224 protein-coding genes, 11 tRNA genes, 3 rRNA genes and 1 pseudogene (2 of these 239 running past the window's edge) are annotated in these 230,686 nt (G+C 42.4%); 64 read left to right on the plus strand and 175 right to left on the minus strand.

All coding sequences use genetic code 11. The features are described 5' to 3' along the window. From JXR01_01530 to JXR01_01575, 10 genes are all read right to left on the minus strand, one after another. Positions 1–1,169: the 5' portion of an ABC transporter ATP-binding protein gene (locus JXR01_01530; protein QSH39671.1), read on the minus strand. It extends 592 nt beyond the left edge of the window; 1,169 of the gene's 1,761 nt are visible here — the first part of the coding sequence; the start codon lies at positions 1,167–1,169; its stop codon lies beyond the left edge, outside the window. A 64-nt stretch (positions 1,170–1,233) separates the two neighbouring features. After that, positions 1,234–1,500, minus strand: a complete 267-nt coding sequence (locus JXR01_01535; GenBank protein QSH39672.1) for a hypothetical protein — start codon at positions 1,498–1,500, stop codon at positions 1,234–1,236. 110 nt (positions 1,501–1,610) lie between these two features. Further along, positions 1,611–1,757 (minus strand): hypothetical protein, encoded by a 147-nt coding sequence (locus tag JXR01_01540; protein ID QSH39673.1) that lies wholly within the window; start codon positions 1,755–1,757, stop codon positions 1,611–1,613. Between the two features lie 122 nt (positions 1,758–1,879). Further along, positions 1,880–2,314, minus strand: a complete 435-nt coding sequence (locus JXR01_01545) for a hypothetical protein (GenBank protein QSH39674.1) — start codon at positions 2,312–2,314, stop codon at positions 1,880–1,882. Positions 2,315–2,478: 164 nt separating this feature from the next. Then, positions 2,479–2,553 (minus strand) — tRNA-Phe (locus JXR01_01550). Positions 2,554–2,584: 31 nt separating this feature from the next. Then, a complete protein-coding gene (locus tag JXR01_01555; protein QSH39675.1) occupies positions 2,585–2,923 on the minus strand; it encodes a hypothetical protein in 339 nt (112 codons plus the stop codon). Between the two features lie 281 nt (positions 2,924–3,204). Beyond that, positions 3,205–3,276 (minus strand) — tRNA-Arg (locus tag JXR01_01560). A gap of 66 nt (positions 3,277–3,342) precedes the next feature. Then, positions 3,343–3,582 (minus strand): glutathione S-transferase N-terminal domain-containing protein, encoded by a 240-nt coding sequence (locus tag JXR01_01565; GenBank protein QSH39676.1) that lies wholly within the window; start codon positions 3,580–3,582, stop codon positions 3,343–3,345. A 128-nt stretch (positions 3,583–3,710) separates the two neighbouring features. Continuing rightward, positions 3,711–3,986, minus strand: a complete 276-nt coding sequence (locus JXR01_01570; GenBank protein QSH39677.1) for a hypothetical protein — start codon at positions 3,984–3,986, stop codon at positions 3,711–3,713. A gap of 66 nt (positions 3,987–4,052) precedes the next feature. Beyond that, the gene (locus JXR01_01575) at positions 4,053–4,433 is read right to left on the minus strand and encodes a hypothetical protein (GenBank protein QSH39678.1); all 381 of its coding nucleotides are present in this window, start codon (positions 4,431–4,433) and stop codon (positions 4,053–4,055) included. A gap of 63 nt (positions 4,434–4,496) precedes the next feature. Here JXR01_01575 and JXR01_01580 point away from each other — a divergent pair, with 63 nt between their 5' ends. Next, on the plus strand, positions 4,497–4,643 hold the full coding sequence (locus tag JXR01_01580; protein ID QSH39679.1) for a hypothetical protein: 147 nt from the start codon (positions 4,497–4,499) through the stop codon (positions 4,641–4,643). 9 nt (positions 4,644–4,652) lie between these two features. Here the strand turns inward: JXR01_01580 and lepA are convergent, their stop codons facing one another. The 5 genes from lepA to JXR01_01605 all read right to left on the minus strand — a co-directional run bounded on the left by lepA (position 4,653) and on the right by JXR01_01605 (position 14,503). Then, the gene (lepA, locus tag JXR01_01585; GenBank protein ID QSH39680.1) at positions 4,653–6,434 is read right to left on the minus strand and encodes an elongation factor 4; all 1,782 of its coding nucleotides are present in this window, start codon (positions 6,432–6,434) and stop codon (positions 4,653–4,655) included. Between the two features lie 137 nt (positions 6,435–6,571). Continuing rightward, positions 6,572–8,248: a hypothetical protein gene (locus JXR01_01590; GenBank protein QSH39681.1), complete on the minus strand. Its 1,677-nt coding sequence runs from the start codon at positions 8,246–8,248 to the stop codon at positions 6,572–6,574. A 21-nt stretch (positions 8,249–8,269) separates the two neighbouring features. Continuing rightward, entirely contained in the window at positions 8,270–10,645 is a 2,376-nt protein-coding gene (locus JXR01_01595; GenBank protein QSH39682.1) for a tetratricopeptide repeat protein, read from the minus strand. Positions 10,646–11,397: 752 nt separating this feature from the next. Next, the gene (locus JXR01_01600) at positions 11,398–13,764 is read right to left on the minus strand and encodes a ribonucleoside-triphosphate reductase (protein QSH39721.1); all 2,367 of its coding nucleotides are present in this window, start codon (positions 13,762–13,764) and stop codon (positions 11,398–11,400) included. Between the two features lie 259 nt (positions 13,765–14,023). Continuing rightward, positions 14,024–14,503 (minus strand): DUF192 domain-containing protein, encoded by a 480-nt coding sequence (locus JXR01_01605; protein QSH39683.1) that lies wholly within the window; start codon positions 14,501–14,503, stop codon positions 14,024–14,026. 37 nt (positions 14,504–14,540) lie between these two features. Between JXR01_01605 and JXR01_01610 the strand changes: the two genes are divergently transcribed. Beyond that, complete coding sequence (locus JXR01_01610; GenBank protein ID QSH39684.1) at positions 14,541–15,251, plus strand: rRNA pseudouridine synthase; 711 nt, start codon at positions 14,541–14,543, stop codon at positions 15,249–15,251. On the opposite strand, the gene JXR01_01615 is transcribed toward JXR01_01610, so the two are convergent. From JXR01_01615 to thiI, 5 genes are all read right to left on the minus strand, one after another. Beyond that, complete coding sequence (locus JXR01_01615; GenBank protein ID QSH39685.1) at positions 15,248–15,658, minus strand: DUF1761 domain-containing protein; 411 nt, start codon at positions 15,656–15,658, stop codon at positions 15,248–15,250. The two genes, JXR01_01610 and JXR01_01615, sit on opposite strands and share 4 nt — an antisense overlap. A gap of 72 nt (positions 15,659–15,730) precedes the next feature. Further along, positions 15,731–16,294, minus strand: a complete 564-nt coding sequence (locus JXR01_01620; protein QSH39686.1) for a YdcF family protein — start codon at positions 16,292–16,294, stop codon at positions 15,731–15,733. A gap of 73 nt (positions 16,295–16,367) precedes the next feature. Then, complete coding sequence (locus JXR01_01625) at positions 16,368–16,979, minus strand: NAD(P)H-dependent oxidoreductase (GenBank protein QSH39687.1); 612 nt, start codon at positions 16,977–16,979, stop codon at positions 16,368–16,370. Between the two features lie 63 nt (positions 16,980–17,042). Then, the gene (locus JXR01_01630; GenBank protein ID QSH39688.1) at positions 17,043–17,654 is read right to left on the minus strand and encodes a hypothetical protein; all 612 of its coding nucleotides are present in this window, start codon (positions 17,652–17,654) and stop codon (positions 17,043–17,045) included. Positions 17,655–17,663: 9 nt separating this feature from the next. Then, positions 17,664–18,848, minus strand: coding sequence for a tRNA 4-thiouridine(8) synthase ThiI (thiI, locus tag JXR01_01635; GenBank protein ID QSH39689.1), 1,185 nt, complete (start codon positions 18,846–18,848; stop codon positions 17,664–17,666). Positions 18,849–18,894: 46 nt separating this feature from the next. Between thiI and JXR01_01640 the strand changes: the two genes are divergently transcribed. Next, positions 18,895–20,076: a PLP-dependent aminotransferase family protein gene (locus JXR01_01640; GenBank protein QSH39690.1), complete on the plus strand. Its 1,182-nt coding sequence runs from the start codon at positions 18,895–18,897 to the stop codon at positions 20,074–20,076. On the opposite strand, the gene JXR01_01645 is transcribed toward JXR01_01640, so the two are convergent. The 3 genes from JXR01_01645 to JXR01_01655 are packed head-to-tail and all read right to left on the minus strand — an operon-like array spanning position 20,073 to position 22,092. Beyond that, complete coding sequence (locus JXR01_01645) at positions 20,073–20,462, minus strand: hypothetical protein (GenBank protein ID QSH39691.1); 390 nt, start codon at positions 20,460–20,462, stop codon at positions 20,073–20,075. The two genes, JXR01_01640 and JXR01_01645, sit on opposite strands and share 4 nt — an antisense overlap. A gap of 2 nt (positions 20,463–20,464) precedes the next feature. Next, positions 20,465–21,019, minus strand: a complete 555-nt coding sequence (locus tag JXR01_01650) for a hypothetical protein (GenBank protein QSH39692.1) — start codon at positions 21,017–21,019, stop codon at positions 20,465–20,467. Positions 21,020–21,042: 23 nt separating this feature from the next. Then, positions 21,043–22,092: a mechanosensitive ion channel gene (locus JXR01_01655; GenBank protein QSH39693.1), complete on the minus strand. Its 1,050-nt coding sequence runs from the start codon at positions 22,090–22,092 to the stop codon at positions 21,043–21,045. Between the two features lie 151 nt (positions 22,093–22,243). Here JXR01_01655 and JXR01_01660 point away from each other — a divergent pair. Together JXR01_01660 and JXR01_01665 are read left to right on the plus strand one after the other, a co-directional pair. Continuing rightward, positions 22,244–23,102 (plus strand): annotated as a pseudogene (locus JXR01_01660) (bifunctional methionine sulfoxide reductase B/A protein). Positions 23,103–23,108: 6 nt separating this feature from the next. Next, entirely contained in the window at positions 23,109–23,927 is an 819-nt protein-coding gene (locus tag JXR01_01665) for a hypothetical protein (protein QSH39694.1), read from the plus strand. 282 nt (positions 23,928–24,209) lie between these two features. On the opposite strand, the gene JXR01_01670 is transcribed toward JXR01_01665, so the two are convergent. Next, positions 24,210–24,294: transfer RNA gene (locus JXR01_01670), tRNA-Ser, on the minus strand. 58 nt (positions 24,295–24,352) lie between these two features. Between JXR01_01670 and JXR01_01675 the strand changes: the two genes are divergently transcribed. After that, positions 24,353–24,832, plus strand: a complete 480-nt coding sequence (locus JXR01_01675) for an HAD family hydrolase (GenBank protein ID QSH39695.1) — start codon at positions 24,353–24,355, stop codon at positions 24,830–24,832. Here JXR01_01675 and pgsA read toward each other — a convergent pair. From pgsA to JXR01_01710, 7 genes are all read right to left on the minus strand, one after another. Further along, positions 24,799–25,353, minus strand: coding sequence for a CDP-diacylglycerol--glycerol-3-phosphate 3-phosphatidyltransferase (gene pgsA / locus JXR01_01680; GenBank protein ID QSH39696.1), 555 nt, complete (start codon positions 25,351–25,353; stop codon positions 24,799–24,801). The two genes, JXR01_01675 and pgsA, sit on opposite strands and share 34 nt — an antisense overlap. A gap of 1 nt (position 25,354) precedes the next feature. Continuing rightward, positions 25,355–26,275: a hypothetical protein gene (locus tag JXR01_01685; protein ID QSH39697.1), complete on the minus strand. Its 921-nt coding sequence runs from the start codon at positions 26,273–26,275 to the stop codon at positions 25,355–25,357. Continuing rightward, positions 26,244–26,783, minus strand: a complete 540-nt coding sequence (locus JXR01_01690; GenBank protein ID QSH39698.1) for a CDP-archaeol synthase — start codon at positions 26,781–26,783, stop codon at positions 26,244–26,246. The genes JXR01_01685 and JXR01_01690 overlap by 32 nt, the downstream gene beginning before the upstream one ends. After that, a complete protein-coding gene (locus JXR01_01695; protein QSH39699.1) occupies positions 26,780–27,676 on the minus strand; it encodes a M48 family metallopeptidase in 897 nt (298 codons plus the stop codon). The genes JXR01_01690 and JXR01_01695 overlap by 4 nt, the downstream gene beginning before the upstream one ends. 1 nt (position 27,677) lies before the next feature. Continuing rightward, positions 27,678–28,019: a nucleoside triphosphate pyrophosphohydrolase gene (locus tag JXR01_01700; GenBank protein QSH39700.1), complete on the minus strand. Its 342-nt coding sequence runs from the start codon at positions 28,017–28,019 to the stop codon at positions 27,678–27,680. A 151-nt stretch (positions 28,020–28,170) separates the two neighbouring features. Then, entirely contained in the window at positions 28,171–28,758 is a 588-nt protein-coding gene (locus tag JXR01_01705) for a LemA family protein (GenBank protein QSH39701.1), read from the minus strand. 90 nt (positions 28,759–28,848) lie between these two features. Then, positions 28,849–29,067 carry a hypothetical protein gene (locus tag JXR01_01710; GenBank protein ID QSH39702.1) on the minus strand — a complete coding sequence of 73 codons (219 nt, stop codon included), beginning with the start codon at positions 29,065–29,067 and terminating at the stop codon, positions 28,849–28,851. 55 nt (positions 29,068–29,122) lie between these two features. Here JXR01_01710 and JXR01_01715 point away from each other — a divergent pair, with 55 nt between their 5' ends. Next, on the plus strand, positions 29,123–30,142 hold the full coding sequence (locus tag JXR01_01715) for a hypothetical protein (protein ID QSH39703.1): 1,020 nt from the start codon (positions 29,123–29,125) through the stop codon (positions 30,140–30,142). 30 nt (positions 30,143–30,172) lie between these two features. Here JXR01_01715 and JXR01_01720 read toward each other — a convergent pair whose 3' ends face one another. Together JXR01_01720 and JXR01_01725 are read right to left on the minus strand one after the other, a co-directional pair. Further along, positions 30,173–31,144, minus strand: coding sequence for a D-glycerate dehydrogenase (locus JXR01_01720; GenBank protein QSH39704.1), 972 nt, complete (start codon positions 31,142–31,144; stop codon positions 30,173–30,175). Between the two features lie 8 nt (positions 31,145–31,152). Continuing rightward, complete coding sequence (locus tag JXR01_01725) at positions 31,153–32,013, minus strand: class II fructose-bisphosphate aldolase (GenBank protein QSH39705.1); 861 nt, start codon at positions 32,011–32,013, stop codon at positions 31,153–31,155. Between the two features lie 93 nt (positions 32,014–32,106). On the opposite strand from JXR01_01725, the gene JXR01_01730 reads away from it, so the two are divergent. Next, positions 32,107–33,090 carry a carbohydrate kinase family protein gene (locus tag JXR01_01730; GenBank protein ID QSH39706.1) on the plus strand — a complete coding sequence of 328 codons (984 nt, stop codon included), beginning with the start codon at positions 32,107–32,109 and terminating at the stop codon, positions 33,088–33,090. Between the two features lie 28 nt (positions 33,091–33,118). Next, positions 33,119–33,577 carry a type II secretion system protein gene (locus JXR01_01735; GenBank protein ID QSH39707.1) on the plus strand — a complete coding sequence of 153 codons (459 nt, stop codon included), beginning with the start codon at positions 33,119–33,121 and terminating at the stop codon, positions 33,575–33,577. Positions 33,578–33,668: 91 nt separating this feature from the next. Here the strand turns inward: JXR01_01735 and JXR01_01740 are convergent, their stop codons facing one another. From JXR01_01740 to JXR01_01765, 6 genes are read right to left on the minus strand one after another with little or no spacing between them, the layout of a single operon-like run. Continuing rightward, positions 33,669–34,667, minus strand: coding sequence for a transketolase family protein (locus JXR01_01740; GenBank protein QSH39708.1), 999 nt, complete (start codon positions 34,665–34,667; stop codon positions 33,669–33,671). Positions 34,668–34,670: 3 nt separating this feature from the next. Then, positions 34,671–35,537: a transketolase gene (locus tag JXR01_01745; protein ID QSH39709.1), complete on the minus strand. Its 867-nt coding sequence runs from the start codon at positions 35,535–35,537 to the stop codon at positions 34,671–34,673. A 46-nt stretch (positions 35,538–35,583) separates the two neighbouring features. After that, the gene (locus JXR01_01750; GenBank protein ID QSH39710.1) at positions 35,584–36,264 is read right to left on the minus strand and encodes a hypothetical protein; all 681 of its coding nucleotides are present in this window, start codon (positions 36,262–36,264) and stop codon (positions 35,584–35,586) included. Between the two features lies 1 nt (position 36,265). Continuing rightward, positions 36,266–36,520, minus strand: a complete 255-nt coding sequence (locus tag JXR01_01755) for a hypothetical protein (GenBank protein ID QSH39711.1) — start codon at positions 36,518–36,520, stop codon at positions 36,266–36,268. A 36-nt stretch (positions 36,521–36,556) separates the two neighbouring features. Continuing rightward, positions 36,557–37,009: an RpiB/LacA/LacB family sugar-phosphate isomerase gene (locus tag JXR01_01760; GenBank protein ID QSH39712.1), complete on the minus strand. Its 453-nt coding sequence runs from the start codon at positions 37,007–37,009 to the stop codon at positions 36,557–36,559. A 2-nt stretch (positions 37,010–37,011) separates the two neighbouring features. Next, positions 37,012–38,019 carry an aldehyde dehydrogenase gene (locus JXR01_01765; protein ID QSH39713.1) on the minus strand — a complete coding sequence of 336 codons (1,008 nt, stop codon included), beginning with the start codon at positions 38,017–38,019 and terminating at the stop codon, positions 37,012–37,014. 184 nt (positions 38,020–38,203) lie between these two features. Between JXR01_01765 and JXR01_01770 the strand changes: the two genes are divergently transcribed. Beyond that, positions 38,204–38,854: a transposase gene (locus tag JXR01_01770; GenBank protein QSH39714.1), complete on the plus strand. Its 651-nt coding sequence runs from the start codon at positions 38,204–38,206 to the stop codon at positions 38,852–38,854. 129 nt (positions 38,855–38,983) lie between these two features. On the opposite strand, the gene JXR01_01775 is transcribed toward JXR01_01770, so the two are convergent. From JXR01_01775 to JXR01_01815, 9 genes are all read right to left on the minus strand, one after another. Beyond that, positions 38,984–56,896 (minus strand): tail fiber domain-containing protein, encoded by a 17,913-nt coding sequence (locus JXR01_01775; GenBank protein ID QSH39715.1) that lies wholly within the window; start codon positions 56,894–56,896, stop codon positions 38,984–38,986. 807 nt (positions 56,897–57,703) lie between these two features. Next, a complete protein-coding gene (locus tag JXR01_01780; protein ID QSH39023.1) occupies positions 57,704–58,756 on the minus strand; it encodes a hypothetical protein in 1,053 nt (350 codons plus the stop codon). 69 nt (positions 58,757–58,825) lie between these two features. Continuing rightward, the gene (gene gatB / locus JXR01_01785) at positions 58,826–60,268 is read right to left on the minus strand and encodes an Asp-tRNA(Asn)/Glu-tRNA(Gln) amidotransferase subunit GatB (protein ID QSH39024.1); all 1,443 of its coding nucleotides are present in this window, start codon (positions 60,266–60,268) and stop codon (positions 58,826–58,828) included. A 41-nt stretch (positions 60,269–60,309) separates the two neighbouring features. Further along, a complete protein-coding gene (obgE, locus tag JXR01_01790; protein ID QSH39025.1) occupies positions 60,310–61,287 on the minus strand; it encodes a GTPase ObgE in 978 nt (325 codons plus the stop codon). Between the two features lie 123 nt (positions 61,288–61,410). Continuing rightward, positions 61,411–61,719, minus strand: coding sequence for a hypothetical protein (locus JXR01_01795; GenBank protein ID QSH39026.1), 309 nt, complete (start codon positions 61,717–61,719; stop codon positions 61,411–61,413). A gap of 68 nt (positions 61,720–61,787) precedes the next feature. Further along, complete coding sequence (locus JXR01_01800) at positions 61,788–62,120, minus strand: phage holin family protein (GenBank protein ID QSH39722.1); 333 nt, start codon at positions 62,118–62,120, stop codon at positions 61,788–61,790. Further along, positions 62,121–62,651: an NAD(P)H-dependent oxidoreductase gene (locus JXR01_01805; protein ID QSH39027.1), complete on the minus strand. Its 531-nt coding sequence runs from the start codon at positions 62,649–62,651 to the stop codon at positions 62,121–62,123. Between the two features lie 101 nt (positions 62,652–62,752). After that, the gene (gene secA, locus JXR01_01810) at positions 62,753–65,368 is read right to left on the minus strand and encodes a preprotein translocase subunit SecA (protein ID QSH39028.1); all 2,616 of its coding nucleotides are present in this window, start codon (positions 65,366–65,368) and stop codon (positions 62,753–62,755) included. 141 nt (positions 65,369–65,509) lie between these two features. Next, positions 65,510–67,741: an O-antigen ligase family protein gene (locus tag JXR01_01815; GenBank protein QSH39029.1), complete on the minus strand. Its 2,232-nt coding sequence runs from the start codon at positions 67,739–67,741 to the stop codon at positions 65,510–65,512. Between the two features lie 82 nt (positions 67,742–67,823). On the opposite strand from JXR01_01815, the gene gmd reads away from it, so the two are divergent. The 15 genes from gmd to JXR01_01890 all read left to right on the plus strand — a co-directional run bounded on the left by gmd (position 67,824) and on the right by JXR01_01890 (position 82,455). After that, positions 67,824–68,906, plus strand: a complete 1,083-nt coding sequence (gene gmd / locus JXR01_01820) for a GDP-mannose 4,6-dehydratase (protein QSH39030.1) — start codon at positions 67,824–67,826, stop codon at positions 68,904–68,906. Positions 68,907–68,927: 21 nt separating this feature from the next. Next, complete coding sequence (locus JXR01_01825; GenBank protein ID QSH39031.1) at positions 68,928–69,866, plus strand: GDP-L-fucose synthase; 939 nt, start codon at positions 68,928–68,930, stop codon at positions 69,864–69,866. Between the two features lie 4 nt (positions 69,867–69,870). Then, on the plus strand, positions 69,871–71,022 hold the full coding sequence (locus JXR01_01830) for a DegT/DnrJ/EryC1/StrS aminotransferase family protein (GenBank protein QSH39032.1): 1,152 nt from the start codon (positions 69,871–69,873) through the stop codon (positions 71,020–71,022). Positions 71,023–71,034: 12 nt separating this feature from the next. Continuing rightward, a complete protein-coding gene (locus tag JXR01_01835; GenBank protein QSH39033.1) occupies positions 71,035–72,042 on the plus strand; it encodes a glycosyltransferase family 2 protein in 1,008 nt (335 codons plus the stop codon). A gap of 87 nt (positions 72,043–72,129) precedes the next feature. Beyond that, entirely contained in the window at positions 72,130–73,401 is a 1,272-nt protein-coding gene (locus JXR01_01840; GenBank protein QSH39034.1) for a flippase, read from the plus strand. A 49-nt stretch (positions 73,402–73,450) separates the two neighbouring features. Next, positions 73,451–74,323 carry a hypothetical protein gene (locus JXR01_01845; GenBank protein QSH39035.1) on the plus strand — a complete coding sequence of 291 codons (873 nt, stop codon included), beginning with the start codon at positions 73,451–73,453 and terminating at the stop codon, positions 74,321–74,323. A 3-nt stretch (positions 74,324–74,326) separates the two neighbouring features. Continuing rightward, entirely contained in the window at positions 74,327–75,025 is a 699-nt protein-coding gene (locus JXR01_01850; GenBank protein ID QSH39036.1) for a hypothetical protein, read from the plus strand. Beyond that, positions 75,022–75,948: a glycosyltransferase family 2 protein gene (locus JXR01_01855; GenBank protein ID QSH39037.1), complete on the plus strand. Its 927-nt coding sequence runs from the start codon at positions 75,022–75,024 to the stop codon at positions 75,946–75,948. The genes JXR01_01850 and JXR01_01855 overlap by 4 nt, the downstream gene beginning before the upstream one ends. Positions 75,949–76,254: 306 nt before the next feature. Beyond that, positions 76,255–77,244 carry a hypothetical protein gene (locus JXR01_01860; GenBank protein ID QSH39038.1) on the plus strand — a complete coding sequence of 330 codons (990 nt, stop codon included), beginning with the start codon at positions 76,255–76,257 and terminating at the stop codon, positions 77,242–77,244. 6 nt (positions 77,245–77,250) lie between these two features. Beyond that, positions 77,251–78,360: a GDP-mannose 4,6-dehydratase gene (locus JXR01_01865; GenBank protein ID QSH39039.1), complete on the plus strand. Its 1,110-nt coding sequence runs from the start codon at positions 77,251–77,253 to the stop codon at positions 78,358–78,360. Positions 78,361–78,368: 8 nt separating this feature from the next. Beyond that, positions 78,369–79,193: an FkbM family methyltransferase gene (locus tag JXR01_01870; protein ID QSH39040.1), complete on the plus strand. Its 825-nt coding sequence runs from the start codon at positions 78,369–78,371 to the stop codon at positions 79,191–79,193. 59 nt (positions 79,194–79,252) lie between these two features. Continuing rightward, the gene (locus JXR01_01875) at positions 79,253–80,080 is read left to right on the plus strand and encodes a hypothetical protein (protein QSH39041.1); all 828 of its coding nucleotides are present in this window, start codon (positions 79,253–79,255) and stop codon (positions 80,078–80,080) included. Then, positions 80,077–80,817 (plus strand): DUF268 domain-containing protein, encoded by a 741-nt coding sequence (locus tag JXR01_01880; GenBank protein QSH39042.1) that lies wholly within the window; start codon positions 80,077–80,079, stop codon positions 80,815–80,817. The genes JXR01_01875 and JXR01_01880 overlap by 4 nt, the downstream gene beginning before the upstream one ends. Then, complete coding sequence (locus JXR01_01885; protein ID QSH39043.1) at positions 80,774–81,691, plus strand: alpha-1,2-fucosyltransferase; 918 nt, start codon at positions 80,774–80,776, stop codon at positions 81,689–81,691. The genes JXR01_01880 and JXR01_01885 overlap by 44 nt, the downstream gene beginning before the upstream one ends. Continuing rightward, entirely contained in the window at positions 81,667–82,455 is a 789-nt protein-coding gene (locus tag JXR01_01890; protein QSH39044.1) for a glycosyltransferase, read from the plus strand. The genes JXR01_01885 and JXR01_01890 overlap by 25 nt, the downstream gene beginning before the upstream one ends. Here the strand turns inward: JXR01_01890 and JXR01_01895 are convergent. The 8 genes from JXR01_01895 to JXR01_01930 all read right to left on the minus strand — a co-directional run bounded on the left by JXR01_01895 (position 82,452) and on the right by JXR01_01930 (position 90,450). Next, positions 82,452–83,606 carry a glycosyltransferase family 4 protein gene (locus JXR01_01895; GenBank protein ID QSH39045.1) on the minus strand — a complete coding sequence of 385 codons (1,155 nt, stop codon included), beginning with the start codon at positions 83,604–83,606 and terminating at the stop codon, positions 82,452–82,454. The genes JXR01_01890 and JXR01_01895 overlap by 4 nt on opposite strands. Before the next feature lie 2 nt (positions 83,607–83,608). Next, complete coding sequence (locus JXR01_01900) at positions 83,609–84,949, minus strand: helix-hairpin-helix domain-containing protein (GenBank protein QSH39046.1); 1,341 nt, start codon at positions 84,947–84,949, stop codon at positions 83,609–83,611. Beyond that, complete coding sequence (locus JXR01_01905) at positions 84,930–85,622, minus strand: transposase (GenBank protein QSH39047.1); 693 nt, start codon at positions 85,620–85,622, stop codon at positions 84,930–84,932. The genes JXR01_01900 and JXR01_01905 overlap by 20 nt, the downstream gene beginning before the upstream one ends. Before the next feature lie 63 nt (positions 85,623–85,685). Continuing rightward, entirely contained in the window at positions 85,686–87,422 is a 1,737-nt protein-coding gene (locus JXR01_01910) for a type IV secretion system DNA-binding domain-containing protein (GenBank protein ID QSH39048.1), read from the minus strand. A gap of 325 nt (positions 87,423–87,747) precedes the next feature. Beyond that, positions 87,748–89,007: a hypothetical protein gene (locus JXR01_01915; GenBank protein ID QSH39049.1), complete on the minus strand. Its 1,260-nt coding sequence runs from the start codon at positions 89,005–89,007 to the stop codon at positions 87,748–87,750. Continuing rightward, entirely contained in the window at positions 89,000–89,239 is a 240-nt protein-coding gene (locus JXR01_01920; GenBank protein ID QSH39050.1) for a hypothetical protein, read from the minus strand. Before JXR01_01920 ends, JXR01_01915 begins: the two co-directional genes overlap by 8 nt. 21 nt (positions 89,240–89,260) lie before the next feature. Further along, positions 89,261–89,938 carry a 16S rRNA (cytidine(1402)-2'-O)-methyltransferase gene (rsmI, locus tag JXR01_01925; GenBank protein ID QSH39723.1) on the minus strand — a complete coding sequence of 226 codons (678 nt, stop codon included), beginning with the start codon at positions 89,936–89,938 and terminating at the stop codon, positions 89,261–89,263. Positions 89,939–90,165: 227 nt separating this feature from the next. Continuing rightward, on the minus strand, positions 90,166–90,450 hold the full coding sequence (locus JXR01_01930) for a hypothetical protein (GenBank protein QSH39051.1): 285 nt from the start codon (positions 90,448–90,450) through the stop codon (positions 90,166–90,168). Positions 90,451–90,571: 121 nt separating this feature from the next. Between JXR01_01930 and JXR01_01935 the strand changes: the two genes are divergently transcribed. The 3 genes from JXR01_01935 to JXR01_01945 all read left to right on the plus strand — a co-directional run bounded on the left by JXR01_01935 (position 90,572) and on the right by JXR01_01945 (position 93,769). Further along, positions 90,572–91,975 (plus strand): hypothetical protein, encoded by a 1,404-nt coding sequence (locus JXR01_01935; protein QSH39052.1) that lies wholly within the window; start codon positions 90,572–90,574, stop codon positions 91,973–91,975. 103 nt (positions 91,976–92,078) lie between these two features. Then, complete coding sequence (locus tag JXR01_01940; protein ID QSH39053.1) at positions 92,079–92,840, plus strand: GNAT family N-acetyltransferase; 762 nt, start codon at positions 92,079–92,081, stop codon at positions 92,838–92,840. Positions 92,841–92,929: 89 nt separating this feature from the next. Next, the gene (locus JXR01_01945) at positions 92,930–93,769 is read left to right on the plus strand and encodes a hypothetical protein (GenBank protein QSH39054.1); all 840 of its coding nucleotides are present in this window, start codon (positions 92,930–92,932) and stop codon (positions 93,767–93,769) included. Between the two features lie 70 nt (positions 93,770–93,839). Here the strand turns inward: JXR01_01945 and JXR01_01950 are convergent, their stop codons facing one another. The 3 genes from JXR01_01950 to JXR01_01960 form a co-directional block, all read right to left on the minus strand. Continuing rightward, a complete protein-coding gene (locus tag JXR01_01950) occupies positions 93,840–94,835 on the minus strand; it encodes an HlyC/CorC family transporter (GenBank protein QSH39055.1) in 996 nt (331 codons plus the stop codon). A 35-nt stretch (positions 94,836–94,870) separates the two neighbouring features. Beyond that, positions 94,871–95,434 (minus strand): PaaI family thioesterase, encoded by a 564-nt coding sequence (locus JXR01_01955; GenBank protein ID QSH39056.1) that lies wholly within the window; start codon positions 95,432–95,434, stop codon positions 94,871–94,873. 78 nt (positions 95,435–95,512) lie between these two features. Continuing rightward, positions 95,513–95,586, minus strand: a tRNA-Ile gene (locus tag JXR01_01960). A 221-nt stretch (positions 95,587–95,807) separates the two neighbouring features. Between JXR01_01960 and JXR01_01965 the strand changes: the two genes are divergently transcribed. Next, positions 95,808–96,113: a hypothetical protein gene (locus tag JXR01_01965; GenBank protein QSH39057.1), complete on the plus strand. Its 306-nt coding sequence runs from the start codon at positions 95,808–95,810 to the stop codon at positions 96,111–96,113. 234 nt (positions 96,114–96,347) lie between these two features. Here the strand turns inward: JXR01_01965 and JXR01_01970 are convergent, their stop codons facing one another. From JXR01_01970 to JXR01_02005, 8 genes are all read right to left on the minus strand, one after another. Further along, positions 96,348–96,701, minus strand: a complete 354-nt coding sequence (locus JXR01_01970) for a DUF977 family protein (GenBank protein QSH39058.1) — start codon at positions 96,699–96,701, stop codon at positions 96,348–96,350. A gap of 83 nt (positions 96,702–96,784) precedes the next feature. After that, positions 96,785–97,384 (minus strand): hypothetical protein, encoded by a 600-nt coding sequence (locus JXR01_01975; protein ID QSH39059.1) that lies wholly within the window; start codon positions 97,382–97,384, stop codon positions 96,785–96,787. Positions 97,385–97,586: 202 nt separating this feature from the next. After that, entirely contained in the window at positions 97,587–98,051 is a 465-nt protein-coding gene (locus JXR01_01980; protein QSH39060.1) for a nucleoside deaminase, read from the minus strand. A 9-nt stretch (positions 98,052–98,060) separates the two neighbouring features. Next, on the minus strand, positions 98,061–98,813 hold the full coding sequence (locus JXR01_01985; GenBank protein QSH39061.1) for a thermonuclease family protein: 753 nt from the start codon (positions 98,811–98,813) through the stop codon (positions 98,061–98,063). A gap of 106 nt (positions 98,814–98,919) precedes the next feature. After that, a complete protein-coding gene (locus JXR01_01990) occupies positions 98,920–99,429 on the minus strand; it encodes a hypothetical protein (protein QSH39062.1) in 510 nt (169 codons plus the stop codon). A gap of 116 nt (positions 99,430–99,545) precedes the next feature. Then, positions 99,546–100,478: a patatin-like phospholipase family protein gene (locus JXR01_01995; protein ID QSH39063.1), complete on the minus strand. Its 933-nt coding sequence runs from the start codon at positions 100,476–100,478 to the stop codon at positions 99,546–99,548. Positions 100,479–102,390: 1,912 nt separating this feature from the next. Next, positions 102,391–102,849 carry an LAGLIDADG family homing endonuclease gene (locus tag JXR01_02000; GenBank protein ID QSH39064.1) on the minus strand — a complete coding sequence of 153 codons (459 nt, stop codon included), beginning with the start codon at positions 102,847–102,849 and terminating at the stop codon, positions 102,391–102,393. A gap of 310 nt (positions 102,850–103,159) precedes the next feature. Further along, a 16S ribosomal RNA gene (locus JXR01_02005) occupies positions 103,160–104,546 on the minus strand. A 428-nt stretch (positions 104,547–104,974) separates the two neighbouring features. Here JXR01_02005 and JXR01_02010 point away from each other — a divergent pair. Then, entirely contained in the window at positions 104,975–105,448 is a 474-nt protein-coding gene (locus JXR01_02010) for a hypothetical protein (GenBank protein ID QSH39065.1), read from the plus strand. A 121-nt stretch (positions 105,449–105,569) separates the two neighbouring features. On the opposite strand, the gene JXR01_02015 is transcribed toward JXR01_02010, so the two are convergent. From JXR01_02015 to JXR01_02090, 16 genes are all read right to left on the minus strand, one after another. Then, entirely contained in the window at positions 105,570–106,031 is a 462-nt protein-coding gene (locus tag JXR01_02015; protein QSH39066.1) for a hypothetical protein, read from the minus strand. A 165-nt stretch (positions 106,032–106,196) separates the two neighbouring features. Next, entirely contained in the window at positions 106,197–106,991 is a 795-nt protein-coding gene (locus JXR01_02020) for a hypothetical protein (GenBank protein ID QSH39067.1), read from the minus strand. Between the two features lie 248 nt (positions 106,992–107,239). Continuing rightward, positions 107,240–108,178 carry a protein translocase subunit SecF gene (gene secF, locus JXR01_02025; GenBank protein QSH39724.1) on the minus strand — a complete coding sequence of 313 codons (939 nt, stop codon included), beginning with the start codon at positions 108,176–108,178 and terminating at the stop codon, positions 107,240–107,242. Continuing rightward, a complete protein-coding gene (locus JXR01_02030) occupies positions 108,178–108,546 on the minus strand; it encodes a hypothetical protein (protein ID QSH39068.1) in 369 nt (122 codons plus the stop codon). Before JXR01_02030 ends, secF begins: the two co-directional genes overlap by 1 nt. A gap of 27 nt (positions 108,547–108,573) precedes the next feature. After that, entirely contained in the window at positions 108,574–108,918 is a 345-nt protein-coding gene (locus tag JXR01_02035) for a hypothetical protein (GenBank protein QSH39069.1), read from the minus strand. 12 nt (positions 108,919–108,930) lie between these two features. Next, positions 108,931–110,271, minus strand: a complete 1,341-nt coding sequence (gene secD, locus JXR01_02040; protein QSH39070.1) for a protein translocase subunit SecD — start codon at positions 110,269–110,271, stop codon at positions 108,931–108,933. A gap of 60 nt (positions 110,272–110,331) precedes the next feature. Next, the gene (locus JXR01_02045; protein QSH39071.1) at positions 110,332–111,687 is read right to left on the minus strand and encodes a sugar transferase; all 1,356 of its coding nucleotides are present in this window, start codon (positions 111,685–111,687) and stop codon (positions 110,332–110,334) included. A gap of 43 nt (positions 111,688–111,730) precedes the next feature. Then, on the minus strand, positions 111,731–112,873 hold the full coding sequence (gene rodA / locus JXR01_02050) for a rod shape-determining protein RodA (GenBank protein ID QSH39072.1): 1,143 nt from the start codon (positions 112,871–112,873) through the stop codon (positions 111,731–111,733). Positions 112,874–112,884: 11 nt separating this feature from the next. Further along, positions 112,885–113,661 carry a hypothetical protein gene (locus JXR01_02055; GenBank protein ID QSH39073.1) on the minus strand — a complete coding sequence of 259 codons (777 nt, stop codon included), beginning with the start codon at positions 113,659–113,661 and terminating at the stop codon, positions 112,885–112,887. A gap of 126 nt (positions 113,662–113,787) precedes the next feature. Beyond that, positions 113,788–113,893: ribosomal RNA gene (gene rrf, locus JXR01_02060) — 5S ribosomal RNA — on the minus strand. 322 nt (positions 113,894–114,215) lie between these two features. Next, positions 114,216–117,549, minus strand: a 23S ribosomal RNA gene (locus JXR01_02065). Positions 117,550–118,033: 484 nt separating this feature from the next. Beyond that, positions 118,034–118,339, minus strand: a complete 306-nt coding sequence (locus JXR01_02070; GenBank protein QSH39074.1) for a hypothetical protein — start codon at positions 118,337–118,339, stop codon at positions 118,034–118,036. A gap of 106 nt (positions 118,340–118,445) precedes the next feature. Beyond that, on the minus strand, positions 118,446–119,132 hold the full coding sequence (locus JXR01_02075) for a hypothetical protein (GenBank protein QSH39075.1): 687 nt from the start codon (positions 119,130–119,132) through the stop codon (positions 118,446–118,448). Between the two features lie 112 nt (positions 119,133–119,244). Continuing rightward, positions 119,245–119,907 (minus strand): helix-turn-helix transcriptional regulator, encoded by a 663-nt coding sequence (locus JXR01_02080; GenBank protein ID QSH39076.1) that lies wholly within the window; start codon positions 119,905–119,907, stop codon positions 119,245–119,247. 82 nt (positions 119,908–119,989) lie between these two features. Next, positions 119,990–120,505 carry a 50S ribosomal protein L7/L12 gene (gene rplL, locus JXR01_02085; protein QSH39077.1) on the minus strand — a complete coding sequence of 172 codons (516 nt, stop codon included), beginning with the start codon at positions 120,503–120,505 and terminating at the stop codon, positions 119,990–119,992. A gap of 66 nt (positions 120,506–120,571) precedes the next feature. Further along, complete coding sequence (locus JXR01_02090) at positions 120,572–121,066, minus strand: 50S ribosomal protein L10 (protein QSH39078.1); 495 nt, start codon at positions 121,064–121,066, stop codon at positions 120,572–120,574. A 214-nt stretch (positions 121,067–121,280) separates the two neighbouring features. Between JXR01_02090 and JXR01_02095 the strand changes: the two genes are divergently transcribed. After that, positions 121,281–121,502, plus strand: coding sequence for a hypothetical protein (locus JXR01_02095; GenBank protein QSH39079.1), 222 nt, complete (start codon positions 121,281–121,283; stop codon positions 121,500–121,502). A 58-nt stretch (positions 121,503–121,560) separates the two neighbouring features. Here the strand turns inward: JXR01_02095 and JXR01_02100 are convergent, their stop codons facing one another. The 6 genes from JXR01_02100 to JXR01_02125 form a co-directional block, all read right to left on the minus strand. Beyond that, on the minus strand, positions 121,561–121,719 hold the full coding sequence (locus tag JXR01_02100; protein QSH39080.1) for a hypothetical protein: 159 nt from the start codon (positions 121,717–121,719) through the stop codon (positions 121,561–121,563). Positions 121,720–121,771: 52 nt separating this feature from the next. Further along, on the minus strand, positions 121,772–123,451 hold the full coding sequence (locus JXR01_02105; protein ID QSH39081.1) for a hypothetical protein: 1,680 nt from the start codon (positions 123,449–123,451) through the stop codon (positions 121,772–121,774). Between the two features lie 32 nt (positions 123,452–123,483). Further along, positions 123,484–124,002, minus strand: a complete 519-nt coding sequence (locus tag JXR01_02110; protein ID QSH39082.1) for a hypothetical protein — start codon at positions 124,000–124,002, stop codon at positions 123,484–123,486. 59 nt (positions 124,003–124,061) lie between these two features. Further along, positions 124,062–125,543: an ABC-F family ATP-binding cassette domain-containing protein gene (locus JXR01_02115; GenBank protein QSH39083.1), complete on the minus strand. Its 1,482-nt coding sequence runs from the start codon at positions 125,541–125,543 to the stop codon at positions 124,062–124,064. A gap of 244 nt (positions 125,544–125,787) precedes the next feature. Then, positions 125,788–129,117: a peptidoglycan-binding protein gene (locus tag JXR01_02120; GenBank protein ID QSH39084.1), complete on the minus strand. Its 3,330-nt coding sequence runs from the start codon at positions 129,115–129,117 to the stop codon at positions 125,788–125,790. A gap of 838 nt (positions 129,118–129,955) precedes the next feature. Continuing rightward, positions 129,956–130,771: a hypothetical protein gene (locus tag JXR01_02125; GenBank protein QSH39085.1), complete on the minus strand. Its 816-nt coding sequence runs from the start codon at positions 130,769–130,771 to the stop codon at positions 129,956–129,958. Positions 130,772–131,048: 277 nt separating this feature from the next. On the opposite strand from JXR01_02125, the gene JXR01_02130 reads away from it, so the two are divergent. The 4 genes from JXR01_02130 (at position 131,049) to JXR01_02145 (ending at position 135,591) form a co-directional block, all read left to right on the plus strand. Beyond that, a complete protein-coding gene (locus JXR01_02130) occupies positions 131,049–133,415 on the plus strand; it encodes a DNA translocase FtsK 4TM domain-containing protein (protein ID QSH39086.1) in 2,367 nt (788 codons plus the stop codon). Positions 133,416–133,420: 5 nt separating this feature from the next. Continuing rightward, complete coding sequence (locus JXR01_02135; protein ID QSH39087.1) at positions 133,421–133,828, plus strand: hypothetical protein; 408 nt, start codon at positions 133,421–133,423, stop codon at positions 133,826–133,828. A 10-nt stretch (positions 133,829–133,838) separates the two neighbouring features. Further along, complete coding sequence (gene recA, locus JXR01_02140; protein ID QSH39088.1) at positions 133,839–134,933, plus strand: recombinase RecA; 1,095 nt, start codon at positions 133,839–133,841, stop codon at positions 134,931–134,933. A gap of 94 nt (positions 134,934–135,027) precedes the next feature. Then, on the plus strand, positions 135,028–135,591 hold the full coding sequence (locus JXR01_02145; protein QSH39089.1) for an elongation factor P: 564 nt from the start codon (positions 135,028–135,030) through the stop codon (positions 135,589–135,591). Between the two features lie 129 nt (positions 135,592–135,720). On the opposite strand, the gene JXR01_02150 is transcribed toward JXR01_02145, so the two are convergent. From JXR01_02150 to JXR01_02200, 11 genes are all read right to left on the minus strand, one after another. Then, positions 135,721–135,921, minus strand: coding sequence for a 30S ribosomal protein S18 (locus tag JXR01_02150; GenBank protein QSH39090.1), 201 nt, complete (start codon positions 135,919–135,921; stop codon positions 135,721–135,723). A 281-nt stretch (positions 135,922–136,202) separates the two neighbouring features. Then, a complete protein-coding gene (locus tag JXR01_02155) occupies positions 136,203–136,667 on the minus strand; it encodes a single-stranded DNA-binding protein (GenBank protein QSH39091.1) in 465 nt (154 codons plus the stop codon). Between the two features lie 64 nt (positions 136,668–136,731). Further along, positions 136,732–137,265 (minus strand): 30S ribosomal protein S6, encoded by a 534-nt coding sequence (locus JXR01_02160; protein ID QSH39092.1) that lies wholly within the window; start codon positions 137,263–137,265, stop codon positions 136,732–136,734. Positions 137,266–137,305: 40 nt separating this feature from the next. Further along, a complete protein-coding gene (locus JXR01_02165; protein QSH39093.1) occupies positions 137,306–138,100 on the minus strand; it encodes a TatD family hydrolase in 795 nt (264 codons plus the stop codon). Beyond that, positions 138,097–138,519, minus strand: coding sequence for a hypothetical protein (locus tag JXR01_02170; protein ID QSH39094.1), 423 nt, complete (start codon positions 138,517–138,519; stop codon positions 138,097–138,099). The genes JXR01_02165 and JXR01_02170 overlap by 4 nt, the downstream gene beginning before the upstream one ends. Next, positions 138,516–139,967: a methionine--tRNA ligase gene (locus JXR01_02175; protein QSH39095.1), complete on the minus strand. Its 1,452-nt coding sequence runs from the start codon at positions 139,965–139,967 to the stop codon at positions 138,516–138,518. Before JXR01_02175 ends, JXR01_02170 begins: the two co-directional genes overlap by 4 nt. After that, positions 139,954–141,009 (minus strand): AI-2E family transporter, encoded by a 1,056-nt coding sequence (locus JXR01_02180; protein QSH39096.1) that lies wholly within the window; start codon positions 141,007–141,009, stop codon positions 139,954–139,956. Before JXR01_02180 ends, JXR01_02175 begins: the two co-directional genes overlap by 14 nt. A gap of 41 nt (positions 141,010–141,050) precedes the next feature. Further along, positions 141,051–142,355: a glycine--tRNA ligase gene (locus tag JXR01_02185; protein ID QSH39097.1), complete on the minus strand. Its 1,305-nt coding sequence runs from the start codon at positions 142,353–142,355 to the stop codon at positions 141,051–141,053. 16 nt (positions 142,356–142,371) lie between these two features. Beyond that, a complete protein-coding gene (locus JXR01_02190; GenBank protein ID QSH39098.1) occupies positions 142,372–144,351 on the minus strand; it encodes a hypothetical protein in 1,980 nt (659 codons plus the stop codon). 57 nt (positions 144,352–144,408) lie between these two features. After that, positions 144,409–144,981 carry a recombination protein O N-terminal domain-containing protein gene (locus JXR01_02195; protein ID QSH39099.1) on the minus strand — a complete coding sequence of 191 codons (573 nt, stop codon included), beginning with the start codon at positions 144,979–144,981 and terminating at the stop codon, positions 144,409–144,411. Between the two features lie 4 nt (positions 144,982–144,985). Then, positions 144,986–147,859, minus strand: a complete 2,874-nt coding sequence (locus tag JXR01_02200; protein ID QSH39100.1) for an isoleucine--tRNA ligase — start codon at positions 147,857–147,859, stop codon at positions 144,986–144,988. Between the two features lie 54 nt (positions 147,860–147,913). On the opposite strand from JXR01_02200, the gene JXR01_02205 reads away from it, so the two are divergent. Beyond that, complete coding sequence (locus tag JXR01_02205; protein ID QSH39101.1) at positions 147,914–148,522, plus strand: DNA-3-methyladenine glycosylase 2 family protein; 609 nt, start codon at positions 147,914–147,916, stop codon at positions 148,520–148,522. Positions 148,523–148,560: 38 nt separating this feature from the next. Here the strand turns inward: JXR01_02205 and JXR01_02210 are convergent, their stop codons facing one another. The 7 genes from JXR01_02210 to JXR01_02240 all read right to left on the minus strand — a co-directional run bounded on the left by JXR01_02210 (position 148,561) and on the right by JXR01_02240 (position 153,699). Then, positions 148,561–148,875: a hypothetical protein gene (locus JXR01_02210; protein QSH39102.1), complete on the minus strand. Its 315-nt coding sequence runs from the start codon at positions 148,873–148,875 to the stop codon at positions 148,561–148,563. A gap of 124 nt (positions 148,876–148,999) precedes the next feature. Then, on the minus strand, positions 149,000–149,200 hold the full coding sequence (locus tag JXR01_02215; protein QSH39103.1) for a hypothetical protein: 201 nt from the start codon (positions 149,198–149,200) through the stop codon (positions 149,000–149,002). A gap of 122 nt (positions 149,201–149,322) precedes the next feature. Beyond that, a complete protein-coding gene (locus JXR01_02220) occupies positions 149,323–149,631 on the minus strand; it encodes a hypothetical protein (protein ID QSH39104.1) in 309 nt (102 codons plus the stop codon). Between the two features lie 55 nt (positions 149,632–149,686). Continuing rightward, a complete protein-coding gene (gene argS / locus JXR01_02225; GenBank protein ID QSH39105.1) occupies positions 149,687–151,426 on the minus strand; it encodes an arginine--tRNA ligase in 1,740 nt (579 codons plus the stop codon). 46 nt (positions 151,427–151,472) lie between these two features. Continuing rightward, complete coding sequence (gene thyA, locus JXR01_02230; GenBank protein ID QSH39106.1) at positions 151,473–152,471, minus strand: thymidylate synthase; 999 nt, start codon at positions 152,469–152,471, stop codon at positions 151,473–151,475. A 2-nt stretch (positions 152,472–152,473) separates the two neighbouring features. After that, positions 152,474–153,037, minus strand: a complete 564-nt coding sequence (gene dcd / locus JXR01_02235; protein QSH39107.1) for a dCTP deaminase — start codon at positions 153,035–153,037, stop codon at positions 152,474–152,476. Between the two features lie 5 nt (positions 153,038–153,042). Next, positions 153,043–153,699, minus strand: a complete 657-nt coding sequence (locus tag JXR01_02240; GenBank protein QSH39108.1) for a CYTH domain-containing protein — start codon at positions 153,697–153,699, stop codon at positions 153,043–153,045. A 65-nt stretch (positions 153,700–153,764) separates the two neighbouring features. On the opposite strand from JXR01_02240, the gene JXR01_02245 reads away from it, so the two are divergent. Further along, positions 153,765–154,256 carry a dihydrofolate reductase gene (locus JXR01_02245; protein ID QSH39109.1) on the plus strand — a complete coding sequence of 164 codons (492 nt, stop codon included), beginning with the start codon at positions 153,765–153,767 and terminating at the stop codon, positions 154,254–154,256. Positions 154,257–154,261: 5 nt separating this feature from the next. Here the strand turns inward: JXR01_02245 and JXR01_02250 are convergent, their stop codons facing one another. Then, a complete protein-coding gene (locus tag JXR01_02250) occupies positions 154,262–155,536 on the minus strand; it encodes a serine hydroxymethyltransferase (protein QSH39110.1) in 1,275 nt (424 codons plus the stop codon). Between the two features lie 137 nt (positions 155,537–155,673). Between JXR01_02250 and JXR01_02255 the strand changes: the two genes are divergently transcribed. Continuing rightward, the gene (locus JXR01_02255; GenBank protein ID QSH39111.1) at positions 155,674–156,114 is read left to right on the plus strand and encodes a hypothetical protein; all 441 of its coding nucleotides are present in this window, start codon (positions 155,674–155,676) and stop codon (positions 156,112–156,114) included. 60 nt (positions 156,115–156,174) lie between these two features. On the opposite strand, the gene rplK is transcribed toward JXR01_02255, so the two are convergent. The 11 genes from rplK to JXR01_02310 form a co-directional block, all read right to left on the minus strand. Next, positions 156,175–156,597, minus strand: coding sequence for a 50S ribosomal protein L11 (gene rplK / locus JXR01_02260; GenBank protein QSH39112.1), 423 nt, complete (start codon positions 156,595–156,597; stop codon positions 156,175–156,177). 22 nt (positions 156,598–156,619) lie between these two features. Next, positions 156,620–157,165, minus strand: a complete 546-nt coding sequence (gene nusG, locus JXR01_02265; protein ID QSH39113.1) for a transcription termination/antitermination factor NusG — start codon at positions 157,163–157,165, stop codon at positions 156,620–156,622. 3 nt (positions 157,166–157,168) lie between these two features. Then, the gene (secE, locus tag JXR01_02270) at positions 157,169–157,345 is read right to left on the minus strand and encodes a preprotein translocase subunit SecE (protein ID QSH39114.1); all 177 of its coding nucleotides are present in this window, start codon (positions 157,343–157,345) and stop codon (positions 157,169–157,171) included. Positions 157,346–157,552: 207 nt separating this feature from the next. Then, positions 157,553–158,146 (minus strand): TlpA family protein disulfide reductase, encoded by a 594-nt coding sequence (locus tag JXR01_02275; protein QSH39115.1) that lies wholly within the window; start codon positions 158,144–158,146, stop codon positions 157,553–157,555. 2 nt (positions 158,147–158,148) lie between these two features. Next, a complete protein-coding gene (locus tag JXR01_02280; protein ID QSH39116.1) occupies positions 158,149–159,141 on the minus strand; it encodes a DUF3179 domain-containing protein in 993 nt (330 codons plus the stop codon). A gap of 74 nt (positions 159,142–159,215) precedes the next feature. Continuing rightward, a complete protein-coding gene (locus JXR01_02285; GenBank protein QSH39117.1) occupies positions 159,216–159,530 on the minus strand; it encodes a winged helix-turn-helix transcriptional regulator in 315 nt (104 codons plus the stop codon). Between the two features lie 90 nt (positions 159,531–159,620). Then, on the minus strand, positions 159,621–160,085 hold the full coding sequence (locus JXR01_02290; protein ID QSH39118.1) for a hypothetical protein: 465 nt from the start codon (positions 160,083–160,085) through the stop codon (positions 159,621–159,623). 161 nt (positions 160,086–160,246) lie between these two features. Continuing rightward, on the minus strand, positions 160,247–160,639 hold the full coding sequence (locus JXR01_02295) for a hypothetical protein (protein QSH39119.1): 393 nt from the start codon (positions 160,637–160,639) through the stop codon (positions 160,247–160,249). Positions 160,640–160,729: 90 nt separating this feature from the next. Then, positions 160,730–161,194 (minus strand): DM13 domain-containing protein, encoded by a 465-nt coding sequence (locus tag JXR01_02300; protein QSH39120.1) that lies wholly within the window; start codon positions 161,192–161,194, stop codon positions 160,730–160,732. Between the two features lie 235 nt (positions 161,195–161,429). Then, positions 161,430–161,505 (minus strand) — tRNA-His (locus tag JXR01_02305). A gap of 51 nt (positions 161,506–161,556) precedes the next feature. Next, complete coding sequence (locus JXR01_02310; GenBank protein ID QSH39121.1) at positions 161,557–162,114, minus strand: cob(I)yrinic acid a,c-diamide adenosyltransferase; 558 nt, start codon at positions 162,112–162,114, stop codon at positions 161,557–161,559. Between the two features lie 85 nt (positions 162,115–162,199). Between JXR01_02310 and JXR01_02315 the strand changes: the two genes are divergently transcribed. After that, positions 162,200–162,283: transfer RNA gene (locus JXR01_02315), tRNA-Leu, on the plus strand. A gap of 37 nt (positions 162,284–162,320) precedes the next feature. Here the strand turns inward: JXR01_02315 and rplS are convergent. From rplS to uppS, 3 genes are read right to left on the minus strand one after another with little or no spacing between them, the layout of a single operon-like run. Continuing rightward, a complete protein-coding gene (gene rplS, locus JXR01_02320) occupies positions 162,321–162,962 on the minus strand; it encodes a 50S ribosomal protein L19 (protein QSH39122.1) in 642 nt (213 codons plus the stop codon). Positions 162,963–163,004: 42 nt separating this feature from the next. Continuing rightward, on the minus strand, positions 163,005–163,730 hold the full coding sequence (locus JXR01_02325) for an RluA family pseudouridine synthase (GenBank protein ID QSH39123.1): 726 nt from the start codon (positions 163,728–163,730) through the stop codon (positions 163,005–163,007). Then, a complete protein-coding gene (gene uppS / locus JXR01_02330) occupies positions 163,720–164,400 on the minus strand; it encodes a di-trans,poly-cis-decaprenylcistransferase (protein QSH39124.1) in 681 nt (226 codons plus the stop codon). Before uppS ends, JXR01_02325 begins: the two co-directional genes overlap by 11 nt. A 73-nt stretch (positions 164,401–164,473) precedes the next feature. Between uppS and JXR01_02335 the strand changes: the two genes are divergently transcribed. Continuing rightward, positions 164,474–164,547, plus strand: a tRNA-Val gene (locus tag JXR01_02335). Between the two features lie 60 nt (positions 164,548–164,607). On the opposite strand, the gene JXR01_02340 is transcribed toward JXR01_02335, so the two are convergent. Then, positions 164,608–165,045: a hypothetical protein gene (locus JXR01_02340; GenBank protein ID QSH39125.1), complete on the minus strand. Its 438-nt coding sequence runs from the start codon at positions 165,043–165,045 to the stop codon at positions 164,608–164,610. 175 nt (positions 165,046–165,220) lie between these two features. Between JXR01_02340 and JXR01_02345 the strand changes: the two genes are divergently transcribed. Both JXR01_02345 and JXR01_02350 read left to right on the plus strand, forming a co-directional pair. Further along, positions 165,221–165,883, plus strand: a complete 663-nt coding sequence (locus JXR01_02345; protein ID QSH39126.1) for a hypothetical protein — start codon at positions 165,221–165,223, stop codon at positions 165,881–165,883. 130 nt (positions 165,884–166,013) lie between these two features. Beyond that, entirely contained in the window at positions 166,014–166,484 is a 471-nt protein-coding gene (locus JXR01_02350; protein ID QSH39127.1) for a hypothetical protein, read from the plus strand. A gap of 80 nt (positions 166,485–166,564) precedes the next feature. On the opposite strand, the gene JXR01_02355 is transcribed toward JXR01_02350, so the two are convergent. The 12 genes from JXR01_02355 to JXR01_02410 form a co-directional block, all read right to left on the minus strand. Further along, positions 166,565–167,572, minus strand: coding sequence for a calcium/sodium antiporter (locus tag JXR01_02355; GenBank protein QSH39128.1), 1,008 nt, complete (start codon positions 167,570–167,572; stop codon positions 166,565–166,567). Positions 167,573–167,712: 140 nt separating this feature from the next. Next, a complete protein-coding gene (locus JXR01_02360) occupies positions 167,713–168,636 on the minus strand; it encodes a hypothetical protein (GenBank protein QSH39129.1) in 924 nt (307 codons plus the stop codon). Between the two features lie 402 nt (positions 168,637–169,038). After that, positions 169,039–169,110, minus strand: a tRNA-Arg gene (locus JXR01_02365). A gap of 365 nt (positions 169,111–169,475) precedes the next feature. Then, positions 169,476–169,814 (minus strand): hypothetical protein, encoded by a 339-nt coding sequence (locus tag JXR01_02370; protein QSH39130.1) that lies wholly within the window; start codon positions 169,812–169,814, stop codon positions 169,476–169,478. A 2-nt stretch (positions 169,815–169,816) separates the two neighbouring features. Then, positions 169,817–170,371, minus strand: coding sequence for a hypothetical protein (locus JXR01_02375; GenBank protein ID QSH39131.1), 555 nt, complete (start codon positions 170,369–170,371; stop codon positions 169,817–169,819). A gap of 1 nt (position 170,372) precedes the next feature. Next, complete coding sequence (locus tag JXR01_02380) at positions 170,373–170,924, minus strand: hypothetical protein (protein ID QSH39132.1); 552 nt, start codon at positions 170,922–170,924, stop codon at positions 170,373–170,375. Positions 170,925–170,926: 2 nt separating this feature from the next. Next, complete coding sequence (gene pilM, locus JXR01_02385; protein ID QSH39133.1) at positions 170,927–172,012, minus strand: pilus assembly protein PilM; 1,086 nt, start codon at positions 172,010–172,012, stop codon at positions 170,927–170,929. Between the two features lie 53 nt (positions 172,013–172,065). After that, the gene (locus tag JXR01_02390) at positions 172,066–172,653 is read right to left on the minus strand and encodes a DedA family protein (GenBank protein ID QSH39134.1); all 588 of its coding nucleotides are present in this window, start codon (positions 172,651–172,653) and stop codon (positions 172,066–172,068) included. Position 172,654: 1 nt separating this feature from the next. After that, positions 172,655–172,987, minus strand: a complete 333-nt coding sequence (locus tag JXR01_02395; GenBank protein QSH39135.1) for a methionine--tRNA ligase subunit beta — start codon at positions 172,985–172,987, stop codon at positions 172,655–172,657. 11 nt (positions 172,988–172,998) lie between these two features. Continuing rightward, the gene (gene ruvX / locus JXR01_02400; protein QSH39136.1) at positions 172,999–173,382 is read right to left on the minus strand and encodes a Holliday junction resolvase RuvX; all 384 of its coding nucleotides are present in this window, start codon (positions 173,380–173,382) and stop codon (positions 172,999–173,001) included. Positions 173,383–173,397: 15 nt separating this feature from the next. Beyond that, on the minus strand, positions 173,398–173,634 hold the full coding sequence (locus JXR01_02405) for a hypothetical protein (GenBank protein ID QSH39137.1): 237 nt from the start codon (positions 173,632–173,634) through the stop codon (positions 173,398–173,400). 24 nt (positions 173,635–173,658) lie between these two features. Beyond that, entirely contained in the window at positions 173,659–174,072 is a 414-nt protein-coding gene (locus JXR01_02410) for a hypothetical protein (GenBank protein QSH39138.1), read from the minus strand. 141 nt (positions 174,073–174,213) lie between these two features. Here JXR01_02410 and JXR01_02415 point away from each other — a divergent pair. Further along, a tRNA-Ser gene (locus JXR01_02415) sits at positions 174,214–174,298 on the plus strand. A 321-nt stretch (positions 174,299–174,619) separates the two neighbouring features. Beyond that, the gene (locus tag JXR01_02420; protein QSH39139.1) at positions 174,620–175,030 is read left to right on the plus strand and encodes a hypothetical protein; all 411 of its coding nucleotides are present in this window, start codon (positions 174,620–174,622) and stop codon (positions 175,028–175,030) included. 66 nt (positions 175,031–175,096) lie between these two features. On the opposite strand, the gene JXR01_02425 is transcribed toward JXR01_02420, so the two are convergent. The 10 genes from JXR01_02425 to JXR01_02470 form a co-directional block, all read right to left on the minus strand. Then, on the minus strand, positions 175,097–175,708 hold the full coding sequence (locus tag JXR01_02425) for a DUF3105 domain-containing protein (protein ID QSH39140.1): 612 nt from the start codon (positions 175,706–175,708) through the stop codon (positions 175,097–175,099). Between the two features lie 19 nt (positions 175,709–175,727). Then, on the minus strand, positions 175,728–176,270 hold the full coding sequence (locus JXR01_02430; GenBank protein QSH39141.1) for a hypothetical protein: 543 nt from the start codon (positions 176,268–176,270) through the stop codon (positions 175,728–175,730). 3 nt (positions 176,271–176,273) lie between these two features. After that, positions 176,274–176,984, minus strand: a complete 711-nt coding sequence (locus JXR01_02435) for a thioredoxin domain-containing protein (GenBank protein QSH39142.1) — start codon at positions 176,982–176,984, stop codon at positions 176,274–176,276. A gap of 7 nt (positions 176,985–176,991) precedes the next feature. After that, positions 176,992–177,378, minus strand: a complete 387-nt coding sequence (locus JXR01_02440) for a DUF302 domain-containing protein (protein QSH39143.1) — start codon at positions 177,376–177,378, stop codon at positions 176,992–176,994. Between the two features lie 6 nt (positions 177,379–177,384). Further along, complete coding sequence (gene cadA / locus JXR01_02445) at positions 177,385–179,388, minus strand: cadmium-translocating P-type ATPase (GenBank protein ID QSH39144.1); 2,004 nt, start codon at positions 179,386–179,388, stop codon at positions 177,385–177,387. Between the two features lie 13 nt (positions 179,389–179,401). Continuing rightward, a complete protein-coding gene (locus JXR01_02450) occupies positions 179,402–179,887 on the minus strand; it encodes a DUF1573 domain-containing protein (protein QSH39145.1) in 486 nt (161 codons plus the stop codon). Between the two features lie 18 nt (positions 179,888–179,905). Beyond that, positions 179,906–180,814 (minus strand): DUF1573 domain-containing protein, encoded by a 909-nt coding sequence (locus tag JXR01_02455; protein ID QSH39146.1) that lies wholly within the window; start codon positions 180,812–180,814, stop codon positions 179,906–179,908. Between the two features lie 2 nt (positions 180,815–180,816). After that, positions 180,817–181,086, minus strand: a complete 270-nt coding sequence (locus JXR01_02460) for a metal-sensitive transcriptional regulator (GenBank protein ID QSH39147.1) — start codon at positions 181,084–181,086, stop codon at positions 180,817–180,819. A 71-nt stretch (positions 181,087–181,157) separates the two neighbouring features. Then, positions 181,158–182,102 carry a hypothetical protein gene (locus JXR01_02465; protein ID QSH39148.1) on the minus strand — a complete coding sequence of 315 codons (945 nt, stop codon included), beginning with the start codon at positions 182,100–182,102 and terminating at the stop codon, positions 181,158–181,160. After that, complete coding sequence (locus JXR01_02470) at positions 182,095–183,111, minus strand: YvcK family protein (GenBank protein QSH39149.1); 1,017 nt, start codon at positions 183,109–183,111, stop codon at positions 182,095–182,097. Before JXR01_02470 ends, JXR01_02465 begins: the two co-directional genes overlap by 8 nt. 55 nt (positions 183,112–183,166) lie before the next feature. Here JXR01_02470 and JXR01_02475 point away from each other — a divergent pair, with 55 nt between their 5' ends. The 3 genes from JXR01_02475 to JXR01_02485 all read left to right on the plus strand — a co-directional run bounded on the left by JXR01_02475 (position 183,167) and on the right by JXR01_02485 (position 184,289). Continuing rightward, the gene (locus JXR01_02475) at positions 183,167–183,571 is read left to right on the plus strand and encodes a prepilin-type N-terminal cleavage/methylation domain-containing protein (GenBank protein QSH39150.1); all 405 of its coding nucleotides are present in this window, start codon (positions 183,167–183,169) and stop codon (positions 183,569–183,571) included. A 21-nt stretch (positions 183,572–183,592) separates the two neighbouring features. Further along, a complete protein-coding gene (locus JXR01_02480; GenBank protein QSH39151.1) occupies positions 183,593–184,054 on the plus strand; it encodes a hypothetical protein in 462 nt (153 codons plus the stop codon). 163 nt (positions 184,055–184,217) lie between these two features. After that, positions 184,218–184,289: transfer RNA gene (locus JXR01_02485), tRNA-Arg, on the plus strand. A gap of 249 nt (positions 184,290–184,538) precedes the next feature. On the opposite strand, the gene rpsT is transcribed toward JXR01_02485, so the two are convergent. After that, positions 184,539–184,802, minus strand: a complete 264-nt coding sequence (gene rpsT / locus JXR01_02490; protein ID QSH39152.1) for a 30S ribosomal protein S20 — start codon at positions 184,800–184,802, stop codon at positions 184,539–184,541. A 59-nt stretch (positions 184,803–184,861) separates the two neighbouring features. Between rpsT and ruvA the strand changes: the two genes are divergently transcribed. The 3 genes from ruvA to JXR01_02505 are packed head-to-tail and all read left to right on the plus strand — an operon-like array spanning position 184,862 to position 187,627. Further along, complete coding sequence (gene ruvA / locus JXR01_02495) at positions 184,862–185,425, plus strand: Holliday junction branch migration protein RuvA (GenBank protein ID QSH39153.1); 564 nt, start codon at positions 184,862–184,864, stop codon at positions 185,423–185,425. A gap of 10 nt (positions 185,426–185,435) precedes the next feature. Continuing rightward, positions 185,436–186,713, plus strand: coding sequence for a UDP-N-acetylmuramoyl-L-alanyl-D-glutamate--2,6-diaminopimelate ligase (locus tag JXR01_02500; GenBank protein ID QSH39154.1), 1,278 nt, complete (start codon positions 185,436–185,438; stop codon positions 186,711–186,713). 2 nt (positions 186,714–186,715) lie between these two features. After that, positions 186,716–187,627, plus strand: coding sequence for a hypothetical protein (locus JXR01_02505; GenBank protein ID QSH39155.1), 912 nt, complete (start codon positions 186,716–186,718; stop codon positions 187,625–187,627). On the opposite strand, the gene JXR01_02510 is transcribed toward JXR01_02505, so the two are convergent. After that, the gene (locus JXR01_02510; protein ID QSH39156.1) at positions 187,617–188,087 is read right to left on the minus strand and encodes a TrmH family RNA methyltransferase; all 471 of its coding nucleotides are present in this window, start codon (positions 188,085–188,087) and stop codon (positions 187,617–187,619) included. The genes JXR01_02505 and JXR01_02510 overlap by 11 nt on opposite strands. Before the next feature lie 61 nt (positions 188,088–188,148). Between JXR01_02510 and JXR01_02515 the strand changes: the two genes are divergently transcribed. Next, positions 188,149–188,221: transfer RNA gene (locus JXR01_02515), tRNA-Lys, on the plus strand. Positions 188,222–188,662: 441 nt separating this feature from the next. On the opposite strand, the gene JXR01_02520 is transcribed toward JXR01_02515, so the two are convergent. The 7 genes from JXR01_02520 to tsaE form a co-directional block, all read right to left on the minus strand. Continuing rightward, positions 188,663–190,660 (minus strand): hypothetical protein, encoded by a 1,998-nt coding sequence (locus JXR01_02520; protein QSH39157.1) that lies wholly within the window; start codon positions 190,658–190,660, stop codon positions 188,663–188,665. Between the two features lie 32 nt (positions 190,661–190,692). Beyond that, complete coding sequence (locus tag JXR01_02525) at positions 190,693–192,255, minus strand: hypothetical protein (protein ID QSH39158.1); 1,563 nt, start codon at positions 192,253–192,255, stop codon at positions 190,693–190,695. Between the two features lie 59 nt (positions 192,256–192,314). Continuing rightward, positions 192,315–193,331, minus strand: a complete 1,017-nt coding sequence (locus tag JXR01_02530) for a hypothetical protein (protein QSH39159.1) — start codon at positions 193,329–193,331, stop codon at positions 192,315–192,317. 11 nt (positions 193,332–193,342) lie between these two features. Beyond that, a complete protein-coding gene (locus JXR01_02535; GenBank protein QSH39160.1) occupies positions 193,343–194,191 on the minus strand; it encodes a hypothetical protein in 849 nt (282 codons plus the stop codon). 160 nt (positions 194,192–194,351) lie between these two features. After that, a complete protein-coding gene (locus JXR01_02540; protein QSH39161.1) occupies positions 194,352–195,071 on the minus strand; it encodes a hypothetical protein in 720 nt (239 codons plus the stop codon). Position 195,072: 1 nt separating this feature from the next. Next, on the minus strand, positions 195,073–197,478 hold the full coding sequence (locus JXR01_02545) for a hypothetical protein (GenBank protein QSH39162.1): 2,406 nt from the start codon (positions 197,476–197,478) through the stop codon (positions 195,073–195,075). After that, entirely contained in the window at positions 197,438–197,875 is a 438-nt protein-coding gene (gene tsaE / locus JXR01_02550; GenBank protein QSH39163.1) for a tRNA (adenosine(37)-N6)-threonylcarbamoyltransferase complex ATPase subunit type 1 TsaE, read from the minus strand. The genes JXR01_02545 and tsaE overlap by 41 nt, the downstream gene beginning before the upstream one ends. Positions 197,876–197,993: 118 nt before the next feature. Between tsaE and JXR01_02555 the strand changes: the two genes are divergently transcribed. Continuing rightward, entirely contained in the window at positions 197,994–199,697 is a 1,704-nt protein-coding gene (locus JXR01_02555; GenBank protein ID QSH39164.1) for a type II/IV secretion system protein, read from the plus strand. A 554-nt stretch (positions 199,698–200,251) separates the two neighbouring features. After that, entirely contained in the window at positions 200,252–201,280 is a 1,029-nt protein-coding gene (ruvB, locus tag JXR01_02560; protein QSH39165.1) for a Holliday junction branch migration DNA helicase RuvB, read from the plus strand. Here ruvB and JXR01_02565 read toward each other — a convergent pair. Continuing rightward, positions 201,277–203,049, minus strand: coding sequence for a hypothetical protein (locus tag JXR01_02565; GenBank protein ID QSH39166.1), 1,773 nt, complete (start codon positions 203,047–203,049; stop codon positions 201,277–201,279). The genes ruvB and JXR01_02565 overlap by 4 nt on opposite strands. Before the next feature lie 206 nt (positions 203,050–203,255). Here JXR01_02565 and JXR01_02570 point away from each other — a divergent pair, with 206 nt between their 5' ends. Beyond that, positions 203,256–203,537 carry a hypothetical protein gene (locus JXR01_02570; GenBank protein ID QSH39167.1) on the plus strand — a complete coding sequence of 94 codons (282 nt, stop codon included), beginning with the start codon at positions 203,256–203,258 and terminating at the stop codon, positions 203,535–203,537. Between the two features lie 64 nt (positions 203,538–203,601). Here JXR01_02570 and JXR01_02575 read toward each other — a convergent pair whose 3' ends face one another. Next, positions 203,602–204,624 carry a hypothetical protein gene (locus JXR01_02575; protein QSH39168.1) on the minus strand — a complete coding sequence of 341 codons (1,023 nt, stop codon included), beginning with the start codon at positions 204,622–204,624 and terminating at the stop codon, positions 203,602–203,604. 2 nt (positions 204,625–204,626) lie between these two features. Continuing rightward, positions 204,627–205,154: an RNA polymerase sigma factor gene (locus tag JXR01_02580; protein ID QSH39169.1), complete on the minus strand. Its 528-nt coding sequence runs from the start codon at positions 205,152–205,154 to the stop codon at positions 204,627–204,629. 142 nt (positions 205,155–205,296) lie between these two features. On the opposite strand from JXR01_02580, the gene JXR01_02585 reads away from it, so the two are divergent. The 4 genes from JXR01_02585 (at position 205,297) to JXR01_02600 (ending at position 207,433) form a co-directional block, all read left to right on the plus strand. Next, positions 205,297–205,728, plus strand: coding sequence for a hypothetical protein (locus JXR01_02585; GenBank protein QSH39170.1), 432 nt, complete (start codon positions 205,297–205,299; stop codon positions 205,726–205,728). 285 nt (positions 205,729–206,013) lie between these two features. Beyond that, positions 206,014–206,550 carry a YebC/PmpR family DNA-binding transcriptional regulator gene (locus JXR01_02590; protein QSH39171.1) on the plus strand — a complete coding sequence of 179 codons (537 nt, stop codon included), beginning with the start codon at positions 206,014–206,016 and terminating at the stop codon, positions 206,548–206,550. Between the two features lie 33 nt (positions 206,551–206,583). Further along, the gene (ruvC, locus tag JXR01_02595; GenBank protein QSH39172.1) at positions 206,584–207,057 is read left to right on the plus strand and encodes a crossover junction endodeoxyribonuclease RuvC; all 474 of its coding nucleotides are present in this window, start codon (positions 206,584–206,586) and stop codon (positions 207,055–207,057) included. 166 nt (positions 207,058–207,223) lie between these two features. Beyond that, on the plus strand, positions 207,224–207,433 hold the full coding sequence (locus JXR01_02600) for a hypothetical protein (GenBank protein QSH39173.1): 210 nt from the start codon (positions 207,224–207,226) through the stop codon (positions 207,431–207,433). 45 nt (positions 207,434–207,478) lie between these two features. Here the strand turns inward: JXR01_02600 and JXR01_02605 are convergent, their stop codons facing one another. Next, positions 207,479–208,696, minus strand: coding sequence for a tyrosine--tRNA ligase (locus JXR01_02605; protein ID QSH39174.1), 1,218 nt, complete (start codon positions 208,694–208,696; stop codon positions 207,479–207,481). A gap of 48 nt (positions 208,697–208,744) precedes the next feature. Here JXR01_02605 and JXR01_02610 point away from each other — a divergent pair, with 48 nt between their 5' ends. After that, positions 208,745–211,150: a penicillin-binding protein gene (locus JXR01_02610; protein QSH39175.1), complete on the plus strand. Its 2,406-nt coding sequence runs from the start codon at positions 208,745–208,747 to the stop codon at positions 211,148–211,150. A 9-nt stretch (positions 211,151–211,159) separates the two neighbouring features. Here the strand turns inward: JXR01_02610 and JXR01_02615 are convergent, their stop codons facing one another. The 3 genes from JXR01_02615 to dnaA form a co-directional block, all read right to left on the minus strand. Then, complete coding sequence (locus JXR01_02615; protein QSH39176.1) at positions 211,160–211,420, minus strand: hypothetical protein; 261 nt, start codon at positions 211,418–211,420, stop codon at positions 211,160–211,162. A gap of 2 nt (positions 211,421–211,422) precedes the next feature. Further along, complete coding sequence (dnaN, locus tag JXR01_02620) at positions 211,423–212,526, minus strand: DNA polymerase III subunit beta (GenBank protein ID QSH39177.1); 1,104 nt, start codon at positions 212,524–212,526, stop codon at positions 211,423–211,425. Between the two features lie 247 nt (positions 212,527–212,773). Continuing rightward, the gene (gene dnaA, locus JXR01_02625; protein QSH39178.1) at positions 212,774–214,132 is read right to left on the minus strand and encodes a chromosomal replication initiator protein DnaA; all 1,359 of its coding nucleotides are present in this window, start codon (positions 214,130–214,132) and stop codon (positions 212,774–212,776) included. A gap of 289 nt (positions 214,133–214,421) precedes the next feature. On the opposite strand from dnaA, the gene rpmH reads away from it, so the two are divergent. From rpmH to JXR01_02645, 4 genes are read left to right on the plus strand one after another with little or no spacing between them, the layout of a single operon-like run. Next, complete coding sequence (gene rpmH, locus JXR01_02630) at positions 214,422–214,571, plus strand: 50S ribosomal protein L34 (protein ID QSH39725.1); 150 nt, start codon at positions 214,422–214,424, stop codon at positions 214,569–214,571. 14 nt (positions 214,572–214,585) lie between these two features. After that, the gene (rnpA, locus tag JXR01_02635) at positions 214,586–214,894 is read left to right on the plus strand and encodes a ribonuclease P protein component (GenBank protein ID QSH39179.1); all 309 of its coding nucleotides are present in this window, start codon (positions 214,586–214,588) and stop codon (positions 214,892–214,894) included. A gap of 39 nt (positions 214,895–214,933) precedes the next feature. Next, a complete protein-coding gene (locus JXR01_02640; protein ID QSH39180.1) occupies positions 214,934–215,698 on the plus strand; it encodes a membrane protein insertase YidC in 765 nt (254 codons plus the stop codon). Next, positions 215,679–216,128 carry a KH domain-containing protein gene (locus JXR01_02645; protein ID QSH39181.1) on the plus strand — a complete coding sequence of 150 codons (450 nt, stop codon included), beginning with the start codon at positions 215,679–215,681 and terminating at the stop codon, positions 216,126–216,128. The genes JXR01_02640 and JXR01_02645 overlap by 20 nt, the downstream gene beginning before the upstream one ends. A gap of 20 nt (positions 216,129–216,148) precedes the next feature. Here JXR01_02645 and JXR01_02650 read toward each other — a convergent pair whose 3' ends face one another. The 12 genes from JXR01_02650 to JXR01_02705 all read right to left on the minus strand — a co-directional run bounded on the left by JXR01_02650 (position 216,149) and on the right by JXR01_02705 (position 229,442). Next, positions 216,149–216,949: a hypothetical protein gene (locus tag JXR01_02650; protein QSH39182.1), complete on the minus strand. Its 801-nt coding sequence runs from the start codon at positions 216,947–216,949 to the stop codon at positions 216,149–216,151. A gap of 18 nt (positions 216,950–216,967) precedes the next feature. Then, complete coding sequence (locus JXR01_02655; GenBank protein ID QSH39183.1) at positions 216,968–218,248, minus strand: hypothetical protein; 1,281 nt, start codon at positions 218,246–218,248, stop codon at positions 216,968–216,970. A 3-nt stretch (positions 218,249–218,251) separates the two neighbouring features. Further along, positions 218,252–219,283, minus strand: a complete 1,032-nt coding sequence (locus JXR01_02660) for a hypothetical protein (GenBank protein ID QSH39184.1) — start codon at positions 219,281–219,283, stop codon at positions 218,252–218,254. Between the two features lie 120 nt (positions 219,284–219,403). Beyond that, positions 219,404–219,736 carry a hypothetical protein gene (locus tag JXR01_02665; protein ID QSH39185.1) on the minus strand — a complete coding sequence of 111 codons (333 nt, stop codon included), beginning with the start codon at positions 219,734–219,736 and terminating at the stop codon, positions 219,404–219,406. 8 nt (positions 219,737–219,744) lie between these two features. Further along, complete coding sequence (locus JXR01_02670) at positions 219,745–221,604, minus strand: DUF87 domain-containing protein (GenBank protein QSH39186.1); 1,860 nt, start codon at positions 221,602–221,604, stop codon at positions 219,745–219,747. Positions 221,605–221,663: 59 nt separating this feature from the next. Beyond that, positions 221,664–222,329 carry a hypothetical protein gene (locus JXR01_02675; GenBank protein QSH39187.1) on the minus strand — a complete coding sequence of 222 codons (666 nt, stop codon included), beginning with the start codon at positions 222,327–222,329 and terminating at the stop codon, positions 221,664–221,666. A 2-nt stretch (positions 222,330–222,331) separates the two neighbouring features. Further along, on the minus strand, positions 222,332–222,775 hold the full coding sequence (locus JXR01_02680; protein ID QSH39188.1) for a PrgI family protein: 444 nt from the start codon (positions 222,773–222,775) through the stop codon (positions 222,332–222,334). Between the two features lie 174 nt (positions 222,776–222,949). Next, a complete protein-coding gene (locus tag JXR01_02685) occupies positions 222,950–223,423 on the minus strand; it encodes a hypothetical protein (GenBank protein ID QSH39189.1) in 474 nt (157 codons plus the stop codon). 5 nt (positions 223,424–223,428) lie between these two features. Continuing rightward, the gene (locus JXR01_02690) at positions 223,429–225,495 is read right to left on the minus strand and encodes a hypothetical protein (GenBank protein QSH39190.1); all 2,067 of its coding nucleotides are present in this window, start codon (positions 225,493–225,495) and stop codon (positions 223,429–223,431) included. A gap of 2 nt (positions 225,496–225,497) precedes the next feature. Further along, positions 225,498–227,552: a hypothetical protein gene (locus JXR01_02695; protein ID QSH39191.1), complete on the minus strand. Its 2,055-nt coding sequence runs from the start codon at positions 227,550–227,552 to the stop codon at positions 225,498–225,500. Beyond that, entirely contained in the window at positions 227,549–228,454 is a 906-nt protein-coding gene (locus JXR01_02700; GenBank protein QSH39192.1) for a hypothetical protein, read from the minus strand. Before JXR01_02700 ends, JXR01_02695 begins: the two co-directional genes overlap by 4 nt. A gap of 70 nt (positions 228,455–228,524) precedes the next feature. Then, entirely contained in the window at positions 228,525–229,442 is a 918-nt protein-coding gene (locus tag JXR01_02705; protein QSH39193.1) for a hypothetical protein, read from the minus strand. 49 nt (positions 229,443–229,491) lie between these two features. Here JXR01_02705 and JXR01_02710 point away from each other — a divergent pair, with 49 nt between their 5' ends. Continuing rightward, positions 229,492–229,854, plus strand: coding sequence for a hypothetical protein (locus JXR01_02710; protein QSH39194.1), 363 nt, complete (start codon positions 229,492–229,494; stop codon positions 229,852–229,854). Between the two features lie 2 nt (positions 229,855–229,856). On the opposite strand, the gene rsmA is transcribed toward JXR01_02710, so the two are convergent. Then, positions 229,857–230,630 (minus strand): ribosomal RNA small subunit methyltransferase A, encoded by a 774-nt coding sequence (gene rsmA / locus JXR01_02715; protein ID QSH39195.1) that lies wholly within the window; start codon positions 230,628–230,630, stop codon positions 229,857–229,859. Then, positions 230,627–230,686, minus strand: the 3' portion of a protein-coding gene (locus JXR01_02720; protein ID QSH39196.1) for a DUF1653 domain-containing protein. 162 nt of this gene lie beyond the right edge of the window; only the last 60 of its 222 coding nucleotides appear in the window; the start codon falls outside the window, past its right edge — the gene reads right to left on this strand; it ends in the stop codon at positions 230,627–230,629. Before JXR01_02720 ends, rsmA begins: the two co-directional genes overlap by 4 nt.

Here is a 230,686-nt window from a genome sequence, read left to right on the forward strand (position 1 = left end):
ATTAGTTTTGTTATAGTTGACTTACCTGCTCCTGAAGGTCCTACGAGCCCAACTTTTTGCCCCGCAGGAATCTTAAGCGACAATCCTTTAAATACTCTCTTTCCTTCAAAATAATTGAAGGCAACATCATCAAATACAATCTCTCCATTCTCTATGTTTACAGAATCTGGAGTTGCAGCATCCTTAACTGACAAAGGTTGCTTAAAGATCTGTATCATTTCTTTTGCATCATTAAGGGCTTGGACAGTTCGTGCAATCTGGCGCCCAATGTTCCATGTTATATCAAACAACTTCAATAGATAGATTTGTGCGAGAACAATGGTACCAGTAGTAATTTCACCTTCTGACCATAGAAACACAGCGCCTGCAATCACAGAAACTTCAACTAAAGCTACAGCAAAACCTTGGAATAATCTCTGCCAGCTGTCCCAGTACCATGTTGCTCGACGCTTCCTTTCCTGGTCATCTGTAACTATCGCAAAGGTATCTTTCTCACGCTGGAAGCTCGCAAACATCTTAATCGTAAGAATGTTCGTTATTGTGTCGGCTAAAAGACCTGTCGTTGCAGACTGCGCAGTAGCGTGGGCTACATCTTTAGGTATCTTACGTTTTAAGAACCACACAGTGATTAGGATGTAGAAAACTAACCATACGATAAATATAATCGCGAGTAATGGTGCCAACCAAAGTAAAATGCCAAATGTTGCAATAAGTGTTATTCCGTTCATCCATATGTTAAAAGCAAAAGCGTCATGGAGCGTTTCAAATGAATCTACATACCGTTTTGATTTGGCAACCAGTGAGCCAACGAATGTCTCTGAGAAGAATGCCTGTGAGTGATTTCCAATTCGAGCAAAGGTTTCATCAGAAAGACGCTTGAGAATATTACTCTGTGCATACGAATGAACGAAATCAGCAATGCGGAACAAAATGTTGTATCCAACTACAGCAATCGCTATGAATATAAGCGTCGTCGTAAGTTCATCAAGACTGCCAGCATTCATTGGTACGGACGTGACATCGATTATTCGTTTATACAAAAGAGGTGTAATGGCGCTCGCAAGTACACCACCAAACCCAAAGGTTAGGATGCCTAGTGATACTGACCATTTATACGCAACGACGTGCGGCCAATAGTATTTTAGTATTTCTTTAAATGTTATTTTCATACAGATAATGTAAAACCACGTTTCCTAAAAAGAGAACGTGGTGAGAAAATATATGTCTTAGATTTTATATTCTTTCTAGTTCTTCTTTTTCTTTTTCCATTGCATCTTCCCAAGCGGCCATATTGCCAGTCACCATTGCATCCTTCTTTATTCGATAGTTTGTATACAACTTGGCAATTAATTCTGGATTTGCCTCTAACACTTTGAGTACTGGTTTTAAAGCACTTTCCTTTGTTTGGGCGAATAATTCCGTGAAATCACGCTTCTCCTCGAGGGAAAGGCTTGAAGTCTCGATTATTTCGTGGATTTTCTGAAATGCATTGCGTTCCATATGTCGTCAGTGTTCCACAGGGTTTAGCTCTTTGCAAGAGATTCGGGCTAATATCAAACGCAAAAATCGACCATGGGGTCGTATTTTGCGCACTCAGTGGGAAAATAAGCTTATTCTACCACCATAGATGTAATTGCTCGGAAAGCTTCTGCGAGATCGCTCGAGTCACCTCCTAAAAGTTCATTCTCCATCTCTCGTGCTCTACTTCCATCTAATGACATACTGTTTAAGTTGAAAAATGATAAATTTGAATTCATACGCACTGCTATTACTAGCTAACAAATCTCACAGCGTATCAAAGCGAGAGATCGCGCGTCACCCTGTTTAAGATTATAGCATATCAAGGCGACAGGCTAATCCACACATGTGTGTGTACAGATTACGTAAGTGGCAAGGAAGATCCCTCTCCTGCAAACTTAGTTTCCATCCACCCCATAAACAAACCAATAAGAGTCCCGTCAATAAGTACCCAAAATGGTGAAGATAATCCCATCCACGCGACGACATTTGATTCCATAACTACCTCAAGTGAAGAATATCCTAGAAGAATGTACATCAGTGTAAACAAGAAACCTGCAACAGCTCCACGTATCCACCATCTCATTGTAAATCCAAAAATTGGATGCGTATCAAACATTCCAACAAGCCCAAGAGTCAGGCCCATTAGTATAAATACTAGAAGTGTCCCAAAACCAAACATACTGAATAATGAAAATCCAAAGGTTGGCAACGCCAAAATTGCAACGATTCCAACAACTAGTCCAATCAGGACACCGATGAATATTCGTCCGGCTACTGAGCGCATTTTAAACATACATAATTATCTAAAATTGATAATACATTTATTGTATCATGCAGGCCTATTAACCATAATTAGAAAAGTGACCGGTTTTTTGAACAAGCGGCTCCGTCTTTCGAGTCTGCCCACGTTGCAAAACGTAAAAAACCCAAAGCTAGCGCTTGGGGTTTTACGTTTTGTGCTCGGGGGCAGACTCGAACTGCCGACACCTTGAGCTTCAATCAAGTGCTCTAAACCAACTGAGCTACCCGAGCATATGTTCCTGTTGAGATAGTTACTACATATCTACTGAGAACTTCCTGAGAAGTCTACACCAGGAATATTGTTAAGCAACCCTTGTAACTGATTCAAAGGTATTGAATCAGTTACTCCTTGTATTTGGTTTCCCACATCTTGCACTTGCGCGCCAGTTGCTTGTATTTGTGTGTATGCATTGGAAACTTCAGCTAGAATTGGTTGGAAAATAGTGAAGTATAGGTACACAGGGATGCCCAACAAAATGGCATACAATACTATTTTGAAAATGGTGGCCAAAAATGCATTTCGCTTCATGCTACGTAACATTTTATTGTTGCTACGAACCAGTTTATATATCTCATTAAGCTTCTTCTCAGAATCGGGCATAAGAATAGTATATCAAATATATGTATGCTTAGGGTGTACACATAAAGTTCCGATACGCTCCGCTGCTCCGCCTCACAAAACTAAAAAACAGTGCGCAGGCACTGTTTTTCTTGACCATCTTGGCGTCAGCTCACTAAGCTCGTTGTTCGCCTTACGGCTCCAATTCGCTAAGTGGCTCCTGCCCGGGCTCGCCCGTTTTTACTCCTCGTGGTCATAAAAACATGGCTCCGCCTCACAAAACTAAAAAACAGTGCGCAGGCACTGTTTTTCTTGACGTTTTGTGCCCTTGCCTGGAGTCGAACCGAGATCTAGTCCTTAGGAGGGACTTGTTTTATCCATTAAACTACAAGGGCGTGAAAATACTCTAACACAAAAACCTACCGCAAGCGGTAGGTTTTTGTTTCCTATCAACTGATTGATTACAATCCAAGAAGACTTCGGATTCGTTCTTCGTCAAATCCTATAACCATCTCTTCTCCGATAAATATTACCGGAACTCCCATTTGCCCACTTCGGGTAACCATCTCCTGCGCCTTTTCTTGGTCAGAAGCTACGTCGTGTTCAGTGTACTCTACATTGTTTGCTGTAAAGAATTCTTTTGCTTGTTGGCAAAAGTGACATGTTGGTGTGCTATATATAACTACTTGTTTATGGCTCATAGTACAGACATTATTTTGTAACCCACACAGTATAACACGTGCTTTCAGAATCTAGATAGTAAGAAGCCCCGAATGGGTTTTAATTCATTCGGGGTTTCAAGAAGAACAACTAACTATTGAGCTACTTCCTACTCAGACTCTCCTTCTCCGTACATTTCTCGATACTGAGCTATATTCTCTGCTCTCGCTTGAGCTTCTTCACCAAAGAAGTATCCAACAGTAAACACAAGATATGGCGTAATCACCGAGGCGATGAATAAAGCGACCTTGGTTGGGTCGCCAAAGGTCATGACAGCCTCGACTGATTCTTGAGTGAGAAGTATTTCTACCCAAACCGTTAAGGTTACGAAAGCAGCCACTGACCCAAACGGAATAGCGATTGCCATGAGAAATTTTTTGAACATGTCAGTCTCCTTTTGACTCGATTGTTCCGTTATGATAATACAATATTATATTGATATGTCAATTATTTATCTGAATCCAAGAAAATTGATGATAGTATGCCAAATGCCACCCTCCTCTTCTTTCTTTTCCGTAGGAACATCAGGCGTATCTACAAGCACGATAAGCGTCTCCCCTTCTCTTCCTACATCAAATTTATGCCGCACTTCTTCTTCCAGTCCTCGCTTAGTACCAAGTCGTGCGAGCTCTTCTTTAAGTAGCATCTCGTGTTCATACAAAGCATCTAATTCCTGTACTGCTCTTTCTTTATTTTCCTGTGCAAATGATGCCTTCTTGTACACGCTCCACGTTCCTTTTACAAATACCATAAAAAGTATCAGAAGGACAATAATTCCCAATTTTCCAAAGAAAAGTTTCTTAAGTGCACGTTTATCACTTATGCGTAACATATGTATAGTATACACCGTACCAAAACCCTAGAGTATTAGAAAAAATATTATATACTGGTGTCTATGAGTTTCTTATATGATGAGAAAACGCGCAAAGCGATGAAATGGATATGGATTGTTATAGCAGTTCTAATTATCATCAGCATGATTATGCTGTACGCTCCAGGTCTCATACCTGGTGGCGGAGCCCACACTGCACCAGTTTCATAAACAGATTATTTATTCACTTCGCATAACTTTCATAAACACTTCGTGAGGGATGTGTACTTTTCCTCGTGCAAGCGCCTTTTTCTTTCCCTTCTTTTGTTTTTCGAGAAGTTTCTTCTTTCGCGTTATATCACCGCCGTATAAATATCCAGTGACATCTTTTCGCATTGCTGATATTTTTTCTCCGGCAATAATGCGTCCCTGACTCTTTGCTTGAATCTTAACCACAAATAACTGCTTAGGGAGCATATCTTTTAATTTTGCTACCATTTCGCGAGCTTCCTCCTCTAACCTTCTGGTTGAAACAATTCTACTAAACGCTGGTGAGAGCTCTTCAGCAATGAGTATATCGAGCCTCGTGACGTTAGCATCGCGCATTTCTATTTGCTCATACGACAGCGACGCAAAGCCTGAGGAAATGTTCTTTAGCTTATCAAAGAAGTTTCGCATCATTTCTCGCAATGGCATTTCTGCAATGATTTGAGTACGCCCATCAGGCATTGTTTCGGTTCCAACTACGGTACCTTCATGCTCGTGAAGTAATGGCATAACACCTGCAAGATGCTCAGATGGCGCTAAAATACTTGCCTTTACCCACTGCTCACGGATACCAGCTGCTTCTCCATCATTTGGAAATCGCGTTGGGGTGTACACTGTCTTGATAGTCCCATCTTTCAATGTTACTTCATATACAGTAGTTGGTAGCGTTACAATAAGCTCAACATCAAATTCGCGGCGCAAGCGCTCGGTTATAATTTCCATGTGGAGCATGCCTAAGAAACCACAACGAAACCCACGTCCCATAACTCCAGAAGATTCTTCCTCATAAGAAAGAGAAGAATCCATAAGACGCAATCTCTCGAGAGACTGTCGCAATAGCGCTAAATCATCTTGGCTTTCAGGATACACACTTGCCCAGATAACTGGACGCGGTTCCATGTATCCAGATAACGCTACGGTGTTTGAACGTAAAGAAAGTACGGTATCTCCAACACCAACAATACCCGGCTTTTTAATACCTGTGATAACGTAACCAATTTCTCCCGCAGAGAGAGCTTCACGTGGTTCCTCTTCTGGTGTGAATATACCTGTTTCCAGAGCAGTAAATTGCTCCCCCGCTGCTGCAAATTTAACTTTCTCACCCTTTTTTAAAGTTCCTTCAATAATACGTACAAAAAGTACAATCCCTCTGTGATCTGAGTATTGGAAATCGAAAATAAGTGCACGCAAATCATCCCCTTTCATATCTGGAGCAGGCACTTTGTTTACAACCACATCTAGCAACTCAGCAACTCCCTCTCCAGTTTTTCCTGATGTTGCACGAATATCACCTTCATCAATTTCAAGAAGAAGTGACAGCTCTGCTTTAATGTCTTCGGTGCGAGCTAAAGGTGAGTCAATTTTAGAAAGTACTGGAATAACGACAAGACCTTGTTCGCGTGCAAGATGCAGTACCGAAAGTGTTTGTGCTTGTATGCCTTGGGTAGCGTCTACTAACAAAACGACTCCTTCAACGGCCTTGAGTGCTCTCGACACCTCATACGAAAAATCTATGTGCCCAGGTGTATCTATAAGATTTAAAATATACTCCTCACCGCCACTTTTCCAATTCATACGAACTGGTTGCATTTTTATAGTAATACCGCGTTCTCTCTCTAAATCCATTTTATCTAATACTTGATCACGCATTTTGCGCTCAGATATTGTACTTGTTACTTCAAGCATACGGTCAGCCAATGTAGACTTACCATGATCGATATGGGCGATAATACTGAAATTTCGAATGTTTTTCATAGTAATAATGTTGAAAAATTGGTGCAGTTGGATGCAGTTCGAGGCACACAATCAAAATGGAGTGGATCTGTATAGAGAAATACAGCGACTGACATTTTGTGCAGTGTAACAAAGAAATGTACCAACTGCACCGATTTTTAGATATCTGTCCCACGCTCAGTCCCCGTCGGGAAGATTGGAACATACTGCCAGAATTTGGTGTGCCATGCTACCCATACCTCTTGAATTTCGCGGTTTCCTAAAGCTCGAAGCACGATAATACCTGCGATAATACCGGCTATACCGCCAATAAATCCTATAAGGAATACTCCAAGGAGAGTATCTATATCGAAGACCCCATCAAGCGCTTCGAGAGTTTGGTGTGCCGCAAAAGCAGCAACCACAGCGGCTGAAAAACTTTCGAAAATAGGTTTCCGCATATGTTCTCGTAATGAGCCAAAATCTCTCTCGAATAAAAAGAAGAACACTATAATATTCAAAATAGAAAAGAGGGCATACGAGAGTGGGAGCATGAGCACTTCCGTTCCGGTAATACCTTCCACGCGCAGTAGGTGCTCAATGAAATATCTCCATATCTCATTATGCGCGAACACCCACAGTAATGCATAGGCACCTCCAACTATCCCTACAGCAGTCGCGACGTTCACCATTAAGGGCTTTAGTGTCTCACCAGCTGCATAGTAACCACGAATGAACAGTAGAGAGAGGGCTTGTGCAGTGAGCGACACAATAAAGAGTGCAAGAGCTGCTGCAGTCAGGCGAGTATCAGACCAATCAAATTCTCCTGAACCGAGTACTACTCGAACAATATGAGCACGCAATACAACGACCAGTGCAGTAAGCGGGACAGACCAAAAAATAATATGACGTGACGCTGTCACCATTTGGTCAAAGAAATGGCTCGTTTCTCCGCGAGAAAGAAAGCGTGCAAGTGTTGGGAATGCAGCAACAGAGTAGCTGGCACCTATAATAGCTAGCGGCGCAGCTTGTAAGTTAAACGCCAGCGAAAATATAGAAACGGAGCCAGCCCCAAGTGTCGCTGATATAATTACAAGAATAAGAAGTGCGAGCTGATTCGCCGTGATTGAAAGCGTTCGTGGAAATGATATGGAAACGATATTCCACATTTCAGTAAGCCGTATTCTGAATGTCTTTGGTTGTAAATAACCAGTACGCAAACTAAATGGTACTTGTATTCCCATGTGCAAGATAGCACCTATCAAAACACCATAAGCAATTCCAAGGAGCCCAAAAATAGGATACAGTGCCAAAATACCGAATATGATACTTATGTTGTACAGTAACGGCGCAATTGCGTAAATAACGTATCTCCCGCTTATTTGTGTCACGCTAGCTAAAATACCTGACACTCCAAGAAAAAACGGTTGGAGGAGTAATATTCTACTCATAGTGATTAGTATGTCGTTTTCAAGAAGAAGCGTTGGGAAAAAAGTACGCAGCAGATGTGGCATAAAAATCCACAACAGTACTGTCGTTACAAGCATCAAAACCGAGAAACTCGCAATAACACCTCCTATTATTTCACTTCTTTTCTCCTTATCGCTATATTGAGTGAGTAATGGTACTAAAATAAACACCGACACAAGCGAAGCAATGGAAACGAAAACTATATCTGGAATACGAAACGCTGCGTAATATATATCTAGCATTTCACTTGCACCAAAAGTAGACGCTAAAAGTCTATCTCGAAACAGTGCCAAAAGTGTCGAGAGTAATGCAAAGAAACCCAGAAGATACGCGGCTTCATGTAAACCACGTATCTCTCCTTCTACAAATCGTAAAATTCGCTGCATGGCTTAGTAGCCTAGCACACATTAGTTGTCCTCAGAAACTGGTAGCTCTGTTGCACCATCAACAGTAGCACTTGCCTGTTCAAGAGTAGCAGCTGCTGAACCACCTTCGCGCAATGCTTCTACAACAGCTTGAATCTCTTCATTATCTGGGTTAAGAGCAGCAATTCTCTCAAATACAGCAAGAGTTCCCTCTGTATTGTCTAGCTTCTCGTATGCGAGACCAAGATAGTACAGAGCATTTGAATAATTTGGGTCAAGAGTTACTGCACGCTCTAAGACTGGAACAACCTTGTCGTATGCCTCAACGCTATACTGCAGCACGCCGAGTTGGAACAAAAGCCCAGTGTTATTTGGATTAAGAACTACAACAGACTCAGTCGAAGCAATAGCCTCCTCAACATCATTTTCACTAATAGCAATTTGTGAAAGGAGATAGAAAGCGTCCGTGTAATTACTCTTCAGAGTAAGTGCTTCTCGCGCGTAAGCCTTTGCACCCTCGATGTCATTGTTATTAAGCGCAAGACGAGCAAGACTTAATGGAATCTGTGGAGTACGAGCGTTCCGTGCTTGCGCTTCAGCGTAAGCAGTGACTGCACTGTCATAAGACCCTTCAATCTCAAGAGGAACAAGACTTGAGTAGACATCTGCAAGCAACAGCCAACTCTGGTAATTATCTCCATCAATTGCTACAACAGATTGCGCAGCAGAAATTGTTTTTGCGAGCTCTGCCTCAAATCGAGTTCGTAGATCTTCTGTATCATCATTCTCTTCGTTTAAGATTGCTGAAAGTTTCGCCACACCGATATTTGTACGCAATTGTGCTGATCGTATATCTCCAGGAAATAGTGAGATGCGCCCTTCTGCAATAGCTTCTGCTTTATTTAAGTCTCCTGCATTTGCTGCGGCAACAGCACTAGAAACTAATGCATTAGTTCGGATTCTCTCAATAGTAGTTAGTGCAAAAGCAATTGTTATAACAGAAATTGCAACAAGCATACCAGTTACCGCAATACCCGTAGCGTAATTCTGGTGAGCACGTACTTCGCTCACCTTCACCACACCCGAGATACGAGCAGCTGCAATCACAATACCCGTGAGTATGAACGTATAGGCAAGCAGAACTGTTTGCGGTACATATACAATTGTAAGCACCCACAGATATCCAGCACCAAGGAATGAGGAAATTATCATATACATGTGTGCCGGCTGTGCTGCTCGATTTATAAGTAATCTAAATCCAAGATGGATGAAAGAGGCAAAGAATAAGAGCCACAAAACCCCAACTACTAATCCACCAGTGACAAACGCACTTGGGACATATCCAATCCCAAAATTGAAGTCAGTGCTCCAGAAGTTTGTCTCGTTAACAGCCTGTGGCTTATGCTCTACCCATGCTTCTCTGAATGAGTTCGGTCCTACACCAAAGAGTCCATTTTCTTTAAGAGCACCTGTTCCAGCGGTAATAGTTCCTTCCCAAGATGGTCGTACGTCTACATACGCTATATTGAATGTCTCTGAAATTTGTGTACCCAGTGCACTACCACCAAAAATGAATACCAGACTAAGAAGAACAACGACACCATTGGGAGCAATTCGCTTCCACGGGAATCGCGGAGTAAATGTACCACTCTCTTGGTCATGTGAAGCATCTGAGAAAATGTATACGGAAATCAGCAAAGCGGCGATCATAAGCGTTACCCATACCGCAAGTAGATTTACCAAAACAAGAAGGAATAATGCGAGTACGGATACCAAATACAAAACACCACGTACTGCCTTTGACGTAAAGAGGGCTAATCCAGAAAGTGCCATAACAAGAGCAAGACCGCTCATCACCCCGAGATCATTCCAACTTCCCAAGACTGTTACGGTTGGATCATTTGAAAACAAAGTAGGTAAGACAACATCCCCACCAATAACTACTCGAGCAATCTGGAACACTGCGATAATGAAGAAGGCTGCTAGAGCAGCTTGCTGAAGACGAATGAAGTGCACTACCTTCTCTGTTGTAAGCGCAACTACACCAAGAGCTGCTACGAATGTAAAGAGAGCAAGGACTGTGTCACGTTCGAATCCAAATCCAACAAATGACTGCATAACATTGCCAGACAGCACAGCCGCAACAACATACCCTACAATCAGTAGTAATGAGGTCCACAACACGTTTGTCTTAGGAAAAACTATTCGCTGTTCTTTAAAGCGAGCAATGGTCCACAAGAGAAGTGCTGCAAACACACCAAACGCCAAAATTGACATCTTTCCCATAGCTAGTGGTAACCATGCAGTTGGAAATACAGCTAACGGTAATAAAAATACAACGAGGCGAAGTATTGTTCGGGCAGCTGCATCGAGTCGATTTGCAGTCGCGTTATTTGTTTCAATTGGTACGGTATCCATAATTCGAATGATAAAATATAGTAATTACCTTTCATTATACCAGTGTATTTCGTAATGCATATACACATGTGTGTACCAAAAAACCATCCCCTAAGGGATGGTTTTTTGATATTTTGACACTCGTGTCTATAAGCCGGATTCTGTCCCCGTATGTATGTCATGCATACGGTGTATAGTCATTTATCTGGGATAATTGTCTCCAATTACCTCAATGCGGCACTCCAAGTACATCGCACTACGTGCAATGTACGTAGTTTATAGTTAGTAGTCTTTAGTATAAATAGAAGATATTGTCATTATTGACATATCTACTAACAACTATCAACTAATTTACTAACAACTCATAATCACATGTAATGTGATGCACTCGGCACGACCTTGCACACAAGTAGGAATTTTGCCGTTTCATTCTTATGTCTCCATAAGATTATTCCCGAAGGAACCCTTAGCATCTCTGCCTTGGCGTCACTGCTCGCATCCCTAAGATTACTCTCGACGGGCGTTACCCGCTACCCTTCCGTCACATCGTGCGAAGCACGATGTGACTAGTTTTTAGTTTATAGTTCGCAGTTTTTAGTACGACGTACGTGAAGGTGTTCCTACCAACTATTTTCTATCAACTAGAGCATCATACTGCGTATGATGTGACGGTGTGTGTCCGGACTTTCCTCACCAGCTTTGTAAACAAACCTAGCGCGACTATCTAACACGAGAAGAGTATTATACCACAATATTTGGGTATGTGAATTCTTTTAAATTTCGATTTCGCAGAGATTACCCGCACATGCTAATTCCTTCTTCACATCAGTTTCATCTCGTTGCTCGTAGGTAAGTAGTTTCGAATAGTCAATACTCTCTACCGTTTTGTATAGACGTTCGTATGTTTCTTTATTAATCGCTTCATACGGCGCAAGACGATACACGTGGTCTGTTCGTGGAAGGAACGAAAGTCCTCCAACAATATCCCAGTTCTCGTACACCCAGTTGGCTACCTTAATCCATTCGTCATCGCCGATTGAAATAGTTACTGAAGGGTTATGCTCAGTGTAATTCATTTTTACATCCTTCCAGTGATCAAGTTGATCCAGTGCAGTAATGTCATCCTTCAGAATTGCTCCCTTTGGTGCTTTTACGGGGAATTCAAATACAAATGTATTCGCGTCATCCATGGTCTGCCCTACTTCTGGAAAATACGGTACGCCTTGGTCACGAAGCATTTTAAAGAGTGAGTCTGTTGCAGAAATTCGAATACGTCGAATGTAGTATTCTGAGTTTCGTGGATGCATACCTGATGCACAATCAAATGTCTGTGACACCGTTCCAGATGGCTTCACACACGTTGTTGCGCTTGAACGTTCAATGCCAAGTTTCTTCGCATATTTTTGATTGGTCTTGTTCACTTCGGCTTTTAGTTTTCGTAGTACTTCTGGTTTCCTCACAGTATCGTTGTCCCACTGCCCAGTTAGTGAAACTCCGAGTAGTCGCTCTGTTGAACAATTGTCTGTCCACTCTTTCGATAAGTATCGAAAGTTTGTCAGTGACGATTGGTATGTTCCAAGAATAGTTGCAAGTCGCGCTTTTCGTAGCAATGTCTTTTCGTCATCCCCCTTGCGACAAATAACTTCTGACAGGTTACAAAATTGCTTACTCTGAAGAATAATTTCTCCACAGGGGTTTGTTCCGAGGTTTCCAATCTCTCCTGCCCAATCTGCATCTTTGTACTTTTTAGTAAGAAGTTCGATACGTCTCTCTGGCAACGTATCTTTTAAACTTCCTCGGTTAAAGATTCCCCGCTCTCCTGTTTGGCTTTTCATAAGTGCAACCCATTCATCTATGAAGACGTCGTTTGTTGGGCGTTCTTCGTATACTGCTGAGTTGTTTGCGATAGCTCGGTGCGGGTCTGTCATGTAGAACTGCCCTTTCTTTGCATCTCGTACTTCGTCGTCATCAATATCAGAAAGACTAATCATCGCACTACGACGAACGCCTCCGGCTACAACACATTCGCCTATCTTACAAATAATATCGTGTGCATCGATATTTCGTAGTCGCCGTCCTTGTTGAGCCAAAATTCTCTCACGTGCAAAGGCAAGCAAACTCCTTAATGGTTCAGGACCGGAACTCTTACCTCCCATGACCTTCAATCTCGCACCTGCTGGGCGAACTTGAGAAAAATCAAAATCTACATCAGAACCGCCGTACCATGCCTTAAGCCCTAACGTTAATGCGTCACACCATCCTTCTTTTGAATCTCCAACAACGTGTGTCTTTAGTTTCTTTCCTGTCTGAATTTTAATCTGTGGGAGCTGTTGAATGTTCTGGCTCTCTACTGAATACCCGACACCAGTACCGCACATTGAGAGATACATAATTTCTGCAAAGTCATGCAGTTGTGTTGGAGCAATAAACGAACAGTTGTACGCGGCAACGTTGCATCTACGAGCTGCGTCTCCTGCAAATTGCATAAGACGCATACTTGGCATAATTTCTTGTTTCAAAATTGCTTCGCGTACTTCAGTGTACTCTGCTTCACTAAGTTTCTTACCAAGATTCTCTTTCATGAATCCAATGTAACGGTCGACTGTCTCAATCCATGTTTCGCGACGATTTTCGTCCTTTACCCATCGCGCATAGGTACGCAAATACACAAATTCACCAAGAGGATTGTTCTTGAAATACTTCTTACTCGACTCAACGAGTTTTTTAACATGATCAGGAACTTGTACACCTTCATCGTAACGCAGTTTTGATCGTTCTGCTCGGTATAAAATATACGACTTTGCAGTATTTACGTAGTCAGAAAGAATAAGCTGCCGTTCTACTTCGTCTTGAGTGCCTTCAACACTCGGAATGAAGTCCTTGTGCTTACGAGAGGTACGCACTAAATCACTCACTACACGGTATGCAACCATTGTTCCTTCCTCAGCTGATCCTTCACCGGTTGCAGCCATAGCTTTCTGGATTGCTCGTTCAATCTTCGTAAAATCAAATGGGACAATATCTCCATTTCGTTTACGAACCTTCGGTACAAACTTATTGTACTTTCCTAAGTCCTTCGCTTTTGGTTTTACGCTCCCCTTTTTCTTTTTATCTTGGGGGGTCGCTTCCGCCTTCTTCATTGTGGAAGATTTTTTTGTCATGCGCTTGTGAGTTTACTTATTGCTTGTAATTTCTTTGAATCCTAAAACAGCTCCTGCTGGTGTTTCAATAGAAACCTTCACGACGAATCTGTTTTAGAATCCAAAGAGTCTCAAAATGTGAGCTCTGTTTGACATTCTACCCTCTCCACCCCACTGTGCGAAACGAAAAAACCTGTGGATAGCATAGGAGGATACACAACCATGTGTATGTCTAGATATTCTTCCTCATAAGAGCGGATTATAAGCCCGTCACAGTGTCTCCGATATCAATATTGTACACTTCTGCAAACCCCGCAATCGTTTCTAATACATAGAGTGCAGAGCTCCGTGGCTCGTATACTTGCGGATACGAATCTGGGTGAGCATTTTCCCACATATCAATTATTACACCATTTTCATCAAGCCAAAAAATATCCAATGAGAATTGCATATTACGCATCCAGATTGAATACGTACCTACTGTTTCGAATACGAACAACATTCCTTGATTTGTAGGAATTTGTGAGCGACCTGAAAGTCCATTGACTCTTTCCTCTGGTGTATCTGCTACTTCAACTTTCACCGGTGTTCCGTCAACGTATATGTTCTTAAGATAAATGCCTTCAGGCTGATACGGTAAAAGTGAACCGCCGCCAAGCACTCCAGTAGCCAGAAGTCCTAGCAAAACAGAAATGAGCAAAGTAAGTCCAACCAGTATTGGCTTGTCAGCATCGTACATACCTACTAGTATATCGTATTCAGTATACAATGTGCATATGACAAATATAGAATACCCCATCAGAATAAACCGCTACCTTCTTCTTAGTGACATCTGTTCACGAAGGGAAGCGGATAGACTCATTGCACAAGGAAAGATTCGTATCAACGGAAGTGTTGCGCAACTCGGGCAACAAGTAGAAGAAGGCGATGTTGTGCAGGTAGCGGACTCTGCTAAGAACCGAGAGTATAAATATTTTCTGTTTAATAAACCTCGCGGGATTGTAAGTCACAATCCACAACGCGATGAACAAAGTGTTGAAGATGTTTCCGGACTTGGAAACTCAGTCTCGCCGGTTGGACGCCTTGATAAAGATTCACACGGTCTTATGTTACTTACTGATGACGGGCGCATTGTAAACGCTATTCTTAGTCCAGAATATGGACACGAACGTGAGTACGAAGTACAAACCGATAAATACATAAAAGAATCTGATTTAAAGAAAATTGCTCATGGAGTAGACATCGAAGGCTATGTAACAAAACCAGCGAAAGCAGAACGTCTTGGTGAAAATATATTTTCTCTTACTCTTACCGAAGGAAAGAAACATCAAATTCGTCGAATGTGTGCAGCGCTTGGATACCAAGTGAAAGACCTAAGGCGTGTGCGTATGATGCACTTACCGCTGGACATTGGAGACGGAAAACACCGCCCTCTCACCAAAGATGAAAAGACGGTGCTCCTTAAAAAAGCAGGTATTGAGGTCTAGCCCCAAAGACTCACGATAGTTGCAACGACAAGCGTCGTTACTAACCAATACGCTGCATTAATAGCAACAAACTTTGCTGATTTCTGTTCCCATAAAAATGGCCCAATGAGTATCGGCAACATAAACCCAAGCCAGATCCAAAAACCTAACTCAAGCGCACTGCCAAGAGTGAACGATTCCCATACGACAGCGAATTGTGCAAACACCCACGAAAGAACAACTGCTGCAGCAAATCCTGCAAATGCCAACAATGGCATTCTCTTCTTTCCTGCCTCAATATCTTCAGCTCGAACGTTTGCAAGTCTCATCCATACTGTGCCAAACACAGCTGGTGCATACCACACAAAACCAATAACAACTGCTGATAGTCCACCAGCAAGTACTGCCCACATATTTACATCAGTCATACGCTTATATATTTATATTCTAATGTACTCATTGTGCACATCTATTTTGCTATTGTCTATAACCGTATTTGCTTACCCTACAAAGATATAGTACCAAAAAGCGACTGCTTCTCTAAAAACAAAGAATGTTTCTTGTGAATATCTCCCAAAACGATACGTACTTTTAAGCACATCAACGTTCATGAGCCCAGTTTGTCTCGCCAAAAGGTTGATACGCGCTAAATGAAAGTCATTTGAAACCAGTAAGTACGAACGAGTGTGGTCTAGATTTTGTATCGTTTGTTTTGTGTTTTTTCCATCATAGTCCAGCTCTATGTCTTCGACAGCAACTCCTTCTTGGGTTGCAATTTCAAGCATGACGTCTACCTCGTGCTTACCGTAGGCAGAGTTTGCACCTGAAAAGACTAGACAGGAAACGGTATTCTCCTTATATGCTTCAATTGCGGAATAGGTACGATCAGACAGTGCGTGCGACGGATTCCCTCCAGGCCAGACAGCAGCACCAAACACCACTGCACAATCGTGCACCTCTACGTCTTTAGCTACATAAAAGGAAAAGATGTATGCGAAAGTAGCTACAGTTAAAAAGAAGACTGCCACCACAAAAATCCGTGTTATTTTGTGAATTGATTCCAAGATGAGTATTATACGCTTTCTCTGTAGGTTTTACCCGAGCGCAAGGCTCAACTGAAGCCCAAAGTATGCATTTTTACTTCTTAATTCTCTTTTTCTTTACGTTAAGCGAATCGTACGCACGAGCTCTTTCAGCAACACGTTTAAGGAGTCTTTCGCGCACAATTTCGTCGCGTCGTTTAAACATTTCTGCAAAAATATCAAACGATACAAGCTCTATTCCGCAAAAGCCAAGCACCCCATGTTTCCATCGCATTGAGGCAGAGAGGTTAAACAAAAAGTACACCCATCGAGGACCGTCAGCTGTCGCAAATATCCTCGCAGTCCGTCCTGCAAGCAATTCGCTTCGTACCCCATTCTTATTGTACTTATAAGCAAACCCTGAAGTGAAATTTTGATCAAGGAAGTTCTTTAAAATCGCCGGTGGTCCAAACCACCAAATAGGAAAGACAAATACGACTTCGTCTGCCCAGAGGATTTTTTCTTGAATCGCCTTGTGCGCTGCGGTTGGACTGCAATCTTTCTTTATATCTTCGTAACACAAAAAGGGTTGCGCATACTTTTTCTTGTAGAGATCCATTATGAATACATCACTCCCACGCTCTTCTTTTTCCTGCTTGTAGCGGTTAGCTATCTTGTGAGTGAATCCCTTCGACGCAGGATGCGCGGTTACAATGAGCACGTTCATGCGTAAATTGTACCGCGCTAATAGACTCTCTGCATTTCAAACTGTGGATGAAATAAAGAGTACTTAGTGCTTGAAAACAATGTTTGGGTGCTTCTGTAGCATTACCACCTCCTCCGAGACATCTAAACCTAAGTTTGGTATGTAAATAAAACCCGTGTGATCCTCTGGAAAATCTCCGGCCATAAAACGCTTCACCATTTCAACCTTGTCGTTAGGATGGACATAAATATCTCCTATAAGTTCTTTTGGTAGTTTTAATTCTTTGATTTCCGCAAGAGACGGCAAACTAATATCTCCTATAATCGTGTCGGGTAAAATAATTTTTGACAGCCCACTTCCAGCGAATTCAACATTTCCATAGTGTAGTTTAATCCCTTCTTTAAAAATGTCTTTATTGCTAAGGCTTATTTCGTTTGGGTCTAATTCAAATACGTATTCCAAATCGTTCTCAAGATTACGTTTTTCTAAAATCGTAGTTATACGAGGATCAACTTCAGTCCTTCTATTGTCTGCATGTACACCAAATCCATATAAGAACTTGAGTTCCGCTAAAGACAATGAATTCGAACCATGTTCCAGTATTTTCTTTTCGATATGCTTAATTCGCTCATCTGCTGTCATTTCTTCAAAACGCCTTCTGAAAGCTGCCAGGTCTATTATTTTACCTTCATTCATATTGATTGATTATACTTCACGTACCTCTGCTTGTTCAAGCATATCGTCTACCAACTTCTGGCTGTCGTAGAGCTCTTCTGCTTTCAGCACTCCATCTAATCGAGCTTTCGTTTCTGGTCTCTTTGGCATAAACACCGTACACGTATCATCGTGTGGCAGGACTGAAATATCGTGTGTTCCTATAACTTTTGATTGCTTAATGATGTCTTTCTTGTGCATACCCGCAAGCGGTCGCAGTATTGGTAACGTTGTAGCGTCTTCAACTGCTCCCATATTTTCCAATGTTTGTGACGCAACTTGCCCAATAGACTCTCCTGTAATAATTGCTTTGGCACCGTTGTCTCTACCCCATTTTTCAGCTGCCTTCATCATAAGACGCCGATACAATATGACTCTTAGTTTTTCTGGGGCAACCAGAGCTATTTCTTTTTGTGCATAAAGTAATGGTACTAACGTTAACGTTAGTGGTCCACAGACATCACTCAACACTTTAGCTAAGTCTTCAACTTTTTCGATAGCGGCTCGTGAAGTTTGTGGGTACGCATGAAAATGCATAAGCAATGTCTCCACTCCTCTGGTTGCACACATATGTGTAGCCACCGGGGAATCGAACCCACCAGAAAGGAGCGCTACTGCCTTACCAGACGAGCCAACGGCTAAACCTGAAAGCCCGTACTCCTTTATATAGACGTACGCTCGGTCTTTTAAAATTTCAACGCGAATTACCACATCAGCACCCGCAAGCTGTACTTTCTTATCTCCATTAAAGAGTCCCTGTGCATGAGAGCCAGCAATTCTGTCAAAATCTTGTGAAGTATCAGGAAATGATTTATCCACTCTCGTTGTGCTTACCCGAAATGTTTCAAATGAATCAGTATCGACATTCTTGATTATTTCTGTGATACCTTCAAAAATACTCTCTTGTGTTGCCCCTACCATATATCCAATACCAAATACCGAAACCCCTGGAGTATGTGCAAGTATGATGTTTAGCGGCTCATCGTATTCATCTTTCCAACGACCATCAACGGCACCGGTGACGATCATTCGTCCCCATCTGTTTTCAATAGTAAGAGGAATTTCGGCAGCAGCAATCTTACGTGCAACGTTATTTACTAAAGTCTGCTCAAAAGAATCTCTATTAGACCCCTTGAGAGCAATTTCATCGTAATGAATTATACCGACTCTTTTCATGCGCCCACTCTACCACACACACTCGAGTGTGGTATTATCCGCGCTAATGACACACAAATTTTCTAAGCGCATTGACCAGGTGCCGCCCTCATTTTTGCGCGAAATATTTAAAATTATTTCTGATACGCGGATTATTTCGTTTGCCGCAGGATTACCGAATCCAGACCTCTTCCCTACTGATGCGTTCTCAAAAGCGGCTCAAGGTATACTAGAAGAAACCGGCAAAACAGCACTACAATACGGTGCCACTGATGGAATTCCTGAACTGCAAGAAATCATCGCACGTTCCTATAAAGAAAAAGATGCTATTGCAGTACGTCCCGACCAAATAATTATAACGAGCGGTTCACAGCAAGGCTTAGACCTACTTGGAAAAGTTCTTGTTGATGAAGGGGATGTAGTGGCAGTTGAAAACCCAACATACCTTGCAGCTATTCAAGCGCTTTCACTCTATCAACCAAACTTTGTTGGGATTCCACTACTAGAAAATGGTATAGATTTAGAAGCACTACGCACTCTGCTTGAAACGCAAAAGCCAAAATTGCTCTACACAATTCCAAACTTCCAAAACCCTACAGGGCTCACGTACGATAATGACATACGTAAAGGAGTTGCCGAACTCCTCAAAGATACAGATACAACACTCGTGGAAGACGATCCGTACGGTGAAATTCGATTTGAAGGAAAGCGACGAACACCGTTTGCAAAGTACACCGACCACGTCGTAATGCTTGGCTCGTTCTCAAAAATATTAGCACCTGGGCTACGCTTGGGCTGGATTGTTGCGCGCGATCCAGAATTGTATAAAAGACTCGAAGTTGCCAAACAAGCATCTGACCTACATACCAGCACACTCATACAGCATCTTGCAGTTCGCTATTATCGCGACAACGATACAGACAAACATGTAACTGATATTGCGCTTCAATACAAAAAACAAAAAGATGCCATGGTAGAGGCGATTGAGAAATACCTTGGTTCATCTGTTTCGCACACAAACCCAGAAGGAGGAATGTTTTTGTGGGCAACATTCCCTGAGCACATCGACACCGCAAAACTCTTTCCACTTGCGATTGAAGAAGGTGTTGCGTTTGTACCGGGTGAATCATTCTTTAGCAACGGGGCACCAAAAAATACCATGCGCATAAACTACACAAACTCTACGCTTGAGCAAATCGACGAAGGTATGCAACGTCTTGCTCATGCAATTGAGCGGTATAACGCTTAGGACTCCTGCACTACATTCTTCAGCCCACCTTTTTGTGATTCTCTCTCTAGCGCTATCAATGCAAGAGCAATAGCTAAAATGCTAATGTCTCTGAAAATAACGTCCATTTGATTTAGATTCAGTAGTATTATCCCAACAAGGTATGCTGAAGCAACCACACTCGGCCAGAAAATCTTTCTACCAAAAATAAGCCAGAGACCAATAATTATTTCAGTCACGCCAAATACGTGCAAAAGTACGATATCGTTGCTTCCTACAAGATTAAGAACGATTGGAGGGAAATAACCTACCCATGCATACGGATTAAACCACGCAGACACTGCTGGGTATATAAACGCAAACGCTAAGCCTATTCGAAGTATTCTTTCACTTAAAAAAGCTTGCATACTTATTGAACAACAATAGTGCCCCCGTCGCGTGCACGGATGTGGTTATGAAAACCCCACTCTCCGATATTATTAAACGTGAACTCCCAAAACTCTCCGGCTTGTAGTGCACGACATGTATCAAACGAAGTTCCTAGACAAGCGTCTTCTGATGTTTCTGGATAATTTGTATGTGTCGGATGATTATTGCCTCCTACCCACATACCTGCATCGGCTTGATTAACAAAGCGAACCGTCTCACCTTTCTGTATCGTTACCGATTGAGGTTCAAATCCCTCGTTTGTGTAACTAACAAGCGCGTGAAATACTGGGTCACCCATAGGTTCTTCTTCCATTGTGTTACCTTCGAGTACTGCCTGGTGGTCAAATGCAATATCAGTATCAAGTGTGCCATCGAACTCAGTACCTGCCAGTTGTGTACCACCTGCTGCTTGAGACGAATCGGCTGCCACCTCATCTGCTGCAGGAGCGTCTGCACTACGTGGAGTAAATACAAACCACGCTGCAACGATAATAATAATGACAGCGATACTTAGTGTTATCCATTTTATATTCATAACTATTTATTATATTTATAATCTTATTTCTTTAGATTCACATCTCGTTGTGGGAATGGAATCTCGATGTTACTTTCTGCAAAACGGTTGTTAATTGCATGCCGAAGTACACTCTTGGTTCCATATACATCCAACGGATTTTTTACACGACACGAAAGAATCAAATTGAGCGATGAGTCACCGAACTCAGTAAAACTTACTGAAGGTTCTGGGTCATCAAGAACCTGTTCGTGTGCGCGAGCAATATCAAGCAACATTTCTTCAACTTTTTGTAGATCGCTACCGTAGGCAACTCCAACACTTACTTTCACGCGTCCAGTATCTGGACCGGTGCTCTTATTGGTGATTGCTTCATTTGCGATTGTCGCATTAGGAATGGTTACTTCTTCATCATCAAATGTTTTGATACGAGTACTACGAAGACCAACCGCACTGACGATGCCAGTAATACCCGAACCAAGTACCACAAAATCGCCAACCGAGTATGGCTTATCGGCAAGAATAAACACTCCGGAGATAATATTTGCGAGCGTATCTTTGGCCGCAAAACCAATGGCGATACCCAAAATACCTGCGCTCGCTAACCATGCGGTAACATTAATGCCCCAAATGAGGAATATTGCGTACAGTGCACCAATTATCACTAAAGCAAGTGTGAGATTCTTAAACAATGGAGCAGTCTGCATATTAATTGCTTTGATATGGTCTGTCTTAATTGCACCATCTAAGAGAACCTGAATCGTCCGTACTATACCTTGTGCAACGACCACAACAAATAGTGTCTTCACCAGTGATTGTACGGTACCTAACCAACTTTCAGAAAGCCCAATCAGCGGGAGTGCAATAAGAACACCCACTAATAGTACGAGATATACCACTGGTGTATTGAGTGTCGTAATAAGTTCATCGTCTACATCAGTTTCGGTTTTACGTGTAAGAAATTTTATTGCTCCTGCAAAAAACGGAAGGAGTACGAGTGCCACCCCTAATGCAACGGCCATAATAAGTATTGCCTGTATATAAGGATGCGTTGAAGTTGCAAATTGTATAAATTGATTAATTGTTTCATTCATAGTCAGCATAATAACATAGGCCGCTTTTGGTGCATATATGAACGCCTCATCCGCCAGCTGGCGGATGAGGCGTTCATAATGGCTTAAAATAAGCACCTGCTTAATCCCCTTGTAGATGCCAAGCTGTCAGCGAACATGCTACTCTATATATATGAAGACCGCAGAAACAAATCCGCTCTCTCCTGAAGAGGAGCGTGTTATAGAACACAAAGGCACAGAAGCTCCATTTAGTGGTGAGCTATATGAGCACAGTGACACAGGGACATACCACTGTCGTAAGTGTGGGTCAGCACTCTATCGTTCGGACAGTAAATTTGACTCGGGTTGCGGTTGGCCAAGTTTTGATAGCGAAATAGAAGGAGCAATCACGAGGACTACTGACGCAGATGGACGCCGAGTAGAAATTACGTGCAGCAATTGTGAAGGCCACTTAGGACATGTGTTTACTGGTGAACAACTTACTGAGAAAAACGTGAGGCACTGTGTAAACTCAATATCGTTAACATTTGAACCGAAAGAAAATGAAAACTAACAAAGCACTTTTTGCCTCAGGATGCTTTTGGGGTACACAACACCACTTTGATAAACCCACGGGCGTTATTAACTCGCTCGTTGGCTACACTGGTGGTACTGTAGAAAATCCTACCTACGAACAAGTGTGTGGTGGCGACACTGGACACCGCGAAGCAATTGAAGTTGAATTCGATCCATCGGTAACAACATACGAAGCGTTAGTGAAACTATTCTTCGAGACGCATAATTTTTCTCAAGTTGGTGGACAAGGACCAGACATCGGAGAACAATACACATCGGGTATTTACTATTTTTCAGATGAACAAAAAAATACCGCAGAAAAACTTGTAGCTGAATTAGAAGCAAAAGATTTTATAGTCACCACTGAAGTACTTCCTGCAACTACGTTTTACCCGGCCGAAGAGTATCACCAGAAGTATTATGAGAAATCAGGTGGCACACCGTATTGTCATGTATACATTAAGCGTTTTGATTAAAGACGTATGCGCTCCCTGCACATCAAAAAACTGACATATCTGACATTCATACTCCTTCTACTCTCGATACCGTTGTATGTTGCGCACGCCGCGGTGAACGCAGGCGTGGTGAACGGCGTGTGGTTTTCTAAGGCAAACCCTGAAGCGGGAGAGACTATTCGCATATTCACAGCCGTGCAAAACCAAAGTGCAGAAACAATTAATGGAAGTGTCGCCTTTTTGGTGGATGAGGATATTGTAGGTACTAAAAAATTCTCAGTAACACCCAATGATATTATTCCTGTTTCTATCGGCTATACATTTCTTGGTGGCGAACACGATGTAAGCGCATATATAACCTCAGTTGAAAACGAACCTGTTGCCTACACGATAGCACCGCAGACTTCCGTGTCCGTCTCCTCTTCTGAGCCACAATCGACACAAGAAATAGCAAAAAATCTGCTCGAATCTTCATCTGCTACTGAAGCACTAGACACAATTACAGACACTGCAACAAACCTAACCAAAGGTATCGACCCTATCACCCAAAAAACAGCAGAACGTATAGAAGAGTTCCGTGACGCACTTCTAGAACAGAATATCGCTACAGAAAGTTCTTCGTCAGAAACTGAAACAAAAGAACCTGCAACAAAATATGAAACCGCAAAGGAATTTGTTAAAACTTCAAAAACAATTGCGGCAACAACAGAAATAAACCTCTGGCAAAAGGTCGTTGGTATTTCATTGTCGCTGCTTGCGCTACTTGTACGACTTTGGTTTATATTTATTATTGCTATCGTCGCTTTTGTATTCTGGCGTCTCGTCCGAGGGCAACGAATTCGGTAGGCATTAAATGTTTGACTTACAAACGTCCGTGCGTTCTAATTCTAAACTGGTAACCAAGAAACGGGGTATTCATGACTCTATTCTCTGTAGCTGGGATTCTCTTCATATTTCGAACCTTCGGGGTCGGGGTAGGAGAAAATCCACCAGAACAATTGGGTAAGATTTGGACAAGTCTTATGTGTGCAGCTGTATGCTTTGGTATTGCGTATTGGATGCATATAGCGCACTAAGTGTTGCTGGGAACAAAAGCGCCGAACAGTTGAGTTCGGCGCTTTCTTTATGCGGAGGAGACAGGATTTGAACCTGCGGTGACTTGCGCCACACATCGTTTCCAACGATGCACCTTAAACCACTCAGACACTCCTCCGAGGAGTGGATTATATAGTACTCGTCTAAAAGAAGAAAATGCACTACACTACTACCCTATGCATCAATTATGTAATAAGTACTCATGGGAGGATATTCTTGCCCTTAATTTAAAGAATCACACTATTATCCTCGATATTGATGGTGTTGTAATGGCTCACGCCGAAAGAGTAGTACCTGACGAAACAAGACGCTACATTGAAATTTTAAAAGCAAAAAATGATATACATATAGTTTCTAACGGGCTCAGTAAGAAACGGAAGGTATACACAAGCGAGGCACTCGATATTCCATGGGTAGACTCCGGCTGCAGGAAGCCAAATAAGCGCATACTTTCTTTTATGGAATATGACGAAGAAAAACCAATGGTAATCATAGGCGACAAAATACTAACCGACGGACTTTTTGCAATTCGTATCAAAGCAAAACCACTACTACTTGAGCGTCGTGTTACAGATACTGACCCTCTTATAACAAAAGTTACCTATTTGATAGATGACACTGTCTATTCGCTCTGCAAATTCTTTTTTGCGCGGTAAAAAATACCAGCGTATTGTGCGGCGCTCACGTATGAGAAAACTAACGTGAGCATTGCTAATATCATCACTAAATCTTCGTACAGTGCAATCTGTGGAAACGCGAGTGTAAAGAGTGCAGCGGCGATAGTAAGGAACATCAATGCCGTTTTATTTTTTGCTGAGCGAATTGCAGGAATCACAATGTCGCGGGCAAGAGCCGCGCGCACTCCATCAACAATAAGGTCACGAGCAATGAGTAGCAATATAATCGCTATTGGAATTACATTAGTCCCAACAAGAATAATAAGAAATGCGAAGGTAAGCACCTTGTCTGAAAGAGGGTCAAATATCTTTCCAAAATCCGAAACGACTTCAAACTTACGTGCGAGGTAGCCATCAAAGAAATCGGTAGCTGCTGCTGCAATAAAGATACCGAATAAGTACAGGTACAAATGAGTGGGTGCAAGCGACACTAACGCGATTGCTACGAACGTAAGTGCTATTCTTAAAATAGTGAGTGCATTTGGTAGATTCTGAATCATATTACATAACCAGCTTAGCAGCATGCGGCAAAATGCGAAACTCTACCGTGTCGCCTAAATCAGTAAACGTGTCGCCATCCATGTGCACTTCGCCAGTGAAATTCTTAAATACGTATTTTTCTTTCTGAATACGAGTGTGATGCAGAACCTTTGAATTCTTAGTGGTCATATAAAAATCGTGTGCTCCGCGAATAATGCCAAATGGATTTTTATTGTGCAGTGTAATACAGTGCAAGTTTTTGTCGTCTGGTGCAATACCGCGCGCTGGTGTTAGGCCTGCAATATTTAAGTGATTACATATCAAGACACTATGCATTTCTGATTCTTTCTGTGCTGCATCGGTTAGCGTGAATTTTTCGTCTTCATACGAATGTCGCAAGAGTGAAGGGAGATATAGCAAGTACGCAAAAATACCAAACTTCTTTTTCATATTTCTTTTTGTCTCAACAACAAAACGAGAAACGGTGCCAAAACTTACCATTATGAAAAATATATACGTCTCGTTCACCAATCCTAAATCTACATACTTTGGTTTACCGCGCATCGCTCGAGTAAGTGCACGAGTAAGCCCAAATGGTAGTTTGAACGAAAGCGCAGTTATGTTTGCACTGCCTAGTGGCAAAAAAGCAACGGGACAAAGGTCAAGCAGATTGTGCTCCCAGAGTTTTTGAAATACTAAACGTAGCGTGCCGTCGCCACCCGCTGCAACAAAGCGAACCTCATCGTATTCTTTTGTTTTTGCGAGCACATCACTCCATGAACAACTATCTATATCGCATATTTCGTACGAGACACCTCTTTTAGCAAAGAAGTCTGAGATCCGCTCTCGCGTTTTTTCTTTCTTGCGTCCAGCGTGCGCATTATGAATAACAACAAAATGTCGCTTTGTACTACCAGTATGTTTTTTTGATTCCGATGGCATAGGCAGCAGCGTTAGCTGCGAGGTTAAGAAAAAACGTCACTCCAATAAGCACACTAGCAGATAGTGGTGTCCATGCAAGAAATGGAATAGTTCCCACAATAAACAATACAATGTAGTCGATTTGATCAAGTGGAATCAGTGGCTGCCCACTGGTAAATCCACACTGCCGCTTTATAACACTTCCGAGTGCGTCGCCAACCATTACGAGTATTCCTACCCAGATTCCGTATGTAAGAGCTAGCCAGATGCTTTCGTACACGACAGTGACGTGGGTAACTGGTGCCTGAATAAAGTATTGAATAAGCACCACAATTAGTGACGCAACGATAGCAGCAACAACTCCCCTCCACATTTTGTTCTTTCCAAGTAACGGTTTTCCATTGAGTAAATACCCTCCATCAATTGGTTTAGCAAGAAACGGCAAAACATCTAGTCGAGTCGCAATAACTGGTGCCATGTTGGCAGCAAATGCCGGAAGTGCTAAATAGAGTACCTCAAAGAGAATCATACTCGCATACCCATAAGAGCCTGTACTCGTTCCTCTACAGGCGGATGGGTGCTAAATAATTTACGCATTGTATTCCCTCCCTTACCTTTTTTACCAAACGGATTACTGATGAACATGTGTGCCGTTGCACTTGAAGCTTTCTTCATAGGATGTTCGTAGCTACTTATTTTTTGCAATGCTGAAGCGAGTGCATCGGGATAGCGTGTCAAAAGTGCCCCTGAGGCGTCGGCAAGAAACTCTCGCTTTCGCGACACTGCTAACTGCATAATTTGTGCAATAACTGGTGCAAGAACAATGAGCGCCACTCCCACAATGGCAAGTGCGGGATTGCTGTTCTCACGATTTTGATTACCCCCAAAAAGTGTCATGTGCCAGAGCATATCTGAGAGGATTGCAAGAAAACCAACAAGTACTACCACAACCGACATCACCAAAATATCGCGATTGCCTATGTGTGAAAGTTCGTGTGCGAGTACTCCTTCGAGTTCTGTTTTATTAAGTGTTTCTAGTAATCCTGTGGTCACCGCAACTGCGGCATTTTCTGGGTTGCGCCCTGTGGCAAATGCATTTGGTGCCGGATCGTTAATGATGTATACCTTAGGTTTTGGAAGTCCTGCGGTGATTGCAAGATTCTCTACTGTATTGTGTAAGCCGCGATGTACTGATGCATCAGCAGGTTGTGCGCTCGCTGCTTTAATCGCGATTTTATCGGAAAACCAAAATGAACTCACATTCATTACGAGTGAAAAGCCAACAGCCGCAATAAGAATAGCTGGGTTGCCAAAATACTCCGATGCTCCCCATCCTACCGCTGCAACCACCGCAAAAAAGACCAACATGATAAACCATGTCTTTCGTATGTTCTTTGCTTGATGTGTATAGAGTGACGCCATATTATTTCTCTTTAACGGATTCTAAAAACACTTTGTTTTTGAAACCACCACGCTCTTTTCGTTTTGCATCTTGTGCTGTTTGTAGTTCTTCTTTTGTAATACCGAATTCAACGAGAATTGCATCGAGCACTTCTGCAACATCGGTAAGTTCCCTGAGAAGTTCGTTTTTATTCTCGTCATCAAAACCAGATTGCCGTGCTTCTTCTGACTCTTCTATAAGTTTGTAGAGTAATTCTTTTCTATACCCGTCAGTTTCAAGCGTACGGACTGTCGGCATCTCACCATTAGCCCGAATGATATCTGGTACATTATCTCGCACTAATTTTCCGTATCTTTTCTTCATACTTACAAATAATATTAACCCTCATTTCGAAGTTGTAGAATTGGATGCAGCTTGAGGAACACGAACCAAACAGAGTGAGTCGTATTGAACATACGGCGAACGATGTATGGAGAAGTGTGACAAGAAGATGCGCCAATTCTACAGCTTCTAACTAGAATTGAACCTTAACAGGATCCTTTGCGTCTTGCTCATCTTCTCCTAACTCAAAGAATTCGCGGTTGGTAAACTTGAATATACCGGCAATAATGTTCTGTGGAAACGATTGCACTGCAGTGTTAAGATCACGAACATTAGTGTTGTAGAAACGACGTGATGCCTGAATCTTGTTTTCAGTGTCAGTCAGTTCTCGTTGTAGCTCAACAAAGTTCTCGTTTGCTTTCAAGTCTGGGTAATTCTCAGCAATCGCCAACAACTTTCCGAGTGATTGTGTAAGCCCTGCTTCAGCTCCCGCCATTGCTTGAATCTGTTCTGGAGTAATGTTACTTGGGTCAACATGTACCTGTGTTGCTTCTGTTCGAGCTTGTGTCACTTGGTTCAATGTTTCTTTTTCATGTGCTGCGTATCCCTTTACTGTTTCTATAAGGTTTGGGATAAGGTCGTATCGACGCTTCAACTGCACATCGATATCTGCCCACGCTTCTTCAGTGCGGTTTACTAAACGTATAAATGCGTTATATGCCCAAATGACCCACGCGGCCACTGCAATAACGATAATTCCTAAAATTGCTCCAATATTCATAGTAAATGTGTCTATCTAGTAAGTACTCGCACAGTATACCATGAGCCTTTATAGTTTCTCTACTCATCACTAGCAAACCATACGTATGGTTTATATAACCTCTGTTTCCAATACTTTTATACCTTGCGTTAGCTCATCCTTTAATTCAGTGTTTTGCACACCAGATTCAAGGCTTTTCAACTGCTTAATGACATTATGAACGTCTTCAGCAGTGATGTCTTCTGCTTTTGTATCAAGAGTACTTAATATACTCTCTATTTGAGTCAATAAATCTGAGGCTTCAGAATCTTGTGGTAAAGTGTTATTCATATATTTTAGTCACTATATAGCACGATGTACTTCCTCGTATTATACTGATAATACCATGCCAGAGAAAATTGAAACTGTTCCGCAAAAGAAATCTATCTCTGAAAAAATACAAGCATTCCGATTGCAAAGTACTTTCAATAAGTACCATGTTCTCTTTGACATCATGCGGCGGTTACCACGAAAAGATAATGGGCAAGTACTGGAGGCTATTCTTCCTTCAAAATTCAAAGATCGTTTCTTTAATGCACTCAAAAGTACCTCTTTGCTTTCAAATGAGTACATTCGAAAGCGAGAAGGCAAGCGACAACTAACAGAAGCGTTACTCGAAAATGCCGTGGTTATAGACGATATTAAAGACCTTGCGCATATTCCCCTCACACAAAAGGAACTAAGAAACGAAATACGAGCTATTGCACTAAAACTCATTTTGCTCGTAAGTAATAAAACAGATAAGCACACCGATATAATCCTCTCTCTCATTTCTCTTGACCTAACACCTGAGGATCTTAAAAACCTCCCAAGACACGTTAAAAAGATTGTAAAGGAAAATTTAGGGAAATACGAACTAAGCCTTACCAAAGGTTCAGACTGGCATCTCTGTTCCGATGCAGAACCTCGATTGAATAGGGCATTAGATGATAATGCCTTTCTCCTAGTAAACGAAAAATTGCTTGTCAAATTTAACGGTAGAATGAGCGCGTTGTGTCTCACCGACTTCAAGTCGAAAGATGGTCGGACCTTCAAAAAAGGTTTCTGGTATGCAGCTGAGGATAAAGAAACACGTGAGAAACTCCGACAAGCATTTGATGGAGGAGACCCAGAAATTAACATCAACCATGGAAATTGGGTACTTATTCGGGCGGTCAAAAAACTACATATTAATAAAGGTGTCTACTACGGAAAGATGATTGATAAAGAAGAGACAATAAATCTGGTTGAAAAAGCATTGAGGACTGTAGAGCAACTACCAAAACATTTTCCTACAACGATACATGATCAAACAACCTCAAGAAAAGAGTACAGAAACATTTATAAAGAAAAGTTGAACGAGTCTGTCGATGAAATGAACAAGTGATAGACTTGAACTAGAAATAGACATTTTGAATTACTCTTCTACCTTGTTTGGTGGAGTATCACCCTTAAGAAACGCAATGATGTTTTCCGCTGCCATGGATGACATTTTTCCGCGAGTTTCGATAGTTGCTGAAGCTATATGTGGAGTAATTACGACATTTTCAAGTTCAGCGAGTCCATCGGCTAGTTTTGGCTCATTTTCATACACATCAAGTGCGGCTCCTCTTATTACATCGTTTCGTAGCGCTTCTACTAGTGCAGCTTCGTCGATAACTGGGCCTCGTGAAGAGTTAATGAGGTATGCAGAGGGCTTCATCATAGCCAAACGCTCTGCGCTAATGAGTCCTCGTGTTGAATCGAGTAGTGGTACGTGAACCGTTACAACATCGGCTTCTTTCAAGACATTGTTGACTTCACTTTTGAATGAGGCATTGAGTTCATCGTTGAGAAAATCGTTTTCTTTAATGTCGTAATATACAATATTCATTCCTAATCCACGGTGAGCAATCTCTGCCATTCGTGAACCTATACGCCCTGCACCAAGCACACCAAGGGTCTTGCCTTTCAAGTCAGTTCCCATAAGCATCATGGGGCCCCAGCCTTCATACTTACCAGCACGAGTAAATCTATCCCCTTCTACAATACGGGAGGTAACAGAAAGCATCATTGCTACTGCGTGTTCAGCTACTGTATCGGTGAGCACACCTGGAGTGTTCGTTACTGTCACACCACGACTTTCAGCATCTTCAAGATTCAAGTTTCCATAGCCAACTGCGTAGTTCGCAAAAATCTTTGCCTGCGGTGCTGCGTCATAAACATCGCCGTCAATCTTATCGGTAAGCAGACACAAAACTGCGTCTGGTTTTTGCTCTTGTAGCGCACTAAGTAATTCTTCGCGTGTAAGGACACCATCCTTTTCACTTACTACTACTTCGTGTCCTGCAGTTATAAGTGCAGCAGGACCACTCTCTGGAATTTCTCGTGTTACGTAAACTTTTGCCATATTTTTATTTACAAGTTATTAAATAGTCTCAATCGTTCTTGTACTACCGCCTGCAATGCGTCATGCCCTCCGTTTAAATATCGGTACGGTGCAACTTCGTCAGGATTTGCAGCGAGGGCTTCTTCAATACCCTTACGATATGCAACGCGTATCTCGGTATTGATATGAATAACATTCATACCTGCCGCAATAGCTGCCCGAAAGTCATCGTCAGTAAGTCCAGAACCGCCGTGTAATACCATACCCGCGTCAGTTGCAGCTCGCATATTTTTTATAAGTTCAATATTTAGTGATGGGTTGCTTCTTCCTTTAAGCATTCCGTGTAAGTTTCCTACTGCTGGAGCAACTGCTGTCACTCCGGTCTCGTGTATGTACGAAACCACATCATCCGGTGTAGGTAGTGCGCTTGCCACAACATCATCAGGTATATCGTCGAGCATCTTACTTGAAGTACCAATGTAGCCAACTTCACCTTCTGTAATAACCTCTCGCTCGCTTTGGTTAGCGTATTCAACAACCTCTTTCATACTCGCAATGTTTTCTACAAGTGGAAGTTTTGAGCCGTCAAAAATGACCGAATCAAATCCAGCGTCAATCGCACGTTTACAACCATCAACCGAATGCGTGTGGTCGGCATTGATAAATATATCAATGCCAAATTCCTCTGCTGCTGCACGAACCATTGCCACTGCTTTTTTTAGGCCTACAAATTCAGCTTCGCCTTCTGATACGCCAATAATCACTGGAACAGAAAGTTCTCGAGCTGCTGCCGCAATACCATTGAGCTGATTTGAGTCAGAAATATTAAAGTGTCCTACCGCTACTTTGCGCTCAAGCGCATCTTGCATTACTTCTTTTAGTGTCATCATACAAAAATAGTATAACGCACCTATCCAGCTTAGAAAGTACCCTACATTGCTGTGGTACTATGTACCCATACTACGTAAAATAGACACAATACTATGCGGTACACATTTGTAGGACTTGGAGACATCGTCACTGATGCATTCATTAAATTAAAAGACGGCGTTCATGTCGAAGAAGAAGTCACAGGAAAAGAACTCTGCATAAATTTCGGTGACAAACTAGAATATGAAGATGTAACTGTTGTTGCTGCTGTTGGTAATGCACCAAATGCGAGTGTATCTGCCCACCGACTAGGTCTTTCAACTGCGCTCGTTACAGACCTTGGTGATGATGATTTTGGAAAAGAGAAACTTAAAGCATTAGAGGCCGAAGGGGTCAGTACCGAATTTGTTGATGTACACGAAGGAATGCAAAGTAACTATCACTACGTGCTACGATTTGGTCCGGAGAGAACTATTCTTATAAAACACCACGAATATCCGTATGCTGTTCCAGAATTTGCAGAGGCACCTGAATGGATTTATTTTTCAAGCGTTGGAGAACACGGTATCGAATACCACCACGAACTTGCTACCTATTGTAAAGAAAACAATGTAAAACTAGCATTCCAACCTGGAAGTTTTCAAATCTCTCTTGGTGCAGAAAAACTGAAAGATGTATACGAAGCAGCAGAGATTTTCTTCTGCAACAAAGAAGAAGCTCAAAAGATTCTTAATAACACGAGTAATGACATGAAAGAACTTCTTGATGGAGTTCGAGCATTAGGCCCAACTATTGCTGTGGTAACTGATGGGCCAACAGGAGCCTTCGCCTCAGACGGTACAGGCTACTGGAAGATGCCCATGTATCCAGACCCAGCACCTCCAGTCGATCGTACCGGTGCGGGAGACTCATTCTCCAGCACTGTTGTTTCTATGCTTGCTGAAGGATTACCACTTCCTGAAGCGCTCCGCCGTGGTCCAATTAACTCAATGTCAGTTGTGCAACATATTGGTGCACAAAAAGGACTCCTTACCCGCGACCAGCTAGAAAAGTATGTCGAGGAGGCTCCTGAAAGTTATAAACTGGAAGAATTGTAAAAAAGGTTTCTATTGCTACTATAACTATATGAATAGACAAAAAAGTCAGCGTGGTTTTACCCTTATTGAACTCTTGGTAGTTATTGCCATTATCGGCATGCTTTCATCAGTGGTGCTTGCCTCACTTAATTCAGCACGAGAGAGTGCGCGCGATGCCCGACGTCTTGCTGATATACGTCAAATACAAACGGCACTTGAGCTTCGATTCGATGGTGTATCACCAGCAGAATATCCCGACAGTCTTTCACTACTAGTATCAGGTGGCTACATGCCCAGCATTGCAACTGATCCTCGCACTGGTATTGAGTATTATTACGACAACCTCACCAGTGCCGCAGGAGCATGTGCCACTGCAACAGGAGTATGTACAAGTTATGTGCTTGGCGCAAACTTAGAAAACACGGCTCATAACGTACTGGTGGGTGACGCTGATGGCACAGTTGGCGCTGTGACCTGTACTGACCCAGTCTATTGTGTACGTCCTTAAAAAGCACTCTGTGAAAACCAAAACGAATGCCTCATCCGCCAGCTGGCGGATGAGGCATTCGTTTTGTGGCACATTTTATTCCAAGTAACCACTAGGCTACTTTTTTGCGTGCAATAGCCATATGCACGGCATCAATAATAGCACTGGTGTCCAACTGATAATGTTCAATAAGTTCTTCTGGTGTTCCTGATTGTCCAAATAAATCATCAACTCCTACAAACTCTATCGGCACCGGCTCATTCTTTGCTAATACTTCAGCAACTGCTCCGCCAAGCCCGCCTGAGGCTTGATGCTCTTCTAGGGTAACCACCGCGCCAACTTCACGCGCGAGCGCAACAATAGTTTCATCATCAAGGGGTTTAATAGTATGGCTATTAAGCACTACTGTGCCAATATCTTTTTCTTCTAATTTTTTTGCTGCAAGTAGCGCGCCGTGAAGAAGCGGGCCGCAGCCAATTATTGCAACATCAACGTTTTTACCTCGCCACATTTCATACGCCTTCCCTATTTCAAATGAAGTTTCTTCGGTCGTCATCACCGGAGTCTTTTCGCGTGCAAGTCGCATGTACGTTGGAGCCTTACTGCTAGCAATTTCTATAGTTGCCTTTTTAGCCTCGTTTGTATCACAAGGTGAAATAACTTCAATGCGTGGTATCACACGCATAATTGCCATGTCTTCAATTGCCTGATGCGTCCCTCCGTCAGGGCCAACAGAAACACCTGCATGACTTCCAATTATTTTCACAGGTTGATTATTGTAACAGATGGTTGTTCGTATTTGTTCCCAATTCCGCCCGGGAGAAAACATGGCGTATGATGTAATGAAAGGAACTTTTCCCAATGCCGCCAACCCACTTGCAACACTTGCAAGATTTTGTTCGGCGACACCAATTTGTACAAACCGCTCTGGGTACTTCTTAGCGAATGCATCCATGCGAGTTGAGCCGGTCAAATCAGCACACAGTCCAACTACGTTTTCATCAGTGTCCGCCGCTTCTACAAGACCCTCTCCAAACCCATTGCGCAGTGGTACCTGTTCTACGTCGGTATTAAATACGTTCTCATTTATGTTTTGTTTTTTATTTAACATATATTAATCGCAATCATGACACACTATCCTGTCGCCAAGCGTACGAAGTTCCTTTAGTGCCATATCTCCTTCTTCCTTACTCGGTGGTTTACCGTGCCACTGGTAATCTCGTTCAAATTCTTTCACTCCTTTTCCAGGAATAGTATGGGCGATTAATACCGAAGGCTTATCGTTTACCGCTTTCGCTTCTCCAATTGCGTCGTTAAGTGCAGTGAAATTATGTCCATCCACCTCGATAACATGCCAACCAAATGATTCCCATTTGTCTTTTAAAGGTTCAAGAGGCATGACATCCCATGTGTACCCGTCTATCTGAATACCATTCCTATCAACAATACCTATAAGGTTCTGTAGTTTTTCGCGCCCAGCGAGCATCGCACTCTCCCAAATAATTCCACAGTCTAATTCGCCGTCACCCATCAACGCATATATGTAGCTCTCTGTACTTCTCCCACTATTCATCCTTTGAGCTAATGCCATTCCCACTGCTTGTCCGAGCCCACTCCCAAGAGGGCCAGAGCTGGCCTCTATACCAGGTAGATATTCTCTATGTGGATGCCCCTGTAGACGTGAATGCAATTTTCGTAAAGTCTTTAACTCTTCAACAGGAAAATAACCAGAACGTGCCATAGCGGCATACTGTACGGGGCAAATGTGACCGTTGGAAAGTACGAGCCTGTCTCTCTCTTCCCATTCTGGGTTTTTTGGATCATGTTTTAATGTATTGAAATACAGCAGTGTAAATACGTCTGCCATTCCAAGTGGTCCTGCAGTGTGTCCACTTCCTGCTTCAAGAAGCATTTCTATAATATCTTTACGAATAGTGTTCGCTGTCTGCTCAAGCTCTAAAACTTTTTCATTAGTTAACATATATCTATCCTTAGTATAGCATCTCTAAAAACAGTATCGTTATTTATTAACGCTCTATGCTTTCATTAAAAGAAGTAAGCGCTGCCACAGGATTTTCTGATTTCATAATGGCCGAACCGACTCCAAGTAACTCAGCCCCTCTCTCAATAAGTTGCGGAACAGTATCAATCTTCACGCCTCCATCAACTGCAATAGTAATATCTGGATATCTTTCTCGTAATACAGAAATTCGTTCATACGTACGCTCATCAAATTGTTCACCCTGATACCCAATACGTGCGATGCTCATTATTTGTACTATAGAAACAGCACCAGATTGTATTAAAGAGTCCACCACCTCTAATGGAGTGTCGAGAAGTAAAGAAACGCCTGTTTCGACTCCCTGTTCTTTCCATTCTAAAAACACCCTTTCTGCTTCCCCTGCTCTGAAGCCTTCAATTTGAGCAATAATAGTATCGGCTCCTGCCGCAATAAATCTCTCACCTACTTCTTGCGGGTGTTGCACCATTAAATGTACATCGTAGTGAATGGAATCTGTATGAGGAAATCGCTGATCACTCAGCATTGTTTTATTGTAAGGAAAACTAAACGACGGTACGAGTTGGCCGTCCATTACATCTATTTGTACCCTCTTAGCTACAGGAGTAATGAGCTCGAGCTGCGCTACGAGACTCTCCCACTCATCGGCCATTATTGCTGGCACGATTAAAGGATGCAGGTCTCTCATGTTAGCGACTTAAGTATGAAATTCCCAAACCTGGCTGTGGTACCAGTTCGTACTCTGAACCTCGAGGGAAAAAGATAAATGCAACAATAACCGCAAGGACAGCAACAGCTATAAGCACCACGGTCGCCTGCTTCGTATCTTTAGCAAGACCTAATTTCATTACAAGCTTAGTAGGCCATGATTGTCGAGGACCACGCGACCCTTTATTAAATCCTGGCATCGGTTCATCAAATTGTACTCGATTGTTATTTACCATACTGTAATACTATCATTGGTAAAAAGAGCACAAAAATTATGTGTGGAGAACCTTCTCAATTTTTTCTATCCTTCGAACATGACGTTCGTCGTGAGTAAATTCTGTCTCAAGCCATATTTTGACTGCTTCTTGTGCGTGAGTAATATCCACGAAACGCGCTCCTATACTTAATACATTCGCATCATTATGTTCTCTTGATGCCGTCAAAACTCCCGTACCTCCCCCGTACCAGACAACTGCACGTACCCCCTTAAATCGATTTGCAACGATTGCTTCACCCTGCCCTGAACCTCCAAAAATAATCGCTTTAGAGTCTGGATGCTGAGAAACTCTCTCTGCCGCACGTGCTATGTACTCTGGATAATCATCACCGCCTACATATTCGTGTGCACCTAAATCTTCTACTTCGTATCCAAGATCACTAACAAACACAAGGAGTTGTTCTTTTAACTCAAAGCCTGCATGGTCAGTCGCAAAAAAAACTTTCATATCTATATATGTGAACCAGAGGTAATTACATGCTCAACTAGTGCTTGTGCATATCCTACTTCATTATCGTACCAAGCTAAAACTTTTACCAAATTCCCACCCACCACACGTGTCATACCGAGGTCAGCGATAGATGCATGTGTATCGCCAATAATGTCAGTAGAGACCAGTGGTTCGTTTGTTACCGCAAATACCTTACTCCACCGTACATTTCCCGCAGCACTACTCAGCACTTCATTTACCTCTTCTACACTTGTATCACGTTTTGCAATAAAAGTGATGTCTGCAATAGAGCCTGAAGGAACAGGAACTCGCAATGCAATGCCATCAAATTTATCTTCGAGTTGCGTATGCGCTTGGGTTGTCGCTTTCGCAGCGCCGGTCGACGTTGGGATAATGTTCACTGCGGCAGCGCGACCTCGACGTGGGTCTTTAGCTGACGGTCCATCAACAGTTCTCTGCGTTGCAGTATAACCGTGTACTGTGTTAAGCATCGCTTTATCAATACCTATAACTTCATCAAGAATTCCTATCACGGGACTCCCAGCATTTGTTGTACACGATGCGTTCGAACTTATTTCACATGTCTCGAGGTCATCATCATTTACTCCCATAAGCACCGTTGCGCCAGTCACTCCAGCATCTTCCGGATTATCTTTAACCGGAGCCGAAACAACGACTCGTTTAGCACCCGAAGTAAGGTGTACCTTAGCTTTTTCATAACTCGCGAATACACCTGTTGCTTCAACTACGATATCAATGTCTAAATCTCCCCATGGAAGCTTCTCTGGATCACGTTCTTGTAAAAACTCTACTGAACTAAACTGTTTTAAAATACTTTCACCGGTCTTTCCATATACTGAATCATATGTAAGTAAGTATTCTAAATTTGATTTATCACCTAAATCATTAACAGCGACTATTTCTAACTCACTACGCATTGCTGCTAATTTAAAGAATGCGCGACCGATACGTCCAAAACCATTTATAGCTATTTTTGTCTTTTTCATAATTCTTTAATAATCAGCATTTAAACATCTTGATATATGGACATCGGATGTCCATATATAGGATTACCTTTCATGTTAGTACCGTTTAGTATTATTACACGTCATCCTCTTTTTCCTTCTCCTCTATCCCCACATATATGGACATCCGATGTCCATATATGTGGGGATACGTTAAGATAGAATTATGTTCTTCCATGTACTGAATCGTGGTGTAGAAAAACGACCTATAGTCCACGATGATATTGACCGAATACGTTTTGTTCATGACCTTTTCATATTCAACAACAAGTGCTCTGTAGACCCAAATCATAGGCTTAAAGAAAATCCATTTGGTGACCAAGGTAGAGACCCTTTAGTGCATATACATGCGTGGTGTCTTATGGATAATCACTATCACCTACTTCTCTCTCCTGTCGATAATGATGTCGCAAATATTTCGCTTTTCATGAAAAAGTTAAATATGGGGTATGCAAAGTACTTTAATGAAAAATATGAGCGCTCGGGCTACCTGTGGCAAGGAAAGTACAAAAAGATAGAAATAGAAAGAGATGCACATTTTCTCTATATCCCTTTCTATATCCATCTTAACCCGCTTGACTACACCCATCCAAATTGGCGCAACGGATCTATTAAGAATCTAAAAAAGATGTTGTCTGATTTATCTTCATATCGCTGGAGTAGTTACCTAGATTATATGGGCACCAAAAATTTTCCTTCTGTTATAGAAGAACAAACATTACATGAAGTGCTCGGTTCGTCATCTAGTCAGAAAAAGCAAATTGCTCAAATTGTTACACAAGCAGATGTAGCTACTCTCTCGAACAACTTCGAATAAGAACCTCGTTTTGATGATTCTTTCATACGTTTATAGTGTATTCACATCGTACACAAATATATGGACATCCGATGTCCATATATTTGTGTTGGGTTAATTAAATTTAATTTAATTTAATCTTATCTTATCTTATATTGTTGAGTCGGTAGTGGTTGCTGTTTCTTCTGCAGGTGTGTCTGTTGCCACTGGTTCAATGACTTCGTCCACTGTGTCCTCTACCACTTCCTCTTCTACTGTTTCTTCTACTACAGGTTCTGTTGTGTCGTTTACGACTGGTTCAGTACTTGTGGCTGTAGTGTCTTCTACAACTTCTTCTTCTACGATAACGGGGTCTGTACTGGTTGCTGTGTCGTCTTCAATGACTACGGCAGGAGTTGAAGTGGCTGTGTCTTCTACTACTGGTTCTTCAGTTGGTGTTCCTGTTCCCACTATCACGGTGCGTTCGATTGTTGCTGTTTGTTCGTTGGTGTCTGTAGCACTGTAGGTAATGGTGTGGGTGGCATCTGTGGTGGTGTCTATATCTATAGTGGTGACTGCTTCACCGTTGAGGGTGAGTGTGATGCTTAAGTCGTTACCGTCTGCGTCTTGTGCGGTGATACCGAGGTCGCTGTAGTTAGCGTTAAGAGCAATTTCAGCGGGGTTGGTTCCGATGAGGGTGAGGGTTGGTGGGGTTGAAGTAGTTGTTGATGTAGCTTCTGTTTGAGTGGTTGCTGAAGCGACACCGGCGAGCTGTGCCTCTACCGCTACGAGTCGCTCTTCAAGTGCCGCAATTTGTATGTCCTTAGAACTCTGCCAGTCAATGAGTTCGGCGATCCTTTTTGTATTCTCCTGCACAATCACCCACAATTCTTTAATTGCCTGTATTAAATACAAAGGTAAGTCAGAAAGGTTAGTATCAAAATATTCTGTTCCATTAATAGTTGTTGTGCCTACCATTTCAGGGAACGTAACCTTTAATTCTTGTGCAATGAAACCAGAAATACGGCGACTTCGTGTTTCTTCATCATATCCAGTCAATTCGTTATAGTTATAAGTTACTGGACGTAATTCACTAATTCTTTCGAGGGTAGTAGTATCCTCTGTCGATAACTCGGTAATGTTTTCCTTTAGGCGTCGATCGGAATAGTTCGTCCATGCAGTATACCCATTTGCTGCAGGCTGGCCGTTTAATTGAAGTTTATACGTTGGGTTTGTTACACCAATACCGACTTCGCCAGCGGGGTCGATAACTATTGCATCATTAGTTATACCACTACCGTAACTATTTGAAGTTCCAAAATGCAATTCCGTTCCAGAAGGAGTTATCTTTGCTGCTATTCTTGCTAAAGGTACAGCGCTAGATCCAGACGCACCAGCAAAATCAATACTATTGAAATAATTTGCTGTATATGGACTACTTATTCTTAATACACCATCACTGGTACCAGTAAAAGATGAGATAGATGTTCCTTCTACATGCAATTTCGTGTCGGGAGTATCAATACCAATACCGACGTTGCCACCTTCAAGAATACGCATGCGTTCGGTTAGTGAACCTGCTGAAGGAGTAGTTGAGAATGTTAAATACCCTTGGTAGTTTGATGAAGCAGTACTTCCTACACCCATAGTTATGCTTGAAAGGTCTTGGCGAGCCACTGTACCGGTTGTTGTGATGGTATTTTTAAGAACGGGACTCACACCAGAAACGGCAAAGTTAACGGTTGAGTCATTAGAACCAAGGTTAACTGAGAGCTTTGATTCTGGCGTTGTGGTGCCGATACCGACGTTGCCAAGTAGATAGTTGTTTCCTGTACCATCTATGGAAAGAGCACCATCTAATTGTAAGTCACCAGCGCGAGATACACTTCCGACAACTGTTGCAGCACCATCTCCAAATTTTATCCCTCCACCAGTAGAGCCTTCGTCCCAGTTTAAATACACACTTCCCCCTGCGGTAATTGGGTTTATGACGGTATTTACATTGTCTGTCAGTCGAAGTACGTGTGTACCGGCGTCCGCGATAATGCTTCCGGTAACGTTTATATTTCCTTGTACATCAAGTACTTGCGATGGTGTCGTCGTACCAATACCCACACTACCTTGTACTGCCAAACCATTGTCGAGCTCGGTTGTGTAGTATGAATCTCCAATTGAAACTCCACCTATTACACCTACGTGACTTCTATCGTATACGCCACTACCTGGGTCGAGCACAATACCCGTAGCAAAAGACACTTGTAGTTGTTGATACGTATTTGCTGTCCATGCACCTGCAGTTCTGTAAATTCCGTACCCGGAAGCAGTATGCCAGTAAATACCTTGACTTCCATCAGTCGTGACATTGTCACCAAAGGTTATTTGCCCTGTCGTTGATAAGTCTAAGTCTCTCGCGGGAGTTGCCGTACCAATACCGACGTTATCAGTCCCCGTTGCTAAGTACACATCAGTACCGCCATCAGTCCACCCACCGCCAGATGATGCCGAGAAGTCAGTCCATGCGCCTGCGTTGTTTTTATATTGAATAGTTCCTGCGTTGTCGCGGAAACCGTAGCCAGTAGTGCCCGTGGTATCGCCCCAGTTGATGTAGCTTGAGGCTGTAAGACCGATGTTGCCTGCAACATCGAGTTTGTGGTCTGGTGTTGAATCTCCAATACCGACGTTGCCACCAACAAGATGCATAATATTTGCCGCGCCTGCACTGAAGAACAGACGGTCAGTAGCATGATCGTATTGAATACGTCCTATGTCATTATCACTCGGATCACCAAACAAAACCGAACCAACACTTGATGCAGTATTGAAAATGGTCAAGCCAGTATTGCCGCTACTTTCAAGAACAAGTTCGTCGCCATTTGAAATTGGACTTCCTACCGCACCAGCGGAACTGTCATAAATCCATACTTTTGCTGAAGGCGTCGTGGTGCCGATGCCGACGTTGCCTGCATCGTTTACATACAGTTCAGGGTTTCCTGAGATAGTGCCTCCTCCCCATATACCAATACCACCATTTGAACCATCGCCGTAACCACCAATCGCTCCAGAATATACATCTGATGATCCTTGGAAGGAAATAATCTGCCCGCTCCCTGCCACGGAAACATTCTGTGTATTAGTGTCGAGAGTTAGTAGATTTACTATAGAACCATTACTTCCATTTTCTACCAATTGCAATTTCGTAGCTGGGGTGGTGGTTCCGATACCGACGTTGCCGGTGTTGGTAAAGGTAAGTACATCACCTGCACCATCAATAAAGAGTCGCCCATCATCACCAGTAGGGTTATATAACCAAGCATTACTACCTGAGCTATCACGTGGTCCTGCAAGGAAGCCTGCACGCGAATCATTACCCGAACGTACAACACCGATAACATCAAGTTTTTCAGTTGGTGTCGTGGTTCCGATGCCGACGTTGCCTGCGGTGTAGCTGATGTCGGGGCTGTTGTGTGTCCAGAGACCGTTACCGCCGTCAATGCGGGAGCCGGTGAAAGAAGTATATGCACTCCAGCCATTTATATCTTTATTGCTTGCACTCGATTGATGGACGTAGACTTCGAAATAATCTGTTGTTCCATTTGCATCTACTACAACACTCACTTGATTCGTTCTAAAAGTACCTGTCGAAGTCTTATAGTCACTGCTATATAATGCCCCATTCTTGTAAATTGCCATATATGTCTGGTCACTATCTGAGACACTCTCGAATCTTGTTTTTGTTGTTAACAAATATTTACCAGCAACCGTTGGGGTAAATCTATCACTCGCAAAATCAGAGTTAGTATCAAAGTGCTCTGTTGTCCAAGCCACCTTTGTCCATGTATTTCCTGGGATGCTTTGAGCCACATTGTTTCGATGTACCGAGAAGGATGGTGAAATACCGTCCCCTGCGGTGGCAAAGGAGAGGTTGCCACTGGCGTCAGTGGTGAGGAACTGTCCTGCGGTACCGTCAGCAGTTGGGAGGGTGAAGGTGGTGTTGCTGGTGATGGCGTCTGGTGCCTTCAGAGCAACATAGTTGTCACCGTTAGCTTCGAGCTCTTCAAAGCGTACTTCACCGGTGTTGCCTGCGGAGGTGCCGAATGGATTAAGTGAAAGTGCTGATGCTGATTCATCAAAGAATAGCGGTGCGTCACTTGTTGTTCCTCCAATGGCAAGGTCGTCGGTGAGTGAGGTGAGGTAGGTGGTGGTGCCACCGTCGGTGAAGAGTGCGGCACCACTGCCTACTGCACTACCATTCCAGTACAAACTACCACTAACGTTGTAGAGTGCGTTAACGGTAGTTGCAGGAGTCGTTGAGGCAAGTGAGAGAGCGCCATTAACTGAGAGTTTGGTGGTGGGGGTGGTGGTGCCGATACCGACGTTGCCTGAGGAGTTGATAGTCAAGTCGCTACCTGAACCAGTTCCAAATTGCACGGCGTATTCTCCACGTATAACCATAGCGTTCGTAAGTGCATCGCTAAAGACTTGACCTGGTGTCGCGTAACCAGAATACCCAACCAAAGCGTTTGAATTGTTTTTATATGTTATGTACCCAGCAAGATCTGAACCTTGGAAAATAGCGAGGTCAGGGTTGTTTTTATAAAGATGTAATAGCGCTTGAGGGGATGTGGTGCCGATACCGACGTTGCCTGTACTGTCAATCACCAAATCTGAAGCTGAGTTCGTCCATAAATGTAGGTCACCAGTTGTTTGGTGAACACCTATATTCGCTTCTTGATCTCCGGCATTATCGAAGAACGCTAGACCTGGGTAACCACCAGGTGTACCGATTCTTACTGCGTCACCACTACTTATTCCCGTTTTTACACTTAGACCCCAACCAGCCAACGTAGATGTGCCAATTCCCACATTCCCATTGCTGACATCTGCGAACAACGCTGGTGTACTTGAGGTGCCGACGCGGAAGTCACCCCAGACGTCCAGTTTAGATGCGGGGGAAGAGGTGCCGATACCAACGTTGCCTGATGAAAGTGTTGATTGAGTACCATCAAGACCTGTACCGTAAATGAGATTTCCAATGACTAATTGATTATTGGCTGTTGCGCTCGGTACAGCCACGTTGTAACCAATAGAAATGTTATTTGCACCACTTGTTATTTGGTTTTGTGCTCCAGATAAAGTTGCTGCACCAATAATAGTGTTATTTGAACCAGTAGTAACTCCATATCCTGATTTGAATCCGAGGAAGGTGTTGTAGTTGCTGCTTGTTGCTGCTGAATACCCAGACTGTGTACCAACGTACGTTCCTCCTTCGTTATAATAGTTACTTAAACCTGCTGCTGCTGCTGCACCGACAGCTACTACACTATCTGGTGATGTATTGAATCTTAAGGTTCCAATTGCATTACTTAAACCACCAATAGCAACGTTTGAAGAACCGTCAATATTTCCGATACCAGTATAGTATCCAAGAAACACATTTGCGTTACCAGTAGTGTTGTTAAGCCCTGCATTTGCTCCAAGAAATGAATTGGCAAACCCAGTGGTGTTGTTCATTCCTGATTGTACTCCAATAGCAATACTGCTCCCACCAATATATGCTGCTCCGCCCGCAGTTGAACTTCGCAGTGCGCGATACCCGATAGCTACGTTGCTTGCCGTTGATGTGGCATTCTCGAGCGCCTGATAACCAACCGCAACATTCTTGGTTCCAGTTGTAAGTGAGGAAAGAGCACTCGTTCCTAAAGCGGTGTTTTCATTTCCTGTATGTGTTGTATTGCCAGTGTTACCAACAAATAGTGAACCCGTAGTTGTGCTTGCTTGCAATATTGTGTTTCCCTCTAACTTGTAACCGTTGCTAGTGTTTATGTAACCAAGTACATCTAGTTTGGAGCTAGGATTAGTAGTGCCGATGCCGACGTTGCCTGCGCTTGTGACAACCATTTGGTCATTAACACCATTTGTTCTGAATGAGAATCCGTTGCCAACGTTATCGTAAATTATCCTACCCATAACAGCACTGTCTGTGTCACCAAAATCTAAGAATGATTTTGTAGTAGGTGAGCTAATTATAGAAACTATAGTGTCACCGCTTCTTTGGAATGAAGCCACCGTTTGTGCAGAAGCAGTTATTGCTGTTCCACTTTGGACGACCTGCAGATTAGTACTTGGTGAGTCTGTTCCGATACCGACGTTGCCTTGATTCATTATTACGTCTCCATCTGACTGAACAAGCAGACTGTCTTGCCCGGCTCCAGCTTGAACAGTAAACGGATAAACGCTTCCAGCTGTCAAATCTCTAAGGCTAAAATTACCGCCCAGAGAATGAACAAACCATTCCTGATTAGATGCATCACTTTCTTTAAACACTATACCTGGATCATTTCGCGTAATTCTAAGTTTTTGGTTTGAATCTAATCCATAAGTTGATGCGTCATTTATTGTCAGGGCTGTGCCAACTTCGAGTAATGCACCGCTACCAGATATATCTAACTTTGAAGACGGACTCGCTGTACCTATACCCACATTCCCACTACTTACATCAGTAAACAATGCAGGAGTGCTTGAGGTTCCGACACGTAAGTCGCCCCAGACGTCGAGGGTTGATGCAGGTGAAGTGGTGCCGATACCGACGTTGCCTGTACTTCCGTCTAGCATCAGTAGCCCAGGATAAGACGTTGATGGACTGAATGCTATATCACTAGAACCAGAAGCTCCTCTAACAACAAGATTTTTTGTATTTAAATCTGAAAGTCCGGTGTCTCCTACTTCAAAAGAGAAACTTTGCTGATTACCCGATGTAGTTGAGCCACCAAACAACTGTACTAGACTTGAATCTAAACCTATGCCGTCATAACCAAATTTGCTTACACCAGCAACATGCAGTAGTGAGTCAGGTGTTGTGGTGCCAATACCGACGTTGCCTGTATTACCCTCCACGAAGAGCATACCGCTACCAACATTTAAGTCAGTGTCGGAATCAAGCGTAGCGTTAATATCACTCGTGCCTCCAGGCTGGAAAACAATGTTACCTGGCGGCTGTAAGGTAGCAGTACCATCTAATTTCACTTCAGCATTTGCTCCAACTATCGTTTGGTTGCCAGAATTGTATCCAATTAGGTTAACCGAGGTTCCAGTCGTCAATCTCGATTTCAAGTATTGATTATTATCTATCTGGATATTACCTCCCACAACTTCGAGTTTTTGTTCAGGAGTTGTTGTACCGATACCGACGTTGCCTGAAGTATTATTGATATTTAGATTACCAGCATCAAGTGCATTGTTCCCTCCAATAGATGTATAGCCATCCTCGGCCAAAAGATAGCTTGTTGTATCGTCATCAGAAATAGTGATTACTGCATTGTTATCAGAACTATTAAACAGTGCCACCGCATTGTAAGTATTAGAGTAGACTCTTAGAGGATTAGCTACTGCCGTTTCGTAAATAGAAAGTGTTGCGTCTGGGGTTGTGGTACCAATACCGACGTTGCCGGAGGAATCAATGGTTAGCCTCTCTGTTGCAGTAGTCCAAAGTGATAAATCGTTTGCATTATTATCGTATACGATTCGTCCCATTGTTTGACTTCCGCTATCACCAAAAAAGATACTAGTGTCTGATGACGTTCCACCCACAATAGATATTCCGGCTGGTCCAATGCCTTCAACAACCAACTCATCCGCACTACTAGATACAGCCGGAGCTCCTGATACTGCGCTTGATATGTGCAACTTCCCCAGTGGCGTCGTAGTACCAATACCGACGTTACCCGTACTGGTAATTCGCAGGCGTTCTGCACGATTAGAACTCGTAATAGTACCTGTGGTGAACGCGAGGCCGTATGCTGCTCCTGTTGCACTGTCTGAGATTGCGCTGATTTCAGCTCCGATACCATCTGCATAGGTACCTGTGTAGCTCGCATCATTTGTGATGAAGTTAAGAGAACCTATTCCATCTCCTGTGGTGCGCGCTCCTTGTGTAGAAATGGAGAGTGCTGTTCCTGTGAGAATTGAGTCTGGATTGGTGGTGCCGATACCAATATTTCCACTCTCATTAACCGTTAAGCGGTCTTGTAGTGTTCCACCTGAATCTGAAACCTGTAGCTTGAAATCGCCACCACTACGTTGGAATGCTGCCTTATTTGTAGAGTTATAGGTTATTTGAAATTGTGGCTGGTCTGTCGATAATATCTCTAGGGCAGTGTCTGGACTTGCTGTCCCAATACCAACATTACCTGAGCTTCCTTCGACGAATAATGCATTGACTTCACCAACTCCTTCTACTCTAAAATCAATGTCTGCTCCGAGTTCGTTGAAAGTGTATGAAGTGGCTAATGCTCTTGAGACCTCTACACCGCCAGCATAGGTTCGTATACCATTAAGGCTATCCTGGATATAAAAACCTTCTCCGGTAGCTAATGCGTTATTACCTATCCATCCACCATTTACGTCACCTGCAATTATTATACCTTCATGTACTGAATCTGAATCTTTAAATCGAGCGAGAACACCGCCGTTTTCGTTATGAACATCAAGTTTGTATGAAGCAGAAGTTGTACCAATACTTACGTTGCCATTTGGGAAAAATACAGTACCAACATTATTCGCAGCTCCCATTACTTGAGTAAGATTGGTTCCTGAGTAAATACCAAATCCATTATTTGTATCCCAATTGTGAGATATCACGGAACGATAGCTGCTAGGACTGCTAGCATTTGTGAGCTTTACACTAGGATCACTATTGTAAATATGCAATGTCTCTTCTGGCGTCGTGGTACCTATACCAATGTTGCCAGAGAAGAAACCGTCAATGGTGTACAAATCTTGCCATTGCTTAGATGCAGTACCCAGATCATTTGCATCATTAAAATATGGAGAGAAATCGCTTGTTAAAAATTGATACTCCCAATTATCATTTTGTCTAACAAATATCTGCCCGTCTCGTATATCAAAGAGATCGCCGCTATCTTTACCGAAGTTACCACCATTAACACCATCGTATGCATAGATAGTACCCGTAGCTGCACCAAGATCTCCTCCGACATTTAATCCCGTTGCTATAATTACGTCGCCTTCTACATCCAACTTCGCTCCTGGACCTGTCGTTCCGATACCTACATTACCTTCTATAATCGCACCGTTAGATGGAGCGACAACATTGTTATAGCCAGAACCTACTCGTAATGCTCCCTGCACATCAAGTTTGTTAGAAGGAGTTGGATCACCAATACCAATCATATTCGCACTTGAGTCAATGTAGAGCGTATTGTTGTCGAAATCCAAATCAGCACTGTTGGTGTCGAGATCGAAGGTGGTGGTGGCGTCTACGGTGAGTGCATCCTTGAACTCAGTGAAGTCGAGTGTGTCTGCGTCGATGAGACTTGCATCAATAGTGGTGGTTGAGACGACACCTGAGCTGTTGGTGGTGAGGATGCCTCCGGTGAGTGCAGCAAACTGTACAGAGCCGGTGGTGGTGAGTTGGTTGGCAGGGGTGGTGGTGCCGATGCCGATGTTGCCTGTGTTTGTTATTCTGAATCTCTCTGCACCACCAGTTTGAACGTTGAAGTCTCCTCCAGTTGCTACTAAATTAACGAGTCCAGTTCCTGTTTTTAACTGCAATGCAGTAAATCCTCCGTCAGTTTCTATTACAGCAGGTGTACCGGCTGATGCTTGGTACACGATAAGTTTTTGACTTGGGCTCGCCGTCCCAATACCTACATTCCCACTACTTACATCGGTAAACAACGCTGGTGTGCTTGAAGTACCTACACGTAGGTCACCCCAGACGTCGAGTTTTGATGCTGGCGTCGTTGTGCCGATTCCGACATTTCCTGCACCTGTTACATATAAATCATCGCTGTTAACGGCAAATACGCCATCTGTGGCGTCATGAATAAATACCGTTCCTCCGTCAGTATTCAAATACAAAGAACTGGCAACGCCGGACCCAATTGCTTGAATTTCATTATTATCTATAGCGATAAAATCAGTATTTGAAGCACCAACCCTTAATGCTCCACCTCCCGAGGAACTGACATCGGTTGAATCCCATACTACAAGTTTTGCCTCTGGTGTTGAAGTACCGATACCGACGTTGCCTGAAGTATCTATAGATAGTCTTTCAGTATTCCCAACCATCAAATCTAGTTGATGAGATGATTGTGTACCAAATTTTGCTGCTTGAGGTGTTCCTGAATCAAACCATCCAGATAATTTTGTCGCTGCATCGTCACCATAAATGGTAACGGCTCCACCATAAGTACCTCCTGCGATATCGAGATTGGTTCTGAAGTTCATGTTTCCAGGTGTACTAGTACCTATACCGACGTTGCCGGCGCTCGTTATTCTTAACCTCTCAGATGTATCGGATGCACCGGCTGATCCAGTGTGTAAAGAAACATAATCTTGTCTGAAAACTGCATTTAGAGCAGAGCTAGTGGCTGTTTGATTATTATTTCCCAATTTAGACGAATAAATTCTTATATCGTCTCCATAGTTTCCCGTATATGTGGAGCCTATCCAAGCTCTGGATGCATTTGTTCCTACCCCCCCTCGTGGAAAGCGAATCCAGCCGCCTTCCTTCCCGTAAGCTCCACCAGCTGCAATGTCAAAAATATTTGTGGAGTCATCTGCACCTCCAACCAATATACCAAAGGGAGTTCCTCCTGTTATTGTTGTATTCTCACTGTAGAATCCTGTGGTTGCTAATACCTCCCCAACTACTGCAAGGTTTGCTACAGGACTAGTAGTGCCGATGCCGACGTTGCCTGAATCTGTTATCCGCACCGCTTCAGTTGCTCCATCTGGGAAAAATCCTATTTTCTTTGAAGCTGTACCTGCATATATATTTACGTCACCAGTAACACTAGTTCCTGAATGCCCGATAATTAAGTTTTCCGTTGCATCATATCCGATAAGATTTCTATCAAAACCACTAGCTAAACTCCCCTTTAAGAATTGATTATTATCTAAAAGGATATCGCCTTCACTAACATGTAATTTTTCAGCGGGTGTAGTAGTTCCAATACCGACGTTGCCAGAGGCATCAATCCTTAACGCCTCGCTACCACTTGTGGAAAAAGCAAGCGAATCATTTGCGTGTTCATAATCTATGAGACCTGGACTTCCACTTGTGTCAGAGAAAGTAAGTACTGAATTCCCCGTATCTCCTGCAACATTGGCTTTAATATCAACCTGTGTATATCCAGATCCAGAAGTTCTTTCAAACGTAGAGACTAGTTGATCTGCACTTGTTACATGCAGTTTCCCAGAGGGCGTAGTAGTACCAATACCTACGTTGCCAGTGTTATCAAGTGTAAGTCGAGGTGTTGATGTCAAATCAGTACCATCAGTAATACGGAATGTATCGTCTACATTGTAATATCCTACTGAGTAATCTGTACCACTTCCGAATCGTAGTGGTGTGTTGTTATTTACACGCAGGAATCCACTACCCCACTGCAAAAGATCTGCGCCATTGCTTTTTATATAACCATTGACTAAAGCGTTTACATTCAAATATCCTGTCGCATCAACATAAAATTCGCCATAACGTGTTGAACGGTCATCGTACCCGTATACTCGCAAACCGTTGTCATCTGCGTTTTGGGCAATCGTCAGACCGAGTGCTGGAGTGGCAGTGTTGATACCAACATTCCCACTACTCACATCGGTAAACAATGTAGGAGTGCTTGAAGTACCTACACGTAGATCACCCCAGACGTCGAGTGCTGATGCGGGTGAAGTGGTGCCGATACCTACGTTGCCTGAAGTATCTATTGTTAATCTTGCACCAGCATTTGTTATTAATTGAAGAGGATGACTAGTCTGTGTTCCAATCTGCCCAGCTGACGCTTGTGCCTGTACTTTTACCTTTGCACCTCCTGAGCGCTCTGCAAGAATATCTGCATTTCCTGTATCAAACACATGTAAAGTACCGTCTGGAGTAGTCGTTCCAATACCGACGTTACCGCCTGTAAGGCGAATGTACTCCGTACCACGGTTACTTATTGTCGTATCAACACCAAACGCATAGACTGATCCGAAGTTAATGGTTGAACCATCGTACCCTACAAATCCATAGTTATTAGTTGCACTTCCTGTTCCAAATTCAATTCCTGCAGGACGTCCTGTTGAGTTTGAGTGTACTCCAACAAGCACTGTTGTTCCTGGGTTTCGTACATCCAGCTTATATTCTGAATCTGGTGTTGCTTGAATACCTACACTCCCATTAGAATCAATAATAAACGGAGTTGTATCGCTTGCTGAATCGTTCACAACAAAACTGTTGCCCGTACCTGTGTTAGTGATGGAGAGTACTTCAGTACCATCTGCTGCTATGTCAGTTGAAGCATCGAGTGCAAGCGCATCCTTAAATTCAGTGAAATCGAGCGTGTCGGCAGTAACATCAGCACCGTCAACGGTGGTGGTTGAGACAACACCTGAGCTGTTGGTGGTGAGGATGCCTCCGGTGAGTGCGCTAAGAGTAAGTGCTGATTCAAGTATGGTGTTGCCGGTGATACGTGCGGTGCCTGAGACATCTAGTTTGTATGATGGCGCAGCGTTTCCAAGACCTAACTGCCCAGTATTATCAATATAAACAGTCTGAGTGTTATTGGAACCTCCTCCACGCAACTCTAACTTATGTGAATTAGAGTTCTCACCGATGTATGTATTTTGGTTACTAAAATAGATATGAGAATTATCGGGACTCAACCCTATAGAGCCAGCAACATCGAGCGCATACGATGGGGTGCTGTCGCCAATCCCCACATTTCCACTACTCACATCAGCAAACAATGCGGGAGTACTTGAGGTACCGACGCGTAGGTCGCCCCAGACGTCGAGTGCTGATGCGGGTGAAGTAGTGCCGATACCGACGTTGCCACCATCTGCTATCACAATTCCGTCGCCAGCACCTTCACCCCATACATTGAGGTAACCAAAATTAGAGGCTTCGTTGTATCCGATAACAAGGGCGTCATCTGCAATTGCGCTTTGTCCTATTGCTATGAAGTCAACATCGTTATCATCTGCATTAGTATTAAAGAAGCTTGCTATGTTTACCGTTCCACTTGAATCAGCTTCTACATGCAATTTGGAGTTTGGCGAGGTGGTGCCAATACCGACGTTGCCTCCGGTTGATGGATTGATGTAAGTTTCTGCTCCTTCCAACCATAAATTTTTGTAAGAAGATGCGCCACGATCGTATGCCTGAACAAATCCATATCCGTTATATCCTAATTCGACTCCAGCACCGGAGGCTGTCATTGACGGCGCTCCAGTTGCACGAAGATTTCCGGATACATCTAGAGTTGCCACAGGCGACGCCACCCCCACCCCAACTCTATTCGTTGAACTATCAATCACGAGAGTGTTTGCATCAAAGTTGAGATCAGCAGAGTTGGTGTCGAGGTCGAAGGTGGTGGTGGCGTCTACGGTGAGTGCATCTTTGAATTCAGTGAAGTCGAGTGTGTCTGCGTCGATGACACTTGCGTCGATAGTGGTGGTTGAGACGACACCTGAGCTGTTGGTGGTGAGGATGCCTCCGGTGAGTGCGCTGAGAGTAAGTGCTGATTCAAGTATGGTGTTGCCGGTGATACGTGCGGTGCCTGCTACGGTGAGTTTTTCAGCGGGAGTGGTGGTGCCGATACCGACGTTACCTAAATTATTTATCACAATCCCTTTACTTGAACCATCAAAACCGTCTCTAGTAATTTTTAAGTTGTCTTCAGAATAATCAACCCCAATGAAACCGTATCTGGGTGTGCCATCAGCATCAGATGCCATTCTGATGAATGAGTTGTCTGTATCATTTGTACTCAACCCAATATCTGCAATTCCGGTTGTTGAAAGTACATCTAATTTCCTACCTGGACTACCTGTACCAATCCCAACCCTGTTCGTTGAACTGTCAATGTACAAGGTGTTTGAGTCGAAGTTTAAGTCAGCGGAGTTGGTGTCGAGATCGAAAGTTGTGGTGGTATCTACCACTAGTGAGTCTGAGAGCTGTGCGAAGTTGAGTGAGTCGTTAACGATGTCTAAGGTGACGGCTGCTGATTCAGTACCAGAATTAGAAACCGTAAAGAAAGCGTTGCCTGCGTCTGCAAGCGTTGCGAGATAATTACCTGTTGTGTGTGTACCGAGTGTGATGAGGTTGTTAAGTGTGGTGGTTCCTGTGCCTCCGTTGGTTACAGGAAGAACTCCAGTGACCTCAGTGGTGAGATCAACCGAGGTACCAAGTGTTGTTTCGAGTGATCCTGAATTGAGAGTAAGTCCAGTACCAGTGAAGTCGGTGATTGTTTCTGAGTTGGTGCGGAATCCACCAGAGGCTCGTGTGACACCAACAACGTCGAGTGGATATGATGGAGTTACTCCTATACCAAAATTACCAGATGAATCGAAACGAGCCACCTCTGTATTTGACGTACTAAACAATATCGCGCCAGCTTCCCTGTTGATAATAGCTAGATTTAGTCCGTTTCCTTGAATAAGGCTACCGTCAGCAGCCAAAGTGCCTGTTGTTCCGTTAGTAAGTTTTAATTCGGGAAATGAAGTTGCATTGATGTGTAGCCCTGTTCCTCCACCAGCAAGAGCAGGTGCCGCGGTACCAATACCCACATTTCCTGCTATTTCTATGTCCCCATCACTTTGTGCTACCAACAATTCTGTACCTGCAGAATTTTCCAAACGGATTGAACCACCACTTACTATTGGCCTGATATTTGAAAGCCACGCTATGTCAGCACCGTCATTCAATTGTAAATCTCCATCGATATGCAACTTCGATCCAGGTGTTGTGGTACCAATACCGACGTTGCCTGCTCCATTAATGATCATTTGTGTATCGAGAGTTCCGTTCGAAGTGGAAAATCGCAAATCGCCGTACTCTGCACCAGATTCATTTTCAGAACTTATACGAGCACCTATATAATTTTCAGGACTTGCATCATTATTATCCCAATTCTGAAAATCTAAACGTCCATAATCTGCTCCCGCACTTTGCTTTGCGCCTCCAATGGTAACGGTGCGTTGTACATCAGCACTTCCCCCTCTATCTGCAACTATGTTCCCACCGTAAATATGTAGTTTCTCACTTGGTGAAGTAGTACCGATACCGATGTTGCCATCCACACCAACAGTCAGTACGCGACTACCACTGAAATCATCAGCTACAAAAATAGGTGCAGTTTGCGTATTAGAGCCTACAAGATGCAGTGTTGGTACAGTTGTAGTGCTTGAATCATTTTGAATAAAGAACGGTTGGTTTATATCAAACCGTTCGGACGTTGAATCCCATTTAACGACAGCATTTGGTACTACTGTTCCGCGGAAAAAGACAAGGTTCGAATCCTCCGTATCAACGGAGGCATTATCTGTATTAATCGTGAATGAATTATTACTCGTGCCTCCAATAGTTGTTGAAGCTGCAGAGATACTGTTCACGTTGATGTTATCAGCGTAAATTTCGTCCCAATAATATGATGGCGAACCGAGATCTCGCACTGCATTTACGTCAGGGATTAAATCTGAATTGATAGATGCATTAACGGTCAATGTATCAGAAGATGTGTCTCCGATAATGTTTGCATTTCCGTTTACCGTTAAGCTACCGGTTACTGTTGTTGTTGCGAGATTCGCGCTGTTCGTTGCGACAAGATTAGTTGTTGTTGCGTTTGTTGCTGTGAGATTTGTAAAAATGCTTGTAAGCGAAGTGAAGAGTGAGGTGTAAAAATTAGTTGAAGTTGCATTGGTAAATACAGAATTTGTTGCAACCAAATTTGTTGATGTTGCGTTAGTAAACACACCTGTACTTGGAGTTGCTGCACCAATGGGTGTGTTTTCGATGGTTCCTGCGGTGATGGTGAGGTCGTCTGCAACGTTTGCGTCTGGAAGAACTCCTGTTACGTCTGCTGTGAGGTCTATGAGTGACGTTGCAACACTACCCGCTGTTGCCTTTAGAAAGCCTGTGAGTGAGCCGAGTGAAAGTGAGGCAATTGTTGTTGTAGCGAGGGTTGTGGTACCGGTTGCAACGAGATTCGTTGACGTTGCATTTGTTGCAGTTAAATCAGTTACGACGCCGGTCGTAATAGTTGCATCCGTAATAGTTGTTGTAGCAAGATTTGAATTTCCTGAAACGATGAGTGTTCCTGATGTTGTGTCGTTTGCAGCAAGATTTGTGATTGTCGTAGTCGCGAGAGTTGCTGAGTTGGTTGCAACAAAATCAGTTGTTGTTGCGTTGGTAAACGTGGCTTCAGTCGCGGTTAGGTTTGTTGTGAATGTGTTCGTGCTGGTTGCGTTCACTGCGGTAACATTTGTAAATTCGGCGGTGAGTGCTGAGAGGAATGAGCTAAAGAAATTAGTACTCGTTGCATTTACCAATACAGAACTTGTTGCAAAAAGATTCGCTGTCGTGGCATTTGTTGTGAGTAAGTCGGTAATATTTCCTGTTGTAATAGTTGCATCGGTGATGGTTGTGGTTGCAAGGTTCGCGCTGTTCGTTGCGACAAGGTTTGTTGTTGTTGCGTTGGTGAGTATTGCATCATCTGCGGTGAGATTAGCAAATGCACCAGTGATGGCAGTGATAAGCGAAGTGTAAAAATTGGTACTCGTTGCGTTGGTGAGTACTGCGTCTGTTGCTACAAAGTTTGTGGCAGTTGCGTTGTTGACAGTGAGTTCTGTGATGGTCGTGGTTGCGAGAGTAGTAAGACCTGTTGCAGTAAAATCATTTACGGTAAGTGCACCTCCGAGAGATGTAGCTCCAGTCACTGAAAGATTCCCAGCAATACTTACATTATCACCAAACGTTGCTGCATTATTTACAGAAAGTGTCGTGGCTGCAACTGATGTATTGGTAATTCGTGAATTACTAATATCAACATCGCCAAGATTATCGATACGCTGTGTAAGAGCTACTGCATGGAAGTTTCCGGCAACACCGCCGGCGTTTCTTGTCGAAACGCGCACTATTTCCTGACGTAATTCATTTTCTAACTGTTGCAGATCTACCAGCGATACACCGCTTTGAGTAACGATACGTTGTGTTTCTACAACACGTTCTACTACTGGTTGGTTAATTACATTGGTTATATTTCCTGAACCAGTTTGTTGTATCGGTACATATAGTGCATCGGTGTTTGGCGTTGTGGTAACAGTAATTTGAGGAGTATCTGTATTGTTCTGTGCAATAGCTTTTACTGAAAGTTCAACACGACCACGGCTATTTCCTGAATGTACGAACATCAAACTCGAACCGATGTCAGCATTAACCCCAGCAAAGAAACCTTGAACATTAACATATACTTTTCCGAACAAATCCAATGCGCTCACTTGCGCCACTACGTTTTTTCCCAAAACAGAAGCTGCTGGCTGTGAAGCAAAGTCGTCTAGAGCGATAACTGAATTACTAAAATCTGTGTTGATCTTTGTAATAAGATTAGGTAACGCATCAAAAACACTTGCAACCTTAATTATTTCTTCTTCGAAAGTATCAAGTGCAGTAGTTCGATACTGTGCATGAGAAAGTGCTGAGGTACTAAACACCAATGTGACTGCAGTTATGAGAGCCACGGACTTTTGCACAAAAGTGTACACAGGATTCGCGGGCACAATTGGCGTACGAACAATTACCTCTTGCCGAAGACCATCGGCGGCAGCACCAGTTTCAAGCAAACGCTTTCGGAAGTACGTACCGGTGATTGGTTGTTCTAGTTTGTGAACACTAACGGCCTTTTGTACACTTTTGGCTTTTGAAACAATTGGGGTAACGAGATTCTTTTCTACCTTATTTTTGTTTGCTGCGTATACTTCTTCTGCAATTTCTTTTGCCTGCTTTGCGTGTGCAGCAATTTTCTGTGCAAGAATTTTTTGTGCAGGAGCAATTTCTGGTGTCTTATATTCGTCCTTACGCTCTTTAGAAAGTTCTTCCTTGCGTACTACACGAGCATGTTCGATTCGTACAATGTGCTCCTTTAATGAAGTCTCTTCGACAAACCACGCTCGTCCGATTCGGCGACAACTCACAGAACCTTCGCGGCACATTTTTCCAATATAGTCAGGAGTATACCCAGCAGCTTTACCAGCGGCATCCGATGAAAGGTACTTTTTGTTGTCGAGAGTTAAATGTTTGCTCACAAAGTGTTTGATGACTTGTTCGGAACTCCGTTATATCTATATAATACTAGGTATTTCGGCACTCTCCCAACTCTCGCTTGGGGATAAAGTCTGCGCCTTTTTTTGACAAAAAGGACTCTGAAAACAGTCAAAAACCTTCTACTAAAAATAATCAATATCTGGCAATCTCAATTTTTATGCATAATCAAAGTTTCCCAGATACTTTTTTATCTTGAAGAACCTTCCTAACTCACTGCAACTATTTTTATTACTCGATAAGCACGATAACCACCTCCTAACCCTAACAACCCAGGAAAGTACTCAGTGACTTCACAGTCCCTTGTAAGCAGCCAAAGATTACCATTGTCGAGATCTTTAAGGGACAACGATGTGTTCTTCTTAGCGTCTAATTGTTCTTAGAAATATAAACAAAGCGGTTTGTGGGCAGCATTTGTATAGAATTATATAAAATGGCTCTAAATCTCGGCTAGTGCAGGTATACAGTGCCAATCTCGGATATTATCTCGCTATATCTCGGTTATCCGAGGTTCATATTTGCACATCTTATCTTGCACTTTGCTGCCCTTTAGGCGTTTAAAACTAAATAATTCATACTACCATGCAGGAAAAGAGAGCTTATAAGTCCAGTAATCTGCGAGTACCAATTCAGACATGGGATGTCTGAATTGGTACTATCCTGTATAACTCACCCCTCCCACACACATAATGCCTACATACCATCAAAAATATATGGACATCGGATGTTCATATATGTGAATTTTTTAGGAAACGTAAGAGGAGAAAGCTAAAAAAGCTATTATTGTAGTTCTATTCAGAAGAGTAGTTGAATTCTGATCCAGGTAGTATGTCTCCGTACTTATCTTGCATCATTTCGATGAAAGTATTGTCTTCAAATAAGTTGCTCACAGCATCAAGACCAGAGAGACCAAACAGGTATAGATATGCTCCAGTAGAGATAAGAATGAGCGCTAAAATTAGCATGCCTATAACTCCAACAATTGGAAATGAACGCTTTGCGGGTTTACTCTGAATGAAGTAGCTTTCCTCTCGTTCCCTTTTTTGTACCCCGCCTTCCCGAGATGGTATATTTCTAGGCGTGGTTTGAGTAGTTATCGGTGGAACTGCTCTAGGAGTGGAGACAGGACGAATATCGGGGTTCATTTGCTTAATTGGAGGGCGTTCACTTAATATATCACCAGACGCATAGGTTTGGGCTTCATTAAATGCAGTTTCTTTTTTTACAGAAGGAATTTCTGGATTACTTTCAGCTACGTAGCGTACGTTGAAATTGATGTCTCCAGGATCAATATCAGTTTGGATATTTACAGCAACTCCAGTAGCATCCTTTCCAACTGCTCCCTTCTCAGTACTATAACCTTCAGTGCGTACACCACTGGACTGTGCCTGAACTTCAGCCAGTAGACCATCGTTGTGTTTTTTGTGAGCGATAAGTGAGTCCTTACCTACAAACCAACGGCGACCTACTTTTCGTGCTTCTAATTCACCACTTCTGGCAAGCTGACCAATATAATCTTGTGCGTAGCCAGTAACAGCAGCAGCGCGAGATGTTGCGATGTACTCTGTGCCGTCATACTTGAATGTGTCGTCACGAACATTCCCTACCTTCATACCAAGTGCGCTCTTGCCTTGCTCATTTTTATTTTTTGTATCAGCTTCAACACCATTTTCTTGGTACCGCTTCAACCCATTTTCATCGACATACCAATGCCCAGACACTCGTCGACACTCAATTTTATCTTCCCTGCAAAGCTGGCCAATATAGTCCTTCGAATAACCACTCAGCTCTGAAGCACGAGTAGTTGATATTAAAGTGTCATCACCGATAGTAACGTCTTCCATTTAAGCATTGTACAATATCCGCCGAGATATGCGAGATCCCCTCTAAAATGTGTGGATAACGTACCTCGCTTAAGCGAGTTTAGCCTTTATAAGCTCTTTAAGCTTTGCAGGATTCGCAGAACCCTTACTGAGTTTCATACCTTGCCCGACAAGATATTGCAGAGCTTGCTCCTTCCCTTCTTTGTATTCTTTTACCACTTCTTCATTTTGAGATACAAGCGCTTCTATGATTTCGTTAAGTGCCTCATCATCATTTTGTTGCAGCAGACCTGCTTCCTCTGCCAATTCTTTAATGGTCTTACTCTGCTCATGAGGTTTAGCTAAGTGTCCAATTAACTCTACGGCGCCATTAGAAGATATGTCGCCTTGAAGTGCCAGTAGTACAAGCTCACTAAATTCATTTGGACCTATATTCTCTGTAACATGCTCATTGTTCTCTCCTCGTAATGCCACGAGGTTGTTTGTTATGTAGTTAGAAGCAAGCTTTGCGTGTTTAGCTTGATCTTCACTATTAGATTGAGATAATTCGACAACGACTCTCTCGAAAAACTCACAAAGTCTTATATCAGCAACATAGGCTTCTACATCCTCTACCTGTAGCCCGTACGCCTTCTGTAGGCGCTCACGCTTCGCCTGAGGCAGTTCTGGAAGTGTTTCTTGTAAATTGTCTACGGATAGTTCTGGAAGCTCTGAGAGTTTCAATTTGGGCAAATCTGGCTCTGGGAAGTATCGGTAGTCGGCTGCCTCTTCTTTTACACGCTGACTGAATGTAACGGCTTTATTTTCGTCCCATCCCCGTGTTTCTTGAATGATATTCTCGCCTTTTTCTATTATTTCAATCTGCCGCTTTATTTCAAAATCTATGGCACGTTCTACTGCTCTGAATGAGTTCAAATTTTTTACCTCTACCTTAGTTCCTAATTGACCCTTTACTTTAGAGACGGAGATATTCGCTTCCACTCGCATCTCTCCCTTTTCCATATTAGCATCAGATGCTTCTAAGGTGCGTAATAGTAACTGTAACTCACGTGCAAATGCTACGGAATCTTTTGCATTATGTAAGACAGGTTCGGTTACCAGCTCCATAAGCGGTACGCCTGCACGATTAAAATCAACAAGGCTATGGTCTGACTCGTTTGTGTGTGATGAACGAGCAGTATCTTCTTCAAGATGAATACGAGTTAATTCCACACCGTGTAAGATACCTCCAGAAACGAGTGGAAATTCGTACTGACTCAACTGAAAAGCCTTTGGTATGTCAGGATAAAAGTAATTCTTTCTATCAAACTCAGAGTAGTCAGCAAGCTCACCGTTCATTGCCAGACCGACACGCAACACCTGCTTTACTGCTTCCTTGTTGATTGTTGGCAAGACACCAGGGTGTGCCATGCACACCGGACATATATTTACATTTGGTTTTTTTTCGTTTGGGTCGTTCTTAGAATTACAAAACATCTTCGTGTGAGTACGAAGTTCTGCATGCACTTCTAGACCAATTGTAGGCTCAAACATGTAGGCGTCATGGTAAAACGATTTGAACTAAAAAGCCACCTTTACTTCGTGAGCGACCTTAGGAAAATGATTATCTCGTCAGCAAATGTCTTTAGTATCTCATCATCATATATTGAGATTGGGTACACTTTGTCGGTTACTTTCTGTAAATCTTTCACACATTTGGCAACTTCCTCTTCTGAAGCAAGATCCGTTTTGGTTAGTGCAATCATGAATGGTAATTCTGCCATAGCTGGGTCGTACTTCAGCAACTCGTCAAACAGAGCTCGGTAAGCCGATATGGGGTCTTCTTGCTCAACCGAGATACAGAATATAAGGGTTTTAGTGCGATTTATGTGCTTCAAGAATTTATGACCCAACCCCTTACCAGTAGATGCCCCTTCAATAATACCTGGTATATCAGCTATGATATACCCAAACAGGTTCCCGAGATTTGGATCAAGTGTGGTAAATGCATAATCTCCCACTTTTGCTTTTGCATTTGTAAGCGCATTTAACAGAGAAGATTTACCTGCATTAGGATACCCAACTAAGCCAATGTCTGCTATAAGTTTAAGCTCAACTTCTAAAATATCTCGTTCCCCAGATTTTCCTTTAGTAGATTCCTGTGGACTTACATTTGTTGAACTCTTAAAGTGCTCGTTCCCGAGACCGCCATTACCTCCTTTCAATATTACATGTTCTTCTCCTTCTTCGAGAAGTTCGAAAGTCTTACCTTTTTCTTTCAAGGTAACGACAGAACCGATTGGCAAATGTATTACAACATTTTCACCATCAAGTCCATGCAAACTACTTTTTCCTCCACCTCCACCGTGACCAGCTTGGAAAATATTATTTCCTCTGTACTTACTAAGGAGTGAATTATCTCGAAAAGCCCGAATGAGCACATCGCCGCCTCTTCCACCATTGCCACCGGCTGGTCCACCCTTCGGATTGTTTCGATTTGCATGCCATCGAACAACTCCATCGCCTCCATTTCCGGCATGAGCCTGTAAAATTATTTCATCAACAAATTTCATATTATTTTTTATCCCTTCTGGGATTAATTACTATAGTCTAGAATCTTCTTAAACCCTAATTTTTTACAAAAAAGGCGCTTTAATTAACTAAAGTTTGCCAAAAAGTCACCACCTATTCTTTAGCTAACAAGTGCGCTTTGCAGTTTGCTCGAGTTTGCCTATCATGAGACCGTAACCACCTGATCCTTCCTCCATTGCTTTGCGAATTCGTGACACTGTGGCAGAACTCATGCCTGTTACACGCTCTATTTTTCGGTAACTGGCACCGAAAGTAAGCATCTTTGCAGCCTTCCAACGGTTTGCAGCCTCTTGAATTTCACTTTTAGTAAATATGTCACCAAGAAATGCACGTGCCTCTGCAAGGTTGTCTAACTCGAGCACAGAAAGCATGAATTCATCAGTGTCGTCGTTTATCCATTTGTGTTCTTTCATATTGCTTTATTATAATAAAGCGTTTCGTGAAGTAAAGCACTCTGTTTGTGGGTAACTCCCCTTTTAGACTATGAGAAGTGCGTACCGAGAGTTCCGGCAAGAGATACTGCGAGTGAGCCAAGAAGTGCTGGTATGAACCCTGCGACTGCAAAGCCTTCTATAAATGTTGATAGGAACCAAAAAATTCCAGCGTTCACTAGAAATGCTGATAATCCAAAGGTAACTAAATGGATTGGTAATGTAAGAATTGTAAGTAGTGGTTTGATGGTGATGCTTGCTAAACCAAGAAGTATTGCAACTATGAGGGCGATGTAAAAACTTTCGACCTCGATTCCTGGTATCCAGCGTTCCGAAGCAAGAAGTGCAAGAACGATAAGTGCGAGTCTAATGAACATACGTATTTATTTTAATTTGGTAACTAGTGCTGTGAGGGCGTCATTGACGAAACCAATGTATCTCTCGTCGGTTGGTATCCCCTCTTCATTGAACAGAGATTCTACATTTGAAGTAGCAATAGTATCCCCTAACGTTTCAATAGACGCAGCAAGTAGTACTGGCGCGAGCTGCTGTATAACACGAACGCCACCATATTGCCCTGAGGACACACCTACAAGAATAGCTGGTTTTCCTTTATATTCTTTAAACGCTGAGTCAAAAAAGAGCTTAAATTCGCCAGGAAAGCTTCTATTGTACTCTGGAACTACAAATACGAATCCGGCAGCCTCATGGGCTATTTTGCGCCATTTAGCGGCGTTTTCGTCCTCTACCCAAGCTGGAATAGTGAAGGGAGACACGAGATGATTGCGTACATCCACCAATTCTGACTTAACGTCCTCAAAACCAGACAATTGCGTGTGTACGAAGCGTGCCACTTTTTCTGATTGACGTTCTAGACGCCCTGTTCCTAATACTACTGGAATAGAAATATTCATGAATCGAAGTGTATCACACACCTTTCGTATCAAAAAATAAAACCGGCAGTGTCACGGGAAATGACACTGCCGGTTTTATGTATTATATATTTAGTAGTGCTCTACCCGCCTATTTTAGTTTGAGTTTGGTTTTGACTTTGATTCTGAGTTTGAGTGGTGGCGCCTTGCCCGCCGCTTTGGGTACGTTTTTGATGTTCTTCTGAGTTCATGATGCCACACTTTTTGTACTTCTGACCTGAGCCACACGGGCATGGTTCGTTACGTCCGACGCTGTTTTCTTGAGTGCGCTTTACTGCGTGAGCTTTTGAATCGCCATCTTTCTTTCCGAGTATCGCTGCGTTTTCGTGTACTTCTTGCATTTTTTGGTTTTCGCGTTGCGCGAACATTTCACCTGAAAGCTGCGGGAGAAGACGGGTCACGTGTTCTTCGTATGACAGCTCAAGGTCATTGAACAATCGGAGTCCTTCTTTTTTATATTCCAACAGTGGGTCACGTTGACCGTACGCACGCAGGTTTACACTGCTTCGGAGGTAGTCCATCGTTTCAAGATGCTCTACCCAAAGCATATCGAGTGTTTGCAAGAAGACCCGCTGTAGTGCGACATAGAATGCCTCCTCCCCTATTTCTTTTTTCTTTTCTGCTATGACTTGTATGTTCTTTTCGTCAGTCCCAATGATGGTTTCTAGTTCTGCATCGAGTGCATCGTTTCCACCGAGTAGTATGTTGTTTCGTCGTTTGTAGAGACCTGTTCGTTGGAGGCTTAACACATCATCGTATGCGAGAACTTGTTTTCGTGAATCAAAGTGGAAGCCCTCGATTTTCTTTTGCGCTGTTTCAAGAGAGCGAGTGATGATTTTGTTTTGAATCGGCTCGTCTTCTGGAATACCAAAACGTCCCATCATTCCTTTGATTGTGTCGCTCGCAAACACTCGCATGAGTGTGTCTTCAAGAGATACGAAGAATTGCGTTTCTCCAGGATCTCCTTGGCGCCCAGAACGACCCCGTAGTTGGTTGTCGATACGACGTGCTTCGTGACGTTCTGTACCAAGTACAAACAAACCACCAATGTCTCTTATTTCCTGCTGTTGTTCTGGAGTTGCGTTTTCTCCACCAAGTTTAATGTCTACTCCGCGACCAGCCATGTTAGTTGAAACAGTTACCGCACCTTTGTGCCCAGCATCAGCAATAATACTTCCCTCTCGTGCGTGATTCTTAGCATTTAAAATTTCGTGAGGAATGCCCTCTTGCTTTAAATAAGCGCCTAAAAGCTCGTTTTTTTCGACTGAAACAGTACCAATAAGTACCGGTTGACCCTTTTCGTTTAGTTCTTTTACCTTCCGTGCGATTGCCTTGAACTTTCCACTTTCGGTTTGAAAAATGAAGTCATCGTGGTCGATTCGTTTTATGTGCTGATTGGTTGGAACTTCAACGGTGTTAAGGCCGTATACTTTAAAGAATTCTTCTGAGCTCGTAACAGCCGTTCCTGTCATTCCGGCTAACTTTCCATAATTACGGAAATAGTTTTGATACGTAATAGATGCAAAGGTACGTGATTCTTGCTGTACTTCTACATTTTCTTTTGCTTCCATCGCTTGATGTAGTCCTTCGCTCCACCTGCGACCTGGTTGCATACGTCCGGTGAATTCGTCAACTATAATGACTTCACCATTGTTTACCACGTAATCTTTATCTCGTTCGAAAAGTGCTCGTGCACGGACCGCAGTCTCGAGGTGGTGAACGTATTTAATGCCTTTGTCGGTATAAATATTGTCTACTCCGAGTATCTTCTCGGCTTTTTCAATCCCTTCATTGGTAAGCTGTATGGCCTTTAATTTTTCATCAACTGTATAGTCTGTCTCTCTTTCCATTGTTTGTGCGATTTGTGCAAACTGCCCGTAGAGTTTTTCGGCGTCGGACGCAGGGGCTGAGATAATTAGCGGGGTACGAGCTTCATCAATAAGAATGGAGTCGATTTCGTCAACGATAGCGAAGTTATATCCCCCATTGTCAGGAGTACGTTGTCGTAATTCTTCTTTATTATATGAAATATTGTCACGTAGATAGTCGAAGCCAAACTCATTGTTTGTTCCATAGGTGATATCAGCGGCGTACGCTTCTTTACGAGTACACACTGTAAGAAAGTCTTCTACTACTTCTGACCCTCCTTTTTCATCTCGTTCTTTATCGGCTTCCAAAAGTTCTTCTTTAGGTACGTGCATTTCGTCGTACAAATATGATGCCTCGTGATTAATGATTCCAGTACTGAGACCCAAGAACGCATACACTTGTCCCATCCAAACTGCGTCACGACGTGACAGATAGTCGTTAACCGTGACCACATGTACACCCTTTCCGGTAAGCGCGTTGAGATACGCAGGAAGTGTTGCTACGAGAGTTTTACCTTCACCAGTACGCATTTCCGCAATATCGCCGTTATGTAATACAGCACCACCAATAATTTGCACATCGTAGTGTCGTTGTCCCAAAGTGCGTTTTGAGGCTTCGCGAACGGCGGCGAACGCTTCGGCCATTATATCTTCAAGTGTCTCCCCTTTTTCTAAACGAGCCTTAAATTCAGCTGTTTTTCCGCGAAGGGCTTCGTCAGATAGTGCGACGTATTCATCTTCTAGTGCATTAACACGCGTCACAATACGAGACGCTTTTTTCAAAGCCCCTGCATTTTCGTCACCAAGTAATTTTTTTATTCCTTCAAACATTTTCTATTTCGGTCGTATCGTGCGCAAATACTGAAGGAGCAGTATACCATTTAGAAGATACGAGAGCACGAAAATGAAGAATCCTTGCCTGGGCGAGGATTCTTATGATTTTATAAGCTGTACTACGAGATTATTCTTGTTTTATTGAGATAGCGTACGTATCTCTTCAAGTGCTTGGTCTGCGATTACAGTGAATTTTGGATATTCTTTTTTTATGTGCAAAACTTCACTGCGTGCGTTATTTAAATCACCTATTGCGACATATATTCTCGCAAGTGAGAAAAGTGCACCAACATCGTCTTTTTCAACACTTTCATTTGCCACGAGTGCTTTGGACCACATGTCACGTGCTTGTACATGCAGACCCTTACTTATGAGTGCTGCGAGTATGTCGGTGTCCCCTGCGTATATAGGTGTTTCGCTTAGTAAAGCAATAGCGTCACTCGCTAAATTAGCCCTAATTAATACATTCGCGTATAAAATGCGAGCTGATTGATATTCTTTTTCTGCTTCAAAAGAAGTTTTTGCGTATGTGAGAGCGCTTTCCAGATCACCTGAATTTGCAGTCGAAGCTACGAGGAGTGCCAAAATACGTTGTCTGTCTGGACTGAGTTCAAGAGCTCTTTTGAAATTCTCAGTTGCTTTTGCAAAATCACCAAAACTATAGTGTGTTGAACCAATAAAGAAAGGGTAGCGTGCATCATTAGGCACACGCTCTTGTTGGTGTGTAAGTGAATTAATAGATGCGTTGTACCATTCGTTCTTTTGTTCTGTAGAAACCCACGTAGCTGCGGCTACCTTTCTTGCGGCTTCGCTCCACTGTTCAGCAACCTCTTGCGAACCGTAGGTATCAAATGCGTACGCTTTCTCAAATAATTCTAAAGCTCTATCTACATTAGATACTGCAGACTCTATACCATTTTCTTGATCTTGATTTGCTTGCAGTTGTGCCACATGTATAGCCGACAAAGCATCAAGTAGTGTTGTTGATGTACGCCACGGTTGTATGTTTATAAACCATATAGAAATACCGATAGCGAGAACGAGGAGAGGTGCCCCTACTAATACACCAATCTTTTCTGAAAGAATCAATGTCGTCTGTTCTTTATTTTTCCTAAAGGTCCATACATCATGTGCAGATCCATATATCCATGCGAGTACTGTGAAGAACAGGAGGTAGCTTATAACATTATCAAACACTGTTAGGTTATGTATTCCGTACGCAGCGAGTAGCCCTAACAGCAACCACTTTTGGATAATTGTGAAAGCCTCTGTTCTATAGAGTGTCCATACTGTCGTAAGGAAAATAGAAATATATGTGAGCAACCCAAGAATTCCTGCCGCGATTAACCAGTCAAAAACAACGTTGTGTGTTCTATCGAACCACGGTTCTTGACCATACATTCGAGGGTCGTAATACTTATTGAATACGAAGTTGAAGTTCTCTTGACCCCACCCTAGCAATGGCCGCTCCTTAACACCCTCCCACGCAACTCCCCATATAAGTGTACGAGCGTATACCGTCCCTTCGGAAAGTGAAAGAGTTGCGAACCTTTTAAGAACAGGGCTGTCCTGCACAAATGCTGTGTCTTTAGCAATCCAAAATGATCCAACACCTAAGACCATGACCACAGTAAGTAAAGCGGCACCAAGCCTAACTTTTCTGTTACCTTTGAGAGATAGCGAGATTCCAATAACAGCTAGCAACAGTCCCCCAATCACACCAAGTGTTGCACCTCTTGTCGCGGTAAAAAATAGTACGGTAAAGAGAAGCGGTAATGTAATGGCAGTAAGAATTTGCTCAGTGCGTTCACTATTGCGCCGTGCTAGTAAAACTAGGGCAATGAAAATATGGAACAAAACGTACACTGCTAAATAAATAGGATTTCCCAATGTTGAATCTAAACGACCCTTTTCTGTCAAAAGGAGTTGCCCGATAGCATGCATCGAAACAAATGTGCTGACGACAAGAGATGCGCGCCAAAGCCATAACCATAGGTTTTGTGTATTCATAACAGCTCCAGCTGCGATTACATACATGAGTGCGTGTATCAACGTCACTAGTCCGTCCATTCTCTCGAAATTGCTCCAGATACTTTTAAACGGGTTCTCTCCAAACAAATCAGCCACTGCAACAACCGCCACGAAAGCAAGAATCGATAGTAATAGTGCCGTCCATCGTGGACGATACGCAGCGTTGAGTAATGCGAGCAGAATCCAAGCACCAAACATTATTTCAATGATAGAGCGGAAGGCTATATTTTTTCCAACGATGTACGGAAAAAACGTACTGCCAGAGACAATGAAAACAATCAGTGGCAATGAGAATACACCTGCCAATACAATTCCTCGTAATACCTTCTCTAAATTCACTCAGTGATTATAGCAACGTCATATCCTCTCGCAATCTTAGATAATAATAGTATTATAGAAGTTCATTCAACACGTCTCATTTATGAAAAAAGCACTCATTACAGGAATAACCGGACAAGACGGATCGTATCTTGCAGAACTGCTTTTGGAAAAAGGATATGAAGTTCACGGTATTATTCGTCGCTCAAGCTCGTTCAATACAGAACGTATAGATCATTTATACCAAGGACCTGAAGAAAAAAATCGACATCTTGTTCTTCATTATGGTGACTTAAGTGGAACAACTAGCCTCATTCGCATCATTCAAGAGATACAACCTGATGAGATCTATAATCTGGGCGCAATGAGTCATGTAAAAGTTTCGTTTGAAACTCCCGAATATACTGGCGACATTGACGGACTCGGTGCACTGCGTCTTCTTGAAGCACTACGTATTCTTGGACTCGAAAGGAAAACTCGTTTTTATCAAGCCTCTACTTCAGAAATGTTTGGTGCTAGTAAAGCACCTCAATCTCTAGAAACTCCGTTTTACCCAAGAAGTCCTTATGGTGTTGCGAAACTCTATGCTCATTGGACTACTATTAATTATCGCGAGGCCTATGGGTTACATGCGAGTACAGGTATTCTTTTTAATCACGAATCACCACGTCGAGGTGAGACTTTTGTAACACGCAAGATCACTCGTGCTGCTGCTCGTATAAAACTTGGTGTTCAGGAAACCTTATATCTCGGGAACTTGGATGCGCTACGCGATTGGGGACACGCCCGTGACTATGTGGAGGGTATGTGGCTCATGCTTCAACAGAATACTCCTGACGATTATATTCTAGCTTCTGGCGAACAACATAGTGTTCGGGAATTTTGCGAAATTGCATTCAATAGGATTGGTATCGAATTGAAATTTAAAGGAACTGGCGAGAATGAAAAAGGTATTGACGTTAAGACTGGTAATACAATTGTGGCAGTTGACCCACGCTACTATCGCCCTACCGAGGTTGAAACATTACTTGGTGACCCTAGTTACGCTGAACAGAAACTGAGTTGGAAACGCGAAGTTTCTTTTACTCAACTCATTGCAGAAATGGTAGATCACGATATGCATGAAACAAAACGTGAACTACACTTAAAAAATGGTGGTTTTGAAGTACGAGCTGATTCGGAATAATTGCGATAATATATAAAGATTATGGAAAAGAACTCAAAAATCTTTATAGCAGGACATCAGGGGTTGGTTGGCTCTGCCATTGTTCGCAAACTAGAAACTGAAGGCTATACTAATAGTATTACTCGTACTCGTAACGAATTAGACTTACTTGACCAACAAGCTGTGGCTGATTTCTTTGCCAATGAGAAACCAGAGTACGTATTCCAAGCCGCCGCGAAAGTTGGCGGTATTATGGCAAATAAAACTTATCCTGCTCATTTTATTTATGAGAATCTACAAATCCAGAATAACATCATACATTCTGCGTATGTGAATAATGTGAATAAGCTCATATTCCTTGGTTCCTCTTGCATTTATCCAAAGATGGCAGAACAACCAATAAAAGAAGATTCCCTTCTCACTGGACCTCTCGAATCGACTAATGACGCTTATGCCATTGCTAAGATAGCAGGTATCAAGTTATGTCAATCCTATAATCAACAATACGGCACCAACTTTATAAGTCTCATGCCAACTAATCTTTATGGACCAGGTGATAATTTCGATCCGCAGACATCGCATGTACTCCCCGCTTTTATCAGAAAGTTCCATGAGGCTAAAAAGTCAAATATCCCAAGTGTGACGTTATGGGGTAGTGGTAATGCAATGCGCGAATTTTTGCATGTTGACGATCTTGCTGATGCTTGTATCCACTTGATGAAATATTATGATGGCACTGAAATAGTTAATGTCGGCACAGGCAAAGACATGACCATAAAGGATCTAGCAGCCACTGTACAAGAGATTGTCGGGTATAAAGGAGATATTATCTGGGATACTTCAAAACCAGATGGTACCCCAAGAAAACTTCTTGATGTTTCTAAACTTTCTGCACTTGGATGGGAACCTAAGATAAAATTTATGGATGGTATCGTTGAAACGTATGAATGGTTCCAAGTAAATCATGGACGACATGATTAGATTGATGGAAAAAAGCTTTTTCAAGAACGAGGAAACTAAAGAGGCATTGATAGAATTCATTAGAAACACTGACCGTTTCAGTATGGGTCAACAATGCGCAGAATTTGAAACTGCTTTCGCAAAATGGCAGGGACGTAAGTATGCTGCTTTTGTATCAAGCGGTAGCATGGCTAACTTAGTCCTTATTCAATCGCTCCTCAATAGTGGAAAATTACAAAAAGGTGACAAAGTTGGGTTTTCAGCTGTTACTTGGCCAACCAATGTGATGCCGCTTTTACAGCTTGGCTTAGAACCTGTGCCACTTGATTGTGAATTAGACACACTTAATACTTCAAGTGCTCAGTTAGTTGAATTGTTATCGCACACCGACCTGAAAGCTTTTTTTATAACTAACGTACTTGGTTTTGCTGACGATATTGATACGATTACGAATATATGTAGAGAACGAGGTATCCTTCTCATTGAAGACAATTGTGAATCTATCGGAACTAAACTCAACGATACAAAACTAGGAAATTTTGGTCTAGCATCAACATTCTCTACTTTTATCGGACACCACCTCTCTACGATTGAAGGTGGTGTCGTCTGCACTGATGATGAAGATTTATACCATCACTTACTTATGTGCCGTGCTCACGGCTGGGATAGAAATTTACCTGAGCAATACAAAAATGACCTGCGCTCAAAAAATGACGTGGATGACTTTTATTCACTGTATACCTTTTATGAACTTGCTTACAATGCTCGCCCAACGGAAATCCAGGGGTTCTTGGGAAATCATCAGATTCAATACTTAGACCAGATGATTGAGCAGAGACATCTAAACTTTGAAGAGCTGAATGCGGCAGTAATTAATGCTGGAGCAATAGGGATTAATTCTAGTCACCTTTCTCTCGTTTCAAACTTTTCAATTCCAGTCGTCTTTAAGGAAATTGAACCATTTGAAATACTCAGAGATCTTTTTATTAAGAATGGAGTAGAGATTAGGCCGATTATTGCCGGCAATATATTAAATCAGCCATTTTATAAAAAGCAGGGCTTGCATTCTTCACGATTGCCAAATGCTGAAATCATCCACAACAATGGCTTCTATTTTACAAACCGGCCTGATCTTACAAATCAAGATAAAGATCTGCTTATAAAAATTCTTTCTTGAATATAAATTTATATGCCTTCTTACACCTTTAACTACATTGTTACAATCCACAATAAACAAGACCTAATTGAGTCAGTGATGATGGGTTTGATCAGCAGCTGTGGAGAGAATAGTACAATCTACCCTGTCCTTGATGGCTGCACTGATGACACTGAAAAAATTATAGATGGTTTGATAGAAAAAAACAAAAATATTTCTATAAAGAAAATATACGCCCCCGATGTTCATGAGATAAAATCAATAAACTTAGCACTCAAACAAATACCTCAAAAAGGCAAAGCGTTAAATATAACGCTGCAGGATGATGTTATTTTGTCTGACAAAAATCTGGAAGAGAATTTGGCAAAAATCTATGATGAGCTTGGGTTTGAAAATGTTGGGACACTTAGTTTCCGACATGGCACAAGCTTAATCCTCGATCATCGTAAGAAAGAAGTTCGAGAAAAAGGTTTAATTGAGAGTTGTTTTGGTGTAGGTATGTCAAATACGATACTCCTCCCTTATCACCTTGTAGAACGGATGGTGAGTGTCCGTAGCCCTGAGTGTATTTCAAGCTACGTACTAGAAAATGTTGGATATCTAGATGAAGCACTTGCCCCCTACACTTGGGATAATCACGACCTCTCGATACGATGTCTTAAAAAGGGCTTGCGTAACTTTGTTTTTGCTCTCCCTTTTGTTTCTGATGTTCAATGGGGCGGTATGCGCACGAACCCTCATCCAGAATTTGACCGCATTCAAATTCGTAATAAACAGTATCTTTATAATAAACATCATGATTTTTTGATGCAGTTTAAAAAAACAAACAGATACCTTGAAGTACGTCTGGCACAACCATTCTTACTGACCACTCTTATCACTGACCAGTCACCCGTGATTATTGATGTAATTAAAAATTACCAATTGAAGCGTTCACAATTACTAAACTCAAAATGGAAGGAATTCTATATTGATGTAATCAGAAAAAATTTGCGTGATTTATTTTACACTTTATTGAGGGTTAAAAGAATCTTCGGGTAAACTTCTCACATGAGTATTTTGTGGGTCAAAAACAAAAATATAGAAGGTTATCTGTATGTTTACGTCGTATTCTAAAAAACGCCTAAAATGAAAAACTTACTAAAAACGAAAATGCCATTCTCTTTTTATGGCTTGAGACGTTACGCTGGCAGTGCTGGCTGGTCACTTTTCGGCAAATTAATAACCATGAGCATTGGTTTATTTGCCACACTTTATATTGCCCGAGCACTTGGACCCACCAATTTTGGAGAGTTGAGTTACGCGCTTAGTTTCATTGCCTTATTCTCCTTTATTGCTTCGCTAGGCATCGACAACGTTCTCTACCGAGAACTTGTAAAAAACCCAGGGCAGAAAAACTTTTTGCTAGGATCTGCTCTCGTCATCAAGCTCACTACCGGTAGCGGTGCGGCTGTATTAGCAATTCTCACTGCCTGGATATTATCGTCTCCTGATGTTTCTTTACTGCTCATCGCCCTCTTGTCTATTACCTTCATAAGTCAATCTGTATTTTTTATAAGTTATGAATTTGGCGCAGCAGTCAAAGCACGTGCAGTCGCTTTGCTTTCAATTTTTGTTGTTATCGTTATCAACTTTTTAAAAATTGGTGCTATTTACTTAGGTGGCGGAGTTATTTACTTAGCGATCATCTTAGTGTTTGAATCCTTGCTCTATGCAATAGGATACATATTCATCCGTCAAAGAACTTTCGGTACTCTTAGAGAATGGAAATTTGACCTTTCGACCACCAAAGGTTTATTGATAGATTCATGGCCATATATGTTTATCACTGCCTTCGCTCTGATATACTCTCGCGTCGATCAAGTTCTACTTAAAAACTTGATTGATTCAACTGAAGTCGGTTTATACGATGCTGCTGTCCGATTGAGTGAATTGTGGTATTTTATCCCGACACTGCTGGCAGGATCCTTGCTCCCTGCGCTTATTAATGCAAAACAGCATTCATTAGAAGATTATATTCACCGTTTTATTTTACTCATTCTTCTTTCTTTTGGATTAGCCGTTTCTATCGCTATTGGTGTTTATTTACTTGCGCCAACTATTGTCCACGTAATTTATGGTCCTGATTTTGTAGGAACCGCCGGCATTTTACGCATCTACATCTGGGCACTTATACCAATGTCGCTAATAATTGTTATTAATCAATTTTTCCTTGCTGAAAATGAGCGTTTTATGATATTTGTTTCGGCTTTTTCCGGCATGTTTATTAATATTGTGGCAAATATTTGGCTCATCCCACTTTATCAAGGGATTGGTGCTGCTATAGCTACTCTTATATCAAGCTGTGTAATGGTTGCTGTTTCCACGTTGTTGTACGTAGTATACAAAAGGTTATCATGAGCTTATATTGTTTTAAGGAAACAAAAAGTATTATAATCCACCCCTAAATATGAAAACCTCCGACACACGATCGATTGTCACATCTGCCTCTAACAAATTTTTTCCATCTGTTTTAAATTTAATTGGTTCGATAAAAGAAAATTACGAAGAACATCCACATATCTACGTTTGGGATCTTGGCTTATTTCCAACATTTCGTTACGAACTTGCCACTATTGACGGGGTCACTGTCGTACCAATGCCCCACTTCAATTCTTTTTGGAGGAAATGCTACACATGGAAAACATATATTTTTACTAAACCATTCACTGACATAACTTTATATTTGGACGCCGGTACGCAAGTCTTACAGCCACTCGATGAAGTGTTTGCGCAAATTAAAAAAGATGGATATATAGCGGTCGGACAAGACATCTCGTGCGAATTGCTAGTGCCACGTGAGTACATAACTACCCTTTCAATGCGTGTACCAGAACTCCAAAAAGAAGTTGTCACCGCTGGAATATTCGGTTTCTCTAAGCATTACGCTGACATACAGAAAGTGATCGAGGCCACGCATGACGCATCTTTATGTGGACTCTGTCTTGGATTTTCCCCCAGTGAACAATGGAAAAATAAACGTCCGAACAAGACTTTTTTTGTAAGAGATTGTAAGTTATTTCGACACGACACTACCTTACTGAGCGTTTTTCTCCACAAAATAATGCCTGACGCTAAAATAACCGACCTATCTTTATTTTCTGCTGAAAGACATGGTGGAGAACAATTTGTCTGGAACCTGCGTTTACTGTACTCAAAACTTGATTACATCTCTCCTAGTTATACCAAATCAAAGAAACATGTTATCACTTTGATAAATAGAGCGTATGTGCAAGTATTCTTTATCCTAAAGAGAATTAGTAAAATAGTTAAAAGAAACTAGGTTATGTCTATTTCAATCATTATTTCAATGTATCGTACTGATCAGCATCTTGATAGATTTTTGTATGATGCCACGAAATTGAGTCATGCCTTGAAACTGGCGAAAGTCGATCACAACTTCATTTTAATTGTTAATGACGGGACTAAAAAAGAAAGGTCTGCATTGGCTAGTCTCGCAAGTCAGTTCAAAGTTTTGTTTGTTGAACGCGAACCAATCTACGCTAGTTGGAACAGAGGGGTAAAGGAAGCTGAAGGGAAATTTGTTACCTTCTGGGGAGTGGACGACACTCGTTTTGGCGAGGCAATTATTGATGGTCTCAACGCCCTACAAAATAGTAGAGCAGATATTGGTTACTTCCCCTTCCGTTATCATCGATTCGTACAAGTATTCGGTTTGAAAATCTTAGCAAAAGTAAAAACATTTACCCCACCAAAATTTGAAAAAGAACGTTTTCTTAAAGAAATGCACCTTGGCCCACACTTTATAGCACGGCGCTCGCTTTTTGAGCGCGTCGGTTACTTCGATGAATCATTTAAAATCGCCGGTGATTATGAATTCCAAACAAGAGCAGTTAAAGCGGGCGCTTACCTTATACGCATCTTATCTATCAGTGGAATATTCCGGAACGACGGGACTACCCTTTCGGGTTCCCGTAATAAATTGCAAGCAGAAGAAAATGAACGAGCAACTGTATACATATGAAAACTATTACACTCCTCCCTGTAAAAAATGAAGCTTGGATACTTCCCTACACATTAGAAAATTTTTCCCAATTCTCTGATCATATTATTATTGCAGACCAGCATTCTAGCGACGGATCTCGAGAGATATACAAACGATTTCCTAAAGTATCAGTTATCGATAACAACTCAACCGGTGCTTCAAATAAGATACGCTGGCGATTACTGAGAGAGGCACGTAAAATCCCTGGGAATAACCTCATTATCTGCCTCGACGCTGATGAGCTCCTTTCTCCAAAAGTAGTTAGAACAATGAAAAAATTAAGTAACGGAAAAGCCATTTCTTTCCAAGCTAATTGGATACAATTAATAGAAGATGGGACGAAATACAGGATTGACGGTGTATGGAAAGATAGTGTAAAAGAGTTTGCCTTTATTGATGATAGACTAAGTGTACAATACGACGAAAAAGAATTGTTGATTGACCATACGGCTCGCATACCAAGTATCAAAACTCAATTCAAAGTGGAGTATCCGATATTGCACCTCCATTATATGGCAAAAGCGCGTTCTGAAATAAAGCAGGTATGGTATATGTGTATAGAATTGCTTAATGATGTCAAACCATTCCGCATTAATCACCGTTACGCTGCTGCAAAATTCAAAAACATTATATCAGCACCCATTGAATCAAAATGGGTAGAAAATATCACCATGCCTCCTTTAGATGTTTTCGCTGATACTTACGCAAAAAGACGCGACGAAGTCTCTGATATGTTCGTAGAGAAAGGTATACTGTATTTTGAACCGCTCGATATTTGGCACATCCCCGAATTACGGGACTTATTTATAAAAGAGGTTGGGCGTGAGCCCAAACCATCTTTGGCACCAAGATGGTTATTAAGGCTCAATGATATAAGAAATGCGCTTAAAATAAAGAAATAAAAGTTAGCCTACTAAACTTCAAATCGTTCATAGACATTTACAATGAGAAATCTTACTAAGAAAATACTGCTCGTACTACCCCATTCTGCACGAATATTGGCACTTAGGATACGCGAATGGTATTGGCGAACACGGATGCTACGGTGGGAGAAAAAGCAGTACCCTAACCTACCGGATCAAACCCATCCTAACCAACATGTCAAAAATATTCTTGTTTATCATATTACTGGCCTAGCATTTGCTGGCACAGAAAAATGCCTCCAATTGATAGCTAGTTCTCTCGCGAAAGAATACAAAGTATTTTTTGTGTATGGTGAAAAAACTAGTGCCGAAGAGCGAAAGCAAACGATGCATCCTGATATTACCTTCATACCATTTTCATACAAAACTTCTGAACTTGCAGTCCCTCATCGTATCACCGAAATGCAACCACATATTAAAAATATTTTGTCTGAGCATGCTATTGATTTGATTGTTACCGCCAGCCCTGGCTACTCTCACTACCCCTGGAATGTAATTACTAACGTCCCAATAATCCTCATAAACATTTTTGGAGCTCCTACGTTACAGAAAAATGTACGCAAATTCATTAGCATATCAGATACCGTTCGTTTGCATGCCGAAAAATGGACGGGTAAATTATCTGACCGTGATATCACTATGTATGCACCCTTGGCAAAGTTACCACCTGAAAATATTACTGAAATGGGTCGTGACCTAAGAGCGAAATTAAATATTCCGGAAACTGATTTTGTGTTTGGACGTATTGGACGCAATGATGACAGTATCTTTGATCCAATTGGCATACGAGCTTGGCAAAGAATTGCACCGGAGTATCCAAACGTTCATTATTTAATAATGTCACCACCTCCAGTACTAGTTGATTTAGTTAAACGCGAAAATATACCACGTGTGCACTTCGTACCTCAAAGTGCATCCGAAGACGCTGTATGGGCTTTTCATGGGGCTATTAATTCTATGGCACATTTCCGGCGAGATGGCGAGACAAGTGGCGTAGCTATTGCTGAGTCACTTATAGCGGGTAATCCCATAATTACCCACCGTTCACATATTTGGAACGCACACCTAGAGTATCTTGATGATTCTTGCGCCTTGATTGCAGGGCTTGATAACGTAGATGAATACAGCCTACACATGAAGGCATTTTTTGAAATATTTAACAAACAACCTTCAAAATGGTCAAATATGTGTGCCGCTGCTCGAACAGTCGGAATGGATAAATTTTCTCCTCACACATATTCTGTTAGAATGAGGGAGATAGTGGCTACTATCTAATCATCTATGAAAAATAAAAACTTCTGGTTTGGAAAGAGAGTATTAGTTACTGGGGCTGATGGGTTTGTAGCAGCTCACCTTATCAAGAAACTAATTGACAACGATGCTGTGGTAATTGCCACTGTAAGACATAAGCGTTCGCTGAAAACCCTTGATTTATTACGGGAAGGAAAAGTAGCCAACCAACCAGATATGGAGTACTGTGACCTCCTTGATTATGAAGAAATCAGACGCGTATGTGATCGTCATCAAATCGATACTATTTTCCACTTAGCCGCTACAGCTATCGTAAGTGATGCTGCTAATGCACCGATGTCCACGATTGAGAATAATGTTATGGGAACGCTTAACGTACTTGAAGTTGCCCGTATCAACAACATACCCCGTGTGTTGATTGCTTCTTCTGATAAATCTTATGGTGATCACACTACTGATAAATATGAAAAACTCCCCTACAAAGAAAACTATGCTCTGCGTGGTCTAGATGTGTATAGTTCGTCAAAAGTGTGTTCTGACATGATCGCTCAAACCTACGCTTTTCAATTTAAGCTGCCAGTCATGATTTGCCGTTCAAGTAATATTTATGGACCGGGAGATATGAATTTCACTAGACTTATTCCTCGTACAATAATGCGCTTGATGTCTGATAAGCCTCCAGTTATTAACACTGGGAATGAGAATGTTTTGCGTGAATACATTTATGTAGAGGATGTTGTGGATGCCTATATGTTGATGGCAGAACAAGCAGAAACCTACTATGGCGCTGATCATAAAAATATACCGCGGGACGGAGTTGATACATATGGTTGGCCAGCATTTAATGTTGGTTCTTACACCAAAAAGGATTTGATTGACATTAATAAGTGTTCAAGCATCAAGAGCGTTAATTCTCTTATAAAAATACTGCGTGAAAAAGTACGAGATATAGAACCAAATATTATTCCCAAGCCATCAAATTTTATTGAAATACCTGATCAGTATATTGATGCATCAAAGTTGTTTGATTTGGGATTTAAGCCAAAAGTATCTTTCGAGGAGGGTATAGAAAAAACAACGGCCTGGTACAAGAAAAACTTCTCAAAACTTGAGCCGTTAGCTGCCAAGTACTTAGAGTAAAGTCTGGTATGCGAGAAATATTTTTTAAACTAATCTCACTGCTCAATAAAGTTACGGGCAAAAAGTTTTTATACATTACCCCAAATCAGTATAATGATCTCGGGAAAACTGCCGTCTGGTGTGACCTTGGTTTCTGGTATGTTGGCAATGTTTACAATAATTCTGACATAGCTTACGGTATTGCTCAGAATGGTGTAGTAGAAAAAGAAGATACCAGCTTAGTGACAAGTATACTTAACACGCTTGACTCCCCAACCGTATACGATGTAGGTGCTAACACTGGTTACTATGGCATTCTTGCTGCGACAAAATTTAATGCGTCAGTCTATGCTTTCGAGCCTATACCAGATTATATCTCTTGTATAAAGGAATCTTCACGAATCAACAGAGTAGAGGATAGGGTCACTACACACGCCCTCGCTCTTGGTGATCATGAGTCAGAGCTTGACCTGAATTTATCTGGTTCCGGCTCCACTCTCGCTAAAGATTTCCTTGGTGATATCACTACTCCACACATGTCCGTAGCTGTTAAAACGCTGGATTCGCTTGATCTTCCTCCGCCAGATTTTATTAAAATTGATGTTGAAGGATATGAGTGGGAGGTGCTACAAGGTGCATATAAAACCATTTCTCGTTACAAGCCTATCTGTTTTATTGAGATAGCTAGAACATTGTCTGAACGGAATTTTATACACCCTCATTTCGAGGACATTGTAGAATTTTTTGAAAAAATCGGATACAAAATAGAAAGAAATACTAAGAACGGCTTAGTTCCCATTGATAATGTGTCAGATGGTGTGTCAATGTACCTTTGTAAGCCTTCAAAACAATGATCCTCACTATTTATACTCATAGCAGTTCGCCTTTTTCAAGAGAATTTTGGAAATCTTTGGTGCAGAAAATTAGTGGTAAATACTCAGGGCCAAATGCTGTACGAGATAGTTTACTTCGTGGCCTTGAGGAAAACGGGATCGATTATGAACTAAATCCAGCTAAACCTAGTGGGGATACCGTTTTAGTACTTTCGGGTGTTGAGGCGCTTAAAAATGCAATTCGTGCTAAAGAACGTGGAGAAATAAAAAGACTTATTGCAGGCCCAAATATAGTTGTCACTCCACATGACTCGAATTGTTTAATACACGCCAATGCTATTGATACAATCTTAGTCCCATCGCAATGGGTTGCTGACTTTTGGAAACGCGAAGCAGCAGAACTTTCGGAAAAAATATTTGTATGGACAGCAGGTGTTGCTATAAAAAATCCAAGCTCACGAGCTGGCGCCCCTGTTATATACGATAAAATGAGGAGCAAGGAGTTACTTACTATAGTTGATGAAGTTGTTAAAAGTACTGGCAAAATCCCTAACGTCTTCACCTACGGAACATATAGACATTCTACATATCTTGAAGCTCTTTCTAATGCGCCGTATCTTATTTACCTTGCACAGTCAGAAAGCCAAGGCCTCTCTCTACAAGAGGCCTGGTCATATAATGTTCCAACTTTTGTTAACAAAAGTACAAAGTGGGAAAATAAAAACTACTCTTTTGAATCAACACAAATAAATGCGCCGTATCTTACTAACCAGCTAGGTGGTATATTTGGCAACAAGAACGAACTTTCTTCGCTTATAGCTGATGCAAAAACCTTCAATCCTAAGCACTATTGCGACGAGCGCTTGTCTGATGGTATCAGCACAAAAACCTTACTTACTGTACTATGAAAAAAGCTGTAAAAAAGATACTTCGAATAGTGCAAATACCTTTTATATTTCTGGATTTTTTGCGTTTCCGTAAAAATAATACCGACAAACGGTTCGTATCAAAAATCTCTAATGCTTACCCGTGTATTAAAGATAGGACTGTGAAAACTGGGTTTGATAGGCACTATGTGTACCATACCTCTTGGGCAGCGCGCGTATTGAGAGAAATTAACCCAAAAGAACATACAGATATAGCATCGAGTCTCTTTTTTTCTTCTATAGTCTCTGCCTTTATACCTATAAAATTTTTTGATTATAGACCTGCGGATCTAGAATTAGATAACTTGGAAACAGGATCGGTTGACCTTACACGTTTAGATTTCGCTGATGACTCTATTCCTTCTCTTTCTTGCATGCATACTCTTGAACATATAGGGCTCGGCCGTTATGGTGACCCAATCGACCCAGAAGGCGATAAAAAAGCAGCAAAAGAATTAGCCCGAGTAGTCTCTGAAGGAGGTTCACTTCTTTTTGTAGTCCCTATTGGAGAAAAGGCGTTAATCGAATTTAATGCTCATCGCATCTACACGTATACTCAAGTTCTTGAATTATTTCCAGGCTTAGAGTTAGAGGAATTTTCTCTCATTCCTGAATATTCAGAAAGAGGCGGCTTAATAAGAAATGCTGATCCGGCTCTACTGGAAGGAGAACATTATGCCTGCGGTTGTTTTTGGTTTAAGAAGCCAAGAAAAAATTAAGATGATTATCGTTAATGTTAAAGGAGGGTTGGGAAATCAAATGTTTCAGTATGCGCTGGGTCGTAAGCTTTCTTTGAAAACCAAGCAACAGCTTAAACTAGACATTACTACATTAAAAAGGGTTGATAGCGGTAAAGATACGCATCGTTCGTTTACTCTTGATGCGTACACTATAGAAAAAAATATAGCTGCTGCAGAAGAAATACAACGTCTCAAGTATCCATACGGACTATTTTCGAAAGCACTACGTTGGTTTACATGTAAGATACTACGAAACACGAACACAGGGTTCGAACCCGCTGCTCTCTTAAAGAAAGGTGATGTGTACTTAGATGGATACTGGCAATCACCAAAATATTTTGAAGATATTCGCGACGTGTTACTCGAGGATTTCCAGCTCACAACACCATTATCAAAAACGGTTGTATCATATTGTGCAAAGATAGATCATGGAGCATCTGTTTCTGTTCATATTCGTCGTGGCGACTACGTAAAAAATCCGCGCGTTTTGAAAGAATTTGGGATCTGTTCAAAGACTTATTACCAAAAAGCTGTTTCGTATATACAAGAACATGTTACCGAGCCTTCTTTCTTTATATTTTCAGATGATATTGCTTGGGTAAAAGAAAACATACCTTTGCCCAATAGTACAACATACGTTTCTGACCCCGCCCTTTCGGCTGAAGAAGAACTCATACTTATGAGCAGATGTTCCCACAATATCATAGCCAACAGTACGTTTAGCTGGTGGGGCGCATGGCTTAACCAAAATCGAGAAAAGATTGTGATCGCCCCCACTCCTTGGTTTAATGAAAACAATCATCTTTTTAAAGATTTGATTCCTGATTCATGGATACAATTACCGAGAAATTAAATAAACGCCCATTGGTAAGCATCTTGATGCTTACGTATAATCGAGCGCATTATATACCTGACGCTATTGAAAGCGTGTTGGCACAAACATATCAAAACTGGGAATTAGTAATTATTGATGATGGCTCAACAGATCACACTGAAAGTGTTGTACTGTCTTACAATGACAGTCGTATACAATATAAAAAGCATGCAAAAAACGAAGGTTTGTTTGTGCGCAGGCAGGAATCACTTACGTACGCAAACGGCCACTATGTCGCCGTTCTTGATAGTGATGATATATGGAGCTCTCCTCTAAAACTCGAACAGCAAGTACTGCTCCTAGAGAATAACTTAGACCACGTTCTGGTTGGTACTTTTATTACAGTAATCGACGCAAAAGGAAATGCTGTAGGTAAGGATTCTTATCACATAACTGATCAAGATATAAGAAATAAGGTGCTCATTCGTAACCAATTTACTCATTCTAGTGTTCTCATTCGTAAAACAGCCCTTGATCAAACAAAGGGATACCAACCAACACTTGCAGAAGATTTAGAACTCTTTTTACAACTTGGGAAATTTGGGGAGTTGGCAAATATTCCAGAATTCCTTACAGAACACAGAGTTCATAAAGAAGGTACGAATGATTACGGTATTGAAATGGCACACGCATTACGCGCAATTATAAAAGCTCACGATAATTATCCTCACTCGCATATAGCATCACTTAAAAACTTTTTCCGCATTCTTATTGGGTACGTAAAATTATACTTGCCGCACTAGTCTTTAAAATATAATTCTTTTGTTTTTTGGAACATTGCTGTTTTGGTGAATGTGCTTGCGACATACTGTTTGAGATTACTGCCAAGCTCTTTACGTTTCTCACTATCAGTAACGAGTATCTCTAGCTCATTTACGAATAGTTCTTCATTATTCACTGGAGTTAGTACCCCCCTATCTTCACCGAGTATTTCTGGAATACCCCCAACTTCCGACGCAACTACCGCTAATCCTACTGAGCCTGCTTCAAGTAGTGTGTAGGGCAATCCTTCTTTGAGAGAAGGTAGCGTGAAGATATCAAGTGCTTTGAGGTACTTGCTTGCATTCTCGTCAAACCCTAGCCAATACACGGCATCTTGAAGGTTATGCCTCCGCGTTTCCTTTTCTAATGCATCTTTTAATTCCCCATCACCAAAATGAATATATATGAAGTTTGGATTGTTTTCTTTTAATTGAGAAAGGATCGGTAAGAACTCGATGAGCCCTTTATTTTTTGTGAGTTCTGCAATACTTCCAATTACACATGTATTTTCAAGTGGAATTCCAATTCGAGAAGAAATGATTTTGCGTGCCTCTTCTTGTGAAAAGTACTCGACAGCGTCTACCCCATTATAAATCCTTACTACCTTATTCTTAACACCGAACCACTTGCTCACTTCGTGTAGCTCTTTATCTGATACGACAATAACTTTGTGAGAAAGTAAGAACGTAAACCATGTAATAAACTTAATAGTAATTCTCTGCCATCGGGGGCGAGGTTCCATGTGTGGCAGACCGTGTGTCGTATAGATAATTCGTGGACACCCTGCAATACGGGCTGCTAAAGCCCCTAAGGCACCTATTTTAGAGCTATTGAGATGCACTATATCTGGTGACCACTTGCGAAATAAACGTATTAATTCAAAAAAGACTTTAGTATCGGAAAAAAAGTGGACATCGCGATTAAGGCTTTTGATATGTATTATGCGTGCTCCTGCCTCCTGCAGAATACGGTCAAACATGCTGCTATCCACGAAATTATTTTTTCCGTGTGCGACTATAATTTCGCAGCCCTCTTTTGCACTCATAGATGCGAGGTCGGCTACATATTTTTGGGCGCCGCCAAAATCCGATTTTGTGATGACATAGAGTATTTTCTTTTTTACAGTATTCATACTTATTCTTTTACTTCAATCACCTCGTATCCTTCTACTACAAGCTTTCGCGGTCGGATAAGTAGTACACCGACTATAGCAAATAAGAGCATCGCTCCCAATGCGATATACCAATACAGAGCACTTCCTCCGGTTTGTACAGGCTCGCTAAGAATAATAGCTGCTGCTTGGCTTGAACTGGCGTTTTGAGTTATTTCCTTTTCTGGTTCAACGCTCTCTTGTACATCCTGTTTTGGAGTATACGTTTCAATGCTAACAAGCGGATATCCAATAACGGTAGCACCAGATGATCCGCCTGTTTGAGAAGCTACACCTACTGATGCATCAGTAGGTGTAGCTTCTTGCATAGTTTCAGTGAGTGCAGTAGTTGTAGCTAGAGACACCGCGACATCTTCATTTTGTGTCGCACTGTCGAGTGCCACTTCGTCATTAGGATATTTTAAGAACGCGCGCTGTGTTCCTGATAATCGTGAGAGTTTTGTTATCTGGGTTGGAAAACGAACCTCTGCCCCACTTTGGATGTAGGTGCCTTCTGGGATAATAAAATATTGACTATCAGTAGTGAGCCGCCAGTTTGATACATTTAAAGGCGTGGTGCTGTGATTCGCAATAGCTACCCATTCTCCTTTCTCAGAAATGACAAGCGACGCATCAAGTGGTAGTACTGTCACCGTAATAGTCTTGGTGTCACTCAGCGCACCTAGTTCAAGCAAAATATGCACGATGTATGTCCCTTCGTACATGAAACTATGCCCAACGTCTCTTCCATTTGCTGTGGCGCCATCGCCAAATGCCCACGAAACGTTGCCGTCCTCAACAACTGCACCGGTTGCATCGTAACTCTCAAACTCAAAAGGAGTAAACGAACCGGCAACTGTGGTGAGGGTTTCTGGTACACGAATATATACGTCCTCGGGTGGCTGGATAGTGACACTTTCGTACTGGAATTGTGTCACATTGGTAATTGTTGTTCCGCTTGCCTGACTTTGTGTTGTTGTAGTAGTGCTAGATGTGTCAGCTGATTCATCGACCGTAATATGGTCTTTTATTTTTTCGTACGAAGACGAACCCGGCTCACCAATACCTGAAACATTACTAATGTCTTCAATAGTAGCAAAGAGGCCGTTGTTCGTTCGATAGTCGATAATATCTTGAGCCCGTGACGGACCAATTCCATCGAGTGTATCGAGAAGCTCACTGTCCGCAGTATTAATATTTATAAGTTCACCGTCACCGTGAGCGGCAAAAAGAAGTACAGGCGAAAAAGTATAAAGCGAGACACAGAATAATAATGCTGATGTGAGTAGTGCCCGGAGCACTACGTTAGTCGAAGTAATAGCCATAAAATTCTTTTTTAACTTTTTCTATCTCGCTTTTGTCAACCTCGCTTCTTTCGCGTGCGATTGCTTTTGTTGTTTCTTTCGCAAAACGAAGGTATGTTTCTAGTGAATTAAATTGTTCTAGTATTATATCCTTGCTGCACAAAGCACTTTTATTCTTTTTACCAGTATATTCAAGCCAACTTGACCTAACCAACTTAGTATTCGAAGCACTAAGTTGGTGTACACGGTTGTTGAGATTTACATATGCGCTCATACGCAACAAATCTGCATCGTTTGATATATGCCGTGCTTTAAACTTCCCTTGAAATAATACTCCTGTTCTTTCGTACTTCTCGTTGAAATACCGAGTGTACCCTGTTCCAAACTTCTGCATAAATTTTGATATTCCGCCATCGCTTATTTGCTTAAGAAGAAAATGAAAATGATTCGTGTTAAAGCAATAGCATACAATATCAACCAATGGATCGTCGATTTTAGTAACCGGACTACTTAAATTTATTTTATTCTTGTAATAGTGACTATATATACTCCCTATTGATGATGCGGTGTTAAATGCAATAAGGCTTTGAACGAGCCTGTTGGCGTCTTCTGCGTCTAGAACAATCTTGCGTTTATCAGTACCGCGATTATATACATGATAATACTCATCGTTTGCTAGTTGTGTTTTTCGCATACTTTTGGAATTCAGCGTGCCCGGAGTACTGCTTTTTAAGTAACCGGACTACTTAATTTATGGTTACTCTTCTACATTAAGTAGTTTTTCGAGGGACTCTTTAGAAACCTCGCTGTTGGATTCTTCTTTTGCCGATTCTTTCTTTATAGGTGTCGGTGAAGGTTTCGTGTCTTGCTGCTCTTTTTGGGGAGCCACTGTACCCTTATTTCCCTTTTCTGGCTCCTTATTTTTAACAGATTTGGTAATTTCTGCCAGTGCGTCACGAAGTGCTGAATTCCCATTCTTGGGTGTTACCTCTTTAGATTTAGTGATCTTCTTCGCTTTTTTTCCACCAGCTGGTTGATTATTGTCTTTAACCACTGCATCCTTTTTTTCTACGGATTGTTGTGTTGGAGTATTTCCGTTGTTCGCATCGTTGCCATTGCCATTGCCGTCCCCGTTTTTCTTTTTTTTCTTTGGCCACTGACTGGCTGGTTTTTCAAACCCTCCTGGAGCAATCTTAGAATCAACCTCGCCTATCATTTTTTCAACCTCTGCGCGTGGCTTGCTGTAGACAGTTCGTGAATTCTCAATAATTTGCCCAACAAAATTAGAAGGTGCATTCTCCACCGGTGGAAGTGTTTTTGCAGAGAATGGTTTAGACCCAACACCATCTATCATGAGTGTGAGATAAATTTGAGCAAATCCAAGATTTACCAAGTCTTCCGCATAAAACGTGGGCTCAAATACTGTTTTCAGCACTTCTGCATCAAATGGACCGACGCGGAATGTAATAATACTTCCTACGTTTCCAAAAATTGCCGCTCGGATATCTTCATCTACCTGCTCTATATACTGATGAGCAATGGTAAGCGACAGTTTGTATTTACGAGCTTCAGAGAGTATGTTCGCAAACGATGCGTTAACCACTGACTGAAATTCATCAACGTATAAGTAAAACGGGGGTAACTGAGCAAGTGTTTCTGCTGAGTCTTCGGCACGGCTCATAGCAGCAAGGTAGATTTTTGTGGTAAGCATGCTTCCTAAAAGATCTGCATTTTGTTCGCCCATGCGCCCTTTCGATAAGTTCACAATAAAAATCTTTTGGGTATCCATCATTTCTCGTATATCAAAGGTAGATTTCGGTTGCGCAATAATGTTTCGCACCAATGGATTTGACGCAAATTGCCCTATTTTGTTTTGAATTGCCGGCGTTGCTTCTTGAGTATACCGATCGGTGTAGGCAGCAAATTCTTCTGTCCAAAAACGTTTTACGATTGGGTCGGTAACATACTCAACAACTTTTTTGCGAAATTCCTTGTTGATGAGCATGCGGTTTACATCAATAAGCGTCGTGCCTGGATACTCAAGCAAGGCTAAAAGTACATTTTGCAAAATATACTCCATACGAGCAGACCACGCATCTACCCAAATACGTTGAAACGAACTCATAAGCCCTGCAACGACAAGGTGTCGTTTGTCGTACCCAACGTCTTCCATGACGTTGAATCCTATAGGGTATTCAATATCAAACGGTGCAAAATACACAACGTCCTTAATACGTGACTCTGGTACGTACTCTAAGAGTTTTTCTGCTGTGCTTCCGTGCGGATCGATAAAACAAACTCCTTCGCCATTTTGTATGTCTTGAATCGCCATGTTTTCTAACAAGGTCGATTTACCCATACCAGTCTTCCCAATCACATACGTGTGGCGCATTCGGTCAAGCGCTCGAATACCAAATGGAATCTGCTTGTTTCGTGAATCAGTCGCACCAAAATAGACTACGCGTTGCGGATCGTATTCGTAGTTATCATCCATAACGATAAGTATATCGTACTTCCTTTGTGCATATATAGTATTAATCCCCGCCGTGCTACGCACGGCGGGGACTTTTGTGGTAGTTTTCACGTATCGAGATGATGCAATACTGCACCAAGAAGCACCGCTGCGGCAAACAGCACAATTACCAGAAGCAGCGCCCATTTCTCCAAAAAACCATTTAGTCTTGAGAAATCATGGCTCGCTTCCCTTATGCTTTCTCTGATTTGATACTCTTCGTCTAACCTCATCACTGGGCACCTCCGTGCTTAAATTAGATATCTATCTGAAAACTCTACCTTAGTTCAAGCTAACACAGCACTTATTATTTTGCTAACTCAAGTCCTCCTCGTGTGTAGTAGTTGCTCGGTGCCCACAGCATCCAGCTGTGTAGCCCAGCATCGTATGCTGCTTGAATTTGTGCTCGCACTTCTACCGGTCCGTAATCCCCTCCGTAGTCAAAATCTTGCAACCAGGGCCGTAGCACATTCGGATCGCGTGCCGGCTTACTGTAGATAGCAGGAGTGCTTGTACCCATACGCTCATACGCAAATGAGCCAATTTTTGTCGTCGTTGCCGTTACCCGCTCCACTGCCCTATCCATAGAATATTTTACTACTCCGTATACTTCATCGTTCGGGTTCGCGTATCCATTAAACCCTCGTGGGTAATGAGATGGGTATACCATTGGTGCAATGTAATCGAAATATGGTGTTGCGCGTTCAAGTACCTGCCCAATAGTGAGGTCATCTGAGTTTGTGGTCGTCATTCCAAACAAGTCGGCTGAGAGCACTGGTATATTTCCAAAAGCATCTGGTTTTCGTACTTTTTGAGAGATATATCTGAAAAACTTCTCGAGCTCTACCTGTCGTTGCGAATAGTCGGAGTGATTAAACTGCACATCACTCATTGGACCATCTGAAGGATACCGAACGTAATCGAAGTTCAATTCATCAAATCCAATTGCATACGATTCGTTTGCAATGTCTACAATGTAATCCCAGAAAGGTTTTGCTCCAACATCTACAAATGCTAACCCTTTGTGGTCTTGCCAAGGAATTCCTTTACTTTTGCTTTGAACTGCGAGCTCGGGATAGACACTCGTGTAGAGTGGGTCTTGGAAAACAGTGATGCGTCCAATCAAGTAAATGTCGTCTTCATGAAGTTCCTCAAGGAATTCCTTCATGTCGGATACCTTACAGCCAGTTCCACCAAGGTCTTCAACACCTTCACCTCGAGGGAAACTTACCGTGCCGGTGAAGTCTTTAATATCAATAATAATAGAGTTCACTTCTGTTTCTGCAACAAGTGATGTAATCTCCTCGCGAAAAGTATTACTCGAAGCAGCGCACTGGCTCATATATACTGAACGTACAAATGGCGGAACAGGCACGTGCTTTACAGGTGGTGGTCCTTGCGAAACATGTTGTGGTTGAGTGGTATTTTTTGCCTGTGCGTTTGGAATATAGGTAGTAACACCCTTACCAAGTACCGGTGCACCGAAGATGATGACTACTCCGATAGCTAAAACGACTACAAGAGTAGCTACCCACAATATGGTGATGCGGGCAATTCCTTTATTCATGTGCCACTGAGATATCTGCATCAGGCATAGCACTCTGTTTGTAAGATGAAAATTCTTCTCCGTCTGCAGCGCGGGTTTTAGTACGAGTTTCAGTGTACATACGGAATGCGAGTGCAGCGATACCAGCTCCCAGTATGAGGAACATTATATTTTTCCATGAGCTCGGGAAACCTAAAAATGGCAACAATGCCACAATGATTCCAAGTGTAACAATAGTCTTTGTATGCTTCATATCGCGCCATTATAGCATGTCCTAGAAAGACGCAACTATGACGACAAATTCCCCTTTTTGTTTCTCTGGAGTCTCTGTAATGAGTGTCTTTAGTTCTTCTCCAGTACCACAAAGTACTTCTTCATATATTTTTGTGAGTTCACGGGCGATACAAATTTTTCTGTCTCCTACATGTTCGGTAAGTTCATCAAGTAGTTTTACAATTCGGTGAGTTGACTCGTATAACACGACAGTGCGGTTTGTTTCTGCGATTTCTTTCAGTTGCGTTTGCCTACCTTTTTTGTGTGGTAAAAACCCTAAAAACGTAAACTCGCTTGCTGATACTCCAGTTATTGAAAGTGCTGCGGTAACAGCTGAGGCCCCTGGAATAACTTCAATAGTAAAGTTGTGTTCACGAACTCGTGCAACGAGTTGTGAACCAGGGTCAGAGACTGTTGGGGTGCCTGCGTCTGAAACATACGCCACACGCTCTCCATTTTCGAGATGAGAAAGTACTTCGTCTATTTTTATAGACTCAGTGCGGGCGTTTAGGCTCTTAAGATGAGTATTAATTTCATACTTCTCGAACAAGCGTCGAGTGACCCGTGTGTCTTCACAAAAAACGACATCTGCTTCACCAAGAATGCGAATGGCGCGAAGGGTGATGTCTTCAAGGTTGCCTATGGGTGTCGCTACTATATAGAGTGTTCCGTTTTCCATTGGAGAAACAATACCGTGATAGCGAGACTTTGCATAGCCCATACGTACAAAACATCCAATTAATTGGATGTTTTGTATTTGATGATGAGCGATAACCGGACTACTACTTAGTAGTCCGGTTACTAAGTAGTAATGGTTTAAAAAAGGTCGCACTTGCGTGCGACCCTTAATGTACTCTTAACTCCCTGAGAGGCTTCTGCCGTTACGCATGACTTTCTGTCATCTACTTACCCACGACGTGGGTTTGGAAGTGGAATGCGATAGTGAGCACCAGAAGGTGCAGCTACTGCTGTCACCCCAGTCGATTCAACGATTGAACCGTACGTGGTGGCAGTTCTTGGGAAATGCAGCTTTCCTGTTTGGGTGGTGTAGTACGCATCCACAACCAACGGGGAAATGAGCGTATACAACACGAACCCAAGAGCGCATACCAACGCTCCTCCTGCGATAGCACTGAAAAACAATGACCCGCCGGAGATAACATCTAAACCATCTCTGAAACTTTGTCGCATCTTATAACCTCTCTCAAAAGTTGAACAGGCTATATTAAAACATAGTGTACACCCTGCGTCAATAGTATATTTAAAGCTTTCAAAATGTTGATTCCCCTACCTCGCGTGTTATATTCAGCCAATGAAGAAAGCTCATATTATTGGTGTTGCTGGAGTTGCTATGAGCGCAACGGCTAAATTACTCATGGATGCTGGCTGGGACGTCAGTGGTTCTGATGACAACTTCTACCCTCCTGCTTCTGACTATGTCGAAAAACTTGGCTTTACCTTCCACCATGGATATCGAGCGTCAAACATTCCAGAAGATGTTGATCTTGTCATTATTGGCCGCAATGCAAAGCTGACACCAGAAACAAATGCAGAAGTAGAACATGCTCACGAAATAGGTGTCGACATAAAATCCTTCCCTGAGGTAATCGCAGAACTAACCGCCGACGCGCATCGCATTATCGTAGCTGGTAGTTACGGCAAATCTACCGTTACAAGCATCGTGTCGTGGGCATTGGTACAAGCCGAAAAAGATCCGAGCTATTTTATCGGTGCCTACCCGCTGGATATGGAATTTACTTCGCACAAGGGAGCGGGTGAAGTGGCAATAATTGAAGGAGACGAGTACCCTACCGCACACTGGGATGACAGTTCTAAGTTTCTGCATTTTAACGCCGATGATGTACTTCTCACTGCAGTTGAACACGACCATGTGAATGTGTTTCCAACCTACAAAGAATACGTACAACCTTTTATTGAGCTGCTGCGAAACATGCCAGAACACGGTCTTCTTGTTGCCTGTATTGATAACAAAGGCGTAGCGGAGGTTTTAGAACACGCACCGCAATACATTACCTACGGACTTAGTGACGAAGCACTGTGGCACGCTACAAATATTTCCTACGGCGAAACCACTACCTTTGACCTTACGCATGACGGTGAAGTAGTCGCCAAACTACAAACGCAACTATTAGGTAGCCACAATGTACAAAATATAGTTGGCGCTGCCGCTCTTCTTCTTACACGTGAATTAGTAACAGTCGACGAACTACAATCGGCAATTGCATCGTTTAGTGGGGTGCGGAGGCGTTTAAACAAAATCTCTACGACCTCTCGCATACCAACATACGAAGGGTTTGGCTCTTCGTATGAAAAAGCTCGCGCTGCGATTGATGCGATAGCGTTACACTATCCAGACAAAAAAATAGTTACTCTCTTTGAACCACATACGTTCAGCTGGCGAAACCGCGATGCATTAGAATGGTATGACACTGTTTTTAAAGACATGAAAGAGGTGCTGGTATTCCACCCAGCTGAACAAGGATCTGATACACATAAGCAGCTCACACAAAACGAAATAGTTGGTCGTATTAAAGCGTCTGGTATATCGGCTATCCCAGTACAAGATGCAAACAGTGTGTACGAAAAACTAACTGGAACTCTTACTGAAGATACCGTTCTACTAGTACTTACTTCGGGCAACCTAGATGGTGTACTCGATACTCTTCCTGAATGGCTCGATAACACGTTTACTTAATATGCATTCAGATACCTATTACAGTATTACATGTAATGCTGTAATAGACATCGCTCTTATAACTCTTTCCATTTCAGACTTCTACATTTAATCACGCATCATTATGAAAACATTCTCCAGCGAATTTGCACACAACTACGGAACCTATTCATTTGGGTACTGTAACTATTGCGAGTACGAGGCCGGTGACTCTTTGAGCGAGATTTACGAAAAGGGATACCTTCCCTACTCGGGCTCAGAAGATATTTGGAGTACTTTTTATATGGCTCGCAGTTCTCGTATTGAAGTTCCTCGGTGGGAACCAAATAGTGAAAACCGCCGAGTACTTCGTGCACACGAATATGCATTTACTCGCACCGTATACGCTAAGAAAGATTTTGAGACGAATCAAGACTTTAAAGATTTCTGCCTTACGTATTTTGAAACACACCATGGTGCGCACGCTATGCCAGCAGGACGCTTGGATCACATACTAGAAGAAGACGCACTAACGCATATTGTGTCTTACGAAAATGGTGACACGTTGGCAGGCTATGTATTTCTTGCAGCTGACAAAGACATGACGCATGTATGGTTTTATTTTTATGCACCTGAATTTGCTAAAAGTTCGTTTGGTATGTGGTTCTTACTTAACGAAGCATCTGTGGCAAAAAGTGAAGGTAAAAAACATTTTTATATTGGCACTGCCTACGGCGACAAATCGCGCTACAAAACAAATTTCTCTAACTTAGAATTCTGGGATGGCAAAGAATGGCTCCAAGACAAAAATAATCGTGAGGTGAAAGGGCGTATACATAATGACCACCTCGATTTGGTTGACACAACTGATGATTTTAAATCGGGAAAGAAGAACTATTTTGCGTAAGTATTGACACACTTGTATTTCGAGGTACTATTGTCGATAGATTAGTATGCATGTTGTAACTCGTACGTTTTAACAGAAAGGAGGCGGCAATGCTCGAAGCATCAGCCGTTAACAGAAGTCGCGTAGAAACCCGTACTACGGGTTTCGGGCCAGCAGAAATTCAACTCTTCAGCGGTGCTGGGGATATTGATTGGTCAGTTGACCGCAGTAAACTGGATACTTTCGATGAAATCCTCGGGGTAACCCCTCCTAACATTCAAAAACTCTGGATGCCGCGACCGACGGAAGCAAATGGAGAACTTGCGCCTCAAGGAGACTTTAGCCCCCTGTTTGATGGACACGAACACCCGATTATCATGGGTAACTGTGATGCGGATGGTTGTATTGTTCGGCATGGAGATGCCTTCGGTCTGCTCTCGGCAGATTGTGCCACGCTCGTTGCCTACGCAGACGACATGGTAATTGCGGCTCATGCTGGGCGTGACAGCGTCATGGACAGAACTGTCATTGCAGGCGGTGATCCAAGCCGAGACTATTCCGGTATTCTCGAGTCGATTGTCGTAGAATTCCTTGATGCAGGATATCGACCGCAAGATGTTCATCTGGGTATCTTCGGCGGTATCCAGAGCAATTTCTTGCACGACCCCACTCATCCAGAGTACGGTGAGTATAATCGTGGGCTGATACACTATGCAAAACAATTTGAGGGTGCTCTCATCAATGAAGAAATTGGTGACATCAATATGAACGCTCTCATAAGAGCGAAAGCAACTCAAATATACGGCATCAACCCTGACAAAATCATTGATGACGGTGTTGATTCTGGCTCTGACCGTGATGCGCATGGCAACCTCTTGTGGGCTAGCCATCGCCATGCAAAGAATGGACATCGCGAGAGAAACTTTATTCTCGTGCGTCACACGCAGTAAATTATACAAACGTTACAGACGCCGGCAGCTTTAGCTGTCGGCGTTTTCTTTTTATACTGCATTTAATTCCCTACTGATCGCTATGTGACTGCTTTGCAAATGCACGCATGTCGGGGTGGAGATCGCGCTCGTCTACAATTTCGGTGCGAATAATTTCTTCGAGCACGTCTTCGAGTGTAAGCACGCCTGCCATACCACCAAATTCATCTCGTACGATACTCAAATGCTTTCGTGTTTTTAAGAACATTTGGAGTGCGTCATCAAGACTCGCATCTTCAAGAATAAACCGCACTTCTCCTGAGGCAATGTCTCCTACACGCGCACCGAGATTATCTTTTCCTATCAACTGTGAGGTATACAGCATGCCAACAATAGAATCCATATCTTCTTCGAACACTGGAAAGCGAGAAAGGCCTGATTCTCGTACTTCTTGCAATAGCTCTTCGTTTATCACGTCGTCTGCAGAAAATGCATGTACCACCGTACGTGGGGTCATAATGTCTTCCACTTTTTTGTCTGAAAATGTTAGTGCGCCTTTAATGATTCTCTCTTCATCTTCGTCTACTTCACTTTCGTGTGCGTCTTCGTGCTCTTCAATTATTTTCATCAATTCTTGCTTTGAATAGACGTTGGGTAGTTCGGCGCCAAGAACTTTGTTTAATGCCATTGCTATTGGTTTTGCCACTGGGTACAGCACAAACATGAAAATCCGTACCAGCCACGCAAAGCGAGCACCTAAGTAGATGCCGTCTCGGTTGAATGCAGCTTGAGGTAATATCTCTCCAAACGCGACAATAAGTACTGTTGCCAGCACTACGGCGATAACACCAGTCGTAATAGACCCAAGGAAAATCGAAAGTACGGCGTTTACCAAAACGTTACCGATAAGGAGTGTAGTGAGTAGTAAGTTACCATCGTGACGTATCGGATAGAGCTCTGCTGCGTCGGTATCGCCACCGTCAGCTTTACGTTTGAGCTCTTGTGGGTCCCAACTCATGAGACCCAGAGTGAGACCTGAGAATAATGCTGAAAATGCGAGGAGGGCTATGATTATAAAATATTCCATATTTATTTAATTGTATCTATTCTTTCACTCTGTAGTTACTTTAATGCCCTATTAGGAATACTGCTGCATACCGTTTTACCTGAAGTGACCACCTCACCATCTTGTATGACATCTGTATGAACGAAAGTTTGTCGCTTGTCTAATATAAGACCTTTATCTTCTTCTTCTTTTAGCTCTACATCGGTTGCCTTGCGTGAGACTACTCGTACTGGCACGCCTGTACGTACAAACCCTGGAAATTTAATATTTAGATGTTCATTGGTAATTGCTACCTGATTAGGCTTCCCTACACTCATTGCAAAGGCACCAGCACTTGAATCAATCATAAAAGTTGAGATGCCACCATGTGATATGCCATGATGCCCTTCTTGGTCTCGAGCAGGTGTAAAAGTTATTTCAACTTTGCTTGGCTCGGTATCTGTTGCAGGGAAATAGCGAAAATTGTCGACAGTAACACCTTCGTTTTTATACCGTTCTTTAGTGTGATTTATGTAATCTATAAGAGGAACTCTCTGGTCTTTTTCAGCAAGCTCCATCATCGTCATAGATTGACGAGGTCTTTCGGCGTCTTCTGTTGGTGTATTAGGTGTTTCTTTCATTGTTATATATAGAATAGGCGCTGATAAGCGCTCTGTAAGTAATAGTAGCCTAGTGTAGGGTTGAATGGAAGGGATTTGTGCGACTGCCAGGACTCGAACCTGGGACCTCGTCATTATCAGTGACGCGCTCTAACCACCTGAGCTACAGTCGCATATTACTTCACAACCTATCAGGACTCGTCACTAACCTGCCTGATACAGTCGCATATTGCTTCACAACCTGCCTTACATGGTTGCAATGGGAGCTACTATACCGAAAATATGGCTTGGTGTAAATGAAAATTGAACAGACAAAAGTGTGTAAATACAGTTGACATGCCCTATTACCCAAGGTACTTTTGCTATAGAAACTTGGATTGGAAAGGAATCTCACATGAGTGAACAACCACCATTTGATATGTTGGCCAATGACTTTTGGACGACCGACCGCCTACAAGATGCCATACCGAAGGAAAGAAAAAGTGGTTTTGTGTCAAGTACACTCTCGGTAATCATACAGCGGCGGAGACACAACTCGAATGACTTCGGATACTTAAGGCCTAGCTCGCAGCCGTACCTGATGCGCGATTTTGTGGATGAATTCCCAAATCGCGATGCGCTTCTGGGTATCCATGATATCGGCCCAAACAGCGTCGAGGTCATTATCACTGCTCTTCAAAATGCTGGTTTCGACTATTGATTCGATGTCTGGAATGCACCTAACTTTGAAGGAGGAATGATGGGAAGAAAAAAATCGAATGGAAGTAGGAGAACTCGCAAACACGGCATTCGTAGCAAAAAGACTCGTAACTTTCGCAAGGAAAAGCGCGAAGAAGCGGAGCGCGAAACACGTTACGTGTTCAGGGAAATAGGCAAACTTTGATCTTTCAGAATACAGAGCGGGCACCAAAGGTGCCCGCTTTACTTTTATATACTATTTGATGGGTGTATAAAACACACCTCGCCCACTTTCGCCGTGTTGTGCGAGGTGGCCTTCTTCTTCGAGTTCGTTGAGGTAGTTACGTGCCGTGGAATCGGAAACGCAGAAAAGGTCTTCAACATCGTCGTTGGTAATGCGCCCGCGGCGCAATGCACTATCTAAAATACGCTCTTTTCGTTTTTGGATATGTTTTTGTACGGTGGCTCTACCCTTTTCGCCTGCGATACTCGCTTCTTCTGAATCAGCAAAACGCCCTGCGTTTTGCTGATTTCGTCCTTTTCCCACAAAGAAACCTACTGCAAAAGCAGCTAGTGCGGCAATGAGAGCAAAAAGTGAGAATGGTGCCATATTTTTATATTAGCATAGTGGTGCTTGGTTTTTTGGAGGTTGAAAAGAATGGCGGCTGACCCCATTAATGCCTACTATCCGCACTAAATCGTTAACTTGTACCACCTAGAGTCTCTTATACTCTTAAGTTTGCCTCCAACAGATGATAATGACAGTTGATCAATATTTTCTAAATAATCAAACAATTTTTCTTTTGGTGCGCTTGGTGCGAACCAGTAATCTTCTTTATGAAAAATGTTCAATATCTTCTCCTTTTCCTCTTTGTATACATTAAAATCTTCAGATTTCCCAATTAAAGTAATTAATTCATCTTGAATTACCCGAGATTTTTGATCCATAGCTATTACTAAGTATGATTTAATTAATTTTATTGATTCCTCGGCAAGACTACATGCTTTGAAAAACTCGGACATTTTGTTCATCTCATCTGCGTCGAAATTTTTTGTAAAAAGATGCTGAAAATCATTCCAATGGTTAGACGGAAGAATAAACGTATAATCGCTTACTATCTTATTTTTCTTTATATTATTCATTTCTCTTTCTGCTGTATAGATTTCATTCAATAGAATAGTGGCTGCTTCCTTTTTCTTGTCCCTTTTCCCATATATATAGATCAGCCAAACGAATAAACCAGCCACCAAGGTCGCTATGCCATTGAACATATCTTGAAACAAGTAATCCATAATCCTATTCTATCGCAAACACTAGGACTTATCATAGCAAATTGCCTACAAAGTACCTTATGCTGGCTCTACTACAGGAAGAGTCTATGATTTCGACTCGTATATCAAAGTCGAAAAATGAGCTTAGGTGCTAGGCGCTTGAGTAAATGGAAGTGCTAATGTGGTTCGATCAGCTTTTCTTTTCCAATTGACCCAACTGGGTCTACTGTTTATCTGTATGTAACCGAGGATGTGAAGCGTACATGTCCATAACCTCATTCTTTAACTCCCCTCCGTGAACCTTGATACCGGCCTTGGGAATATGATCATGCGGAAAGGCGAGGTCTCCTCCCCATGCTTTATTTATATCCTTTATGTCATCAAGACTTGAGCCATACACAATATTCTTAATATTAGCGTACCAAGCAGCTCCAAAACATAATGCGCAGGGCTCACAAGAAGCATACAGTATTGCACCAGACAAATCGCCGGTTCCCAGTTTTTCGCATGCCCTACGAATTGCATTCGTCTCTGCATGAGCAGTAGGATCGTGCTCTGTGTCTGTTCCGTCTCCTGCGCCTGCTTGGGCAATTACTTTGCCATCACGAACAATAACTGCACCAAAAGGCCATGATGCTTTTGCCGCCTCTTCTATTGCAATCTTCATGTAGGTTTCTGAATTAGGCATAAGATTATTTTAGAAAGTATTATCGCAGGATTCGGATTTGCTAAACCCTGCTTTTTTGGCTTCGGTTTCGGTGCAGAACCATGATTCGCCTTTGCGGGTATCTACCTTCACCCGACCATAATTGGGGCAGCCTTCTAGGAAGTACAACTTCCCATAGCCTTTTTCGGATATGTTGCCTTTTATGGTGCACTCTTTGCTTGGCGGCTTGCTCGCCTTTTCGCGGAGAGTTTTTGCGTCTTTGTCGCGCTGACTGTAGTCGCAGGCACTTCCCCACAGTCCTTTTTCTTCTGCCTTTGCTTTTCTCTGTGATGTTGCGAGGAGGTCGCGGTATTTTTTGTCGGGTGAGATGGGGTTGGTAAAGGCGTAACCTTCGAGAACCATCTTATTGTTAACTAGTATGTTGTCTTCTTCGGGGTTTGGGTTTTCTACTATGATATAGCGCAGAAGCCTGCCGTAGCGATCCATTCCTGAGAGTTCTTTCTCGAGAAGTACGTTTTTGTCGTCAACGAGTTCTGTGAGGTATTCTTTTGACTCTGTGTAGTAGCACTCACCTTTTTCGGGTGTGTCGATACCGAGTAAACGAACTTTGATTCGTTTTTCAATACGGATGGTGTCGCCGTCGATAACGCTTTGAACCATGTGCGGGCGTGTTTCAAAATCGGCGCCAAACTTTTTGAATTCTTGTATTACTTTGTAGCCACCGAAAGTACCACCTGAAGCAACGATGAATGCGAGCACGGACGCGATAAGAGTTTTGGACATGAGGTTAGTATAGCAGGATATGTTAAGCAACTAATATGGATTAGGTACATGCAGTAACCCCCAGCACGCGTAGCGTGCTGGGGGTTCTTGTTTGGTTTGGGCGATGTTATGCCTGCGGCACAGCAAAAGCGAAGCCAGAACCAACGGACCACCAGCTCCCAGGAGAGTCGGGGTATGCAAGAAACCCATTGCCATCGTCATAACGAACCACACTTAGCAGACGTGACGTACCGTAAGCATCTCTAATGAGTTCGTGCATTGTGGCGATCGACTGCAAATCCATAGCTTGGATTTCCCTGTCCGTGAACATTTCAAGAATGAGACACGCCACTTCGGCATTGGGTTTCGACAACTTACGCTTGCTCGCTTCAGCACGGATATCTTCTGTGATCCGATGCTCGTGCTCGAAGAGCGTACCCTTGAGAACGGCGATCTCAGTCGTCACACCATCGGTCGGCTTGAAGTCCGAAGAACACAATACGCTTCTGGTATGGTGGCCCAGATAGAAACCTTTGCTTTTCAGACGCGGACACCACCCCTTCCCAGTGGTACCGTCGGTGGTAACTGAGAAGCGAATTACTCCATCCTCTTCACGCCATTTTGGGGTATCCAACATGGAACTTCTCCTTTAATGTTCAAATCCAACACAAACCTTACTCTTTTTGGGAAGACAGAGCAAGAGTTTTCATGGTATCGAGAACAGCTCAATATTGGCAAAGAATCTGGAGTAGTTTACTGCAACTGCCGGCGGATTTCGTGGATGTGTTTTTCGACTTCTTTTTTGCCTGCTTCGATGATGCTTCCGTCGTCAACAAACTCATGCCACAGTACATCTCCTGTTTCGGGAATTAAAACGATGTCAGCCTCGGTAACATTTTCTTGTGCAAGTTGATAGCGCAGTATATCAAGCGCACGCACGGTAGTGGTAAACGCACTTGGATTTGCTTCATCTAACCCATTGAGTACATTTTGTGCATCGAGATTTACGGCAATGACTACGTCTGCCCCCATTGCACGCACTGCTGCAACGGGTACTGGTTCGGTAAGACCGCCATCGAGTAAGAGTACGCTGTTTCGCTCAATGGGTTTAAAAATGAATGGAAGCGAAACACTTGCACGTATGGCGTCGGATACTTTTCCTTCATGAAGGCGTACGGACTCACCAGTGTGCAGGTTGGTTGCAATAACGGTAAGAGGTATGGCTAATTCACTAAATGCGGTATCGCCGATGTGACTTTCGATAAAGAGAGTGAGTTTCTCTCCCTCTATGAGCCCCGTACGAAATCGCAAGTCGATAAGTGATAGTAGTTCTCGCCAATTTGTTGCTGTTGCAACAGATTCGAGATAGTCGCTATTGCGTGTTGCAGCATACAAGCCACCGACAAGAGCACCTGAACTTGCGCCTGCAATGTAGTCGATAGGGATGTGGTGTTTTTCTAGTGCTTTGATAACACCGATATGTGCAAGACCACGTGCTCCCCCGCTCCCTAAGGCTAACCCAACCGTTTTGCGTCCGTGCGTTTGTGGGTATGGGTTTGCCTTCTTGTATTGCTCGATGTGTGGCTGCTTATTTTCTAGTTTTTGTGTGGGGAGCAAAGAAAATAGTGCTAATACTATCAACAATGCAATGAGTGTAATTCCTGTTTGGAGCGTGATTTTCTTCATGTGAAAAGTATAGCAAAGGTTCCGTGAGAATGGTTACAGAAAAATTAACTGTAGTGTGTTGTGGCGTGAACAATAATACAGATTGGAAAATATGGTATAGATTTGGTACTATCGAAAAAGAATTGCTCGTGGTGAGCAATTTGATCTTTAATGAAGGAGGGATAGATTTGCCGCACACAAAAAAGAGACCGAGAAGGAAAGGTCGAAAGAAGAGACCTTATCCAAGCGGTAAAAAGTCTGACCTAAAAAAGAATCAAAGAAACACAGGAGAACCCTTCTATGGGACACGGGGCACACCAAGGAACGACTAAGCAAAGGAAAAAACCTAAGTTCCGTCCAAGAAGTGGAAAGAATTGTGGGAAAAAGAAGCTGCCCGACAAAAAGGGGCGCCACAGGGGTCGCAGACAACATCAAAAAGATCTTTGATCTTCAAAAAGGCGTTCGTGCACTTGTGCACGAACGCTCTTTCTTTTGATACTATTGCTTATTTATGGTGTAATTTGACTTGCGTAACTAAGCGTGTTCTGGTAGTATTTTTGACTGTAACGCTCGAAATGGTTCGGGGGTACAAACAAAGGGGAATAACCTTGAAGAAGAAGAGTAACAAAGGACGTAGAGCCGAAATCAAAGAAGCCAGAAGACGCGCCAAGTCGAAGCCGGCGACGGAGAATCAGCATTGGAGACACCCAGTGACTCCACGCCTGACTCCACATGCCGTCCGGCAACGGCAGCGTGCGACAGGCTGATTTGATCGCGATCTACCCTCTCTTTTAACTACCAAGGAAATCTTCAGAGCGGTCGTGCTTCATTGTGCGACCGCTTTTGCTACTAGATGGGTGCTGTAAGGCATCCGCTTTTTTTATTATATGTACTATAAGAGTCATAAACTTGATATATAGTAAAACTGTGGCATAATCCAATTCTCGCGTCCGCAAGGGACGCTTATCAACGAAAGGATGGATAATTTGTTCCGAGTTGCGTTACGAGTAAGAGAATGGTGGAGAAATTTCCAAGAAGAAAGGCTTCGAAAGAAGCGAAGTAAGGCTTTTGAAAGAGCCGAAAAAAACCGAAAGCTCGAAGAAAGGAAGAGATTCCAACGAGTTTTCGGAAAGAAGAAGAAATAACTACCATCATTCTCTGATACAAGTAACTTACAGGCACCTGAAGCAGGGTGTCTGTATTTTTAAGGCGAAGAACAGAGTTCTACGAAGTAGAACGACAAATTAAGGTGAAGGACCGAGCCTTGCTACGCAAGGCGACAATCCTGAACTTGACCTATTTTTTAAGGAATCGCAATTCCTATAAAAATGAAAATACTCTTGTGGTGATGCCGCGCACTTCGTATACGACGACAGGAGGGTACGTTAGTGCAGGCGGTCGAGAGCTTATGTCGGCGCACTTATGAGCGCAGTGAATTAGTGCGAGCGATAAAGGTGAGATACAACAAAACCGCCAAAGTGCAGAGCACTTTGGCGGTTTTGTTGTAGTTATCTGCGAGAATACGGCAGATACATTTGTGACAATGAGTAAACTCATCGTATGGAGCGCTAAGGACACCAGCCCCTAACGATATATTATGAAAATATATCCTCTTTTGTTTCGTTCACATATCGGTCTTCCCCGACTGCCAAGTGTAGTTTACGTTTCCAACACTATTACTATTCTGCACTCAGCTGAGATGCAGAAATCACCATTCAATTTTGTCCGAAGACAAAATGTTTCCAATCGGAATGAATCCACGACCACCTTCCGGTAGCCGTACCTTGTTACGACTTAGTCCTTGTCACTGAATTTACCTTAGGTCGCCATAAAGACGAACGTCGGGTACTCCCAGCTTCCCTGACTTGACGGGCGGATTGCAATAATAAGGGTTATTATTTTGCGTTCCCACGTAGCAAACGGATTTCCCGTACTACGCGAGTCCAATAGTTCGCTTATTCATACTTTGCTTAAGAGTACGAATCTTTTCTATACCTTTTGGAGTCAAATGCTTACCTTGCGAAACAAGATCTGCTATTTGACAGAAAAGAGTAAAGTTTTTGCGTTTCGATGCAGTTTGTAGTTGGTGCTTTTTAAAGAAAGGAATCAATGTTGATTCTATGTCTTTCCAAGCACTAACGGTATATCGATAACACTGAGTATGGTTTTTTCGTTGTTCTTTTTGAAAATATACGTTGCCACAGTTAAGTGTATTGCGTATTTTCCATAGTATCTCTTCGTCTGTCTCCTGTAATTTGAGATGAAAGTGCATCTGCACTCGCCATCCGCTTTTATACGCTGGAGATTTACTAAGATTTACATAAAAACAACCTTCACCATCAGTGATACCAACAACATATTCTGCTGAAACTATCGGTTTTGTCCTTCCCATGCGACTAATTATATCATTAATTAGATTGACGCATGGTACTACGACTCAGCTGACTTCTCGTGGTTACTTACATAACCGCTTCCTACCACGAGATCTCCCTGGGTCACTCTACCTACCGTTCCGAACATCCAACTACGACTTTTGCGTATACTTCCTCAAAACCCACCAGAGTGAGTCGTATACATCGTTTTGGCTATCATGTATTTCTACATGGAAGGCTGTTCTTTGTTACTCAGACCCTTCAGACGCTTCCTCGCGGAGCGCGTCTTGTCTTTTCACTACGCTCTGTCTATACACGGTTGTATATAGCAGAGGGACTGATTTTAACAGTCTGGCATATTGTAGAGCTGCCAGGCACAGTTATTTGTGAGTACAAGGCTCGAGAACGTATTCACCGTGGCGTAGCTGATCCACGATTACTAGCGATTCCAACTTCATGTGGTCGAGTTGCAGACCACAATCCGAACTGAGGTTACTTTTATAGGATTTGCTGACTCTTACGAGATCGCGCCCCGCTGTAGTAACCATTGTAGCGCGTGTGCAGCCCGGGATGTCAAAGGGACATGCTGACTTGGCGTCATCCTCACCTTCCTCTCCCGTAAGGGAGCAGTCTCGCCTGACACATATAACAGGCAACGAGGGTTGCGTTCGTTACCCCACTTAAGGGAACAATTCAAACCACGAACTGACGACAGCCATGCATCACCTGCCAAACACCCTCGAAGGACGGCCTAGTTTCCTAGGCTTTGCAGTTTGGTTTCAAACCCCGGTAAGGTTCTTCGCTTATCGACGAATTAAGCCACACGCTCCACCGCTTGTGCGAGCCCCCGTCTATTCCTTTGAGTTTTAAACTTGCGTTCGTACTACCCAGGCGCCCCGCTTAACGCGTTAGCTTCGTCTCTGAAAGGGTCGATACTTCCAAAAACCAGCGGGGAACGTTTAGGGCGTGGACTACTGGGGTATCTAATCCCATTCGCTACCCACGCTTTCGTGTCTCAGCGTCAGAAATGGCCCAGTGTGCTGCCTTCGCATTTGGTATTCCCCATGATATCAACGGATTTCACCCCTACACCATGAGTTCTACACACCTCTGCCACCCTCTAGCTTAGCCGTTTCGCACGCGATTCCAGGGTTGAGCCCTGGGCTTTAACGCGCGACTAACTATGCCGCCTACACACCCTTTACGCCCAGTGAATCCGGGTAACGCTCGAGGCTCATGTATTACCGCTCCTGCTGGCACATGATTAGGAGCCTCTTATTCATAGAGTAACGTCAATAAACTTCCTCCTCTATAAAAGATGTTTACGCACCGAAGTGCTTCATCCATCACGCGGCATCGCTCCGTCATACTTTCGTACATTGCGGAAGATTCTCGACTGCAGCCTCCCGTAGGAGTTTGGACCGTGTCTAAGTTCCAATGGTGGGGGTCAGGCTCTCACCTCCCCTAAGCGTCTTAGCCTTGGTAAGCCATTACCTTACCAACAAGCTGATACTACGCAGGCCGCTCCAGAAGCGATAAATCTTTACCCTTGCGGGACTATCAGGTATTATTCCGGATTTCTCCGGGTTATTCCTGACTTCTGGGTACGTTCCTACGTGTTACTACCCCGTTTGCCATGTAAATAAATACATTCGACTTGCATGCCTTATCCATGCCGCCAGCGTTCACCCTGAGCTAGGATCAAACTCTAATTTAAAGACATACTAGGTATGTCTTTCGTAAGTGAACGAAACAAAAGAAAATACATTCTGATCGTGGATAAGACGATCGGATTTCTTAAGTTTCTTGGTTTCTTTTGCGTAAAAAGAATTGTGTTCTGTGCTGCCTCCGCCTCACGTTCAGGGAGGACTCGGCAGCACTTAAAGAAATATACAAGGACGGGTATAAATACCCGTTTTTTGTATTTCTCTTCCCAGCACTCGCTCCTATAGAGAGCACTGGGAAGTGTGATGATTGCTGAATAATCTATAAATAGATCAATCATTAATCTCTGTTACGTGGTGCCCTCGTGGCTCCACGTAAATTTGTCAAAAAACAAACACCGCCTTTAAGACGGTAGCGACCATTATACGGATATACACCTTCAGGTCAAGCCAAATTGAGACTCTATGGTATGCTACCACTATGGAATTTGGATTAATCGTTGCTTTGGCGATTTTCTTTGAGATTTTGACTGTCTTATTTCGTCTTGTCCTCAAATTGCAAAGCAAAGTGGTACAGAAAAAATTTATTCGTATCCACCATGGATACATCGGAATGGCGGTACTCCTCGCCTCTTTTGCAATGCCAGACCTTTTGCTATGGGAAATTGGATGGGCGCTTATTATCTCTGACCTCGTACACCACTACACCGTACTTCCCCTCTTAAAAATTGCAGCTGTTGATTTAGATATGGAGCACTACGGCATTGGTGAAATAGCGCTCCGAAGAAAGTTTGTTGTGGCATTGGCAACCCTTTTGGTTATCGGGATTCTTGCGTCGGCTGCGACATCGGTATGGGTGAGCTTAGTGGCGCTTGCAATGATTATAGTATCTGAAGAGCTTCAAGAGCTTTTGCCTAAATTTAAACTTCCTCAAGAAGTGGTGGAACACTTCTGATTTAAAAAAGCCGACAGCACGATATAAATATATGGACATCCGATGTCCATATATTTTAACTAGGTGGATAAAGTGAGTTTTGTTTTGATTATAAGACTTGACCAAGGTCGAACCTTGGTCACTATTTTTTGTCCAGCTCCATCTTGCTAGCCAAGTAGAATACTACGATTAAGATAATTGTTTGTCCTATCTCTATTGCGGCTTGAGTGCTAGTTAGTACGTATTCTGGGTCGGGGAAAAATATATCAAACAGAAAGCTAACGGAAGCTAAAACGACTAGCATAATAACGGAAAACCGTATTACGGCTTCCAGATTGGTAACAAGATAATACTTTCTCATATTATATATTGAATATCGTGCACCAAAGAAAACAGCAGCAAGAATCACAACGCCAAGAACTATCTCGTACCCTACTACAGCTGGGGCTAATACGTCGATACCCGTAAGCGTTATTAAAAATGGCGATGAGACTACAGCTACTATTGCAAACACGATACTGGCGAGCATAGGTATAACTATTCCAGCAGCTACAACATGTAGCGCTGCCAAGTACCAGATTTTTGCTTCTTTCTTTTCTTTCATAATAAAGATTATAGTGCTCTGTTAACTTTCAATAAGTGTAGCACGACGCGTTTGGTTCGCGCATCGTGAATTCTGTGTTCGGACTAAGACTTGACCAAGGTCGAACCTTGGTCATGAGGCTGCAGAAAGAAAGCCCGTGGCACGTAAACGCGCCACGGGTCTTTTTTATGGGTTTCTCACTGTCACGTGAGAAAGGTAGATGGTCTTTATGTCGATTGACCTGATCGCAGGCTCGCTGTCGTGAACCTTGTTCATAGCGATCCCAAGACGCTGCTTGAGAGACGCGCCGTCTATTCGCCCTGCGTCAAAGAGAGTCCCCACCGAACGAAAAATCAGAGGTGAAAGAATCTCTACCCGAAGAGCTTCTGGGAGTTCACCGACACTATAAAGATCGGTCGCATATCGAGCTGCAATTTGTTGCAACTGCGCCGAATTCGGTTCCCAAACCACAAGTGTCGAAACAGAAATATGCGACTCAACTGGACTGCTTACCGTGTACGTAAGAGCGTACCCTTTCCGAACCTTTTCGGCCGGGTTTAAATCAACCTCAGCGCTACTGAATCGGAAAGGTGTTCGCACAACAATGTCACCTGCTGTGAATACTTCGCCAGTATCACTGATGCGGATATGTCCTGGCGCGACTTCAAATGAAGGCCTTATGAACTGAAGTGCGATAAACAGACTTGTAAACATCACTGCACAGACCAATACAGCCGCATCCTCACTCCCAATGAGTTGCGTCTTTTTTGCAATCATTCGCCCCAGCGGCATGCATGTGAAGTACGTAGGGGCGGCAGCGCAACCGATAAGCAAGACTGTTGTCCAACCTTCCTCACTCGCCCACCCCTCGATAAAAAGGAGGTAGAGGAACGTACCAAGCGAAGCCAAGATTGTCCCGAGCCACATAGTCCAAAAAAAAGCTACACCCGCTTTCTCTCTGACATCTTCTGTCGTTTCCATTGCATTTCTCCAAAAAACAAACGGCACCAATGCCGTTTTTCTGTGTTTGACTATAGGCTACACACGATACTGTGTCAACGAAACACCCCGCGGCGAAGCCGCGGGGTGTTTCTGGATATATTATCTAAACCACCAGAGTGCGGCGCACTCTGGTGGTTTAGTGGTTTACTCCACTAACTCGGTAACCGGAATACTAAGTGGGTGTTACTTCTTTCATTTAAGTAACCGGACTACTTAAGTGAGGGTGGTTATTTGTCTTGCCAGTTTTGTACGGTGACGAGAAGTGGTGTTGCAAGGAAAAGTGATGAGTAGGTACCTGCAAGGACTCCTGCGATAAGCATGAGGGCAAAGTCTTGTGTTACTTCTGAACCAATGAAGAATAGTGCCAGCAACACAACAAGAGTAGTGATTGAGGTGTTAATACTTCGCATGTAGGTCTGGTTCAAAGATTTACCAACAGTGAGTTCGAAATCTTCACGGCGATTTTTCTCTTCGTTTTCACGTAGGTTTTCGCGTACACGATCGAATACTACAATGGTATCGTTTACTGAGTACCCCAGAATAGCCAGAAGTGCCATCACAAAGAGTACATCTACCTCTGCCCCAAAGAAGTACCCGAGAGCAGCAAAGAGCCCCGCAGGTACGATAACGTCGTGTAACAATGCGATAATGGCGATGAAGCCGTACTTCCATGAACTGACTGGCTCACTTACTTTTCGGAACGCAACTGCTATGAACACGATAATTGCGAGGACCACAGCAAGCATGGCAATCCATGCTTTGTTTCGAAGTTCAGTACCAATGGTAGGGCCAATAGAGTTAAAGCGTTCGATTGTTCCTGTCTGCGCAGGCAGGCCTACGCTTTCCCCTGCCTGCGCAGGCAGGCCTACCTGTGTCACAGCGGCGAACACTGCATCTCGTTCAGCTTCCTCAAGTGGACGAACGCGTAGAATGAATTCGTCATCGCCCGCAGCACGCAATGAATATGCACCTAACTCAAGTTCGTTTAGCTGTGCCTCAACAACTGTTTTTGCAGGTCGCTCGGCGTACTTTGTTTCAATAAGCTCTCCGCCTGTAAATTCAATACCGAAGTTCAAGCCGAATACTGCAATAGACCCAATGGCTGCAGCAACGATAACTGCACTCAGTGCAAAAAATATTTTTCTGTATGTAACTATTAACATGATTAATTATTTAAAATACTACTAATATCTGCTTCTTTGAACTGACTTCCCTTCATCGCTTTGGTGTCTGCATCACCCTTTACGTCTTTTGAGACATTACTACGATGCACTTCATCAAACACTGCTGGCATCTTTTCTGCAAGCCCGTAGGCTCCAATGGTGCCAAATACTGTGTAGAGTAGGTCGGCGAGCTCTTTTGCAATATGCGCAACGTCGCCCTCTTTCATCGCTTCTTCTACCTCTTGTAACTCTTCATGCATTATCTTGACGCGGAAGTCAGCCGTCTTATCGTCAAGAACAGTTGGCTCGTTGTGCCACGCTGAATTAATCTTGGTATGGAATTCTTTCAGTTGTGTGAGTTGGGTTTTCATATTGAAATAATGATTTAACGCTAGTGGCTAGTTAATGCTTTTTCTCGTTTCTGTATCAATAGCGGAATTCATCTCTTTATAGTCTTTCCGAGCGGTAACGAATCTCTGTAAGTTTTCTTGAAATTCTTCTATAAAGAACTTGGTAATTTCAATATAATGTAAAACCTCTTTTCTGTGTTCAATATCATCTTCGTCGTCATCAAGCAAACTCGCAAGATACTTTTCTTCAGATTGCAGTTCGCTTCGCATATTTATTAGAGAATCCAAAGTATCTTTAATAGAATCTTTAATCTCTTGAATTCCTTGTAGATTATCTGCTTTAATAGATAACAATTCTTCTATATCAGGACGGTTTTTTGGTGTTTCTTCCATATTACCAAACTGCTATTTTAATCCTGTTCCAAACAGGAACTTTGCGATTCCACGGTATTCGTAATCGCCAAGCGCGAGCAGAAGAGTACGGCTAATGGTGATGGCAGTAAGCATTGAGATGATGACTCCGAGTCCAAATACGAGTGCGAACCCTTCTACCAGTGACGTACCAAACCAGAACAGGATAACTGCGGTAATGATACTTGAAAGGTTACCGTCTCGAATAGAAAGCCACGCTCGTGCAAAACCATCCTTCACCGCGTTGTTTGTCCATTTGCCTTCGAGGAGTTCTTCTTTCATTCGCTCGAAGATGAGCACATTTGCATCTACCGCCAACCCGATGGACAAGATGAATCCGGCAAGCCCTGCTGCGGTGAGTGTAATTGGTATTACCTTAAACAGCGCGAGCATGATGATGATGTAAATTGAAAGAGAAACAACGGCGAATAAACCTGGTAAGCGATACCACAAGAGTAAGAACAGTGCGACTACCGCAAGACCCCACACTGCTGCTTCAATTCCCTTTTCAACTGTCTCCGCTCCTAATGAAGCGCCGATTGTTTGACTTGAAAGAAGCTCAATTGGTAATGGTAGTGCACCGAAGTTTAGGTTGCGCACCAACTCTCGTGCTTCTTCTGGCTGGAAGCCGCCTGAGATAACCGCGCTACCGCCACCGATACGTTCGTTGATGACGGGGTTTGAAATAAGCTGGCCGTCGAGGAAGATGCCGAATACTTCCCCTACGTGGGCGGCGGTAAAATCTTCGAAGATTTTACCGCCTTCGCTTGTGAAGTTTAATACAACGACAGGTTCGTTAGATAACCCACCGCTATGCCCTTGCCCAAACTCTAGTGTTGCCCGATCAAGGTGTGCTCCGGTTAAAATAGCAGGCCCGTAGGTATCCCCCAACTCAAGCTCTATCGCACCATCTTCATTAGGTACTAGGTCAGACGTATCAATTGCTCCCTGAAGGCGGAATTCTAGTACTGGCGTTTCCCCGATAAGCCGAATGGCTTCTTGTGTATCGGTAACTCCTGGCAGTTCGATAATGAGCCTATCTTGCGTTTCGCCTGAGAGTGCACCGCCACGTTCTGTTTGTACGATTGGCTCTGCAACACCAAAGAGGTTTACACGACGCTCAATGGTGTCGCGCAGTGATGCCATAGACTCCGAAATATCTTCCGATGCAAGACGTGAAGTATCCGCCTTGTATACTAAGTGCGTACCTCCTGAGAGGTCGAGTCCAAGCTGAAATTGGAAATTGTTCTTTTGTATCTCAGAAGAGTATACGAACCATCCGACTCCGAATCCTACTAGTAAAATCGCTACTGTTATTAGTCTATTTTTCCACATAATTAAGTGCTGGAAGTATACCTTACCCATTTAGCGAATATCAAGGGGTATTTTTTTATACTACGAACCACGTTTTGTGAGAATGGTCTTGAGTGTAAGCGCGGCAATATAGAAATCGAGCCATAAACTACGCTCTTTTATATAGAAGAGGTCGTATGAAAGCTTTTCTGCAGTGGAATCTACGTCTGCTTTATGGTGTGCGTGGTTATCGTGCATTATTTGAGCCCAACCAGAAAGCCCTGGTTTTACTACATTACGTAAGTTGTAATACGGTATTTCTGTCTTATACACGTCAGTAAGTGCTGGGAACTCTGGGCGAGGTCCGATGAATGACATGTCTCCCTTAAACACGCTCCACAACTGAGGTAGCTCATCGAGCCTAGTGCGTCGTAGTAGTGCTCCAACACGAGTAACAGTATGCTTGGTTTCTAGCGCTTCCTCATCTGTATCGACTCCTGTCATGCTTCTAAACTTTGGAAAAGAGAATAGTTCCCCGCCAAGGCCAACACGTTGTGCTATGTAAAAGATTGGCCCTTTGCTCTCAAGCTTTATTGCCAGAATAATGAATGGATATAATACGAGCGATACAAGCCCGAGTATAACTGCAGCTGCAATATCTGTTGCACGCTTACCAACTGAATAGACCAATTGTTGGTCTAGCGACATGTACTGTAGGAGCCAGCGATGATCTATCAAAGAAAGTGGTACTCGTTCAAAGATTTCTTGGTACAACCTTCGTACGTCAATAAATTCGGCTTGGTGTTTTACAAAGGTTATATCGTAAATAAAAGACAATAGGTCATCTAATGAATGGTTGCTCATATCAGCAACTATAGTGCTGACTTCCCCACTTTCTATGAGTAACTGCAGGGTTTGTTTGACCTCTTCACTGGAAGAAAGCTCTGGGTGAATAATTGCGCGGAACTCCAACGGATACAGCGGGTCTTTATTAACCTCTTCTGCAAGCTCGGTAAGTTCAAGCCCTGTTCCGATGAGTACCGCACCAATTTCTCGGCGTACTAAAAGGTGCGGGTACATGTGTACTCGCCAAAAATACAGGAGTGCAGTTGAGATAAACAAATACAGCACCAGTACTGTTTTTGGCGTAATAAGAAAAATTGGAATAAGGAAGAAAAAGAGGGCGGCTATTCCTATGTTAACTGCTTGGGCTGCAAAGATAATGTTTGGTAGCTGCTTTCTAAATAACACGGTGTACCGTCCGTATAATCCGGAAATAAAATATACGATGAACCACACGCCAAATAAAAGAGAGAACGAGACCAAATGCACGACTGCATTTTCAAGGGAGGGCACACTAAAACTACGTAATGACAGTGCCAGCCATACGGATACATACAAAATGCTTATATCACCCAATAAAAGCACGATATAGGCCTTGCGACTCAAAATGCTCATACAGTACTAGTATCACTTTTAAGCTATTGACGCAATGGTTTGGCTATACTCCTATAAACTCTCTTTGGGAGTCGTCGCGGTGAACGGTGCGTGAATATCGGCTCATACCCATAATAATACCGAGCGCCGCAAATTCGGTAAGCAAGTGAGAACCGCCGTAGCTCATAAACGGCAGAGTTACGCCAGTTACGGGGAGCAGCCCTATGTTCATACCAACATGTACCGTAAAGTGACTGATGAAGAGTATGGCGACACCAAGCGCAAAGAGTGTTTCAAAATTAGTTGCTCCAAGTTTCGCATGCATTAAAATACGCCACAAAAGGATTCCGAATAGCATGAACAGGAACACAACTCCGACAAACCCCCACTCTTCTGCAAACGAGGCAAAAATGAAGTCGGTCTCGTATTCTGGCAAGAATTGCAACTTGCTTTGTGTACCGTACCCAATTCCTTTACCTGATATTTGCCCAGAACCTACAGCGATAGTAGATTGATACGCATTGTAACCAGCGCCACGAACGTCAGCCAATGGGTGTAAGAATGTCAAAATTCTATCTTTCTGATAATCGGCGAACACAAACATCCACATACCCGCTATGGCAAGCGCACCAGCAATAAATACTGCCAACAAGTGCTTTTTTGAGATGCCGGACACGAGTACCATCCCAAACCATACAAACGCAATCATAATAGCTGAGCCGAAGTCTGGCTGGAGCAAAATGAGCAAGAAAAGAATGAGTGCGTACACTCCAGACAAAAGAATGTGCCTAATGTGTGCTATTTCGATATGTCGACGAGTGAAGTACTTGGCGAGCAGCGCAATGATTACTAGCTTTGCATACTCAGCAGGTTGTACCGCAAAACCTCCAAAATTGAAGCGGCTTTGGGCCCCCTTTACCACATCGCCAAACACAAAAACTAGTAACAGCAGCAGAACTGTTATACCGAACAGAATGGTCACTATATTTGTTCTCCGTAGAAACCTAAAATCGATAAAGCTGAATATAAAGAACACGGCTACCGAAATAGAGAGCCATATAATCTGTCGTTGAAAGAATGAGTTGGCATCACCGTAGGCATGCATGGTTACAAGCCCTGCAAGCGTGATGAGTACTGCAGAAACAAATAGCAGCACATCGATGTGTCCAAAATATCGCTGCAGGATATTTCCAGATAGATTTCCCATATTCACTGCGCCTATCGTGGGCGTTGGGGAAGTATTAAAGGAACTATATCAACGCGACCGACAGCAAAACCAAATGGTTCTGGCCAGGTAAATGCGATTGGAAATTCTTCGTTTGGCCCAACGGCTTCTACTAATGTTCTCGACGAAGTGAATGCGTTTCCAGCAGTGTCAAAAACTGTCGCAACTAAAACTATGTCGTTAATGGTTACCACTTCACTGTTATGAACAATTGCGTCAAGCCGCGGCATTGAAGTGGTGTCGCTTATCTTTTCATTGCGTATTGAAATACCTATTGCTGGGTCTTGCATACGTTCCCACGTTAAGTCATTTACAAAACTGAAGAGCGTTCGTGCTGGGATACGATTACCAGTGTCTATACGGCTTTCAAACACTGGGAATACGCCTTCTGGCAGAACCGGTGCCCGCCCGAAACGCTCTGCAATAAGGATGTTTTTTTCGTCATAGAGTTTGAATTGGTATATACCATCGTACACTCCTGCACCTTGGTTTGGGTTTTCGATATACGCGACAGTATTGTAAAATCCGTCGCGCACTGGGAAGGTGCGTGCCCAAAGGACAGCATATGGCTGTATAAAGCGCTCATCTAGGAGCTGACAAGAGCCACCTCGGTCAATTGCTGTTTCATCTTGGTTTAGCTTGCCATCAAAACAAGTGGCCGGTTTGTATGTCGTGAAAAATACTATTGGTGCAATGATGCTAAATACAAAAAGAAGTAGCCCTCCTCCGTAGATCATTTGCCTTTTTCGTGCCCATGCTGATGTTGCCATTACCTACAAGTATACCTTAGTGCTTCCTGTGGTGTCGAATACACTATGCAAAAACGCACCTCACTTTGTGAGGTGCGTTTTATAGGAGTGTGAATAGTATCACTAACGATATATTCAAATATTTTATGTTGGCGCCGAGCTACTCTCGCCTTACGACTACCATCGCCTCAGAAGAGCTTAACTTCTGTGTTCGGAATGAGAACAGGTGTACCCTCTTCGATGAAGCACCAACATAAAATATTCGAATGTTGTTGTACCTATGTTTGAAAATGAGCTCAATCTCTCTAGAAAAGGGATTGAGGAGGATGGTGGGAATTGCACCCACAGCCTGCGCTTAGGACCGTTATAGTTACGGCCGTCGATCCTTTACTGCGACAGCAAGGACGGACACATATGCGGCACATTGGCTCGAAGGACCTTCGTCCTTACGCATCCTCATGAGGAAAAGGAGAGACGTAGGGCCCTCCAGTTCCCTCATTTTCAAACATAGGTAGTATTACATAGCACTGAAATCGACATGCAGATTTGTTAAACAAAGCTGTTAGAGAACTCCATACAGGAAACTCCTCGATGAATTAGTACACCTCGGCTAAGTACATCGCTGTACGTACACCTAGTGCCTATCAACGTAGTAGTCTCCTACGGATCTCAAATGATTTCTTATCTTGAAGTTGGCTTCCCGCTTAGATGCTTTCAGCGGTTATCCTTTCCCGACATAGCTACTCGGCAGTGCTTCTGGTGAAACAGCCGATAGACCAGAGGTCAGTTCATTCCGGTCCTCTCGTACTAGGAACAAATCTTCTCAAAAATCGACGCCTGCAGCGGATTACGACCAACCTGTCTCACGACGGTCTGAACCCAGCTCGCGTACCTTTTTAATTGGCGAACAGCCAAACCCTTGGGACCTGCTCCAGCCCCAGGATAAGGTGAGCCGACATCGCTGTCGTTTGATGGGTGTTCAACTTCCCACCATGGTTCACATTACTTGGTCAATTGTAATAATTTTTATACTGCCATTACTGACAGGTTCGGACTATATCTTCACCCTGTGTGTTCCACAGGGGATTGGCGTGTAGTCTCTGAGGATTTCTCGTATTCATCGTCCATGAACGTAGAGATCTTTCCTGCTGATTGCCCTCTCAAGTACATTTTCAAACCACGCAGCTCACTCTTTCGAGTCACTGTTTGGGTTGTACTGAGTTTCAGGTTATTTAGGGGTTCCAGCATATAGCCAATTTATTTTTGTAGAGGATTACTCCTCTAGGCACCCCGATGTTATAAGTATGTATGTATCTACTTAAAGTTAAGGTGCCGAACACCGCCGGCGATATGGACTCTTAGGCGGTACCAGCCTGTTATCCCCAGGGTAACTTTTATCCGTTAATCTCTAGCTGCGTCTAAAGCAAACTATCGGTTCACTATGTTCCGCTTTCGCGCCTGTTTGACATGTACGTCTCACAGTCAAGCTCTCTTATGCCATTACACTATCGGCACGGTTTCCATCCGCGCCTAGAGAACCTTTAAACTCCTCCGTTACTTTTTAGGAGGATAGCGCCCCACTAAAACTACCTGCCAGATACTGTCTCGATATGGTTTTTCCATACTGGTTAGAAGACGCATAAACAAAGGATGGTATTTCACTGACGGCTCCACGACTCCCAAAAGAATCGCTTCAAAGCCTCCCATCTATGCTACGCATTGTTCACACGCCCCCAATATCAAGCTGTAGTAAAGCTCCTGGGGTCTTTCCGTCCTGCTGCAGGTAAGCGGCATCTTTACCGCTATTGCATTTTCACCGGGCAGTTCCTCGAGACAGTGTCCCAGTCGTTACGCCATTCGTGCACGTCTAAAATTACTAGACAAGGAATTACGCTACCTTAGGACCGTTATAGTTACGGCCGACATTCACCGGGGCTTACATAGCCCAGCATACAAAGTAAACTTCATACACCATCCATGTTTAACCTTCCGGCATTGGTCAGGCGTCACCCCGTATACATCCTCTTACGAGTTCGCACGGAGCTGTGTTTTTGATAAACAGTCGCCAGGACTCTTTCGCTGCGGCCTACTACTCGAAAGCAGCAGGCAGACCTTATCCCTAAGTTACGGTCGCTTTTTTGCCGAGTTCCTTGAGGAACTTTCACCCGTTCGCCTTAGTCTTCTCGACTCTACCACCTGTGTTGGTTTGCGGTACGGTCCACACACTGTTGAAGCTTAGAAGCTTTTCTTGGAGGGCTCTTCGCACGAATCTCCTCTAGCGAACTAGAGAATTTCTTCGGTTCTCGAAAGTATGTGATACACGGATTTTCCTATGTATCCTCTCTTAGAACAAAAAACACCAATCCAGTAAGGTGCTCGTACTTGTTTCCCCCGTCACTCCATCGCACAGTGCGCAGGTTACGGAATATTAACCGTATGTCCATCGCCTCCCCCGTTCGGGATCGGCTTAGGCCCGACTAACCCTGAGCTGATCTTCATAGCCCAGGAAACCTCGGTATTTCGGCGTGTGGGAATCTCACCCACAATGCGGTTACTCGTGCCAACATTCTCACTTCCATATGCTCCACCATGGGTCACCCCTTTGGCTTCATCGCGAATGGAACGCTCTCCTACCGCTCATGAATTTCATTCAGGACATGTAAACATGTCCTGAATGAAATTCACAAGCCCGCAGTTTCGGTACGATACTTAACCCCGATCATCTTCGGCGCAAGGTCTCTGAGTGAGTGAGCTGTTACGCTATCTTTAAAGGGTGGCTGCTTCTAAGCCAACCTCCTCACTGTCAAAGAAACCTCACCTCCTCGCTTGTACTTAGTATCAATTTAGGGACCTTAACTTGCGATCTGGGCTGTTTCCCTTTTGAGCACAGGAGCTTCGCCCCCTGACTCTAACTGCCACGCTTTTAACTACTGGTATTCGGAGTTTGATAGGAGTGACGAGCTTTCGCCCTGTTCACACCTTCCAGTGCTCTACCCCCAGTAGGAACACGTGACGCCAACCCTAAAGCTGTTTCGGAGAGAACCAGCTATTACCAAGTTCGATTAGCTTTTCACTCCTTACCACAAGTCATCCGAGCGCGTTACGCGACGCAACGGTTCGGGCCTCCAGAGATCTTTCGAACTCCTTCACCCTGCTCATGGTAAGCTCACCTGATTTCGGGTCTAATCCATACGACTATAATTCGCGCTATTCACACTCGCTTTCGCTGTGGCTCCACCCGAGAAGGGCTTAGCCAGCCATATGCATTAACTCGTTGGCTCATTCTTCAATAGGCACGCCGTCGAGGCGCAAGACCTCTTCGACTCCTTGTAGACACATGGTTTCAGTTCTATTTCACTCCCCTCATCGGGGTTCTTTTCACCTTTCCCTCACGGTACTTGTTCACTATCGATCTGAATGTATATTTAGCCTTACCAGTTAGTTCTGGCAGATTCACTCGGGCTATTCGTGTCCCGAGCTACTCAAGAACGTTAGCTAAAGAGATATGTCATTTTCAAATACGGGACTATTACCCTCTAGGGTCAACCTTCCCAGGTTGTTCTTTTAACAACATATTTTGTAACTCTTCCTACATAAATGCAGCACTAACGCCTTACAACCCCCTACTGCAAGCAGTAAGGTTTGGGCTTCTTCCGTTTCGCTCGCCGCTACTCAGGAAATACCTATTGGTTTCTATTCCTCCGGGTACTAAGATGTTTCAATTCCCCGGGTGTGCTCCTTGTATCAAGTACAAGGTCATCGAGTGTTACTCGATGGGGTTCCCCCATTCAGAAATTTTCGGATCGAAGGTTGTTTGGCACCTCCCCGAAACTTATCGCAGCCAGACCACGTCTTTCATCGCTCCATTCAGTCAAGGCATCCACCATGCGCCCTTAATGGAACTTCCTGTAAGGAGTTCCACTAACTGCTTTGTTTGTGTCTTGTGTCTGTGCCAACACAACGTAAACCACTTTACGTTTGCTGACGTGTTTTGAAACTACCAGCAAGCCCGGTGAGGCTGCTGTTAGTGTAGTTTCGATTTATTTTCTACTTAATTAAAAGTAGTAAATGCAATGTATGCCCCGTACGGAAAGACCCTGGTCGGCTAGACCAAAAATCAAACGGGACATACTATCTGCATGTCGATTTCAATGCTATGTAATTGTCAAAGTGCAACGTACTTTGGGCAAGAAAAAAGGTCGCTCATGCGACCGAATCAAGTGCTTTTAAAAATAAAAAGTCACCTTACCGGCTCGCCTTTTGCTTCTTTAAATTACTCATAAATACGTGGTCGCTATTATATAGATGCGAGCATAAAAGTCAACAAAATGAAGATAAAAAAACAGAGTCGACATATCAAAATACATGTCGACTCCTTGTTTTTTAAGAAACGTTACTCCATCCCATCATGCAAACGTGGAATACTGCTATTCGAGACCATGTTTGCAAAAGTCCATGCTTCCCGTCCCTTGAAGAATAATTGCGGAAATACATACGATGTTGACGCAGCAACATATCCAGATGGCCCGTGAATTGGACGTACGCATGACACCACCCATACGCCAAAACGTATCTGACGATGAACCATTACTGGTCCGTATTTCAATTCTTTTGCAACCATGTTCTTGTCAGCATGACGAGCAAAATCTCTGGGCGGAAACATAAAGAAGAAAACCAACTGCTGAGAATTGCTTTTCATAAGTATCCCTCCTAATATAAATGAGCTGACACCTGTATACCATCAAAATACGCAAAACAAAACACCCGCCGTATTGGCGGGTGTTTTGTTATTCAAATAGAAAAGACTATTTGTGGCTCATTTCTGAGCGTAATTGTTCGATGTATCGTGCTGCTGCTTCTTGTCCACCGAGTCCGAACGCGAGTCCGAACGCGAGTGAAAGAGCTACAACAACTCCTGCAAACAATGTTTGTAGGAATGCTGTTGCAACATTCAATTGAATGAGAGCTGCGATAACTGCGAAAATCCAGATTGACCACTTAGCAACACTGCCAAGAAAATGTGCACTCTTCATTTCTGCGGCGCGAGCTGCTCCTGCAACAAGGCTTCTTACGAACTCACCAAGTACTGCAGCGATCAAAAGAATTAATACTGCAACGATAACTTGTGGCAAGTACAAGAGAACAACTTCCTGAAGGAAGACACCAACTTGTGTAAGACCAAGAACTTCCACTGCAGCGAGTAGGAATACAATAATGATGAACCATTTTACGAGTCCACCTAGTAAACCTCCAGCGCTCATGCGAAAACCTCCTCGGTTAACAGCCTCTTCAAAACCGGCACTTCGGAGTGCGTTGTCTATCTTGAGTGCGTCAACAACTTGTGCGACAACACGTCCTAAGATAGCTCCTACAATCCAACCGATTATAAAGATAACGATTGCTACAACTATGTTTGGTACGAAAACTACAAAGTTAAGCCAAACTTCTTGAAATGACTGCTGAATAGCAGCAGTCCATGATTGAATCAACATAACGTTATTTTTTGCCTAGGCGTTATATTAGAAAACGAATAATAATACAGTACCGACCTACCTTAATAATACACCTTGTAGGAAGCGATTTTTTTGTAGCTGTGGGTATGTTTTATTGCACCTTCCCTATTTTACGCATGTGTACATCCTTCCACGCTGGCGCCATTTTATCTACAATAATTTGGTGAGGATAGTCGAGTACATCCCGAATGAGTCTGTCGTATACACCTAAACGATACGTAAAATCTGGCGTTGAAAAAGCAGCGTATCGAAGCTCATGACCCATGTGTGATTCTAAATCTCGTATAGCCGCTTTAAGGCGCGAGTCTTTCAAAGAATCTCCTACTACCATTATGTCTATACGACTATCAGTATCACGAATAAAGACACCAGAAACGATTACGAGTTTTATTTTCCCTGTCCCATTAATCTTTTTTAGAATCCCATTATCGTCTGTCGGTTTAATGTTAAGTATAAAGTTTCGCAATGCAAGTAAGTCTGCAAAGGTGGTGTCTATAGTAAATCCAACCACTTTCTTTTTCGCCTCTTTTTTATTCTTGCCTCTGCCTTTAGTAACGATACGAGTATCGTTTTGTTTTTTAAGTAATCCTATTTTTGTAAATAGATTGAGTTCTTTTCGAACTGTTTGAGGATGAACCTTCGCACGTGTCGCAACTTCATCTGAGGTGTAGCATGAGTCAAGATTCGATAAAAATAATCGGAGGATTTTTACCCGTGCTGGGCTTCCAAATAGTGCGCTGAGTACATCATTCATTGGGGTGATTGTAGCATAAGCTTCGTGCAAACAAAAAACCGGCGCCAAAAGCGCCGGTTTTTTGCAATATATAGTAATGAAGTTATTTTAACTCAACTGTAGCTCCTGCCTCAGTAAGCTTGGTCTTCATTTCTTCTGCCTCTTCTGGCTTTACGCCACTCTTAAGGTCAGCCGGTGCTGATTCTACAAGGTCTTTTGCTTCTTTAAGCCCAAGTCCTAGTACTTCCTTAATTGCTTTGATAACTCCGATCTTTGAGTCACCTACAGCTGAAAGGTGAACGATGTAATCGCTCTTTTCTTCAGCGGCACCACCATCTGCTGCTCCACCTGCAACTGCAACAGCTGCTGCTGAAACACCAAATTTCTTCTCAAGAACTTTTACAAGCCCGTGAAGTTCAAGCACGGTCATCTTTTCGATCTTTTCGATAAGGTCCTTGTACTCATCTGGCACTTCTACCTCTTCCGCTTCGTCAGCAGCTGGAGCTGCTTCCTCTGCCTTTTCTTCAGCAGCTGGTGCTTCTTCAACAACAGCCTCTTCTTTTACTTCTTCCGCTGCTTCCTCAGTAGCAGCTTCGTCTTTCTTTTCTTCTTCAGTCATACGTTAGTTATTAGTTGATAGTTGATAGTTTTTAGTTGGTAGCAACACACTATACAAGTGCAATTGCTATGCTTCTTTCTTTTCTGCAATTCCGTTAAGTGCTACAACCAAACCTTGAATTGGTGAGTTGATGACGTTTGCGAACATACCACGAAGTGTGTCCACCGGTGGAATAGTTGCAACTTCGTTCATCTCTGCAGCATCCATGAAGCGACCTTCAAAGACACCTCCCACAATTGAAAGCTTGTCGCCGTACTTCTTTACAAACGAGTACACGTTTCGTGCTGGAGCTGTTGGATCGTCAGACCCGTATGCTACTGCAACTTCTCCTTCAAGAATTGGTTGCTCCCCCTCTACTCCGGCGTTTTCAAACGCACGGCTCATAAGAGTTTTTCGAGCAACGAAATATGATACGCCTTCCTCACGAAGACCACTACGAAGTGCAGTTTCTTCACTCACTGGAAGACCATTGAAGTGCACAAAAACTGTCGATGCCGATGTTTTTACTGCACCCTCAAGACGATCAAGAATTGCTTTCTTTTGTTCTTTTGTTTTTGCCATAGAGCAATACGAAAATGCTGATAAATGGTAACGAGTGTTATATACGAAGAGAATCAACCTCGGCACGTCTGACCCCTAATGTGGGAGCGCGCTTTCTTCAGCTCGTTACCGAAGACTATACCCAAATACAGCTAAAAGTGCAACGATTTACTATCAATTGACAGTGCGTGTATATGTGTTACAATACAGTTTGGTAAATTAAGGAGATAGAGATATGGGTAAATCTACGCTACCGGCTGATTTGTTGTCTGATCTCGGCGAAGTAATGCCAGTCGGCGGGATCCTCTTCGACTTCACTACTCAAATGCTCGGAGAGCTTATCCCTGAAAAAAACTGCGATACTCCGCGCAAAGCATTGAAGGAGGTTCTTGGCAAAGATAACATCTCTGCCGTGAACTTCGTTCTCGCCAAGCACGAAATCGCTGTTCAAATCTAGTGATTACTGCCCATCTACAAAAGCGACCACACTAGTTAGTGGTCGCTTTAACTTTTACCTATTGAAATAATACAAACGACACGCCAGCCTGCATCAAGTCTTCTGTGGTTATGTCGTAATAGTTAACAGCAAGCACAACACTCAGACTGATTGAAAGTATAAATACAAATCCAAACAGAAAGTTGAAGAATGTACTATTGAGGATTCCTTTTTCCATATCTATATATTACCATCTAAAGTTTAAACTGAAATAAGCTCTTTTTTACTTGTTAGAACTCGAACGGGACATCGACATCTAAAGAAACTGTCTTTACGAATGCCCCACTGTCACACGACAACGTTAAAGTCATATCTTCAGCGATAAGTGCGAACTCACTCCCTGATGTGCCAGTCCATGAAATAAGTCCTCCGGTTACAGTACAGCTGGTAGCACCCGAAGTATTCCAGGATACTGTCGTTGGTCCAAAGAACCCAGATGAAGGGTCAGCAGATATACTTCCACTTATTGCTGCTGTTCCACTACCGCCTGTTCCTTGAATTGGTGCAAAAAACATTTTTTGTATCCACGGTGTAGGGTCATTGCATCCTGGTTGATCACCAACCCATCCTACCTTGTTCCACGGTCCTTGTAGTGAGTTTTCAATACACTCTTTTTCACGTTGAGCCAAAAGAGCCTCAAGAAATGCAATGAGTGCGCTCGCCTCGTTGACCCGCGCTTGTAGCTCCTCTAGTGTTGGTCCTGTTTGTTTTTGTGGTGTCACTCCGTCTGGCAGAGGTTCGCCAACGATAGTTTTCTTTAAGGCCTGCTGTAATCCGAGCAATGCACTCGCTGGTTGTGCATCTTCCTTAAGAGCTGAATCACGTGCTGCTGCTGGCGTATGAATTCCATATACCTTAGCCGCAGCATAATACCCATCTAAATCATCTTTGTTTAGTTCATACACATCCGCAGCAGCAAGTGATGTAAGCGCTAGTTTTGAATCTCTGCCAAACGCTAATCTTTTCATTACATCTTCAGTTTCTTTATAGCTTTTGTTCATCGCAAGCAGCGCTCCTGTTTTACGTTCTTCTTCTACCTCTTTAAAAAACAAATCAATTACTGCGACCCCGTGAAGTACTGCCTGTTTAGATAAAACATCCCAATAGTCTTTCGATATCTTTCCATCTTTATCATTAAAAAAGTACTCAGTTTCAATCTCTTCTGTGCTTTCCTCATAATCTTGTTTCGCATTAACTACTCTATGCCCGTAGATTTTGTGTATGGCAAACCCTGAATCAAAGTACACATCACTCTCAGAGGGATGTGTATACTTACCAAAGCTTGCATCACGACTCACGAAATTATAATTTGAAAATGTTGCAGCATACAATATAGCGTCTTTAATACTTGCAACAACGGGAACGTCTTCATCTGTAATTTCAACAATTACTTTTCTACTTTCTGAATATTGTTCATATAGATCTCCTCCAAAATCCCAAGGAGGGTGTGCATCATTTCGCGTATGTGCAGGTACAGTAGCATCCTGCACCAAATGCAATTGATGCCCCAGAACCTGCAGGGCATAGTTTTTATCACCATGTACGTATTCATATACACCCCTGGCCCAAGAAAAATCAGTTTCGGAACTAAAGAGTATCTCATCCGACTTTATTTTCCCGCGCCCAAAGTTTCCTTGCATGATTGTATCCTGCGCCCATATCATGGAAGCATCTCCATTCACTGGAGCAAAATCTGAAAATCTCCCTCTAAGCCCTCGGTTCTTTACTGGATCATAAAAATGATTTAAATATCTTGTTGATGAATCTTCCTTAAGGCTTCCATCAACGATTTCTGCTACCTCAGAATTGCTAAACAACTCTTCACCATTAATGGAAGCATGCGCATTTAAAGTGGCTGCTGTTATATCTGCATGAGTTTCTAGGCTGTATGCACCTACATAAGTAGGCATGCTCGCAATACATAGAGCTACATATAACGTTGCTAGAAATCTTTTAGTTTCCATACTTTAGTATATTCATTGAAAATGAATCTCTCAAAATGAAATTGTTGTCCATCTTTGAAAAAATCTATTTCATACGTTGTGCCATCAGGAAATAAAGCTCCTTGCTGTTCGTATGTTTTTAATATATTTATATAAAACTCCGGCCTCTTCATCTTTAGAAACACACTAAACTGTTCTTCTTGCTGTTCTGGCAAAAAGTACTTACTTGCAAGTTCGTAGTCCTCTTCTTCCATAGCAGTAATGAAAAGTTGTAATGTTTCCTCTGGGGTAGTTCCTCCGTATGTATCATTTTTGTAAAGATTTGTGATTCGCTCACCTTCTTTTTCCAAAGCTTTTAGTGAATCCCTAAGTTCCCTATCTTGCGCACGATACGGTGCCTCAACTTTCCACGACTGGTAGTAATTGGCTACGAACAATGCTGCCCATGCGCCAATAACTACAGCGATGAGCCATACCCACCACTTGCCAGAAAACCCTTCTAGAAAGTCATATTTCATATTTGAATACTATCATATTGCAATACGACAATATATAGAATTCTATGCAGTAAGTACCCCTATTTCTTACCCTTCTTAAGTGGTTTGAGTGTTTCTAAATCAAGCGTTTCATCTATACGGATTTGGCTGACAAATTCTGGGACGTGAGAAACTAATATCATAGCGCCTTCATATTCATCTAATGCCTTCGCGATAATAGGTAAATGGCGAAAGTTAATGTGGTTTGTAGGTTCATCTAAAATAAGAAGATTCGGTTTTAAAAGTACCAGTTGGGCAAATGCTACCAACCCCTTTTGTCCTTCAGAGAGACTCCCCACCTTTGAATACATTATGTCCGCTGTAATTAAGAACCCTGCCGCAACACTGCGCATGTGGTGTTCGTCAGGTTTTGGCATTGCTGATTCAAGCGTCTTGTACACAGTCTCATCAAAATTGAGCGTCGAGAAATCCTGTCGATAGTACCCGACATTCACTCCAGAAGCGATAATTGCTCCCTCTTCAGTATTATTAGCCAAACGTTCAAGCAGTGTACTTTTGCCAATACCGTTTGGTCCAGTAAGAAGAAGGTGTTTATTTCTTACAAGAGAGATTTCAGCAGCGCGCTCTTGCGGCTTATTGTCTTTCATTACGAGCACAGAGTTGATATGTAGAATCTCCCCTATTGGGCGCTCTCTCATTTCAATAGCAAATGGTCGGATTGTCTTATCTTCGCGCCGTACGTCTACCTTTGACTCTTCAGCTTCTGCCGCACTTTCACGCATTCGTTTCGCAACCATACGCATGTTTCCACCCTTATTTGCGAAGAAGTTAGCCTTGTCTTTTTTTTCTTTGATAATCTTCTCAGCCTGCGCATTCTTACGGCGTTCTTTTTCTACTCGTACAGTAATATCACGCACTACGTCTTTATAGTTACCAACGTACTGTTCTACCTTACGGGTAAATATATCAAGGTACAAAACACCCTGTGTAAATGCATTCAAAAAATCTGCGTCGTGGGAAATGACAATAACTGTCTTCTTGTAGTCGATTAGGAACTTTTCTAGGTGAGCAATGCCCTCTTTATCTAAATTGTTCGTCGGCTCATCAAGGAGAAGTAGGTCAGGTTTTTGAATAAGTGCTGAAGCCAATAGAAGTCGTGCTTGCTGCCCACCTGAAAACTCTTTTACTTTCTTTTCTTTATCAGCATGTAAATTAACTACTTCAAGGATGTCGTCAATTCGTGGGTCAATATCGTACACCTTCTTTTTAAAACTTCTCTCAAAGAACTCTCGTACTGAAAGCTCTAATTGCTCACGTGGTATTACTTGTCGTGCTATCGCTACAGAGAGGTTCGGTGCTATTTGTATGACGCCATCTTCTGGTTCAGATGCTCTTGTAATAAGCGAGAAGAGTGTACTTTTACCAGCCCCATTTTGACCCATAAGCGTAATCTTAGAACCACGACGCACAGTAAAACCAACCTCATCGAGTATGGGTTTTGTAGAGCTGTGTTCAAACGACACGGTATCAAATCTCACTATTACTTCTCCTCTTTCTGACATACAAAATAAAAAAGGCACCACACGGGCACTCGTTAGGACTAGAGAATACTGTATATATGACAGTAACACAACTACTCTATATGCACAGAATGTTGAATGCAAGAAAACCCTTAAAACAATAACGTTTTAAGGGTTTTCTAAAATAGTGTGGTAAGGGAAAAGCCCCAAGCGCTTGCGCGCTTGGGGCTTATTCCCTAATCCTAATTAACCATAGAAGTTAATTAGTGTAATCAAGCTAACTCGATTACGAAGGATTTACGTGAGTTTGACCGAATAGGTCTCCCTTGAACACGTTGTCGGCTTCCGAGTAGTTTGTAGTACCCGTTCCAACACTAAATCCTAGATCAGCTGCGGTTGAGTCATCAAGCCATGCTTGAATCGTGTCCCCGTCTGTTGCCAAGCCTGAAGCATCTGCGTACACGTAAATGTACTCGAATCCTCCAGCAGGAACAGTAAGTTCAGCTGTACTAAAGTCGAATGCTACAGCTGATGTTGCGATTGCACCAGAGTCAAGAGTGTTTCCATCCTTGTCTTTGATTGTAATCGTTTCATCAAGAGCTGCACCGCCATCGTTACCTGAGAACTGAATCTCAAGGTTGTTGGCAGTTGAAGTGTCATCGAAGCTCAGGTCTTCATCTCCTGGGTTCGTAACCTTAATCTTCGCTACGAGGTAGTTAGCACTTGTTGTAAGAACTGTGCTTGCAACATCCTCGAATGCGAATACTGGGTATGCTTCATACACAGTTTGTGTAGCTGGAGTAACAGTTGTGTCATCAGGGTCAATTGCTGATCCTGAATCAAGTCCTGTACCGTCAACGTCACCTGAAGCTGCAATTGTTGCAATAACAGTTGAACCGTTAACTACCTGTGTACCGTCAATGTTGTTCAATACAACCTTAACTGTAACAAGTACCTTATCGTCAGCTGGAACAACAAGTGTTCCGTCTGTGAAGAATACTTCTGCTGTGTTCTGACCACCAGTTACTTCTCCTAACTTGGTTGAACCATTGTAGAAGATGTACTTTGCAACTGCGTTGTCAGTACCAGTGCTTGTAAGCTTAATGCTGTCGATGTCTACATCTTCAACATTGTTTGCTGCAAGACGGAAGACTGCTACAGTCTGCTCGCTTGTGGTGTCGTCAAGAATCAATGATGCGTCTGGTGATGTAGAGTCTACTGTAAGAGTTACATCTCCTGAAGCTGCAACAGTCATAACCTGTCCTGAACCTGTTGGGCTAACTGAAACAGTTGAACCTGAGTTCAGACCTACGGCTGTAACCGCACTAATTGATACTTGGTGTGTACCACTAGATGCAGATGATGAAAGGTCTAGTATTACTGCAATTTCCACTGATGTGTTCTTTGCAACAGTAATGTGCGTGTCAAGAGGCATTGCCAATGTAACTGCACCAGTTGAACCTGTCATTTGTTCTGCGTCTGCTACACGAGTTTCGTACTTGTCACCACGAACTGAGTCGTTAGTTGAACCACCTGTAAGGTTTGCCCAAATTTCAACGTTGTCTAGGTGTGTACCAGTTGATGTTGCTGCTGTTGAAGCAACAGTAACCGCTGTAACACGTACATCTTCTCCTGAGTTGGCTGCGTCAAGGTTAGCAGTTGCAAAGACGAAGTCTGTTGCACCTGGAACGACTGAACGAGCTGCAGGTTGTGTAAGTGTTGTTGCTGACAATGCAGCAGATTGAACTGTCATTGTGTTTCCAGTAGCTGTTGTGCCAGGGATTGTAACAGTGTCACCAGTTACATCACCAGTTGCGTCACTCCATCCTGAAGGGTTGGCATTGATCACAATTGTGTCCCCATTCGCCCATGACGAATCTAGATAACCTCTAACGTACAGAGTAGTAACTCCTGTTGGGAAGCTAATGCTGCTGAATGTCATTGTACCTGTAGTACTTGCTCCTGTTGCGTCAACTGGACCTGCAAGAACAGAACCGTTTTGGTCAACAAGAGTAACGTTGTCAAGATCAGTTCCGACTGGGCTTCCTCCTACTTGACCGATTGTAGCTGTCATAACTAGAGTTTGAACCGTAATTGGTTCTCCCTTGATATCAACAGTAAATGCCCCTAGAAGTTCATCAGAAGTCTGGATAGCAACGTTAGCTGCTGGAGCTGCACTACTCTTTGATACTGAGTTAAATGTACCTGCTGAGATAGTAACTACGTTAGCATCATACACAGGGCTCGTTGCGCTGAAGTTTGAACCAACTGCTGGTGTAAGTCCGTATCCGTAAGTCTCGCCAGTTAGGTTGATATCAGTCATCTTGTAGACGTCAAACGCAATGTTTCGGTTTGTACCTCCGATGATGTCACCCTTAACAACGATCTCCTTTGAGAGACCTTCTTTAATAACAATTCCTGAACCAAAGTTCACTACGTAATAGTCACCCATTACAGTTGGAGTGTATGCAACACCATCTACATACGCCATCACATTGTTGATGTCTGAAGTTGATGCTGAACCGCTCTGGTCAAATCGTACTGAGTGAAGACGTACATCTTCCTGTGAACCTGCTGTCAACTTGATAGCAGTAAAGGTGTAGTTGGTTGTACCAATTTCCTTTGTTGCTGTTGAAGCTGGGTCTTCTACGCCACGAGCTGCAGTTACGCTACCGATTGCAAGAGTTGCGTTAGTAGTGTGTGATGCACCTGTGATTGGAAGTGAACCTGCAACAGTTGCTGAAGTGTTAACTGCTACAACTGAAAGTGTTCCCACTTCACCTGCGTAGGCGTCAAGGCTTGCTGCCATGTTACCTGCAACAGTAAATGTGCGAGTTTCACCTGCATTCAAGGTAACTGCCTCACCAACGTTTGCTTGGTCGTTTGAGTTAAGTACTCGAGCTGTTCCAAGCTGGATCCCGTTTTGGTCAAGAAGAACTACTCCGGCAAATACCGAGTTGTTCAAAAGTCCTCCACGTTGCACAGTCACGTTGTTGATTGTCTGTGCTGTTCCACTGTTGTTTGTAACAGTGAACTTAGTGAAAGGAACACGTGCTGCTCCTTCAACTGCAAGACCATTAGCTGGCTGTGCTGCTGCTGCAACAGTAATTCCTGTTCCTGTAGGAACAGTTGTACCTGTGCCAGTTCCTGTTCCAGTACCTGTGCTAGTGCTCATTGCGTTAGCTGCAGAACGTGTGATAGGACCCCAGTAACCTGCTACTGGCGTAATGCCCTTAGCTGACTGGAAAGCCTTAACTGCTGCTTGAGTTCGTGAACCAAAGTAGTCAGTTTCGTTACCAGGTGAACCTGCTCCTGTTGCTGAAACGGCAAATCCGTTTGCGTTTAGGAACTTCTGAATGTCCATAACTTCTCCACCTTGGTCACCTAGTTCGTGTGTAAGGGTGAAATTGTATGAACCTGTTGTGGTTGTTGAACCACCTGTCATTCCTGCAAGCTGTGCTTGTAGAGATGAGATTGTTGCAAGCAATGATGCAATTTGTGCTGTTAGATCTTCAACTGATTGCGCCTGTGCCGGTGTGACAAAAGCGAAAGAGAAAACCATAGCAACTCCAACTGCTGCTGCTGCAACTTTGTTTGTTGTTAATGCAATACTCATAATTATTTAATTAATGTAACGTCATGTATTAAATGTGACGTTACAGCTTATAGACCTTTTGTGACTACGAACGTCCCGGCTACCCGGGGAACCCCCCGGTCTGTAAAAGGCCCGGAGACGTTCATAGCTGCAATACTGATTTGTCGACCAAATCAATTTCGCACTTTTCATCCGCACATCTTTTTTACAAGATGCACAGGCGTTAACTTTTCCATTCTATAAGAACAACAAATTACTACTAATAAAATATGTAATGGCGTTATTCTTGAAACTTCGAGTTAACTTTACTTTTAATTGCCATCTTGCCACCACCATTGATTTCGACACGGTGATGTATGCAAGTTAGCGAACTATATTTAAGTCTGAATGTCTGACATACAGAAAGCCCTTGTGCGAACACATGGGGTACGGAACATTGCTTCAAAATTCTGAAAATCTTATCTATAAATAGTAGACGAGTTACCGCGCTAATACTTACGTTTAAGAGACATCCTGCGAATGCAGGAAACTAGTTTATTCTAGTATTTTATTGTCAAAGAACACACAGAGTCAACACACAAGTGCATAGACTCCACCCCCACATTATATATTGCTTAGCCAAGTGAGCAATAAACCATAGCTGGTAATGTGGATAGCGAACAAAACCTTATTGAGCATCTTTTGCAACATACTCGTACGTCAAAGCGACCGCATGTTTTGGGCGGCTTTTGTTCTTGGCTTTAACGTGGGGCAATACTACTATTTTATGCAGTAAAGTCAATAAAAAACACCCTTTTGGGGTGCCTTTATTCAATCACTTTTCTATACCAAATTGGACACTATTTTCACCACGTTTCGCTTATACAACCAAAGAATAGGTCGTCCAGCGCTTTGAACCCTCCTTCTTTACCACATTATCGTGTACTAATGATTGCAGTTCTCGCTGAATTGTCTTTTCACTACAATCAGAAACCTCTGCTGCAATGTCCTTTATGTGAATAGGGCTCTTCTTAGTAATCACATCCAAAATAGCCATCCGCCGACTAGTAACACGTCGCTTTGACTTCAAAGATTGTGGGCGTTTATCCTTTTGCTGTTTAATGTCCTTTAAAGATTCTATGTCCGTAATAGTGTCCTTTATACTTTTGTCCTTTAGAGTTTTTGTTGTTTGTCCTTTAGAAGTTTGCTCTCTAGATTCAGAAGATGAAGGTGCAAGGAAATCATCTTCGTTTAACTCAATACTTTCAGACGCACTTCCCTGTTCTGATTTTGAAAGGAATCGTACAAGATCAGCGTACGCATACTTAAGTACACCTAAGTTCATCTCTGAAATATAGCCAGATGCATGAGCGATATCAAGAAGTGAAAGTAATTGTCGCACGTGTGCTGAAATTGCATCTACGGAATCAGGGCCAGTGCTTTGAAAGCCTTCGCGCAAGCTCATTACCATCGGCAGTAGATACTGGGCAGATTCACGGATATTCTCACGGACACTTTCGCTTTGTGGAACAAAATTTGTTACCAAATGAGTGGCGAGCACAAGACGTTCAACTTTCTTGTAGGCTATTTCTGCAGCACGGTTTTGTCCGAAAGGACTCACGGACATATTTGCATCCAGAGAAATACCTTCATAATTGATGGGCTTATATACTGCTTTATTGTCCTTTATAGTCATAGTAATGTCCATTATATAAAGGACAAATTGTTATAGACAATGTCCTTTATATGCATGTCCGTAAAGATGTCCTTTACGTTATGTCCATAATAGGTTTATGTCCGTTAAAGTCAAGGGTTCGTACATTGTAATGAGATTGTGTCTTATAGACACATCCCCACAATCGAAACTCATCAAACACTCTGTTTGTCGGCATGAAAGTATCCTTATGTGCACGAACTACTCTGTACGCTATATGGTATTATTGATTGATAATTCAATATATTAGATAGACATCATGATGGCAGTACGAACACGAAAGAAACCTATGGCTAAAAAGTCAAAGCCAAAAAGGGAAACGAAACGCGCGCGGCGTCGAAAGGAAGAAGAGTTTGAAGAAGAAGACTCACTGGGTCTTCCAATTCAATCTGAAACACTCAGAGGAGTGTGGGCAGTTTTTGCTATTGCAGCAGCTGTATTTTTTACTCTTGCATGGTTTGATGTTGCCGGTAAAGTCGGAACCACATTGTACATTTGGCTTTCTGCCTTCTTTGGGGTCGGCTATGTTCTTGTGCCGATTTCTTTTGCGATGATAGCGGTAGTTTTGTTTCGTTCACTTGAACATGAACGTATCGGCACACTAAAAATTGTAGGGACCGGCATCTTCTTTCTTAGTGGTCTTGGGCTTGTGGAAACTTTGTTCCCGAGCCGTGGTGGCCTTATTGGACAACTTATTTCTGCACCACTTACGTACGCGGTGGATACTATTGCAACAATAGTTGTACTTCTTTCTTTAATTGTTATCTCACTACTCATTGCCTTCGATGCTCATCCGCAACATGCCTTCCCTACTATCTCTCGTTTGTGGAAACGCGAACGGGACGAAGAAGAGGAAGAGCAAGTGCTTGAAGATGAAGAAGAAGCGGTTATCGAATCTGGTACCGCTCGTGCAGAAGCTGAAGCAGAAGATGCAGACGAGGTCGAAGAGGAACACGTTGAGGAGCCTAAAAAAAGTGGCGGCATATTTAACTTCGGAGGAACTGATGAACCGAACCCAGCTATATTTAACTTCGCAGCTGGAAGCAACGGAACGTATTCTCCTCCTCCCCTTTCACTTCTACAGAAAGATAGAGGAAAGCCTTCAGTGGGCGATGTAAAAGCAAGTGCAAATACTATTAAACGAACACTCCAGAACTTTGGTATTAGTGTAGAAATGGATGAAGTGTCCATCGGTCCGACAGTAACACAATACGCAATGAAGCCAGCAGAAGGAGTGCGCCTCGCAAAAATCATGAGCTTGCAGAGCAACTTAGAACTAGCGTTAGCTGCAACACCTATTCGTATCGAGGCACCAATTCCTGGAAAAGCACTGGTAGGTATTGAAGTACCAAACACCACAAAGTCTACACTTGGTCTTGCCTCTATATTTAGTGACCACGAATTCCAAAATTCAGACAAACCACTTCTGATTGCACTTGGTCGTGATATTGCAGGAAAGCCGCACTACACGAACATTGCAAAGATGCCCCACCTTCTTATTGCTGGAGCAACAGGTGCTGGTAAGTCTGTAACGGTGCACGATATTATTGTGTCTCTTCTCTACCGAAGAGGTCCACAGGAATTACGTTTTGTTATGGTAGACCCTAAGCGAGTAGAGCTTACGATGTACAACGAGATTCCTCACCTTCTTACCCCGGTTATTACCGATCCAAAAAAGGCCATTCTTGCGCTTAAGTGGCTCGCGAAAGAGATGGATAGACGGTACGATATTCTTGAAACTGAGAAAGTACGAGACATTGCTTCGTACCACAAAAACATCTTTGAGCCTGCGCAGAAGAAAAAGAAAGACGATGATTCTGAAATGCCAGAACCAATGCCATATATTGTTGCTATTGTTGATGAAATGGCAGACCTTATGACTTCGTACCCACGTGAACTCGAAGCATCTATTGTACGCCTTGCCCAAATGAGTCGTGCGGTAGGTATTCACCTTATCCTTTCAACACAACGTCCAAGTGTGCAGGTTATTACCGGACTCATTAAGGCAAACATCCCTTCACGAATTGCTCTGCAGGTATCTTCACAAATTGATTCGCGAACGATTCTCGACATGGGAGGTGCTGAAAAACTTCTTGGTGCTGGTGATATGCTCTATCTTTCAGGGGAAATGAGTAAACCCCACCGTATTCAAGCGCCGTATGTATCTGAAGAAGAAGTAAAGAGCATAGTGAAATACCTTAAAGACTCTCATGAAGACGAGCTTCCTGATAAAATCGACCTCACTGAGGTAATGCACGATAACAGTGTCTTCTCTGCAAGTGTGGGAAGTGACGATGACGATGACGACGACCTCTACGAAGAAGCGAAGCGCGTTATTATTGAAGCAGGAAAAGGCTCAACATCATTCTTACAAAGAAAGCTACGTGTCGGATACGCTCGTGCAGCACGCCTTATGGACATGCTAGAAGAACGAGGTGTTGTGGGCCCAGCTGAAGGATCGAAAGCTCGTGAAGTAATCGACCAAAGTGCAGAAACTATGCCTGAGACAGAAGAATTAGAAGATGAAACGGGAGAAGTTGAAGAAGTATACGGAGAGAGCGATGAGGAAGACACCGAAACTGAGTACGATGAAGAAGAATTAGAAGATGAAGAAAAAACTCGCTAACATCTATGCTTCCCCACCACTCAAAACTTACTAAGTACCTCTTTGCAGCATTTGTGGTTGTATTACTTTTTTATGCGTACTTTGAGGCGCGTAATATCCTCTACGGTCCACAGATTGTATTGCAAGACGGAGAAGCAATCACTGTGCACGATGAGCTCATAGAAATAAGTGGGACCGTAAAAAACGTAGTAGAGATTACCTTAAGTGGGCGCCCAGTATTTATAGACGACACAGGACTCTTTACTGAAAAACTTCTTCTCGCGGAAGGATTAAACCGTTTTGTTTTTGAAGCACGAGATAAATTTGACCACAAAACCCAAGAAGTACTTGAAGTTGTATATCAAATCCCTACCGCAGATACCAACGAGCACGAGCAGGAAGAAACTGATACTATAAAAGAATCATTAGAATAATTGTGTATATATGAGTGCAGCAAAGAAGAAAGTAGCGAAGAAAGTGAAAAAAGTTTCGACAGCAAGCGAAACGAAAAAGAAGGACAAGACTGTAGAAAAAGCAGCAGCTCCTGCAGAGAAGAAGAGCAATACAAAGGTAGATGCAGCTATCGCAGATATAAAGAGTAAGTTCGGTGACGAAGCCATCATGATGCTGGGAGAACACGCAAAAGTTGATGTGGACGTTATTCCAACTGGTTCTATTGGTATCGACTGGGCACTTGGCATTGGAGGGCTTCCACGCGGACGTATTATTGAGGTATACGGACCAGAGTCTTCCGGTAAGACTACCCTCTCTCTACACGCTATAGCTGAGGCTCAGAAGCTAGGTGGTGTATGTGCCTTCGTAGATGCTGAGCATGCTCTTGACCCAGTGTACGCAAAAAAGCTCGGTGTAAAAACCCAAGACCTCCTTATTGCACAACCAGACACAGGAGAACAGGCACTTGAGATTGTAGAAAGCTTGGTTCGCTCAGGAAATATCGATATTATCGTTGTTGACTCTGTTGCAGCCCTTACGCCAAAAGATGAGATCGAGGGAGATATGGGTGCACACCAAATGGGAAAACAAGCTCGCCTTATGTCGCAAGCAATGCGTAAACTGACTGCTATTTCTGCAAAAAGTAAGACGGTGATTATTTTCATCAACCAAGTTCGCATGAAAATAGGAATGGTCTTTGGTAATCCAGAAACAACAACTGGTGGTAAGGCTCTAAAATTCTATAGTTCTGTACGAATTGATATCCGACGTATTGCACAGATTAAAAAAGGTACTGAAATCATGGGAGGACGCCACCGTGTGAAGATTGTGAAGAACAAGGTTGCTGCACCATTCCGCACTGCTGAATTTGACCTCCTCTACAATGAAGGTATCTCGCGTGAAGGTGAGCTTTTAGCGCTTGGAGAGAAAATGGGGGTTATCGAAAAATCGGGAGCATCATACAAGTTTGATGACATTGCACTGGGTCGTGGGTATGATGCCGCACGTACCTATTTGCATGAAAATAAGAAAGTGGCGAGTGCTGTTCTTAAAGAAATTAAGGGCAAACTCAAAGACGCTGTCTAAATAAATGCACACGTAAGCCTTTTTAAACGCCTCAATTAATTGAGGCGTTTAAAATTTTACTTATTACTCCCAAAACCGTATAATCCCTCACAATATGCTTTCATATACAGAAGTAAAACCAGGAGTGCTTATTATTTTAGATGGTGATCCGTTTGAAGTTATGGCAACCAGCGGTGTCGTTAAGAAACAGCGACAAAAGCCTCACAACACTGCAAAAATGAAGAACTTACGCAGTGGTTCTACAGTTGAAAAAACCTATACTCAGGCAGATAAAATAATTGAAGCAGATATTTCGATTCGGGAGATACAGTTTATCTACGAGAACCGCGGAGAGATTATGTTCGCTGATCCAAACAATCCAAAAGATCGCTTTTCTCTTCCTGAGGAGCTCATTGGAGAAAAACTAAACTACATACGTGAAAAAGACATCGTAGAGGCTAAAGTATTTGAAGATGACATTATTGGTCTTCGTGTTCCTATTAAAGTTGAACTGGAAGTAATCGAGGCACCACCTAACATACGAGGAAATACCTCGGCTGGCGGAAACAAAGTGGTGACACTAGAAACTGGCCTTAACGTTACTACCCCACTCTTTATAGAAGCTGGTGACACTATTCGCGTAAATACGGAGACTGGAGAATACGTTGAACGAGTCTAGGACCTTCCTTAACTTAGGACATCCGATGTCCTAAGTTCAGAGATGTGTATAGGTAAAGAACGAATAAACCGCCAAAGTGCTGTGCACTTTGGCGGTTTATTCGTTCGTATAGGTTTTTTCTTCTTAGATTTACTTAATGATGTAGGGTAGAAGCCCCATTTCACGTGCCCGCTTTATAGCAGTTGTGACGTCACGCTGATGCTTTGCAGTAAGGTTTGTCTGTGCACGTGACTTAATGCGCCCGTGTGGGTTTAGGAATTGCTTTAGTACGTCGGCGTCTTTATAGTCGATATACTTTATTCCGTTTTGTGAAAAATAATCTGCTGTCATAAGCTCGTGCATAATACACTTTTACTGGGCGTTTTCAAGGGGTTTTGACTTTTTTAAATGATAGCTCAATACATCTAATTTTGCAGTTTTAGATGCAATTCAAGGCGTGTAAACAAAAACGTCCGAGCCGTATGGAAATACGGTGAGGACGTTTTTGTGCAACACAACGCTGAAGTGCGCTGCATAAGTTCTTGGTCGCTCGTACTAAATCGCTTCGCTCCTAAGTACGCCGACATAAGTTCAGGATTGGCGCTTTGCCTTACAAAGCTCTGTCCTTCACCTTAAAAGGGGATGTCGTCTGGGTCGATGTCTTCCTCCGGATACTCAATACCCCCACCTGCAGCTGGCGCTGTTGGTTCTGCCTTTTCGTCACCCTTGGCTGTATTTGCATTCGTAGGTGCTCCTGCAGTTCCTGGAGCGCCTCCTCGTGGACCAAACTGTACACGGTCGGCTACAACCTCTGTACGATACTTCTTTACACCGTCCTGTTCCCAACTGCGAGTTTGCATGCGCCCTTCGACAAACGCAGAGTTTCCTTTTTTTAGATATTGCGCGACAAGCTCTGCTTGGCGTCCAAATACCACGATGTTGTGATAATCAGCTTGCTCCTTCTTGTTTCCCTCTTTGTCTTTGTACACGCGATTTGTGGCAATACTGAATGTCCCTACTTGTATTCCACTTGGAAGTGCCTTTAATTCAGGATCTCGGGTTAAATTCCCGTATACCATTGCTTTGTTTATATACATACGTTATTGCTAGTTAGTTGCTCTGTATTGTATCAAAAAATGCGCCATCTGGCGCATTTGTAATTTATACTGTAGCTTCTTCTTTTTTCTCTTCTTTTTCGTCTCCAACAAGTTCTTCAATCGCTTCTTCAACTTGCTCTTCTGAAACTTCTCCACCCTCTTCTTCAGCTACCTTATGTTCGATAGTTCCAGTTGTCTTCACTTCTCGCAAAATAGTGTTTTGCTCCGTCTGAAGTTGAGCGCGTGTCTCTTCGCGTGTTGTTTTTATCAAAATGTAGCGAAGCACTTGAGCATTTATCTTCATGTCTTCCTCTTCTAGCTCAACTGCTTTTGCTGGATCCATTTCGAACTTAATCCATCCAAAGTATGCAGTTTCATACCGTGTTTTCTTACCACCGTTGTTGATGAACATTGGAAATGAAAGAGTTGTCATTTCAGGCGTTCCTTCAGTGATAAACGAACCACCACGTGCTTCAATTGCACTTCGGATCTTCGCAACTTCCCCTTCGAGGTCGTCAGCTACTACCGTAGGTAGGATGTGATATCCAAGTTCATACACTTGTACGTCTGTGGCTTCGTTGTTGTTTTCTTCTGTCATAGTGCGGTGAGAATAACACAGGCAGTAGCACTGAGCAAGGCTATTTACCAGCCAAAAAGAGGGTTTGGGTATTCTTGTATAGCTGCTCACTTACCTTCTCGAAATCTTCTCCTCGTATATCTGCTATAGCCCGTATAGTGTCAATAACAAACACTGGCTCGTTACGTTTGCCCCTGTGGGGAACCGGTGCAGCGTAGGGTGAATCGGTCTCCACAAGCATCATATCAAGCGGCACATCTCTAACTACTTCTTCGAGCTCAGATGCAAACGTAACGACTCCTGGAAACGATATATAGAAACCAAGTTCAAGATATTCTCGCGCAATCTCCTTTGTAGAGGTAAAAAAGTGACTACATCCACGGACACTGTCGCCAGACGCACCTTGATGCAAAGAAAGTATTTCAAGCACATCTTTATGTGCATCAGTGGTACCTTCTGTTGGTCGAACATGCAGCATGAGCGGTAAATCGTTCTCTGCAGCGAACACAACTTGTGCTTCAAATACCTCACGTTGTCTAATGTACACATCATCCTGAGGGGTTCTGTAATAATCGAGTCCACACTCCCCTATACCGACAACTTTATCGTTAAGAATAGATTCATATTCTTTTGCATTAAACGATTCGTTTGTGTCTGTAGGGTGCACACCAATAACCGCACCAAGAATGTTTTCATGACTTTCCTCCAGTGCAACGGCTTGTTTGCTAGTTTCGAGTGATACCCCTACTGCAAATGTCCCAACTTCGTTTTCAGCCATTCGCTTTAGAACTTCCTCCCTATCTTCATTAAATTTCTTCTCGAACAGATGCGAATGTGTGTCAATATACTTAATCATAGTATGTACTCTATCACGTACACAGTTAGTATCGAATCCTCATGTACCTCTTCATTCGGGTACTTTGAACTCAACCATTCAACTAACGCCTCATGACTCCCAATTTCCTTATACGCTGCATGCAACTCTTCTAATGTTACTTCTTTTAGTTTCCTAGCTTCTCGCGAAATAATACGAACCGGAATACGTGATTCTATAAAAACGGGTGGCTTTTGAATATCATGACTTCCATATTCTTTTATAAAACCAATGAATCCTTTTTGATTATTCGGTGGCCAAAATCTTGGGTTAGATATCGACGTACGATCACCAATCCTAAAGAAAACCTGAGGTTTCTTATCAAGAACTTCCTCATAATACTTTCGATCTTCCCCCAGCGTTTGTAGATCTAACTCAGAAAGGTACGTCGTATCTATCATTCTACTTGTTGTAATCTCCCAAAGAGATTTTCTGGCTTTTTATTCTCCAATACTGCCTCCTTAATTATTCTATTCGTCTCAGGCATAAAGGGGTTCAGTAATCTTCCAATTGCATATAACTCTAGAGTTAATTCTTGAATTAACTCCTTCCCTGCTTCAACATCAACTTTTACGAGTTTAAATGGTTCTGTTGTCGTTATTTTTTCGTCCAGTTCACCTATCTGCTTCCACACATAATCAAGCGCTTGATCCATTCTAAAGTTCTCGATTGTCTCAGTATATTCTTTAGAAAATCCAACTACCTCAGGGCGCTCAACTGCAACGTCTAAATGAGTTTCTGCTAACTTCATAATACGTGCAGTGAGGTTTCCTATACCATTAACCAAATCAGCTGTGTACCATTCATCAAGACGCTCCCACGTAACATCTGAATCATCAACAGGGTGCACATGCCGGAGCAGCATAAAACGCGTTGCGTCAGTTCCATATTTCTCTACAAGCTCAAAAGGATTGATTACATTTCCTAGTGATTTACTCATCTTTTGGCCCCCGCTGGTAATAAATCCATGATAAAAGATAGTATCGGTTGTCGGAAGCCCAGCTGAGAGTAGCATCGCCTGCCATATAATACTTTGAAATCGAATCTGGTCCTTTCCAGCAACTTGCGTTGTTTGACCATCTTCCCAAAACTTCTTGTAATTTCCTTTCTCATCATGTGGCCAACCCAGTGTCGAAATATAATTAGACAGAGCGTCAAACCATACATACATTACCTGTGACTCATCTCCGGGAGTCGGTATTCCCCAATTCATACGCGACACATCACGAGAAATACTCAAATCCTCAAGACCGTTTTTAACAAAGGCAATCGCTTCTTCACGTCGCCATTGCGGCAGTATTGATTCTGGAGCATTAAGATACTCAATAAGAGCGTCTTCATACTTATGTAATGCAAAGAAATAATTTTCTTCTTCGATTTCTTGTGGCTCCATACTTGGGTGCGCAGGACACTTACCATCAACAAGATCCGCATCCCGTAAGAACATTTCGTCACCAACGCAGTACAACCCTTTGTATGATTTTTTATATATGTCTCCCGCTGCTTCACAACGCTTCCATAGTTCAACTGCTGCAGCTTTATGCGCATCACTCGTTGTTCGTATAAAAGAATCGTTTGAGAGAGCCAAAGCGTCTTTTAATTTATTGAATTCGGCAGCAAAATGGTCGACATACTCTTGAGTATCACGCCCTGCTTCTTGTGCCTTTTGGGCTATTTTTTGCCCGTGTTCATCGGTACCAGTACTAAAAAAAACTTCTTCCTCCATAAGTCGCCAAAATCGCGCCAACGTGTCAGCTTGTACAACCTCAAGCGCAAACCCTATATGTGGGTCTGCATTTACATACGGGAGTGTTGTTGTTATGTAGCGGGGTTTACTAGCCATTTTCATGTTCAGGAATATGCCGAGCCTTTTCCAGATCGTTAAATACCTCCTGTACTCCTGCAACAATAGGTACAGCAAGCAAGATGCCGAGTATACCTGCCAGCTTCGCTCCAATCAACAACGCGAGAATAACGAGAATTGGCGGTACACCAACAACTTTTGTAACCACCAGAGGATAGATGAGATGATTTTCAAACTGCTGAATAATCAAAAAGAGTGCCACTACTACCAACGCTATAGCTGGCCCGCCGTTTACAAACGCAATAGCAACAGCAGGAATAGCCGCTAGAATTGGACCAAATACTGGGATAAGTTCCATAATTCCTGCAATTACTGCCAATACAAGAGCGTACTGAATGCCTAAAATTGAAAGACCTAAATAGGTCAAGACCCCAATGAGCACCGCAAGCAAAAACTGCCCTTGCATCCATAATCCTATTTTACGCTGTGTACGACGCCATAATCCCAACACATAGTTTTCGTGCTTGATAGGTGTCATCACCCGAAGGAACTCTTCAATTCCTTTCTCGTTAATTGCAAAATAAAATGAAAAGACAACGATGAGGAGGAAGCTTATTGCCCCACCGAATATCACACTGATAGCGGCAAGAAAGTTCCCCGAAGAAAGTCCGGAAAGGAGTGTATTGAGATCTCGTGTTGTATCGGCAAGTGAGAAATTGTTTATAAGGGAACGTGTTTCTAGTATTGCATCACCTTTTATGGCTTCTGCGGCGCCAATAGTCTCAAGGTAGGTAGGAAGTGAGGCTAGCAAAAGTGATGTTTCGTCGAGAACCGGAGGTAGTAAAAAGAATACGATACCGAAAAAAGTACCAAAAAACATGGCGTATACTACTAATACCGCTAACACACGGGGTACTTTGTACTTCATTAATCCCCGGGCCGCTGGCTCAATAGCTGACGCGATAACAATTGACGTAAGTACAATGAGCGCTAGCTCACGAAGTTGCCACAACAAAGTTGCTGCTGCCAAAACAAGCACAACCCGAATAATGGTCCCTGTAGTTATAGAGAAAGTAGCTCCATTCATGCTACAAGAATAGCACGCGTTACCAAATTTGGCGAAACGCTTTACGTGGTGACAAACGAAGTAAGCTCAGTAAGGGCGATACGCTTTTGTTCTCCAGTATCACGATCTCGCACAGTGACCGTATTGTCTCCAAGAGTATCGAAGTCTACAGTTACACAATACGGCGTACCAATTTCATCTTGACGGCGATAGCGCTTCCCTACATTCCCATTATCATCAAACATTACCTGAGGTATTGTCTCTTTCAGTTCTGAATAAATTTCACGTGCCTTTTCTACAAGTTCAGGACGATTCTTCATAAGTGGGAATACTGCAACCTTCACTGGTGCTAATTCCGGTTTCAATTTCAAAAACACACGAGTTTCGCCGTTCATTTCGTCTTCTGTGTATGCGTCTGAAAGAACTGCCATTAACAATCTCTCGACACCAAATGATGGCTCAATAACATGTGGTATAAACGGAGTACCCTCAACTGGTGTGTAGACCATCTTTTCACCACTTCCTTCCATATGACTCTTGAGATCATGGTCTGTTCGATATGCTAACCCAAGCAATTCATCAAAGCCTTTGCCTGGATAATTGTATTCGAAATCGATTGTACGCTTTGAGTAATGCGCAAGATCGCTACCTTCTACTTCAACTTCTCTTAGGTTATCACTCGAAAGTCCTAAATTACCCAAGAAGTCACGGATAGTTTCTTGCCACTTCTCAAATTCGGCTTGCCATGAATTCTCTTCAACGAAATATTCGATTTCCATCTGTTCGAATTCGCGTGTACGAAAAACAAAATCTCGTGGTGCTATCTCGTTACGAAACGCCTTACCTATTTGAGCAATACCAAACGGCAGTTTAGGACGCATAGTATCTATAACGTTCTTGAAGTTTACAAAAATACCTTGAGCAGTTTCCGGCCGAAGATAGCTTTTCATATCCCCTTGGGCACCAACTTTAGTTTCGAACATGAGGTTAAAATCTCTTTTTTCGCCAAGTGCCCCCTTACACTCTGGGCATACACTCGTGTTCTCAAGATGATCTACACGAAAACGTCTTTTGCATTTCTCGCATTCTACTAGTGGATCAGTGAACCCCGCTCCAGTATGTCCACTTACTTCCCACACTTTCTCATTCATTAAAATAGACGCATCAAGACCATGCATATCGTCTCGCTTTTCGACAAATGTATCCCACCACAATTTCTTTATATTATTCTTCAGGGTAACTCCTAATGGACCATAGTCGTATGTACCGGCTAACCCTCCATAAATATCAGACCCTTGAAAAATAAACCCTCGCCGCTTTGCCAGACTCACTATTTTTTCCATTGTTGTATTTTCTGCTTTTTCCATGAGGAAACTATACACGCTACCGTACAATCACACCATACGTGTCGGTGAAATCGACTTCGTCCAAATTCGTTGTTAATTCTGGTATTTCAATATTGATAAGAGCATCAGTGAAGTCGTCTACGCCAGTGAATTTTTGGTTCTCAACAATGGGTGGCACCTCACCGACTTGGCTTGTACTTGGTACTAATCCGATTGAGAATACAATTCTCCGTGGCGGCTGCCCCCTGAAGCCAGTGTTGGCAAACAATTTTCCGACATTCCAAGTGACAACTCCGTTATTTTCATTAAAGGTAACGTACTCTGCTGAAGGGCTCACCGTTCCAAGCCACCGTACATATGGCGGTAGCGTTGCAGTCATCTTTGCATCTTTTACAAGATTTGATGTGTTCTCTATCTCCCACAAAATTCCGTATGTCGTTTCGTTTTCTACCTTTGGCGGCAGTGGGCCTACACTTCCTAATGGGTTTTCAAAATAGAGTGCACGGCCTGTGATGCTCGTGTCTGTTTTGACTTTAACACTTTCACTGACTGTTGATTGAATTGTTTCTGGCACTGAACCTTCGGAAAGCCTCTGTCCTGCAGCGTGAAGTTCGATTTTTATAGTCGGATTCTCTGTTCCTATTAAATTCTGTATTGTTTTAGGAGATAGTCGTATTACAAAGCTTCCACTTGCACCAGCTGGTACTTGCTCAAGCACGCCACCTGTTGTTGTCTTGTCCCACAGCACGACTGAATCGATTGATCGGAAAAAGCCACGTTCAGCAGAAATGTTAAATGGATCCAAACCATCGCCGCTCAGTGTTGCTGCAATCACAACATCAGAAAGCGAAATAGCTAAATTGTTCGTCCACGTAAGTCGTATTGGAAATATCTCCCCTGCTGTCGCCACATATTCTTCGGCGGGTAGGTCGTTATAATCAAGTGTCATCCCAAGAAATGGTCGAGTCACATTAACTTCTTGTTCAAAATCTGCAAGCACAACATCAACTTTTTTTGAAGCCCTATCGCTGCGGGTTCCCGCTACAAATTTAAATACTCGCGCGTCACCTGTTTGCCCATCTAATACGCCGAGAATACGCACCGTCTTTGTCTCACCAGGCTCCATACTCCCCAACTGCCACAAGTCACCAGAACCTCTTTCAGGAGATGTTGCAGTCTCTGAAAATCCAAACGGATATGATGCACTCATAACCACATCGTCCACAACTGTTTTGGCGCGAGACGTTACCGTAGCGGTCATGTCTACCGCCTGCCCTGCTACTGCTTGCGAATTTGCATCAAGAGAGATTTCCAATGTACCAGAAGATACCAGGACCGAATGCTTTGAGTCTGCAACAAAGAGTGCACTTGAACCGCTGAGTCGGTATTCAACTGATACAGTAATATCCTGATGTTCCCCGGTACGTCCGAATAAAATACCGCGAACTGTCCCGTTTCGAGTACCTCCTGACTCAATGGTTCCGAGAGGAATTCTTTGTGTTTCCATTAGAACACTCGGGTCAGATGGCAATCGAGTTCCTGATGGGTATTCCACTATAAGATCAGCAAGTTCAAGAGTTGCACTGTTGTTATTTTGCACCGCTATTTGTAGCTCAACAACTTCCCCACCTTCAATTGTTCGTGGGCCATTTATGTCTATTTGTATCTTCTGAGCAGTTATTGTGTTCGAGCCAGATGCTAAAAAGAACACAGCAATACCCCCAGCTATAACGGTAAAAATAATCGCTGCAACCAACAAAAGGACTGACGGTGAATACATACTAAGCACTGATGTTTTTCTTTTTGTGACAAGAGGCGCCTGTGGCGGTACGTTCGCTTTTGCTGGCTCAATCCAATCGTCAGCTATCTTACGTTCAACATCACTAAGACGACGACGTGGGCGCTTTCCCGGTTGCGTTTTTCTTGAGTACATTTGATCTTTCAAACGTCCCAGTCTTCCAGGATCACTAAACTCAGGCGAAGAATCGCCTGGCTTTTCTATTCCGTCAGTATTCATTGCTAAAGTATAGCAAACTACCTACATGATGGTTCATAGCTGCCAGTTGATAGCTTCCTACAACTGACTTTCAGAAAGACCTGAATTGATGTCATCCACCATTTTATTTTCGATAATAGAAGCCTTCGTGATAGTCTCGTCACTAAAATCGTCGGTGTCGATGATTCCTTTGTACTCTGAAGTACGTGATAAGTATCCAAGCTGATACAGTACCCGAGCAACAGCAAGTATTTCGACCATCTTCCCATTTGTCTCATCAATAAGTAATGTGTCGTATGCTTTTTTAACTATGGTGAACACCTCTTTATTTTCTTCATCTGTCGGCATAACGCGCCGAACCAATGTTGCAATACGCCCAAAAATCTCAATTGCAGAAGGTGGTAGTTTCTCTTTGTGGTTATTTTCAGCACCAGTAAGACGCCAGAGTCCGCGACCACGAACAAGTGATGTGCGCGTATATGAAAGATCACCTAATGAGTACCGCAGTTTAGATGTTTCTTCTCTCACGCTTCTGGCACTGGCAAAAACCAACCCTAAATCTTCGGTTAGTAACCAAAATAACTTATCAGCGTCTTGTACATTCGCGCTACTTAAAACAAAAGCACTGGTTGTGTGAACGTCGTGTGCCATGAAATTAGCTCTTCTCTACTTCTACCAAAGTTTCTTCTTGTGTTACGCTAGCAGAAACTACCGTGTTCGTTTGAGATTCAATCTCTTCCTTATATTCAGTAACTGCTGCAATGAGCTCGGCTGGTCCGGATATTGTAACGATACCCTTATCATTTAATTCAAAACTTTGTTGTTTACGTGCTCCTTGAATTTCCCGAATCAATTCGCGGATATCTCCCTCTTTCTGTAGCTGCTTAGTTATAACCGTATCAAGCTCAACAGCTTCCTTTATTGATGTATCCACTGTTGCCACTTTCACGTTTACTTCATCTTTAATGAGCTCGAGATAATCTGGTGCGAGTTCATCTTTTATAGTCAATGCTGTAAGTGGTTGTCGAATCTTAATTTTAGCCTCTGCGCGTTTCTCTAGTGCAATAGAAACGGTTTCTCGCGCGCGACTCATTGACTCAAGTACAGCTTCTTGCGGTTCTTTTACCTGACACCAGTGTGCAAGATGCACACTTTCTGGGTCACCTGCCTGCGCAGGCAGGTCTTCTCGTTTTGTGTGTTGCCAAAGCCAGTCTGCAATAAATGGTGTAAACGGTGCACTTATTTTTGCGTATTTACGCAACACCCAACGAATTGTTGAAAGAGCCGCCTGCATATCTTGTGTATCATCGCTCTTGAGTCTATCTCTGGAACGTCGTATGTACCACGTAGATAGATCGTCTACAAAATCACCAAGTGGACGTGTTGCCCTATCAAGTTCGTACGCATCCATTGATTTGGTCACTTGAGCATGTAGCTCATGAGCGCGAGCAACAATCCACTGATCCAAAATATGTGTACTATCGCTTTTCGGGTCATGCTCAATGCTGTCTTTATATAATTCGTAGAATGAATAGACATTTGCAAGGCGCCCTATAACTTTTGAAGCAACTTGAGCAACTCCGTCTTCAGTAAACCTCATGTTTTCTGCCCTCACCCCTGTGCTAGAGAGTAGGAACAATCGCATAGCATCTGCACCGTATGCATCTATTACTTTTTTTGGGTCTGGATAATTTTGCAGTCGTTTGCTCATTTTTTTACCATCTTCTGCGAGAACAATGCCGTTAACTACCACATTACTAAATACGTTTTTCCCAAACAGCGCAGTACCTAATACATGTTGGTAATAAAACCACTTAGAAATTTGATCTTGACCTTCGGCAATGAAATCGGCAGGAATGCGTGCATTAACTACATCTTTGTTTTCGAATGGGTAATGATACGAAGCATAAGGTACTGAACCAGAGTTGAACCAAGTATCAAGCACATCTGGCACCCGCTTCATTACACCTGCGCACTCACATGGAACAGTTATTTCATCCACTACATCTTTATGTAAATCTTCGACTGTTTTCCCGCTTTCTTTTTCAAGTTCCGCTGCTGAACCGAATACTTTATCCTTATTACATTTTTCACAGCGCCATACGGGAATTGTATTAGCCCAAAAACGCTGCCTAGAGATAGACCAGTCTCGCGCACCTTCTAACCATTGCCCCCAACGTCCGTCTTTAATATGTTCTGGTGACCAATTTATGTTTTTTGCTTCCTCGAGTAGTTGGGGCTTTATTTTCTCAACAGCTACGAACCATGAGCTGGTTGCGTAGTTAATAAGTGGGGTGTCACAACGCCAACAGTGTGGATACGAGTGTTCGTATTTTTCTTTCGCAAACAGTAACTCTTTACCAGCAAGATATTTGATTACCTCTACATCGGTCGACTGATGGTCATCAATTGGCTTTACGCTGAGTCCTGCCAATTCAGTAACTTCAGGCGCAATGATACCGTCCATGCCTACATGTTTAAGCACAGGAAGATTTTCTTTTTGAGCAAGTTCGAGGTCATCGGCACCGAATGCTGGCGCAACATGTACAATTCCGGTACCGTCTTCTGTATTTACAAAATCTGTTGCATATACCTTCCATGCATTTTCTCTATTTTTAAGAGTCCCATCGCTCACGTATGAACTAAAAGGTGGCTCATATTCCAATCCAACAAGTTCGCTCCCCTTCCATTCTTTGTAATGACTAGGATTGTCCTCGCCAACAATACTTTTCGTCATGATGTATTCACCTTCATGCTCTTCTGATTTCGCGTTGATATACGCTATATCATTGCCTACAGCAAGTGCGACATTACCTGGTAATGTCCATGGCGTAGTAGTCCATGCCAACAGGTATACATCACCCGAGAGCCCTATTTTTTCTGGATTTTTTAGCTTAAATTTAGCCGTCACTGCCAAATCTTTAATATCAGCATACCCTTCAGTAACTTCCGATTGTGCAAGTGTTGTCTCACACCTTGGGCAAATATGCATTGAGCGATAGTCTTCATAGACCAACCCTTTTTCGTACAGTGTTTTAAAAGCCCACCACTCGCTTTCCATATAGCTTTTGTCCATGGTGCGATACGGATTCTCCATATCTGCCCACCGCCCAAAACGCGGGATGAATTCGTTCCAAGCTTCAGCGTATGTAAAAATCTTCTCACGACAAAGATTGTTGAATTTCACTATACCGAGTTCTTCAATCTCTTTTTTAGTAGTAGTACCAAGTTCTTTTTCAACAATGTTCTCAATCGGCAATCCATGACAGTCCCATCCCCATTGTCTTTTTACCCTAAACCCCTTCATAGTCCAATAGCGCGGCACCGCATCCTTCAAAGAGCTTCCAATGAGGTGTCCGTGATGAGGTGCTCCTGTTGCAAATGGGGGTCCGTCATAAAAAACGTAGTCGCCGTTTGGAGCTTCTTTCTCTACTGATTTATTGAAAATGTCGTTCGCATTCCAGAACTCCAACGTTTCTTCTTCGCGCAGGGCGACATCACTTTTTTTTCTATCTGAGTTATCGGACATACGAACTATCCTAGCAGAATATAGCTCTATAATACAACGTGGTACAGTGTTCGTATGCCTAAAAAAGTCCTGACTCATTTCAAGAAACACGACTCTGTCCTCTACCAGGCAATACAGCAGTTTGAAGGTGAGCTTCGCGGTGGGCCGGAAATTAAGAAAGATTTATTCAGCAGTTTGTGTCGCACCATCGTCGGACAACAACTCTCAGGCAAGGCAGCGTACGCCATTTGGAATAAATTTCGGGTGCTTTTTCCACACAAGAAGCCAACAGCAGCATATATGCTTACATTAAACGAAGTGCAGCTACGTGAAAGCGGTATTTCTTTCGCAAAAATACGTTCCATTCAAGATTTGAGTGAGCGCGTATCGAGTCGCTCACTTCGCCTTAATACACTTCGCACGTTATCTGTTGACGATGCCAAGATAGCACTTCAAGAAGTTAAAGGTATTGGACCGTGGAGTAGTGAAATGTTTCTAATGTTTGCACTTGGACATGAAGATATCTTTTCTGTAGGTGACTTAGGACTGCGTAAAGGAATACAAAAAATATACGGCCACACCACTCTTCCATCGGTAGAAGAAATGGAGGAGCTTGCACAAAACTGGAGCCCGTATCGCACCTACGCCGCCTGCGCCATTTGGAGCATTTTAGATAACCAATAAAAAACCGCCCGTGAATAGACACAGGCGGAATTTCGCTGCTAAAGAGCAAGGAGCATAGGTTTCCTCTTTACCATAAATCCGCCATCATCAGGACGGACTGCCCGAAGCGCATCAGCTATGGCATCAGGGATATCCGATTCGCTTTTCACTTCCCACTCCCACAGAACATCTTCGTCTTCAGGGTTTTTCTGAGAGCAGAGAAACACAAAGTCATCAGGATTCTCTTTCAAACGCTTCCTCAGCAATCTTCTCAACCTAATCGGATCCCTATTAATCGGAGTTTTGTTCGTGGCTGCGCCAATTTCTTCAGCTTTCTCGGTAAAAAAATCTGAAGAATTTTCTGATTTTGGCATTGAAGCCTCCTTTCATGGTTCACGGCCTAATGTGCCTCTAATGCGAAGTATACATATAACAAAGAGAAAGAGAAGCCGCCTAATCGAAATCAAGCGGCTTTAGGTTCGAATGGATGTCACTCAGTCAATCATCTTTGATTACGACACCATTGCCCATGACTGCTGCATGCTTAAGAATTTTTTGTGTCTCATTAGAGATTTCTGAAGTATCCCTAATTTGAACACTCATTCCCGAGCCTGCTGCCTCAAGTTCAATAGGTAAGCCGTGCTCATCAATTGCACTTCTGAGTGTATCGTATGAACAAAAACACTCTTTCTGTAACATGACCTTTCCTTCCTTCTTTCCAAATTAATGGAAACTATCTAATAAGCGTACTCCTGCTGTCTACAGGTTACCACCAACTTTATCCCCAGATTATATGTAGATGCCCACAGGTTATCTACAGTCTAATCAACAGGGTTCTCTATCTTTCCAGATGGCATCTTCTTAGTCAGCGCATTAGCTGTAATAATATGTACTCGCTTTTCTCCACTAGCGATTGTAAGTGCTTGATTCACAAACTCCTCAAGTTCATCCGAGTTTTCTGCCACGTATTGCGGCGCACCTGATGACTCACCAAGCCACGGAATAATGGTCACGGGATACTCCGTACCTCGTTTTTCAACTAAACGCCTAGCTTCTTGTGAGCTTGTTGCAGTAAAGTTCTTACTACTTTCTAGTGCTTCGTTTTTGAAATTTGTTTCAAGATTCTTCATATTATTTTTTATATTCTCTCCGGTCTGCACAAGGGCGATCCTTGTGCACAATTGATTACATTCTTTCTAACGCTTGTATACCAAGCAACCAAAGACCTTTTTTTAATGCCGTTCCTACAGCCTTTGTGAGAGCTAGCTTGTACCCTTGTGAATCACTGCCATCGAGCACCTGCTCAGCTGCATACCAACTATTGTACACACTTGCCAATTCAGACAGGTAATTTGCAACATAGTGTGGTTCGTATTCGTGCGCAGCACGCTTTGCGGCTTGAGGAAAACGATACAATAAACGTTCTAGCTCAGTGGTTTCAAAAGAACTTCTTGCTGCAAGAGCATTATTTTCAATATCCCGTTCTTTTGCCTTACTTAAAATAGATTGAGTTCGTGCGTATGTATATTGGAGATACGGACCAGTATCTCCTTCAAGGGAGAGTGATTTTTTGGGATCAAACATAATGTCTTTCCCTGCTGTGTTTTTCAGAATTGCATATTTTATAGCAGCCACAGCTATCCGTTCCGGAATCTTTTTCTCGTCATCACCCCATCGCTTTTTTCGCATTTCTTCTATAGCTTCCTTGCTTATATCACCTGCATCTGTTGTTAAATATTTTTGTATTACGTCATTTCTTAAATCTTGGATAAAACTCATAGCAGAAATAACATCACCCGTACGTGATGACATCTTTCCTTCAGTAAGTTTCAACATTCCATTTGATACCAGCTTAATTTTGCCAGCCACTTCAGGCATCAATAACTCAGCAGCTTTTGTAACCACTTTAAAATACGAAGTTTGTTCTGTGCCTGTAACGGTAATTGCCGTATCAAAAGGCCACCATTCTTTTTTAGCAACGATGAGCCCTATGTCTTTTGCCTCATACGTTGGTAACCCTTCTTTGTTTATAAATACTCGGGTATGCAAATCATATTTCTCTCCCTTAAACACCACGGCTCCTTCACTCTCTTCAAAAACTGAGCCAATATGTGCTTCCACTATTTCTTGCCCAATAGGTCCGGTAACACTCTCAAAAAAGTAATGATCAAAATCACTACCTAAAATGTCGTACACTTCCTCAAAATAAACAATTGACGCAACCTTTCCAGAATCGTACAGAGCATTTATTGCATCATCGTCTCTTTGGTAGATAGTCTTATTTAACCTTTTTATTTCTTCAGCTACGCCTTCTTCTTCGTACGCAGTAGCTCCTGTTGCATACGCCTTTCCCAAATCAGAAGCCAAAATGGTATCGCCTGCTTTAAAACCATTCTTCTGCAAACCCCAAATAGCCTTCGCAACATGCATACCGACATCTCCTTGAAAAGTAACTCGTCGTACTTCTGCTCCTGACCATTCACACAGACGCGATAGAGATTCACCAAGCGCGTTTGGCACTAAGTGCCCAATGTGTAGCTCTTTAAACGGATTAGGATCAGTGTACTCAACCATTATTTTCTTTCCTGCCAGCGTTTCATTTCTCCCCCACTCTTCGCCTTGATCAAGAATAGCATTGGTTGTATCAATAAAGAATTCGTCAGTAAGATAGAAATTGATAAATCCTGGACCAGCAATCTCTACTTTTTTAATATATTTGTGCGGCTTTATATTCCCTACTATTTCTTCAGCCAATTCTTGCGAATTCTTTCCCATCTGCTTTGCAAGAAGCATTGCAACATTACATGAAAAATCTCCATGCGAGAGATCGTTTGGATGTTCAAGAACTACCTCACCCTCTAAAGTAAGTGTTTTCAGCGCCGTGCTAACGAGTTCATTGATTATTCCTTCAATCGTTGTATCCATCGCCGCATTGTAGCAGTTGTCACTAAAAAACGAAGACTTTTGCAGACTAATATCCGCCCACGTTCGCGATTGGCGCTTTTAGTGTCGAATGCGGATCATATCCTTCCAGTTCAAAATCATCAAAAATAAAATCATCAATTTCTTTTCGATCAGGATTAATTTTAATTTCTGGAAATGCACGTGGTTCGCGTTCTAGCTGTTCGTTTACTTGATCGAAATGATTTGAGTAAAGATGCACATCACCAAAGAAGTGTACGAATTCCCCAGCCTCAAGACCAGTAACTTGTGCCACCATCTTCAAAAGAAGTGCGTAACTCGCAATGTTAAATGGTACTCCCAAGAATAAATCAGCACTTCTCTGATAAAGACCTAGGTTTAGTTTTCCGTTAACGACCGAAAATTGGTAAGTAGTGTGGCAAAAAGGAGGCACTTCGTTTTTATTATCTTCTGACGCCATCGCATAGATGAAATCAGGGTTCCAGGCAGATACAACATACGATTTTCGAAATGGCTTCTCTCGCAAACCCTTAATCACCCAGCCCAATTGATCAATCTCCCTTCCGTCGCTTGCTGGCCATCTGCGCCACATCCGGCCGTAGATAGTAACTAAATCTCCCCATTCTTTAACAAACTCACTGTCTTCTGCCTCTTCTTTTAACTGAGCGATGAACGCTTTTTGCCCATCATCTTTTTCGCCCTTCTGTTCCATGTGCTTGTGATACCGCTTGTATGCCCACTCATCCCAAATATGTACGTCGTTATCTACAAGATACTTTATGTTTGAATCGCCGCTCAAAAACCAAAGGAGTTCATGAACAATCCCACGAAAGAATACCTTCTTGGTAGTAAGTAATGGAAATCCTTTCGAAAGGTCGTACCGGGTAGCCCGTCCAAAAACAGAACGAATGAATGGGGGTTGTTCGCCAGCGTCTACGTACTGCTGCTTTACTTCTGGTGTGAAAAAAACCTCTTTATCTGAGCCATTCTCAAGAATATCTTTCATGAGATTTAAATACTGGTACTCAGGGTGTTGGTTATTTTCCATATTTATTTTTTAGTTTTTCGTGTCTTCTTTTCAGGAGTTAAGTTTTTCTCCCAGTTGTCACCATTAAAGCGCCCTGTCTCTGAATAACTGTGTTCGGTGCTTGACGAAAGTGGTGAAAATAGCAATTGTGCTATCTCCATTCCTGGGCGCAAAATTATAGGTACACTATTAACATTAAATAATTCTAAAGTTACATGAAGATAGTGCCCAGGATTTATAATTCCTGCTGTGTTATGTATAACAAGCCCGATGCGAGCAAGAGAACTCTTTCCTGAGAGCTGAATGAGATACTGCTCTGAACCGACGTAATCACGAAGTGTACCAAGCGCCATTTGCCCTGGGTTTAATACGAACCTACCACCATCTGGAACTTCAACCTCCCGCATTTCAGGCAAAATCTTCGTCATAGGATCAATCGGGTGTGCGGTATGCGATTCCATGACGGCAAATTTATTACCTAAAATTACATCGTAACTTGCAGGCTGCAGTCGCTCTTCATCAAAATCGCTAATGACGATATCCTTATTTTCTATTGCCCTCTTTATGTCTGTGTCGGTAAGAAACATATACTTTATTCGACGATAAATATTTTGTCAGTCCCATAATACTCAGGCCAGTGTTCATTGTAATATGAAAACATGCGCTCGAGTCTATCTTGTGGGAGCTCCTCGATATCAAACTCTTTCATTGCGCTAATTATTTGAGCTCGGGCCTGTTCAGCCTCAGCTTCATCAGTAACAACTTTCTCAAATTCACTAAGCCATCCGTATCCAGCATTTTTATCGAGAGTTATGACTAGATCTTTGTATGTATACTCCTCTCTGTCTCGCGACCACCGTGCTTGACATTCCATTCCTGCGTTTAAAAGACAGTTGTCCAACTCCTCAATCGAAAGTGGCACTTTTGTCTCATACTCCATGCGTGACACTGCATTCTCGCTTGTTCCGTCGTCAATTGATGCCTTTACCACAAGAATCACGTCATCATCTTTTTTACGAGTACGAACCGAGTGGTTCTCTCCTTTGGTAAGAATATTCTGCAAATCTTCTACTCCATCCATAATGATATCCTTCATTTTGTCGAAGATACTTTCGGTAGTTCCTTTAAAATAGTGGTTCAACTGCGAGTTTGACCCTGCGAGAACACCTCCTTGAGCGATTAGTTTTTTACGCAGCTCGTCTGCCCTCTCTTGTGTACCAAGCAAACTCTTTACCTCAATTTCATACATGCAGGTGATTATATCACTTAAGAAATTATCCGTACCCCTTGCACTACATGCTATAGTATTGTGATATGAACAATCGAGTTATTGCTATAGCTGCTATATCTAAGGAACGCCGAGCTCTTGGAAATAAGAACGAATTACTTTGGAAAATTCCTGGTGATTTACCTCGTTTTAAAGCCCTCACTACAGGTCACCCAATAATTATGGGCTACAACACATATCTTTCTTTACCAAACTTGCTTCCAAACCGTACGAACATAGTAATGACTCTCGAGCCTAATATCGAAATCAAAGGTGCTGTTGTAGTTAACTCAGCCGAAGAAGCACTGGCGGCAGCTAAGAATTCAGAAGGAAATGAAGAGATATACGTTATAGGTGGTGGAATGATTTACAAAGCTATGCTTCCCTTTACGGACGAACTTGATCTCACACTCGTTGATGATGAGCCTGAAGCAGATGTCTTTTTCCCAGAGTACTCAGAGTTTACTGAAGTTCTAAGCGAAGAAATTCATGCAGAAAGCGAACCACACTTTACACGCGTAACACTTCGTCGTCCATAATAATATTAGTAGTGCTTATCAGGAACTGGAAACTTTGCAGCTAATGCTTTTATCTCCTCGTGAACCTGTTTCTTTACGCTATCATCTTCGTGACTGCGCAGCACTTCAATCATTAATTCCGCAACACGAGCACACTCTTTCTCAGTAAAACCTCGTGTAGTAATAGCAGGAGTACCAAACCGAATACCTGATGGTCGCATCGGTGGATTTGGATCATCGGCTATCATGTTTTTGTTTAGTGTTATTCCAACCTCATCAAGTGCCACCTCTGCAGTGTGTCCGTCGATACCAAAGTTGGTAATGTCTGCAAGAATAAGATGGTTGCTGGTTCCACCGCCAAGCATTCGTACTTCTTCACGCTCAAAAACCTCTGCCATTGCAGCTGCGTTTTTTACCATTTGTGCAGCGTATTCTTTAAAACTAGGGTGAAGTACTTCATCAAACGCTACAGCCTTTGCTGCTATTTGATGCATAAGCGGACCACCTTGTAATCCTGGGAAAAGACTCTTATCGATTTTCTTTGCAATCTCTTCATCAGACTTCACCAAAATCATCCCCCCACGTGGTCCACGCAGTGTTTTATGTGTCGTTGTAGTCATTACATCAAAACCATGATCAAACGGGTTCTCGTGGACGCCACCGGCTATTAATCCGGCAATGTGTGCTGCATCCATTAGAGAAATAGCGCCCACTTCTTTTGCAATATCTGCCATTTTTTTGTAATCGAGTTCACGACTGTACGCCGAGTACCCAGCGAGTAGAATTTTAGGCTTCTCGCGAAGTGCCACGTCTCGCATTTCTTCGTAATCTATCTCACCAGTTTCGGTGTCTTTCATTTTGTATCGAACAAAGTTAAAAATCTTGGTTATGTACGTCACCGGATGGCCATGCGTTAAGTGTCCGCCGTGAGAAAGGTCCATACCAAGTACCGTGTCGCCTGGTTCAAGGAGTGCGAAATACGCGGCTATATTTGCATTGGCACCAGCGTGGGGCTGTACGTTTGCATACTCGCAGTTAAATATTTTTTTTGCACGATTCCGTGCGATATCTTCTATTGAGTCGGTAAATTCCTGCCCGCCATAGTACCGCTTTCCTGGGTACCCTTCAGAGTACTTATTTGTAAAAATGGAGCCGCTTGCTTCACGTACGGCAAGTGAAACGTAGTTCTCTGAAGGAATGAGTTCTAAGCCTTCTTCTTGTCGTTTCTCTTCGCCTCTAATTGCGGTGTAAATATCGTCATCTTGCCCTTCTAAAAAAGGTATGTGTTGTGGTGTAGCCATAGCAATAAATTAAGTAAATAATATTCTTTTTACTAGTAGCTAGACCATACGCATTGAGTTAATTACCTTGAGTATACCACTCCCACTTTATGCGACAATATTCACAAACCATGTAGCTATGCTACGCTGTTTCCATAATGAAATATCACTTTGAACGTACTTTTACAGATTGGTTACGAAAATTTTTGTCAGCTCCTTTCGTTCTGATAATGTTCCTTCCGCTTATTATTCTCGATGTCTTTCTTGAGATATATCATCAAATAAGTTTTCGGTTGCTAAAAATCCCGCGTGTACCACGCTGGGACTATATTCGTATTGATAGACACAAACTTAGCTATCTGACGCCAGCACAAAAAGTGTTTTGCGCTTATTGTGGTTACGCAAACGGACTTCTACCCTATGCAGCAAAAATTGCAGCAGAAAGTGAAAAATACTGGTGTGCAATAATGCACAAAAAGAATGAAAATGATTCTTTCATCATTCCTGACCACCATAAAGATTTTATTGAACATGGCGACAAAGAAACCTATGAAGCTGAGATAGAACGGGCAAAATCTGAAGCAAAAAAGTCTCACTAAACAAAAACGCCTCATCCGCCAGCTGGCGGATGAGGCGTTTTTGTTATCGTAGAGAAAAGATTATTCTGTTTCGATTCCCATTGATCGTGCAGTTCCTGCAATAATCTTAGCACCCGCCTTTACGTCGTTGGCACTAAGGTCTTCCATTTTCACAGCGGCGATATCTTCAAGTTGCTGTTGTGTAACTTTACCTACTTTCTTGCTGGTGTTCTTCCCAGACCCTTTCTTTTCTCCAATTGCCTTAAGCAATAGGCTTGAAGCAGGAGGTGTTTTGAGAATGAAGTCAAAACTTCGATCGTCATACACGCTAATAACAACTGGGATTATATCGTTACCAAGTTCACGAGTTGCCTCATTAAATTGATTTACGAATTCACCAATGTTAATACCAGCTTGCCCCAATGCAGGACCCAAGGGTGGCGCAGGAGTTGCCTTACCTGCCGGTACTTGTAGCTTCAATTGTTTTTCTATTTTCTTTGCCATATTAATTGTGTGAGAATACTACCTAAATTCGCCGTACTTGCAAGAAGTCGAGCTCTACTGGTGTCTCGCGACCAAACATAGGCACCATAACTTTAACCTTACCTCGCTCTTCGTCTACTTCTCCAACCTTACCTTCAAGTTCTTTGAAAGGCCCATCAGCGATAACTACAGCGTCATCAATCGCAAGCTCAATCTTATGCTTTGCCGTATCAGATTCCATTCGTTTAAAGAGCGCATCTACTTCTGCCTGCTCCATAGGTACTGGTTGTGTACCTGAGCCAACGAAACCAGTTACACGAGGAGTGTTACGAACTACGTACCACGACTCGTCGTTTACGAGCATATCTACGAGCACGTACCCTGGGTAGATCTTTTCTGCCTCCTCTACCCGCTTACCAGCCTTTACCTTTATTTTCTTTTCGGTAGGAACAACGACTGCAAAAATTTGATCTTGCATGTTCATTGACTCAATACGCTGACGCAAGTTGCGAGCAACTGCCTCTTCGTACCCTGAATACGTATGAATAACGTACCACCGACGTTCTAGTGTTGCTTGTTGTTTCGCCATAGATTAAATTATCTGGTTTAGAAGGCCGCTAAATACATAGTCGAACGCTCCAAGATAGAGTGCGACAACGATAGACAATAGTATCACCAAGATAGTGAAAATCATTGTTTGTTTTTGTGTTGGCCACGAAACATGCTTCATTTCAGCATGTGTGTCCTTAATATATTGAATAAGTCTCATAGAATATTTTTACCAAAATTAAAACGCCCTTTCGGGCGGTTATATGACTATAATACGGATATTTTGCGCTGAGTCAAGATGTATCGTCTGGTACTGCTCTTCAATATGGACATCCGATGTCCATATATCTTATTCAAATTAAGTGGGCAAGTAGTACTGCGGTTAATAAGATATCGCGCTATACAACTCTTCTTTCTGTTTTGTATCTTAAATCGAACACGTACCTTCTCCCCCAAGACACAGTGAACGACTTTTAGTTGAACCATTGGGTTGTGAGCGCTTGGTTAACAACAAAATAGTATCTCTCATCTCCTGTAGCGACATCACTCCTCGCTTATGGAATAACACAGTCCCTTCTTCATCTACAAACACCGTTTCTGGCATGCCAAATCCTTCGATGAAGCGATAAAACGAATCTTGTGGGTCAAATAAGATATGTAGCTTATCGCTTAGCGTTAGTGTCTTCAAGAAGTCTTGCGCATCCGCTGAAGATTCTCCACGATTAATAGCAATCACGGGCACCTCAGGAAACTCATCGGCAAGCAGAGCAAGATCTGGCAATTCTTCTACACAAAACGGGCACCAGCTCGCCCATGCGTTGATAACAACAACAGGAGCTTTGTACTGCTCGAGTGTTTGGCAATTTCCATTTTCATCTGCATACGTCAGTGAATATAGTGAGCCCTCATCGTATGTACACGCTACCCCTTCTTGAGGCTGCAAAAGAAAGGAAATACTTCCAATAATTACAATTGTAACGAGGAGCAAAGACACTGTTTGTTTTGTAACAAATCTTTTCATATCTAGAGCATTAATTCTGTTTCTGGATGAACAGCAAGCCAAGAGAACCAAAAACCTCCAATATACGAGAACGGTGTGTCACCAATGTTCATTCGCACCTCACCAATTTCGCTTTTAGTAATAGTTATCGTCTCACCTGCAAACGTGTCGGTAGTAACACCCACTGGGAGACTGTCGGCAACATATGCTTTAAAGTTGCCCTCATGCTCTACACCAAGTACATATTCCTTAGGATGCAGCCGTGCATCGCTAAACGTTGCACCAAATGATACATCTCGATTTGTGTAGTAATCACCATACGGATCTCGTCCGTAGATACGAATTGCTCCAGTGTCTTTTGAGAGTACTTGAGTTTCTGGGTATTGCTTCTTCCAATCGCCAAATTTCACTGTGTCTGAAGGTACAATAGTGAGCCGTTTTCCAGTATGAACTCCCGTCACCGCACGTCCAAGTACTTGTGACCACAGTGACTCGTTGTCTTCATTATTGGTTCGGTTGTACATCAGTAAATTCGACTTCCATAGTTTTCCTGAAACACCAAACTCTACTACCTCGTCGTCAACGCGACGTTCATAAGTAACGCCAGTACGACACAGTGGACAGTACGTGACTGCAACAGACAATTCTTCTACAGACCCATTCACCGGCAATACATCGTTTACAATCTCATGCCACACGAGTATTTGGAACGGGTAAAAACGGGCAACATCTCCATGCACAATGCCCATACCAAAATCATCGTCGTCTAAAAATGTTGCCTTCTCTACTGAAATGAATTTCGGCTCATCGATTGAAGGGATTCCGTCTTTCCCAGGGCCACCTGAAAGGATTTCATCCTCGGGTATCCCTTTGAAACCATCATCGGCTGTAATTTTCGGAGTTGTCTGTGTTTGTGTGTTTGTGGTTTCAGAAACTTCTGAAGGAGTGGTATCTGTTATTGCGGAGTCTGTTTTTTCAACATCTGAAACGACTTCGGATTCTTGGTTATTTGCCATATAGAAAAAAATGCTAGCGATTAACACGATGATAACGATGCCTATACTCACTATTTTAAGATTATTCATATTGTTTAAAAAAATATTTCTAAAATGTGCACTATGTTGTGTGCCACTCGTGTATCTGCAATTTTGTAACACACAGTTTGCCCTTCTCGTTCACTGATAAGCACTCCTTTGTCTTCCAGATCGTTTAATTGATGGCTCACTGCAGAATGCGATACGCTCATACCTTCAGCTATTTCTCCTACACACATTCCATCTTTGTTAACAACAAGAAGTTTTAGAATTTTGCACCGCGTCGGGTCAGCCAGAATCTTAAAGACAGAAGCAGTTTCTTGTGCCCAATTCATTTTCTTCTCAGATTTCGTATATGAATGTATGCTCATATATTCATATCATACCCTACCCTCCGAATCATGCAATGCTAATCGCATACAAAAACAAGGGCCCAGAAAAGATTTCTGGGCCCTAATGTCTTACACGTCGAGTGTGACGGCTTTTCTATCCAGATACAGCGAAAGGAATGTCTCCTCAGCAGGATCATCGTAAGAAAGTCCACACAGTTCTGAAACTCGATCTTCATCAAGAAACCATGCTGCGGCAGCAATAATCGACAACGCGTACAAACGCGCCCTCGAAGACATCTCTCCGCACACCTTCTCCAAGTCTGAAATTGCATCTGAAGAAAGCACCTTTTCACAGAGGTCTCTATTCAGATCTTCAAAGGGACAACGTAAAATGAAAGCTCGAAAAACCTTATCATTACACTCATGTCTCCGAGCATTTTTTTCCACAACCCGTCCGATCTCAACCCACGCTTTTCTTGCCTCTTCTCCTTTTTCTTCGGAGGTTAAAAACATAAGAGTATGCATCGCCAAGCCACGTTGTGATACCGAATACCCAGAATCAATAGCGAAGCTCAAGACAGTGCAAAGATGCATATTTCTCAGCTTCGAGGGATATCTATAGTCTGCAATTGAACGCATCTTCTTTCTCCGCTTTTGGGAACTTGCTACAGTTGAGTATACATATACATACTTGGAGCACAACAATAAACGCCTCACAAATGTGAGGCGTTTATTGTACATGTGAATTCCAGGGCTTAGACACCGAGTCCGAATCCAACGTATACGAGGTATAGTCCTGCGGCAACTGCTACAACACCAGCAAGAACTGCAAGGTTGCGATTCCGTCCAAATGCTTTTGCTTGGCTTATCATCATGTTTGGTACAAAGAAAATAGCGATTCCCTTTATTACCATAGCCCAACCAACTAGTGTAGGAATAACACGCCATGATGCTTCCCAGACATTGTGGTTAAGCACAATGAGTAGACCGAGGATGAATACCATCGCTCCTGTTACGAACATGAGCGCTTTGTTGTTGCTCAAGTCGTCAACGATGTTCACGATAAACTTCTTTCTTGTCAGAATGACCACACCCTCCAATAGAAGGTAGAGACCGATTAACTGAGCAAGTAGTAGTGAAATGTCCATAGTATTAATACTTACCTAATAATGTACTTTAAGTGTAGCACGGGCTGTTTTTACGCAACCTTCAGCTGTGGGGAACTTTTGGTAATAGTTTTAGTTGAATTCTACCTTTGCGTAGTTAAATAATACGCTAAACGGTACGCACCAGTGTAATATGAATGGATAGTCTTCTAGATTCACCCCATCAGGTAATTCATAGTTTATGCTCCCTTCTGTCCCTTTAATTGGCCCGAGATCAATAAATTCTTTTCCATCTTTATCTTTTGCTAAGTAGAGATGTAGATTGGGCCCGTTGATTGTTTTAAAATTCTCAAACCGTAAAAAACGTTTTCCGTCGCCTTCAAAAACAGAGACCGTGCCTTGGGCAGGATGGCCAAACGTTTCGTGTATTTCAAAAGGTCCATCCATAGCATATACCACCCCACCGTCTTCTGGTTCTTGCATAAAGGATTCAGGCAATGAGTCATTTACCTCGACGACATTAAAGAGAGGTGAAATGAAATAATAAGACGCTATAGCGAAGATTGTTACGATAATGAGACTGATGATTTTTTTCATGATTGTAATGATAACAAAAAACGTTGCAAAATATGCAACTTTTTTTGCTAGGGCGAACGATGGGACTCGGCGCCAGTACTAAGCTCGTTCCTCGCTAAGTACTCGCTGCCCCGCCGCTTTCGACAAGCCTGACTTCGCTTGGCTACGTCATCTTGTATACCGAAAGCTTTTTTCGAGTCCCATCGCTCGCTTCCAAAATGCACAAAACCCAAGGCGATGCCTTGGGTTTATATTTTGGGGCGAACGATGGGACTCGAACCCACGACAACCTGAACCACAATCAGGGGCTCTACCAACTGAGCTACGTCCGCCATATCTTGAACCTGCTATATATACCAAATTTTGACCCTTTTAGCGAGTAGTTACTTCACATAACTTGGCGGAGTATCTTGTATATCACACTTATGGTTCACAAAGCGTACCAGAGCATACAATAAAGAAGAGAGTCTATTGGCATACGTAAGCGTATGTGCCGATATGTTTGTTCCCTCTTCTACAGCGCGCACCAAGCTCCTTTCTGCCCTCCTAGAAACAGTGCGTGCAATGTCTAACCGAGCCGAGAGTTCGTTACCGCCTGGGACAAAGAATGTGGTTATCTCGGGAAGCTGTTCGTCAATAACCGCAATAAGTGCTTCTATATCTTTCACGTTCTTTGCAGGAATTTTTTTCTTAGCACCTGCAAGCTCCGCCTGAATAGTAAAAAGATGCTCCTGAACATCTAACAAAATTGCACTCGTTGTTTTTTCTCCCACCAGCCAATCAATAGCACACACAACACGACACCACCCCACAACCGTATTGAGCTCGTCAAACGTACCCAGCGCCTCAAAAACTGCTGCACTTTTGGGTATGCGCTCTCCTGCTTTTGTGTCAAAAAGCTTTGTAGTACCTTCGTCTCCCTTTCCTGTGTAGAGTGCCATAGAGTGAGTATACTATAGCTCAAAGGACAAAAGATAGCTTTCGCATTGCTAAAGTACTAAAAGTCGTTAAAATACGCAGTTAGTTGCTCAGGTGGCGGAATTGGTAGACGCGCTACCTTGAGGGGGTAGTGCCTGTATGGGCGTGCTGGTTCAACTCCAGTCCTGAGCACAAAATAAACAAAAGAGCGCCAATGGCGCTCTTTTGTTTATCCTTCTTTCTTTTCTTCTGGTTGTTCTTCCTCTTTTGTTTCTTCTTCAGCTTTTGGAGCTTCTTCTGTTACCTCTTCTTCTGTTTCTAGAGCTTCTTCTTCTGTTTTAGTTTCCTCTGTTGCGTCTTCTGTAGATTCTACCTCTTCAGCTGGGGCTTCTGCTGCTGCCTTTGCTTCTTCCTCTTCTTGTCGTGCAGCTTCCTCTTCTTGTCGCTTAGTTTCTTCGGCTTCTGCTACCTTACGTTCAGCTTCTAATTCGAGCGAGCCTTTTGTAGAAACACCTGACATAGTAGTTCGTCGGAATACACGCTTCAGTTCTCGAGCAACCTTGTCTCGAATAAAGTAAAGCTTTGCTCGGCGAACCTTTGATCGCTTCACGATTTCAATCTTGTCGATTGATGGCATGTACAGTGGAAAAATCTTTTCAACACCTACACCGTTTGTCACTTTTCGTACGGTAAATGTACCTCCAGCTTCGTTTCCGTGCTTTCGTGCAAGTACTAAGCCTTCAAATGCCTGTAAACGTGTCTTGCCTTTTTCTTCAATTTTTAACCATACGCGAACAGTGTCCCCGGCTTTAATACCGAGCTCTGCGCGTTCTTTCATGTCCACTGGACTGGTAACTACTTTGTTCTTCATAATGCGCGGAACTTTACCATAGCTAAACGGTTCAGGCAACGTCTATTCGCCTAGTGCCGTTATAAAATCAGCCGGTAGCGGTGCTGTAAAGGTTGTAGTATTGCCCTGTCCGGTTGGAATGTCGAGAGAATAAGCATGTAAAGCCAGGCGGTTAAAACCAAGCGCACACGCTCGTTTTGGCGCGTAAAGTTTGTCACACACTATTGGGTGGTGAATTGCCTTTAAATGCACTCTCAATTGATGTGTGCGCCCTGTAGTGGGTGTTAGGTTCAGATAGGTAAACATTTCTCCCTTCTCTTCAAATGACTTAAGCACTTCCCATAGAGTATGCGCTTCACGTTGTACTCCTCGACTTCCGGGTTGTGCCGACCATTTACGAAAATCTGTTTTGCTTTTGCCAATCGGGCGATTTATTTCACCTTCACTTTCTTTGAATGTGTCGTATGCAAATGCACGATAAGTCTTTTTAATTGTTCTCTCTTGAAATTGTTCCTTGAGAAACTCGAAAGCGTCCTGAGTTTTTGCAATAACCATCACGCCACTCGTTTCTCTATCGAGCCGGTGTACGATACCAGGACGTAAAATAGTTTCTCCTTTTTCATTTTCCCACGGCTCTCCTACGTTTTGTATATCTGGATATTTTGCAATAAGCCAATCGGCAAGCGTAGATTCTTTTGTGCGTCCGTCACCATGTACTACTAAACCTGCTGGCTTATTGATAACCAACATCCTTTCGTCTTCATGTATAACAGTGGGATTATTTTCCATAACGGCGGTCGCGTTGTGCGTACTGCTCTAGAATGTCCTGTAATTCCTGTTTTGTAAATGCAGGCCAATAGGTATCGGTAAAAAAGAGTTCAGCATAGGCACCTTGCCAAAGCAAAAAGTTTGAAAGGCGCTTCTCGCCACCTGTACGAATAATAATGTCAGGATCTGGCATACCAACGCTCCACATGTGGCTTTTTAATGTGTCCTCAGTAACCTCGTCTTCATTTTCTATAAGCTTTTTAACTGCCTCTATTATTTCTAACCTACCACCATATGAAGCACAGATCCATACATGAAAATCATCATTCTCTTTTGTTTCATCTTCTAACTTCTCAAGATTCTTCTGAATATCGTTAGGGAAACGCGTCATGTCACCAATAAAATGAAGTCGTGCCCCCTCGTCTTTCAGTCTGGCAAACGCGTCATTAATTGCAGTTTGAAATAATTCCATTAAATATGAAACTTCTGCCTCAGCTCTGTTCCAGTTTTCAGTCGAAAGCATGTACACGGCAAAATGTTTTATGCCTAGTTCATGCGCCGCATGTGCAATAGTATCAAAATTTCCCAGACCCTTCTTATGACCCTCAAGACTTGGAAGCCCCTGTTCTTTCGCCCATCGACGATTGCCGTCCATTATTACTCCTACGCACTGTGGTGTTTTTTGCTCCATAATCATTGAAATATACTAAAGTGTCTATATAATGCCAGAATCGCTTCTAATAAGAAGTTGATGCAAACGACAAGGGCGTTTAGCTCAGTTGGCTAGAGCAACTCGTTTACACCGAGTAGGCCGGGGGTTCGAGTCCCTCAACGCCCACAAAAAAAGCTGTTGGAAAACCAACAGCTTTTTAACGTCTCTTTGGGTCTCAAGATTGACTCAATGACTCACATCACCGCACGTAGTACATACATTGTCCCGATACACACCAGGACAATTTTTACTGACGTGCACTGACCCATAAAAAACAACGTCATTCACGATCTGAGCTATACCAGCAAGCAAAGGAGATGACTCGGAACCCACTTCCATAGGTTCTGTCGGTTCAAAAATGCTTCCGGCGATATACCCCTTGCCAGCTTCACGCCATTCTTCTGACACTTTAGAAACAACGATGTATTTCTTGCCTGTTTGACGTGCTGGCAACATCACGACAGATTCGGGTTCACCTTCAACAAAGAAATCTCCTACAGGAACTTTGGCCTGCCGCTCTAGATTTCGAAGACAATCCTCAAGAGTATCTCCTTGAACCTCGAGTCGTAGATGCTGCGGAGGATGAAAAACCTTGTGAATAATAGAAGTAATTGTTTGTAACATTAACCTATTCCCTTTCTTGTGAACTGTTTCTATTGTCTTTTATACATCGGCAAATAATGCTGGTCAATGCTTGTCGGAAACAAAACCTCAACACATTGCCTTCTTTCTTCTTTTAACCTATTGTTCTGTTCAGAACGCACCGAATATATCGGCTGCGGTATATATGGAGAAAATCATGACTATTTGGAAAAGCCAAGTAGGGATTCAACGTCTGAAAGAAGCAGGAGCATTCTTCACTGGCCACTTTGTTCTAACGGGAGGAAAACATTCCGATTTTTATATCGATTGTGCACAAGCACTTCGAAGTTCACGTCTTTGCGAATTCTTCGGTTCAACAATCGCCCACCAATTGGAAGATCGCGGCGTTGAAATCGATGTTATCGTGACTCCAGCTGAAAACGCGATACCGCTTGGATCTTATGTTGCAAACCGTTTGACGAAGCTCTACCGTTATGAAAGAGAGCCTCGAACGGTCATCGCGAGCAAAGGTGAAGACAAAAGTTTCGTTTTCAAGCGTGGCGGAGATCAAGAAGTTGATGGTAAGAAAGTCGTTGTGGTGGAAGACCTTTGGTCAACTGGCGGCAGTACCAAGAAAGTTGTCGAACTCATTCGTAAACATGGTGGCGAAGTTACTGCGGTCGCAGCAATCGTTAATCGTGGAAATGTTGGGTCGAAAGACCTCGGCAATCCTCCCGTATTTTTCTCGCTTGTTTCGGTTGCTGGGATTCCTTTCTCAGAGAATGATTGTCAGTTGTGCAAAGAAGCCGTGCCTATTGATATGGATCACGGACACGGTCCTGCATGGCTTGCAAAACATCCCGACTATCCCGTCGCTTAAAGAAAATCCTGTTCTTTTAAAACCCGTTGAGCTTACGCTCAACGGGTTTTTCTTGTGCTTTCTACTTTTTTCGTCTATGGTTTCCCGTAGGACATGCTTTCTGTAAGCATGAAAACAGGAGGACACAAGTATGTCAAAGCCCCAAGATCTGGTCACGACTGCGACCTTGGAAATGCTGCGTCAAATCGACGTCATCGGAAGTCGCATTTCTTCAATGGAATGGAACGAGTCTGCGTCAAATATCCTGCAGAAAATGATTGATATGGATGTGGTCAAAGAAAAAGACGTCTTGGAGGTTCTTCACGAGCGCCTTTTGGAAATCGGTCGAGAATCGTTCAACGAGCACAGAGATCGCGGCACAGCACCTGATCATACGTATTCGCCAGAAGCACTCGCTTATGCAATGCGAGAGGACGAATTCACTGAAAAAGAAGTCTCTCGCATTGCATTTGATCATGAGAAGAATGCTTTTGAGTTTGTTGAGAAGCAACTCAAAGGGAAAGAAGATTTTTCAAAGATTGTACTCAATCAACTTTTGGAATACAGAGATCGTTCTGCGTCGATGCACAAAGACTCGCTGAAAGTATGTGTGGATCACTGATTCAAACAAAAACCCAAAGTGGTCTCGCAAAAAAGAGCCGAAGTAATTCGGCTCTTTTTCTTATTTATACATATTCATTCTCAAAACAATCCGAACAACTTCCCGATGAAGAATATGTACACCAATACATAAAACGCTCCTTCGTATGAGTGAATGCGTTTAGACATACCAGAGATAACGAAGAACACTGTTGCAACAACCATCATGGGTATACCTAATGCGAGTGTTGCGGGATCTACCGGCAGTGTTGCAAAGAGCCCTGGTAATCCGAGCACTAAAAGAATATTAAAAATGTTTGACCCAAAAATGTTACCGAGTGCTACCTCGTGCTTGCCTTGTCTTGCTGCTTTTATAGAAACGGCAAGTTCAGGAAGCGATGTACCAACAGCAACAGCAACCAGAGAAATGGCACCGACTCCAATAGCTAAAATTGAGGAGATACTTAATACCGACTGCACCAAATATCGCCCTCCTAACACTAAGGCTAGAAGACCGACTGCGAGCCATACAAAATCTCGTACGGTAAGTTTGTCAGTAGCCTCTGTTTTTGGGTCATCCCCAAAGTTCATAATCTCAACGCCGCCGTGCCGTCTTCTAAATGAAAAAAGCTGTTTCACATCACCATTCTCTGAAATACCACCGTTTCGAATTGAGTATGCAAGAAATACAATAAATGATAGGAGCAAGAAACCTGACTCAATGGGAGTGACCGCTCCATCAATCATAGTGAGTACACTAAAAGCAGTTGCGAGTGTGAGAAGTGGGATATCAAGATCAACAAGGTTCTTGCTCACGGCTAACTTGCCTCCGACCATAGCTGAAAGTCCAACGATAAGAAGAACATTGGCAATGTTAGAACCAACGACGTTTGCTGCAACAATTTCATTTGCTCCTTGTATGATTGCGGCAAACGCAGATACAAGTTCAGGGAGGGATGTTCCCAGTCCCACAATAACAACACCCACAACAAAAGAAGAGAGCCCTATTCGAAGTCCTATTTTTTCTGCACTATCGAGAAACCAGTCCGCGCCTTTTACTACCAAAAACAGTGATGCAACAAAAACAGCGCTCCATAGTATTAATTCCATACGCATCACTATAGCATGATTATACGGCTATGCTTGAAGCTGCTTTACTTAAACACCTCAGCCAATTGAGCGATTAATTTTTCTTAATACGTAGTGTTTAGAAATAATGGAAGTACTCTCGTGGTGGCGTTCGAGTGCTTCTACATTCTTTCGAATCCTAAGTGCTCCACCCATTTCCGTAAAATTTCTTTTCCTTCGTCAGTATAGTATGAACGCATGCGAAACTGAGCATCAAAATCAATTTGATCTTCAATCGGAACATGTTTCGTAGGAATCTTCTTAAATGCTTCTACAAAATCTTCTCCGTAAGAATTTCTAAAAAATTCCTCGAATTCTGGGTTGTTTAAAAATTCGCCTTCAAACATACCGCGTACCATGCCGCGCCATGCAGTCCCTTCTTGAACACCTGCATAGGTATCAATTCGAGATGCAATATCAGCGACAAAAGCAACCCACCTTACATAAGTCCTTCGCAAAGCATTTGTTACACTTTCTGCCATTTCTTTTGAAATACCAGAACGCTTTGCATATTCCATAGAAACCTGTTGTGCAAGGCGTTCTGTCACACCTTCATTAAAAGCAGCTCCGATTCCTTCACCTTGATCGTACCCAACGCGTGCTTTTAATCCCTCCGTTTCTATGTATGAAGTAGCATGTATTAACTCATGCACGAATGTATGTATAAGTGCTGCCTTACTACTCTCACGCAAATGCGTACTTGAAAAAGAAATTTTGTTCATATCAGGGTGATAAGCTCCTATTGCAGACCCCTCTGGGGTAATAATCACCTGCTTGTCTAAAGATATCTTATTTAAAACAGATGTATCTACACCTGATTTTCTTGCAACTTCTTCAAGAATTCCCCACAGTAATGCATAGTCCAATTCTTCTTTAAATTTCTCAAGGCTTTCTTTAGCATCAGGATTCTCTTTTATTTCTTGCTTATTCTGTTTCGTATATATCCTTTCGATAACTTTTGCTCTTGTCTTTTCTGGCCATGCTGAATTATCATGCCTACCTCCTCTTTTTTTGAGCTCTTTTTTAAAGGAAAATTTTTCGAACATAGTGTGGTTAGTATAACAAACTAGAACGCTTATACTGTGCGTCGTTTGACTTAAACGCCTCAGCCAATTGAGCGATTAATTTTTCTTAATACGTAGTGTTTAGAAATAATGGAAGTACTCTTGTGGTAACCCCGGCTCGCCCATTCTCCTGGTTAGTCGAACATGACTCCGCCCGACACAACATCAAAAAAAGAAAGCAGTTTTTGTTTGTGACCACTGATCACTAAACTCATACTTCGTCCTTCGGACTTGTATTTACTAAGTGTCTTTGGTCTGGGCTCAACTGTCTTCGCTTCGCTCATACATGTTTCCGCCTGACACCGATATACGCAAGCAAAGCAGTTTGCTTGCTAAACGAAAACACTTTGCGCTAGTAGCGCAAAGTGTTTTCGTTTACATCGGTGTCCCCACTAGGAGTCGAACCCAGATCGAGAGGATAGAAGCCTCTTGTTTTATCCATTAAACTATGGGGACTTTTTTACAAACGTTTTACCAAAACATCCAAATTGCACATATGTCTTCCTTCTATGACAATTAGCACATCTGATTTCACATTTTTTTATTTCGGTTAAAACTGAATCCCAAGAATAATGTCCAGACAACATTTTTGCAACAGATTTAAATTTTTCGGATGGATTGATGTGATCAAACTCTAGAACTATCGGGTCCTTCTCTTCACAATCTATACACTGTCTACTAGATAAGAAATCTAGCACCTTTTCTCTGATACGAATCCTGTGCCTCTTTTGTGCAGCATATAAGTCCTCTCTTCTTTTATAGACCATACGAAAGATTATAGCACGCAGTTCTAACCTTTTTAACCAAGCGCTGAAAACCCCTTACCTTCCAGGATCGATAATCTGCGTTGGCTTTTGCTTTAAATTATCCAGTTCTACAACCTTCATTCGGTATGTATCTAATGATTCTTGTAAGTCTGTTCTGTTTATTGTAGACGCTTTTGTCATCTGGTTAAAGATGTCATCCCCTTGCGCAGACACGCTTCGAAATACAATCCACGCAGCACTGACATTAAGTATTGTCACGATAAGGCCAATGAGCATAATGATGTACCAATGCACTGCAGGCTCTGGCGTTTTGCGTAACACAGTAGCCAGATTTTCAATAGCTTTATATCGCTTTAGTCTCTTATATACGTTTGTAAAAGTTGAGGTAGCCATACTTATATAGTTTCAATAGTAGCAGCTTGTAATACAGTTACATTGAATACGCCGTTCCATGAAAAGTCTGTTGGATGTTGCGTGAGTGATACCCGTTCAAATGTAAGTGCCTTAGGGTACACTTCGAGTAACGAAAGTGTGTAAAAGACTTGCTGGAGTGTACCTGTACTACTGAGCGTTAGCTCAAGCGGAATTATACTTTCATCTTTATCGATGGCTTCTTCAACACTCACTGTGCGAACATCAATAACTGCTCCCGCGTGTTCACCAAGATTTTCGATGTCCTCAAGAAACGCTACGATTTCTTTTTCAGCAAGAAAATAGGTATTAAGTTCACCTATTTGCTCCTGCGTATCACGAACAATTCTCCGCACAGTTTGTGTATGTGCATTTTGTGTAGCAAGTATCTGTGCTTCCTCGGCCGATGCCGAAACCTGTGTCAGTGTTGCGCGCACTTCAAGGAAAAGCCATATATACATGAAACTAGATGCAAATACCGCGAAGACGCCAACGCTGACAAGAATGATGAGAAGTGTATTTGGTCGTTCGTTTTTCATATTATTTTTCGATTTCAAGCGTTACAGAAAACACAATGGTGTCACCGCCTGCTAAGTCTGATACAGGAAATGAAACGTTATAAAACGCTGAGTCGGCACGAAGTGTTTGAACAAACTCGTTAAGCGACGCCCTGTCTTTTGCTTCTCCTGAAACCCGCAGTTCAACTGGGGCATCTTTGGCACGAAACATGCTGTACGTGAAATTAGTGATGATTATATCTTGCGCGTGTACTTCCCAATCTCGCATAACATATTCAATGGCTCGTGTTGGACTAACGCCTTTGTTCGTAAGCAATTCGTCTATCTGCACATTAACCATTCGAGTCGTAGCAAGCGCGGTGTCTTTTTTTGCGACTTCACGTGTCTCACTTTGAAGTTCTTGGTACCGTATAACCTCATTCAAATCTGTTCGTGCTGAAAGATATGCCGGAATAAGTGAAACTGTTCCAATAGTTATAGCGGCAGTGAGCATAAAAGTAAGTGTGACGATTACACGCAGCCAGTAATTTCGGCGGAGTGTTTCTCTTTCTTTTTGTGGTAATACGTTTGCCATAGCTACATTACATCACGCAATAAGAGCCCCGCTGAAGCCGCAGCTTGCCATGAGATAGTTCTCGAGATTTTTGGTATATGTGTATTTAAATCGAACATGTTTCCCCATACATTTCCCACTTGCACAGGCACCTGCAACACTGCCGATACTTGTTCAGGAAGCCCTTTTAACCCCACCGCTCCACCGCAAAGAAAAATGCGCTCAATTCCTGCAATACGATTTCCTTCTTCATCTCGCCGTGTATCCCAATACCTATAGTGCCTTCTGATTTCATCGATGAGTGCGTTCGTTGTATCCGTAAGTGTTTTTTTGAGGGCTTCGTCTTCACAATCTTCAAGACCTTGCGTTCTTTTTATTTCATCCGCTTCTTCTTCTGAAACATTAAATTGAGCAATAATTGCTTCGGTCAGCACGTTTCCACCAATTTTCACTGTCGTACTAAAAATAGGTATCTGCCCGAGTGCAATGGTAATACCTGTGCGTGTGCGGCCAAAATCAATAACCATGGAAACGCTCTTTGAGCCTACTGGAATAATGGAGCGTGCAATCGACTGATCTTCTAATTCAAAGCTTTTTACCTGAAAGCCGCTGTCTTCAAATGCTTGTTTGTACGTTTCAATCACATCTTTGGGGAAAACAGTCACGCTTACTTCCGTTACATTTCCCTGCTGTCTAATAACGTCATAATTAAACACTGCGTTATCAGATGGAATTGGTGCGTGTTCGCTGAGAGAAAACTCAACGACCTGCAAAATATCTTTTTGCTTATGCGCTGTTGGTACTTCAATGGTATACAGATACGCGTGTTCTTCAGGTAGAGATACATTTGCAAAATTTCGTCCGTGTCGTTCTTTTAATTCTCGTAAAGCGTCGCTTAATTGTGCACGATCTTGTACTACACCCTCAACAACAACACCGTTTGGTAAACGAACAACATCAAAAACACGTGGCACAAGACCAGCAGATGAATACGTAGCGTCGAGATACTTTATTGACGTGTCAGAAATATCTATACCAGCAGCAGGCATGGCTAAAAACTCTGGTGGCGGAAAGAGCGCTGCAATCCTGTTTGTGTGCAGACCTTGCATATTGCATAAGTATACCATCCACCAAGAGCTCGTCAGATGTTATACACGAATTGCTATTGGAAAAACATGAAGCCTGCGAATAGTGCAAGAACAACAATCCCTGCTACGGTTGTGTAGAACCAAAACTTTCTCATGATGTGCTCTGCGTGTTGTCCAAATACTCGGGCAACGTAAGCGATAAGAAGATAGCGAGCACTACGACCAATGATTGTTGCGATTAGAAATGCGAATATGTTTGCTTTGGTGAACCCGGCAGCGAGTACTGCAACCTTAAACGGTATCGGAGTAAACGCTGCAGTTAATGTAAACACAAACACTCCTTCGTGAATCACAGTTGTAGCTTGAGCCATGTACTCGTGTAACCCATAAAAATCTACAACTCGTATCCCAACTGTATCAAAAAGAAGCCATCCTAATACGTACCCAGCGACCGCACCAAGAATGGAAGCGACTGAGGCAATGGTCGCATAACGAATCCACCGCTCTTTGTGCACAAAAACCATCGCTGCTAAAAGCGGGTCTGGCGGAATAACAAACACGCAGCTTTCGGTAAAAGAAAGCACCCCGAGCCACGCACGTGCATACACATTGTCTGCCTTTTTTGAAAACCAATCGCGACTGCTGCGTAGGTATTCTTCCATATTACTTTCCTGAAGTACCTGCGGGGACCTCTTTATCGGGATGTAATAGTGCAAACTCTTCTCCTTCTCCTAACGCGAGAAGCATTCCGTTACTCTCTACTCCCTTAATTGTTCTTGGTGCAAGATTTAAAATGTACGGTAATTGTTTTCCAACCAAATCTTCTGCCTCTCGTACGTGCGCGATACCAGAGACTATAGTTCGGGGTTCTTCTTCACCAACATCGACTGTGCATTCGATTAACTTGTCGGTTTCAGGAACTCGTTGAGCTTCTAATATCGTTCCGAGGCGAATATCAAGTTTTGTAAAGTCATCGATAGTAATAGTTTCTTTCATAGGTATGTATATTAAGCTTCGTTTTGTTTCTTATCAAGAAAACTTTGCAAAATAAGAGCGGCAGCGGCAGCATCAGCCATTGCATCTTCTGTATTTCGCTTTGCTTGAAACGTGGTTAAAAATTCTGGTTCAAGATAGACGTGTAATCCACTTTGCTCAAAGATGTCTTTAAACGCATGTGCCTGTCCCATGATGGGGTTTTCGCTTCCGTCCATCGCTAATGAGTGCCCAATTACTAGAGCTTCTACGCCATTAACTTCAATGAGCTCTTTTACTGTATCAAACAGCGCTTCGTCGTTCGGTAGTACAGAGTGTGGGAATGCTAAAGACCCCCCGTCATCTGAAAATGCCAACCCAACTTTCTTTGATCCATAATCTACGCCTAAGTATTTCATACGTCTACAATACCACTACTGTGTGGATGCGTCGTCTTCGTCCTCAGGTTCTTTTTTATCGTTCCTTTTAGCAATCGCGAAAATATAAATGATTTCGAGAATCGCCAGTGTGTTCAGCACAAGAAGCGCGACAAACCATACCTTCTCACCACGACGTGCTGCAAGCCATAGCGCCCATGCAGTCCATGGAAGTGTCCATAGTAACGACAATATAAGAATTAAAAATGTATCCCCTCCAAAAATATCTATCATATACCTACAATACTATCATAAAGACTAATTAAACCCTCCCACATATTCCCCAAGTTTTAGGCCATATGCAGCACTCCACACATCAACGTTTATGCACTCTCCGTTTTGCATTGTTACCTCTAGGTATTGATGCGGTGATATGTACCACACCAATGTCCACTTACTTTGTATGTCTTCATTCTTAAAGAACCCACTTTTAACTAACAAAATGCGTAATACGTAGTTTGCATTCGTACAGTGTACGAAACCACCCCTCTCCCACAGTTTGAAAATATTTCTTGTAAAGACTCGTGCTAGTAATGCGTACGTCTTTATTCGGTTGCCATGATACTTAGTAGTCATTAACTCATACGCTCTTGCGAGACATTCTTTTTGTGACGATGAATTCTGTAACTCCTCCACTGCACTCTGCATTGTTTTTGGTAATTTTTCTGGCATGGCTGTTTTTTATATAATTTTGTATGGTAACCAGCTTTAAATCTAACATAGTATCGTACAACGTACGTATGGACGTACGTACGTCCATACGTACGTTGTGTATCTATATTTTAGGAACGTAATCTGTTAGGATACCCCCACGGAGAGGTGGCAGAGAGGTCGATCGCACTGGTCTTGAAAACCAGAGTGCCGCAAGGTACCGAGGGTTCGAATCCCTCCCTCTCCGCAATACACTAAAACTCCCCTACTTTCGTAGGGGAGTTTTAGTGTATCTTGTCGACGGGATTCGAAAGGCGGAAGCCCGCGTGCGGGGCACGAGGAAGGGCTGAGCCCAGACCAAAAACACTTACGTAGAATTGAAGCGAAGTGAACAATTGTACTTAGTGACTGGTGGTCGAATCCTTCTTTGAATATTTATGAACAAAATACTTAGCAGAGGTGACCGAATCCCTCCCTCTCCGTATCGACATAAATAAACTTTTATGCTCTACTGCGCACAGCTTGTTCGTATTGACTCCATCTCAAATGAAAGAAAGGGTATCCTGCTATGGAAACACAGGAAAAAGAAATTATTTGGGTTCCAGAAATCTCAGAAGAAGCGCTTGATGAACTTTTCAGAAGAATCAAGCCGGTGATTAGAATAGGTGACAATCTTCACCGAGTCAAAATAAAGCGGGAAAACTTGCGTGATACCGCATATTTATGGGGAGCAAAACTAAAGTGGAGAAGACAGAAAGGTCTTACGGTCTTGTGTGACATCAATACTTTTCATTACTGGACACGTCCGCTTTTTAAACCGTCTGTAGCTGAAGTATTGGCTCAGATACCAGAAGAATTCCTCGAAAAAGTAGTAGCGTTCGAAATTGTTGCGCTTGAACCTTTCAATTCTGAGCTGGGAAAGAAAGCTTTTAACGCTGGTTGTGCTACTGCAATCACAAGGCTTTATGTTCTAACATAAGCGGTGTTGTTGACATAAACAAAAGCGTGCGACCTTTGGGACGCGCGCTTTTTTGTAACTTGATAATTACCTAGCGAGTTGCTCAGGAGACCGGTTAAAGTTTCTTTTCACATACTCTGTAATCTGTTCAACGTCCACAGTATCAAGCTCAAGTAGTCTACCCCACGAAGCAACAGCAATGTTGCTATCATTTGCTGACCGCGGTGAGACTACAGTTCTACCAGAATAGTTTCTTCCAATATCTTCGAGTTTCTGAATATCCTCTTGGCTTAAGTCTTTATATGAGATCCAAATACCTCCATGCTCAAGGTTATGGACTACATTTTCGTCGATTAATTCATCTTGGTACACACCAAAATTAACCGGGGCACCGTGCGCGCCTGATGTAGGAGGATTCGTATTGTATGGATCGTGTGTTGCACCTATGGTTATATGCCCCGCTCCCATCACGGCGACTTGTTTGCCTGGCCGTGCTTCCTCTGATTTTTCAGCGGCACTAATACCCCAATATATCAAGGCACCCAAGGCAACAAATACCACCAACCATACTGCTATTTTCTTAATTTTTTTTGAACGAATACTTCTTGCACGCTGATGCTCTTTTGCGGCTCGTTTGTTATCTATTTTTTCCTTTCTACTAAGTTGTGGTTCTTGGTTTATATTTTCTTCATTTTGCATATTGATTTTCACTTAATGACTAATCTGTTACACATACTTGCGGTTCGCTAATTTTTTTTGCAGTTGTTACAACAGCATATATGAGTAGCGCCACACCGAGAATTCCAAATTCCTCACCCCCTAATGGTAAGAACGAAATTATGCCAGCAGCACCAATAAATCCAAGTATCCATGTAAGAATGAAAGTCCCACAGGCAGCACATCCAATACCAAATATTCCACTAATCAAACCACCAACACCTGCCATTGAATTCGTCCCTCGTATGATTGTTTTTTGTTTACGAACAAAGTACGCGAACAATGAAACATTAACTCCAAACAAGATGGCGATAAGAATGGTGTATGTTGCTGACACTACTGTAAAGTTTGTCTTGATGGATTCAGATAAACTGAGAACAAGTGTGACTTTGTCACGTAACTCAATACTCGGACTCGGGAGTATCTGCCACAATAATGCGAAGTTAGGTAGCAGTACTGCAAAAGTAAAGATGAGTAACGCGATTCCTACCGAAAGGGCGATATAGAAAGGACTGCGAAATACTTTGTATATACCATCCATCATGCGTTATTTGCTATCTAAACCAATCTCTATGAGTTGTTTTACCGCTTCATAAGGTTGTGCACCAGAAAGTGGGTAGGTGGTACCGTCTGCCCCAATCACTACACTCCACGGCGTTCCGCGTCCACCAGTTTCTATAGCGTTTTGTATATCTTCCTCTATATGACTATCGTACGTACCGCTATCCAAACACTCATTGAAAGCAGCTTCATTTAGCCCAATCTCTCTTACAATCTGTGGGATAACTGTGTCCAAGTCGGTTTGATTATTCGATGGCGTCAATTCAAAAAAGCGGTCGGTAAACTGCCAAAATCCATCATTACCACCTAACTCTGCGGCACACTCAGATGCTACAGCTTCACGACGTGCTTTTACTGGATGTAGTTGGTCGAGTGGGAATTGACGATACACCCATGCAACCTCGCCACTGTCCCCGTACTCATCCATAACTTGATTCATTGTTTCGTGAAAACGCTTGCAGAATGGGCATTCAAAATCTGAATATTCAACAATCTTTACTGGGGCGTTCGGATCTCCTTTAATGTGGTCTTGTGCTGTCACGGGATTCACTGCATCCGTAGACCCATTTGCTTGTTGTTCTTGGGTATCGGCTGAAGCTTGACCAGCTGGATTGCTACTGCTGATAACCACTGCTGCTGCTACAAGCACTCCTGCGATAACTATTGCTACTGGTACTGCTAGTTGTTGTCCTTTCATATATTTTTTACTTTACATTATTTATTACTTTTTTTAATTTATCTTCAATTTCTTGAGCGATGCTTTGTAAGTCTTCGCTTTCTACCATAGACATAGCAACTGTTGGTAAAATAGAAGAAACGAAAACCTCGTCGTCCTTCTCGTACACAATAACATTACATGGTAAAAGCAGTCCTATTTCTTGTTCTGCTTGCAAGGCTGTGTGAGCAAATGGTGGATTACACGCACCTAAAATTATGTAATTACCAAAATCAACACCCAGCTTCTTTTTCAGAGTACCTTTTACATCAATTGTAGTTAATACACCGAAGCCTTCTGCTGATAGTTCCTCCGTTGTTTTTTCGACCGTTTTCTCGAAGTTTAGTGTTGATTTTTTCGTATATCCGTATGACATAGTAATTTATTGTAAGTTAATTTTTTTAAGCGTCATTGCGTTGACTACAACAATAACAGTTGAAAGACTCATGACCAAAGCTCCTATCTCAGGTCTTAAAAAGAATCCCCAAACAGCAAATACTCCAGCGGCGGCCGGAATAGCGATTATGTTGTACCCAAGCGCCCATACAAGATTTTGTATCATTTTTGAGTACACCTTTTTAGACAGTGTAATGAGACGAGCAATGTCACTTGGGTCATTGTCCATTAAAACAACATCGCCAGATTCAACCGCGACATCTGTTCCTGCACCAATTGCTACTCCGGCATTTGCTTGTGTAAGTGCAGGAGCATCGTTTACCCCATCACCAACCATGAGAACAATATTTCCCTGTTCTTGGAGATCCTTTATGTGCGTATATTTGTCCTCTGGTAACACATTCGCAAAGTAGGTATCAATTCCCAACTCATCCGATACAGCTTTCGCCACCTGCTCATTATCTCCTGTAAGCATTGCAACTTTTACCTCCATATCGTGCAGCGCTTTTATTGCTGTGTACGATTCTTTTTTTATTGCATCTGCGAGAACAATGTAACCGAGTAGTTCTTTTTTATTAGCGACAAATACTATCGTCCCATTAATAGCGTTCGGTGATTCATGGTCAAACTGCAAACTCTTAATTAGTCTCTCATTTCCAGCAAAATACTCTTCACCGTGTACCTTTGCTGTAATTCCCTGTCCTGCGATGTTCCGGAAATCAGAGATTTCCGATAATGCAATATTTTTCTCCTTTGCATGAGCTACTATTGCATGTCCAATGATGTGAGAAGAATGTTGCTCTAGAGAAGCAGCAATTTCAATAATCCTGTTTTTATCTGATTCCTCCTTTGAAACTATTTCTGTCACACCAAACTCTCCTCTTGTCAGCGTTCCTGTCTTATCGAACACAACATAATCTGTTTTTCGAATAACCTCTATTTTAGAGAGGTCTTTGATAAAAAATCCATTCTTAACTGCAAGTGATGTCGTGATTGTTGTAACAGTTGGAATAGCGAGACCAAGTGCGTGCGGACATGCAATCACTAACACTGTAATTGCGAGAGTGATGGCGAATACAAACGTTTCTCCCATGATAAGAGTCCAGACCAGTAGTGTAAGAAGTGCGGTTATTCCTGCAACAAACGTCAATATAGCTGAAGCTTTATCAGCAATTTTTTGTGATCGTGGCTTTGTTCTTCCGGCTTCTTCTATTAACTTTTGAATTTGTCCGACGGTCGAATGCTCTCCGACACGAACAAGCTCTATTGTCAGTGCTCCATCTAAACAAATCGAACCTGCCACTACTTCATCGCCTTCGTGTTTTTCTATTGGTTTTGATTCTCCACTAATAAGTGACTCATCTACGTTAGCCGACCCAGTGATTAGTATTCCGTCAGCAGGAATTTTTTCTCCTGGTTTTACAATAACTACATCTTTCTCTTGTAACTCAGCTATATCAACATCAATTTCTTTCCCATCTACAAGTTTGTGAGCTTGTTTCGGTAACAATTTAGCAACTTCTTGCAGGGCATTTCCCGCAGCTCCGCTCGATTTTGCTTCTAGATAATGACCAAACAAAAGCACCCAAACCAGCGTTGAAATTTCAAGATAAAATTCAACCTCAAGAACTACGATAAACGTAGAGGCGACAGAAAATAAGTACCCTGCGCCAACAGCAAGTGATACGAGAGTCATCATGCCGTACTGTCTCGCTTTTATCTCATGCCACGCGTGTTTGAAAAACACCAGCGCAAATCCAAAAATAATAGTAGCGATAATAAATTGAATCCACTTCCCTAATCCCAGCTCTCCGATACCGAGCAAACCAGCAATAAACTCATTGGTAAGAGCTAATGGAAGTAATAAGAAAGTAACAATCCAGAACCTTTTTAGGTAAGAACTCGCTGACCCATGATCCATTCCATGTCCGCCATGACTCGCATGTGAAGAACTTTTCTCTTTGTGGTTAATGTGTGAAGAGTGATCCATACGCATTAGATTCCTATTCTGTCTTCACTACTAACGCCTTAATTCGTACCTCTAGCTCTGGCGTAGCGCTCGCGTTTGTCTTTAAAAATACAGATCGTTGCGCAAGCCCTGTTCCTGAAGGACCGTGGGCTAGTGGATCATAGATAACAGTCAACTCTTTCGTCTCTCCGGCAAGTATAACAAACTCCTTATTCATTTCTTCGTGCATACCGAAGCTAATCCCTCCAAGTGCAGCGTTAGTACAACCGCAACTGGTTGTGCCTTCTGTAACTACAACGTCATCCGGGCCCCCATTTGTTAGGGCAAAAGTTGTGGTAACTACTCCACTGAATATATCTACTTCACCAAAGTCGTGCATCTGCCTATCGACAGTCAACAGTGAAGAGCTTGTAGTTTGTTTACTCTCTACTGTTTGGTTTGTACCATCCGACAAGAGCATAATGCCTCCTCCGACTAGAAGAGCTCCTATGAGTATAAGTAATGCAGTATTTGTTTTCATAATTTATATATATGTTACCTATTCGCCTTCTAAGATATCAACCGTGATTTTCACTTCTGCCTCAAGATTGTTTGGGTCATTTGTTGGAATAAAAATAGTTCTAGTTAACTTATCTGAAGGCTCCTTATGAAAGTCGGGGTCAAAGTAAACGGTCAGAATAGCCGCATCACCAGGTGCAATATTTTCATTCGATATCTCTGCTGTGGTGCAGCCACAACTAGTACTTAGTTCGCCAATATTAAGGAGACTTTTCCCAGTATTTCTCACCGTAAAGGTAGTTTGAAGAATTCCTTGAGATTGGGGAACATCGCCAAAATCGTGCACTGCGCGATCAAAGGATATGCGTGCATCAGAATCGTTTACCGAAGTAATATTTGAGTCAGTGCCGTCATACTCCCCAGTTTCAGTGAATGGATACTTATCTTCTTGCCAGTGCACCATACCACCTGCGACACTGGTGATATTTGTATAGCCAAGAGAGTTCATAATGTCATATGCTTGTTTGCTGCGAGCGCCACTACGGCAATATATGATTATTTCTTTGTCCTTTGCGTTATCCCCAAGATTAATGCCGGCAAGTGTATTCGCTGAAAGTTCTCCGACCGGAAGGAGTAGTGCGTTCTCTAAATGAACTTCTGCATATTCTTCTGGAGTTCTTACATCAAGAAGCACGATATCTTTATTCCTTCTAATTTTTTCTACGACATCTCGTGGGCTCATTTCATAGCTATCTACGTAATCTGTATGGTACTCATCATGACCAAACATCATATCCATCATTCCACCATATTCATGTTCATCGTGGTCATGATCGTGATTATGGCCAGTATGAAATCCTATGTGTGTGACATTATTTAAGAAGAAGAATCCTAGAATAATAACGAGGATAGAAATAAGTACCGTCGTAAATACATTGGAATTGTTCATAATTATTTCTTTAATTTATATACTTTCAAAATTTCAGTCACTGCTTTCTTCTGTTCACCTGTTTTAATCTGGGTAATAACACAAGAAGACAGGTGCTTCTCTAGTAACACATCCTCAACTCCCCTCAAGGCATTACGAATGGCAGACGTCTGAGTAATAACGTCAATGCAGTATGTATCTTCTTCCACCATTCTTTGGAGACCCCTGATTTGGCCTTCAATTCTCTTTAGGCGATTGTTCACTAATTTCTTATCAGCTTTCACAAATTCCATTATACCCCATAGGGGTATAATGACAAACGATCAATTGTGTCTGTATTATATAGAGCGTGTGAGGGCTTTTACTACTCTTCTTCTCCTAACCGGAAAAATCGTCTTTTCAAACCAACCCAGAGCAAGTGCAGAGCACCGAGCGTAAGCACCACAAGCTCTGCGTAAAACATCCACGCTTTGCTTATCATAACTCCAGCAACAGAGGCACTCGCAGCTGCTATTTGATGTTCCCGTTTTTTACTTTCTTCTGCTGTTTTAATTTCATTTTCAAACCCTTCAACGGCAGGAAGTGACTCAGACCGCTCTATTTCTGCAAGCGCAGCACGTTGCGTTTCTTCATACTCTCGCAATACTTCAGCAGTTTTCTTTCGAGTGTTTTCGATTGACTCAAATGTTGTTGCCACTACTCCTTTTTCTTTCTCTTGCTCAGTATCCTCAGGAGCACTTTGTTCTTCTAATTTTGTACGTGGTGCTCGGCTCACTATCTTGTCTAATAACACCTTTCCTGATTCAGTAACATCAAAGGAGGTTTTAGGAAGTATATTTTTAATCAGCGGTTCACTATCTTCGCTATCGTTAATGCCATCATTATCGTCATCTGGATCGGTAGTATTTTGTATACCATCTCCATCAGTGTCCGCTACCACAAAAATAGTGCGCTCTGCGAGCTCAGTGTTTGTAATTTCACTACTATTACCTGCAGTAAAACTCATATGTATCGTGTGGCTGCCGACACCAAAGGCGTACGGGATGCCCACCCTTTTTATATCTCCTTTTCCAATAGTTACTTCAGTGGCCTTTACCGCCTCTCCGTCAACAACAAGCGTTGCAATACCTTGTATTTGTTCGTCAGTTTGATTATGCAACACTGAATATACGGTTGTTTCTCCAAAATTCGTTATTGGGTCAGTTGAAAACCACAACCCATTTACCAACCCGGCAGTTGTTGCGGCAGAAGCAGTTGTTGCAGTGGCAAGAAACAGTACGATGAGACTAATGTAACAAAACTTATACATATTCTTTAATATACCTCATGATAACATCTGCAAGCTTACGACTATCATGACGAATGAATGAGCGTGTGTGTGCAAGAGCATCGCCCGTGCCACCTTCTGTTGTTTTTTCATTGAGGAAATCCTCTCCAATAATACGTGTGGTGTTTTTGTGAGTATCACATGATACAAACATCCCCTTTCCTTCTTGTTCTTCATATCGCCGTGCCAACTCTTCGCTCGGTTCTGCAGTATTACATACAAGCACATCGATACTTCTCCCACGTAAGTGTTTTTCAACTGTTGTTGCGTAGGTATGTGCACTAAATCCACCGGTGAGCCCTTTTTTGTTGGTAACGTTTGCTACAACTGCGATATGTGCTGATGTGTCGCGTAATGATTGTGAGATACCTTCTACAAGTAGGTTGGGAATAATGCTCCCGTGCACATCACCCGGACCAATCACTACGAGGTCTGCTTTTGTAATTGCTTCAAGTGCTTCAGCTGAAGCAGTAACTGGGTACGCGAGCGAAATCTCTCTTACGCCATGTTCGCGCACGCGCTCATCATCATCAAGATAACTCTCCCCTTCAAGAACGACACCATTATTCAATTCTACCAGTAAGCGCATGTCTCCCTCCGTAACTGGCAGTACCCGTCCATATACATTGAGAATCTTTCCTGCAACTGCAACTGCTTTTGGAAAACTACCTGTTATCTTTTCAAGTGCAGAAAGAAATAAATTACCGGCGTTGTGTCCTTTTATATCACCATGCAAAAATCGATAGCTAAATAGCTCTCGCACTTCAGGAGTTGCTCGAGCAAGCGCGGCAAGGCATTGCCGCACATCACCTGGCGGCAACACTCCTAAATCATCGCGCAGCACTCCGGTCGAACCCCCGTCATCAGCCATGCTAACAATCGCTGATATGTGTATAGGAAATTCCTTAAGACCAGACAAAAGTACGAAGCTGCCCGTTCCTCCTCCGATAGTTACTATGCGTGGCTGTCGGCTATTTTTTGTTGTTTCCATAGCTATGCATCTAATCTTATTGAATAGAAAGCAGTATGTCGATACAATGCATTGTATGAAACGTGGTTTTACGATTATTGAGCTGCTTGTAGTCATGGCAATTATTGGCATGCTTGCATCAATAATGTTTGTTACATTCTCAACACTCCAGGCAAAATCACGTGACACTCGTAGAGTAGAAGACGTTCGAGAATTACAAAAAGCGCTTGGGATGTATTATATTGAAGGCAACCAATTCCCTATTTCTGCCTCGGCAGTAAACATTACAGGTTCTGATCCTGTGTCAACGACACTTATAAATAATGGGGTGATTTCAGGAATTAGTGGCGATCCCGTAAGCCCAACGTACGATTATACTTACCAAACATCTGGTCCAGGTAACTACACTATTACCTTCTGTCTCGAAACTGATTCAATACAAAAATATGTTCAAGGATGTACCAACACAGTTTCTAATTAGCAGTAGTGTCACATACGTATCATGCCACAAAACATCGTTTGGAAAGCATACGAACACTCCCACACAGATAAAGGATCTGACTGGTTTTGGGCGCTTGGAATCGTTGCCTTTTCGAGTGCCTTAGTTGCGGCTCTTTTTCAAAACTTCCTCTTTGCCCTTTTAATTCTTGTGGGTGCATTTACGCTTGCCCTTCTTTCGGCTCGCCCTCCTCGAGAACTTGAATTTGCACTCACCCCCCAAGGAGTACGTATAGACAATGCGCTCTATCCATACCAAATGCTTATATCGTTTTGGATTAAAGACAGAGAAACTGACCACGCAGAACTCATCATTGACGCACGTAAATTTATGACGCCTCACCTTATTGCCTCTTTGGAAGATACAGATGTTGAATCAGTACAAGCGTACCTTGAACAGTTTCTTCCAGAAGAAGAGCTTGAAGAACCCTTTGTGCAACGCATCTTAGAGAGATTTGGTTTCTAATAACTGGTAATACACCAGTAATTTTGTATAGTAGTGCCTACTTATACCTATTGTGTATAAGGGTCGCACCACAAGAGTACTTCCATTATTTCTAAGAGCATAGCTCTAAGAAAAATTGGTCGCACCACCAAGGCACTTCTTGTTTTGTAAACAAAACAAAGTCGCTCCCGTAGTTCAATGGATAGAATACAGGTTTGCGGAACCTGAGATCTAGGTTCGACTCCTAGCGGGAGCACTAGAAAACCAAGACCGTAACGCGATTAAGCGTTACGGTTTTTGGGTTTCTTGATTCAGCTAGGAGTCGAAAGACGGAGGCGGTATACAAGACGAGTGAAACGAGTGCTTGTCGCCGAGTCAAGGCAGGAGCCACTTAGGAGCGGAGCGAGTTAGTGAGCTGCGCCGACTCCTACGTAAAAGTGTGAAAATTATACTTAGTGATTCGTGACCACAAAGGTAATTAAAAAACCGCCCAATTGGGCGGTTTTTATGCTACGTTTGCAACATCACGAGCAATCTTAGCTTTCTTTCGTGATGCGTTGTTTTTCTTTATAATTCCGCGTTTTGCTGCCTTATCAATTGCTTTGTATGCCTTTGGAAGAAGCTCCTCGGCGGTCTTTTTTTCTTTTTTACCAACAAGAGTAGCAATTTCTTTCATTGCCTCTTTCATAGCGCGAAGACGACGTACGTTGAAAACACGACGGGCTTCCGCTTGTATAACTGACTTCTTTCCTGATTTCGATGTTGCCATGAATGGGCAATATACTGTATTTATCTACGAAACGCAATGCTCGTGGTATGATTTGTTCAATGATTATACAGTTACGCGGCACAGTAGTGGGAAAAGACCCTGAATACATAATTCTCGACGTAAGTGGCGTTGGCTATAAAGTATTTGTTACTCCAGAAACATTAGCTCATACTCCAGAGGATAAAGAAGCAGCAGTATGGACACATCTAGCTGTTCGAGAGACATCACTTGATATTTATGGATTCCTTAAACGAGAAGACATGCTTTTCTTTGAACTCCTCATCGGAATTTCAGGTGTTGGTCCAAAGTCTGCCCTATCCATACTTAGTCTTGCTGATGTCACGACTCTCACCAGTGCGATTTCCCAAGGAGATACTTCATACCTCACAAAGGTTTCTGGCATTGGTGCCAAGAGTGCTCAAAAAATAGTACTTGAGTTAAGTGATAAGGTAGGAGCACTAAGCGAAAACCCGTCACTGAAAGAAGATGCAGACGCAATTGACGCTCTCACCGCAATGGGGTACTCGGTGTCAGAAGCGCGAACCGCGCTTAAAGCTGTTCCAAAAGATGTCGAAGGTGCTAACGCACGCTTAAAGCAGGCATTAAAAGCGCTCGCTCAGTAATATTTACTATATGCATACACTCAAAAGACTCATACCAAAACCGCTGTACCAAATGATAGCGCCTCTCTACCACCACGCTCTTGCGTGGGTTGGTGCACAATTATACGGACATCCTTCAAAGAAAATAAACGTTGTTGCTATTACTGGCACAAAAGGAAAATCGAGTGTCAGTGAATTGGTACATAGTATATTAGAGCACGCTGGCTACAAGACGGCACTTGTAAGTACTATCCATTTTAAAATGGGATCACATAGTGAGCCCAATAAACTCAAGATGACAATGCCTGGCCGCTTCTTTCTGCAAAAGTTTCTTAAAAAAGCAGTTGACGCCAACTGTGATTGGGCTGTCATTGAAATGACATCTGAAGGTGCTAGCCAGTTTCGTCATATCAACATTGAGACTGATGCGCTCATTTTCACAAATATCACTCCTGAACACATCGAATCCCACGGTTCGTTTGAAAACTATCTTGCTGCAAAACTTTCTATTGGAAAAGCCCTAGAGAAATCGAAAAAACCCTCCCGGATTATTGTGGCAAATGCCGATGATGAACATGGGGCTGATTTCTTAGCACTTCATGTGGACAGAGCGCTACCTTTTACACTTGAGTATGCAAAACCATGGTCTACAACCGAAAGCGGCACACAAATAACATTTGAAGGTACCACCATACACTCTCCTATTCCGGGTGAATTCACTGCATACAACATGCTTGCTGCTGCCACATTCGCACGCGCCATAGGAGTGGGCATCAAGCACATTAAGGCGGGACTTGAAGCAACACAGCTTATTCCAGGACGAGTAGAGCCTATTGCAATTGGTCAAGATTTTAAAGTTATTGTAGATTACGCGCACACCATCGAATCTCTTGAGAAACTCTACCAGGCATTCCCAAACAAAAAGAAAATATGCGTCCTTGGAAACACCGGTGGTGGCCGGGATACATGGAAACGTCCCAAAATGGCAGCACTTGCAGAAAAATACTGCGAACGAGTTATCCTTACTGATGAAGATCCGTATGATGAAGACCCTGAGTCTATCGTGCAAGAAATGGCAGCTGGAATGAACACGAGGCCTGAAATTATAATGGATCGTCGGCGCGCAATTCGAGCAGCAATAGAATTAGCAAAAGGTAATGCCGAGAGTGCAGTGCTTATAACCGGAAAAGGAACTGATCCATATATTATGCGCGCTAACGGTGACAAAGAGCCTTGGAGCGACGCTACTGTGGCACGTGAAGAGTTACAGGCAGCACTTGGTGATACTAAAAGTGCTGCTACTATATAAGTATGTTAAAGAAAATTTTTGTTATTGGCGGAGCTATTTTGATTTTACTTTTTGTCTGGTTCACGTTTCAATCAGTCAAGAATGCACTCACAACAAATACCAAAAGTGAAAGCAGCTTCTTTGGAGCTGACTTTTTCTTTCCTTTTCCAAGTGACATTATGCAAAGTATCTCCTTCCAAGATACTAATCGAGTAGCACAAGTAAGTCTTGAAGAACTTGGTGAATTCTCTCCGGCACAAGGACTTGTAGAAATAGAAGAAAATACTGCGCATATAAGTGTTTCGGACGTGAATGATGAATACATCATTATTCGTGCGCTTGAAACAAACGTGCAGCCAGTAAACATCAGTAATTGGTCGCTTCAAAGCATGGTAAGCGACGAATGGATAGGGCTACCACAGGGAGCCCCTCTGTACATTCTTGGAGAAGTAAATGAGGTACAGGATATCTATCTAGCACCAGGCGAACGAGCAATTATATCAACAAGTCAATCGCCTGTCGGTGTTTCGTTTCGCGTTAATCGCTGCTCTGGATTTCTAAATGACACTCAAGATTTTGACCCCCCTATTCGTACCGCGTGTATTAACCCACAAGAAATTCTGTTACCTACTGCACAGAACATAAAAGACTACGGTGCTTCATGTGTCTCATTTGTTGAACGAATAGGAAGCTGTACGTATGTCACCAGTGATCTCAAAGAAATTTTGGATGTCTCACAGGCATGTAAAGACTTTATCAAACCGCTTCTTACCTATAACTACTGCATCAACACGCACGCTGGTGATGCTGATTTTTACGAAAAAAACGAATGGCGAATATTTTTAAATGAGGACAAAGCACTGTGGCGAGAGAATTACGAAATAGTGCGTTTGCTCGATGAAAAACATCGAACTGTTGATGTTATTACGTATTAGTACTAAGTGAAAACAAAACAATACCTGCAGTCACACTTACGTTCAGTGACTCCTTCTTTCCATGCATTGGTATCTCAACTATGTAATCGCTCTTATCGCGCAACTGCTTCGACACCCCTCGTACTTCGTTACCAAGTATCAGTGCCATCTTGGGCAATGTCTTGAAGTCGTTTAAAACAATAGATCGCTCATCTTGCTCTATCGATATAATACTAAAGCCTTCTTTCTTCAAATCTTTTAATACGTTGTTAATGTCTCCCGATTCCCATCGTACATACTCTTGTCCACCAAGAGCGGTCTTGGCGATATCTTTTTGGGGACGACCAAAACGATCAATTGGCTTAGGTGTGTATCCGGTAAGATACATTTTAGTGACGCCTGCTGCATCAGCTGTTCGAAAGATAGAACCCACATTGTGAGTACTCCGTATGTTGTGCAATATTACAATAACCTCATTCATGCTGCATACTATACAATAAGACTGTAAAAATAGTGTATGTATGCTATATTTTGCACCATTCCCGCCCGTAGCTCAGTTGGTAGAGCAGCGGCCTTTTAAGCCGAATGTCGTAGGTTCGAGTCCTACCGGGCGGACAAACGTAAAAATATAAGCACTTCCCGTGAATAGGAAGTGCTTATATTTTTAGCAAGCAAACTGCTTTGCTTGCGGCGTTTGTCCGAGACGGAACCATGTTTTGCGATTTTCCCTGAGCGAAACGGGTGAGTCCGGGCAGGAGGTTCTTAATGAACGTAGTGAATTTAGAAACCTGACGCGACATATAAAGCACTTAGTAAAATTGGAGAGTACGAATAATTTTACTTAGTGACTTGTGACGACATAATGAATTGAATGAAATTTACATAGTGATGGGTGGCGACAAATATAAAACCCACCTAATAAATGTGTGGTGACAAACAATCTAATTTGTTACTCTAAAAACAGAGACCTCTTGGCCAATCGTACTATGGGAGGAAGGTTGGCTAAGAAGCGGCTCGGAAAGGATCGCTTGGCCAGTGATCCTTTTCTTTGCCTCTTTAGTCTTCGGGCTTAAACTCTACCGTCACATCTTTGGTAGCTTGCGTACCGAACTCTGACTCACATTCGAGTGTGTAAATGGCAGCACGTATTTGTCTGTCTGGAACACTTTCTTTATCAAAACTAAACGGTTCGGTTATCACCACGCCTTGTGGGTTTGTGTATCCAAACCCTCGCGGACCAGTAACCTTACAACTCTTCATAAACAAACTAGACCACGCAACTCGCACCCTATCGCCACGCTCAGCTTCCTCAGGTTCTACCACAATATCGTATTGTGGTTCTCCCACAGTTACCGCACACGTATTCCTTCCTATCTCTATACCGTCTTCATCGAGACACTGTACTGCGTATTCTTCATTATGGTCCGGGGTAACCGTCACTTCGCCAGAAACCTTTCCTTCTGTATCGATACCAATACCTTGGCTGCTTGTGGCTGCTGTCGTACATGCCCATTTAAGAGTACTCGGGCGATCCTTGCGAATTGTATTCGGTACACATGAGAGCTGTGGTGGCGAAGAACCTGTTGGACCAAGTGCGTCACTGCCTTCAACAACAACCGTCACTTCGCACATCTTTATGTTGTCATCTCCACTTCCTGTTGCGGTCAATTCATACGTTGTGGTTTCAGCAGGTCGTATTGTCGTCTCGCTACTCTTAGGCAAATCAGCTCCTATGCCACTAATACTGACTGTTTCTGAACTTGCAGTACGCCATCGAATAACGACCGTTTCGCCAGACAGAATCTCCTTCTTACTTGCATCTAACAAACACTGTGGCACGGCAGTCCCCTCTTTTTTACATACTGTCCGCCCATCCACAACAGCTTTAACGTATCCGGCTGAACATCCTTGCGCACTACTACCAGATCTATTGCTACTACTCCTGTTCGAACTGTTCCAACGAGTAAACGCGCCTCCAATACCTTGCCCTATCGCAATTCCGACTGATGTCCACGCCTGTGAAGTTCGTGAGGTCACACCTCGTATCTCACACTCCATACGCTGAGTAAATGTTCCACTACAGCGAGATCCACTAGTGCCCGGGGCTCCTGAAATTCCTGAGACGCCGGTGCGTAATTTTGGATCTTTAGGAACACAGGTATATCCTTTTGTAGTGTCACTGAAATCGTTTGGATAACATACCACTGGACCTTTGTGCGCACATACAAGAGCTTCGGCCGCAGTAGCGTTTGAATGTGCGGTGCTAAGATTGCGTAATTTGACTATTGCATCAAGCTCTGGTTCACACACCTCTGGTACAGCAAACACTGTTTTTCCATCTTGCGTCTCTGAATCTGGGTCCAGCACAGTATTCTCGATAGGACAACTACCGCTTTCACAAGTCCTTAAAAACAATTTTGGTAAATCTGCAATACAGAGTGCTTGCTTCATCGGGCTCTCAACAAATCGAACGGTATTTTCTGTAGTCCCTTGTTTTACTTCCGCAATATCAGCATTCCCGGGAATAGTTTCCCCTGTCTCACGTTCAATACATTGCTGTAGTTTCAAAACAGCCCTAACTGGGGCATTGGGAACATTTGATGCGTAACAATCAGTAACACGAAAACCATCTATTGATGGTGTAACAAATGAGGTAGAACATCTGTTCTTACAATTCCCCGTCCCATCAGCATCACAAGTTTGTAGCGCCTGTGTTAACAAATCAGTTGCAACAGAAACTCGTGATGTTGTGGGCGTATTCTCATTTTCTACCTCAACCTCTCGTGTGTTTGTACCTGTTCCGAACGGAATATTTTGACCACCACGACGAGCATCTGGATTCGTCCATTGTGTTGTTTCTGTTTGCGTTTGGGCTTGCTGTGGCGCACCCACGGTTCCGGTGTCAGGATTTATCCATTCCGATGCATCATTTGCCGCAGCGGTATTTCCCCCACTAACGGGAGTCTGTAAAAAGGTGCCTGAAACACCTAAACCAACTATTAAAAGTGCGGCAAACGCGAGTCGTGTAATATCTTTTTTTGTTTCAGTACCCATAAATAGCTTGTTACATGGTATCCGCAAAGACACTAGATTGAAAATAGGTTATGCACACGAGTAAAGTCATTTCCATCAGTCATCCGCAACAATGAACGTGGAGTGCTTCCAATAAGTAATGGAGATATAGTATGCACGACTCCGTAATATGAACCGTACAAAACACTCTGTTCAGCAAAACGGACAGTCTTTCCAGGTGTAGAAGAAACTCTTTCTGGAGCAATCGTTTCTCGTCCTCCTACAACAAACTGTCCGTAATCACTATTATCAGCCTGCACGCTCGGTGCTTGTTGCACACTCGTTGTGCCATCGTTTGGTATATGTGTTGCATAAAATCCATCAAATGAGTTGTCGCTGGCGATAGTTTTTTGAATTTCGCTCTCCGCTCCAGATTGTGTTGTGTTATCAGCAGTATTTGAATCACTTCCGTTGGTCAATTTTGTTATATTGTGCACGAGATTTGAAACAACTGAATTATTTCCTCCTGCTGTAGTGTTTGCTTGCGTTTCCTCTTGTTGAGGCTCACATGTTTTGAAAAAATTGGTGCCCAAAAAACCAGAACCTTCACAGACAACTTCATTGTTTTCTGACGGTTGATTTGCAGGTGTATCGAAAGTTAAAACACTTTGAGAATCATCTTCGGTTTGTTTTTTAGGGTTAGTAAGAAAATCTAAAAGTGACCCACCGCCAGTAGGCTTAGTATCGTCTGCCTGTTCGGAGTCAATGTATACCAACCCATCAGAGAATACTTGACTGGTCGCATCAGGAGTATTGAACGTGGATCCACCGCCAATTGGCTGGAAAAGATTTGGAAATGATATACTCGGTATATTTGAGATAGGTTGATACAGCTCTTCAAAATAGTTTTTTGGTGTGTATTCACTTGTTCGCGGTGTCAGTATTATTTCTTTGAATTCGTCCGAATACTCTGCTGGTGGTGTGTATTCTTCTACCGGTCCATACTCTTTTTCTTCTGTGTAATCTCCACTAATACTGCCAGTTACGCACTCTCCATCACCAAAGCTATACAGTATCTCCCGGGCTTCTGGGTCGCGCACGTTTCCTGAAATGTTGGTTCTCTTATATCCTGTAGACCATATAGATGTCCGTCCTGTGCGAACATCTACATGTATAGATTTACTCTTGTAATAACCAATTCCCCCTTCGCAATTATTTACTTTTCGTAAACCACATATTGCAAAAGTGATGAATTCTTTTTCTTTTCCTTCAGTGACCTTCAGGTCAATTGCATTATTGTGACGATGCTGACTATTACTTACTCCGGTGTTGTAAGTACATTCAGGATTGTTTTGATTTATATCCCCTTCATTGTAGCGACAACCACTCGTAAAAGTACACTGATTTCTTCCGCCAATTGCCTCACATGCGTTTAGAACAACATCTGACACTTTAGTGTTAGCTCCACGTATATTCTCCCCGTATTCTTTCCAGTTAGCGTCAATAATTTCACACCCTTGCTGTCCAAACCGCAAATCAGGGACTGCAACAATTGCTTGTGCACTCTGTACAAAACTAAAAAACACTACAACAACCAAAATTAAGAATGTAGAGAAAGCACGAAAGGACCAAATCATAGCTTGATAGTACCGTGTGTGAGGTTAAAAATCTATTTTCCTGTGTGACTAAAGCAGTTTTACAAACCGAGGGTATCTGCAATGAGCATAAGTATGCGCCTCCACCATGCGAGCCGTTCTTCTTCTGTTCCTAAGCTATCGTAATAGCCTTCAGCGAGCAAATCGGCATCTGTTCCAGACTGAGAGACATTTGAGCTTCGGTAGTCTCCAATATCACCAGTACCTGCATTTTGCTCGTTAAGTAGTGCTTCGCGTCGACGTGCTTCTTCTGCTGCTCGTTCCAGCTCAGCTAATGAAAGGCCAGATGTGTACGCTGGGTCATCTAAATTATCAAGAAGCTCTTGTCCAAATTCTGTATTTCCCCCGCTGGAGTTACTTGAACCACCATCTAAAGATTGGTATGAGGTGGTTACAGAATCACCTGTTTGTGTATTTCTTGTGTTGTTCGTTGCTGGCGAGGCGCCACCTGTTGTATTTGTTGTTGGATTTTCTCTGTCAAGGATTGTAAAGATTGAATCTGTGTTGCTAGAGTCATCCGAATTATCGTCACCAAAATCTAAATTAAATCCGTTGTCATTATTGTTAGCTCCGTAGTCATCAGTGACGTCTAAAAATGTGCTTACATCGTCAATGTAATCGTATTGTGTGCCACCTGAACCCGAGTATGAGTCAGTTCCTATCCCCCCACTGATGAGATTGTTAATAAACCCCACCGCTGTTTGTACGACAATTCCCTGTGCTACGCCTTCGATGAAACCTCCTCCTAAGCTTCCGCCGAAGATACCGGTAGGAGCTGGTGTATATGTAGACACTTGGCAACAACCAGCAGTACACACTCCGTTGACAGCACCTCCCGTTATCCCTGTTGCCCAGCAAATAAATAGACCATCTCTACCCTTAGGTGGCGGTCCTGCAGGTTGGCAGACTTCATGATTTATATATACACCAAAAGATGATTGTGGACATGCCGATTGTGCATTAGTAAATGAAACTCCTACAAAGAAGTAACCAAAAACGAGCAACGCAATAAATGACAATGTTAAGTTCATTTTGTGTGTACGTAGTAAAGATTCCATATACCTGTATATTACCTTGGATCTATCTCTAATTCCTCCTCTTGCAAAAGTCCGCTTTCAGATTCGCATGTGAGTCTAAAAATAGTATCCCGTAGAATTGCTGGTGTTTTTACTTGCCCCTCTATTCCCCGGCGCGTGAACCCTAGGTGTGTATCTGATGTTAACAAGCATGAGTTAACATCTGTCGTTGTCCAACTGAGCACGATTGAGTCGCCACGATCAATAGACAATGAATCAGCAGAGAACGTCAGTACTGGTTCTGCAACATTCACTACACAACTTGCGGTTGTATCAGCTACGTCAACCAAATCATTTACACATTCTATCGTGTAGGTTGTATCCTCAGTAGGTTGAACCCGTACTGTACCGATTGTCTCACCAACACTATCAAAATTCTCACTTACCGTAGTGTACGCTCCATCACGACATGCCCACATGATGATTGTTTCTTCCGAGACCCCAATGATAGGCGGTATACAAATGAGGGTTACTCCACGCGTAGCGAGTGGCCCTGTGCCAACTTGATTTGTTTGTGTTGTCTGACCTGATTGGATTCCGACATTTGCAGATGGCGTATTGATATTAGTCTGAGTTGACGCTGAATTAAATGGGTCGTCACTTATATTAGAAAAGTATGCATCAGCATCATTTACATAATCACCAGTTACGTTTGTATTCGAATTTGTGTTACTTCCTGTTTGGATGCCAAGAAATGATGCGATGGAATCAAACGCGCCTGCTGTTTGCTGTTGCCCTCCAGAAGAAACAGTTTCTAAATTCTTGTATTCAGAGAAAGAGAAAGCGACCACAAAAACAAAGAGTAATGCAAGCGCTTTTATTTGAGTATGAGGAATATTCATAGGTGCAAAATCGGCCTTAGTATTTTCAATGATACGGGACGTACACCATTGTCGCAATTCGCCTTGTGCACACCAAGACACCGTTACTTTCCTTCTAAAATATATCAGTTAACTGATATATTTTAGAAAAAAGGAAATTATAGAATATATGACTCTTTTGCTACAACGTGAGAATAAACCGCTCGAGCTCAATTTCTAAGGCAACTCCGTTTCTACGTGCGTGCTGTGGTAATAAAGCTAACGCTTTCAGATGCCCTTCCACTACTTCAACCGAAGAAAAATTTTTCAGGGAGCTCTTTGCTTTAGTAAACGGGTATGGCTTCATACCAACTTCATCTGGAGTTTTTGCACTTGACGCAAGCACGAGGCTTTTCAACATCCAAAATAAAATTCCATGAATTTCCTCATCACTTACACCGCTATTTTTTGCCTCTCGAAATAAACTCCATAGTTTCTTAACATTTCTCTCACCAAGTGCGTCAGTAAGTGAGAATGTGTTAAAAGTTGGCTTTTTTGTAGGAACTGTTTCTTTAAACTCATGGGTTTTTACCGCATGTTTCTCGAGCTTCTTTTTAATGGGGGCAGTCAAAGCTGCATCTAATACAAAAAATGGGTGTGGAGCTTCTGCGATTTTCTCAAGATTTTGCAATACAATCTCTTCTCCTTCTTTGGTACTAAAGAGCGTGTCGAGAACAACGACGTATTCATTCTTGAACAGAGCCTGACTACCAGTTAATTCATCAAAATTATAGCCATGTACATCGTCCACTGTTATACGAAAGTAAAGTGCGTCTGGACTTTTAGCGAGCATGCTCGCAACAGTCGCCTGAACTTTTGCCCTCGCCGCATCTACATCTTTACCGTAGTAAACGTACAACATATTACATTCCCTTCATTTCACCCCAATTATCACCGTGAGAAACGTCAACGAGTAACGGTACTCCGTGAGTTTGATCTGGAGTTAGTATATTTTCCATTAGTTCTTCTATGTGTTTCGTTATTTTAATACTGTCTTTTTTCTTCATTTCGTATATGAGTTCATCGTGCACCTGTAGAACAAGTCGTGCAGAATCTAAGAAATTATTTTTGGTTAGATATTCATGAATGCGTATCATTGCAATCTTTACCACGTCAGCTTGCGTGCCTTGAATCGGTGCATTTATCGCCATCCGCTCAGCAGCAGCCCGCACGTGCGGTAAGCTTGAAGTAATACCCTCAAAATATCGTCTCCGTCCAAATAGTGTTTCTGTGTATCCAAGTCGTGATGCGTCTGCTTTTGTATGGTCAATCCATTTTGCAAGACCTGCGTATTTTTCAAAGTATGTATCGTAAAACGCACGTGCTTCTTTTTGCGTAGTGTCGCCACCAAGATTTGCGCGTAGTGCGTTTACTCCCATTCCATAGAGAATACCGAAGTTGATGACTTTAGCACGTCGTCTCATTTCTTTATCAACATCTTGTGGCTGAACATCAAACACTTCGGCTGCAACTGCTGCATGAATATCTCCTCCGCTTTTAAATACTTCGAGAAGTTTCTCATCTTGAGATAAAATTGCGGCAATGCGCAGTTCAATTTGAGAATAATCAAGTGCTACTAACTCGTACCCTTTCTCAGCAATAAATCCATTGCGGATACGTCTTCCGTATTCCGTTTTTATCGGTATGTTTTGTAGGTTTGGATTCTGGCTCGCCATTCGCCCTGTCGTTGTGCCGGCTTGTAAGAATTCGGCGTGTAGACGACCATCTTCACCAACAAGCGTTGGGAGCGTATCAATGTATGTTGAAAGCAATTTTTGAAGTTCGCGATATGCAAATACGTCTTCAATTATTGGATGCTCTCCTCGTAGTTTTTCGAGTTCAGACTCTTTCGTACTACGTTGTCCTGTTGACGTTCTTTTTTGGTTTTTCGGCTTCAATTCTAAGGTATCAAACAGAATTTCGCCCATTTGCTTGGGAGAATTGATATTGAAAGTGACCCCTGCGTGTTTGTATATCTTTTTTTCTAGCTTCGAAAGCTCTGTATGGTATTCCTTAGAAAGCTTTTTTAAATACGCCACGTCTAATGCAATCCCATTTTCGTTCATGTGCGTAAGAACTTGGATGAGTGGCTCTTCAATATCTGTATAGACTGTATATAACTTTCTTTCTTTTAACGTTTTAAAAATTGCATCATATGCTTCTTTGAACGTTCCGTTTGGTACAAACTGCATAACATCTTCCAGTGTGGGATTGGTAATGTCTGAGCGGACAATCCACAGTGCGAGTGCTGCTCGCGCAAGTTCTTCTGGGTTAATTTCTTCGGTCTCTTTCTTTTCTTCCTCTTCTTCATCGTACTCAACCCCATTACCTCCATTAAGCACCTTTTTTACCCTGTCGCTCAATGCGCGGAATTCAAGTTCTGAGAATAGTTCGAGTACTTTTTCTTTTTGTACTGTGTTGAGCCATACGTCTTCCGGAATCTCAAATTTTATAGGAGCGTCCCGCCTAATAGTTGCAAGCATCTTAGAAAAGAACGCTTCGTCTTTTCCCTCTTTTAATAAACCAATCATTCGCGCTTTTATGCCAAGCGCTATAAATTTATCTTCACTTTTCTCGAGTACTGTATAGAGATTCTCTAGTGTTCCAAACTCAATAATTAACGTTGTAGCTGTCTTCTCCCCAACGCCACGTATCCCTGGGATATTATCTGACGGGTCGCCGCGTAGACCTTTGTAGTCAGGTAACAAATCCGAGTGAAATCCAAAGCGGCTCTGTACCGCATCTTCATCGTATAAAATTGTGTCCTGTATTCCTTTGCGCAAGGTGTATACAGTTACCTTTCCTTTATCTATTAACTGAAGCGTGTCCATATCGCCTGACGCGATGACTATATCAATAGGCTTCTTTTTCAATTGCTCAACAATAGTTCCTAACACATCATCGGCCTCGAATCCTTCCGCATCATAAATTGGAATACCAAATGCTTCGAATACATCTCGACTTCTTTGCAACTGCCTTGCCAGTTCGTCATCAGTTTTTTTTCTTCCTGCTTTATATTCCGCAAACACTTCATGACGAATAGTTGGTTTTGGTAAGTCGAAACACGCAGTGATGTAGTCTGGATTCAATTCTTGAATTATTTTCATTAGCATCGTCGCCAGACCGTACAGAGCACCAGTTGGCTCCCCTTTACTCGATGAGAAATCAGGCAATGCGTGATATGCACGATGAATAATCGCATGCGCATCAAGTAGTATGAGTCGTTTATTAGGCTTCTTTGTCATAAGAAATGCTACGTGTTGTATCATTAATGTATTCTAAGTATATATGCTCAGTGTTTTGTGGAAGTAGTCCTTCTATCTTTTCTGGCCACTCAACAAGAATAAGATTAGATGGGTCTATAATTATGTCATTCCATCCAAGGACTTCCATTTCCCTCTCTTCTTCAAGGCGGTACGCATCTACATGTATCAACTGAGAAAAAGCTTGGTCCTCTAACGGATAATTTTTTTGTATCACAAATGTAGGGCTGACTATTTCACCAGTAACCCCAAGAGTACGAGCAAGTGTTTGTGCGAAGGTAGTTTTCCCAGCGCCAAGATCCCCATGAAGCGCTACAACATAGGCTCCACTCTTATGTGCTTTCAATTTCAACGCATATTCGCGAGCACTTTTCTCGAAATCACTCAATACATAGTCTGCCATAGGCGCATTGTACACTAAAGAAAAAAGGTGGTCGCCTTGTCTGTATCACGGTCTTATTTCATATACGCATAAGCACACAGGCTCTTTTTAGTGTACGTGATAAAATAGAAGTATATTTATGGTTCAATTTGATGAAAAAGATCAAAAAGAGAAGGTAGCCGAGCTCTACGAACAAGAAGAAGAGTCATTAGCTCAGACTCTCTCTCAAAAATATGGCGTTGAATACGTTGACCTGACCCGTGTGTCTATCGACACCGACGCTCTAAAGCTAATCGATGAGCCAACTGCTCGAAAGGTAGAAATAGCGCCTTTTCGGAAAATCGGTAAGAAGGTTTTTATTGCAATGCGTGCACCAGGGAGGGCAGACTCTCTTGAGGCAATCCAAACAATAGAGCGACTAGGCTACCAGACACGATTATTTATGGTTTCGTCTGCCTCACTTACGCACGCATGGGACCATTACAAAGATATTTCTCATGCATCGGCAAGCGAGGGCGGCGTTCTAAACATTTCTTCTGAAGAAATCGAGCGGATTAAAAATGAGTTAAAAAGTATCGAAGATGTCCGTAAAAATGTAGACGCTAGTTTTGCAAGTTCAAAATCCCACCGTGTATCTCGTGTGCTTGAAGTACTTCTTGGTGGTGGATTAGCATTACATGCGTCCGACGTGCACATTGAACCAGAAGAAGAGTTCATTCGTGTTCGTTTTCGATTAGATGGACTGCTTACTGAAATTTTAGAATTCGACCACGAAACGTACAAGCTACTCTTGTCTCGTATAAAACTTCTTTCTGGCCTCAAGCTCAATGCCAAAAGCTCTGCTCAAGATGGTCGTTTTAGTGTAAAAGTTGGTGATGGAGAAATGGAAATACGAACATCTATGATTCCAGGGAACTACGGAGAAACTGTGGTTATGCGGTTGCTTGACCCATCAACTATTGGTCTCCCACTTGAGAGTCTGGGTATGGACGATTTTCTTATGCAGCTGTTTTTAGATGAAATAAAGAAACCAAATGGAATGATTCTAAACACTGGACCAACTGGTTCTGGTAAAACAACCACGCTATACGCATTTCTTAAAGCAGTGAGTAAACCTGGAATTAAAGTGATTACACTTGAAAACCCTGTCGAATATCACTTACCGGGAATTGTTCAGACACAAATTAGCAAAGACTACACATTTGCTGATGGGCTCCGTAGTATCTTGCGGCAAGACCCCGACATCATTATGGTTGGAGAGATTCGCGATCCTGAAGTTGCCGCAACTGCAGTGCATGCCGCGTTAACGGGACACTTGGTATTCTCAACTCTGCACACAAACAATGCTGCAGGAACATTTCCTCGTTTAATTGATATAAAGGTACGACCTGAAATTCTTGGAAGTGCAGTGAACCTCACAATGGCACAGCGTCTTGCTCGACGTTTATGTGAGGATTGTAAGAAGAGTGTTCCTATTACTGGAGCCGCTCGAGAAAGTATGAATAAACTCCTACACAATATCCCCCGTCCAGATGAACTTCCAGAGAATAAAGATGTTATGTGGGAAGCGGTAGGTTGTGATACGTGTAATGGAACTGGCTACACTGGACGGCTCGCTATTCTTGAAGCAATCAGAATGGACGAAGCGGTGGAGGCAGCTGTTCGCGCTAACCCGAGTGAAATTGAAATATGGCGTGCGGCGCGCCCACAGCAAATTAGGCGAATGGCAGAAGATGGTGCAGTAAAAGTACTCCAAGGGGTAACGTCACTTGATGAACTAGCTCGTATTATAGATATAGAAGACGCTGACCTTATGGCAATGAAGGATTTTGGACAGGGTTAAGTGTGACCACTGTGGATAGCTAATCTATTTTTCCGTAAAAATCGTATACTACATTATAGTGTTGTGCACCGAAGGATACTTCGATGCACAGCGCACTCCTTTATATTTTATATAGGAGTTAGTGTGTGAGCTTGCGTAAGCAAGCAAGTGAAAAGCGCAGCCGCCCAAGCTGCGCTTTCGCTGTATGTATAAGAATGCGTCATGCAACGACACGCTGCTTCTAAGTAGTCAACTTTCCAAATCTCTTCCCCGCTGCTATGGTAGATGCAGACGAAAAAAACACCCCAAAGGGTGTTCTAATCTCGTCGGGGAAAAAATTCTCTAAACGATTCTTTGCAATAAAGCAAAGGTGAGTGCCTAACTAAGGATAGAATCAGCACCTTGAGCCATATGAAAACCTCTCCTATTTTCGAATAGGGACGCACCCATAAGGCTCAAGACCATTTCGTCCTTGAAAGGTCTCTTATTGACCAGGAGTCTCATCGCTTAGAGAATTTTGTCTCCGAAAATGTGCAGTAATGAACGTTGAAACTATATTAACACATTAAAATTGTATGTCAACCCCAATCGACGACACACAAGATGAAACGGCAGAAGATACTGCTGATGTCTTCCTTGATAAAACACTGCGTCCCAACAAATGGGACGAATATGTTGGCCAAAAACGTATAAAAGACAACCTCGCAATCCTCCTTCGAGCAGCGTCAGAGAGAGAACAACCTCCTGAACACATTCTTTTTTATGGTCCTCCCGGTTTGGGGAAAACAACGCTTGCTCACCTTATCGCCCACGAATCCGGTTCACAAATTCGAATTACGTCTGGTCCTGCCATTGAGCGAGTTGGTGACTTAGCATCCATACTTACCAACTTAGGCGAGAAAGATATCTTGTTCATCGATGAAATACACCGCCTCAACAAGAATATTGAAGAGGTCCTCTACCCTGCAATGGAATCAGGTGTGCTCGATATCATCATTGGAAAGGGGCCCTCAGCACGCACAATACAACTTGAACTTCCTGCGTTTACATTAATAGCTGCAACGACACAAGTGTCGGGCATTTCAAGCCCCTTGCGTAGCCGTTTTTCAGGTGGAACGTTCCGTCTTGAGTATTACGACACTGAGGAGATAAAAGATATTCTGAAACGTTCGGCAAAGATACTCGGTGTCACTATCGAAGAAGACGCATTAGACGAAATAGCAAAAAGAAGCCGTTTCACACCACGTACGGCAAACTTTCTACTCAAACGTTGCCGCGACTTTGCACAAGTGCACAAGAATAAACTCGACAAAAAGTCAGCTCAAGAAGCACTGGAGTTATTGGATGTTGATGATCTCGGACTCAACCGAAATGATAAAGAAATTTTGAATATAATTATAAACAAATTCAATGGAGGCCCAGTTGGATTAAAAACGCTTGCCGCTGCAACTTCGGAAGAAGAGAGTACTATCGAAGAAGTATACGAACCATACCTTATTCAACTTGGCTTACTCGACAGAACTCCACGTGGGCGCATCGCAACTGCGTTAGCCTACGAACATATTGGCCTTGAAGTACCGAAGCGACTGCAAGAAAAAGCTTAATTAGAGACTTCGTCTTCAAATGTCGTATCAGTTCCTGTTATGAGGTTTGTTAGTGTCTCAACTGCACTAGAAGCAGCATCTGCGATGCTATCAATAATTCTTGAAACAAGGCTCTTTCCGTCTGTTGTTACTTCATAATCTTCCAAGACTGTTCCATCTTGACCGTGCAATACACCGAGTGTAGACGTTGCGTGAGTTGCTGGCGCTGGAGTTGGTCGCACCCATCCATCGTACACTGCAAGAAAATGGAGAACTGCGTTTTCTGGCAACACTCTCTTTTCTAGCTCAGCAACAAACACTTGACGCTCAACTATTTTCGCGCGCTCCTCCCTTCTCTCTAAACAATCCTCACTCGTTTCAAATGCCCTGCAGTATGTTGAATTCTTAGCCCGTTTCCCTTCTTCTTCTGCGAGCCGTAAGGAACGGATCGCCTCATCTTCAATAATCAAATCTTGAATGCGGCCGAATGATTTATTTTCTGTACTTACCTCGTTTGGACCTCCGACTAACGTTAACGTTTGTGCAAAATGATCCACTCGTGACAGTGTGTTTTCCGCTTGTTTTTGCGAAGCAATATCGCTCGCGATTTCTTTTATATTCCTAAATTCTTCTCCTGTCTCGGGTATTTCTGGTGTCGGAATCGTACTTACTACCTCTGTGTCGGGTATTTCAGTCCTCACAGTATTAACAATTGTTCGTCCTCTTACGAAATTCGCCAAGCTATCGATAAGGCCAGTTCCCCACGCAAATTGCTGTACTGGACTACTGGGTTGCACGGTATCACTTGGGCTAGGTTGTAAACTTTTGTATGGGGAAGCATCGTCTCCAGTAACCCCTTCACTAGTTGCGATAGGTTCTGCTCCTGCACCAGATATTTGAGGAGTACCGAGTGATGCAAAACGCATTGAGTAGTCAGTGTTCATAGCTGCGATACTAATATCTGAAAGACCTCCCTGAAGACCTGGAACCGCCCCGGATACGATTGTTTTACTTCCACCAATATTGTTTGAAAACTCTGGAGATAATTCAAAAGAATCAAGGCGACTTATGCTATTCCTTGGGGACTCTGAACTACTTATTAGTGCATCATCGAAATTGGTTCTGGGTTGAATACTATTTCCATTAGCTGGAGTAAGTTCAAAAGCATCCCCTCCTCCAACAACATCCCCTCCTCCAACACTAGTGACTGATTGCTCAGTTCTAACTGGTGTAGTAACTTCACGACGTACTGCAGCGGCCTCGATGGTCCCAGAAAACGCAATACGTGCACTGCATACCGGATCGTCCTTACGGCAACACTGCCAATTTTCTATAGCCGCTATAGGTGCCGCAACTTGAGTGTTATTACTTGCGTATGTTCCTTCAAAACATGCTACAGCGCCACGATATTGGTAGTCTGCCCCATTATCACAAATAGCTGGTGCTGTGGCACCCGAATTGCTATTAGTAAGCGGTTCAACTATTGTTGCATCAATGTATGATTGACAGTCTGCGCGTCCTTCACATATCTGTGCTACAAATTCAGGACTTAACTTGCACGAAACAACCTCAGGAGGTACGCCATTGATTATATAGTTCGTTACGTATTTATTATTACATTTTTCTGTATTTGATTTAGGATCGGAACACTCGCCATCTTCTGTAGATTCTATGGCGGTAGCAACATGAATATTTCGGTCAGCACTAATTGTCTGTCCAATATCTGAAAAAAGTAAAATGCTTGCCACCAGCATTACAAGTAGTCCTGCTGTCACAAAATTTGCTTTCATTATATATACAATATAGCGTGATTATCTAAGTAAATGGACAAAAACGACTAAAATGTGGATACGGTCTTTATCATTGACTTTGTTTGAAAAAATGTATAGAGTTGTAATACAGAACAGCTATTGCAATATGTCAATAGCACAGAGGTTAATGTACACAAAATTTGCGTATATAGACCCCTGTCACTAGGGGAGAAAGGGAGGCTGTTATGTTCAAAATTTCAGTTCTTGCTATCTTTGTGTTGGCAGCCCTCGCTGCCCCTGCCAATGCGGAAAATCGTAAGTGGACTTATTACCAGATAGTAATTGATGGTGATGAGTCTAAGTGCATTGTTTCTGAACTCCATAAAGGTCGCCTCTATTGTCCTGACGATACCACTACGGCGGTTCTCGTTTTGGGGCAAAAAATCACCAATGTGGATTTCATTCAACAGCTCGAAGCTCACGGACAATTTTCGCAAGTACAAAACCGGACTTCAAACTCCGAATAAATTGGTAGCAAATAACACACTGGGAGGGAAGTGCTTCGTGCTCTTCCCTCTCTTTTTATTTATTTTAGTTGTTTGGTAGTTCGCGTACTTCTATAGTACTCGGGTCAAATTCCTCTACTGGCTCCTCTTCTATTGGAAACACGATATCAAGACCGGCTGCTGCGCGTTCAATAATATACAGAATGTCGTACACAAGACGTTCAGCGTATACAAGGTCACCTTCCTGCATAGCATTTTCTAATTGCTGCTGTAATTCTACGACACGTTCTTGAGTGAATGTATCGATGTTTACAAGTTCTGCTACTCTACTTTCCATAATGCCTATAAGCGCTTCTAGCACCTCTAGTGTGAGTGTTGATTTAGGTGCCTTAAGCAATACTTCAACTGTACTAATTGCACTCTCTTGAACAACCGTACGTGCCATCATTTCACTTCCCGCCGAAACAGCTGTTTGCGTGTTATCTACAAACATCATCTCTGGTGCCTCCATCGCGAGAGAAGCAGCTTGAGGTTCTGAATCCATACTAAAGTCTGCGCCACTGAATGCTAATGTACTTTCCTCACGTATCTCTTTACCAATAGCAAAAGCAACGCGGATAGCTTGAGCCTGCACGGGGTCTGTTTTGCTTAATGTATCGAGTTCTTCTTCTGCTTTTACGATACTCTCATCTACATACGCCATGTTGGCACCACTACCACTCTCTACAAGTCTTGTCTGCTCAGCAAAACGTTTATATGTTCTATCTACCGCATAAAGAGCGCGCTCTTTCTCATCGCTAATTGTCGCTAGTTTTATTTCTTCGCCAGCTGTCTTGACACCAAACAGTACGTCTCCCGGGACAGCATTGGGTGCAGTAAACGAAACGCCAACACCAGAAACAACTAATAATAGCAGTACCGCAAATGCTGTATTGAACTGACTAAAAAAGAAGTAGCCTTTAGTAATAGGAGCAGCGGGAACTTCTTTTTGCACAACAGGTGTATATTCCATATATTCAAATATCTTCTCGCGCATAGCATCTTTCTCCTGCGCACTCATGTGCACATGTGCTCCGATATCTTTCATTGTGTCTTGAAATTTTTTCATACTTATTGTGTAACCATATATTCCTGTAACTTTTTGATGCCGCGGTTTATTCGCACCGATACTGTATTCTCATTCTCGTTCAAAACTTCAGCAATCTCTTTTGGTTGCAATCCATCCATAAAACGCATAACGACAACACTCCGATAACTGTCTGGTAACTGCGTAAGGGCACGAGCAAGCTCTTGCGATTGGAGTCCTATCTCTAATTTCTCAATTTCTTCTTCTAAACTTCCCGTTTGCAATCCCTCAAAATTTCCCTCTGTTACTCCCTCTTGTTCGAGAAGTGCATCAAGTGAAGAACTTTTTTTCTTTCGGTACTCGTCAATTATGAGATTGTTGAGCACGCGAAACAAAAACGCTTTATAGTTTTGTATTTCTTTACCGTTTGAAGCTGCATCCCACGTTTTCATAAACGTTTCTTGTGTGAGCTCGAGAGCTCTCTCGCGATTCGACACACGGAAAGAGCAGTGCCTAAATAGCCCATCTGAATGCTCTTCATATGCTTGTGTGAATGCTTTTTCCACGTCCATTGGTGTGTATAGTATCAAAGACGCACCAGATGCGCCTTTCTTTCATATTTAAATCTTAAACAAAGAATACACTTGGCCAAGAATAGTCTTTCAGATCCTTCTTTTCTTTACATATTAGCGATTAATCGCTAATATTTTATACATGGTTCATATTTCCAAAAACAAAGTCGCTAGTCCCGTCCAAGAAAAATTGTTTAAAGAGCTCGCTGATCTGTTCGTTGCAAATACAAGCGCAACTGGCTTTTCGAAATTGCTTTTTGAGCTTCTCTCCAAAACAGAGCGGATTATGCTCGCGAAGCGAGTTGGCATCATAGGTGCACTGCTCAATGAATACTCGGCATACGAAATTAGTCAGCTATTTAAAGTCAGTACATCTACGGTTATTCGTATTGAAACGCAAATGCAGCAAGGGAAATTTGACTACATAACGAGCATATTTAAAAAGAAGAAAGCGCGTGCAAGTTTCCTACATATTTTGGAAACAATGGTGACACTTGGTTTTCCTGGTGTAGCAAATAAGCGTGTGCGCGCTAAGGTACAGCGAGACATGCATGCGTGGAAAGCGGGTGGATAATAACACTAACCCCGCACAACTAGCACTGCACAGTGACTACACACTTCTCTAAACCTATAATTTGCTACCTGATTTGTATTTGTAGTTTTTAGCGATTAATCGCTAAAATTCAGCATTGTAAATCAAAAGAGGAGAGAAGGGGGTTGAAAAAGAGGAAATAGGGGTGGTGCTTCCTGTTGCTGCTTTTTTATTTACGGTATAGTGCTGCGTTGTTTGTGTCCTGCTGATTGTACAAGGTGTGAATTTCTTTCAAACTATCTCGTAATATTGTAAAATCACCATACTATGTCAGGACACAATAAATGGTCAAAAATAAAGCACAAAAAAGCGGCTACTGATGCTGCAAAGAGTAAGGTATTCGGCAAAATGGCAAAACTCATAGCCATAGAGTCGAAAAAAGCAAATGGCGACATAACGTCACCTGGATTGCGCGCTGCAATAGAATCAGCAAAGGGAGTAAGTATGCCAAAGGACAATATAGATCGTGCAGTTGCAAAGGGATCTTCTGAAGAAACTGCGGCATTGGAATCTATCTTGTACGAGATGTACGGACCAGGTGGAACTGCAGTACTTATTGATATTCTTACTGACAACCGAAACCGCACGGCAGCAGAAATTCGCCACTTACTTTCAAAACTGGGTGGGTACGAACTCGCAACTCCAGGAAGCGCCGCATGGGCCTTCACAAAGCAAGCCGAAGGAGGATACGAAGCAAACAGCACTGTTGAAATTTCAGACGAAGATGGTGAAAAACTTGAAGCTCTCATGGAGGCTCTTGATGAACAAGAAGACGTCCAAGACGTTTACACAAACGCTGCATAATCGCAGCGTTTTTTGTTCGTGTACAATGTGTGTATGAGAATAATCGGTATAGACCCAGGTTATGAACGCCTCGGGATAGCAATTATTGAAAAAGACACTGGAAAAGAAATTCTAGTTCATAGCGAGTGCTTTCAGACAGATGCAGCACTTCCCTTTCACCAGCGCCTGCACAAAGTCGGCGAACGTATAGAGGCACTTGTTTCAGAATATTCACCAAAACAACTCGCACTAGAGAACGTTTTCTTTAACACCAACCAAAAAACTGCAATGGATGTTGCGGCTGTTCGTGGGGTTTTATTATATGTAGGAAAGTCACTGAACTTAGAAACATTTGAGTACACACCTCCTCAAATAAAGTCCGCAGTGGGTGGAAGTGGGCGTGCAGATAAAAAAGCGGTAGCTTCAATGATTCATAACCTAATAGATATCAACAAGGAAATTCGCTTAGATGATGAGTACGATGCTATTGCAGTAGCACTTACACACAGTGCTATCCACAGAAAATAACTAGTTGTCCTCTCTTATTTTAAAGTTATTCCCGCTTAGAGCTTAGTTATTCACTCGCTTTCCACATTCTAATGGTAGTTATCCACAACTTATTCCCTATTGAAAAAGGTTTTATATTTGGTACAAAAGTGACGGAGTATTAGTAAAATATTTTGTTATACACACTATGATGTTGGATGAAGAAAACAACGATTTGTCAGAGGCATTTGACGATGCGTTTGATGAAGAAGACGAGGAAGATGTCGAGGAAGAGGAAATTCCTTTAGAAAACGGAGAAACTGGTAGTGAAGACGACGACGAGAGTTTGTGGGAGGATGATGAAGATGATAACGAAGCTCCCGAGATTCCTTTCTCAGACGACGAGCCGCGGCTCTAATTAGCGCCAAAATGAACAAACGCCTCAGTCACTGAGGCGTTTGTTTTATACCTTAATTTCCAAGAACCTGTGTTTTCCTATTTTATATATTCCTGAAGTGGCAATGGCAGCTGTGTTGTCGATTTTTGTATTAGTTGTCTTGTTGGTGATAGCCCCAGCTTCCACTAAACGTTTAAAGTCAGTTTTAGATTCCACAACACCTGCTTCAAGGAACACGTCTACAAGAACGTCTCCTTTTTTTATTGAAGTGCTTTGTACATTTTCTGGTATACCTCCTTTTTGAAAAGTCGAGATGAATACCTCTTGAGCGGTAACTGCTTCTTTATCGCTATGAAAGAGACTCACAATTGCATGCGCAAGACGCATCTTAGTATCTCGCAAGTTCACTGTTTTCGCAGTTAGACCTTCTGTGATTTCGGTAACCTCAGCCATAGGTAGTCGCGTTAGGTTCGTGAAATACACTGGCATGACTTCGTCATTCACACGCATCACTTTTGCATACATTTCCGCCGGAGATTCAGTAAGGTTGATTGTATTGCCCCAACTTGAACTCATCTTGCGTCCGTCAGTTCCTTCAATTAAAGGATTCATAATAATGTCTTGTCGTTCTTGTCCAAAGTGTTCTTGTAGTGTTCTTCCTGCAAGTAAGTTGAATCGCTGGTCGGTACCACCTAATTCAACATCGGCTTTAAGTGCAACACTGTCGTAGCCCTGCATAAGTGGATACAACATTTCGCGAAGCGATACACGCTTCCCTGCGTCAAGACGCTTCTTGATATTGTCGCGTGCTATGAAATCTGCAACGGAAAATTGGTCGGCGTGCATACCAATTTCTTCATAGGTAAGTTTGTGTAACCATTCAGAGTTGCGGCGTTTCTCTACCTTCCTCATGTCGAGTATTGCGCTAGCCTGCTCGAAGTAGGTACTCATATTTTCTAATACCAATTCCCTTGTGAGCATTGGGCGCTCACTTTCTTTATCAGAAGTATCTCCAACTACACCAGTTCCGTCACCAATTACCAACACAACTTGATGTCCAAGTTTTTGAAAATCTCGGAGTTTAAGTAGTGGTACTGCTCGCCCTAAATGAAGATTGGGGCTTGTTGGATCTATTCCTAACTTAATACGTAGCTGTCGTCCTGAGAGCAGCTTCTTTTTAAGAGAATCGTACTGAATAACTTCAGCAACGCCACGAGTGAGTAATTCTTCTATCTTTGCTTCGTCTGTACTAACAGCCGTGCTTTTAAAAAAGTTTGAAAACATGGGTTAAATACTACACCAAATCACTGTTTCATGGTACCTTTTGTTTTAATGAAGCGAATATTTCGTAACTTCTTTATAACCTCTGTAGCACTAGGGCTTTTTGTCGTAAGTGGTGTTTTTCTGTGGGTAGCAACTCTTGAAATTCCCACTCTCGATGGCTTTGCTGCGCGACAGATAACTCAATCAACAAAAATCTATGACCGAACCGGAGAAGTTCTCCTCTTTGATTTACACGAGGATATTCGTCGAACAGTAGTCCCACTTGAGGACATGTCTCGTAATCTAAAAAATGCAACTATCGCTATTGAGGATGCAGAATTTTATAGTCACTACGGTATTCGTCCTGGTCGTACGTTGAAAGCAGTGTACGACAACATAACAACTGGAGACCTACTCGGCGGACAAGGTGGCTCCACAATTACTCAACAGGTAATTAAAAATACCCTTCTCACACGCGATAAAAAAATATCTCGAAAGGTAAAGGAGTGGATTTTGGCACTAAAGATTGAACAGATTTTAGAAAAAGATGAAATTCTCGAACTCTATTTAAACGAAGCACCATATGGTGGAAATATATATGGCGCTGAAGAAGCTTCACAGCATTTTTATGCAAAATCTGCTAGCGAACTCACTCTCGTTGAAGCGGCATATCTAGCAGCTCTCCCGCAAGCACCAAGTCGGTACTCTCCCTATGGAAACCGTACTGACCTGTTGGAGGATAGAAAAAATTTAGTCCTTACACAAATGCTTCAGGGTGGTTTTATTACACAAGAAGAGTATGACGAAGCATCAACGGAGATTGTAGAGTTCGAACAATATGGTGATACAAATATTAAAGCTCCCCACTTTGTCTTTTATGTACGAGAGTATCTCGAAGAAAAATATGGCCGGGAAGCTGTGTATGAAAGTGGATTAAAGGTTATAACCACACTGAATTACGACCTGCAAAAAATTGGAGAAGAAGTTGTTGCAGAATTTGCGTATAAAAATGAGGAAGATTTTAATGCCGAGAATGCAGCACTTGTTGCCATTGACCCAAAGACAGGCCACATTCTCACAATGGTAGGATCACGTAACTATTTTGATGAAGATATAGACGGTAAATTTAATATTACAACTGCGTATCGTCAACCAGGGTCTACATTTAAACCAATTGTGTATGCCTCCGCATTCGAACAGGGATATACTCCAGAAACTGTTGTGTTTGATGTCCCTACGCAATTCTCAACAAACTGCGAACCAAATAACTTTAGTAGTGCAGATGGATGCTATTCACCAGTAAACTATGATGGTGTGTTCCGAGGACCAATGACATTCCGTAACGCGCTGGCTCAGTCAATAAACATCCCTGCCGTCAAAGCTTTGTACTTAGTTGGTGTAAACACAGCGCTTGAAACAGCTCAAAAACTTGGTATAGAAAGTCTTGCTGAAAATGTCAATTATTACGGGCTTCCTTTAGTACTTGGGGGTGGTGAAGTGTCTCCATTAGAAATAACGAGTGCTTACGGAGTGTTCGCAAACGATGGAGTACGACATCCTCACACTGCTATTTTACGCGTTGAAGATTCCGCTGGGACAGTCCTAGAAGAGTATGAGGAAAATGAGGGTAAACAAGTGATTTTAGAACAAACAGCTCGTTCAGTTTCGAGTGTCCTTACTGATATCCAAGCCCGCACGCCAGCATACGGTGAAAATTCATTTTCGTTTGGCTCTCAGCAAGTCGCAATTAAGACTGGTACGACTAATGATTTTAGGGATGTATGGATAATGGGTTACACACCTTCGATTGCAGTAGGAACATGGGGAGGAAATAATGACAACTCTCCTATTGTTAAGAAGGTTGCAGGGTTTGTTCTTGCTCCAATGTGGCGCGCGTACATGGACAGAGCTCTGCCATTAGTAGAAGCTGAAAACTTTGAACCGCCAATACCTGAAGAAGATGTGGAGACTTTGAAGCCAGTACTTCGTGGGTTCTGGCAAGGATCGACTGCATCTACCACCTCGAGTGTTCATTCCATACTCCACTGGGCCTCTAAAAATGACCCGAGAGGACCCGTTCCTTCAAATCCGACCCAAGACCCCCAATATGAATCATGGGAGTATGCGGTTAATGTGTGGGCTCAGGAGAACACACCACAACTAGCGGGAGGTTTTAATTCAGGTATTAGTAACCAAAATATAAACATGCAAGAAAGTATAAAAATACTCTCACCAGTAACAGGTGGTGTGTATAAGGAAGGAGAAATTCTTTCAGTGTTGGTTGGTACAAACAATTCACTTCCTATTACGTCAGTAGACTACTATTTTAATGATGTCTTTCTAGGAAACTCGAATCAAAAACCGTATACATTAAGCATTATCCCAAGTGGTAAAGGTGAACAAACCATTACAGTTACCGGCCGAGGTGGTGATGCTTTAAACTACACAACTGAAGTTACTTTCCAGGTGGACTAATACTGTTTTTTAGAAAATAGCAGTGAGGGCATTCTTATCACCCATCTCTTTATTTACTTTTTTTAGAATATCTTGTTGATTAAAGCGTATCTCACTTTTAATAACCGAAGGTGCATTCACATGTGCTGTGTGTTTATTTATTTTTACGTCTTTTTTGTCTATGACAAAATCTATCGTTTCCTCCACTGCTTTTATGAACGCTTTTTTGATCGTAGCATCAGGAGCTTGAATATGTGCGTATCTGTCGAGTAGATTGTTGATTATTTTCATACCTACTTGTTCATTGGCATAACAAGATAAATAAATGAGTTATCACTTACGCCTTTCACAATGAGTGGTTTTCCAAATCCTGCAAAAGACAAAGATACACTGTCAGTAGTGATTGATTGAAATACATCTATAAGATATTTATGATTAAAGCTTATATCTAAGTCTTCTCCTGTTATAGCAGCGTCGAGGGAATCAAATATTTCACCAACATCGTTGTTTCTAGCACTAATAGTGAATGTCTTTTTTTGAGGGTACACATGAAGTGTAATTTGGCCAAATTTATCAGAGAATATTTGAGCTTTTTTTAGTGTATTTAAAAGATCTTCTTTCAACACTACAACTTCTGTTGTTGTTTCTTTAGGAAGAATGCTTCTGTAGTCAGGAAAAGAGCCATCTATAATGCGAGAGGTTATATATAAATCACCACTTTTAATCGAATATTGGTTTTCGTCAATAAATACCTCGAGGTCTTGGTTTTGTTGTGATTCTAAGATACGAACAAGTTCTGTAGTGTTTTTTACAGGCATTATTGTAGTAGGTAGTTCTTCTTCTGTTTTATAGTGTACTTTTTTTTCAGCCAGGCGAAACGAGTCAGTGGCAACGAATACTAAATTTTCATCTTCATGGTACATGTATACACTAGCGAGCTCTGGTTTAATTAGTGAAGTTGATGCACTGTATAAAACACTCTTTACACCTTTAATGAGGCTTTCTTTAGGTATTATGTGTTTATTTTTAGTTTCTGGTTTAGGAATTGTTGGGAAGTCATCTAGTGGGATTGTCTTAATTGTTGTTTTTGCACCACCTATTACCAACACTATAGATCCTTCAATAAGTTCTAGTGATACTTTAGATTGTTGTGGTGATGTCTTTAAGGTTGAGTGTAGTATTTGAGCAGGAATTGCTACAGATCCTTCTATTTTTACATCTGCTGAGAATTTTATTTCAATACTTAATTCTAGATTTGTTGAGCGTATAGTTACATTCTTACCTTCTGCTTCAAACACCAAACATCTGAGCACTGGGAGTGTTGCTGAATTAGACACCACTCTTGATGTGGTATCCACAGCCTCTTCAAGGTCTTTTTTTAAACATTCTAATTTCATACGTATTTTTTATTTTCCTCAACGTTTATATATTAGGACTGTGTGTATGTGGACAAAGGTATAAGTACCTAAAGTATTAAACACTTTTTAAATAAATACTCTGTGGGTTACTAGGTGAGAAACAAACAATAAGAGTGTTAACAACTAATACCTAAAAAATATTTTAAGATTTTTTGTGGACAACCTTTTAATAATTAACATAGTTATCAACACCAAATCCCAACATCTACACACAACTAATTAACACCTAATTGTGTATAAGTGTACGGACATGATTAATTTCTTGGTCAAGAACAGTGTCAGTTTTGATTTCATTTTTTATCTTCTCACATGAGTGAATAACAGTGGTGTGATCTCTCCCCCCTATTTTTTCTCCAATACTTGGGTATGAAATAGCAAAATCTTCTCGTAGTATATACATAATTACCTGTCGTGGGCGAACAACTTCTTTTTTTCTTGTTTTTTTGTAAATATTCTGCTCTTCAACTTCATAATATTCAGATATTTTTTTAACGACCTCAGCAACCGAAATATTTTTATTCGGTTTACTAGTGTGTTTTACAACATTCTGGACTTCTAAAGAACTTAATTCCTTTCCTTTCAACTGCGTTTTACAAATAAGGGTGTTAAGAAGACCCTCTAATTCTCGAATGTTTCCTGGTACTTCTTTTGATATATATTGAAGAACTTCTTCTGGAATATTAAAACTATGTTGTAGTGCTTTTTCACGTAATATTTCCATTCTCGATTCAATATCAGGATTTGGGATTTCAGCAATCATACCAGCGCTAAAACGCCCTTTTAATCGTTCTTCTAGACCAGGAAGGCTATTAGGATGTTTGTCTGATGAAAAGATTATTTGTTTATTGTTGTCGTACAATGCATTAAATAAATGGAACAACTCTTCTTGTGTACGTTCTTTATCTGCGATGAACTGAATATCATCCATAATTAACACATCATATTGTCTATATTTATCTTTAAAATTATTACCTTTACCGATTTTCACCGCATTTATAAAATCCATAGTGAATCGCTCTGAGGTAACATAAAAAACCTTTCGGTTAGAATTTGTTTTTTTTAGGTAGTTCCCTATTGATTGAATAAGGTGGGTTTTTCCGTGACCGGTACCACCATAAATAAACAAAGGGTTGTAAGTAAGGCCAGGATTCTGCACAACAGCTTGAGCGGCTGCGTGAGCCAATTGGTTAAAAGGACCAACTACAAATGTATCAAATGTGTATCGAGGATTAAGATTATCTCGTTTATCAATAAACATATCCTGTAATAACAGTTGGTTTTGATTCTGGTTTGTATTTTGCGCAGGACGCTGCTCACCCGAGGCACGCTTAGCTGCATTTTTTGTCACCATATATTCAACACCTCGGATAGAATCATCAAACCCACGGATGGTTTTTAGAATAAAGTTGTTGTGTTTTTCATACAACCAATCCTTTACAATTTTATTAGGAACTCCAATGTAGACTATGTTGTTATCATGTTTAATGATTGCCGTATCTTTAAACCATGTACGGAAACTAGCTTCAGAGATATTCATCTCTATATACACAAGTGTATTCTGCCAAAGTTCTTGATCGTTTAACATATATCTTGAAAGTTAGACTATTATATACAAGTTTTCCACAGTCTGGAAATTGAGGTTAAATCAAAATATATGTTAGTAACCTGGGGATAACTAAAAAGAGTACTCAAGAAGGCTTTTGCCACCCTACTCTCTTAAGGACATACATGTATTGAAAAATATAAGGTTTAATACGAATGATGACTGAAAGACACTAAAATCATATAAATAAAAGAAACTTAAAATGTGGATAAAACAAAAATAGTCCACACCCTATTGCTTTTCTTGGTTTTATACGTACTATATGTTTCTTATGTCCACAAAGCGTACATACCAACCAAAGAAAAAGAAGCGACAGCGAAAGCATGGATTCCTTGCTCGCGCAGCTACAGCAGCAGGACGCCGAGTTCTTCTTATGCGACGACGTCGCGGACGAGCACAACTTACTGTAAAGAGAAAGTAGGTTACTATTACTCTATGCTTTCTAAAAAACACCGTGCAACTACCGCTACGGTGGTTAAAACCATTACTCATGGCAAGACTCGAAGTGCGCCTCACTTTTCAGTGCGTGCACTTTCAAACAGCTCCCCAGTTACTGCGGTAGTGGTATCAAAGAAAGTTTCTCCAAAAGCAGTTATTCGCAATACACTAAAGCGGCGCATACGGGCAGCGATACAACCACTTAAGTTTTCAAAAGATACAACTTTTGTTATATATGTAAAAAAAGGCGTGGAAGACCTTACTATTTCTGAAATACAGAAAGAACTACAAGAGCTTCTTATCTAATTCATTTACTTGCACTACAGGGTGCGCTACTATGCTGCAATGATTGTAAACACCTTTAACACCTTTATCTTCACCCCCTTATATAACGGTCTCATTTTACTTATAGATTTTGTTCCTTATGCAGATGTTGGATTCGCTGTCATTATACTCACAGTTCTCGTTAAGATAATCCTATTCCCTCTTGCGCACAAAGTGGCACACATGCAGGTGCAAATGAAAGAATTGGCTCCAAAATTAGAGGAGTTGAAAGAAAAATACAAAGAGGACAAACAAGAACAGACACTCAAAATAATGGCGCTGTACAAAGAGCATAATGTACGTCCATTTCTCAGTATTTTAGTGGTGTTTATCCAACTTCCTATTATTCTCGGGCTATACTGGGTTTTCTTTCGTGGAGGGTTACCAGATATACAACTAGACCTTCTGTATTCATTTGTTCCCATCCCTACAACAGTAAACATGAATTTCTTAGGGCTTATTGATATGGGTGGCAGAAGTGTCATTCTTGCATTACTTGCAGGCGCAACGCAGTATGTGCATAGTTACTACGCACTTGCAAAACCTAAACCGCGAGGTGAAAATCCGAGTATTAAAGAAGATCTTGCACACAGCTTCCATTTACAGATGAAGTACGTGATGCCTATCATTGTGGTGGTCATTTCTTACACTATTTCTGCAGCCATTGCCTTGTATTGGCTAACGAGCAATCTTTTTGCAATCGGACAAGAGCTTATTGTACGACGTAGATTGAAGCACAATAAAGAAGCGAGTGTAACAGAGAACCATGAATCAGGAAGCAATTAAGGATTTTATAGAAGAACTTTTACGTAAGGCTCATATTGAGTTTGATTCTGTTGCTATCGAAGAGAGCGAAGAACAAACAGTATTTCAAATTCAGACACAAGATAGCGCGAAGCTTATAGGGAGTCGCGGGGATACTGTTCGCGCACTAAATCACATCGTTAAAAAAGCTTTCGAGAATAAAGAAGAACACTTACGTTTTTTAATTGATGTAAATGGCTACCGAACAAAGAAAATTGAGGATTTAAAGGAGACAGCTAAACTTCTTGCTGAAAGAGCGCGTTCGTTAAAATATAATGTTGAAATGACACCAATGAGCGGATACGAGCGTATGATAGTACACACCGCTCTTGCGGATGAGCCTAATATAAAAACTGAGTCACATGGTGAAGGTCGCGACCGAAGGGTTGTTATAAGTTATGTGCAAGATTAACTAATTTAAGTTGATCCTTTTTATCTAATCTCCCCACAACCTCCTAGTGGATTGCTCGGGTCACTTTTCACAGCGGCAGAACAATCATTTTGACTACTAAAACAATTATTACTGCTGTTAGGTAATGTATAGCACCAAGAACCAGAAGGAAGATTCCTTCTGTCAGTAGGAGGATAAATTGTCCCATTTGCATGTGCATTAGAAATATAATTAGGATTCAGTGCGCAGCAATCTCTCGTATCTGTACCAAAAGGAGATACTCCTGGACAACGAGATTCTCGCACCGCTTCCCACCCCTCACCCTTTACACTGCTACATGTCTCTCCGATAGACATTCGTGTCCAAGTCTCATCTGTATATTCTGGAAGCACGTCCGGTGCAACCAATGTTGCTCCTGTAGTGTTTTGTTCTGAAGGAGCACCTGACTCAGAAGGTTTTGCTACAGTTATATTTACAGGACTTAACACAAAATCGAGATTTAAAATATCAGGATTTATTTCATTAAAGAATAACCACACGCTGAGTAACATAAGTAAACCCAGAACAGCCTGCTGCATTCGTTCTCTACTTGAGCCCTTGCCTGAAGCAGCTTCTGTTGTCATGTATTGTAGGCCTGACACGGCAATTATAAGAACGGCAAGAACCGCACCTATCGTAAGAGCAATTTGGAAGAGGTTGTTGAAAAAGTTACCTAAATTTTCAGTATCCAAATTTCCAAGACCGTTTGCAAGTGGTGTATAGGCAGCATCAACAAAGGAGGGTATAACCAAAAGTGAAAAGAGAACACCAACACTTAAAAGAAATAGTTTATTTTTAACCATATGTATCTGCTTAGTATACTAAATACCTTCTTCGTCTCCACCTTCTTCTTCGACTATCTCTTCTGTTGTTTTAGGTAGTGTAACTGACCATAATGTTTGGTCAGTTTTATTAATAAAGAATACTACATTTCCGTTAGTGCTCACTGAGAGATTGATAATATCGAGAGACACTCCGTGTTCAGCTTGTGGCGAAACGATATGAGTAATTCTTTTTGTATCGGTACGTACTTCAAACAATGAATCAGAAAAATGTACCCGCCCCTGGTACCATACATCCGGATACTCCCCTTTAGGGAATGCGTTGGGAAGCGCACAGAATACAGAAATGCCATTCGGATGCCACACGCATTTCTCAGCAAGACTCGCAATATCTAAAGTTGTTATTTTGCCCGACTTTGTATTCTTAATTGTAAGTACAGGGATACCTCTGTCTCCATTGTGACTATACAAAACGTTTTCACCGTCAGGACTGAGTGTAGCAGCAAGTCCTTTTAGCTGCTGGAGAACTAACGTTTTTACGCCTGTAGATGTATTTATTACGTAAGCTGAACCCGGTAAGTCTGATGAGGCTTTTTGTGATACCAGTAATACATCATTTTGCCAATCCATATTCCATCCTTGTAGAATTGATGCTGAAACCTCTTCTTCTCCAGAACCGTTCGGGTTTGCAAGGTAGAGTATACTTCCCTGTAAGGTTTGTTGTAAGAAGCTGATTTGGTTTCCGCTAGAATTGGTGGTTATCTCAGAGATCTGTGTCGGAAGAGATGAGCTCTGCGTTTCAGTACCTTTTAAATCACTATAGATTGTAACTAACGAACCGTCCTCGCCAATATACCTACGTAAAACACCATCCCCGTCATTGGTAAACAAGGCTTCTTGTACCTGTGGAACGGTTGTTTGGTCAAGACGTGTCGTCGTGCCATCAGGGAGATCTTTTTCAAACACATGACCAGTAGCTTTGTCTACGAATCGTATTGCATTAGAACGCTTTTTTATAAAACCTGCTGTTGGAAGATTGTAAAGCTGACGTAATCGTGGTTTCGCGACAATTGATTCATCAGAGGTGCCATCCACATTCGTATTATTGTTTATTACGTCCCCGAACGTTCCGCCAAACAAACCGCCTCCCCCACCACCCCTACTTGAGGTATTAAGTGCTGAATCAAAATAACCTAAATCCTCAGTCTCTTGCTGCAATCGTTGCTGTTGTTGTCCTATAAAAACAGCCCACGCTAAAAGCACAACTATAAGAATTATAATAAGGACTGATATACCGATGTAGAGTTGTTTCTTTTTCATATATTAAAATCCAAATAGCGAATTACGTGCACTTCCTTCGAATACTATATTAAAGGTACTTTTTGCGACTTGCAGAAGATGTGTGAGGTGATCAATTGTTACGTCTACAGAGGTAGCCGCATCCTCATCTCCAGATAGTTGAATGGTCAAAACAGAAGGTGCGTCTTGAACACCAAAAACTTTAGTACCGTTGATGTTCCAGGAGTACAAAAGATTTTCGTCGTTCTCATTACGTGCGTCCATAAAGTAAGGAATTGCCTGCACTTCAATCTGTGAAGATTCTGCAAAAATATGATTGCCATCTATAGCTGCATGATATTGAACGCCCGTTAGGGGGTTTTTTTCATACAGAATAACTTGAGGATCCTGTGTTTTTATACGTGTCGCAGATTGTGCACGCTGTATTCCATCAGGGGTTGCTACTTCAATGGCTAGAATATAGTCTCCAAAAAACTTAGGACCTTCTGTTAGTAAGGTGTTGGCACCAATGCCAGAGAGACTACCTAATACTGTCCCATTTTTACTCCATGTATAAATAAGTTCTGAGGCATTATATGTTTCCCCTTTTTCATTTCTAAATGTTGCCAATGCTTCTGCTCGTATAGAACTTCCTGACGAATACAATGCTCTACCGTTGTAAAATGGTGGAACATACGTATCTCCTTCCCAGAAAAGAGTGACTTCTGCTGGTGTTATTAATACAGATTTAGTAAAAACAGCCCCAGTAGCTGTTTTTACGAGTACGCTTACTTGTTGGGAAGAACCCACATTACCTGTTGTAAACGTAAAATCTATCCCACCTGGTTTTTGTTGCTGCACTTCGTTGTCTAATAGCCACACAATAGTAGCTGTACGAACATTCTCGTTTGACGATGAGACGGTTGCAGTCACTTCTTGGTTCGATTGAGGTAATTCTGGCGATAAGCTAATTGAAATTTCTATTCCAGCTAAAGAGTCTATGGTTTGGGCGTAGGTAAAATTCTGAAAAGAAAGGAGCAAACTGAAAAGCAATCCTGTGTAAAGGAAAAAACGCATACGTACATTATATAGTGGTTTACGTAAATCAGCAGAAATATATCGTGATAAGTGTGGGTTTTCTGTGAATGCTATATTGTTGGCGATGATGTTTTTGTATAATCTTCCTCTTCCTTTTCTTTAATTTTTTTTAAGATCTTCCTTCTTAACTTGCTGAATAATAACCCAAGTACCTACCGCCCAAGACGGTATGAAATTAATTAGTGGAAGCATTTCAGCTATTGTAATAGACATGTTTACTATGAAGCGATTTGGTTTATCGGCGAAACCAACACCTAAAAGTCTAAACCAAATCCAGAAGATGATTCTGGCAAGAATTGTAAGAAAGCTCGCTAAAAAAGGTCCTACGATTGGAATAAAAGTTAACAATCCTTGCAAGAAATCTGTAAAAATGGCTGCCCCCATGAGTGCCCACGTGTGGAAACCGTTAATTCTTCTTATATTCTCATCCATAGAGTGTTTTATTTCAATTCTTGTATGTCAGCTGGTTGTGGCGATGTAGGAGTTGCGGGTGTTTCGGATAGTTCTTGCTTTGCTTTTTTAATAGCAAGTATTTGCGATGGATCGGATGTGATAATTTGATCTTCCGTGTAGCTCGCGATAACTTTTATAGCAACGTGTTTTAGTCCAGCAAAAAAGATACCCTCCCCTACATCTGATTCAAGTAATAAGTATTTCTCTTCATCTGAAAGTTTGAATGTTTCTTGAATAAGATCGATTGATGTTGGTGACTGACGAAGCAAAATCTGAATAGACGAGTTAGTGATCATAGCTTTTCCATACGTGCTGCTTAAAAAGTCAGCGACATCTTGTGTAATTGTTGCAAGTCCAAGGTAATATTTACGCCCACGTTTTGCGATTCCAAACAAGAAAGACGCTGTATCTTCTGATTTCATCATCCACCACGCTTCATCGATAATAAGAAGCCGCTTTCGAAGCTCCTTTCGTACCATATTCCAGATATAATGCGTCACTAGATACATTGCAACTGGCTTGAGTTCGTCTTCCATGTCTCGAACGCTAAACACAACAAAGCGTTTGTTCATGTCGATGTTCGTGGGGCGGTTTATGAATCCAGCCCAAGTACCACGAGTATACTTTGAAAGGCGTTGCACAAGAGACTCAGAACCCTCTAATCCAGAGAGTACTAATTCGAAGTCTGAAAGTAGTGGTGGTTCTAAATTAGCAAAATCAGAGTTCGGTGTAATGTCTTTCAGTGCATACGTTTCAGTAATTGCCCTATCTATGATTGCATCTTCTTCGGGTGTAAGGCCACCAAACATAATACGAAAGAGGCCCACCAATGTAATGATGTTGTTTCGAAGAATATCAGCCGGACTCTCATCTTCGCGAGGTGTGGGAAGATCAAATGGATTTATATGGTGTTGTGAAGAAAGTGATATGTTGAAATGGCGGCCACCGGTAGTTTCTGCTAAGTATTCGTATTCTCGCTCAGGGTCAATGACGATAACGTCAGCATCAAACATGAGTGAGCGAACAATCTCTAATTTTGTCATATACGATTTACCGGCACCTGATTTTGCAAATACAACAGAGTTGTAGTTTTCTAATGAGAAACGGTCAAAGAGCACAAGGCTGGAGTTGTGGCGGTTGATACCGTAAAGAATTCCCCTATCGCTCGTGAGGTCGAAAGAAACAAATGGAAAGATGCTTGAAAGTGGAGATGAGTTAAGGTTCGAATGAACCGAAAGAGCATCTTCTGCTATTGGTAACACACTTTTAAATCCTGGTTCTTGCTGGAACAGTGCGGGTTTTAGATAGACAAGGCGGGATTCAAGAATCGATCGTATTTCTGATTCAGTTTTATCTATCTCGTCTCGCGTGTCTCCATAGATAGTTATATACAAACCAATTTTAAACATCTTCTCTTGTGCTTGCTGTAGTTGGTCTCTGAGATATTCGAGGTCAGAGTACGCGGTGTCGAGCACAGGGTCTCTTACGAGTCCTTTTTGTTGCCTAATAGAGATTTGACTTTCAACTTCTGCTACCTTCTTTTGAAACTTACGAAGTACAGCGGTTGTCTCCATAGGATGCACGAAAATAGATACATCAAATACCTTATCGAGGTTGATAATTGGAGAAAACCAACCAGTAGAGAGGAATCGTGGATACGAAATAACAAAAAAAGTACGCGCTACTTTTTCCCCTAGGTTAAGTTCACGAGGGGTTATTTGTAGTGCTGAGGGTGCTATAACATCTTGGAGCTCAAGAACACCATGTTTATAGATTTCCTCTGGAAGGATAGGAACTATATCCTGTCCTTTTTTATTCTGTTTACCTAAAAAATCAAAAAAAGCCATAAAAACCTATCTGTATTATACCTGTTCAAACCAAACCAGACACACAACACTGGGGGCACTTAGTTGAGTGCTTTTATCATTTGTTTTGGTTGGTCTCGCTCTCCTGGGTTAAATATTTTATAGAGGAGTTCTATTATCTCCTCAGTATCAAGCTGCACAGAACGTACTCCGGTGCGCACTAGACCCTGTTGTACTATTGCCATCCGTTGGTCTAACTGAGAAACATTTTCTTGAAATTCATTCTTTTTCACGGTGGTTTTACTTTCAGTTTTTTGAGATTTTGACCACGGGAGTGAACCCAGCATACCTTTGTTTATTGAAATCGTGGATGGGGAGTATGGAACAACAACAAAAAATTGCTTAGTCATAATGTCAGCTCCTTCTACAAAACTCTTGATGAACTCCATATACTCACGTATTTGAATACGCATAAGATCGTCCATAGTACGTTTATACTCCACCTCAAGTGTTTCTATGTATGGGCGTATATCGAGTTCTCTTGATTGAATATAAATTTGGATCGAGAAATCTAGCGAGTTAAAGAAGTTCTGGAACTGCATTATAAAGGCACTTTGTTCATCCTCACTTTTAAGGGCGAAGTTTAATGAGGAAGCCATAAGTACACCTCTTAGGCCACCGTTATTCAAAATAATTACACCATCTCGCACTTCTTTTACTGGTACGAAATCTTGAGATGATTGGGCTGATTTATTTGCTTGTGGCATAACTATGATATTTCTTCTTGCTCTTCTTTTTCTCGATCCAGACGAATACGCTCGTTTATATCAAGACTCCACGCAAGACTCTTAAGTTTGTTTTCCGAAACTGATGGAATATCTTGTTGAGACTGCGGTAACGACGTCTCGGTCTGGGTACGCTTTTTGGTGTTTTTGTAGTTAGAATTCCAGAGATAGAGTTTCTTATGTATGAAGTACATAAAAGCAGCCTCAAGCGTGATAATGAGCGGTTTTTTATTTACTTTTACAAATGCAAGTGCCGCTGCAAAACCTACAATAGCGAGAGCAAGTGGTATTGCAATAAGCGAAGGTAGATAACGCCACAATAAGAACCCTACTCCGACTCCACCAGCAACATATATAAATTGCTTAAGCGTAAGCGGACCGAAGATTTTATCTTCTACATCAGTAAATTGCGGTACTTGAAATTGCATAACTGATTCCATTAACGAGCAGGGTGTAGAGTAATACGTAGGCTTGCTCGAATGTGCTAAGTGTTGTTCTTGGCGTAGACAATCAGCTTACCGTGTCACTCATGACATGCTCTTACTCGTAAGTATCGCACATTACATTTAGTATGCCCATGAAAAAATGGGGACGAAATACTGTTACGCAATCGATTCTCGATATGGGTCCTCTTGTACATCCGATCGTTCGGTGCTTTTTTGTCCAACCATATACGCAGTAGTATCTGAAGGCACCGCTTTTTCTGTCTTTTTTGAAGAATATACCGTTTCTCTTTGTAGTGATTCGCTGTCCAAATGTGTTTGCATTTTTTCACGGATTGGCTTAAACACCTGTATCGCTATGTCGTCGACAAGTTTTTGAGCGAGGTCTTCCTCGATGCCAACTTCTTCTGCGATATTTTTTGCCATATTTTCAGGATCCTCTAAGCCTAAAAGAGTCAGCATAATTTCATTCTCTAAAAGAGTCCATTGGTCGAGGTGGAGTTTATAGTTCGACGCTAATTCACGAAGTTTTTTTTCTACACGTGTATCAGAAACGGCTTGTTGTACTGCTTCGGGCAGTTCCGAAAACCTTTTTTCAATAAGTGCTTCGATATTTTCTTCTTGTAAGTCCATAGTAGTTATTTATCTTTTGTTTCGCTTTTATTGTCTTTTAATCCTGAAATGGAATCTTCTGTAGACTCTGTTTTCTTTAATATTTTTTCTAGCATCTTCTCTTCATCTGTCTTACCTGCTAATTTATTTGCTCTTGCATCAATTCTTTCTTGTGTCTTTTCTCTCATTCTTTTAAGTAATCCTTTTTTCTTTTCTTCAGCAGGCTTTGTTCCGTCTTCACTTGCAAGACTTGGAATCCTTGGCTGATTTACTGTTGTTTGATCAGGACTTGTGTTTCCGACATTATTTACAGAAATATTGTTCAATGGATTTCTTCTCGCTTGTTCCTCATTAATTCTTTGGGCTGTTTTTCCAATATCTTGTCCTGCACCTTCTATCTCGTTTTGTTTTCCACGACTATCTGCAGTGTCTGTAGCTTTGGAAGGCGAATTATCATTTGTTACAGTGTTATCGTTTGACGGCGTGCTTTGGATGTTAGAAACAGGAGCAGTACCCTTTGCTTCTTCTGCATTGTCGTTTGTTGATTGTGGTGGTTGAACTGTTGTTTGGTCAGGACCCTGTGTTTGTGGCGGTGTCTGCTTAGACGTATCTTCAACGGTCGTCTTACCTGCTTTTTTAGCATCATTTTGATATTTTGCCTCGGCATCAATCATTTTGTCGTAATTTCCTACACCAGTACCAAGATTAACCCCTGCACTTTTAAGGCTATTGGCAAGACTCTTTGAGTCACGAATGTCGAAAGAGGTGTCTGCAGCTTTTTTAGAAGCATTTAAGGCTAGTCTCGAAGGGATATTTCTAAGTGGGTTTCTGCTCCCAGCGTTTCTTCGTAGGAATTCATTTTCAGACAATGCAGTTCCTGCCCTACCAACAGTACCTCTTCCAGCACGGCCAGCGAGCCCAAATGCCCCACCAGCTAAACCGAGAGGGAGAGCAAGAGAACCTGAAAGAAGTTTCCTAAATCCACCTTTGCTCATATTTCCTGCAAATTTAGCTCCGCCAATAGAAAGATTGTTTGCTACTTGAGTTGATGCGTAAAGAAGTCCAATAACAACCATCATATTGAAAATGTATATCCATGAATTACTATTTTCTCCTACAAGCCCTGAAAAATTATTCCCACTAGAGCCTGAGTTGATACCTCCTATAATTTGAACGGTTCCCCAGAGCATTATCATAAATACGGGCGCAAACAATGCATTTTGAATAAGATGTGACCACCATTTGTCCCACCATTTATTTCCTCCAGGTATCATATACGCAGCAAACGCCGCAGAAGAAGTGAGCATAAGGACAAGAAACATCACTATACGAGTCACCATCAAAATAAGCCCATATAGCATGACGATAGTGAGTGCTAAAAAGAAAATCATAGTAATGACCGTGTATAAAATCGCGTTACCAACCCCACTCTCCTCACCAGCTTGTACTTGATTTAATGCCTCTCGTGCAGACCCATATGTCCAGTCTACTACTCCTGTCTTTTGCATAAATATCGTTGTGATACCAGCAGTATTTCCATCTGTGTCACTTACTGATATCGCTTTTCTAAATTGTATTGCAGTGATGTTTGAAACATCAATGATTGCTTTGGTGAAAAAGAGACTAAAGTTTATAAGTACTGCAACAACAAGAATTCGCACACCGAATTTTTTTAATCCGTATGCGGGGATATCAAGAATGACAGCAAATGCAACAAATACAAACATCGCAATCATAATGATATTTGCGACGTCACGAAAACCAGCCCAAGCAGCATTGACACCAGGCTCAAATATTTTAAACGTTTCAGAAAAATCGACGATTGTATAAAAGAGTACTAGATCGAACCCTGTCCCAACCATTGCGAGAAGCCCACCAGTTAGCGTTATAAATACCGCTAATATATAAGAAATAGTACCCTCAAAGAATGGTTCTATATCTAAATCAAAGAAACCAGCATGAGAGATAAGTAGATTAATATCTAATTTTTCCACATTGAATTGTAATGGGAGTACAATCAGTATAAAAGCTGCTATTAAACTGTATGTAATAGGCAGAGAAGAGTTGGTTACTTTTTTAAAAAAGGAAAACATACTTAGATTTTGTGTTGAGTCCAATTATCTGGTTTACACCATCCTTCTTCCCAATTAGTTCGAGTTTCTTCGAGGAGTTGCTGCATCGCTGTTTCGATTTCGTCAGCCTGTGTAGTTGCTTGCCGTAGTTGGGCTTCAGTATGTAGTACTCGAGATGCAATGAGCTCATCAAGTTTTTCTAGGATGAAACGTTGTCCACTGGCTGACGATGTTTTTTCAAGATCGTTACGTATTTTTGCAAGTACTTCGAGCGCTTTGAGTGAACGTGCAACATTTTCGTTAATGAGGTCAAGAACTGGTTGTATACTTTGATCGATTATTCGTCGGGATTCTTGCGCACTTACGTTAAGAGTTGCAGATTTTGTTGTACTCCGTGCAGTTGCGGTAATAGTTACTGCTGGTTTTTCAATCGGCACAGTGAGAACAACCCCTGTAGGCGTTGTTGTTTTCTTCACGAGTGAGAGTATGGGTGCAAACGTACCACTGCCACTTGCGAGAGTTTCTATTGTGGTCACAGTTATAGTTCCGTCTGGCAATGTCGCAAGATCAATGGCATTCGTTGCCCAGTTACCATCGGTAGTGACCGTTGGTTGCACTGGACCTACATTGTTTGTTCCGTCTGTTGCAGTGACCTGAATAATAGAACTTCCAGTGGAGGCACGTCCTTTCACGATGATTGTTGAGGCAGATGGCGTTGATATATCAACCGCATCTACTGCTAGAGTTTGGGTTGTTTGAACAGGGGTTGTACACGTATTAGTAGTATTTAATCCACATACTTGACCTGTAACCTCTTCTTTCAAATCTATTGTGGCTTGCTTTGTTATTTCAATCCAACACGTGTTTTCCCACGACTCAAGTTGTCGGCGGGTGTTAGAAAGTGTATTGGCAGCAGCTTGGCGTGCTTGAGCGTATTCTTGTTCTATACGAATGGTGTTATTTACGATAGATGCACCAGCACCAGTCATGTTACTGCGTGTACGAGCAGCGGAGTCTTGTGCAAGACGATCAACATAGGGAGCTTCACCCGAAAATGATTTTGAAAGTCCAGAAAAACCTTCAACATCGGATAGAAGTTCAACTCCGATATGTGACATAAGGGCTGAAACGATTTCGTCTATCTCATCAGCGTTTTCAGATTGACGTAGTCCCGTACCGATAGTCTGGCGTAAATGATCGGCAATCATAAAACCTGGGGTCACTACACGTTTTAAGTTAGTAGTATCACCACCTCCTAAGTCTATGGTTTTGTCTGTTTCAACTGTACGGAAACCACTTCCCCAATCGAGCTGCGTTTGTTCGCGAGTTTGTTCATCGGCGATTGACTCAGTGAGCTGGTTTTCTGCGCTGTAGTATGCAAAAAGAGGATTGCAGGAAGGGTTTGTTGTGAGTTTATAGAAGGATTCCCAGCCACCGCCGCTATTGAAATCTCCAGACGAGAACGAATTTAACTGACTCGTTGTTAAATCGCATGCCAACGAATTTTGAGGAGAGCGTGTTTCTCGCGAATAGTTTCTCGCAAGAGCAACCCTCACATCCCTTCTAAACGGTTCTGCAAGTGTTTCAGTTTGGGCTCCTGTGATAACTCGTTCTGCAACTGGGTCAGAAATATTCTCGAGCATATGCAATGGAAGGTTTGTTATGTATGCAGGATTTCCATCGAAGCCCGTGTTCGCCCAACTGACCACTCGGCGAATGATATCTGAGATAAGCGTTTCTCGCATCGAATTTAATATTCCATCAAGTAAACATTCTTTGTATGTAAGAAGACGTTCTTGGTCGTGTACTGCACCATCGAACACCGGAACATGAGAACCACCGGGTCCTTGCATACCAACGGCACCATACGCTGCCCCAGTACAGCCATAGATACCATCGCGCGAGAACCCAGTCGCGACAGATGTGGCAGCACTTGTACTTGTTGCATTGTTAAGTTGGTCGAGAACATTGTTAAGTAAATCAATACTTGAAGATGTTTGGGCATGCGAAACAGAAACGCCAAGGGTGCTCACAAATAAAACAGAAAGTATGAAGTATTTTGCTACTTTGTATTTCATAAGGCTTCTTCTTTCAACGTAAAGTAAATATCAATTTGGCTATATGCGAGTTTAATGGCATCCTCACCTTCTAGAAAATCTCGCGTTGCTACAAAGGTGAGTAGTGGATCTTCTGGTGTTGTTGTCATTGTGTTTAAGATGGACGCAAAGGTGGCAAAGCTGTTTATTAAATCAAGGTGTGCTTGCGCAGCGTCTTCAGGGGCTGTAATAGTAAGTAATACTTGGGCAATCTCATCGTAAATAGTGGCCGCAGCGGTAAGTTTGTTAAACTCTTCTGCATTACCTGACTCAATAGCGCGCCCGTATGTGATAAGTTCGTATTCTCCAATTTGAGTAACCGGAGTTATGGCTTCTTGAAAATCACTTTTGTATTGCAATGTTCTGCTTTGTGAAGTGTCGGACGTGATGCCAATATCTTCGAGCGTATATTGGGCTGTGTGGCGTATAGAAAATTGTGAGTTAGCAGCTTGCGCAACGATGAAGTCAAATGAATCACTATCGAACGACCCCTGCTGTTTCGACTGAATGTACGCTCCAAAAATTTCTCGAGCAAGTTGATCTGTTCTGGTTGTACTTGCATTACTGTGTGTGTTTTTTGCGTTTTCCTCAAACGTTTTTCGTGCTGCCGCAAGCTCATCACCATCGGAAATTCCGTCGTTGTTGGTGTCAGGATTGTTAGGATCGGTACCTAAAAGAATTTCTTCCCAATCCTTCACTCCGTCGTTATCACTGTCCGCTGTGTACTCTGTAGACTCTAGAATATTTTCTGTCGCTGTTTGCAAAGCCCCATTATCAGACTGTGGTTTTTGAGAGAACAATTTCCATCCTGCGAAACCTACTAGCACAACGCCGAATAGCGTTGCAGCAATAATCTTGCCGCTTATGTGCGAATTAGTAAACACACTAATAGTATAGCAAGGTAGGGCGTATCGAGTGCTCAAAAAACCCTACAAATTGGGGACACGTTAGGATTTATAGGGTAAACGTAAAAATACGTCCAGGTTCATGATTTTTAAATACAACTCCGTATGATTTGAATAGAGTTACGAGTGTTATGTGCCCTTTGGCGACTTTTTCTGACGCGATATTATAGATTAATATTCTTTCCATAAGGCTCTCATCGTCAGTTGCGAGAGTGAGGTCCCATAATAGCTCCCCTACCAATGTATATGAGGTAACTAGGTTCGTTTGCGCGTTCTGTAGTTGTTCTGGAACCTCTAGATCTGCAATGTTAGCTGCAAGCTGTAAGTATCCATCGGTGAGTCGTTTGAGCTGCTCAGTATTTTCCCGATCTTCAATAAAAATATTCAAAAGTTTTGTCTGATCTCCTTGGGAGAGGTTAAACGCATTAAGTAATGTCGCAAGTTCGTTACCGTATACTCGGAATTCCTCCTGTATCTTTGAGGGAGCGTCTTCTGAAACGATAGGGACTGTTTTGGAATAGTTACCGCTCCAAATAGGCTCATCAGAAAATGTATCTGTGTCGCTTTGTTGAGCTAGCGTATCGAGCAATGAAGACCCAATAAGCGTATTAAAAAGCGATGAGACTTCTTCGCTTTCAGTTGGTGTTGTACTTGAAGCATCAAGCGTTTCGAGGGTCGTACGGAAGTCCTGTGAACCTGGGCGTTCTTCCCATGTTTGAATAATTTTTTGTATTGCCACCTTTTGTTCCTCCAGAGATTCTGGATCGATGGTTACTGGTTCTATCTGTGGTTTCTGCTGCAAACTTGTAAATAACGTATCAGTACTTGAGAAAGAAAAGTACGTAGGAGTGGTAGGAGTAATATTTTTTTCGCTCGTGAGTGGTAAAAACCATATCGAAGTACCCAAAACACCTGCGACTATAAAAACAAGAACAGAAAGGATTATAATGAGGCGCGCGCGATCCATGCGCACAGTATACCCTATTGGAATAATGTAATGATGCTACTATGTGCGCATGAGCAGAACACGTAACTATTTTCCTAAAAAAAGTGTCGTTTTGGTAGTTGGCATCGCACTATTCGTGGCGACATCACTTTCTTTTCTTGCAACGCCACAACGCACGCAGGCGTTTGAGTGGGGTGGGCAATTCCAAACAGTAATCCCCTGTTTCAATGCCGTTATTTGGACGTTAACGAGTGGTCCGCGTGGAGGGACATTTATTTGGACGCCGAGCACGCGCACATACGACAATGGTCCACCGTCTAGTTCTGGGCAATACGGTCTCGGCCTTGCTGGTCCACCGTATTTTTGTATAGTCTTCCCGTTTCCCCTCGTGGTATTTCCCGGGGTTATTATGACAATGGTAGGTACGAGCTGAGTCTACAAGATAGACGCAAGTTCTTTCCATTTTTCTAATGGCACCTCTTCCGCACGAATATTTTCGCTTAAGCCAAGGCTTTCAAGCGTATCGATAATTGTATCTTTTGTGCCAAACTGAGCGAGGTTGTTCACCAACTTTTTACGCTTACTACTAAAACCACTTTTTACTATTTTGAAAAAGTGGTTCTCTGAAATTCCAGTGAAGAATTTTTTTGAAATGTTTTCTATATGTAAGACAGCAGAATCTACTTTCGGTGCAGGGCTAAAATAGCGCGCCGCAACAGTAGTCACATATCGTGGTTGTCCGAACACTTTAACTGATATGCTTAGTATGCTCTCCCTTGTATCGCGAGCAATGCGATGTGCCACTTCTTTTTGAACCAATAACGTCATACACAGCGGCGGTTTATCTGCAGTGAGAAAACGACGAATAATCTCGCCGGTTATGTAGTATGGAATATTAGCAACGAGTTTGTAATCACCAGTAATTAAGTCGTCTAGTGATAATGTAAGTACGTCTTCGTGAACAATTTTAAGCTGTTTATTTTGTACATGTTCTCCGAATTTTTCTTCAAGAATCTCAATCATATCAGCATCTGTCTCAACTGCGATAACAGTAGCACCAGTTTCAAGCAACGCTTGTGTCAAAACTCCTTTCCCGGGTCCTATTTCTAGGACGGTATCGTCTTTTGTTATTTGTGCGGCAGACAACATGTCTTTCAACACTGATTTTGAAGTTAAGAAATGTTGACCAAGATGTTTCTTTGCTTTCATACTTTTTTGAATCTTAAGACTTCTTCACCATTATGCATGACCGTTTCAGTAAAGAG

This window comes from Candidatus Kaiserbacteria bacterium, assembly GCA_017134395.1.
Lineage (GTDB): Bacteria > Patescibacteriota > Minisyncoccia > Phycocordibacterales > UBA2100 > UBA2100.

Bases quoted from the DNA above. Each gene is read 5' to 3' on its own strand.
- JXR01_01535 (QSH39672.1), bottom strand. From the start codon at position 1,500: ATGGAACGCAATGCATTTCAGAAAATCCACGAAATAATCGAGACTTCA.
- JXR01_01540 (QSH39673.1), bottom strand. From the start codon at position 1,757: ATGAATTCAAATTTATCATTTTTCAACTTAAACAGTATGTCATTAGAT.
- JXR01_01545 (QSH39674.1), bottom strand. From the start codon at position 2,314: ATGTTTAAAATGCGCTCAGTAGCCGGACGAATATTCATCGGTGTCCTG.
- JXR01_01555 (QSH39675.1), bottom strand. From the start codon at position 2,923: ATGCCCGATTCTGAGAAGAAGCTTAATGAGATATATAAACTGGTTCGT.
- JXR01_01565 (QSH39676.1), bottom strand. From the start codon at position 3,582: ATGAGCCATAAACAAGTAGTTATATATAGCACACCAACATGTCACTTT.
- JXR01_01570 (QSH39677.1), bottom strand. From the start codon at position 3,986: ATGTTCAAAAAATTTCTCATGGCAATCGCTATTCCGTTTGGGTCAGTG.
- JXR01_01575 (QSH39678.1), bottom strand. From the start codon at position 4,433: ATGTTACGCATAAGTGATAAACGTGCACTTAAGAAACTTTTCTTTGGA.
- JXR01_01580 (QSH39679.1), top strand. From the start codon at position 4,497: ATGAGTTTCTTATATGATGAGAAAACGCGCAAAGCGATGAAATGGATA.
- lepA (QSH39680.1), bottom strand. From the start codon at position 6,434: ATGAAAAACATTCGAAATTTCAGTATTATCGCCCATATCGATCATGGT.
- JXR01_01590 (QSH39681.1), bottom strand. From the start codon at position 8,248: ATGCAGCGAATTTTACGATTTGTAGAAGGAGAGATACGTGGTTTACAT.
- JXR01_01595 (QSH39682.1), bottom strand. From the start codon at position 10,645: ATGGATACCGTACCAATTGAAACAAATAACGCGACTGCAAATCGACTC.
- JXR01_01600 (QSH39721.1), bottom strand. From the start codon at position 13,764: ATGAAGAAGGCGGAAGCGACCCCCCAAGATAAAAAGAAAAAGGGGAGC.
- JXR01_01605 (QSH39683.1), bottom strand. From the start codon at position 14,503: ATGTACGATGCTGACAAGCCAATACTGGTTGGACTTACTTTGCTCATT.
- JXR01_01610 (QSH39684.1), top strand. From the start codon at position 14,541: ATGACAAATATAGAATACCCCATCAGAATAAACCGCTACCTTCTTCTT.
- JXR01_01615 (QSH39685.1), bottom strand. From the start codon at position 15,658: ATGACTGATGTAAATATGTGGGCAGTACTTGCTGGTGGACTATCAGCA.
- JXR01_01625 (QSH39687.1), bottom strand. From the start codon at position 16,979: ATGAACGTGCTCATTGTAACCGCGCATCCTGCGTCGAAGGGATTCACT.
- JXR01_01630 (QSH39688.1), bottom strand. From the start codon at position 17,654: ATGAATGAAGGTAAAATAATAGACCTGGCAGCTTTCAGAAGGCGTTTT.
- thiI (QSH39689.1), bottom strand. From the start codon at position 18,848: ATGAAAAGAGTCGGTATAATTCATTACGATGAAATTGCTCTCAAGGGG.
- JXR01_01640 (QSH39690.1), top strand. From the start codon at position 18,895: ATGACACACAAATTTTCTAAGCGCATTGACCAGGTGCCGCCCTCATTT.
- JXR01_01645 (QSH39691.1), bottom strand. From the start codon at position 20,462: ATGCAAGCTTTTTTAAGTGAAAGAATACTTCGAATAGGCTTAGCGTTT.
- JXR01_01650 (QSH39692.1), bottom strand. From the start codon at position 21,019: ATGAATATAAAATGGATAACACTAAGTATCGCTGTCATTATTATTATC.
- JXR01_01655 (QSH39693.1), bottom strand. From the start codon at position 22,092: ATGAATGAAACAATTAATCAATTTATACAATTTGCAACTTCAACGCAT.
- JXR01_01665 (QSH39694.1), top strand. From the start codon at position 23,109: ATGCGCTCCCTGCACATCAAAAAACTGACATATCTGACATTCATACTC.
- JXR01_01675 (QSH39695.1), top strand. From the start codon at position 24,353: ATGCATCAATTATGTAATAAGTACTCATGGGAGGATATTCTTGCCCTT.
- pgsA (QSH39696.1), bottom strand. From the start codon at position 25,353: ATGATTCAGAATCTACCAAATGCACTCACTATTTTAAGAATAGCACTT.
- JXR01_01685 (QSH39697.1), bottom strand. From the start codon at position 26,275: ATGCCATCGGAATCAAAAAAACATACTGGTAGTACAAAGCGACATTTT.
- JXR01_01690 (QSH39698.1), bottom strand. From the start codon at position 26,783: ATGATTCTCTTTGAGGTACTCTATTTAGCACTTCCGGCATTTGCTGCC.
- JXR01_01695 (QSH39699.1), bottom strand. From the start codon at position 27,676: ATGGCGTCACTCTATACACATCAAGCAAAGAACATACGAAAGACATGG.
- JXR01_01700 (QSH39700.1), bottom strand. From the start codon at position 28,019: ATGAAGAAAAGATACGGAAAATTAGTGCGAGATAATGTACCAGATATC.
- JXR01_01705 (QSH39701.1), bottom strand. From the start codon at position 28,758: ATGAATATTGGAGCAATTTTAGGAATTATCGTTATTGCAGTGGCCGCG.
- JXR01_01710 (QSH39702.1), bottom strand. From the start codon at position 29,067: ATGAATAACACTTTACCACAAGATTCTGAAGCCTCAGATTTATTGACT.
- JXR01_01715 (QSH39703.1), top strand. From the start codon at position 29,123: ATGCCAGAGAAAATTGAAACTGTTCCGCAAAAGAAATCTATCTCTGAA.
- JXR01_01720 (QSH39704.1), bottom strand. From the start codon at position 31,144: ATGGCAAAAGTTTACGTAACACGAGAAATTCCAGAGAGTGGTCCTGCT.
- JXR01_01725 (QSH39705.1), bottom strand. From the start codon at position 32,013: ATGATGACACTAAAAGAAGTAATGCAAGATGCGCTTGAGCGCAAAGTA.
- JXR01_01730 (QSH39706.1), top strand. From the start codon at position 32,107: ATGCGGTACACATTTGTAGGACTTGGAGACATCGTCACTGATGCATTC.
- JXR01_01735 (QSH39707.1), top strand. From the start codon at position 33,119: ATGAATAGACAAAAAAGTCAGCGTGGTTTTACCCTTATTGAACTCTTG.
- JXR01_01740 (QSH39708.1), bottom strand. From the start codon at position 34,667: ATGTTAAATAAAAAACAAAACATAAATGAGAACGTATTTAATACCGAC.
- JXR01_01745 (QSH39709.1), bottom strand. From the start codon at position 35,537: ATGTTAACTAATGAAAAAGTTTTAGAGCTTGAGCAGACAGCGAACACT.
- JXR01_01750 (QSH39710.1), bottom strand. From the start codon at position 36,264: ATGAGAGACCTGCATCCTTTAATCGTGCCAGCAATAATGGCCGATGAG.
- JXR01_01755 (QSH39711.1), bottom strand. From the start codon at position 36,520: ATGGTAAATAACAATCGAGTACAATTTGATGAACCGATGCCAGGATTT.
- JXR01_01760 (QSH39712.1), bottom strand. From the start codon at position 37,009: ATGAAAGTTTTTTTTGCGACTGACCATGCAGGCTTTGAGTTAAAAGAA.
- JXR01_01765 (QSH39713.1), bottom strand. From the start codon at position 38,019: ATGAAAAAGACAAAAATAGCTATAAATGGTTTTGGACGTATCGGTCGC.
- JXR01_01770 (QSH39714.1), top strand. From the start codon at position 38,204: ATGTTCTTCCATGTACTGAATCGTGGTGTAGAAAAACGACCTATAGTC.
- JXR01_01780 (QSH39023.1), bottom strand. From the start codon at position 58,756: ATGGAAGACGTTACTATCGGTGATGACACTTTAATATCAACTACTCGT.
- gatB (QSH39024.1), bottom strand. From the start codon at position 60,268: ATGTTTGAGCCTACAATTGGTCTAGAAGTGCATGCAGAACTTCGTACT.
- obgE (QSH39025.1), bottom strand. From the start codon at position 61,287: ATGAAATTTGTTGATGAAATAATTTTACAGGCTCATGCCGGAAATGGA.
- JXR01_01795 (QSH39026.1), bottom strand. From the start codon at position 61,719: ATGAAAGAACACAAATGGATAAACGACGACACTGATGAATTCATGCTT.
- JXR01_01805 (QSH39027.1), bottom strand. From the start codon at position 62,651: ATGAATATTTCTATTCCAGTAGTATTAGGAACAGGGCGTCTAGAACGT.
- secA (QSH39028.1), bottom strand. From the start codon at position 65,368: ATGTTTGAAGGAATAAAAAAATTACTTGGTGACGAAAATGCAGGGGCT.
- gmd (QSH39030.1), top strand. From the start codon at position 67,824: ATGAAAAAAGCACTCATTACAGGAATAACCGGACAAGACGGATCGTAT.
- JXR01_01825 (QSH39031.1), top strand. From the start codon at position 68,928: ATGGAAAAGAACTCAAAAATCTTTATAGCAGGACATCAGGGGTTGGTT.
- JXR01_01830 (QSH39032.1), top strand. From the start codon at position 69,871: ATGGAAAAAAGCTTTTTCAAGAACGAGGAAACTAAAGAGGCATTGATA.
- JXR01_01835 (QSH39033.1), top strand. From the start codon at position 71,035: ATGCCTTCTTACACCTTTAACTACATTGTTACAATCCACAATAAACAA.
- JXR01_01840 (QSH39034.1), top strand. From the start codon at position 72,130: ATGAAAAACTTACTAAAAACGAAAATGCCATTCTCTTTTTATGGCTTG.
- JXR01_01845 (QSH39035.1), top strand. From the start codon at position 73,451: ATGAAAACCTCCGACACACGATCGATTGTCACATCTGCCTCTAACAAA.
- JXR01_01850 (QSH39036.1), top strand. From the start codon at position 74,327: ATGTCTATTTCAATCATTATTTCAATGTATCGTACTGATCAGCATCTT.
- JXR01_01855 (QSH39037.1), top strand. From the start codon at position 75,022: ATGAAAACTATTACACTCCTCCCTGTAAAAAATGAAGCTTGGATACTT.
- JXR01_01865 (QSH39039.1), top strand. From the start codon at position 77,251: ATGAAAAATAAAAACTTCTGGTTTGGAAAGAGAGTATTAGTTACTGGG.
- JXR01_01870 (QSH39040.1), top strand. From the start codon at position 78,369: ATGCGAGAAATATTTTTTAAACTAATCTCACTGCTCAATAAAGTTACG.
- JXR01_01880 (QSH39042.1), top strand. From the start codon at position 80,077: ATGAAAAAAGCTGTAAAAAAGATACTTCGAATAGTGCAAATACCTTTT.
- JXR01_01885 (QSH39043.1), top strand. From the start codon at position 80,774: ATGCCTGCGGTTGTTTTTGGTTTAAGAAGCCAAGAAAAAATTAAGATG.
- JXR01_01890 (QSH39044.1), top strand. From the start codon at position 81,667: ATGGATACAATTACCGAGAAATTAAATAAACGCCCATTGGTAAGCATC.
- JXR01_01895 (QSH39045.1), bottom strand. From the start codon at position 83,606: ATGAATACTGTAAAAAAGAAAATACTCTATGTCATCACAAAATCGGAT.
- JXR01_01900 (QSH39046.1), bottom strand. From the start codon at position 84,949: ATGGCTATTACTTCGACTAACGTAGTGCTCCGGGCACTACTCACATCA.
- JXR01_01905 (QSH39047.1), bottom strand. From the start codon at position 85,622: ATGCGAAAAACACAACTAGCAAACGATGAGTATTATCATGTATATAAT.
- JXR01_01910 (QSH39048.1), bottom strand. From the start codon at position 87,422: ATGGATGATAACTACGAATACGATCCGCAACGCGTAGTCTATTTTGGT.
- JXR01_01915 (QSH39049.1), bottom strand. From the start codon at position 89,007: ATGAATAAAGGAATTGCCCGCATCACCATATTGTGGGTAGCTACTCTT.
- JXR01_01920 (QSH39050.1), bottom strand. From the start codon at position 89,239: ATGAAGCATACAAAGACTATTGTTACACTTGGAATCATTGTGGCATTG.
- rsmI (QSH39723.1), bottom strand. From the start codon at position 89,938: ATGGAAAACGGAACACTCTATATAGTAGCGACACCCATAGGCAACCTT.
- JXR01_01930 (QSH39051.1), bottom strand. From the start codon at position 90,450: ATGCGACAAAGTTTCAGAGATGGTTTAGATGTTATCTCCGGCGGGTCA.
- JXR01_01935 (QSH39052.1), top strand. From the start codon at position 90,572: ATGAAGAAAGCTCATATTATTGGTGTTGCTGGAGTTGCTATGAGCGCA.
- JXR01_01940 (QSH39053.1), top strand. From the start codon at position 92,079: ATGAAAACATTCTCCAGCGAATTTGCACACAACTACGGAACCTATTCA.
- JXR01_01945 (QSH39054.1), top strand. From the start codon at position 92,930: ATGCTCGAAGCATCAGCCGTTAACAGAAGTCGCGTAGAAACCCGTACT.
- JXR01_01950 (QSH39055.1), bottom strand. From the start codon at position 94,835: ATGGAATATTTTATAATCATAGCCCTCCTCGCATTTTCAGCATTATTC.
- JXR01_01955 (QSH39056.1), bottom strand. From the start codon at position 95,434: ATGAAAGAAACACCTAATACACCAACAGAAGACGCCGAAAGACCTCGT.
- JXR01_01965 (QSH39057.1), top strand. From the start codon at position 95,808: ATGAGTGAACAACCACCATTTGATATGTTGGCCAATGACTTTTGGACG.
- JXR01_01970 (QSH39058.1), bottom strand. From the start codon at position 96,701: ATGGCACCATTCTCACTTTTTGCTCTCATTGCCGCACTAGCTGCTTTT.
- JXR01_01975 (QSH39059.1), bottom strand. From the start codon at position 97,384: ATGGATTACTTGTTTCAAGATATGTTCAATGGCATAGCGACCTTGGTG.
- JXR01_01980 (QSH39060.1), bottom strand. From the start codon at position 98,051: ATGCCTAATTCAGAAACCTACATGAAGATTGCAATAGAAGAGGCGGCA.
- JXR01_01985 (QSH39061.1), bottom strand. From the start codon at position 98,813: ATGTCCAAAACTCTTATCGCGTCCGTGCTCGCATTCATCGTTGCTTCA.
- JXR01_01990 (QSH39062.1), bottom strand. From the start codon at position 99,429: ATGTTGGATACCCCAAAATGGCGTGAAGAGGATGGAGTAATTCGCTTC.
- JXR01_01995 (QSH39063.1), bottom strand. From the start codon at position 100,478: ATGAAGAAAATCACGCTCCAAACAGGAATTACACTCATTGCATTGTTG.
- JXR01_02000 (QSH39064.1), bottom strand. From the start codon at position 102,849: ATGGGAAGGACAAAACCGATAGTTTCAGCAGAATATGTTGTTGGTATC.
- JXR01_02010 (QSH39065.1), top strand. From the start codon at position 104,975: ATGGAATTTGGATTAATCGTTGCTTTGGCGATTTTCTTTGAGATTTTG.
- JXR01_02015 (QSH39066.1), bottom strand. From the start codon at position 106,031: ATGAAAGAAAAGAAAGAAGCAAAAATCTGGTACTTGGCAGCGCTACAT.
- JXR01_02020 (QSH39067.1), bottom strand. From the start codon at position 106,991: ATGGAAACGACAGAAGATGTCAGAGAGAAAGCGGGTGTAGCTTTTTTT.
- JXR01_02030 (QSH39068.1), bottom strand. From the start codon at position 108,546: ATGAAAACCCAACTCACACAACTGAAAGAATTCCATACCAAGATTAAT.
- JXR01_02035 (QSH39069.1), bottom strand. From the start codon at position 108,918: ATGGAAGAAACACCAAAAAACCGTCCTGATATAGAAGAATTGTTATCT.
- secD (QSH39070.1), bottom strand. From the start codon at position 110,271: ATGTGGAAAAATAGACTAATAACAGTAGCGATTTTACTAGTAGGATTC.
- JXR01_02045 (QSH39071.1), bottom strand. From the start codon at position 111,687: ATGAGCATTTTGAGTCGCAAGGCCTATATCGTGCTTTTATTGGGTGAT.
- rodA (QSH39072.1), bottom strand. From the start codon at position 112,873: ATGGGAAATCTATCTGGAAATATCCTGCAGCGATATTTTGGACACATC.
- JXR01_02055 (QSH39073.1), bottom strand. From the start codon at position 113,661: ATGGCAACATCAGCATGGGCACGAAAAAGGCAAATGATCTACGGAGGA.
- JXR01_02070 (QSH39074.1), bottom strand. From the start codon at position 118,339: ATGAAAAGCAATTCTCAGCAGTTGGTTTTCTTCTTTATGTTTCCGCCC.
- JXR01_02075 (QSH39075.1), bottom strand. From the start codon at position 119,132: ATGTTGATTCAATCATGGACTGCTGCTATTCAGCAGTCATTTCAAGAA.
- JXR01_02080 (QSH39076.1), bottom strand. From the start codon at position 119,907: ATGAATGATGTACTCAGCGCACTATTTGGAAGCCCAGCACGGGTAAAA.
- rplL (QSH39077.1), bottom strand. From the start codon at position 120,505: ATGACTGAAGAAGAAAAGAAAGACGAAGCTGCTACTGAGGAAGCAGCG.
- JXR01_02090 (QSH39078.1), bottom strand. From the start codon at position 121,066: ATGGCAAAAACAAAAGAACAAAAGAAAGCAATTCTTGATCGTCTTGAG.
- JXR01_02095 (QSH39079.1), top strand. From the start codon at position 121,281: ATGGGTAAATCTACGCTACCGGCTGATTTGTTGTCTGATCTCGGCGAA.
- JXR01_02100 (QSH39080.1), bottom strand. From the start codon at position 121,719: ATGGAAAAAGGAATCCTCAATAGTACATTCTTCAACTTTCTGTTTGGA.
- JXR01_02105 (QSH39081.1), bottom strand. From the start codon at position 123,451: ATGCCTACTTATGTAGGTGCATACAGCCTAGAAACTCATGCAGATATA.
- JXR01_02110 (QSH39082.1), bottom strand. From the start codon at position 124,002: ATGAAATATGACTTTCTAGAAGGGTTTTCTGGCAAGTGGTGGGTATGG.
- JXR01_02115 (QSH39083.1), bottom strand. From the start codon at position 125,543: ATGTCAGAAAGAGGAGAAGTAATAGTGAGATTTGATACCGTGTCGTTT.
- JXR01_02120 (QSH39084.1), bottom strand. From the start codon at position 129,117: ATGAGTATTGCATTAACAACAAACAAAGTTGCAGCAGCAGCAGTTGGA.
- JXR01_02125 (QSH39085.1), bottom strand. From the start codon at position 130,771: ATGACTATAAAGGACAATAAAGCAGTATATAAGCCCATCAATTATGAA.
- JXR01_02130 (QSH39086.1), top strand. From the start codon at position 131,049: ATGATGGCAGTACGAACACGAAAGAAACCTATGGCTAAAAAGTCAAAG.
- JXR01_02135 (QSH39087.1), top strand. From the start codon at position 133,421: ATGCTTCCCCACCACTCAAAACTTACTAAGTACCTCTTTGCAGCATTT.
- recA (QSH39088.1), top strand. From the start codon at position 133,839: ATGAGTGCAGCAAAGAAGAAAGTAGCGAAGAAAGTGAAAAAAGTTTCG.
- JXR01_02145 (QSH39089.1), top strand. From the start codon at position 135,028: ATGCTTTCATATACAGAAGTAAAACCAGGAGTGCTTATTATTTTAGAT.
- JXR01_02150 (QSH39090.1), bottom strand. From the start codon at position 135,921: ATGACAGCAGATTATTTTTCACAAAACGGAATAAAGTATATCGACTAT.
- JXR01_02155 (QSH39091.1), bottom strand. From the start codon at position 136,667: ATGTATATAAACAAAGCAATGGTATACGGGAATTTAACCCGAGATCCT.
- JXR01_02160 (QSH39092.1), bottom strand. From the start codon at position 137,265: ATGACAGAAGAAAACAACAACGAAGCCACAGACGTACAAGTGTATGAA.
- JXR01_02165 (QSH39093.1), bottom strand. From the start codon at position 138,100: ATGATTAAGTATATTGACACACATTCGCATCTGTTCGAGAAGAAATTT.
- JXR01_02170 (QSH39094.1), bottom strand. From the start codon at position 138,519: ATGATAGATACGACGTACCTTTCTGAGTTAGATCTACAAACGCTGGGG.
- JXR01_02175 (QSH39095.1), bottom strand. From the start codon at position 139,967: ATGAAAATGGCTAGTAAACCCCGCTACATAACAACAACACTCCCGTAT.
- JXR01_02180 (QSH39096.1), bottom strand. From the start codon at position 141,009: ATGAATGGAGCTACTTTCTCTATAACTACAGGGACCATTATTCGGGTT.
- JXR01_02185 (QSH39097.1), bottom strand. From the start codon at position 142,355: ATGGAAAAAGCAGAAAATACAACAATGGAAAAAATAGTGAGTCTGGCA.
- JXR01_02190 (QSH39098.1), bottom strand. From the start codon at position 144,351: ATGAATACTGACGGAATAGAAAAGCCAGGCGATTCTTCGCCTGAGTTT.
- JXR01_02195 (QSH39099.1), bottom strand. From the start codon at position 144,981: ATGGCACACGACGTTCACACAACCAGTGCTTTTGTTTTAAGTAGCGCG.
- JXR01_02200 (QSH39100.1), bottom strand. From the start codon at position 147,859: ATGTCCGATAACTCAGATAGAAAAAAAAGTGATGTCGCCCTGCGCGAA.
- JXR01_02205 (QSH39101.1), top strand. From the start codon at position 147,914: ATGCCTAAAAAAGTCCTGACTCATTTCAAGAAACACGACTCTGTCCTC.
- JXR01_02210 (QSH39102.1), bottom strand. From the start codon at position 148,875: ATGCCAAAATCAGAAAATTCTTCAGATTTTTTTACCGAGAAAGCTGAA.
- JXR01_02215 (QSH39103.1), bottom strand. From the start codon at position 149,200: ATGTTACAGAAAGAGTGTTTTTGTTCATACGATACACTCAGAAGTGCA.
- JXR01_02220 (QSH39104.1), bottom strand. From the start codon at position 149,631: ATGAAGAATCTTGAAACAAATTTCAAAAACGAAGCACTAGAAAGTAGT.
- argS (QSH39105.1), bottom strand. From the start codon at position 151,426: ATGGATACAACGATTGAAGGAATAATCAATGAACTCGTTAGCACGGCG.
- thyA (QSH39106.1), bottom strand. From the start codon at position 152,471: ATGGAAAATAACCAACACCCTGAGTACCAGTATTTAAATCTCATGAAA.
- dcd (QSH39107.1), bottom strand. From the start codon at position 153,037: ATGTTTCTTACCGACACAGACATAAAGAGGGCAATAGAAAATAAGGAT.
- JXR01_02240 (QSH39108.1), bottom strand. From the start codon at position 153,699: ATGTATGAAATTGAGGTAAAGAGTTTGCTTGGTACACAAGAGAGGGCA.
- JXR01_02245 (QSH39109.1), top strand. From the start codon at position 153,765: ATGAACAATCGAGTTATTGCTATAGCTGCTATATCTAAGGAACGCCGA.
- JXR01_02250 (QSH39110.1), bottom strand. From the start codon at position 155,536: ATGGCTACACCACAACACATACCTTTTTTAGAAGGGCAAGATGACGAT.
- JXR01_02255 (QSH39111.1), top strand. From the start codon at position 155,674: ATGAAATATCACTTTGAACGTACTTTTACAGATTGGTTACGAAAATTT.
- rplK (QSH39112.1), bottom strand. From the start codon at position 156,597: ATGGCAAAGAAAATAGAAAAACAATTGAAGCTACAAGTACCGGCAGGT.
- nusG (QSH39113.1), bottom strand. From the start codon at position 157,165: ATGGCGAAACAACAAGCAACACTAGAACGTCGGTGGTACGTTATTCAT.
- secE (QSH39114.1), bottom strand. From the start codon at position 157,345: ATGAGACTTATTCAATATATTAAGGACACACATGCTGAAATGAAGCAT.
- JXR01_02275 (QSH39115.1), bottom strand. From the start codon at position 158,146: ATGAAAAGATTTGTTACAAAACAAACAGTGTCTTTGCTCCTCGTTACA.
- JXR01_02280 (QSH39116.1), bottom strand. From the start codon at position 159,141: ATGGCAAATAACCAAGAATCCGAAGTCGTTTCAGATGTTGAAAAAACA.
- JXR01_02285 (QSH39117.1), bottom strand. From the start codon at position 159,530: ATGAGCATACATTCATATACGAAATCTGAGAAGAAAATGAATTGGGCA.
- JXR01_02290 (QSH39118.1), bottom strand. From the start codon at position 160,085: ATGCATCTTTGCACTGTCTTGAGCTTCGCTATTGATTCTGGGTATTCG.
- JXR01_02295 (QSH39119.1), bottom strand. From the start codon at position 160,639: ATGGACATTTCACTACTACTTGCTCAGTTAATCGGTCTCTACCTTCTA.
- JXR01_02300 (QSH39120.1), bottom strand. From the start codon at position 161,194: ATGAAAAAAATCATCAGTCTCATTATCGTAACAATCTTCGCTATAGCG.
- JXR01_02310 (QSH39121.1), bottom strand. From the start codon at position 162,114: ATGGCACTCTACACAGGAAAGGGAGACGAAGGTACTACAAAGCTTTTT.
- rplS (QSH39122.1), bottom strand. From the start codon at position 162,962: ATGAAGAACAAAGTAGTTACCAGTCCAGTGGACATGAAAGAACGCGCA.
- JXR01_02325 (QSH39123.1), bottom strand. From the start codon at position 163,730: ATGGAAAATAATCCCACTGTTATACATGAAGACGAAAGGATGTTGGTT.
- uppS (QSH39124.1), bottom strand. From the start codon at position 164,400: ATGGAGCAAAAAACACCACAGTGCGTAGGAGTAATAATGGACGGCAAT.
- JXR01_02340 (QSH39125.1), bottom strand. From the start codon at position 165,045: ATGTTACAAACAATTACTTCTATTATTCACAAGGTTTTTCATCCTCCG.
- JXR01_02345 (QSH39126.1), top strand. From the start codon at position 165,221: ATGACTATTTGGAAAAGCCAAGTAGGGATTCAACGTCTGAAAGAAGCA.
- JXR01_02350 (QSH39127.1), top strand. From the start codon at position 166,014: ATGTCAAAGCCCCAAGATCTGGTCACGACTGCGACCTTGGAAATGCTG.
- JXR01_02355 (QSH39128.1), bottom strand. From the start codon at position 167,572: ATGGAATTAATACTATGGAGCGCTGTTTTTGTTGCATCACTGTTTTTG.
- JXR01_02360 (QSH39129.1), bottom strand. From the start codon at position 168,636: ATGTTCGAAAAATTTTCCTTTAAAAAAGAGCTCAAAAAAAGAGGAGGT.
- JXR01_02370 (QSH39130.1), bottom strand. From the start codon at position 169,814: ATGGCTACCTCAACTTTTACAAACGTATATAAGAGACTAAAGCGATAT.
- JXR01_02375 (QSH39131.1), bottom strand. From the start codon at position 170,371: ATGAAAAACGAACGACCAAATACACTTCTCATCATTCTTGTCAGCGTT.
- JXR01_02380 (QSH39132.1), bottom strand. From the start codon at position 170,924: ATGGCAAACGTATTACCACAAAAAGAAAGAGAAACACTCCGCCGAAAT.
- pilM (QSH39133.1), bottom strand. From the start codon at position 172,012: ATGCAAGGTCTGCACACAAACAGGATTGCAGCGCTCTTTCCGCCACCA.
- JXR01_02390 (QSH39134.1), bottom strand. From the start codon at position 172,653: ATGGAAGAATACCTACGCAGCAGTCGCGATTGGTTTTCAAAAAAGGCA.
- JXR01_02395 (QSH39135.1), bottom strand. From the start codon at position 172,987: ATGAAAGAAACTATTACTATCGATGACTTTACAAAACTTGATATTCGC.
- ruvX (QSH39136.1), bottom strand. From the start codon at position 173,382: ATGAAATACTTAGGCGTAGATTATGGATCAAAGAAAGTTGGGTTGGCA.
- JXR01_02405 (QSH39137.1), bottom strand. From the start codon at position 173,634: ATGATAGATATTTTTGGAGGGGATACATTTTTAATTCTTATATTGTCG.
- JXR01_02410 (QSH39138.1), bottom strand. From the start codon at position 174,072: ATGCCAGAAAAATTACCAAAAACAATGCAGAGTGCAGTGGAGGAGTTA.
- JXR01_02420 (QSH39139.1), top strand. From the start codon at position 174,620: ATGGAAACACAGGAAAAAGAAATTATTTGGGTTCCAGAAATCTCAGAA.
- JXR01_02425 (QSH39140.1), bottom strand. From the start codon at position 175,708: ATGCAAAATGAAGAAAATATAAACCAAGAACCACAACTTAGTAGAAAG.
- JXR01_02430 (QSH39141.1), bottom strand. From the start codon at position 176,270: ATGATGGATGGTATATACAAAGTATTTCGCAGTCCTTTCTATATCGCC.
- JXR01_02435 (QSH39142.1), bottom strand. From the start codon at position 176,984: ATGAAAGGACAACAACTAGCAGTACCAGTAGCAATAGTTATCGCAGGA.
- JXR01_02440 (QSH39143.1), bottom strand. From the start codon at position 177,378: ATGTCATACGGATATACGAAAAAATCAACACTAAACTTCGAGAAAACG.
- cadA (QSH39144.1), bottom strand. From the start codon at position 179,388: ATGGATCACTCTTCACACATTAACCACAAAGAGAAAAGTTCTTCACAT.
- JXR01_02450 (QSH39145.1), bottom strand. From the start codon at position 179,887: ATGAAAACAAATACTGCATTACTTATACTCATAGGAGCTCTTCTAGTC.
- JXR01_02455 (QSH39146.1), bottom strand. From the start codon at position 180,814: ATGAACAATTCCAATGTATTTACGACGGTACTTATTTCTATCCTCGTT.
- JXR01_02460 (QSH39147.1), bottom strand. From the start codon at position 181,086: ATGGAATTTGTGAAAGCTGATAAGAAATTAGTGAACAATCGCCTAAAG.
- JXR01_02465 (QSH39148.1), bottom strand. From the start codon at position 182,102: ATGTATAAGTTTTGTTACATTAGTCTCATCGTACTGTTTCTTGCCACT.
- JXR01_02470 (QSH39149.1), bottom strand. From the start codon at position 183,111: ATGGAAACAACAAAAAATAGCCGACAGCCACGCATAGTAACTATCGGA.
- JXR01_02475 (QSH39150.1), top strand. From the start codon at position 183,167: ATGAAACGTGGTTTTACGATTATTGAGCTGCTTGTAGTCATGGCAATT.
- JXR01_02480 (QSH39151.1), top strand. From the start codon at position 183,593: ATGCCACAAAACATCGTTTGGAAAGCATACGAACACTCCCACACAGAT.
- rpsT (QSH39152.1), bottom strand. From the start codon at position 184,802: ATGGCAACATCGAAATCAGGAAAGAAGTCAGTTATACAAGCGGAAGCC.
- ruvA (QSH39153.1), top strand. From the start codon at position 184,862: ATGATTATACAGTTACGCGGCACAGTAGTGGGAAAAGACCCTGAATAC.
- JXR01_02500 (QSH39154.1), top strand. From the start codon at position 185,436: ATGCATACACTCAAAAGACTCATACCAAAACCGCTGTACCAAATGATA.
- JXR01_02505 (QSH39155.1), top strand. From the start codon at position 186,716: ATGTTAAAGAAAATTTTTGTTATTGGCGGAGCTATTTTGATTTTACTT.
- JXR01_02510 (QSH39156.1), bottom strand. From the start codon at position 188,087: ATGAATGAGGTTATTGTAATATTGCACAACATACGGAGTACTCACAAT.
- JXR01_02520 (QSH39157.1), bottom strand. From the start codon at position 190,660: ATGGGTACTGAAACAAAAAAAGATATTACACGACTCGCGTTTGCCGCA.
- JXR01_02525 (QSH39158.1), bottom strand. From the start codon at position 192,255: ATGATTTGGTCCTTTCGTGCTTTCTCTACATTCTTAATTTTGGTTGTT.
- JXR01_02530 (QSH39159.1), bottom strand. From the start codon at position 193,331: ATGGAATCTTTACTACGTACACACAAAATGAACTTAACATTGTCATTT.
- JXR01_02535 (QSH39160.1), bottom strand. From the start codon at position 194,191: ATGAATATTCCTCATACTCAAATAAAAGCGCTTGCATTACTCTTTGTT.
- JXR01_02540 (QSH39161.1), bottom strand. From the start codon at position 195,071: ATGTTGTACGTTTACTACGGTAAAGATGTAGATGCGGCGAGGGCAAAA.
- JXR01_02545 (QSH39162.1), bottom strand. From the start codon at position 197,478: ATGATACAACACGTAGCATTTCTTATGACAAAGAAGCCTAATAAACGA.
- tsaE (QSH39163.1), bottom strand. From the start codon at position 197,875: ATGGCAGACTATGTATTGAGTGATTTCGAGAAAAGTGCTCGCGAATAT.
- JXR01_02555 (QSH39164.1), top strand. From the start codon at position 197,994: ATGGTTCAATTTGATGAAAAAGATCAAAAAGAGAAGGTAGCCGAGCTC.
- ruvB (QSH39165.1), top strand. From the start codon at position 200,252: ATGTCAACCCCAATCGACGACACACAAGATGAAACGGCAGAAGATACT.
- JXR01_02565 (QSH39166.1), bottom strand. From the start codon at position 203,049: ATGAAAGCAAATTTTGTGACAGCAGGACTACTTGTAATGCTGGTGGCA.
- JXR01_02570 (QSH39167.1), top strand. From the start codon at position 203,256: ATGTTCAAAATTTCAGTTCTTGCTATCTTTGTGTTGGCAGCCCTCGCT.
- JXR01_02575 (QSH39168.1), bottom strand. From the start codon at position 204,624: ATGAAAAAATTTCAAGACACAATGAAAGATATCGGAGCACATGTGCAC.
- JXR01_02580 (QSH39169.1), bottom strand. From the start codon at position 205,154: ATGGACGTGGAAAAAGCATTCACACAAGCATATGAAGAGCATTCAGAT.
- JXR01_02585 (QSH39170.1), top strand. From the start codon at position 205,297: ATGGTTCATATTTCCAAAAACAAAGTCGCTAGTCCCGTCCAAGAAAAA.
- JXR01_02590 (QSH39171.1), top strand. From the start codon at position 206,014: ATGTCAGGACACAATAAATGGTCAAAAATAAAGCACAAAAAAGCGGCT.
- ruvC (QSH39172.1), top strand. From the start codon at position 206,584: ATGAGAATAATCGGTATAGACCCAGGTTATGAACGCCTCGGGATAGCA.
- JXR01_02600 (QSH39173.1), top strand. From the start codon at position 207,224: ATGATGTTGGATGAAGAAAACAACGATTTGTCAGAGGCATTTGACGAT.
- JXR01_02605 (QSH39174.1), bottom strand. From the start codon at position 208,696: ATGTTTTCAAACTTTTTTAAAAGCACGGCTGTTAGTACAGACGAAGCA.
- JXR01_02610 (QSH39175.1), top strand. From the start codon at position 208,745: ATGAAGCGAATATTTCGTAACTTCTTTATAACCTCTGTAGCACTAGGG.
- JXR01_02615 (QSH39176.1), bottom strand. From the start codon at position 211,420: ATGAAAATAATCAACAATCTACTCGACAGATACGCACATATTCAAGCT.
- dnaN (QSH39177.1), bottom strand. From the start codon at position 212,526: ATGAAATTAGAATGTTTAAAAAAAGACCTTGAAGAGGCTGTGGATACC.
- dnaA (QSH39178.1), bottom strand. From the start codon at position 214,132: ATGTTAAACGATCAAGAACTTTGGCAGAATACACTTGTGTATATAGAG.
- rpmH (QSH39725.1), top strand. From the start codon at position 214,422: ATGTCCACAAAGCGTACATACCAACCAAAGAAAAAGAAGCGACAGCGA.
- rnpA (QSH39179.1), top strand. From the start codon at position 214,586: ATGCTTTCTAAAAAACACCGTGCAACTACCGCTACGGTGGTTAAAACC.
- JXR01_02640 (QSH39180.1), top strand. From the start codon at position 214,934: ATGATTGTAAACACCTTTAACACCTTTATCTTCACCCCCTTATATAAC.
- JXR01_02645 (QSH39181.1), top strand. From the start codon at position 215,679: ATGAATCAGGAAGCAATTAAGGATTTTATAGAAGAACTTTTACGTAAG.
- JXR01_02650 (QSH39182.1), bottom strand. From the start codon at position 216,949: ATGGTTAAAAATAAACTATTTCTTTTAAGTGTTGGTGTTCTCTTTTCA.
- JXR01_02655 (QSH39183.1), bottom strand. From the start codon at position 218,248: ATGAAAAAGAAACAACTCTACATCGGTATATCAGTCCTTATTATAATT.
- JXR01_02660 (QSH39184.1), bottom strand. From the start codon at position 219,283: ATGCGTTTTTTCCTTTACACAGGATTGCTTTTCAGTTTGCTCCTTTCT.
- JXR01_02665 (QSH39185.1), bottom strand. From the start codon at position 219,736: ATGGATGAGAATATAAGAAGAATTAACGGTTTCCACACGTGGGCACTC.
- JXR01_02670 (QSH39186.1), bottom strand. From the start codon at position 221,604: ATGGCTTTTTTTGATTTTTTAGGTAAACAGAATAAAAAAGGACAGGAT.
- JXR01_02675 (QSH39187.1), bottom strand. From the start codon at position 222,329: ATGCCACAAGCAAATAAATCAGCCCAATCATCTCAAGATTTCGTACCA.
- JXR01_02680 (QSH39188.1), bottom strand. From the start codon at position 222,775: ATGCAATTTCAAGTACCGCAATTTACTGATGTAGAAGATAAAATCTTC.
- JXR01_02685 (QSH39189.1), bottom strand. From the start codon at position 223,423: ATGGACTTACAAGAAGAAAATATCGAAGCACTTATTGAAAAAAGGTTT.
- JXR01_02690 (QSH39190.1), bottom strand. From the start codon at position 225,495: ATGTTTTCCTTTTTTAAAAAAGTAACCAACTCTTCTCTGCCTATTACA.
- JXR01_02695 (QSH39191.1), bottom strand. From the start codon at position 227,552: ATGAAATACAAAGTAGCAAAATACTTCATACTTTCTGTTTTATTTGTG.
- JXR01_02705 (QSH39193.1), bottom strand. From the start codon at position 229,442: ATGGATCGCGCGCGCCTCATTATAATCCTTTCTGTTCTTGTTTTTATA.
- JXR01_02710 (QSH39194.1), top strand. From the start codon at position 229,492: ATGAGCAGAACACGTAACTATTTTCCTAAAAAAAGTGTCGTTTTGGTA.
- rsmA (QSH39195.1), bottom strand. From the start codon at position 230,630: ATGAAAGCAAAGAAACATCTTGGTCAACATTTCTTAACTTCAAAATCA.